Origin of the sequence: Mycolicibacterium helvum, assembly GCF_010731895.1 — a bacterium.
Classification (GTDB): domain Bacteria; phylum Actinomycetota; class Actinomycetes; order Mycobacteriales; family Mycobacteriaceae; genus Mycobacterium; species Mycobacterium helvum.
Map to the genome: position 1 here is coordinate 3898425 of NZ_AP022596.1, position 230686 is coordinate 4129110.

General features: G+C 64.6%; 202 protein-coding genes, 1 tRNA gene, 1 pseudogene and 2 riboswitches (2 of these 206 only partly in view). Of the genes and pseudogenes, 110 read left to right on the forward strand and 94 right to left on the reverse strand.

Translation table 11 applies throughout. The features are described from left to right. Positions 1-717 carry the 5' portion of a 4-aminobutyrate--2-oxoglutarate transaminase gene (gabT, locus tag G6N38_RS18345; RefSeq protein ID WP_163749510.1) on the reverse strand. It extends 636 nt beyond the left edge of the window, so only the first 717 of its 1353 coding nucleotides appear in the window; its start codon is at positions 715-717; its stop codon lies off the left edge, out of view. Positions 718-879: 162 nt separating this feature from the next. Here gabT and G6N38_RS18350 point away from each other — a divergent pair, with 162 nt between their 5' ends. The 3 genes from G6N38_RS18350 (at position 880) to secA (ending at position 5379) form a co-directional block, all read left to right on the forward strand. Then, on the forward strand, positions 880-1509 hold the full coding sequence (locus G6N38_RS18350; protein ID WP_163752095.1) for a ComF family protein: 630 nt from the start codon (positions 880-882) through the stop codon (positions 1507-1509). A gap of 296 nt (positions 1510-1805) precedes the next feature. Further along, a complete protein-coding gene (gene hpf / locus G6N38_RS18355) occupies positions 1806-2483 on the forward strand; it encodes a ribosome hibernation-promoting factor, HPF/YfiA family (RefSeq protein WP_407662767.1) in 678 nt (225 codons plus the stop codon). A 103-nt stretch (positions 2484-2586) separates the two neighbouring features. Next, positions 2587-5379 (forward strand): preprotein translocase subunit SecA, encoded by a 2793-nt coding sequence (gene secA, locus G6N38_RS18360; RefSeq protein WP_163749511.1) that lies wholly within the window; start codon positions 2587-2589, stop codon positions 5377-5379. On the opposite strand, the gene G6N38_RS18365 is transcribed toward secA, so the two are convergent. Further along, positions 5376-5837, reverse strand: coding sequence for an Rv3235 family protein (locus G6N38_RS18365; protein WP_163749512.1), 462 nt, complete (start codon positions 5835-5837; stop codon positions 5376-5378). The two genes, secA and G6N38_RS18365, sit on opposite strands and share 4 nt — an antisense overlap. Before the next feature lie 177 nt (positions 5838-6014). Between G6N38_RS18365 and G6N38_RS18370 the strand changes: the two genes are divergently transcribed. The 5 genes from G6N38_RS18370 to G6N38_RS18390 all read left to right on the forward strand — a co-directional run bounded on the left by G6N38_RS18370 (position 6015) and on the right by G6N38_RS18390 (position 11329). Further along, the gene (locus tag G6N38_RS18370) at positions 6015-7424 is read left to right on the forward strand and encodes a WS/DGAT/MGAT family O-acyltransferase (protein WP_163749513.1); all 1410 of its coding nucleotides are present in this window, start codon (positions 6015-6017) and stop codon (positions 7422-7424) included. Between the two features lie 15 nt (positions 7425-7439). Next, complete coding sequence (ppk2, locus tag G6N38_RS18375) at positions 7440-8282, forward strand: polyphosphate kinase 2 (protein ID WP_407662768.1); 843 nt, start codon at positions 7440-7442, stop codon at positions 8280-8282. Then, on the forward strand, positions 8279-8785 hold the full coding sequence (locus G6N38_RS18380; RefSeq protein ID WP_163752098.1) for a DUF6912 family protein: 507 nt from the start codon (positions 8279-8281) through the stop codon (positions 8783-8785). Before ppk2 ends, G6N38_RS18380 begins: the two co-directional genes overlap by 4 nt. Positions 8786-8847: 62 nt before the next feature. Next, positions 8848-9996 carry a ferredoxin reductase gene (locus tag G6N38_RS18385; protein WP_163749514.1) on the forward strand — a complete coding sequence of 383 codons (1149 nt, stop codon included), beginning with the start codon at positions 8848-8850 and terminating at the stop codon, positions 9994-9996. A gap of 70 nt (positions 9997-10066) precedes the next feature. Then, positions 10067-11329 carry a fatty acid desaturase family protein gene (locus G6N38_RS18390; protein WP_163749515.1) on the forward strand — a complete coding sequence of 421 codons (1263 nt, stop codon included), beginning with the start codon at positions 10067-10069 and terminating at the stop codon, positions 11327-11329. 85 nt (positions 11330-11414) lie between these two features. Here G6N38_RS18390 and G6N38_RS18395 read toward each other — a convergent pair whose 3' ends face one another. From G6N38_RS18395 to aroA, 3 genes are read right to left on the reverse strand one after another with little or no spacing between them, the layout of a single operon-like run. Next, a complete protein-coding gene (locus G6N38_RS18395; protein ID WP_163749516.1) occupies positions 11415-12263 on the reverse strand; it encodes an aldo/keto reductase in 849 nt (282 codons plus the stop codon). 40 nt (positions 12264-12303) lie between these two features. Beyond that, positions 12304-13293 (reverse strand): ribosome small subunit-dependent GTPase A, encoded by a 990-nt coding sequence (gene rsgA, locus G6N38_RS18400; RefSeq protein WP_163749517.1) that lies wholly within the window; start codon positions 13291-13293, stop codon positions 12304-12306. Then, positions 13290-14582, reverse strand: coding sequence for a 3-phosphoshikimate 1-carboxyvinyltransferase (gene aroA / locus G6N38_RS18405; protein ID WP_407662999.1), 1293 nt, complete (start codon positions 14580-14582; stop codon positions 13290-13292). Before aroA ends, rsgA begins: the two co-directional genes overlap by 4 nt. A gap of 38 nt (positions 14583-14620) precedes the next feature. Between aroA and G6N38_RS18410 the strand changes: the two genes are divergently transcribed. Both G6N38_RS18410 and G6N38_RS18415 read left to right on the forward strand, forming a co-directional pair. After that, on the forward strand, positions 14621-15385 hold the full coding sequence (locus G6N38_RS18410; protein ID WP_163749519.1) for an SOS response-associated peptidase: 765 nt from the start codon (positions 14621-14623) through the stop codon (positions 15383-15385). Positions 15386-15440: 55 nt separating this feature from the next. Further along, on the forward strand, positions 15441-16979 hold the full coding sequence (locus tag G6N38_RS18415) for an aldehyde dehydrogenase family protein (RefSeq protein ID WP_163749520.1): 1539 nt from the start codon (positions 15441-15443) through the stop codon (positions 16977-16979). A 30-nt stretch (positions 16980-17009) separates the two neighbouring features. Here G6N38_RS18415 and G6N38_RS18420 read toward each other — a convergent pair whose 3' ends face one another. Together G6N38_RS18420 and G6N38_RS18425 are read right to left on the reverse strand one after the other, a co-directional pair. Further along, on the reverse strand, positions 17010-17864 hold the full coding sequence (locus G6N38_RS18420) for an SDR family oxidoreductase (protein WP_179968412.1): 855 nt from the start codon (positions 17862-17864) through the stop codon (positions 17010-17012). Between the two features lie 10 nt (positions 17865-17874). Beyond that, positions 17875-18363: a YbaK/EbsC family protein gene (locus tag G6N38_RS18425; RefSeq protein ID WP_163749521.1), complete on the reverse strand. Its 489-nt coding sequence runs from the start codon at positions 18361-18363 to the stop codon at positions 17875-17877. 243 nt (positions 18364-18606) lie between these two features. Here G6N38_RS18425 and G6N38_RS18430 point away from each other — a divergent pair, with 243 nt between their 5' ends. Both G6N38_RS18430 and rsrA read left to right on the forward strand, forming a co-directional pair. Then, a complete protein-coding gene (locus tag G6N38_RS18430; protein WP_179968577.1) occupies positions 18607-19242 on the forward strand; it encodes a sigma-70 family RNA polymerase sigma factor in 636 nt (211 codons plus the stop codon). Beyond that, on the forward strand, positions 19239-19550 hold the full coding sequence (rsrA, locus tag G6N38_RS18435) for a mycothiol system anti-sigma-R factor (protein ID WP_163749522.1): 312 nt from the start codon (positions 19239-19241) through the stop codon (positions 19548-19550). Before G6N38_RS18430 ends, rsrA begins: the two co-directional genes overlap by 4 nt. 44 nt (positions 19551-19594) lie before the next feature. Here the strand turns inward: rsrA and G6N38_RS31255 are convergent, their stop codons facing one another. Beyond that, a complete protein-coding gene (locus G6N38_RS31255) occupies positions 19595-19669 on the reverse strand; it encodes a 50S ribosomal protein bL37 (RefSeq protein WP_085976028.1) in 75 nt (24 codons plus the stop codon). A 128-nt stretch (positions 19670-19797) separates the two neighbouring features. Between G6N38_RS31255 and G6N38_RS18440 the strand changes: the two genes are divergently transcribed. Both G6N38_RS18440 and G6N38_RS18445 read left to right on the forward strand, forming a co-directional pair. Then, positions 19798-20013 (forward strand): biotin/lipoyl-binding carrier protein, encoded by a 216-nt coding sequence (locus tag G6N38_RS18440; protein WP_047333209.1) that lies wholly within the window; start codon positions 19798-19800, stop codon positions 20011-20013. 4 nt (positions 20014-20017) lie between these two features. Further along, complete coding sequence (locus tag G6N38_RS18445) at positions 20018-21514, forward strand: two-component system sensor histidine kinase PdtaS (protein WP_163749523.1); 1497 nt, start codon at positions 20018-20020, stop codon at positions 21512-21514. An 88-nt stretch (positions 21515-21602) separates the two neighbouring features. Here the strand turns inward: G6N38_RS18445 and G6N38_RS18450 are convergent, their stop codons facing one another. Both G6N38_RS18450 and G6N38_RS18455 read right to left on the reverse strand, forming a co-directional pair. Next, on the reverse strand, positions 21603-21857 hold the full coding sequence (locus tag G6N38_RS18450) for a WhiB family transcriptional regulator (RefSeq protein ID WP_163749524.1): 255 nt from the start codon (positions 21855-21857) through the stop codon (positions 21603-21605). A 234-nt stretch (positions 21858-22091) separates the two neighbouring features. Then, positions 22092-23120 carry a diacylglycerol/lipid kinase family protein gene (locus G6N38_RS18455; RefSeq protein ID WP_163749525.1) on the reverse strand — a complete coding sequence of 343 codons (1029 nt, stop codon included), beginning with the start codon at positions 23118-23120 and terminating at the stop codon, positions 22092-22094. 91 nt (positions 23121-23211) lie between these two features. Between G6N38_RS18455 and G6N38_RS18460 the strand changes: the two genes are divergently transcribed. Together G6N38_RS18460 and G6N38_RS18465 are read left to right on the forward strand one after the other, a co-directional pair. Then, positions 23212-23685, forward strand: coding sequence for a GtrA family protein (locus G6N38_RS18460; RefSeq protein ID WP_163749526.1), 474 nt, complete (start codon positions 23212-23214; stop codon positions 23683-23685). Between the two features lie 25 nt (positions 23686-23710). Continuing rightward, complete coding sequence (locus G6N38_RS18465; RefSeq protein WP_163749527.1) at positions 23711-24100, forward strand: hypothetical protein; 390 nt, start codon at positions 23711-23713, stop codon at positions 24098-24100. Here G6N38_RS18465 and G6N38_RS18470 read toward each other — a convergent pair. Genes G6N38_RS18470 through G6N38_RS18480 form a run of 3 tightly spaced genes read right to left on the reverse strand, consistent with a single transcriptional unit; the run spans position 24097 to position 26278 of the window. Further along, the gene (locus tag G6N38_RS18470) at positions 24097-24576 is read right to left on the reverse strand and encodes a GNAT family N-acetyltransferase (RefSeq protein ID WP_163749528.1); all 480 of its coding nucleotides are present in this window, start codon (positions 24574-24576) and stop codon (positions 24097-24099) included. The genes G6N38_RS18465 and G6N38_RS18470 overlap by 4 nt on opposite strands. Beyond that, on the reverse strand, positions 24573-25670 hold the full coding sequence (locus G6N38_RS18475) for an isochorismate synthase (protein ID WP_163749529.1): 1098 nt from the start codon (positions 25668-25670) through the stop codon (positions 24573-24575). Before G6N38_RS18475 ends, G6N38_RS18470 begins: the two co-directional genes overlap by 4 nt. Next, positions 25667-26278, reverse strand: a complete 612-nt coding sequence (locus G6N38_RS18480; RefSeq protein WP_163749530.1) for an acid phosphatase — start codon at positions 26276-26278, stop codon at positions 25667-25669. The genes G6N38_RS18475 and G6N38_RS18480 overlap by 4 nt, the downstream gene beginning before the upstream one ends. A gap of 70 nt (positions 26279-26348) precedes the next feature. Between G6N38_RS18480 and G6N38_RS18485 the strand changes: the two genes are divergently transcribed. Continuing rightward, positions 26349-27149, forward strand: coding sequence for a ParA family protein (locus G6N38_RS18485; RefSeq protein ID WP_163749531.1), 801 nt, complete (start codon positions 26349-26351; stop codon positions 27147-27149). Here the strand turns inward: G6N38_RS18485 and G6N38_RS18490 are convergent. After that, positions 27146-28375, reverse strand: a complete 1230-nt coding sequence (locus G6N38_RS18490; RefSeq protein WP_163749532.1) for an Rv3212 family protein — start codon at positions 28373-28375, stop codon at positions 27146-27148. The two genes, G6N38_RS18485 and G6N38_RS18490, sit on opposite strands and share 4 nt — an antisense overlap. Before the next feature lie 20 nt (positions 28376-28395). Beyond that, entirely contained in the window at positions 28396-29922 is a 1527-nt protein-coding gene (locus tag G6N38_RS18495; RefSeq protein ID WP_163749533.1) for a DEAD/DEAH box helicase, read from the reverse strand. A gap of 252 nt (positions 29923-30174) precedes the next feature. Between G6N38_RS18495 and G6N38_RS18500 the strand changes: the two genes are divergently transcribed. Next, a complete protein-coding gene (locus G6N38_RS18500) occupies positions 30175-30858 on the forward strand; it encodes a ferritin-like fold-containing protein (RefSeq protein WP_163749534.1) in 684 nt (227 codons plus the stop codon). Here G6N38_RS18500 and G6N38_RS18505 read toward each other — a convergent pair. Further along, on the reverse strand, positions 30855-31427 hold the full coding sequence (locus tag G6N38_RS18505; protein WP_163749535.1) for an MmpS family transport accessory protein: 573 nt from the start codon (positions 31425-31427) through the stop codon (positions 30855-30857). The two genes, G6N38_RS18500 and G6N38_RS18505, sit on opposite strands and share 4 nt — an antisense overlap. A 186-nt stretch (positions 31428-31613) precedes the next feature. Here G6N38_RS18505 and G6N38_RS18510 point away from each other — a divergent pair, with 186 nt between their 5' ends. After that, complete coding sequence (locus G6N38_RS18510; RefSeq protein ID WP_163749536.1) at positions 31614-31862, forward strand: DUF3107 domain-containing protein; 249 nt, start codon at positions 31614-31616, stop codon at positions 31860-31862. Positions 31863-31865: 3 nt separating this feature from the next. On the opposite strand, the gene G6N38_RS18515 is transcribed toward G6N38_RS18510, so the two are convergent. Further along, positions 31866-32540 carry an HTH-type transcriptional activator FasR gene (locus G6N38_RS18515; RefSeq protein WP_163749537.1) on the reverse strand — a complete coding sequence of 225 codons (675 nt, stop codon included), beginning with the start codon at positions 32538-32540 and terminating at the stop codon, positions 31866-31868. Positions 32541-32701: 161 nt separating this feature from the next. Between G6N38_RS18515 and G6N38_RS18520 the strand changes: the two genes are divergently transcribed. The 3 genes from G6N38_RS18520 to G6N38_RS18530 all read left to right on the forward strand — a co-directional run bounded on the left by G6N38_RS18520 (position 32702) and on the right by G6N38_RS18530 (position 35929). Continuing rightward, the gene (locus tag G6N38_RS18520) at positions 32702-33745 is read left to right on the forward strand and encodes a DUF3152 domain-containing protein (protein ID WP_163749538.1); all 1044 of its coding nucleotides are present in this window, start codon (positions 32702-32704) and stop codon (positions 33743-33745) included. Between the two features lie 117 nt (positions 33746-33862). Beyond that, on the forward strand, positions 33863-35029 hold the full coding sequence (gene moeZ, locus G6N38_RS18525; protein ID WP_179968578.1) for an adenylyltransferase/sulfurtransferase MoeZ: 1167 nt from the start codon (positions 33863-33865) through the stop codon (positions 35027-35029). A gap of 45 nt (positions 35030-35074) precedes the next feature. Beyond that, positions 35075-35929 (forward strand): TIGR02569 family protein, encoded by an 855-nt coding sequence (locus G6N38_RS18530; protein ID WP_163749540.1) that lies wholly within the window; start codon positions 35075-35077, stop codon positions 35927-35929. On the opposite strand, the gene G6N38_RS18535 is transcribed toward G6N38_RS18530, so the two are convergent. Continuing rightward, the gene (locus tag G6N38_RS18535) at positions 35926-36222 is read right to left on the reverse strand and encodes an MGMT family protein (RefSeq protein WP_163749541.1); all 297 of its coding nucleotides are present in this window, start codon (positions 36220-36222) and stop codon (positions 35926-35928) included. The genes G6N38_RS18530 and G6N38_RS18535 overlap by 4 nt on opposite strands. 2 nt (positions 36223-36224) lie before the next feature. Then, complete coding sequence (locus G6N38_RS18540) at positions 36225-37019, reverse strand: alpha/beta hydrolase (protein ID WP_163752101.1); 795 nt, start codon at positions 37017-37019, stop codon at positions 36225-36227. Positions 37020-37103: 84 nt separating this feature from the next. Here G6N38_RS18540 and G6N38_RS18545 point away from each other — a divergent pair, with 84 nt between their 5' ends. After that, positions 37104-40235, forward strand: a complete 3132-nt coding sequence (locus G6N38_RS18545; protein WP_163749542.1) for an ATP-dependent DNA helicase — start codon at positions 37104-37106, stop codon at positions 40233-40235. Then, on the forward strand, positions 40169-43456 hold the full coding sequence (locus tag G6N38_RS18550) for an ATP-dependent helicase (RefSeq protein WP_407663000.1): 3288 nt from the start codon (positions 40169-40171) through the stop codon (positions 43454-43456). The genes G6N38_RS18545 and G6N38_RS18550 overlap by 67 nt, the downstream gene beginning before the upstream one ends. On the opposite strand, the gene G6N38_RS18555 is transcribed toward G6N38_RS18550, so the two are convergent. After that, positions 43431-43841 carry a DoxX family protein gene (locus G6N38_RS18555; RefSeq protein WP_163749544.1) on the reverse strand — a complete coding sequence of 137 codons (411 nt, stop codon included), beginning with the start codon at positions 43839-43841 and terminating at the stop codon, positions 43431-43433. The two genes, G6N38_RS18550 and G6N38_RS18555, sit on opposite strands and share 26 nt — an antisense overlap. Before the next feature lie 77 nt (positions 43842-43918). Between G6N38_RS18555 and G6N38_RS18560 the strand changes: the two genes are divergently transcribed. Further along, on the forward strand, positions 43919-44992 hold the full coding sequence (locus tag G6N38_RS18560; RefSeq protein WP_163749545.1) for a potassium channel family protein: 1074 nt from the start codon (positions 43919-43921) through the stop codon (positions 44990-44992). Between the two features lie 5 nt (positions 44993-44997). Then, complete coding sequence (nudC, locus tag G6N38_RS18565) at positions 44998-45915, forward strand: NAD(+) diphosphatase (RefSeq protein WP_163749546.1); 918 nt, start codon at positions 44998-45000, stop codon at positions 45913-45915. Between the two features lie 37 nt (positions 45916-45952). Here the strand turns inward: nudC and G6N38_RS18570 are convergent, their stop codons facing one another. Then, positions 45953-46204, reverse strand: coding sequence for a mycoredoxin (locus G6N38_RS18570; protein WP_163749547.1), 252 nt, complete (start codon positions 46202-46204; stop codon positions 45953-45955). A gap of 83 nt (positions 46205-46287) precedes the next feature. On the opposite strand from G6N38_RS18570, the gene G6N38_RS18575 reads away from it, so the two are divergent. Further along, positions 46288-48396, forward strand: coding sequence for an ATP-dependent DNA helicase UvrD2 (locus G6N38_RS18575; protein ID WP_163752102.1), 2109 nt, complete (start codon positions 46288-46290; stop codon positions 48394-48396). 1 nt (position 48397) lies between these two features. On the opposite strand, the gene G6N38_RS18580 is transcribed toward G6N38_RS18575, so the two are convergent. From G6N38_RS18580 to tpx, 4 genes are all read right to left on the reverse strand, one after another. After that, on the reverse strand, positions 48398-48826 hold the full coding sequence (locus G6N38_RS18580; RefSeq protein ID WP_163749548.1) for a hypothetical protein: 429 nt from the start codon (positions 48824-48826) through the stop codon (positions 48398-48400). 112 nt (positions 48827-48938) lie between these two features. Next, positions 48939-49379: a hypothetical protein gene (locus G6N38_RS18585; protein ID WP_163749549.1), complete on the reverse strand. Its 441-nt coding sequence runs from the start codon at positions 49377-49379 to the stop codon at positions 48939-48941. An 80-nt stretch (positions 49380-49459) separates the two neighbouring features. Further along, positions 49460-50869, reverse strand: coding sequence for a DUF1254 domain-containing protein (locus G6N38_RS18590; protein WP_163752103.1), 1410 nt, complete (start codon positions 50867-50869; stop codon positions 49460-49462). A gap of 91 nt (positions 50870-50960) precedes the next feature. Continuing rightward, a complete protein-coding gene (gene tpx / locus G6N38_RS18595; RefSeq protein WP_163749550.1) occupies positions 50961-51455 on the reverse strand; it encodes a thiol peroxidase in 495 nt (164 codons plus the stop codon). A gap of 166 nt (positions 51456-51621) precedes the next feature. Here tpx and G6N38_RS18600 point away from each other — a divergent pair, with 166 nt between their 5' ends. Together G6N38_RS18600 and G6N38_RS18605 are read left to right on the forward strand one after the other, a co-directional pair. Beyond that, entirely contained in the window at positions 51622-51816 is a 195-nt protein-coding gene (locus tag G6N38_RS18600) for a hypothetical protein (protein ID WP_163749551.1), read from the forward strand. A 143-nt stretch (positions 51817-51959) separates the two neighbouring features. Then, positions 51960-52229 (forward strand): WhiB family transcriptional regulator, encoded by a 270-nt coding sequence (locus tag G6N38_RS18605; protein WP_163749552.1) that lies wholly within the window; start codon positions 51960-51962, stop codon positions 52227-52229. Between the two features lie 53 nt (positions 52230-52282). Here G6N38_RS18605 and G6N38_RS18610 read toward each other — a convergent pair whose 3' ends face one another. Genes G6N38_RS18610 through G6N38_RS18620 form a run of 3 tightly spaced genes read right to left on the reverse strand, consistent with a single transcriptional unit; the run spans position 52283 to position 55904 of the window. Further along, complete coding sequence (locus tag G6N38_RS18610) at positions 52283-53629, reverse strand: macrolide-binding ATPase MABP-1 (protein WP_163752104.1); 1347 nt, start codon at positions 53627-53629, stop codon at positions 52283-52285. A gap of 23 nt (positions 53630-53652) precedes the next feature. Next, entirely contained in the window at positions 53653-54462 is an 810-nt protein-coding gene (locus G6N38_RS18615; RefSeq protein ID WP_163752105.1) for a TOMM precursor leader peptide-binding protein, read from the reverse strand. A gap of 59 nt (positions 54463-54521) precedes the next feature. Beyond that, positions 54522-55904 (reverse strand): zinc-dependent metalloprotease, encoded by a 1383-nt coding sequence (locus G6N38_RS18620; RefSeq protein WP_163749553.1) that lies wholly within the window; start codon positions 55902-55904, stop codon positions 54522-54524. Between the two features lie 132 nt (positions 55905-56036). Here G6N38_RS18620 and G6N38_RS18625 point away from each other — a divergent pair, with 132 nt between their 5' ends. From G6N38_RS18625 to G6N38_RS18635, 3 genes are all read left to right on the forward strand, one after another. Further along, a complete protein-coding gene (locus G6N38_RS18625) occupies positions 56037-57059 on the forward strand; it encodes a YlbL family protein (RefSeq protein WP_163749554.1) in 1023 nt (340 codons plus the stop codon). A gap of 103 nt (positions 57060-57162) precedes the next feature. Then, entirely contained in the window at positions 57163-60162 is a 3000-nt protein-coding gene (locus tag G6N38_RS18630) for a UPF0182 family protein (RefSeq protein ID WP_163749555.1), read from the forward strand. 21 nt (positions 60163-60183) lie between these two features. Further along, entirely contained in the window at positions 60184-61095 is a 912-nt protein-coding gene (locus tag G6N38_RS18635) for a ribonuclease Z (protein WP_163749556.1), read from the forward strand. Here the strand turns inward: G6N38_RS18635 and G6N38_RS18640 are convergent. Next, positions 61092-61742 carry a hypothetical protein gene (locus G6N38_RS18640; RefSeq protein WP_163749557.1) on the reverse strand — a complete coding sequence of 217 codons (651 nt, stop codon included), beginning with the start codon at positions 61740-61742 and terminating at the stop codon, positions 61092-61094. The genes G6N38_RS18635 and G6N38_RS18640 overlap by 4 nt on opposite strands. Before the next feature lie 137 nt (positions 61743-61879). Between G6N38_RS18640 and G6N38_RS18645 the strand changes: the two genes are divergently transcribed. Together G6N38_RS18645 and G6N38_RS18650 are read left to right on the forward strand one after the other, a co-directional pair. Then, positions 61880-61956: transfer RNA gene (locus tag G6N38_RS18645), tRNA-Met, on the forward strand. A 754-nt stretch (positions 61957-62710) separates the two neighbouring features. Beyond that, entirely contained in the window at positions 62711-63229 is a 519-nt protein-coding gene (locus G6N38_RS18650; RefSeq protein ID WP_163749558.1) for a hypothetical protein, read from the forward strand. Positions 63230-63264: 35 nt separating this feature from the next. On the opposite strand, the gene G6N38_RS18655 is transcribed toward G6N38_RS18650, so the two are convergent. From G6N38_RS18655 to G6N38_RS18675, 5 genes are all read right to left on the reverse strand, one after another. Next, complete coding sequence (locus tag G6N38_RS18655) at positions 63265-64677, reverse strand: ATP-dependent nuclease (RefSeq protein ID WP_322790536.1); 1413 nt, start codon at positions 64675-64677, stop codon at positions 63265-63267. 337 nt (positions 64678-65014) lie between these two features. Beyond that, positions 65015-65344 carry a type II toxin-antitoxin system RelB family anti-toxin gene (locus G6N38_RS18660; protein ID WP_163749560.1) on the reverse strand — a complete coding sequence of 110 codons (330 nt, stop codon included), beginning with the start codon at positions 65342-65344 and terminating at the stop codon, positions 65015-65017. Beyond that, the gene (locus G6N38_RS18665) at positions 65344-65697 is read right to left on the reverse strand and encodes a type II toxin-antitoxin system RelE/ParE family toxin (protein ID WP_163749561.1); all 354 of its coding nucleotides are present in this window, start codon (positions 65695-65697) and stop codon (positions 65344-65346) included. The genes G6N38_RS18660 and G6N38_RS18665 overlap by 1 nt, the downstream gene beginning before the upstream one ends. An 11-nt stretch (positions 65698-65708) precedes the next feature. Continuing rightward, the gene (locus G6N38_RS18670; RefSeq protein ID WP_246227289.1) at positions 65709-67067 is read right to left on the reverse strand and encodes a tyrosine-type recombinase/integrase; all 1359 of its coding nucleotides are present in this window, start codon (positions 67065-67067) and stop codon (positions 65709-65711) included. Continuing rightward, on the reverse strand, positions 67067-67234 hold the full coding sequence (locus tag G6N38_RS18675) for a helix-turn-helix domain-containing protein (protein WP_246228045.1): 168 nt from the start codon (positions 67232-67234) through the stop codon (positions 67067-67069). The genes G6N38_RS18670 and G6N38_RS18675 overlap by 1 nt, the downstream gene beginning before the upstream one ends. Positions 67235-67517: 283 nt before the next feature. Between G6N38_RS18675 and G6N38_RS18680 the strand changes: the two genes are divergently transcribed. The 3 genes from G6N38_RS18680 to G6N38_RS18690 all read left to right on the forward strand — a co-directional run bounded on the left by G6N38_RS18680 (position 67518) and on the right by G6N38_RS18690 (position 75429). Beyond that, a complete protein-coding gene (locus G6N38_RS18680; RefSeq protein WP_163749562.1) occupies positions 67518-67808 on the forward strand; it encodes a hypothetical protein in 291 nt (96 codons plus the stop codon). Positions 67809-68234: 426 nt separating this feature from the next. Beyond that, entirely contained in the window at positions 68235-71024 is a 2790-nt protein-coding gene (mobF, locus tag G6N38_RS18685; protein ID WP_163749563.1) for a MobF family relaxase, read from the forward strand. A 946-nt stretch (positions 71025-71970) separates the two neighbouring features. Beyond that, positions 71971-75429 (forward strand): NACHT domain-containing protein, encoded by a 3459-nt coding sequence (locus G6N38_RS18690; RefSeq protein ID WP_163749564.1) that lies wholly within the window; start codon positions 71971-71973, stop codon positions 75427-75429. Positions 75430-75878: 449 nt separating this feature from the next. On the opposite strand, the gene G6N38_RS18695 is transcribed toward G6N38_RS18690, so the two are convergent. The 4 genes from G6N38_RS18695 to G6N38_RS18710 all read right to left on the reverse strand — a co-directional run bounded on the left by G6N38_RS18695 (position 75879) and on the right by G6N38_RS18710 (position 78744). Continuing rightward, positions 75879-76649 carry a hypothetical protein gene (locus tag G6N38_RS18695; protein ID WP_163749565.1) on the reverse strand — a complete coding sequence of 257 codons (771 nt, stop codon included), beginning with the start codon at positions 76647-76649 and terminating at the stop codon, positions 75879-75881. After that, positions 76642-77289, reverse strand: a complete 648-nt coding sequence (locus tag G6N38_RS18700; RefSeq protein ID WP_163749566.1) for a hypothetical protein — start codon at positions 77287-77289, stop codon at positions 76642-76644. The genes G6N38_RS18695 and G6N38_RS18700 overlap by 8 nt, the downstream gene beginning before the upstream one ends. Positions 77290-77336: 47 nt before the next feature. Then, on the reverse strand, positions 77337-78137 hold the full coding sequence (locus G6N38_RS18705) for a TIGR04255 family protein (protein ID WP_163749567.1): 801 nt from the start codon (positions 78135-78137) through the stop codon (positions 77337-77339). A 340-nt stretch (positions 78138-78477) separates the two neighbouring features. After that, complete coding sequence (locus G6N38_RS18710) at positions 78478-78744, reverse strand: hypothetical protein (protein WP_163749568.1); 267 nt, start codon at positions 78742-78744, stop codon at positions 78478-78480. An 820-nt stretch (positions 78745-79564) separates the two neighbouring features. Here G6N38_RS18710 and G6N38_RS18715 point away from each other — a divergent pair. From G6N38_RS18715 to G6N38_RS18740, 6 genes are all read left to right on the forward strand, one after another. Further along, on the forward strand, positions 79565-80764 hold the full coding sequence (locus G6N38_RS18715) for an IS481 family transposase (RefSeq protein ID WP_163749569.1): 1200 nt from the start codon (positions 79565-79567) through the stop codon (positions 80762-80764). A gap of 16 nt (positions 80765-80780) precedes the next feature. Beyond that, the gene (locus tag G6N38_RS18720) at positions 80781-81053 is read left to right on the forward strand and encodes a hypothetical protein (protein WP_163749570.1); all 273 of its coding nucleotides are present in this window, start codon (positions 80781-80783) and stop codon (positions 81051-81053) included. A gap of 208 nt (positions 81054-81261) precedes the next feature. After that, positions 81262-82527, forward strand: a complete 1266-nt coding sequence (locus tag G6N38_RS18725) for a hypothetical protein (RefSeq protein ID WP_163749571.1) — start codon at positions 81262-81264, stop codon at positions 82525-82527. Further along, entirely contained in the window at positions 82527-83705 is a 1179-nt protein-coding gene (locus G6N38_RS18730) for an SNIPE associated domain-containing protein (protein WP_163749572.1), read from the forward strand. Before G6N38_RS18725 ends, G6N38_RS18730 begins: the two co-directional genes overlap by 1 nt. A gap of 887 nt (positions 83706-84592) precedes the next feature. Next, on the forward strand, positions 84593-85954 hold the full coding sequence (locus tag G6N38_RS18735) for an aspartate aminotransferase family protein (protein ID WP_163749573.1): 1362 nt from the start codon (positions 84593-84595) through the stop codon (positions 85952-85954). Positions 85955-85996: 42 nt separating this feature from the next. Beyond that, positions 85997-87271 carry a Glu/Leu/Phe/Val family dehydrogenase gene (locus G6N38_RS18740; RefSeq protein WP_163749574.1) on the forward strand — a complete coding sequence of 425 codons (1275 nt, stop codon included), beginning with the start codon at positions 85997-85999 and terminating at the stop codon, positions 87269-87271. 98 nt (positions 87272-87369) lie between these two features. Here G6N38_RS18740 and G6N38_RS18745 read toward each other — a convergent pair whose 3' ends face one another. Next, on the reverse strand, positions 87370-88095 hold the full coding sequence (locus G6N38_RS18745; RefSeq protein ID WP_163749575.1) for a FadR/GntR family transcriptional regulator: 726 nt from the start codon (positions 88093-88095) through the stop codon (positions 87370-87372). Between the two features lie 103 nt (positions 88096-88198). Here G6N38_RS18745 and G6N38_RS18750 point away from each other — a divergent pair, with 103 nt between their 5' ends. From G6N38_RS18750 to G6N38_RS18785, 8 genes are all read left to right on the forward strand, one after another. Then, positions 88199-89005, forward strand: coding sequence for a gamma-glutamyl-gamma-aminobutyrate hydrolase family protein (locus G6N38_RS18750; protein WP_163749576.1), 807 nt, complete (start codon positions 88199-88201; stop codon positions 89003-89005). Between the two features lie 13 nt (positions 89006-89018). Next, positions 89019-90374 carry a glutamine synthetase family protein gene (locus G6N38_RS18755; RefSeq protein WP_246227291.1) on the forward strand — a complete coding sequence of 452 codons (1356 nt, stop codon included), beginning with the start codon at positions 89019-89021 and terminating at the stop codon, positions 90372-90374. A 59-nt stretch (positions 90375-90433) separates the two neighbouring features. Further along, positions 90434-91738, forward strand: a complete 1305-nt coding sequence (locus tag G6N38_RS18760; protein WP_246228046.1) for an aldehyde dehydrogenase family protein — start codon at positions 90434-90436, stop codon at positions 91736-91738. A gap of 89 nt (positions 91739-91827) precedes the next feature. Then, a complete protein-coding gene (locus G6N38_RS18765) occupies positions 91828-92913 on the forward strand; it encodes a zinc-binding dehydrogenase (RefSeq protein WP_163749578.1) in 1086 nt (361 codons plus the stop codon). A gap of 24 nt (positions 92914-92937) precedes the next feature. Next, the gene (locus tag G6N38_RS18770) at positions 92938-94548 is read left to right on the forward strand and encodes a PucR family transcriptional regulator (RefSeq protein ID WP_163749579.1); all 1611 of its coding nucleotides are present in this window, start codon (positions 92938-92940) and stop codon (positions 94546-94548) included. Between the two features lie 36 nt (positions 94549-94584). Then, positions 94585-96057, forward strand: a complete 1473-nt coding sequence (locus G6N38_RS18775; RefSeq protein WP_163749580.1) for an aldehyde dehydrogenase family protein — start codon at positions 94585-94587, stop codon at positions 96055-96057. Beyond that, a complete protein-coding gene (locus tag G6N38_RS18780) occupies positions 96054-97337 on the forward strand; it encodes a CaiB/BaiF CoA transferase family protein (RefSeq protein ID WP_246227293.1) in 1284 nt (427 codons plus the stop codon). The genes G6N38_RS18775 and G6N38_RS18780 overlap by 4 nt, the downstream gene beginning before the upstream one ends. Before the next feature lie 329 nt (positions 97338-97666). After that, a complete protein-coding gene (locus G6N38_RS18785; protein WP_163749581.1) occupies positions 97667-99091 on the forward strand; it encodes an APC family permease in 1425 nt (474 codons plus the stop codon). A gap of 162 nt (positions 99092-99253) precedes the next feature. Here the strand turns inward: G6N38_RS18785 and G6N38_RS18790 are convergent, their stop codons facing one another. The 4 genes from G6N38_RS18790 to G6N38_RS18805 all read right to left on the reverse strand — a co-directional run bounded on the left by G6N38_RS18790 (position 99254) and on the right by G6N38_RS18805 (position 104253). Beyond that, positions 99254-100645 (reverse strand): 2-oxo acid dehydrogenase subunit E2, encoded by a 1392-nt coding sequence (locus G6N38_RS18790; protein ID WP_163749582.1) that lies wholly within the window; start codon positions 100643-100645, stop codon positions 99254-99256. A gap of 89 nt (positions 100646-100734) precedes the next feature. Next, the gene (locus tag G6N38_RS18795) at positions 100735-101034 is read right to left on the reverse strand and encodes a WhiB family transcriptional regulator (RefSeq protein WP_246227295.1); all 300 of its coding nucleotides are present in this window, start codon (positions 101032-101034) and stop codon (positions 100735-100737) included. Between the two features lie 110 nt (positions 101035-101144). Continuing rightward, a complete protein-coding gene (locus G6N38_RS18800; protein WP_220101370.1) occupies positions 101145-103136 on the reverse strand; it encodes an alpha-ketoacid dehydrogenase subunit alpha/beta in 1992 nt (663 codons plus the stop codon). A 46-nt stretch (positions 103137-103182) separates the two neighbouring features. Next, complete coding sequence (locus tag G6N38_RS18805) at positions 103183-104253, reverse strand: zinc-binding dehydrogenase (RefSeq protein WP_163749583.1); 1071 nt, start codon at positions 104251-104253, stop codon at positions 103183-103185. Positions 104254-104504: 251 nt separating this feature from the next. On the opposite strand from G6N38_RS18805, the gene G6N38_RS18810 reads away from it, so the two are divergent. The 3 genes from G6N38_RS18810 to G6N38_RS18820 all read left to right on the forward strand — a co-directional run bounded on the left by G6N38_RS18810 (position 104505) and on the right by G6N38_RS18820 (position 108276). Beyond that, positions 104505-105977, forward strand: coding sequence for an APC family permease (locus tag G6N38_RS18810; protein ID WP_163749584.1), 1473 nt, complete (start codon positions 104505-104507; stop codon positions 105975-105977). Next, positions 105967-107388 carry a glutamine synthetase family protein gene (locus G6N38_RS18815; RefSeq protein ID WP_163749585.1) on the forward strand — a complete coding sequence of 474 codons (1422 nt, stop codon included), beginning with the start codon at positions 105967-105969 and terminating at the stop codon, positions 107386-107388. The genes G6N38_RS18810 and G6N38_RS18815 overlap by 11 nt, the downstream gene beginning before the upstream one ends. A 90-nt stretch (positions 107389-107478) precedes the next feature. After that, the gene (locus G6N38_RS18820; protein WP_163749586.1) at positions 107479-108276 is read left to right on the forward strand and encodes a gamma-glutamyl-gamma-aminobutyrate hydrolase family protein; all 798 of its coding nucleotides are present in this window, start codon (positions 107479-107481) and stop codon (positions 108274-108276) included. 26 nt (positions 108277-108302) lie between these two features. On the opposite strand, the gene G6N38_RS18825 is transcribed toward G6N38_RS18820, so the two are convergent. Genes G6N38_RS18825 through G6N38_RS18840 form a run of 4 tightly spaced genes read right to left on the reverse strand, consistent with a single transcriptional unit; the run spans position 108303 to position 111478 of the window. Next, the gene (locus tag G6N38_RS18825) at positions 108303-109166 is read right to left on the reverse strand and encodes an SMP-30/gluconolactonase/LRE family protein (RefSeq protein WP_163749587.1); all 864 of its coding nucleotides are present in this window, start codon (positions 109164-109166) and stop codon (positions 108303-108305) included. Positions 109167-109184: 18 nt separating this feature from the next. Then, entirely contained in the window at positions 109185-110300 is a 1116-nt protein-coding gene (locus G6N38_RS18830) for an enolase C-terminal domain-like protein (protein ID WP_163749588.1), read from the reverse strand. Positions 110301-110303: 3 nt separating this feature from the next. Next, complete coding sequence (locus G6N38_RS18835; protein ID WP_163749589.1) at positions 110304-110690, reverse strand: Rid family hydrolase; 387 nt, start codon at positions 110688-110690, stop codon at positions 110304-110306. Further along, positions 110687-111478, reverse strand: a complete 792-nt coding sequence (locus G6N38_RS18840) for an SDR family NAD(P)-dependent oxidoreductase (RefSeq protein WP_163749590.1) — start codon at positions 111476-111478, stop codon at positions 110687-110689. The genes G6N38_RS18835 and G6N38_RS18840 overlap by 4 nt, the downstream gene beginning before the upstream one ends. Positions 111479-111803: 325 nt before the next feature. On the opposite strand from G6N38_RS18840, the gene G6N38_RS18845 reads away from it, so the two are divergent. Both G6N38_RS18845 and G6N38_RS18850 read left to right on the forward strand, forming a co-directional pair. Further along, the gene (locus G6N38_RS18845; protein ID WP_163749591.1) at positions 111804-112508 is read left to right on the forward strand and encodes an IclR family transcriptional regulator; all 705 of its coding nucleotides are present in this window, start codon (positions 111804-111806) and stop codon (positions 112506-112508) included. After that, positions 112501-113304, forward strand: coding sequence for an SDR family NAD(P)-dependent oxidoreductase (locus tag G6N38_RS18850; RefSeq protein WP_163749592.1), 804 nt, complete (start codon positions 112501-112503; stop codon positions 113302-113304). The genes G6N38_RS18845 and G6N38_RS18850 overlap by 8 nt, the downstream gene beginning before the upstream one ends. A gap of 158 nt (positions 113305-113462) precedes the next feature. On the opposite strand, the gene G6N38_RS18855 is transcribed toward G6N38_RS18850, so the two are convergent. The 3 genes from G6N38_RS18855 to G6N38_RS18865 all read right to left on the reverse strand — a co-directional run bounded on the left by G6N38_RS18855 (position 113463) and on the right by G6N38_RS18865 (position 116015). Further along, positions 113463-114218, reverse strand: coding sequence for an LpxL/LpxP family acyltransferase (locus tag G6N38_RS18855; protein WP_163749593.1), 756 nt, complete (start codon positions 114216-114218; stop codon positions 113463-113465). Positions 114219-114279: 61 nt separating this feature from the next. Next, positions 114280-115569 carry a radical SAM/SPASM domain-containing protein gene (locus G6N38_RS18860; protein ID WP_246228047.1) on the reverse strand — a complete coding sequence of 430 codons (1290 nt, stop codon included), beginning with the start codon at positions 115567-115569 and terminating at the stop codon, positions 114280-114282. Between the two features lie 86 nt (positions 115570-115655). Next, a complete protein-coding gene (locus G6N38_RS18865; protein ID WP_163749595.1) occupies positions 115656-116015 on the reverse strand; it encodes a hypothetical protein in 360 nt (119 codons plus the stop codon). Positions 116016-116880: 865 nt separating this feature from the next. On the opposite strand from G6N38_RS18865, the gene G6N38_RS18870 reads away from it, so the two are divergent. From G6N38_RS18870 to G6N38_RS18880, 3 genes are all read left to right on the forward strand, one after another. After that, a complete protein-coding gene (locus G6N38_RS18870; RefSeq protein WP_163749596.1) occupies positions 116881-117267 on the forward strand; it encodes a hypothetical protein in 387 nt (128 codons plus the stop codon). Between the two features lie 2 nt (positions 117268-117269). After that, a complete protein-coding gene (locus G6N38_RS18875) occupies positions 117270-118112 on the forward strand; it encodes a DCN1-like protein (protein ID WP_163749597.1) in 843 nt (280 codons plus the stop codon). A 99-nt stretch (positions 118113-118211) separates the two neighbouring features. Further along, positions 118212-118880 (forward strand): DsbA family protein, encoded by a 669-nt coding sequence (locus G6N38_RS18880; RefSeq protein ID WP_163749598.1) that lies wholly within the window; start codon positions 118212-118214, stop codon positions 118878-118880. 87 nt (positions 118881-118967) lie between these two features. Here G6N38_RS18880 and G6N38_RS18885 read toward each other — a convergent pair whose 3' ends face one another. From G6N38_RS18885 to G6N38_RS18945, 13 genes are all read right to left on the reverse strand, one after another. Next, positions 118968-119801 carry a mycofactocin-coupled SDR family oxidoreductase gene (locus G6N38_RS18885; protein WP_163749599.1) on the reverse strand — a complete coding sequence of 278 codons (834 nt, stop codon included), beginning with the start codon at positions 119799-119801 and terminating at the stop codon, positions 118968-118970. A 47-nt stretch (positions 119802-119848) separates the two neighbouring features. Continuing rightward, a complete protein-coding gene (locus tag G6N38_RS18890) occupies positions 119849-121024 on the reverse strand; it encodes an ABC transporter substrate-binding protein (RefSeq protein WP_163749600.1) in 1176 nt (391 codons plus the stop codon). A 358-nt stretch (positions 121025-121382) separates the two neighbouring features. Beyond that, complete coding sequence (locus G6N38_RS18895; protein ID WP_163749601.1) at positions 121383-122366, reverse strand: Gfo/Idh/MocA family protein; 984 nt, start codon at positions 122364-122366, stop codon at positions 121383-121385. A gap of 40 nt (positions 122367-122406) precedes the next feature. Next, entirely contained in the window at positions 122407-123237 is an 831-nt protein-coding gene (locus G6N38_RS18900; protein ID WP_163749602.1) for a mycofactocin-coupled SDR family oxidoreductase, read from the reverse strand. Between the two features lie 53 nt (positions 123238-123290). Next, a complete protein-coding gene (locus G6N38_RS18905; protein WP_163749603.1) occupies positions 123291-123905 on the reverse strand; it encodes a type II toxin-antitoxin system RelB family anti-toxin in 615 nt (204 codons plus the stop codon). Positions 123906-124081: 176 nt separating this feature from the next. Next, positions 124082-125254 carry an ABC transporter substrate-binding protein gene (locus G6N38_RS18910; RefSeq protein ID WP_163749604.1) on the reverse strand — a complete coding sequence of 391 codons (1173 nt, stop codon included), beginning with the start codon at positions 125252-125254 and terminating at the stop codon, positions 124082-124084. Positions 125255-125312: 58 nt separating this feature from the next. Beyond that, positions 125313-126209, reverse strand: a complete 897-nt coding sequence (locus tag G6N38_RS18915) for an ABC transporter permease (protein ID WP_163749605.1) — start codon at positions 126207-126209, stop codon at positions 125313-125315. Next, positions 126202-127116, reverse strand: coding sequence for an ABC transporter permease (locus G6N38_RS18920; RefSeq protein WP_163749606.1), 915 nt, complete (start codon positions 127114-127116; stop codon positions 126202-126204). The genes G6N38_RS18915 and G6N38_RS18920 overlap by 8 nt, the downstream gene beginning before the upstream one ends. Beyond that, positions 127113-128165: an ABC transporter ATP-binding protein gene (locus G6N38_RS18925; RefSeq protein WP_246227298.1), complete on the reverse strand. Its 1053-nt coding sequence runs from the start codon at positions 128163-128165 to the stop codon at positions 127113-127115. The genes G6N38_RS18920 and G6N38_RS18925 overlap by 4 nt, the downstream gene beginning before the upstream one ends. A gap of 130 nt (positions 128166-128295) precedes the next feature. Further along, positions 128296-129153 (reverse strand): creatininase family protein, encoded by an 858-nt coding sequence (locus G6N38_RS18930; RefSeq protein ID WP_163749608.1) that lies wholly within the window; start codon positions 129151-129153, stop codon positions 128296-128298. Between the two features lie 109 nt (positions 129154-129262). Further along, positions 129263-130426, reverse strand: a complete 1164-nt coding sequence (gene iolM / locus G6N38_RS18935) for a scyllo-inosose 3-dehydrogenase (RefSeq protein ID WP_163749609.1) — start codon at positions 130424-130426, stop codon at positions 129263-129265. Between the two features lie 42 nt (positions 130427-130468). Beyond that, a complete protein-coding gene (locus G6N38_RS18940; RefSeq protein ID WP_163749610.1) occupies positions 130469-131326 on the reverse strand; it encodes a class I fructose-bisphosphate aldolase in 858 nt (285 codons plus the stop codon). A 34-nt stretch (positions 131327-131360) separates the two neighbouring features. Continuing rightward, on the reverse strand, positions 131361-132680 hold the full coding sequence (locus G6N38_RS18945; RefSeq protein WP_163749611.1) for a Tm-1-like ATP-binding domain-containing protein: 1320 nt from the start codon (positions 132678-132680) through the stop codon (positions 131361-131363). 328 nt (positions 132681-133008) lie between these two features. Next, positions 133009-133099, forward strand: a riboswitch (glycine riboswitch). Positions 133100-133223: 124 nt separating this feature from the next. On the opposite strand from G6N38_RS18945, the gene gcvP reads away from it, so the two are divergent. The 6 genes from gcvP to rarD are packed head-to-tail and all read left to right on the forward strand — an operon-like array spanning position 133224 to position 141199. Beyond that, the gene (gene gcvP, locus G6N38_RS18950) at positions 133224-136115 is read left to right on the forward strand and encodes an aminomethyl-transferring glycine dehydrogenase (protein ID WP_163749612.1); all 2892 of its coding nucleotides are present in this window, start codon (positions 133224-133226) and stop codon (positions 136113-136115) included. Next, positions 136112-137209, forward strand: a complete 1098-nt coding sequence (gene gcvT, locus G6N38_RS18955) for a glycine cleavage system aminomethyltransferase GcvT (RefSeq protein ID WP_163749613.1) — start codon at positions 136112-136114, stop codon at positions 137207-137209. The genes gcvP and gcvT overlap by 4 nt, the downstream gene beginning before the upstream one ends. A 29-nt stretch (positions 137210-137238) precedes the next feature. Further along, entirely contained in the window at positions 137239-137643 is a 405-nt protein-coding gene (gene gcvH / locus G6N38_RS18960; protein ID WP_163749614.1) for a glycine cleavage system protein GcvH, read from the forward strand. Then, a complete protein-coding gene (gene glyA / locus G6N38_RS18965; RefSeq protein ID WP_163749615.1) occupies positions 137640-138908 on the forward strand; it encodes a serine hydroxymethyltransferase in 1269 nt (422 codons plus the stop codon). Before gcvH ends, glyA begins: the two co-directional genes overlap by 4 nt. A 6-nt stretch (positions 138909-138914) precedes the next feature. Further along, complete coding sequence (locus tag G6N38_RS18970) at positions 138915-140300, forward strand: L-serine ammonia-lyase (RefSeq protein WP_163749616.1); 1386 nt, start codon at positions 138915-138917, stop codon at positions 140298-140300. Continuing rightward, complete coding sequence (gene rarD / locus G6N38_RS18975) at positions 140294-141199, forward strand: EamA family transporter RarD (protein ID WP_163749617.1); 906 nt, start codon at positions 140294-140296, stop codon at positions 141197-141199. Before G6N38_RS18970 ends, rarD begins: the two co-directional genes overlap by 7 nt. Here rarD and G6N38_RS18980 read toward each other — a convergent pair. Next, positions 141190-141567 carry a DUF3263 domain-containing protein gene (locus G6N38_RS18980; RefSeq protein ID WP_163749618.1) on the reverse strand — a complete coding sequence of 126 codons (378 nt, stop codon included), beginning with the start codon at positions 141565-141567 and terminating at the stop codon, positions 141190-141192. The genes rarD and G6N38_RS18980 overlap by 10 nt on opposite strands. A 369-nt stretch (positions 141568-141936) precedes the next feature. On the opposite strand from G6N38_RS18980, the gene G6N38_RS18985 reads away from it, so the two are divergent. The 3 genes from G6N38_RS18985 to G6N38_RS18995 all read left to right on the forward strand — a co-directional run bounded on the left by G6N38_RS18985 (position 141937) and on the right by G6N38_RS18995 (position 144811). Next, a complete protein-coding gene (locus G6N38_RS18985) occupies positions 141937-142857 on the forward strand; it encodes an LLM class flavin-dependent oxidoreductase (protein WP_163749619.1) in 921 nt (306 codons plus the stop codon). 29 nt (positions 142858-142886) lie between these two features. Next, a complete protein-coding gene (locus G6N38_RS18990; protein WP_163749620.1) occupies positions 142887-143903 on the forward strand; it encodes an aldo/keto reductase in 1017 nt (338 codons plus the stop codon). Positions 143904-144064: 161 nt separating this feature from the next. Further along, positions 144065-144811, forward strand: coding sequence for a SigB/SigF/SigG family RNA polymerase sigma factor (locus G6N38_RS18995; RefSeq protein WP_163752111.1), 747 nt, complete (start codon positions 144065-144067; stop codon positions 144809-144811). A gap of 28 nt (positions 144812-144839) precedes the next feature. Here G6N38_RS18995 and G6N38_RS19000 read toward each other — a convergent pair whose 3' ends face one another. Then, positions 144840-145472, reverse strand: a complete 633-nt coding sequence (locus G6N38_RS19000; RefSeq protein ID WP_163749621.1) for a TetR/AcrR family transcriptional regulator — start codon at positions 145470-145472, stop codon at positions 144840-144842. A gap of 101 nt (positions 145473-145573) precedes the next feature. On the opposite strand from G6N38_RS19000, the gene G6N38_RS19005 reads away from it, so the two are divergent. Together G6N38_RS19005 and G6N38_RS19010 are read left to right on the forward strand one after the other, a co-directional pair. Further along, positions 145574-146497 (forward strand): AurF N-oxygenase family protein, encoded by a 924-nt coding sequence (locus G6N38_RS19005; protein WP_163749622.1) that lies wholly within the window; start codon positions 145574-145576, stop codon positions 146495-146497. After that, the gene (locus tag G6N38_RS19010; RefSeq protein WP_163749623.1) at positions 146494-146787 is read left to right on the forward strand and encodes a DUF4873 domain-containing protein; all 294 of its coding nucleotides are present in this window, start codon (positions 146494-146496) and stop codon (positions 146785-146787) included. Before G6N38_RS19005 ends, G6N38_RS19010 begins: the two co-directional genes overlap by 4 nt. A gap of 20 nt (positions 146788-146807) precedes the next feature. On the opposite strand, the gene htpG is transcribed toward G6N38_RS19010, so the two are convergent. Both htpG and G6N38_RS19020 read right to left on the reverse strand, forming a co-directional pair. Beyond that, a complete protein-coding gene (htpG, locus tag G6N38_RS19015; RefSeq protein ID WP_163749624.1) occupies positions 146808-148748 on the reverse strand; it encodes a molecular chaperone HtpG in 1941 nt (646 codons plus the stop codon). A gap of 87 nt (positions 148749-148835) precedes the next feature. Further along, positions 148836-150203: a TIGR00366 family protein gene (locus G6N38_RS19020; RefSeq protein WP_179968579.1), complete on the reverse strand. Its 1368-nt coding sequence runs from the start codon at positions 150201-150203 to the stop codon at positions 148836-148838. A gap of 194 nt (positions 150204-150397) precedes the next feature. Between G6N38_RS19020 and G6N38_RS19025 the strand changes: the two genes are divergently transcribed. The 3 genes from G6N38_RS19025 to G6N38_RS19035 are packed head-to-tail and all read left to right on the forward strand — an operon-like array spanning position 150398 to position 153051. Beyond that, positions 150398-150727 carry a WXG100 family type VII secretion target gene (locus tag G6N38_RS19025; RefSeq protein WP_163749626.1) on the forward strand — a complete coding sequence of 110 codons (330 nt, stop codon included), beginning with the start codon at positions 150398-150400 and terminating at the stop codon, positions 150725-150727. Positions 150728-150733: 6 nt separating this feature from the next. Then, complete coding sequence (locus G6N38_RS19030; protein ID WP_163749627.1) at positions 150734-152422, forward strand: alpha/beta hydrolase; 1689 nt, start codon at positions 150734-150736, stop codon at positions 152420-152422. A gap of 5 nt (positions 152423-152427) precedes the next feature. Next, complete coding sequence (locus tag G6N38_RS19035; protein ID WP_246227304.1) at positions 152428-153051, forward strand: hypothetical protein; 624 nt, start codon at positions 152428-152430, stop codon at positions 153049-153051. Here the strand turns inward: G6N38_RS19035 and G6N38_RS19040 are convergent. Continuing rightward, complete coding sequence (locus G6N38_RS19040; protein ID WP_163749628.1) at positions 153041-154117, reverse strand: phosphotransferase; 1077 nt, start codon at positions 154115-154117, stop codon at positions 153041-153043. The two genes, G6N38_RS19035 and G6N38_RS19040, sit on opposite strands and share 11 nt — an antisense overlap. Before the next feature lie 121 nt (positions 154118-154238). On the opposite strand from G6N38_RS19040, the gene G6N38_RS19045 reads away from it, so the two are divergent. The 3 genes from G6N38_RS19045 to G6N38_RS19055 all read left to right on the forward strand — a co-directional run bounded on the left by G6N38_RS19045 (position 154239) and on the right by G6N38_RS19055 (position 157067). Then, positions 154239-154823: a TetR/AcrR family transcriptional regulator gene (locus tag G6N38_RS19045; protein ID WP_163749629.1), complete on the forward strand. Its 585-nt coding sequence runs from the start codon at positions 154239-154241 to the stop codon at positions 154821-154823. 3 nt (positions 154824-154826) lie between these two features. Next, positions 154827-155696: a LysR family transcriptional regulator gene (locus G6N38_RS19050; RefSeq protein ID WP_163749630.1), complete on the forward strand. Its 870-nt coding sequence runs from the start codon at positions 154827-154829 to the stop codon at positions 155694-155696. 105 nt (positions 155697-155801) lie between these two features. Further along, on the forward strand, positions 155802-157067 hold the full coding sequence (locus G6N38_RS19055; RefSeq protein ID WP_163749631.1) for an MFS transporter: 1266 nt from the start codon (positions 155802-155804) through the stop codon (positions 157065-157067). A gap of 60 nt (positions 157068-157127) precedes the next feature. Here G6N38_RS19055 and G6N38_RS19060 read toward each other — a convergent pair whose 3' ends face one another. Next, positions 157128-158549: a short-chain fatty acyl-CoA regulator family protein gene (locus tag G6N38_RS19060; RefSeq protein ID WP_163752113.1), complete on the reverse strand. Its 1422-nt coding sequence runs from the start codon at positions 158547-158549 to the stop codon at positions 157128-157130. 133 nt (positions 158550-158682) lie between these two features. Between G6N38_RS19060 and prpD the strand changes: the two genes are divergently transcribed. The 5 genes from prpD to G6N38_RS19085 all read left to right on the forward strand — a co-directional run bounded on the left by prpD (position 158683) and on the right by G6N38_RS19085 (position 166467). Then, positions 158683-160191 (forward strand): 2-methylcitrate dehydratase PrpD, encoded by a 1509-nt coding sequence (gene prpD / locus G6N38_RS19065; RefSeq protein ID WP_179968580.1) that lies wholly within the window; start codon positions 158683-158685, stop codon positions 160189-160191. Further along, positions 160188-161108, forward strand: coding sequence for a methylisocitrate lyase (gene prpB / locus G6N38_RS19070; protein ID WP_163749632.1), 921 nt, complete (start codon positions 160188-160190; stop codon positions 161106-161108). Before prpD ends, prpB begins: the two co-directional genes overlap by 4 nt. Then, entirely contained in the window at positions 161105-162217 is a 1113-nt protein-coding gene (locus G6N38_RS19075; RefSeq protein WP_163749633.1) for a bifunctional 2-methylcitrate synthase/citrate synthase, read from the forward strand. The genes prpB and G6N38_RS19075 overlap by 4 nt, the downstream gene beginning before the upstream one ends. A 25-nt stretch (positions 162218-162242) precedes the next feature. Further along, the gene (locus G6N38_RS19080; protein WP_163749634.1) at positions 162243-165641 is read left to right on the forward strand and encodes a pyruvate carboxylase; all 3399 of its coding nucleotides are present in this window, start codon (positions 162243-162245) and stop codon (positions 165639-165641) included. Positions 165642-165789: 148 nt separating this feature from the next. Next, a complete protein-coding gene (locus G6N38_RS19085) occupies positions 165790-166467 on the forward strand; it encodes an energy-coupling factor ABC transporter permease (protein WP_163749635.1) in 678 nt (225 codons plus the stop codon). 902 nt (positions 166468-167369) lie between these two features. Here the strand turns inward: G6N38_RS19085 and G6N38_RS19090 are convergent. The 3 genes from G6N38_RS19090 to G6N38_RS19100 form a co-directional block, all read right to left on the reverse strand. Then, positions 167370-167939: a (2Fe-2S)-binding protein gene (locus tag G6N38_RS19090; RefSeq protein ID WP_163749636.1), complete on the reverse strand. Its 570-nt coding sequence runs from the start codon at positions 167937-167939 to the stop codon at positions 167370-167372. 505 nt (positions 167940-168444) lie between these two features. After that, a complete protein-coding gene (locus G6N38_RS19095; protein ID WP_163749637.1) occupies positions 168445-169980 on the reverse strand; it encodes a copper resistance CopC/CopD family protein in 1536 nt (511 codons plus the stop codon). 2 nt (positions 169981-169982) lie between these two features. Then, positions 169983-170684: a YcnI family copper-binding membrane protein gene (locus G6N38_RS19100; protein ID WP_163749638.1), complete on the reverse strand. Its 702-nt coding sequence runs from the start codon at positions 170682-170684 to the stop codon at positions 169983-169985. A 348-nt stretch (positions 170685-171032) separates the two neighbouring features. Between G6N38_RS19100 and eccA the strand changes: the two genes are divergently transcribed. The 11 genes from eccA to G6N38_RS19155 are packed head-to-tail and all read left to right on the forward strand — an operon-like array spanning position 171033 to position 186715. Continuing rightward, entirely contained in the window at positions 171033-172847 is a 1815-nt protein-coding gene (eccA, locus tag G6N38_RS19105) for a type VII secretion AAA-ATPase EccA (RefSeq protein ID WP_163749639.1), read from the forward strand. Then, positions 172844-174349 (forward strand): type VII secretion protein EccB, encoded by a 1506-nt coding sequence (eccB, locus tag G6N38_RS19110; RefSeq protein WP_163749640.1) that lies wholly within the window; start codon positions 172844-172846, stop codon positions 174347-174349. Before eccA ends, eccB begins: the two co-directional genes overlap by 4 nt. Beyond that, positions 174346-178293, forward strand: coding sequence for a type VII secretion protein EccCa (eccCa, locus tag G6N38_RS19115; protein WP_163749641.1), 3948 nt, complete (start codon positions 174346-174348; stop codon positions 178291-178293). The genes eccB and eccCa overlap by 4 nt, the downstream gene beginning before the upstream one ends. Further along, positions 178290-178598 carry a PE family protein gene (locus G6N38_RS19120; protein ID WP_163749642.1) on the forward strand — a complete coding sequence of 103 codons (309 nt, stop codon included), beginning with the start codon at positions 178290-178292 and terminating at the stop codon, positions 178596-178598. Before eccCa ends, G6N38_RS19120 begins: the two co-directional genes overlap by 4 nt. A 56-nt stretch (positions 178599-178654) precedes the next feature. Further along, positions 178655-178948 (forward strand): WXG100 family type VII secretion target, encoded by a 294-nt coding sequence (locus G6N38_RS19125; RefSeq protein ID WP_163749643.1) that lies wholly within the window; start codon positions 178655-178657, stop codon positions 178946-178948. Beyond that, positions 178948-179235 carry a WXG100 family type VII secretion target gene (locus G6N38_RS19130; protein ID WP_163749644.1) on the forward strand — a complete coding sequence of 96 codons (288 nt, stop codon included), beginning with the start codon at positions 178948-178950 and terminating at the stop codon, positions 179233-179235. Before G6N38_RS19125 ends, G6N38_RS19130 begins: the two co-directional genes overlap by 1 nt. A gap of 6 nt (positions 179236-179241) precedes the next feature. Continuing rightward, a complete protein-coding gene (locus G6N38_RS19135) occupies positions 179242-180126 on the forward strand; it encodes an ESX secretion-associated protein EspG (protein WP_163749645.1) in 885 nt (294 codons plus the stop codon). Continuing rightward, positions 180107-181525, forward strand: coding sequence for a type VII secretion integral membrane protein EccD (gene eccD / locus G6N38_RS19140; protein WP_163749646.1), 1419 nt, complete (start codon positions 180107-180109; stop codon positions 181523-181525). The genes G6N38_RS19135 and eccD overlap by 20 nt, the downstream gene beginning before the upstream one ends. Next, positions 181522-182904, forward strand: coding sequence for a type VII secretion-associated serine protease mycosin (mycP, locus tag G6N38_RS19145; protein WP_163752115.1), 1383 nt, complete (start codon positions 181522-181524; stop codon positions 182902-182904). Before eccD ends, mycP begins: the two co-directional genes overlap by 4 nt. 2 nt (positions 182905-182906) lie before the next feature. Then, complete coding sequence (eccE, locus tag G6N38_RS19150) at positions 182907-183845, forward strand: type VII secretion protein EccE (protein ID WP_163749647.1); 939 nt, start codon at positions 182907-182909, stop codon at positions 183843-183845. Further along, a complete protein-coding gene (locus tag G6N38_RS19155; protein WP_163749648.1) occupies positions 183842-186715 on the forward strand; it encodes an MMPL/RND family transporter in 2874 nt (957 codons plus the stop codon). The genes eccE and G6N38_RS19155 overlap by 4 nt, the downstream gene beginning before the upstream one ends. Positions 186716-186726: 11 nt before the next feature. Here G6N38_RS19155 and G6N38_RS19160 read toward each other — a convergent pair whose 3' ends face one another. Beyond that, the gene (locus G6N38_RS19160; RefSeq protein ID WP_163749649.1) at positions 186727-187536 is read right to left on the reverse strand and encodes a class I SAM-dependent methyltransferase; all 810 of its coding nucleotides are present in this window, start codon (positions 187534-187536) and stop codon (positions 186727-186729) included. Between the two features lie 182 nt (positions 187537-187718). On the opposite strand from G6N38_RS19160, the gene G6N38_RS19165 reads away from it, so the two are divergent. The 8 genes from G6N38_RS19165 to G6N38_RS19200 all read left to right on the forward strand — a co-directional run bounded on the left by G6N38_RS19165 (position 187719) and on the right by G6N38_RS19200 (position 197977). Further along, positions 187719-189134, forward strand: coding sequence for a PPE family protein (locus tag G6N38_RS19165; protein WP_246228048.1), 1416 nt, complete (start codon positions 187719-187721; stop codon positions 189132-189134). A 73-nt stretch (positions 189135-189207) separates the two neighbouring features. After that, positions 189208-190077, forward strand: coding sequence for a (3R)-3-[(carboxymethyl)amino]fatty acid oxygenase/decarboxylase (gene scoE, locus G6N38_RS19170; protein ID WP_163749651.1), 870 nt, complete (start codon positions 189208-189210; stop codon positions 190075-190077). After that, a complete protein-coding gene (locus G6N38_RS19175) occupies positions 190074-190619 on the forward strand; it encodes an FcoT family thioesterase (protein WP_163749652.1) in 546 nt (181 codons plus the stop codon). Before scoE (G6N38_RS19170) ends, G6N38_RS19175 begins: the two co-directional genes overlap by 4 nt. Positions 190620-190646: 27 nt before the next feature. After that, positions 190647-192227, forward strand: coding sequence for a fatty acid--CoA ligase FadD10 (fadD10, locus tag G6N38_RS19180; protein WP_163749653.1), 1581 nt, complete (start codon positions 190647-190649; stop codon positions 192225-192227). A gap of 4 nt (positions 192228-192231) precedes the next feature. Next, entirely contained in the window at positions 192232-192465 is a 234-nt protein-coding gene (locus G6N38_RS19185; protein WP_163752116.1) for an acyl carrier protein, read from the forward strand. Beyond that, positions 192452-196669 carry an AMP-binding protein gene (locus G6N38_RS19190; protein ID WP_163749654.1) on the forward strand — a complete coding sequence of 1406 codons (4218 nt, stop codon included), beginning with the start codon at positions 192452-192454 and terminating at the stop codon, positions 196667-196669. The genes G6N38_RS19185 and G6N38_RS19190 overlap by 14 nt, the downstream gene beginning before the upstream one ends. Beyond that, on the forward strand, positions 196669-197028 hold the full coding sequence (locus G6N38_RS19195) for a heavy-metal-associated domain-containing protein (RefSeq protein WP_246227306.1): 360 nt from the start codon (positions 196669-196671) through the stop codon (positions 197026-197028). Before G6N38_RS19190 ends, G6N38_RS19195 begins: the two co-directional genes overlap by 1 nt. Position 197029: 1 nt before the next feature. Beyond that, the gene (locus G6N38_RS19200; RefSeq protein WP_163749656.1) at positions 197030-197977 is read left to right on the forward strand and encodes a GlxA family transcriptional regulator; all 948 of its coding nucleotides are present in this window, start codon (positions 197030-197032) and stop codon (positions 197975-197977) included. A 23-nt stretch (positions 197978-198000) separates the two neighbouring features. On the opposite strand, the gene G6N38_RS19205 is transcribed toward G6N38_RS19200, so the two are convergent. The 3 genes from G6N38_RS19205 to scoE (G6N38_RS19215) are packed head-to-tail and all read right to left on the reverse strand — an operon-like array spanning position 198001 to position 200944. After that, complete coding sequence (locus tag G6N38_RS19205; RefSeq protein ID WP_163749657.1) at positions 198001-199518, reverse strand: AMP-binding protein; 1518 nt, start codon at positions 199516-199518, stop codon at positions 198001-198003. Beyond that, positions 199518-200060: an FcoT family thioesterase gene (locus G6N38_RS19210; RefSeq protein WP_163749658.1), complete on the reverse strand. Its 543-nt coding sequence runs from the start codon at positions 200058-200060 to the stop codon at positions 199518-199520. The genes G6N38_RS19205 and G6N38_RS19210 overlap by 1 nt, the downstream gene beginning before the upstream one ends. Next, positions 200057-200944, reverse strand: coding sequence for a (3R)-3-[(carboxymethyl)amino]fatty acid oxygenase/decarboxylase (gene scoE, locus G6N38_RS19215; protein WP_163749659.1), 888 nt, complete (start codon positions 200942-200944; stop codon positions 200057-200059). The genes G6N38_RS19210 and scoE (G6N38_RS19215) overlap by 4 nt, the downstream gene beginning before the upstream one ends. Positions 200945-201219: 275 nt before the next feature. Between scoE (G6N38_RS19215) and G6N38_RS19220 the strand changes: the two genes are divergently transcribed. Together G6N38_RS19220 and G6N38_RS19230 are read left to right on the forward strand one after the other, a co-directional pair. Continuing rightward, the gene (locus G6N38_RS19220; protein WP_163749660.1) at positions 201220-202563 is read left to right on the forward strand and encodes a hypothetical protein; all 1344 of its coding nucleotides are present in this window, start codon (positions 201220-201222) and stop codon (positions 202561-202563) included. Between the two features lie 218 nt (positions 202564-202781). After that, positions 202782-203243 carry a BlaI/MecI/CopY family transcriptional regulator gene (locus tag G6N38_RS19230; protein ID WP_163749661.1) on the forward strand — a complete coding sequence of 154 codons (462 nt, stop codon included), beginning with the start codon at positions 202782-202784 and terminating at the stop codon, positions 203241-203243. A 39-nt stretch (positions 203244-203282) separates the two neighbouring features. On the opposite strand, the gene G6N38_RS19235 is transcribed toward G6N38_RS19230, so the two are convergent. From G6N38_RS19235 to G6N38_RS19270, 8 genes and pseudogenes are all read right to left on the reverse strand, one after another. Then, on the reverse strand, positions 203283-204035 hold the full coding sequence (locus G6N38_RS19235) for a DUF2275 domain-containing protein (RefSeq protein WP_322790537.1): 753 nt from the start codon (positions 204033-204035) through the stop codon (positions 203283-203285). Positions 204036-204071: 36 nt separating this feature from the next. Continuing rightward, positions 204072-204662 (reverse strand): DJ-1/PfpI family protein, encoded by a 591-nt coding sequence (locus tag G6N38_RS19240; RefSeq protein ID WP_163749662.1) that lies wholly within the window; start codon positions 204660-204662, stop codon positions 204072-204074. Between the two features lie 516 nt (positions 204663-205178). Next, on the reverse strand, positions 205179-205967 hold the full coding sequence (folP, locus tag G6N38_RS19245) for a dihydropteroate synthase (RefSeq protein WP_246227308.1): 789 nt from the start codon (positions 205965-205967) through the stop codon (positions 205179-205181). Continuing rightward, positions 205964-206854: a mycobacterial-type methylenetetrahydrofolate reductase gene (locus tag G6N38_RS19250; RefSeq protein WP_163749663.1), complete on the reverse strand. Its 891-nt coding sequence runs from the start codon at positions 206852-206854 to the stop codon at positions 205964-205966. The genes folP and G6N38_RS19250 overlap by 4 nt, the downstream gene beginning before the upstream one ends. Before the next feature lie 71 nt (positions 206855-206925). Beyond that, positions 206926-209202 carry a 5-methyltetrahydropteroyltriglutamate--homocysteine S-methyltransferase gene (gene metE / locus G6N38_RS19255; RefSeq protein ID WP_163749664.1) on the reverse strand — a complete coding sequence of 759 codons (2277 nt, stop codon included), beginning with the start codon at positions 209200-209202 and terminating at the stop codon, positions 206926-206928. A gap of 118 nt (positions 209203-209320) precedes the next feature. Beyond that, a riboswitch (cobalamin riboswitch) is annotated at positions 209321-209526 on the reverse strand. A 72-nt stretch (positions 209527-209598) separates the two neighbouring features. Continuing rightward, the gene (locus G6N38_RS19260; protein WP_163749665.1) at positions 209599-210219 is read right to left on the reverse strand and encodes a superoxide dismutase; all 621 of its coding nucleotides are present in this window, start codon (positions 210217-210219) and stop codon (positions 209599-209601) included. 251 nt (positions 210220-210470) lie between these two features. Beyond that, positions 210471-210875: pseudogene (locus tag G6N38_RS19265) on the reverse strand (MBL fold metallo-hydrolase); the annotation flags it as partial. A gap of 81 nt (positions 210876-210956) precedes the next feature. After that, positions 210957-211565, reverse strand: a complete 609-nt coding sequence (locus G6N38_RS19270) for a TetR/AcrR family transcriptional regulator (RefSeq protein WP_163749666.1) — start codon at positions 211563-211565, stop codon at positions 210957-210959. A 114-nt stretch (positions 211566-211679) separates the two neighbouring features. Between G6N38_RS19270 and G6N38_RS19275 the strand changes: the two genes are divergently transcribed. Continuing rightward, positions 211680-212036, forward strand: coding sequence for a hypothetical protein (locus G6N38_RS19275; protein WP_246227311.1), 357 nt, complete (start codon positions 211680-211682; stop codon positions 212034-212036). Between the two features lie 3 nt (positions 212037-212039). Here the strand turns inward: G6N38_RS19275 and G6N38_RS19280 are convergent, their stop codons facing one another. From G6N38_RS19280 to G6N38_RS19325, 10 genes are read right to left on the reverse strand one after another with little or no spacing between them, the layout of a single operon-like run. After that, on the reverse strand, positions 212040-212816 hold the full coding sequence (locus G6N38_RS19280) for a hypothetical protein (protein WP_163749668.1): 777 nt from the start codon (positions 212814-212816) through the stop codon (positions 212040-212042). After that, the gene (locus G6N38_RS19285; protein WP_246227313.1) at positions 212813-213583 is read right to left on the reverse strand and encodes a hypothetical protein; all 771 of its coding nucleotides are present in this window, start codon (positions 213581-213583) and stop codon (positions 212813-212815) included. The genes G6N38_RS19280 and G6N38_RS19285 overlap by 4 nt, the downstream gene beginning before the upstream one ends. Positions 213584-213618: 35 nt before the next feature. Further along, on the reverse strand, positions 213619-214584 hold the full coding sequence (locus G6N38_RS19290; protein ID WP_163749669.1) for an MlaD family protein: 966 nt from the start codon (positions 214582-214584) through the stop codon (positions 213619-213621). After that, complete coding sequence (locus G6N38_RS19295; protein WP_163749670.1) at positions 214581-215627, reverse strand: MlaD family protein; 1047 nt, start codon at positions 215625-215627, stop codon at positions 214581-214583. Before G6N38_RS19295 ends, G6N38_RS19290 begins: the two co-directional genes overlap by 4 nt. Beyond that, on the reverse strand, positions 215624-216781 hold the full coding sequence (locus G6N38_RS19300; RefSeq protein WP_246227315.1) for an MlaD family protein: 1158 nt from the start codon (positions 216779-216781) through the stop codon (positions 215624-215626). The genes G6N38_RS19295 and G6N38_RS19300 overlap by 4 nt, the downstream gene beginning before the upstream one ends. A 10-nt stretch (positions 216782-216791) precedes the next feature. Beyond that, positions 216792-217841 (reverse strand): MlaD family protein, encoded by a 1050-nt coding sequence (locus G6N38_RS19305; RefSeq protein ID WP_246227317.1) that lies wholly within the window; start codon positions 217839-217841, stop codon positions 216792-216794. Next, positions 217832-218842: an MlaD family protein gene (locus tag G6N38_RS19310; protein WP_163749672.1), complete on the reverse strand. Its 1011-nt coding sequence runs from the start codon at positions 218840-218842 to the stop codon at positions 217832-217834. Before G6N38_RS19310 ends, G6N38_RS19305 begins: the two co-directional genes overlap by 10 nt. Beyond that, positions 218839-219906 (reverse strand): MlaD family protein, encoded by a 1068-nt coding sequence (locus tag G6N38_RS19315; protein ID WP_163749673.1) that lies wholly within the window; start codon positions 219904-219906, stop codon positions 218839-218841. The genes G6N38_RS19310 and G6N38_RS19315 overlap by 4 nt, the downstream gene beginning before the upstream one ends. Positions 219907-219909: 3 nt before the next feature. Beyond that, the gene (locus G6N38_RS19320; RefSeq protein ID WP_246227319.1) at positions 219910-220749 is read right to left on the reverse strand and encodes an MlaE family ABC transporter permease; all 840 of its coding nucleotides are present in this window, start codon (positions 220747-220749) and stop codon (positions 219910-219912) included. Between the two features lie 29 nt (positions 220750-220778). After that, on the reverse strand, positions 220779-221795 hold the full coding sequence (locus G6N38_RS19325) for an MlaE family ABC transporter permease (protein WP_407662769.1): 1017 nt from the start codon (positions 221793-221795) through the stop codon (positions 220779-220781). Between the two features lie 665 nt (positions 221796-222460). Between G6N38_RS19325 and G6N38_RS19330 the strand changes: the two genes are divergently transcribed. The 7 genes in view from G6N38_RS19330 to G6N38_RS19360 are tightly spaced (each overlapping or abutting the next) and all read left to right on the forward strand, a layout consistent with a single transcriptional unit that may run on beyond the window. Continuing rightward, positions 222461-224140, forward strand: coding sequence for a thiamine pyrophosphate-binding protein (locus G6N38_RS19330; RefSeq protein ID WP_163749674.1), 1680 nt, complete (start codon positions 222461-222463; stop codon positions 224138-224140). Next, positions 224140-224826, forward strand: coding sequence for a DUF8713 domain-containing protein (locus tag G6N38_RS19335; RefSeq protein ID WP_163749675.1), 687 nt, complete (start codon positions 224140-224142; stop codon positions 224824-224826). The genes G6N38_RS19330 and G6N38_RS19335 overlap by 1 nt, the downstream gene beginning before the upstream one ends. Next, positions 224823-225851: a 3-oxoacyl-ACP synthase III family protein gene (locus G6N38_RS19340; RefSeq protein ID WP_163749676.1), complete on the forward strand. Its 1029-nt coding sequence runs from the start codon at positions 224823-224825 to the stop codon at positions 225849-225851. The genes G6N38_RS19335 and G6N38_RS19340 overlap by 4 nt, the downstream gene beginning before the upstream one ends. Further along, positions 225848-226120: an acyl carrier protein gene (locus tag G6N38_RS19345; protein ID WP_163749677.1), complete on the forward strand. Its 273-nt coding sequence runs from the start codon at positions 225848-225850 to the stop codon at positions 226118-226120. The genes G6N38_RS19340 and G6N38_RS19345 overlap by 4 nt, the downstream gene beginning before the upstream one ends. After that, on the forward strand, positions 226117-227727 hold the full coding sequence (locus tag G6N38_RS19350) for an AMP-binding protein (RefSeq protein ID WP_163749678.1): 1611 nt from the start codon (positions 226117-226119) through the stop codon (positions 227725-227727). The genes G6N38_RS19345 and G6N38_RS19350 overlap by 4 nt, the downstream gene beginning before the upstream one ends. Next, positions 227721-229931 carry an MMPL family transporter gene (locus G6N38_RS19355; protein WP_163749679.1) on the forward strand — a complete coding sequence of 737 codons (2211 nt, stop codon included), beginning with the start codon at positions 227721-227723 and terminating at the stop codon, positions 229929-229931. The genes G6N38_RS19350 and G6N38_RS19355 overlap by 7 nt, the downstream gene beginning before the upstream one ends. Continuing rightward, positions 229924-230686 carry the 5' portion of a methyltransferase gene (locus G6N38_RS19360; protein WP_163749680.1) on the forward strand. Its footprint extends 344 nt past the window's final position, so the window shows 763 of its 1107 coding nt (coding positions 1-763); it begins with the start codon at positions 229924-229926; its stop codon lies off the right edge, out of view. The genes G6N38_RS19355 and G6N38_RS19360 overlap by 8 nt, the downstream gene beginning before the upstream one ends.

The following is a 230686-nucleotide window of genomic DNA, read 5'->3' on the forward strand; positions in this document are numbered from 1 at the left end:
GCCTTCGCCCTGGATGGGTTCGACCACCACACAGGCCACCGCGTCGGCACCGAGTTGGCTGTCGACCAACTGTGTCAACGCGCCGAATGCTTCTGCGGCGCAGTTGTCGGGTCCAGACGGCCAGCGGTAGGGGTAGGCCATCGGTGTCCGGTACACCTCTGGGGCGAACGGGCCGAATTGGTGCTTATAGGGCTGGTTCTTGGCGGTCATCGTCATCGCCAGCAGGGAGCGGCCGTGGAATGCGTGGTCGAACACTACGACGGCCGGGCGCCCAGTCGCGACGCGGGCGTACTTCACGGCATTCTCGACGGCTTCGGCACCGGTGTTGAACAGTGCGGTGCGCTTGTCGTGGGTGCCGGGGGTGAGGGCGTTGAGGCGTTCGGCGACTGCGATGTAGCCCTCGTAGGGCGTGGCCAGGAAGCATGTGTGGGTGAACTGTGCGAGTTGCTCGGTGGCCCGCCTCACCACCGCAGGTGCGGAGTTGCCGACGGTGGTGACGGCGATGCCGCTGCCCAGGTCGATGAAGGAGTTGTCGTCGACGTCGACCAGGACACCACCGCCGGCTGCCGCGGCATACACACCGGCGCCGCTGACCAGCCCGTGTGGCAGCGCAGCGGCGCGGCGGGCTGCCAGCTCGCGGGAGCGTGGCCCCGGAATCTCGGTGACGAGGCGTCGCACTTGCGCCAGTTCGGTTCCGGCGATCAGCGGGAATGTCATGCCATCAAGGCTAGGGACTGACCGGCGCACCTACCTGTGGCCGTAGTGTCCAATTTAAGAGCGGATACTGTCCACTCCGTATATCGGAACGGTCGTGAGGATTCCGCCGGGCGCTATCCGACCCGGCGTGTCACCCCCAGCGTTCAAACTGTCTGCATGCTTATTGGCGACCTCGTCCTCCCGCTGGAATGCGGAGGTTGCGGCGCACCGTCGACCACCTGGTGCGACACCTGCGCCGCAAGCCTGAAGGTGCACACCGACGAACCCCACCTCGTCACCCCGCGCATCGACCCCGGCGTGCCCGTCTTCGCCCTCGGCCACTACGCCGGTTCGCGGCGCCAAGCCATCGTCGCGCTCAAGGAACACGGCCGTCGCGATCTGGTCGCGCCATTGGCCCGCGCCCTGGCACTTGGTATCCACCAGCTCGTCAGCTGGGGCATCCTCGACACCCCGTTCACGATCGTCCCGGCCCCGACGCGCGCATTGGCCGCCCGCCGCCGCGGCGGTGATCCCGTCACCCGCATCGCCGCACAGGCCACCCAAAGGCACCCGGACATCGCTGTCACCCGCGCCCTCAAAACCCGCGCCCTGGTGCGCGACTCCGTCGGCCTCACGAGTGCCGATCGCGAGCGCAACCTGGCTGGCCGCGTCAAGATCGCAAAGCCAGTCACCGGCGACGTCCTGCTTGTCGACGACATCGTCACCACCGGTGCCACCGCGCGCGAAGCGGTCCGGATGCTGCGAAAAGTGGGGGCGAATGTAACGGCCGTGCTGACCCTTGCGCACGCCTGACCAGGCCAGGTAGAGCGCCGTTGTAACGGGGGGCGAAAGACTTGGAAACAGGTGCCGCAAAAAGGTGGCACGGGGCCGTGAACAACGACTACCTTCGGAGCCAACACGCCGTGAACACATCACGGGGCGGCCCAACACCCACAGGCCCGCCACTTCGCCGAAAACGGTAGGAGGTGAGGTTTTTCGACCCCTAGCGCCGGCGGGTGGAACTCGTGCCAATCCGGTCGGCGCAGCTACCGAAGACAGGCCGGCACGCCTGAGCGCGTGCAACCCGTAAGAGAAACGAGTTGTCAAGCATGTCAATCGAATCCGTGAACACCGGTCAATTGCTGACTGACGAAGACGACCTTGCCGAGTCTGAAGCCAACGCCGAAGTCCAGGTGTGTGGCCGCAACGTCGAGATCCCCGATCACTACCGTGTCTATGTCGCGCAGAAACTCGCTCGCCTCGAACGATTCGACCGCTCGATCTACCGCTTCGACGTCGAGCTCGAGCATGAACGCAACCGCCGCCAACGCAAGAACTGTCAGCACGTCGAGATCACCGCGCGGGGGCGCGGTCCGGTCGTCCGTGGCGAAGCCTGCGCAGACACCTTCTACGGCGCCTTCGAGGCCGCCGTGCACAAACTCGAGAATCGGCTGCGACGCACCAAGGACCGGCGAAAGGTCCACTACGGGGACAAGACACCGGTCTCGCTGCACGAGGCGACCGCGGTCACGGCCCTCATCGACGCGGCCGCCGCCTTCAAACCCGAGCAGTCCGCCGTCCACGAGGTACTGGTCGACGACCACGAACCGGGCCGCATCGTGCGCACCAAGGAGCACCCCGCCAAGCCGATGACCGTGGACGACGCCCTCTACGAGATGGAGCTGGTCGGTCACGACTTCTTCCTGTTCCAGGACAAGGAGACCGATCGGCCGTCCGTCGTCTATCGCCGGCACGCCTACGACTATGGGCTGATCCGGCTGGGCTAATCGCCGCTGCCCGGGCTCGATAAGCGCGTCACCTAGGATGGAGAACGCTTAAGCCTCCAATCCACAGGGGAAGCCTCCTCTGTCTATTTTCCCAGGGGAAAATGTGCTGTCGAAGTTGCTGCGCCTTGGTGAAGGTCGCATGGTCAAGCGCCTCAAGGGGGTGGCTGACTATGTCAACACCTTGTCCGACGACGTAGAGAAGCTCTCCGACGGTGAGCTGCGGGCCAAGACCGACGAGTTCAAGAAGCGCGTCGCGGACGGCGAAAGCCTCGATGACCTATTACCCGAGGCTTTCGCCGTCGCACGTGAGGCGGCTTGGCGGGTGCTGAGCCAGCGCCACTTCGACGTCCAGGTGATGGGCGGCGCGGCCCTGCACTTCGGCAACGTCGCGGAGATGAAGACCGGTGAGGGCAAGACCCTGACCTGTGTGCTTCCGGCCTACCTCAACGCGCTGTCCGGCGATGGCGTCCACGTCGTCACGGTCAACGACTACCTGGCCAAGCGCGACAGCGAGTGGATGGGCCGCGTGCACCGTCACCTGGGGCTCGAGGTCGGCGTCATCCTGTCCGGTCTGACCCCCGACGAGCGCCGGGCGGCGTACGCCGCCGACATCACCTACGGCACCAACAACGAGTTCGGCTTCGACTACCTACGCGACAACATGGCGCATTCAGTCGAGGAGATGGTGCAGCGCGGCCACAACTTCGCCATCGTCGACGAGGTCGACTCGATCCTCATCGACGAGGCCCGCACCCCGTTGATCATCTCCGGCCCGGCCGACGGCGCCTCGCACTGGTATTCCGAGTTCGCCCGGCTGGCCCCGTTGATGAAGAAGGACACCCATTACGAGGTGGACATCAAGAAGCGCACCATTGGTGTGCACGAGCTGGGTGTGGAGTTCGTCGAAGACCAGCTGGGCATCGACAACCTCTATGAGGCCGCCAACTCGCCGCTGGTCAGCTATCTCAACAACTCGCTGAAGGCCAAGGAGCTGTTCGAGCGCGACAAGGAGTACATCGTCCGCAATGGCGAGGTACTGATCGTCGACGAGTTCACCGGCCGCGTGCTGATCGGGCGCCGCTACAACGAGGGCATGCACCAGGCCATCGAGGCCAAAGAGAACGTCGAGATCAAGGCCGAGAACCAGACCCTGGCCACGATCACCCTGCAGAACTATTTCCGGCTCTACGACAAGCTCGCCGGCATGACCGGCACCGCCGAGACCGAGGCTGCCGAGCTGCACGAGATCTACAAGCTCGGTGTGGTCCCGATCCCGACGAACCGGCCGATGGTCCGCAAGGATCAGACCGACCTGATCTACAAGACTGAGGAAGCCAAGTACATCGCCGTCGTCGACGATGTCACCGAGCGCTACGAGAAGGGTCAGCCGGTCCTGATCGGCACCACCAGCGTGGAGCGTTCGGAGTACCTGTCGCGGCAATTCACCAAGCGTCGCGTCCCGCACAACGTGCTCAACGCGAAGTTCCACGAGCAGGAGGCCGCCATCATCGCCGGGGCCGGCCGGCGCGGGGCGATCACGGTGGCCACCAACATGGCCGGCCGCGGTACTGACGTCGTGCTGGGCGGCAACGTCGACTTCCTGGTGGATCTTCGCCTGCGTGAGCGGGGTCTGGATCCGGTCGAAACCCCCGACGAGTACGAGGCCGCTTGGCAGGAGGAGCTGCCGAAGATCAAGGCTCAAGCCGCCGAAGAGGCCGAGCACGTCATCGAGGTCGGCGGCCTGTACGTGCTGGGCACCGAGCGCCACGAGTCACGCCGTATCGACAATCAGCTGCGCGGGCGTTCCGGTCGTCAGGGCGACCCCGGCGAGTCGCGGTTCTACCTGTCGCTGGGTGACGAGCTCATGCGGCGATTCAACGGCGCCACCCTGGAAAGCCTGCTGACCCGGCTCAACCTGCCCGACGACGTGCCGATCGAGGCCAAGATGGTCACCCGCGCCATCAAGAGCGCGCAGACCCAGGTCGAGCAGCAGAACTTTGAGATCCGCAAGAACGTGCTCAAGTACGACGAGGTGATGAACCAGCAGCGCAAGGTCATCTACGAGGAGCGCCGCCGGATCCTGGAGGGCGAGAACCTCGAGCAGCAAGCTCACGACATGCTGGTCGACGTCATCACCGCTTACGTCGACGGCGCGACCGCCGAGGGCTACGCCGAGGACTGGGATCTCGAGCAGCTGTGGACCGCCCTGCGGCAGCTGTACCCGGTGGGCATCGACCATCACGATCTGCTCGACTCCGACGCGGTCGGCGAGCCCGGTGAACTGACCCGCGAGGAACTCCTCGATGCGTTGGTCGCGGACGCTGAAAAGGCTTATGCCACACGGGAAGCGGAGATCACCGCGCTGGCCGGCGAGAGCGCCATGCGCCAGCTGGAGCGCAACGTGCTGCTCAACGTGATCGACCGCAAGTGGCGCGAGCACCTCTACGAGATGGACTACCTCAAGGAAGGCATCGGCCTGCGGGCCATGGCGCAGCGCGATCCGCTGGTCGAGTACCAGCGTGAGGGCTACGACATGTTCGTCGGCATGCTCGAAGGCCTCAAGGAGGAGTCGGTCGGCTTCCTGTTCAACGTCCAGGTGGAGGCGACGCCGCAACCGGCGGTCGGCGCCGTCGACACCCCGCAGGGCTTGGCTGATCTGGCTGGTCAGCAGCAAGAGCCGGCACCGGCACCGGCACCTGCGTTGCATGCCAAGGGAATTGACGACGGGGACTCGCGCCAGCTGACCTACTCCGGTCCCGCCGAAGACGGGTCGGCCGAAGTGCAGCGCAATGGTGGCGGCAAGCATGCGGCGCCCGCTGCGGGCACGACGCGCAAGGAACGTCGCGAGGCGGCCCGTAAGCAAGCAAAAGAGGGCAAGACACTCAGGCGCGGCTAGCCGATGTGCAGCGCCACCACCTGCCAGCGCAATCCCGTTGGGGTAGCGACTTGCTCGACGCGGCAGGCGATGGCGTGGGTGCGGTCGTCTCGGCTGTAGATGGCTGCCACCTCGGCTGCCGATCCGTCCGTTCCGACCGGCTGAACCCGCAGCCGGCGCAACCGTGCGGCGCCGTTGCCCGTGTTGCGAGCCACCGCGGGTAACAGCGAGTCGACCAGCCCGGCGGCCAGCAGCGGCCGCAGCTGCGCCAGTGACCGCCGCCGGTCGAGCACCTCGAGTACCCGGCGCAGCGCAGCATCGGCGAACCCGGCTGCGGCGCGAACCGGAGCGGCCTCGGTTGGCGGCGGTGCCGGCCGCCGCGGTGCCGCGCCACCGCGTGGGCGCAGGAGGCGCACCCGCTCGGGTGCGGGGCCTAAGACGGGTGGCTCGTAGTCGACGACGGGAACGACGCAGGACATGGGGACTCTCCGGGCTCGGTCGGTGGGGACCGGCCGCCGGAGAGGGGCGAACCGATGGCGCCATGATGGCACACTCGTCGCACCCGTGTGTGCACCCGCGATGCGGGGATCGGGGGTTGGCAGTTACCGTGTCGAGACGAAGTCGGGGATTACTTCGGTGAGGAGAATGTCGCGACGATGGTGACTCGGTTGTCAGCATCGGATGCGGCGTTTTATCACCTGGAGAACACCTCGACCCCGATGTACGTCGGCTCGCTGTCGATCCTGCGCAAGCCCCGGTCCGGTCTCAGCTACGAAACTCTGCTGGAGACCGTCGAACAACGGCTGCCCCAAATCCCGCGCTATCGCCAGAAGATCCGCGAGGTGACCCTGGGCCTGGCACGTCCGGTGTGGGTGGACGATCCCGACTTCGACATCACCTACCACGTGCGGCGCTCGGCGCTGCCGTCGCCGGGAAGTGATGCGCAGCTGCACGAACTCATCGCCCGACTGGGTTCCCGCCCGCTGGACCGGTCCCGTCCGCTGTGGGAGATGTACCTCATCGAGGGCCTGGCCAAGAATCGGCTGGCGATCTACACCAAATCCCATCAGGCCCTCGTCAACGGAATGACCGCGCTGGAAGTCGGCCACGTGATCGCCGACCGCACCCAAAAGCCGCCGACGTTCGGTGAGGACATCTGGATCCCGGGCCGCGAGCCGACCAACAATCAACTTCTGCTCGGCGCGGTCGGGGAGTGGCTGGCGCGCCCGAGGGTGCAGATGCAGGCGGTCCGCTCGGCCATCGGCGAGGTCGCCACCAATAGCGGCGAGCTGGTCGATCTGGCCAGGCGGCTGACCGACGTCGCGCGTACCGTCGCCCGCGGCACCGCACCGGACAGCCCGCTGAACACCAAGGTGTCCCGTAATCGCCGGTTCACCGTCGCGGCCGGCTCGTTGGCGGATTACCGGCTGGTGCGGTCACGCTACGAGTGCGACGTCAACGACGTGGTGCTGGCCGTGATCGCCGGCGCCCTGCGCAACTGGCTGCTGTCCCGAGGTGAGCCGGTCACCAACAGTTCGACGGTGCGGGCGATGGCGCCGACGTCGGTGTATCCCGAGGCCGTCGAGGACACCTCCGGTCCCGGCCAGGCCATCAACGAGGTGGCACCGTTCTTGGTCGACCTCCCGGTGGGAGAGGGCAACGCGGTGGTACGGCTGTCTCAGATCGCCCACACCACCGAATCGCATTCGGCGGCGGCCAGTCTGGTGGATGCCCGCACCATCGTCACGCTGTCCGGGTTCGCGCCGCCGACGTTGCACGCGATGGGCACCCGGGTGGCCACCCAGTTCTCGGCGCGCCAGTTCAACCTGCTGATCACCAATGTTCCCGGCCCGCAGTCGCAGATGTATGTGGCCGGGGCCAAGCTGTTGGAGACCTTCGCGGTGCCCCCGCTGCTGCACAATCAGGTACTGGCCATCGGTGTGACGTCGTATTGCGGCATGCTGTATTTCGGCATCAACGCCGACCGCGACGCCATGAGCGATGTCGATGTCTTGCCGACGCTGCTGGCCGAATCGCTCGAGGAACTGCTCGAAGCCGCTCAGTAGACGTAGGATTCGGCGGTGGGCAAGGACGATTCCAGTGACGATGATCCAGTCAAGAAGCGCAACCGCAAAATTCCCAAGGACGTGTATGAAGCCGAATTATTCCGGCTGCAAACCGAATTGGTGAAGATGCAGGAGTGGGTCAAAGCCACCGGTGCGCGGATCGTCGTCGTGTTCGAAGGGCGGGACGCGGCTGGCAAGGGCGGCACCATCAAACGTGTCACCGAATATCTGAGCCCGCGCGTGGCCCGCATCGCCGCGTTGCCCGCGCCCACCGAACGTGAGCGCGGCCAGTGGTACTTCCAGCGCTATATCGAGCACCTGCCGGCTCGCGGTGAGATCGTCCTGTTCGACCGGTCCTGGTACAACCGCGCCGGTGTCGAGCGGGTGATGGGGTTCTGCACGCCCAAGGAGCACACCCTGTTTCTGCGGCAGTGCCCGATCTTCGAGCAGATGCTGATCGACGACGGGATCATCGTGCGCAAGTACTGGTTCTCGGTCTCCGACGACGAGCAGTTGCGCCGGTTCAAATCTCGTCGCAACGATCCGCTGCGGCGCTGGAAGCTGAGCCCGATGGACCTGGAGTCGGTGTACCGCTGGGAGGACTACTCCCGGGCCAAAGACGAGATGATGGTGCACACCGACCTCCCGACCAGCCCCTGGATTGTCGTGGAGTCCGACGACAAGAAGCATGCCCGGCTCAACATGATGGCCCACCTGCTGGCCAGCATCAATTACGAAGAAGTTCCGCACCCGCCGGTCGAACTGCCCAAGCGACCGCTGATAGGCAACTATCAGCGCCCATCGCGGGAGGTGTCGACCTATGTCGATGACCACGTCTCCACGTTGCTCGGAGACTGATGCGGGTCTATATCCCGGCCACCTTGGCCATGCTGCAGCAGCTGGTTGCCGACGGATCGCTCCAGCCGCTGAGCGGGACGGCGTTCGCCGTCACGCCGACCCTGCGGGAGTCCTACGCCGAGGGCGACGACGAGGAGCTGGCCGAGGTCGCGATTGGCGAGGCGGCGCTGGCGTCGCTGCGGCTGCTGGCTGCTGAGGCGGACCACGCCGATGGCGGGTTGCCGCTGCGCCGGGCGGTCGTCATCGCGGACGCGGATGCCACGGTGCGACCGGATCTGGACGACGCGGTGGTGCGGGTGAGCGGCCGGGTGAACCTGGATCAGGTGGTCGCTGCCTACGTGGACAACGCCGACGCCGAACCCGCCGTGAAGGCCGCGATCGCCGTTGTCGACGACGCCGATCTGGGCGACGACGACGCCGAGTTCATCGTGGGCGACGCCCAGGACCACGCCCTGGCCTGGTACGCCACCCAGGAGCTGCCGTTTCTGCTCGATTTGCTCTGAACGCCTAGATACGGGACCGTAAGTTACGGTACCGTAGGTTAACGGCCAGTAGGAGATGCGCGATGGTTAAAAACCAGGTCAAGATCAGTGCGAACGTGGTCGACACGGTTCGCCCCACGGTGGCCGGCGAGGGTCGCAACCCCGCGATCGACGCGGTCCGAGCCCTGATTGGACGGATCACCACACCGCTGCTGCCCGACGATTACCTCCAGCTGGCCAACCCGTTGTGGTCGGCACGCGAGATGCGCGGCCGGGTGCTCGAGGTCCGCCGGGAAACCGAGGACTCGGCGACGCTGGTGATCAAACCCGGCTGGGGGTTCACCTTCGACTATCAGCCCGGCCAGTACATCGGCATCGGCCTGCTGGTCGACGGCCGCTGGCGGTGGCGGTCGTACTCGCTGACGTCGAGCCCGCACTCAGACGGGTCGGGTCGCTCCAGGACCATCACGATCACCGTCAAGGCCATGCCCGAGGGCTTTCTGTCCACCCACCTGGTCGGTGGAGTGAAGCCCGGCACGATCGTCCGGTTGGCCGCCCCGCAGGGCAACTTCGTGCTACCCGATCCTGCGCCGGCCTCGGTGCTGTTCTTGACCGCCGGCTCCGGCATCACCCCGGTGATGTCGATGTTGCGGACCCTGACGCGTCGTAACCAGATTGGCGATGTCGTTCACATCCATTCGGCCCCAACCGAATCGGACGTCATGTTCGCCGGCGAGCTGGCTCAGCTGGCTCGAGACCACGACAGCTACCGGCTGACCGTGCGCACCACTCGCACCCAGGGGCGCCTGGATCTGCGTCAGCTCGACGACGTGGTCGCAGACTGGCGTACGCGCCAGACTTGGGCCTGCGGCCCGGAAGGGATGCTCACCGAGGCTGAGAAGGTGTGGCAGGCGGCCGGGATCGGCGAGCAGCTGCACCTGGAGCGGTTCGCGGCGTCTCGGGCGGCCGCGCACGGGCAGGGCGGCACCGTGACATTCGGCCGCAGTGGCAAGACCGTGACGGTGGACGCTGCGACGTCGTTGATGGAGGCCGGCGAGACGGCCGGGCTGCAGATGCCCTTCGGCTGCCGGATGGGTATCTGCCAGTCCTGTGTGGTGCCCCTGGTCGATGGCCACGTCCGCGACCTGCGCACGGGCGCCGAACACGAACCGGGTACTCGGATCCAAACCTGTATTTCGGCTGCATCGGGCGACTGTGTGATCGATGTCTGAGGTTTACTGGCTAGTAACCTACGGGTACGTAGGTTACGGTACCGTAGGCATAAGAAGGGAGGCGTGACTGATGGCTATTACCGATATTGATGCGTTTTCGCATCTGACCGAGGCTGATATCGACAGCTTGGCGGTTGAGCTCGACTCGATCCGCCAGGACATCGAGGATTCCCTGGGCGCGCGGGATGCGCGCTATATCCGGCGCACCATCGCCGCTCAGCGCGGACTGGAGATTGCCGGCCGCCTGATGCTGACTGCCGGCACCAAGCGATCCGCCTGGTGGGTAGGCACCGTGACCCTGGGCGTGGCCAAGATCATCGAGAACATGGAGATCGGCCACAACGTCATGCATGGCCAGTGGGATTGGATGAACGATCCCGAGATTCACTCCTCGTCGTGGGAGTGGGACATGAGCGGCGTGTCCAAGCACTGGCGGTTCACCCACAATTTCATGCACCACAAGTACACCAACATCTTGGGTATGGATGACGACGTGGGCTACGGCGTCATCCGGGTCACCCGCGATCAGCGGTGGAAGCCGTTCAACCTGTACGGCAACCTGCTCTTCAACACCCTGCTTGCCGCTGGCTTCGAGTGGGGCGTCGGCCTTCAGCATCTGGAGCTCGGCAAGATCTGGAAGGGCCGCGACGACCGTAAGGCCACCTTGATTCGGGTGCGCGAATTCGGCGTCAAGGCGGGACGGCAACTCCTCAAGGACTATGTCGCCTACCCGGCGCTGACGTCGTTGTCCCCGGGCGCCACATACCGCTCGACGGCCACCGCCAACGCTGTGGCCAACGTGATCCGCAACGTGTGGGCCAACGCGGTGATCTTCTGCGGTCACTTCCCGGATGGCGCAGAGAAATTCACCAAGACCGACATGGTGGGCGAGAGCAAGGGTCAGTGGTATCTGCGCCAGATGCTGGGCAGCGCCAACATCGACGGCAGCCGGGCCATGGACTTCATGACCGGCAACCTGTCGTACCAGATCGAGCACCATCTCTATCCCGACCTGCCGAGTAATCGGCTGGCCGAGATCTCGGTGCGGGTGCGCCAGGTCTGCGACAAATACGACCTGCCCTACACCAGCGGGCCGTTCCTGGTGCAGTACGCCAAGACCTGGCGCACGATCGCGAAGTTGTCGCTGCCGGACAAGTACCTGCGCGACACCGCCGACGATGCACCCGAAACCCGCAGTGAGCGGATGTTCGCCGAACTCGATCCGGGCTATGCCGGTGTCGATCCGAGCACCGGTCGCAAGCGTGGCCTGAAGTCGGCGATCGCCGCGGCGCGCCAGTGGCGCCGGGACAAGCGCACGGCCAAAGCCGCCTAGGGTTTTCAACGAAATCGACGCTGGCGTGGGAAAGTCCGAGTGACTCCCACGCCAGCGTCGATTTCGGCGTTCTAGGACTGATCGTCTACTTCGGGATCCAGTCGAACACGTCCGGGTTGGGGCCCCTGCGTCCAGCCTCGCCCTTGTCGAGGGCGGTGATGGCGTCGATGTCGGTGTCGCTCAGCTCAAAATCGAAGATCTCGGTATTTTCCTTGATGCGCTGCGGGGTAACGGATTTCGGGAAAACGATGTCGCCACGCTCGATGTGCCAGCGCAGCACCACCTGAGCCGGGCTCTTGCCGAGGCGCTCGGCGATCGCGCCGATCACCGGGTCGCCGAGCACCGCGCCCTGGGCGATCGGTGACCACGCCTCGGTGAGAATGCTGTGGTCGATGCCGTAGCCGCGCAGCTCGTCGTTGGCGAAGTACGGATGCACCTCGATCTGGTTGACGGCGGGCACGATCTCGGTGTCGCGTGCGAGCTGCTCGAGGTGGTGGATTCCGAAGTTGGAGACGCCGATGCTGCGGGCGCGGCCGTCTTTCTTGAACTCCTCCAACGTCTTCCACGTCGAGACAAAGTCGCCGTCGTAAAGCGTCGGCAGCGGCCAGTGGATCAGGAATAGGTCGACGTAGTCGAAGCCCAGCGCCTCGATCGTTCCGTCGAACGCGCGCCGCGCATCGTCGGGCCTGTGGAAGCCATTGTTGAGCTTGCTGGTGATGTAGACCTCGCCGCGGTCGATGCCGGAATCCCGGATACCGTCGCCGACACCCTTTTCGTTCTGGTACATCTCGGCGGTGTCGATATGGCGGTAGCCGATCTCCAGCGCGGTGCGCACGGCCGCCGCGGTCTCATCAGGAGCGATCTGGAAGACGCCAAACCCGAGCTGGGGGATGGAAGTGCCGTCGTTGAGTGTCAGATTTGGAATGGTGCTCATATCTGCGGCGTGCCCTCTCGATTGGTGGTGCAAACAATTATCAATACGCTGCGCCCTCTGACAACGCGGCCAGCAACCGCCGAGCGGCGCCGACGCGCCGCGCGGGTGCACCGGTCAGCGCGTCGAGTGCGCATTCCGGGTCGGCCGGTGGTCCCATGTGGCCGCAGCCGCGGGGGCAGTCTTTGATGACGTCGGCCAGATCCGAAAACGACCGCAGCACGTCGTCGGGCTCGATGTGGGCCAGGCCGAACGACCGGATGCCCGGGGTATCGATGACCCAGCCGCCGCCGGGCAGCGGCAGTGCCACCGACTGCGTCGATGTGTGCTTGCCTTTGCCGACGCCCGATACCTCACCCGTGGCGCGGTCCGCATGCGGCACAAGGCGATTCACCAAGGTGGATTTGCCAACTCCGGAGTGGCCGAGCAGCACGGTGACCTGCCCGGTCAGTAGCCGCTGCACCTCATCGATCAGGTCGCCACGGCCGGCGGTGAGCACGGTGAGCTCCAGATCGGCGAACTGTTCGGCGAACGGCCCGGCCGGCGCGAGGTCGGTCTTCGTCAGGCACAGAATCGGCCTGATCCCGCCGGCGTAGGCCGCGATCAACGCCCGGTCGACCAGTCCGGTGCGCGGCGGCGGGTCGGCCAGGGCGATCACCATGAGCAACTGGTCGGCGTTGGCGACGACCACCCGTTCCGTGGGATCGGTGTCATCAGCGGTGCGGCGCAACACCGTTCGCCGTTCACTGCGGCGCACGATCCGGGCCAGTGTGTCGGGCCGCCCGGAGAGGTCACCGACGACGTCGACGTGATCGCCGACGACGATCGGCGTGCGGCCCAGTTCGCGGGCGCGCATCGCGGTGACGTGCCGGTCCGGATCGCCCTCGAGAACGCAGCCCCACCGGCCGCGGTCGACGGTGACCACCATGGCTGACACCGCGTCGGCGTGCTCAGGACGGGTCTTGGTACGGGGCCGCGAGCCACGGCCCGACCTGATCTTGACGTCGGACTCGTCGTACTCGCGAGGGCTCAAGCGCGGCCCACCATCTCGGTCCACAGCTGCGGAAAGGCCGGCAGCGTCTTGGCGGTGGTCGCGATGTCCTCGACCGTCACACCCGGTACTCGCAGGCCGACGATCGCCCCGGCCATCGCCATCCGGTGATCGGCGTAGGAATGCCAGGTGCCGGCGTGCAGCGGTACGGCGGTGATCACCAGGCCGTCATCGGTTTCGGCGCAGTTGCCGCCGAGCGCGCTGAGTTCGGTGCGCAGCGCCGCCAGCCGGTCGGTCTCGTGGCCGCGCAGATGCGCGATGCCGGACAGTCGTGACACCGAGCCCGGGGCGGCCAGCGCGGCCAGTGCGGCCACCGCCGGGGCCAGCTCGCCCACGTCGTGCAGGTCTACGTCAAAGCCATCATAGGATTGTGGCCCGCGCAGTTCCAGGTGTGAATCTTCCTGGTGCACAGTCGATCCGAGTAACCGCAGGATGCCAACAATGGCGTCGGCGGGCTGCACACTGATCGCCGGCCAGCCGGTGATCCGCACCTGCCCACCGGTCACCACCGCCGCTGCCAGGAACGGCACCGAATTGGACAGATCCGGCTCGACATCCCAATGCCGGGCTGCGATCGGTCCCGGCGTCACCCGCCACTGATTGGCGCCTGCGTCGTCGACGTCGACGCCGGCCTCACGCAGCATCGCCACCGTCATAGCGATATGTGGTGCCGAGGGCACCGATGTGCCGGTATGCACGACGGTCAGGCCCTTACTGAAGGCGGCACCAGAGAGCAGCAGGCCCGAGACGAACTGTGAGGAGCCCGAGGCGTCGATGTGCGCGGTGCCGCCCTCGACCGCGCCGCCACCGCGAACCAGAAACGGCAGCCCGGTGCCGTCGATGTCGACACCGAGCCCACGCAGTCCGTCGAGCAGGGGAGCGATCGGCCGGATTCGGGCCTGTTCGTCACCGTCGAACTCGACGACCGCGGTGCTCAGGGCCGCCAGCGGCGGGACGAACCGCAGCACCGTGCCGGCCAGTCCACAGTCGATGCGTGCCTGCGGGTCCGGCGCGAGCGTCCCGCCGACCACCAGTTCGGCGTCGGCGCCGGCGACCTCGATACCGAGCGCTTGTAGAGCGCCGATCATCAGGTTGGTGTCACGGCTGCGCAACGCGCCGCTGATCGTGGACTCGCCCTGCCCCTGGGCGGCGGCCAGCGCCGCGAGCACCAGGGTTCGGTTGGTCTGGGATTTCGAGCCGGGCACTATCACCGTGGCGTCGACGGCGGTCGCTGTTGATGGTGCCGTCCACAACTCGGTGCTCACGGCTATACATCCTGCCTTGTCGGTCCGTGCGTCACGATGGAGGTATGTGCGGACGATTCGCGGTGACCACCGACCCGGCGCTGCTGGCCGAGAAGATCCACGCCATCGACGAGGCAACCGAAGCAGCCAAGGAGGCCAGGGGAGCCAACTACAACGTCGCCCCGACGGCCACCATCGCCACGGTGGTCAGCCGCCACACCGAACCCGAAGACACCCCAACCCGGCGCGTGCGATTGATGCGCTGGGGTCTGGTGCCGCCCTGGGTGAAGGCGACCGCTGACGGCACCCCGGAGACCAAGGGCCCCCTGCTGATCAACGCGCGTGCCGAGAAAATCACCAGCTCACCGGCTTTTCGGGCGTCGGCGAAGAGCAAGCGTTGCCTGGTGCCGATGGACGGCTACTACGAGTGGAAACCCAACCCGGACACCCCGGCCGGCAAGAAGGCCCGCAAGACGCCGTTCTACCTGCACCGGACCGATGACGAGCCGCTGTTCATGGCCGGGCTGTGGTCGGTGTGGAAAAAGGATGATGCGGCCACGCCGCTGCTGACGTGCACCATCATCACCACCGACGCCGTCGGGGAGCTGGCCGAGATCCACGACCGGATGCCCCTGATCGTCGATGAGCGCGATTGGGACCGCTGGCTGGACCCCGACCAGCCCGCCGACACCGACCTGCTTACCGCGCCGCCGGATATCGCCGGGATCGACTTACGGGAAGTCTCGACCCTGGTCAACAGCGTTCGCAACAACGGGCCGGAGCTCATCGAGCCGGCCGGTCCGCACAACCAACCGGTTGGACTGTTCTAGCGACTCGGCTGCGGTTACGCTCACAGGCGAGATCCGTCCAGCGAGAGGAACCGCCATGACCGCGGTCGAGCCGAAGGCCGATCAGGCCACCATCACCGTGCGTAACCCCGCCGATGGCCGCGTCGCCGGAACCGTGCCGATCGACGGCCCGGAGACGGTGGCCGCCAAGGCCGCAGAACTGCGGCTGTTCCAAACCGAGTGGGAAGCGATCGGGCCGCGCGGGCGCAAGACCTGGATGTTCAAGTGGCAGGACTGGATCCTCGACCACGCCGACCACCTCACCGAGGTGTTGATGTCGGAGACCGGAAAGTCGCACAACGATGCCAGCCTTGAACCGGTGGCCCTAGCCGACTCCATCAAGTATTGGGCAGGCAATGCCGAGGTGTTCCTGGCCGATGTGCACCCCAAGCCGCACACCCTGGTCTACCGGACGAAAAAACTGACCACGGTGTACCGGCCGTATCAGCTGGTCGGGATCATCGAGCCGTGGAACTTTCCGCTCGCGATGCTGGCCCTCGACGTGGTGCCCGCCCTGGCGGCCGGCGCGGCGGTACTGCTGAAACCGTCTGAAGTGACCCCGCTTTCGGCGGTCGAGTTCGCCCGCGGCTGGTCAGAGGTCGGTGCTCCGCCGATCCTGGGCCTAGCCACCGGTCACGGCGCCACCGGCGCAGCGGTGATCGAGAACTCCGACTACGTCCACTTCACCGGGTCGACGGCGACCGGTCGCAAGGTCGCCGTGGCGTGCGCCCAGCAGCTCAAACCGTTCAGTCTCGAACTCGGCGGCAAGGACCCGGCGATCGTGCTGGCCGACGCCGACATCGACCGCGCGGCCAACGGCATCGCCTGGGGTGGCATGTTCAACTCCGGTCAGGTCTGCATCTCGGTGGAGCGGGTCTACGTCGAGGCACCGGTCTATGACGAGTTCGTCGGTAAGCTCACCGCGAACGTGCGCAATATCGCTCAGGGGCAAGAGGATTCGGGCTACAAGTACGACACCGGCGCGATGGCCACCGCCGCGCAACGGGACATCGTCGACCGCCACGTTCAGGACGCCGTCGCCGCCGGGGCGCGGGTACTCACCGGCGGCAAGCCCACCGGGGTCGGCACATTCTTCCAGCCGACCGTGCTGGCCGATGTCACCCCGACCATGGCCTGCATCGCCGAGGAAACCTTCGGCCCGACGCTGCCGGTGGTCAAGGTCGCCGACGAGGAAGAAGCCATCCGGCTGGCCAACGACTCCGAATACGGGTTGTCGGCCACGGTCTGGACCGGCGACACCGAGCGCGGTGAGCGGATCGCCCGGCGGTTGGAGTGCGGCGCGGTCAACATCAACGACGCGCTGACCAACGTGTTCTGCCCGCCGCTGCCGATGGGCGGCTGGAAGGACTCCGGTATCGGCTACCGTGCCGGCGGCGCGAGCGGGCTGATCAAGTTCTGCCGCCAGCAGGCGATCACCGCGCCGCGGATCCCGACCCAGAAGTCGGAGCTGGTGTGGTACTCGTCGTCGAGGCGGCAGGGCCGGCTGGCGCTGGCAGCGATGCGGGCGTTCGCCGGTACGGGTGTGCGCCGCTTCGGGCTTCGCCCGGGCAAATAGAAGCCAGCCACCGCCGCCCGGGTCTACGCCTCAGGGGTTGCGGTAGCCGGGCGGGTTGGGGGTGTCGACCCACAGGTCCACCCCCAGCTCGGAGCCCGGAATGCAGTCGTAGACAGACAGATCCGTGACGCCGGAATCGAGCAGCACGTCCTCACACAACAGCGTCTGACCGGTGTATTCGCCGGCAGGCCTGCTCAGCACCGCGTAGGCGGCGTCGGCGTAGACCTCGGGTTTGCGGGAACGCGCCATCGCCTCGTCGCCGCCCAGCAGGTTCTGCACCGCGGCGGTGGCGACCATGGTGCGCGGCCACAGTGTGTTCGAGGCAATGCCCGCATCGCGAAGCTCTTCAGCAATGCCCAACGCACACAGGGTCATTCCGAACTTCGCCATCATGTACGGGGTCGGCTTGAGCCACTGCGATTCCAGCCGGATCGGCGGTGAGAGCGTGAGGATGTGCGGGTTCTCCCGGCCCTTCATGTGGGGGATGCACGCCTGCGAGACGGCGTAGGTGCCGCGCACCTGGATGCCGTTCATCAGATCAAAGCGCTTCAGCGGCACCTCCTCGATTGAGCCGAGGTTGATCGCCGAGGCGTTGTTGACGCAGATGTCGATGCCGCCGAACTGCTCGACGGCTTTGGCGACGGCGGCGGCTACCGAGTCGCCGTCGCGGACGTCGCCGACGATCGGCAGGGCCTGGCCGCCGACTTCCTCGATCTCCTTGGCCGCGGTGTAGATGGTGCCCGGCAGCTTGGGGTGGGGCTCAGTGGTCTTGGCCACCAGTGCGACATTGGCTCCGTCGGCCGCGACGCGCTTGGCGATGGCCAGGCCGATGCCGCGGCTGGCGCCGGAGATGAACATGGTCTTGCCGGAGAAAATACCTGCCATCCGTGCCACCCTAGACCGCGCGGATATCGGCAGTCACCGCCCGTGCCAACCGCACGAGATCCTGCGGAGCGACCGCCACATCCCAGCCGCGCTTACCGGCGCTGCACAGCACGCGCTCGAAGCTCAGCGCCGAACTGTCGACCACCGTCGGTAGCCGCTTGCGCTGGCCTAGCGGCGAGATACCGCCCAGCACGTATCCGGTGGCGCGTTCGGCGGCCGCCTGATCGGCCATCGCCACCTTCGACAGCCCTAGTGCCGCGGCAGCGGCCTTCAGCGACAGCTTCCACGGCACCGGCAGCACCGCCACGGCCAACACCGGCCCCGCCGCGATGACCAGCGTCTTGAAGATCTGCTCAGGTAGCAGCGAATCGCCCGCCAGGGCGGCGACCGCCTCGTCGCCAAACGACTGCGCTCGCGGGTCGTGGTGGTAGCGCAACACCTCATGGGGCGCGCCGGCTGCCACCAGGGCGGCGATCGCCGGGGTTGCTGCACGACTCACCGGCACAGTTAACCGTGGGAAATAGCCTGGTGAGAAATCCTGTTGTGGTCAGTGATCACAGTTCTCAAGGGCAGCGATCGAAAAAGTTGTTGGTTACAGCCTTAGGATCGGAAGGAGAGAAGTCCGGTGTCAGCTGCAGTCGCCATGATGGCTCAAGAGCAGGCACCCGCATTTCTCGTCCGTCCGATACCGCTGCCGGAGCTCGTCTGGGGCGCCGCGGCAGAAGGGACTGTGTCACCCACGATGACCGATATCGACACCGAGGCGCCCGCGCGCGAAGAGTCCGACGCGGAGTTGACCGCGCGCTTCGAGCGTGACGCGATACCGCTGCTGGACCAGCTCTACGGTGGTGCGCTGCGCATGACGCGCAATCCCGCCGATGCCGAAGACCTGCTGCAGGAAACCATGGTCAAGGCGTACGCCGGTTTCCGGTCCTTCCGCGAGGGCACCAACCTCAAGGCGTGGCTGTACCGGATTCTGACGAACACCTACATCAACAGCTACCGCAAGAAGCAGCGCCAGCCGGCCGAGTACCCGACCGAGGAGATCACCGACTGGCAGTTGGCGGCTAACGCCCAACACACCTCCACCGGACTGCGTTCGGCTGAGGTCGAAGCACTCGAGCTGCTGCCCGACACCGAGATCAAAGAAGCTCTGCAGGCCCTGCCTGAGGAGTTCCGGATGGCGGTGTACTACGCCGATGTCGAGGGCTTCCCCTACAAGGAGATCGCCGAAATCATGGATACCCCGATCGGGACGGTGATGTCCCGGCTGCACCGAGGCAGGCGCCAACTGCGTGCCCTGCTCGCCGACGTGGCCAAGGAGCGCGGCTTTAACCGCGGTCAAGTGGAGGACACGCCGGAGGAGGTCGTTTCATGAGCGACGAGAACGTATCGGGCGATATGGAATGGCGCCCGCCGATCGGGCCGGTGGACCCGGATCATCCCGAGTGCGCTGCGGTGATTGCCGAGGTGTGGACGCTGCTCGACGGTGAATGCACCGCCGAGACGAAAGACCGCCTGCGCCATCACCTCGAAGAATGCCCGACGTGCCTTCAGCACTACGGGGTGGAGGAGCGCATCAAGAAGCTGGTCGCGTCCAGATGCAGCGGGGACAAGGCACCCAAGCACCTGTTGGAGCGGGTGCGCCTACAGATCAGCCAAACGACGATTATCCGGCGCGGATAGCGTGCCAGAACAAAAGAGCCCGGCAGATGCCGGGCTCTTTGTTATCAGGCGTTGGGACGCCTGCCGTGATTGGCTTTGCTGTGCTTGCGGTCACGCTTCTTACGACCACGCTTGGCCATGATGTACCTCCATGTGATTTGACGCTGCATACAGTGTCTCACGGCGCAGTCGAACCTCTGACCACCCGGTGTTGTGGTTCGATAGAGCCGCATCAAGAGTTTGAGCAGTACCAAGAGTGAGGGTGAAGATGGCCGAGGATGTTCGCGCCGAGATCGTGGCCAGTGTGCTCGAGGTCGTGGTCAGCAAGGGAGACCAGATCGGCGCGGGCGACACCCTGGTGCTCCTGGAGTCGATGAAGATGGAGATCCCCGTGCTGGCCGAAGTCGGCGGCACTGTCACCGAGGTCAGCGTGTCGGTGGGCGATGTCATCCAGGCGGGCGACCTCATTGCCGTGATCGACTAGCTCCGTGTCCACCCTCGGTGACCTGCTCGCCGAGCACACGATGCTGCCGGGCAGCGCCGTGGACCACCTGCATGCGGTGGTCGGCGAATGGCAGTTGCTGGCGGACCTCTCGTTCGCCGATTACCTGATGTGGGTGCGCCGCGATGACGGCGTGCTGGTCTGTGTGGCCCAGTGCCGGCCCAACACTGCACCGACCGTCCTGCTCAAGGATGCCGTCGGCACCGTCGTCGCCGACGGCGACTTGCCCCTGGTGACCGCGGCGTTCACTTCGGGTGCGATCGGCCGTGGTGACAGCGATCCAAAGCTGCGCGAACCCGACATCGACGTCGAAGCCGTTCCGGTCAGATACAGCAACCACGTGGTGGCCGTCCTGACCCACCAGACCGCGCTGGCCGAGCGGCGCACGTCCTCGCCACTGGAGCGGGCCTACCTGGACTGCGCGGGCAACCTGCTGCACATGCTGTCCGAAGGCACGTTCCCCAACGTCGGCGATCTGGCGCTGTCCCGGTCGAGCCCGCGGGTCGGTGACGGTTTCGTCCGTCTCGACGTCGACGGCGTCGTCGCCTACGCCAGCCCGAACGCCTTGTCGGCCTACCACCGCATGGGGCTGGCCGCTGAACTCGAGGGCCACAACCTGGTGGCGATCACCCGGCCGCTGATCTCCGATCCGTTCGAGGCCCTGGAACTGGCCGAGCATGTGCGTGACTCGCTGGCGGGCGGGTCGAGCATGCGGCTGGAGGTCGACGCCGGCGGTGCCGCGGTACTGATGCGCACGCTGCCCCTGGTGGTCCACGGCGCTGCTGCCGGGGCGGCGGTACTCATCCGGGACGTCACCGAGGTCAAGCGCCGCGACAGGGCGCTGCTGTCCAAGGACGCGACCATCCGCGAGATCCACCACCGGGTCAAGAACAACCTGCAGACCGTCGCTGCGCTGCTGCGACTTCAGTCCCGGCGCACCAGCAACGAAGAGGCCCGCGAGGCGTTGATGGAATCGGTACGCCGGGTGGCTTCCATCGCCCAGGTGCACGAGGCGTTGTCGATGTCGGTGGACGAGGAGGTCAACCTCGACGAGGTGATCGACCGGATCCTGCCGATCATGAACGACGTGGCCCGCGTCGATACGCCCATCCGCATCAACCGGGACGGCGCGCTGGGCGTGCTGGACGCCGATCGGGCCACCGCCCTGGTGATGGTGGTGACGGAGTTGGTGCAGAACGCCATCGAGCATGCCTTCGAGCCGTCGGCCAAACAGGGCTGCGTGACCATCCGGGCCGAGCGTTCTGCGCGGTGGCTGGACGTTGTCGTACACGACGACGGGCGTGGGCTGCCCGACGGTTTCAGCCTGGAGAAGTCCGACCGGCTGGGTCTGCAGATCGTGCGGACCCTGGTCACCGCGGAGCTCGACGGTTCGCTCGGAATGCACGACGTTCCCGGCGGCGGGACCGACGTCGTGTTACGTGTGCCACTCGGGCGACGGACAAGCGCGCGAGTTCCGCAATAGCAAATGTGACGGACGCAACATTGGGAAATAAAAATCGCGGCCCCAGGCATTTGCCGGGGCCGCGATTTTAAGAACTGTCGAAAGGGACTTAGACGCTGCTGCGCGCCCGCGTGCGGGCATTACGACGCTTGAGCGCGCGGCGCTCGTCCTCGCTCATGCCGCCCCAGACACCGGCGTCCTGGCCGGACTCCAAAGCCCAGCTCAGGCACTCCGTGGTCACCGGACACCGGTTGCACACGAGCTTCGCATCAGCGATCTGAGCGAGTGCCGGACCGCTGTTTCCCACCGGGAAGAACAGTTCCGGATCCTCGTCCCGACAGATCGCCTTGTGGCGCCAATCCATTTGTCGCTACTCCTTACTAAGTGCGCGACTAATCGCGCTGGCTTTTTCTTCGGCTGTTAACGCGTGCACACAAATGTTTCTGTGCTGTTGCATCCGATCGTTTCACAGCCTCGACGGATGTCAATAGGACTCAGTTAACACGTGGGCAATCTCACTGCGGGGGTCGGTCAACTAACCCTCCACCCGTTTGTACTACACTCAACCCACCTGCGCCCTCAGGCGAACCGCGTGAAGTTATTGCCGCTGGTCAGAGGGTGTGGCGACAGGTGGAGCAACTACGCTCAACGCCTCCGGAACCGACCGGAACGACATTTCTTCGCGCAGCCCGAGAAAATCTCCGTCGATCTGGCTAGCGACCGGTTCGGCGCTTCGGATCCGCACCCAGGCCACGTCGTCGTCCCGGATCAGGTGCTTGGCCTTGATGTTGTGCTTCTGCGACACCATGCGTCGCACCAGCATCAGGTTTCTCCAAACGTTCATGCTGGTCACGGCGAAAACGCCTAGGCCAGTCCCGAACGTGGTGTCCGGGTTGGTCCACACCGGCGTGGTGTTGGCGTAGGTCCACGGGCTTGAGTTGGAGATGAAGGCGAAGTAGACGCCGGTTATCGGTGGCTGGCCGGGAAGCTCGAGAGTCAGCAGGGGATCTTTGCGGGCGCTGGCCAGCATTTGCCGCACCGCCACCCGGATGTAGCGGCCCGCAGTTACTTTGCGGCCCTTGGCGCGCTGGGCTTCCACCGCCGCCACGACATCGCCGTCCACGCCCATCCCCGCGGTGAACACCGCCCAGCGCTCGCCGCAGTCCATCAGCCCGATCCGTCGCCACGACGCGCCGTTGCGACGCGCGCTGAGCAGGTCGACCAGCTGATTGGTGGCCACGGTCGGGTCCGGACTGATGCCCAGCGCCCGCGCGAAGACATTCGCCGACCCGCCGGGCACCACCGCCACGGCGGGCATGGTGTCCGGCTGCGGCCGGTCGCTGCGCTCCTGCCCGCCGGTGTCATTCCCCGGGTCGCTGCGCTCCTGCCCGCCGGGACGCCCCATCAGCCCGTTGACCACCTCGTTCACCGTGCCGTCGCCGCCGTGAACGATGATCACGTCGGTGCCGTCGCGCTTGGCCGCCTCGGCGATCTCGATCGCGTGGCCGCGGTGGTCTGTGTGCACAACGGTTAGCTCCACGCGACTCTCCAGTGCATGCGCGAGCAGATCGCGGCCGGCTGGGGTCGTGGAAGTGGCGTTCGGGTTGACGATCAGGACGGCGCGCACGAGCGATGAGCCTAACCGTGCGGTGGATCTGAAAACGAAGTGTTTGCCTGCTCATCACCAAGGGGACAGCTGCCGGTGGAATGCTCGCGACGTGATCGTGGGGTCGGAGCCAGGTTCGGCCAGCGCCGTCGGCTGGTTTCACCGGGTCTGTGAGACCGTCGTCGCACGTTTGCCGTTCGGCCTGAATTCCGTTGTGGCGCCGACCTTTTTAGGGTTTGCGGTAATCAACTCCGGTACCTTCGCGCTCGACCTGGTGGTGCTCACGCTGTTGCACGGGGTGTTGCACGCGCCGTTCGGGCTCGCGGTGACGGTGGCCTACGCGTGCGCCTTCGCCGCGAGCTACGTCCTCAATCGTGTGGTGAACTTCCAGTCGCACGGTGCGCTCGGGCCGCAGCTGGCCGTCTACATCGTCGTGGTCGTGATCAACTATCTGGCATTCATCCTCGGAGTCTCCAGTGCGCTGCGCGCCCTCGGCGTCGAGTACCACCTGGCCCGGATAGCGGCAGGGGCCTGCGAGGGGATCTACATGTACTGCGCCATGCGGTGGGTGGTGTTCCGGCGCTGATGCGGCGTCGGGCTACCTTACGGGGGTGAGCGAACTTCCTGTCCCGCCTGTGGTCCGTTACGCCGGTTTCGCTTCGGCCGCCGAAGGTGTCGTGGCAATCGTTGTGGCCGTAGTGCTGGTAGTGCGCGCAGTTTCCGGCGCCGACCAGCACATCGTCAACGGATACGGCACCGCCGGCTGGTTCGCGGTGATGGGCGCCGCCGTCTTGGCCGCCGGCTGGGCGCTGATCACCGGACGGCGGTGGGGCAGGGGCATCGCGGTGTTCGCCAACCTGCTGCTGTTGCCGGTCGCCTGGTACATCGTTGCCGGCCACCAACCCGTCTACGCGGTCGCGCTCGGCGGGGTGGCTATCGCGGTGCTCGCGCTGTTGTTCAGCCCGCCGGCACTGCGCTGGGCGTCGCGGGTCGACGACTAGATCTCTGCCGCCAGGACGTCGAGTTTCGGCCCGCTCACCCGGTAGGTGATCCACTCCGACATCGGTTTGCCGCCAACGCTGTCGTAGAGCGCGATCGCGTTGACGTTCCAGTCCAGCACCGCCCACGTCAGGCGGCTGTAGCCGTTGTCGACGCATTCTTTGGCCAGCGTTGCCAGCAGCGCCCGAGCCAGCCCACGCCGGCGGAACTTGTCGCGAACGAACAAGTCTTCCAAGTAGATTCCGGCCACACCGTCCCAGGTGGAGAAGTTGAGGAACCACAACGCCACCGCGGCGGCTTCGCCATCGACCTCGGCAAGGTGGCAGAATCCGATCGGTTTCTCGGCGAAAAGTGCTGTGGCGATCTGGGTTTCGGTCACTGTGCACTGATCGGACGCGTGCTCGAATTCGGCGAGCTCGCGGATCATTGCGACGATATCGGCTTCGTCCCCGGGACGGGCCGGACGGATCACGGTCATTGCTGCGCTCCCAGTGCCGACAGGATGGTCCTGAATTTGGTTGTGGTTTCCGCGACTTCGTCGTCGGGATCGGACTCGGCGACGATACCGCCGCCGGCTTGCGCGAGTGCCCCGCGCCGGTCAGCGGACAGTTGTGCGCCGCGGATCGCCACCACCCAGCGGCCGTCGCCGCGGGCATCGCACCAACCCACCGCGCCGGCATAGAAGCCGCGGTCGCCTTCCAGCTGCGCGATCAAGTCGACCGCGTCCCGGGTCGGTACGCCACCCACCGCCGGCGTGGGGTGCAGCGCCAGCGCCAAATCGATTGCGGTGATCGAGGTGTCACGCAGCCGGCCACGGATCGGGGTGGACAAGTGCCACAGCGCGGCGGTGTGGCTCAGCTGCGGTTGGGCGGCCACGTCGAGCTCGGCGCACAGTGGCTCGAGTGCGGTGCGCATGGTGTCAACGACCAACTGGTGCTCGTGCCGGTTCTTGCCCGACTCGGCAAGCGCGGCGCCATTGGCGGCGTCGGTCTCCGGGTCCGCCGACCGTGGCGCCGACCCGGCGAACGGCTGGCACGTCACCACCGCACCGGAACGGGCGACCAGCAACTCGGGGCTGGCGCCGACCAACGCGGCGCCGGTGTAGCTTCCGCCGGCCGGGGACAGATCGGCCAGGTACGCGCATGCCTCGGCGTCGTCGGCCACCAGCCGGCGCAGGATCGCCCGCTCGTCCAGCGGCCCGTCGGCCACAAGGCTCAGCGCGCGCGCCAAAACCACCTTCTGCAAAGCGCTTTGGGGATTGGTGAGGTGATCCAAGGCGGTCCGGATCCGGGATCGGTGCTCATCGGGCGAGGGCAGGGTCGCGGCGATCCGCACCCCGGGCAGCACCGCGCTCGGCCACGCAGGCAAGGCGTCGGTGAACTTCACCGCCGTCGGCGACAGCAACGCGGCCTTGCCCCTGACGTCGAACGGTAGCGCCCCGACCACCACGGCGGCTGAGCCGTCGGCCAACGCAGCCGACGCCGCGGCAACGTCGTCGTAACTCGTCTCGATCCCCTCGGCGACCACCGTCCCGGCGGGCCCGCTCAGCACGAATGACGGCTGCGCCATCACGTCCCGGTGACCGGCTCGCGGTGGGTGGTCAGGCCCAGCGCCGAGAGCTGCCGCAAGCCGTACTCGAAACCGCCCACCGCGACCGAGGCCGGGCCGAACCCGTAGCGCGCGCCCTCACGCAGCGGCTGCTCGACCCAGCGGGTGGCCACCGACCGGGAGAAATGGCCGTGGCCCACGAACACCACATCGCGGTCGACCATGTTGTCCAGGGCGTAGGACACCGCCTGGTCGGCGCGCATGCTGACCTGGTCGACGCTCTCGCCGCCGGGACAGCCGTAGGTCCACAGCAGCCAGCCGGGGGTGTCGGTGCGGATCTGTCGGGTGGTCAGGCCTTCGTAGTCGCCGTAGTTCCACTCCACCAGCAGCGGGGACACCTCGTCGACGGTCAGCCCGGCCAGCTCGGCGGTGGCCAGCGCGCGCTTGCGCGGACTACTGATCACCAGCGGGTTGTCCAGGCCGAGATGGGCGAGCGTCAGGGCGGCAAGTTTGGCCTGCTCGCGCCCGTACTCGGTGAGGTCGAGGTCGGTGATACTGGTGTGCTGGCCGCTCTTGGACCATTCGGTTTCGCCGTGCCGAAGCAGGACCAACCGATGTGTACCGACGCTCACGCTCACTGATTCTGCCCGATGACCAGGCGCGCCGTCGCAGCCGGGACGCAACTGCTCAGAACCTGCAAGGATGGTCCCTGTGACCCGAGTATTGGCGGTCGCCAACCAAAAAGGTGGAGTGGCCAAAACAACCACGGTCGCGTCTCTGGGTGCGGCTTTCGTAGATGCAGGCAAGCGTGTCTTGCTCATCGACCTCGACCCGCAGGGCTGTCTGACCTTCTCGCTGGGTACCGACCCGGACAAGCTGCCGGTATCGGTGCATGAGGTGCTGCTCGGCGACGTCGAGCCCAGTGCCGCCCTGGTGGATACGGCCGAAGGCATGACGCTGCTGCCGGCCAATATCGACCTGGCCGGTGCGGAGGCGATGCTGCTGATGCGGGCGGGCCGGGAGTATGCGCTGAAACGTGCGCTGGACAAGCTCGATCAGTTCGACGTCGTGCTCATCGACTGTCCACCGTCGCTGGGCGTGCTCACCCTCAACGGGCTGACCGCGGCCGACGAGGTGATCGTGCCGCTGCAGTGCGAGACGCTGGCGCATCGCGGTGTGGGTCAGTTCCTGCGCACAGTCGATGACGTGCAGCAGATCACCAACCCGAAGCTGAAGCTGCTGGGCGCGCTGCCCACGCTGTACGACTCGCGCACCACGCACAGCCGCGACGTGCTGCTCGACGTCGCCGACCGCTACGACCTGCCGGTGCTGGCTCCGCCGATCCCGCGAACCGTGCGCTTCGCCGAGGCCAGCGCATCCGGTTCGTCGGTGCTGGCGGGACGAAAGAGCAAGGGCGGCATGGCTTATCGCGATCTGGCCAGCTCGTTGCTGAAGTATTGGAAGTCGGGCAAGGCGCTGCCGACGTTCACCCCGGACGTCTAGGGATTCGTCCCGAACGCGGCTAGCGCCGCTCCGCGCTGCTCGATGACCTTCGAGTCGGTGACGGTGGGAACCACCGGTCCGGTGCCGTCCGGGTGGGTGACGGCGATGATGCGTTCGCTGGTGCCGTTGGTCGGGTCGTACACCCCGATGCCGTTGGTCAGCGGGATGAGCAGGCGCCCGGCCATCATCGCGCCGGGGCCCAGCGGGCCGACGGCGCCGGATGCCTCGATGGTGTAGCGATAGGACAGTCGGCTGTTGAAAACTTCCACGCTATCGCCGGTCCACCAGGTGAACATGTCACCGGCGCGGGTGACGGACAGGGCCGGATTCGCCAGTACCGGAGGCTTTTTCAGCAGTGTGCTGGCGATCTTGCTGCCGGTGTCGTCGTAGACGGCGATCTCAGGTTGGGGCGTGGGCAGGTACACCGCGGTGGTGGTGCCCGACACGGCCAGCACCCGCGCCTCGGAATCGGCGGCGACGCCGGGCAGCGGCACGTTCTTGGTGTCGGGTTCGTCTTCCTCTTTCGCCGGCTTGAGCAGCGTCAGGCGCAGATCCTTCTGGTCCCGGCAGGCTTCCAGCACCGACACCGCCTCGTCGCTGGCGGCCGCCGACATCAGCGCGCAGCCGGCGCCGAGACCCTGGTTGACCGGTTTGACCCGGGCGTCGATTTCGCCATAGGACAGCATCCGCACCAGATCCGAGCGCCACAGTTCCAGCCGGGTGGGGCCAGCCGACAGAACGGCGCTGCCGTTGGAGCTGAGCACCACTTGCTTGTCGGCGTATGCGGTGCGGGTCGGCCCGCGTTGTCCCGTACCGCCGTTGATGCCGCTGACCTGCCCGCAGCCGCGGACATCGGGGTAGACCGCCACGGCGAGGTCGTAGACGTAGGACACCCCGCACAGGTTGGTGTCGCGGGCGAAGGTCCATCGGGTCTGGCCGGTCTGCGGATCGCGGCCCTCGACGGTGGTCCCATCGCCGGTCACCACGGTGCCGCCGACGACGATCGGGCTCAGCGTGCGCGGGCTGGCCGCAGTCCACAGCTGGTGCAGTGTGTCGGGAACTACCCGCGCCGGTACCGGATTGGGCGCGGGCGAGGTGGCGGGCCGGCTGATCGTGGCGCGCGCCGAACTGTTCCACCAGAACAGCGCGGCGACGACGGCCACGATAAGCGTGATCGTCGCCGCGGCGACGAGATCGCCCTTGGTGCGGCGCTCAGGTCTGACCATCTAGGCGACGATAGCGGTCGTCAACTTGCTGTTGCGGGGGCCTCGGCGGCGTTGCGCGGCCGACGCCGGCGCCGGCGCTTACGAGCCGGGCTGTCGTCGCTGCCGTCGGTCGCCGTGGCCTTGTCGCCGGAGACGGGGGCTGGGGCGTCCGTCGCCGTCTCGACATGCCCGGTGGCTCCCTCGCCGGCGCGGGTGCGACGACGAGATCGGTTGCGGGTGGGCCGCTCTCGGTTGGAGTCCGTCGAGCTGATCCGGGTTCCGTCTTTTGCTTTTGCCGCCTGAGCCGATTTCCGCGGGCCGCCGATGTTGCCGCCGGCGTCGGCCGGGATGCCGAGCTCCTCATAGAAGTGCGGCGAGTTGGAGTAGGTCTCCGCGGGATCGGCGCAGTCGAGCTTGAGCGCCTTATCGATCATCGCCCAGCGCTCGAGCTCGTCCCAGTCGACCAGGGTGATCGCGATGCCGGTCTTACCGGCCCGGCCGGTGCGCCCGATGCGGTGCACGTAGGCCTGCTCGTCTTCGGGAATCTGGTAGTTGATGACGTGGGTGATGTCGTCGATGTCGATACCGCGGGCGGCGACGTCGGTGGCCACCAGGACGTCGACGTCACCCGTGCGGAATGCCTTGAGCGCCTTCTCGCGGGCGATCTGGCCCAGGTCGCCGTGCACGGCGCCGACCTTGAAACCGCGCTCGGCAAGCTCGTCGGCCACTTTCTGTGCGGTGCGCTTGGTACGGGTGAAGATCATCGTCGCGCCGCGGCCTTCGGCCTGCAGGATGCGGCTGACCATCTCGACCTTGTCCAGCGCGTGCGCGCGGTAGACGAACTGCTCGGTGGTGTCGTGGGTGGCCGCCCCTTGCACGCCCTCCGCCCGGATGTGGGTGGGCTGGTTCATGAACGTGCGGGCCAGCGTGATGATCGGGTCGGGCATGGTCGCCGAGAACAGCATGGCCTGCCGCTTCTCGGGGATCTGCTTGAGGATGCGCTCGATGTCGGGCAGGAAGCCCAGGTCGAGCATCTCGTCGGCCTCGTCGAGCACGAGCATGCTCAAACCGCCGAGCTGCAGGTGACCCTGCTGGGCGAGATCGAGGAGCCGGCCCGGCGTGCCGATTACGACGTCGACGCCCTTCTGCAGGGCCGCGATCTGCGCCTCGTAGGGTCGCCCGCCGTAGATAGAGGTGACGGACAGTTTGCGGTCGCCATGGCCGGCAACATCCGCCCTCAAATACCGAGCGGCGCTCGCGATGTCTTCGTACACCTGCAGGCACAGCTCACGGGTCGGTACGACGACGAGCCCGCGCGGGATACCGGTGAGTTCGCGTTCGCTGTCGGTGGTGATGCGCTGCAGCATCGGCACACCGAAGGCCAGGGTCTTGCCCATACCGGTGCGGGCCTGGCCGATCAGGTCATCGCCTGCCAGGGCCATCGGCAGCGTCAGTTCCTGGATGGCGAAGGCGTATTCCTTGCCATCTTCGGCAAGGGCGCGGACGATCTCGTCACGCACTCCGAGCTGGGCAAATGAGATCTGGGGGAGTGTTGTCAATGGTGTCATGCTGGTGGCGTTGTGCCTTCCGATGTCGTTCCTCGATGTAGCTTCCAGCGCGCACGAGTTCAGATAAGTCGGAATGGAGCCGGCTTCAAGAGTTTCGATGCCGATTCGCCGGGCCCTGCACTGAGGGAGGCGGGCCCACTGCATGCACGCACATTTCCTTGACCGCGCCTCACGGCGCTTGTCAGACCCCATCATAGCTGGTCGCGGTTGCTGGGACTGATCGCCGCCCCACCCGCGACTACAGTGACGGCCATGACAGCCCCGCAACCGGCCGCCGAGTCAGCGGCGAGCATCTCCGCCGACCATCCCGGTGTGAACGAGTTGTTCGCGCTGCTGGCCTACGGCGAGGTCGCGGCGTTCTATCGGCTGACCGACGAGGCGCGGATGGCACCGGACCTGCGGGGCCGGATCAACATGGCCAGCATGGCCGCCGCCGAGATGGCCCACTACGACATGCTGCGCGATGCGTTGCAGGCGCGGGGCGTCGACGTCGTCCCGGCGATGTCGCGGTACGCCTCGGCGCTGGAGAACTATCACCGGCTGACCACGCCGAGCACCTGGCTGGAGGCCCTGGTCAAGACGTATGTCGGTGATGCGCTGGCGGCCGATTTCTACCTCGAGATCGCCGACGTGCTGCCCGATGAGGTGGCCGCGGTGGTGCGCGGGGTGCTGTCAGAGACCGGGCATTCGCAGTTCGTGGTCGCCGAGGTTCGCGACGCGGTGACCACCAGCGGACGGCAGCGCAGCCGGCTGGCGTTGTGGTCACGCCGGCTGCTCGGTGAGGCGATCACCCAGGCTCAATACGTGCTCGCCGACCACGACGAACTCGTCGACCTGGTGTTGGCGGGGCCGGGCGGGCTGGGGCAGGTGGCCGATTTCTTCGACCGGCTACAGCGCACGCACGACGACCGGATGCACCAGCTCGGCCTGGCTTAGCGGTTGCAGGTCGCGGCGATCGTGTTGTCGGTCTGGGCGGCCACGGTGGCCCCGCGGGCATCGGTGATCCAGCAGTTCAGCTGACTTCCGTTGCTGCTGGCCGTGACGTAGTTGACCGGCACGGTCGGAATGACGGTCATCCGCCAGGGCAGTGAGACGTTTTCAGAGGTGCGCAATGCCCCCGTCTCGTCGGCGTAGGTGATGGTCACCGGATCGTCGGGTCGCTGGTTACCCGCGACGGTGTAGACGATCTGGCGGGGATCGACCAGCGGCTGCGCCATCGGTGCGGCCGCCGGGGCGCTCGGCGGGGGCACCATCACCGGCGTCTCCACCGGCAGACCCGGGACGGTGACAGTGACCGGCGCGGGCGCCGGAGTGGAGGTCCGGGGTCCGGGGATGGCCACCACGGTCCGGGTCGGGGTGGCGCCACCGAATTCCGGTGTGGTGGTGGCGGCGTCGCCGGTCCGTACGACCAACGTCGTCGCCGATGCGGCCACCAGCACGCCCGCAGTGGTCAGTGCCACCCGGGGCCACTGGACCAGCCGCTGTCGACGCTTCTTGTCGCTCACGAGGCAAGGTTACGGACGCGCACGCCTCATTCCGGCGCGCCGCGCCTGTCCGTTGCCATGCTGTTATCCCAGCTTGACGCCCTATTCGCGCACCGCGAACGGCTGCCCTCAACCGCGCACTCGGGCGTCCACTAGCCTTCTGGGGTAGTCGCGCACCGCGACGCAGATGAGAGGGAAGGGGCCAGTGTGGAGGTCAAGATCGGCGTCACGGACAGCCCGCGTGAACTCGTGTTCCAAAGCACCCAGACGCCTGCAGAGGTCGAGGAGCTGGTGACTTCCGCGTTCTCGAAGGGTGGTCCGGACGTGCTGAGCCTGACCGACGACAAGGGACGCCGATTCCTGGTGCAGACCGCCAAGATCACCTACGTGGAGATCGGTGTCGCGGACGTGCGCAGGGTCGGCTTCGGGATCGCCGCAGGACCAGCGGGCGCCTGAGCCTCAGCCGCGAGTCAGCGGGACGTGTGACAGTCCGCCCCAGGCGAACTGCACCGTCCCGTCGACCGCGGCCTCTTTGGTGACCGGCCGGTCGGCGTTCAGCCAGTACCGCGCGCTGTCGACGCTGATGGCCACCAGCCCGACGGCGATCATGCGGGCACGGTGCGGATCGAGCCCGGAATCCCGGCTGATCAGGTCGAACACCGCGTCGGTGCACGATTCGGTGGCCACTTTCACCTGAACAGCGACCTGCGGTTCGGTGATGTAGTCGTTCTCGAAGATCAGCCGGTAGCCCTGACCGTCGTGCTCGATGAAATCGAAGAAAGCCTGTACCGCGGCGCGCAGTCGCTGCCGGTTGTCGGTGGTTGTCCGCAGCGCCTGTCGCACGCCGGACACCAGATTCTCGACGTGGCGATTCAAGACGGCCAGATACAGCTCGAGCTTGCTCGAGAAGTGTTGGTACAGAACGGGTTTGCTCACACCGGCGCGATCGGCGATCTCGTCCATGCCGGCGGCGTGATAACCGCGATCGACGAAGATTTCGCTGGCTGCCGCCAGCAACTGGCCCCGTCGCTCATCACGCGGCAGGCGACTGCCCCGCCGGGGGGTGGTAGCGGGACGGTCGCCACTGGCCGGTCGAGCGGGCTTCCGCTCGGCCGTGTTGGCGAGTTCGCTCATCGAATCCTCAATCTGTGTCTGGCTGGGCGGCAGTGCCCCGCGCTCGCAGCCTCGTTGAACTGACATTACTACCCGGGCCTGGTTACTCGCCCGTACGCGCACGGGCGATGGTACGGGCGCGCCGGGAGTCCCGTGTTCGGCTGTTGTGCCATCCTGGGTCGGTGACCTACGACCCGGGGCACCGCGGCGGCGGTCGTGTGCCCGTCCTGCGCAACGAGTGGCGTGAGCCGCTGCGCGCGCTGCGGGACCCGTTGGCGGGGGAGCAGGGCCGGGTCAGATCCAACCGGGATCAGCGTCGTCAATGGCGTAAACAGAGCTGGTTGGGCCGATTTATTTCGACCTACGGCTGGCGCGCGTATGCGCTGCCGGTGCTTATCGTGCTGACCGGAATGGTGCTGTATCAGACCATCACCGGAACCGCGGCGCCGGCCACCGAGCCCACCGCCCACGGAGGGGTCGAAGGGCCGCCGACGATCGGGTCGAGTGGCACCGCAATCATCGGCGCGCCGCCCCGTGGGCTGACCGAGTTCGACGCCAACTTGCCGACTGGGATTTTGCCCGAGGGCGGGGTGTTCACCGAAGCGGGCGACAAGACGTGGCACATCGTGCCGGGCACCACGCCGAAGGTCGGTGAGGGCACCGCGAAGACCTTCACCTACACCGTGGAGATCGAGGATGGCGTCGATACTGGGTCGTTCGGCGGTGACGAAGGATTCGCGCGGATGGTCAGCGAGACGCTGAGTAATCCCAAGAGCTGGATCCACAATCCGCAGTTCGCCTTCGAGCGGGTCGATGCCAGCAGCGAGGGCGTCAAGCCGGATTTCCGGGTGTCGCTGACGTCGCCGATGACGGTGCGTGAGGGCTGCGGCTACGAGATTCCGCTGGAATCCTCCTGCTACAACCCGGCCTACGGGCCCGACGCTCAGCCGAGGGTGTTCATCAACGAGTCCCGCTGGGTGCGCGGTGCGGTGCCCTTCCAGGGGGATATCGGCTCCTACCGGCAATACCTGGTCAATCACGAGGTGGGCCACGCCATCGGCTACCAGCATCACGAACCGTGCGATGAGAACGGTGGCCTGGCGCCGGTGATGATGCAGCAGACGTTCTCCACCGCCGACAACGACGCCTCCAAATTCGACCCGGAGTACGTCAAGGCCGACGGCAAGACGTGCCGGTTCAACCCGTGGCCGTATCCGATCGCCTAAGCGCGGGAAGCTTTCGCGGTTGTTTGCCGTTGACCTGACCACCTGCTGAGATGGATGGTGAACGTCCGTCGGGCCAGTGTCAGAACGAGCCAATCCGAGGAGTAGCCGGTGTCGTCGTTGCCGCCGCTGGTCGAGCCAGCCGCCGAGCTCACCCGTGAAGAGGTCGCACGCTACAGCCGCCATCTGATCATTCCGGACCTGGGTGTGGACGGGCAGAAGCGCTTGAAGAATGCCAAGGTGCTGGTGATCGGCGCAGGCGGACTGGGTTCGCCCACGCTGCTGTACCTGGCCGCCGCCGGTGTCGGCACGATCGGCATCGTCGAGTTCGACGTGGTCGACGAGTCCAACCTGCAGCGCCAGATCATCCACGGCCAATCCGATATCGGCCGGTCCAAGGCCGAGAGCGCTCGTGACTCCGTCCTCGAGGTCAACCCGCTGATCGCGGTGAACCTGCATGAGATGCGGCTGGAGCCCGACAATGCGGTGCAGCTGTTCGAGCAGTACGACCTCATCCTGGACGGCACCGACAACTTCGCCACCCGCTACCTGGTCAACGACGCCGCGGTGTTGGCGCACAAGCCGTATGTGTGGGGTTCGATCTACCGCTTCGAAGGGCAAGCCTCGGTGTTCTGGGAGGACGCTCCTGACGGCTTGGGCCTGAATTATCGCGATCTATACCCGGAGCCGCCCCCGCCCGGCATGGTCCCGTCCTGCGCCGAAGGCGGCGTGCTGGGCATCCTGTGCGCGTCGATCGCGTCGATCATGGGCACCGAGGCAATCAAGCTGATCACTGGAATCGGGGACACCCTGCTGGGCCGGTTGATGGTCTACGACGCGCTGGACATGACCTATCGCACGATCCGGATCCGCAAAGATCCCGAGACGCCGAAGATCACTGAGCTGATCGACTACGAGTCGTTCTGCGGCGTGGTGTCCGAAGCGGCGGCCGACGCCGCGCAGGATTCGACCGTCACCCCGCGGGAGCTGCGTGAGCTGCTTGATTCCGGCAAGAAGCTGGCACTGATCGACGTGCGGGAGCCGGTGGAGTGGGAAATCAACCACATCACCGGTGCCGAGCTCATCCCGAAATCGGTGATCGAGTCCGGGGAAGGCCTGAGCAAGTTGCCACAGGACCGCGTCCCGGTGCTCTACTGCAAGACCGGGGTGCGCTCGGCCGAAGCGCTGGCCGTGGTGAAGAAGGCCGGTTTCGCCGATGCCGTGCACCTTCAGGGCGGCATCGTCGCCTGGGCAAAGCAAATCGATCCCGACATGGTGATGTACTGACGGCTACTTTGCGTCCCGACAACTTAGGCTGTCGGGGTGGACGGGGTGACTGATGAGCGCCCGCCTGATCATGTCCTGGCGACGTTCGGTCTGAAAGGCCAGGATCCTGAACCGCTCGGTGCGGGCTGGGAGGGCGGTTTCAAGTGCGGCGAGGTAGTGCTGTCGGTGATCGCCGACCATGCCAGGGCCGCTTGGTCGGCGAAGGCCCGCGAGACGTTGTTCATCGACGGAGTCCGGTTGGCCCGGCCGGTGCGCTCGACTGACGGCCGCTATGTGGTGTCGGGTTGGCGGGCAGACACATTCGTCGCCGGTACTCCCGAGCCCCGCCACGACGAGGTCGTCTCGGCCGGGGTGCGCCTGCATGAGGCCACGGCCAAGCTGGAACGGCCGCGGTTCCTGACCCAGGCGCCGGTCGCGCCGTGGAGCGATGTCGATGTGTTCATCGCCGCCGATCGCGCTGCCTGGGAGGAGCGTCCGCTGCACTCGCTGCCGGCTGGCGCGATGGTGGCACCGGGCACGGCCGATGGCGAGCGGTCGGTGGACCTGATCAATCAACTGGCCGGGTTACGCAAGCCGACGAAGAGTCCGAATCAACTGGTCCATGGCGACCTGTATGGCAGCGTCCTGTTCGCCGGGACGGCTGCGCCTGGCATCACCGACATCACCCCGTACTGGCGGCCGGCGTCGTGGGCTGCCGGGGTGGTGGTCGTGGACGCACTGGCCTGGGGCGAGGCCGACGACGGCTTGATCGAGCGGTGGGACGCGCTACCGGAGTGGCCGCAGATGTTGTTGCGCGCTTTGATGTTCCGGCTCGCCGTCCATGCTTTGCATCCGCGTTCCACGGCGGCCGCGTTCCCCGGTTTGGCCCGCACGGCCGCGCTGATCAGGCTGGTTCTCTAGAACTCGTGGCGGGCGCGCGCCAGGTTCACCCGGCCGTCGTCGGCCAGCACGCCTTCGGCCCGCAGCAGCTCCAGCTGACGCGTCACCAGGTGGGCGGCCGGCCGGCCGGACGCGGTGATCACCCGATGCCACGGCAAGTCCGAGGAATCGGTGCGCATGATCCAGCCGACGATGCGAGGGCTGGAAAGCCGTGCGGCCGAGGCAATGTCCCCGTAGGTGGCGACGCGGCCTGCGGGTATTGACGACACCAGACGGCGGACCAGCTCGACCTGCTCGTCGGTGACCGCGGCCATGTCTAGCGCGACCCCAGCAGGTCCCGGATCACCTTGGCGGTCTCCTCCGGCTTGGCGTTGGCAACCATGTGCTGGCAGGCGAGGTCGACCAGGGTGAAGTCCGTGCCGAGCCGGTTCGACAGGCCGTTGAGCAGTTCTTCACTGACGTACGGCGGATCCGTCCACAGCGCCCGGACCAGTGTTGTCGGAGTTCCGCTGCGCGGCAGGACGATATGGCGGGTCAACTCGCTCCAATACGACATCATCGCCGGCACGCAGATCCGCCAGCCGTAGCGGCCACCTGGCAGCGCGATCAGATGCTCGTCGAGATCCTCGTCGAGTTCGGCCGGATCGACGTCGGCCCACGAGCCGGTGAACTTCTCGGTGCGGGCCTCGTCTCGGTCGGCGTAATCCGGCGATGCCAGCATGGATTCCGCGATCTCGTGCATCCACTGTCCGTCCAGGCCGATCGCGGGATCCAGCAGCACCAGCCCGGATACCAGATCGGGATACGCCGCGGCCAGATTCAGCCCGATCGCGCCGCCAAAGGAGTGTCCGACCACCAGCACCGGTCCGTCGGCGTCGTTCTCCACCAGGGTGGCCAGCGCAGCGATATTGGCTTCGATCGTCCATGGCGCCGCGTAGGAGGAGCGGCCATGCCCGATCAGATCGGGTGCGGCCACCGCGATTTCGGGTAAGTGCTGTTCTGCCAGCCTGCGCCAACGGTAGCCATGGCCGGTCAGGCCGTGAATGGCCAGCACTTGCGTGGGTTCGGCAGGGCCAAAGCGGTGGACGTGAAGAGCGTGGGTCACGAGCATCATGCTGCCAGTTCTCCGGCGGGCGGAGCGCAGCGACCTGGGGATGGACACAGCTTGTCGGTGGCTCGTGGTGGCATAGCCGGCATGAGCACGCCTGCATTTGTCACCGAGGTGACCGAGGCGGCCGATGTGCTGCGCCCGGGGTTGCGTGGCACGGTCCGTGTCGTCGGCGGGCCAGGTACGGGCAAGACCAGCCTGCTGGTGTCGGCCGCTGCCGCGCATATCGCCGCCGGGACCGACCCGGAATCGGTTCTGCTGCTGACGGGTTCGGGCCGGCTGGCCGCCGCCACCCGCAGCAAGCTCACCGCTGAGTTGCTCGCCGCGCGCTCGCCCGAGCCGTGCCGCGCGGTGGTGCGGGAGCCGCTGGTCCGCTCGGTGCACAGCTACGCGTTCGCGGTGCTGCGGCAGGCCGCAGCCCGGGCGGGCGATCCGCCGCCACGCCTGGTCACCGGTGCTGAGCAGGACGGCATCATCCGCGAACTGCTCGCCGGCGATCTCGAGGACGGGGATGCGTCGTTATCGCGCTGGCCACAGGTGTTGCGGCCGGCGCTGACCACCGCTGGGTTCGCCACCGAACTGCGTGATCTGCTGGCCCGCTGCGCCGAACGAGGAGTGGACCCGCTGCAGCTGCAACGCATCGGCCGGCTGTCCGGGCGGTCCGAGTGGGCAGCCGCCGGTCGGTTCGCCCAGCAATACGAACAGGTGATGTTGCTGCGCGCGGCCGTCGGCACCGCCGCGCCGCAGGCCACCGTGCCTGCGCTGGGCGCCGCCGAGCTGGTCGGCGCTGCGCTGGAGGCATTGGCCTCCGACGCCGAGCTGCTGGCTGCCGAACGGTCCCGGATCCGCCTGCTGCTCGTCGACGACGCTCAACACCTCGATCCGCAGGCCGCGCGACTGGTCCGGGTGCTGGCTGCTGGTGCCGAACTGACTCTGCTGGCCGGTGACCCCAATCAGGCAGTCTTCGGCTTCCGCGGCGCCGACCCGGCAGTGCTGACCGCCGCCGACACCCCGGTGGTCGAGTTGAGCCGCTCGTACCGGTGTGCGCCCCAGGTGGCCAACGCGATCAGCGGGATCGCCGCCGGGTTGCCCGGCAACAGTGCGTGGCGCCGGCTGGCGGGCAACGCCGACGACACCGGATCGGTGCGCGTTCGGGTGGCCGCCTCGGCGCACGCCGAGGCGGCGCTGATCGCCGACACGCTGCGCCGCGCACACCTGGTCGATGGGGTGCCGTGGTCGCAGCTGGCGGTCATCGTCCGCTCGCCCTCGGCCGCCGCGGCGCTGCCCAGGGCGCTCGCCGGTGCCGGTGTCCCGGTCGCCGCGGCGCAGCTGGCCGGACCGGTCGCCGACCAGCCCGCCGCCCAGGCGCTGCTGCTGGTGCTGGCCGCGACCGCCGACGGCCTCGACCGTGAGCAGGCGGTGTCCTTGCTGACCGGGCCGATCGGCCGGGTCGACCCGGTGACCCTGCGCCAACTGCGTCGGGCGCTGCGCCGCAACTCCTCCGGTGATTTCGGCGACCAGCTCGTCGCGGCGCTCACCACCGGTCCGGTCGACCTGCCTGCGACGCTGGCCCGCCCGGTCAACCGGGTGCGCGCGGTGCTGACGGCGGCCGGCCGGGGGCACCGCCGGCACCGCGACCCCCGCTACACCCTGTGGCAGGCCTGGGAGCGCAGTGGATTACAGCGGCGCTGGCTGTCGTCAGCCGAGCGCGGCGGCACCGAGGGGGCACTGGCCGACCGCAACTTGGAAGCTGTCACCGCGCTGTTCGGTATCGCTGACGACTACGTCTCTCGCACCACCGGTGCGTCACTGTCCGGTCTGCTCGATCATGTTGGCGGCCTGCAGCTTCCACCAGTCAACGCTGACGGCCGGTTAGCTGTCGAGACGGTGGCCGTGCTCAGCCCGCACGCGGCGCTGGACCGGGATTGGGACCTGGTGATCATCGCCGGTCTGCAGGACGGTTTGTGGCCCAACACCACACCGCGAGGTGGGGTGTTGGGCACCCAGCGATTACTTGACGTGCTCGACGGCCTGGGTGACGACGTGTCGGCGCGGGCTCCGCTGCTGGCCGAGGAGCGCAGGCTACTCATCGCCGCGATGGGCCGCGCGCGGCGCGGGCTGTTGGTCACCGCCGTCGACAGCGACGCCGGCGACGACGCGGCGCTGCCGTCGCCATTCGTCGCCGAGCTCGCCGAGTATGCCTGCGCGGACGCCGTCGCGCCCGCTGCGCCGGCCACCGCGCCGCCGGTGCTGGCACCGGCGGCGGTCGTCGGCCGCTTGCGTTCGGTGGTGTGCGCCCCGGCCGGCACGGTCACTGACGGTGAACGTGTCACGGCCGCACAGCAATTGGCGCGACTGGCGGCGAACGGTGTCCCCGGTGCCGACCCGGCGCAGTGGTACGGCATGACGACCGTCAGCACGTGCGCGCCGCTGTGGAGCGGTGACGAGCACACCGTCACGCTCAGCCCGTCGACTCTGCAGACGCTGACCGACTGCCCATTGCGTTGGCTGGCCGAACGGCACGGCGGCGCCGACCGCCGTGAGCTGCGCTCCACCCTCGGCTCGGTGGTCCACGCGCTGATCGCCGATTCGGCGAGCAGCGCGGAGCGGCTGTTTGCGCAGTTGGAAATGCTCTGGAGCACACTGCCATTCGACTCGCCCTGGTATGCCGACAATGAGCTGGCCCGGCACCGGGCCATGCTCGAGACATTCGTGGCGTGGCGATCGGCCACTCGCCACGAGCTGACCGAGATCGGCACCGAGATCGATGTCGACGGCGTGATCGTCGCCCCGGACGAGGACGGTCCGGGCGTGCGGGTCCGTGGGCGGGTCGACCGGTTGGAGCGCGATGCCGAGGGCCGGCTGGTGATTGTCGACGTCAAGACCGGCAAGAGCCCGGTGACCAAGGACGACGCGCAGCGACATGCGCAGCTCGGGCTCTACCAGCTGGCGGTCGCCGAAGGGGCGCTCGCCGACGGCGATCGCCCCGGCGGCGGGCGACTGGTGTACGTCGCCAAGCCGAGTGCGTCAGGCGCCACGGAGCGTGAGCAATCCGCCCTGACACCGGACAGCGCAGCCGACTTGCGACAGGGTGTGCGGCAGGCCGCGGGTGCGACCGCGGGGCCGCAGTTCCTTGCCCGCGTCAACGACGGCTGCACCCATTGCCCGATGCGCGCGGCCTGCCCCGCACACACCGCGCCGCGAACGGAGCCGTCATGACCTACAGCCCCACCGAACTGGCGCACGCCCTCGGTGTTCCGACGCCGACCGACGAGCAGGCCGCCGTCATCGCCGCCCCGCCCGGGCCGCTGGTCGTCATCGCCGGGGCCGGTGCGGGCAAGACCGAGACCATGGCCGCGCGCGTGGTGTGGTTGGTGGCCAATGGATACGCCGATCCAGGGCAGGTCCTCGGACTGACCTTCACCCGTAAAGCGGCCGGGCAGCTGCTGCGCCGGGTGCGGTCCCGGCTGGCCCGCCTGGCCGGCCACCTGGGCAGCAGCGCGCAGCAGGGCGCGCCGACGGTCAGCACCTATCACGCGTTCGCCGGTACGCTGCTGCGTGAGTTCGGGCCGCTGCTCCCGGTGGAGCCCGATGCCCGGCTGCTGAGCGAAACCGAGTTGTGGCAGCTGGCTTTCGAAGTGGTCAGCAGTTATCCCGGTCCGCTCGACACCACCAAGGATCCCGCCGGCGTCACCGCGATGGTGCTGCGACTGTCCGGCGATCTGGCCGAGCACCTGGTCGACACCAGCCAGCTGCTGGACACCCACCTCGAACTCGAACGTCTGGTGCACCACCTGCCGGCCGGGCGCTACCAGCGTGACCGAGGGCCCAGCCAGTGGCTGCTGAGCATGCTGGCCACCCAGACCGAACGCACCGCGCTGGTGCCGCTGATCGACGCACTGCATGCCCGGATGCGTGCCGACAAGGTGATGGACTTCGGTTCGCAGATGTCGGCGGCGGCGCGGCTGGCGTCGTCCTGCCCGCAGGTGGGGGAGCAGCTGCGCGGCCGGTTCCGGGTCGTCCTGCTCGACGAGTACCAGGACACCGGGCACGCCCAGCGGATCGCGCTGTCGTCGCTGTTCGGTGCCGGCGCCGACGAGGGGCTGGCGCTCACCGCGGTCGGCGACCCGATCCAGTCCATCTACGGCTGGCGCGGGGCGTCGGCGACCAACCTGCCGCGCTTCACCACCGACTTTCCGCGCCCGGACGGCTCGCCGGCGCCGACCCTCGAGTTGCGCACCAGCTGGCGCAACCCGCCCAGCACCCTGCACATCGCCAACGCCGTCTCGGCTGAAGCCCGGCGCCGCTCGGTGGCGGTGCGCGCCTTACGGGCGCGCCCCGGCGCCGAGGCGGGCACGGTGTGCGCCGCACTGCTCACCGATGTCGCCACCGAACGGGAGTGGATCGCCGACCACATCGCCGAGCGCTACGCGGCGGCACCTGACCAGCCGCCGACTGCGGCGGTGCTGGTGCGCCGCAACGCCGATGCCGGTCCGATCGCCGAGGCGTTGACCGCGCGCGGTATTGCGGTGGAAGTGGTTGGTCTGGCCGGGCTGCTGTCCATCCCCGAGGTCGCCGATGTGGTGGCGATGGTGCGCCTGGTCGCCGATCCGGCCGCCGGCGCGGCGGCGATGCGGGTGCTGACCGGACCGCGCTGGCAGCTGGGGGCGGCCGACCTTGCCGCGCTGTGGCGACGGGCGGTCGTACTCGACGGAGCGCGGCCGTCGACCGCCACCGCCGAGGAGATCATCGCGGCGGCGGCACCCGACGCCGACACCGCGAGCCTGGCTGACGCGCTTGCCGATCCGGGGTCGGCCGCGGCATATTCGGTCGACGGCTATCAGCGCATCACCGACTTGGCAAGCGAATTAGCAAGACTGAGAACGCTTTTAGGGCATCCGGTGACCGAACTCGTCGGCGAAGTACGACGTACCCTCGGTGTCGACGTGGAGGTGCGCGCGGCCCGCCCGGTCGCCGCCGGATGGGCCGGTGCCGAGCACCTGGACCGGTTTGCCGACGTTGTCGCCACTTACGCGGGGCGGCCACATGCGTGCGCGGTGGGCCTGTTGGCCTACCTTGACGCAGCCGAGGTGGTGGAGAACGGGCTGGCCCCCGCCGAAGTCAGTGTGGCCACCGACCGGGTCCAGGTGCTGACCGTTCACGCCGCCAAAGGGCTGGAGTGGCAAGTGGTGGCCGTCCCGCACCTGTCCGCACGGGTCTTTCCGTCCACCGCCTCCAAGCGCACCTGGCTCACCGATCCGTCCGAGCTGCCGCCGCTGTTGCGCGGTGACCGGGCGGCCGCCGGCCTGCATGGGGTACCGGTTCTGGAAACCGGAGGAGTCAACGACCGAAAAGCGTTGTCCGACACCATCATGGCGCACCGCGATCAGCTCGAACAGCGCCGCCTCGACGAGGAGCGCAGGCTGCTCTATGTGGCGATCACCCGGGCCGAGGACACCCTGCTGCTCTCGGGTCATCACTGGGGTGCCAGCGAAAGCAAGCCGCGCGGGCCCTCGGACTTCCTGCGCGAGATCAAAGACATCATCGATGACGCGGCCGCGGCGGGCCAACCGTGCGGCGAGGTGGAACAGTGGGCCCCGCCGCCGGCCGAGGGTGATCGAAACCCGTTGCGAGACAGCGTCCGCGAGGCGATCTGGCCTGCCGACCCGCTCGGCCGGGCGCGCGCCGACGTCGAAGAAGGAGCCGCACTGGTACGAGCGGCCATGGCCGGCGCGGTCGCCGACACCGGCGAGGACCCTGAGGGCTGGGCCGCCGACGTCGATGCGCTGCTGGCCGAGCGGTCCCGCATCGCCGCGCCGCCGCCGGCCGAACTGCCCGGCCAACTGTCGGTCAGCGCCCTCGTCGAGCTGGACCGCGATCCGACGGCGCTGCGCCGGCTGTCCAGAAGACTGCCGTCGCGCCCGGACCCGCACGCGATCCTGGGCACCGCCTTCCACGAGTGGGTGCAGCGGTTCTACGGTGCCGAGCGGCTGTTCGACCTCGACGACTTGCCCGGCGCCGTCGACGGCGTGGCCGGCGACACCGAGGAACTCGCCGCCCTGCAAGACGCTTTCACGTCGTCGGCATGGGCGGCGCGCACCCCGGTGGATGTCGAGGTGCCGTTCGAGATGGCGATCGGCGAGACCGTCGTACGCGGCCGCATCGACGCGGTATTCGCCGACGCCGACGGCGGCATGACCGTCGTCGACTGGAAGACCGGCGAGCCTCCGAAAGACGATGACGCGCAACGGCACGCCGCCGTCCAGCTCGCGGTGTACCGGATGGCGTGGGCCGCATTGCGGGGTTGCCCGCAGGAGACGGTGCGCGCGGCGTTCCACTATGTGCGCGCGGGCGTCACCGTGCGGCCGGAAAACCTGCCCGGCCCAGACGAATTGGTGGCGCTGCTGGCTCGCTCTAGTAGCGCGGAGCGTTACGCCTGATCTTGATGGCCTGGGTGATCATCGGCAGCTGCAACGGCAGCCGGGCGAGAGAGACCAGCTTCATCGGCAACGGCTTGCTCCACCACAGGCGGCACATGTTCACATTGGCCGGGAACACCGCCAGGTAGAGCAGGATTGCTGCCAGCGCGCCTGCGCGGCGGGTCCGCGGCACCAGCAGCATGGTCCCGATGCCGACCTCGGCGACTCCGGAGGCGTAGGTGTAGAACCGGGCATTGCCGGGCAGTTCGGCGGGCACGATGTCATCGAACGGTTTGGGGGCGGCGAAGTGCCCGACGCCGATGCCGATGAGCATCGCGGCAGTCCGGTAGGCGGGCAGCTGGCTTGGGCTGCGTTGGGGTTCGAGTTCGGTGGTCGTCGTCGGCATAGGTACATAATGCTGGAGTGGTGGCGCTGAGGCCGAAAAATTCGGGGCGAGAGGGTCGGGCACGATGACGGAGTCGCGTGGCCAAGGGTAGGTTGCGGCGCAGGCTCGAGGCGATCGACGAGAACCTGGCAGCCAAGCCGGACAGTGCGCTCGTTGATTACCTCCACATCCCGGACAAGTTCGTCAGCCCGGGTCGTCGCATCGCCCGTCGGCTGCTCTACGCCCTGACGGCGCTGTTCGCCGCGGTGATCATCGTCTACCTCGACCGTGACGGCTATCGCGACGTCCGCGGCGATTCGATGACCTTCCTGGACTGCCTGTACTACGCCACGGTGTCGCTGTCGACCACCGGCTACGGCGACATCACCCCCTTCACCGAGCAGGCGCGCCTGGTGAACGTTCTGGTCATCACCCCGCTTCGGGTGGCGTTCCTGATCGTGTTGGTCGGTACCACCGTCGAAACCCTGACCACGGCGTCGCGGCAGGCTCTCAAGATTCAGCGTTGGAGGAACAGCGTGCGCAACCACACCGTCGTCATCGGTTACGGGACGAAGGGCAGGACGGCGGTGGCCGCGATGATCGGTGACGGTGCCGCCCCCGCCGATATCGTCGTCGTCGACACCGACCAACCTTCACTGGACCGCGCCAACGCGGCCGGACTGGTCACCGTGCGCGGTGACGCCAACAAGTCCGACGTGCTGCGACTGGCCGGCGCCCAGCATGCCAATTCGATCATCGTGGCGACCAACAGCGACCCGACTGCGGTGCTGGTGACCCTGACCGCCCGGGAGTTGGCCCCGAAGGCCAAGATCATCGCGTCGGTGCGGGAAGCCGAGAACCAGCACCTGCTGCGCCAGTCCGGCGCCGACTCGGTGGTGGTGTCATCGGAGACCGCGGGCCGTCTGCTCGGCATCGCCACCAGCGCCCCGAGCGTGGTGGAGATGATCGAAGACCTGTTGACGCCGGACGCCGGTTTCGCGATCGCCGAGCGAGAGGTCGAGCACAAAGAGGTCGGCGGCTCACCGCGGCATCTGCCCGACATCGTGCTGGGCGTGATGCGCGACGGGAAACTGCTGCGTGTCGATGACCCCACTGTCGACGCATTGGAAACCACCGACCGGCTGCTCTACGTCCGCAGCACCGGAGACTGAGCGCGGTGACTTTTCGACTGCGCAACATTCCGCTGCTCTCCCGCGTGGGTGCCGACCGTGCTGACCATCTGCGCACCGATATCGACGCCGCGATCGCCGGCTGGGCCGATGCCGCCGTGCTGCGGGTCGATCACCGCAACCAGGTGATGATCGCCGACGGCCGGGTGCTGCTGGGTTCGGCGGCCAAGCTGGGGGACAAGCCTCCGGCCGACGCGGTGTTCCTGGGCCGCCTGCAAGACGACCGTCACGTCTGGGCGGTCCGCGGCGCGCTGGAGGCTCCCGACGACGGCGCAGCCGAGGTGTCGGATCTGCGCCGCGGCGGGCAGGTGTTCGACGATGTCAGCGCACAGTTGGTGGCCTCGGCCCTGGCGCTGCTGAATTGGCATGACCACGCCCGGTACAGCGCGGTCGACGGCTCCCCGACGAAGGCGATCAAGGCCGGCTGGTCGCGGGTCAATCCGCTCACCGGCCACGAGGAGTTCCCCCGGATCGATCCGGCCATCATCGTGTTGATTCACGACGGCCACGACCGGGCGGTGCTGGCTCGCCAGACCGCGTGGCCGCAGCGGCTGTTCTCGTTGCTCGCCGGGTTCGTCGAGGCCGGCGAGTCGTTCGAGACGTGCGTGGTGCGTGAGGTCGCCGAGGAGGTGGGCCTGGCGGTCACCGACGTCGAATACCTGGGCAGTCAGCCGTGGCCGTTCCCGCGATCACTGATGGTGGGGTTCCATGCCATCGGTGACCCCGAGCAGGAGTTCGTCTTTCACGACGGTGAGATCGCCGAGGCGGCGTGGTTCACCCGGGCCGAAGTTCGTGAGGCGCTCGACCATGGCGACTGGAACAGCGAATCCTCGTCGAGGCTGCTGCTGCCGGGATCGATCTCGATCGCCCGCGAGATCATCGAGTCCTGGGCCGCCCAGGATTGATCCCCGGGTGGCTTCGCTCCTGCCCGCCGGATATTGACTACGACGCGAGCTTGGCCTGGACGTCTTTGAGGCTGGGGTTGGTCAGCGCGCTGCCGTCGGCGAACTTCACCGTCGGGACGGTCTGGTTGCCGTTGTTCACTGACATCACGAACTTGGCCGCCGCCGGGTCGTGCTCGATGTCGACTTCGGTGAAGGAGATGCCCGCCGATTTCAGCGCGGTCTTCAGTCGCTTGCAGTAACCACACCAGACGGTGCTGTACATCGTGAGCTGGGGATCACTGGCACTCATAAGTCCAACAACCTATCCGAGGCCGAACACATGCCCGCAACCGGCGCGGCGCGCAGCGCGAAATGTCGTCACCCCCTGCCAAGATGGAGCCCATGCCGGTGACCGTCGATGATGTGACCGGCCTCGACGACGAACAGCGCGAAGCCGTGCTGGCCGCTCGCGGGCCGGTATGTGTGCTCGCCGGTGCCGGCACCGGTAAGACGCGCACCATCACCCACCGCATCGCGCAGTTGGTGGCCAACGGTCACGTCGCCGCCGGTCAGGTACTGGCCGTCACGTTCACCTCCCGCGCCGCGGGCGAGATGCGCGCCCGGCTGCGGGCCATGGATGCCGCCGGTGATTCCGGTGCCCTGGTCGGCTCGGTCCAGGCACTGACGTTCCATGCCGCGGCCCGCCGTCAGCTGCAGTACTTCTGGCCCCGGGTGGTCGGCGACACCGGCTGGCAGCTGCTGGACACCAAGTTCGCCGTCGTCGCGCAGGCCGCCAGCCGCAGCCGGTTGCAGGTCAGCACCGACGACGTCCGCGACCTCGCCGGCGAAATCGAATGGGCCAAGGCCTCATTGATCAGCCCCGAGGGGTACGCCGCAGCGGTGGCCAAAGTCCAGCGTGACATTCCGTTGGACGCCGAGAAAGTCTCGACGGTGTACGCCGCTTACGAGAAGCTCAAGGCCAACCGCGACGGGATAGCGCTGCTCGATTTCGACGACCTGCTGCTGCACACTGCCGGGGCGATCGAGAACGATGCGGCGGTGGCCGCCGAATTCCGGGACCGGTACCGCTGTTTCGTCGTCGACGAGTATCAGGACGTCACCCCGTTGCAGCAGCGGGTGCTCGACGCGTGGCTGGGCAACCGCGACGATTTGACCGTCGTCGGTGACGCCAACCAGACCATCTATTCGTTCACCGGCGCCTCGCCGCGCTTCCTGCTCGACTTCTCCCGCAAGTTCCCCGAGGCGACGGTGGTTCGGCTGGAGCGCGACTACCGCTCCACACCGCAAGTGGTGTCGCTGGCCAACCGGGTGATCGCGGCCGCGCGCGGCCGGGTCGCCGGGAGCAAGCTGCACCTGATCGGTCAGCGTGAGCCCGGACCGTCGCCGACCTTTCACGAACACCCCGACGAGGTCGCCGAGGCGGCGTCGGTCGCGCGCTCGATCAAGCGTCTCGTCGAATCCGGAACGCCCGCAGCCGAAATCGCGGTGCTCTACCGGATCAACGCCCAGTCAGAGGCGTACGAAGAGGCGCTGACCGAGGCCGGTATCCCGTTCCAGGTACGCGGCGGGGAGGGCTTCTTCAGTCGCCAGGAGATCCGCCAGTCGCTGGTCGCGTTACAACGCGCCGCGGAACGCGGTGCCGAAGGTGAGTTGTCGGAGATCGTCCGGGCGGTCCTCGAACCGCTCGGCCTGACCGCCGAACCGCCGGCTGGCACCAAGGCCAGGGAGCGCTGGGAGGCGTTGACCGCGCTCGCCGAGCTGGTCGATGACGAGGTCGCCGCCCGCCCGCAGCTCGAATTCCCGGCGCTGATGGCCGAATTGCGGATGCGCGCCGACGCCCGCCACCCACCGGTAGTACAGGGCGTGACGCTGGCGTCACTGCATGCGGCCAAGGGCTTGGAGTGGGACGCGGTGTACCTGGTCGGCGTGGCTGACGGCACACTGCCGATCTCGCATGCGCTGGCCCACGGTCCCGACAGCGAGGCGGTGGAGGAAGAGCGGCGCCTGCTCTATGTCGGGATAACCCGGGCCCGAATACATTTGGAACTCAGCTGGGCGCTCGCCCGCACGCCGGGCGGTCGGCAGGGGCGACGTCCGTCCCGGTTCCTCAATGGCATCGCGCCCCAGACGCAAGCCGAGCCGTCGCCGAACAAGCCGCGCAGGCAGAAGGGCGCCACCCCGCGTTGCCGGGTGTGCAATGCGGTGCTCAGCACCGCGCCGTCAATTATGTTGCGCCGCTGTGAAACCTGCTCGGTCGACATCGATGACGAACTGCTGTCCCAGCTCAAGGACTGGCGGCTGCGTACCGCAAAGGAGCTGAAAGTCCCTGCCTACGTGGTCTTCACCGATAACACGCTGATTGCGATCGCCGAGTCGTTACCCGCCGACGAAGCGGCGTTGGTGGCGATCCCCGGCATCGGCGCGCGCAAGCTCGAGCAGTTCGGCCCCGACGTGCTCGAGCTGGTGCGCGGCCGCCAGTAGGTCAGTGCCCGGGGCCGTAGTTCACGGTCCTGGTGGTCGAGTTGGTCCCGTTGTCCGCGATTCCGGGGCTGCCACCGCCGGTGTAGCTGTTGACGTCGCCGACGCCGAGGCTGGCCGTACCGCCCGGGCTGTTCGTCGTGCCGGCGCCGGTGTAGCTGGACGCGTCGCCAACCCCGATCGAGGCGCCCGCACAGTTCTGGGTGATGAAGCCGCCGGTATGGGGTAGTGGTCCGCCGCACAGATTATTGGACGTCGAGCTGCCGGTGTAGCTCGACGAATGGCCGACACCGAGGGTTGGCCCGAAGCCGGCACCCGGCACCGCTCCCGATTCGCCCTCGGCCGAGGCCGTCGCGATAGGGAATCCGCCTAGTGAGAGCGCCGCCGACACGGCCGTTACCTCGCCAAGCCAGATAATTCGCCGTTTGTTCATCTTTGAGCACCCTCTCGTTGGTTGACCAGATGCGAACTTATGGTAAAAGAGCGAGGCTACGCCAGTGTAATGCCGAGTCGAGGGTGAACGAGCCGGTGGCGTGAGATCCCGATCAATCAGACGGCGCGTGGCCGGGACCGTAGTTGCCCGTTCGGGTCGTCGCGTTGGTGCCGTTGCGCGGGGCACCGGACGTGCCCTGCCCCGTGTAGCTGTTGACGTCTCCGACGCCGTGGGTCGCCGTACCACCCGGGTGGTTGACGGTGGCGCCACCGGTGTAGCTGGACGGCCCGCCCACTCCGAGGGTCGCTACTGTGCAGTTCTGGTGGCACAGGTGGGTAGACGTCGAGCCGCCGGTGTAGCTTGATGCGTCGCCGACACCGAGCGTCGGTCCGAAGCCCGCACCGGTCACGGCTCCCGATTCGCCACTGGTCGCCGCGGCGATGGGGGAGCCGCTCAATGCGAGCGCCGAGGACACCGCGACGGCACCGGCGAACAGCCAACTGTTACGACGAATTGGGTTGTGGGTGAAGTCAGTTCGTGCGATCAGATCCATTCTTCAAGAATGGGTGCGGAATCCGCGCGGGTCACGCGACTCATAGTGAAAACAAATGTATTACGGCCCCTGCCGGCGGCTCAGGCCTTCACCACCTTTGGTGCCTGCCATGCGCCGCTCAGCGCGTCCGGCTTGGGCCAGTACAGCCGAAGGATGGCAGTGAAGGGTCCGGGCGGGGCAGGTAGCCAGTTGGCTTCCTTCTCCGGGCCGGGCGACTGGTTCTGTAGGTACAGTGTCACGCCGCCGTCGGGGTTTTTGACGAGGCCCGGCAGCATGGGCGAGTTGATCAGGTACCGGTTGATCGGATTGTCCACCAGCAGGCTTTCCGGCAACTTGTACATCGTCAGCGACCAGAACGCGTTGACCGGCGGCAGTTGCCCGGGCGGGAAGGTCAGCGTGTAGTTGTTCGCTCCGGCCAGCGGTTGGCCGTCGGCGTCGGTGTTGTAGATCGGGTACATGGCCTCCTGCTTGGAATTGCCATAGATCCCCAGCACCGCCCCGGCCATTCGGTACAGGTAGTTGTTCTTCAGTTCGTCCTTGGTGCCGAACAGGTCGCCCGAGGTCACCTGTCCGGTGTCGAGCTTGTCCTTCTTGAAGGTGTTCAGTTCGGCCCAGGCATCGGCGATCCCGCCTTCGATCGCCGAGCGCATCTCGGGGGTGAGTGTGTCGGCGTTGAACGTTCCATCCGGCGCGACACCGATGGTGGCGAATCGGTCGCGCACCTCCTTGTCCGACGGCAGTACCGGGGCGTGGCGCAGCACGAAGTTCATCAGCTCGAAGAACTTCGGCGAGGTCTTCTGTTCGTCGGGGCTCAACGGCACCGGGAAGTCGATCGCGGGCGCGGCGGGGGGAGCGGGCTGGTTGAGGAATGCCGACAAGGGCTGCACGGCGTAGCCGGCCTGGATCTTCTTGACGTTCTCCAGGTCGTCGGGACTGAACAGTTGGGTGCGGTAGATCGCCAGCGCGAAGTCGGTGTCGGCGCGGAGCACCTCGTTGACACCCTCTGGTTTCTCACCGTTCCAGCCGGGCCCGGCCAGCAGATACCTGCCGCCGCTGTTACCCGTCGTCCGGCTGCCGAGGTAGGCGAAGTTGTAGGTATAGCCGTCGACGAACTGCACCGAGAAGTACCGGTCCTGCTCGACCGGCGGCAGGGTCAGCACCAGTGGCTCGGTGCGTAGATCCGCACCGAGCATCGAGTACGGGGTGTCGGAGTTCGGCGTCTGGATCGTGGTGTCCGCCGGGGTGAACACCCGGGCGATGCTGCGCACCTGGTTCCAGTCGCCCTTGTACTCCGGGCTGTGCGAGTCGACGAAGTACGAGTACTGGACCCGGTAGTTGTCCACCATCGGGAAGCCGTAGATGTAGGCGTCTTTCGCGATGGCTCGCGCCTGTTCGGGAGTCACGGCGCCCTGCGCCTCGGTGGTCGACGGTGGTGGCGGCGAACTGGTCGTCTCCCGGGGTTTGTTCGCGCCCGAACACCCGGCGGTCATGGCGATCAGCAGGACGGCAGCGACAGCGGTGCGCGACTTCACCGCACAAGGATGCGGTATCGGCATCCTTGTGCGGTGTATTTCGCGGCTGTCAGCTCACCGCGGCGAGCGCGGCGTCATAGTTGGGCTCGGTGCCGATCTCGGGCACCAGCTCGGTGTAGACGACCTTGCCGTCAGCACCCACCACGACGACGGCCCGGCCCAGCAGGCCTGCCATCGGTCCGTCGGCGATCGTGATGCCGAAATCCTCACCGAAGCTGCTGCGGAAGGCCGAGGCCGTGACGACGTTCTCGATGCCCTCGGCGCCGCAGAATCGCTTCTGGGCGAACGGCAGATCCTTCGACACATTCACCACCGGCACACCCGTGGCCGCGGCGCGCTCGTTAAAGGTCCGCACACTGACTGCGCACACGGGGGTGTCGACTGACGGGAAGATGTTGAGCACCAAGCCTTTTCCGTCGAATTGGCTGCTGTCGACGGAGCCGAGGTCGGTGCCGGTCAGGTCGAAGGCGGGGGCCTGGGCGCCGACGGCGGGCAGGTCTCCAACGGTGTTGATCGGGTTTCCACGCAGGGTTATCTGTGCCATGGGAACAAGTTTGTCAGGGTCGGTGTCAGGGCCGCTGGGCGGGCTTGAGAAATCGCATAAGCGCAGGTCAGAAAATCGCTTGTGGCGAAATGGTGGTAGGGTTTAGCCTCGAATCTTCAATCCTGTGCTGATCGATGGCTGCAGGCGGCGTGACGAAAGGAGGGGCATGACGATGATCACCACCACTGCTGATTTTGGCGTAGCTGGCATGGCGCATCGCACGTGGTCCTTCTCGGCCGTCGTGTCGATCCCCGCGCATAACGCTCATGCCGCTGGTGCGGCCGCCGCTATTGCGGCGCAGCGTAAGCGCCGCGCCAACGCCGCCCCGGCGATCGCGTCCGTGGACAGGAGCTTCATCTAGGAAAGCTCCCAGACACAGCCACTGGCCACGGACCCGAAGTCATAAGGATCCGTGGCCTTTGTGTTTCCACCAGATTCCTGGTCCCGGATCCCTCTGAGAAGAGATACGTACAGTCATTCGACCAGGAAGCAGGTGAGCGAGACATGTCGACATCGACAGTCCGCCAGGAGAAACTGCCGGTGTTGCCGTGCCACGTCGGGAATCCCGACTTGTGGTTCGCCGAAAGTCCGATGGACCTAGAGCACGCCAAGGTGCTCTGCGGGGAATGTCCGATCCGGCGGCAATGCCTTGCCGCCGCTCTGGAACGCGGTGAGCCCTGGGGTGTCTGGGGCGGCGAGATCATCGAACGGGGCACCGTCGTGCAGCGCAAGCGTCCGCGCGGGCGTCCCCGCAAGGAGGTCATCGCGGCCTGAGGCTTGTCGGGTCCGGCGGCGACTGAGATGTCGCCGGCCTTGCGGCTCCTGCGCTATTGCGCGGGTTCGGGCTCGGCAAACCCCGGCACCAAACGCGCGGCCAGTTCGCGCGTCGGCACGTGGGCGTCCAGCTGGCACGAGATCGCCACGGTGGACGCGATAACCCGCAGCGGAATCGCCAGCTTGGCCGGCAGATCCATCGCTCGGGCGGTCTTGATCTGCTGCGACGAGACATTCATGTTCGCCGCGGCCATCTTCTGTAGCCACCGACGGGTGTAGTGGAACACCTCGACCTCGATCGGCTCCACGTACTGGCGCAGCATGTCGTCGATTTCGCTCGCCGAGACCTGCTCACCCTTCTGGATGAAACCGACTCGTTCCATCGTGGGCAGCAGCTCGTCGTAGTTCTTGTCGCGGGCCAGGCAGATGATCTGACCGATTTCGATGGGCAACCCATCCGGCAGCGGACCGACCGCGCCGAAGTCGATGACGCCCATCCGGCCGTCCGGCAACATCATGAAGTTCCCGGGATGCGCGTCGCCGTGCATCATGCCGAGGCGGGACGGGGCATCGAAGGTGAGCTCGATAAGCCTTGTGCCGCAAAGGTCTCGCTCCTGCGGGGTGCCTTCGCGGATGATGTGCGACATCGGCACGCCGTCGATCCACTCGGTGATCATCACCTTGGGCGAGCTGGCCACCACGTGCGGCACGACGAAATGCGGATGGCCTTCGTAGGCCTTGGCGAAGGCGCGCTGGTTGTCGGACTCCAGCCGGTAGTCCAGCTCCATCTCGGTGCGTTCGATGAGCTCGTCGACCACGCCCTGCACATCCGCGCCGGGGGAGAGCTGCTTGAACACACTGACCATGCGCTGCATGGTCTTCAGGTCGGCGCGCAGCGCCTCGTCGGCGCCGGGGTACTGGATCTTGACCGCGACCTCACGGCCGTCCGACCACACCCCCTTGTGCACCTGCCCGATGCTGGCCGACGCCACCGGGGTGTCGTCGAACGAGGTGAATCGCTCGCGCCATTTGGTGCCGAGCTGGCCGTCAAGCACCCGGTGCACTTTGGCTGCGGGCAGCGGCGGGGCGTCCTTCTGCAGTTTGGTCAGGGCCTCGCGGTAGGGCTCGCCGAACTCTTCCGGGATGGCGGCCTCCATCACCGACAGTGCTTGGCCCACCTTCATGGCACCGCCCTTGAGTTCACCGAGCACGGTGAACAACTGGTTGGCGGCCTTCTCCACCAGCTCGGCGCTGACCTCGTCTTTGGATTTGCCGGTCAGTCGTTTGCCGAAGCCCAAAGCCGCCCGGCCGGCAAACCCCACCGGGATGGAGGCCAGCTTGACGTTGCGGGCCGCTCGGCCGCGCTTGATGTCTGCCACGTCCCCATCATCCCTGACGATGCCCTCCTGGCAACCAAGGATGGTCAGCAATGGCAGTTCGGATGTCGTGACCAGCGACGAGCCGAAATCGTATTGCTGGTGACGTCGATCTGCAGGGTGGTGTTCAGCGTTGCTGGCGGTGTCCCGGCGGCTTCCTGCCCGCGAACTGCGGTGATGATGCGCTGCAGCTGGCCCAGCGCGACCGCGACGGTAGCCAGCACAGTTGGCCGGTCGGCGTTGCCGATCACGTCACGTAACTGCGCGGCCACCGCCGGCCAGGCCTCGTCGCGGTCGGTGCGGTGCAAGTCGGCGCATGCCAGGCAGCTGGTGACGCCGGGGATCACCAGCGGGCCGACCAGTCCGGCGCCGTCGCGCACCCGGACCGGCAGGTGCGGCACGCCGGCGGTGTGCAAATCCCGGACCAGCCGCGGGTCGGCGACCAGATAGTCGCTCAGCACCACCATGTCCGCGCTCGCCGCCGACACCGACGCACCTGCGTGGCTGGTCTGCGCGATCCGTGCCCCCGAGCATCGCAGTGCCTCGACCAGCAGATCCGAAAGCGGACCGCGGCCGTGCACCCGGATCGACAGGGCCCGCGCGACCGGCTGCCGCGTCCGGCCGTGGACGACGCCGTTGGTGATCAGGGCCTGCAGGATTTGTTCGACGACGGGCCCGGCCAGCCCGTGGGTGGCGGCCAGCCGGAGCAGTTCGGCCATGCCGAGCGGAATCTGCATGCTGCGCAGCAACGCGGCCAGCGCCGCAGGGGTGGTGCCGTCAGGTGGGCGGACCAGGACCGCGCGGCGCGGATCCCAGCCCACCTGCACCGCGCCGTCGGGTCGCAGCAGCACCGGCATGGCCGGGTCGAGCGCGTAGAGCACCAGCCGACTGTGGCACCTGCGGGGTGCCGCGCGGCTCAGCTATCCACAGGCCCGTCGGCGTCGGGCTTGTCTTGGTCCGTTTCGGACTTCTCGGATTCAGATTTCTGGAACTCGGCGATCGCCGAGTCGATGTCCAGCCCGCTGGTGTCGCCGCCGATGATCCGGTCGATGAACCCGGCCGGCTCGTCGAGATCTGCGGTGTTGGGCAGTAAGTCGGGGTGCTGCCAGACGGCGTCGCGGGCGTCGATGCCGACGGCATCGGTGAGCCGCTCCCACAACACGGCGGCTTCCCGCATCTTGCGGGGCCGCAGTTCCAGGCCGACCAGCGTCGCGAACGTCTGTTCGGCCGGTCCGGCGGTGGCCCGCCGTCGCCGCAGCATCTCCGACAGCGCGGCGGTACCGGGGATCCGGTCGCCGAGCGCGGCGGTGACCACGGTCTGCACCCAGCCTTCGACCAGCGCCAGCAGAGTTTCCAGCCGCTCGAGAGCGGCGGTCTGCTCCGGGGTGGCCTTGGGCTCGAACATGCCCTGACTGAGCAGTTGCTCCATGGCGGCTGGGTCGGCCAGCGCGGCGGGGTTGAACCCCTGGGCCAGCTCCTCGATGCCGCTCATGTCGATCTTCATGCCCTTGGCGTAGGCCTCGACGGCGTTGAGCAGCTGGGTGGACAGCCACGGGACGTGGCTGAACAACCGGTGATGGGCCGCCTCGCGTGCAGCCAGGAAGGTCAGGATCTCGCTGCGCGGCTGCTCAAGACCTTCGGAGAGTGTTTCGATGGCCTCGGGCAACAACGCCGCGACGCCCTTGGGGCCCAGCGGCAGCCCGATGTCGGTCGACGTCAGCACCTCACGGGAGAGCTTTCCCAGTGCTTGGCCCAGCTGCGAGCCGAATGCCATGCCGCCCATCTGGGTCATCATCGCCAGCAGCGGGCCGGCCATCGCCTTGGCTTCCTCGGGCAGAGACGCCGCCCACACCGACCCGATCTGCTCGGCCATCGGGTCGCACAGCCGCTTCCAGGTGTCCAGGGTGCCGTCCACCCATTCGTTGGGTGTCCAGGCGAGCGACTTGGTGGCCCCGGCGGGCAGCGCGGTCGCACCGTCGAGCCAGGTGTCGGCCAGGTGCACGGCATCGGCGATGGCGGAGCTGGTGGCGGCCGGGATTGGCGCGACGAAGCCGATCGAACTCGACGCCAGCTGGCGGGCCAGGTCGTAGTTGACCGGCCCGGACGAGCTACCGCCCATCACACCGCCTGCGCCGCTGAACATCTGGCCGAGCTTGGTGAAGATTTGCCCCAGGTCGGCCATGTTGAAGTCGCCGCCGCCGAATCCGAAGGGGTCGCCGGGACCGGAGTTGGGGTCCTTTTTCGGCTGGTCGCGGTTGGGGTCGTCTCCTGCGGAGAAGCCGAAGGGCAGGTCAGCCATGTCTCAACCGTACTCACCCTGCGTCGCGGGCGGGTAACTGGCAATCACGCTGTCAGTGAACCGGGCCTGCCGACGCTCCGTATTATTCCCCGGGTCGCTTCGCTCCTGCCCGCCGGATCTAGTCTTGGCGGCGTGAACAGGCGGATTCTGACGCTGATGACGGCGCTGGTGCCGATCGTCGTCTTCGGCGTGCTGCTGGCGGTCGTGACGGTGCCCTTTGTCTCGTTGGGCCCCGGGCCGACCTTCGACACGCTCGGCGAGGTCGACGGCAAGCAGGTGGTGGCCATCAACGGCACCGACACCCATCCCACCTCAGGGCACCTGAACATGACCACGGTCGCCCAGCGTGACGGTCTGACCCTGGGGCAGGCGCTGACGCTGTGGGTGTCGGGCCGCGAACAGCTGGTGCCCCGTGCTCTGGTGTTCCCGCCGGACAAGTCGCGCGAGGACGTCGAGAAGGATCAGGACGCCGACTTCAAGCGCTCAGAGGACAGCGCCGAGTACGCGGCTTTGGGTTATTTGAAGTACCCCCAGGCGGTGCGGGTGGAGCGGGTCACGGATCCCGGGCCCTCGGCGGGCAAGCTGCAAGTCGGTGACGCCATCGACGCTGTCGACGGTAAGCCGGTGGCGAACATCGCCGAGTTCACCGCACTGCTGAAGGCCACCAAACCGGGCCAGGAGATCGTCATCGACTACCGCCGCAAGAACGCCCCGCCCGGCACCGCGCGGATCACGTTGGGCACCAACACCGACCGCGATTACGGCTACCTGGGGGTCGCCGTGCTCGACGCGCCGTGGGCGCCGTTCACCATCGACTTCAACCTCGCCAACATCGGCGGGCCGTCGGCCGGGTTGATGTTCAGCCTGGCTGTCGTCGACAAGCTGACCACTGGTGACCTCAACGGATCGAAGTTCGTCGCAGGCACCGGCACGATCAACGAGGACGGCAAGGTGGGCCCGATCGGGGGCATCACCCACAAGATGCTGGCCGCCCAGGAAGCCGGGGCATCGGTCTTCCTGGTGCCCGCCGAGAACTGCGACGAGGCGAAGTCGATGCGCGACGACAACATGGAGCTGATCAAGGTGGACACCTTGGCCGGGGCCGTCGACTCGCTGCACACGTTGACCTCCGGCGGGCGTCCGCCGAGCTGTTAGCCCGTCGCATCAGGACAGCCCCGCTGCCCTGATGCGTAGAGTTGTGGCCGTACTGCTGCCTCGGCGCGGCGCGGCCGCCCGACGAGACCCAGGAGCCTGACAGGTGAGTATGCGGCCCGGTGCGCGGATGCCGAAGTTGACTCGGCGCAGCCGGATTCTGATCGGTGTTGCGCTCGCTGTTGTGGTGCTGTTGTTGGTGGGGCCACGGCTGATCGACGCCTACGTGGACTGGCTATGGTTCGGCGAGCTGGGATACCGCTCGGTGTTCACCACCGTGTTGCTCACCCGCGTCGTCGTATTCCTGGTGGCCGCGGTGCTGGTCGGGGCGATCGTGTTCGCCGGGTTGGCGCTGGCCTACCGCACCCGGCCGGTGTTCGTGCCGACCGCCGGACCCAACGATCCGGTGGCGCGTTACCGCACCGCGGTGATGGCGCGGCTCAAGCTGTTCGGCATCGGGGTGCCCGCCGTGATCGGGTTGCTGGCTGGTGCGGTCGCGCAGAGCTACTGGGCTCGGGTGCAGCTGTTCCTGCATGGCGGCGAGTTCGGTGTCGCCGATCCGCAGTTCGGCAAGGACCTCGGCTTCTACGCCTTCGATCTGCCGTTTTACCGGCTGGTGCTGTCGTATCTGTTTGTTGCCGTCTTCCTGGCGTTCCTGGCGAGCGTGATCAGCCACTACATCTTCGGCGGTATCCGGCTGGCCGGGCGCAGCGGCGTGTTGAGCCGCCCGGCCCGGATTCAGCTGGTCGCCCTGATCGGCACGCTGGTGGTGCTCAAGGCGGTCGCCTACTGGTTCGACCGCTACGAACTGCTCAGTCATACCCGCGGCGGCAAGCCCTTCACTGGTGCCGGCTACACCGATATCAACGCGGTGTTGCCCGCCAAGCTGATCCTGATGGCCATCGCGATCATCTGCGCGGCCGCGGTGTTCTCTGCGCTCGTGCTGCGCGACTTGCGTATTCCGGCGATCGGCCTGGTGCTGTTGCTGCTGAGCTCGCTGATCGTCGGGGCGGGCTGGCCGCTGGTCGTCGAGCAGATCAGCGTCAAACCGAATGCGGCGCAGAAGGAAAGCGAATACATCAGCCGCAGCATCGCCGCGACCCGGCAGGCCTACGGGCTGACGAACGACCACGTGACCTACCGCGACTACTCGGGTACCGCGCCGACCACCGCGCAGCAGGTCGCCTCTGACCGGGCGACCACGTCGAACATCCGGGTGCTCGACCCGACGATCATCAGCCCGGCGTTCACCCAGTTTCAGCAGGGCAAGAACTTCTACTACTTCCCCGACCAGCTGTCGATCGACCGTTACCAGGGTTCCGACGGCGAACTGCGTGACTACGTCGTCGCTGCGCGTGAACTGAACCCGGACCGCCTGATCGACAACCAGCGGGACTGGATCAACCGGCACACTGTCTATACCCACGGCAACGGGTTCATCGCCTCGCCGGCCAACACGGTGCGCGGAATTGCCAACGATCCGAACCAGAATGGTGGTTACCCGGAGTTCCTGGCCAGCGTCGTCGGGGCGAACGGCAGTGTCGTCTCGCCGGGCCCGGCTCCGCTGGATCAGCCGCGTGTCTACTTCGGCCCGGTCATCTCCAATACGCCGGCTGACTACGCGATCGTCGGCAAGAACGGCAACGACCGCGAGTACGACTACGAGACCAACACCGAGACCAAGAACTACACCTACACCGGCAGCGGTGGCGTTCCGATCGGTAACTGGCTGGCGCGCAGTGTGTTCGCTGCCAAGTTCGCCGAGCGGAACTTCTTGTTCTCCAACGTGATCGGCTCCAACAGCAAGATTCTGTTCAACCGCGATCCCGCACAGCGGGTGGAGGCGGTGGCGCCCTGGCTGACCACCGACAGCACGGTGTACCCCGCGATCGTCAACAAGAAGATGGTGTGGGTGATCGACGGCTACACCACGCTGGACAACTACCCCTACTCGGAGTTGACGTCGTTGTCGTCGGCCACCGCGGATTCCAACGAGGTGGCGGTCAACCGGTTGGCGCCGGACAAGCAGGTGTCCTACATCCGCAACTCGGTGAAGGCCACTGTCGACGCCTATGACGGCACCGTGACGCTGTACGCCCAGGACGAGAGCGACCCGGTGCTGAAGGCGTGGATGTCGGTGTTCCCGGGCACGGTGAAGCCGAAGAGTGACATCACGCCGGATCTTGCTGCGCACCTGCGGTACCCGGAAGACCTGTTCAAGGTGCAGCGCATGCTGCTGGCCAAGTACCACGTGGACGACCCGGTGACGTTCTTCTCCACCTCGGACTTCTGGGATGTGCCGCTGGATCCGAACCCGACCGCCAGCAGCTACCAGCCGCCGTACTACATTGTGGCCAAAGATATTGCCCGCAATGACAATTCGGCGTCGTTCCAGCTGACCAGCGCGATGAACCGGTTCCGCCGCGACTTCCTGGCGGCCTACATCAGTGCGAGTTCGGATCCCGATACCTACGGCCGGATCACGGTGTTGACGATCCCGGGTCAGGTCAACGGTCCGAAGTTGGCGTTCAACGCGATCAGTACCGACACCGCGGTCAGCCAGGACCTCGGCGTGATCGGTCGGGACAACCAGAACCGAATACGCTGGGGCAATCTGCTGACCCTGCCGGTCGGGCAGGGCGGCCTGATCTACGTGTCGCCGGTGTATGCCTCGCCGGGCAGTAGTGACGCCGCGTCGTCCTATCCGCGATTGATCCGGGTAGCGATGATGTACAACGACAAGGTCGGTTACGGCCCGACGGTAAGCACCGCGCTGGACGGCATTTTCGGTGCCGGCGCGGGTGCGACGGCCACTGGCCCCGCACCGGCGACTCCGCCAGGCGGCCAGCCACCGGGTGGTCGTCCGCAGGCGGCGGGCCCCGCACCGGCGCCGGGCAGCGCACCGGAGGTCCCCACGCCGATCGCGACACCCGCCACGCCGGGTGTGCCAAGCAGCTTGTCGGGACCCAAGGCGGCCGCGCTGCAGGATGTCGAGACCGCGCTCGGAGCTGTGCAGGAAGCTCAAAAGAATGGCAACTTCGCCGATTACGGTGATGCGCTGCAGCGCCTCGATGATGCGATGAAGAAGTACGAGGCCACTAAATAGCGAGTGCGGCGGCGTCTAGCCATGCGTGAATTGGTCGTGCTCGGTACCGCCAGTCAGGTGCCGACGCGCTACCGCAACCACAACGGCTATTTGTTGCGCTGGGACGACGACGGGCTGCTGTTCGACCCCGGCGAGGGTACCCAGCGCCAGATGGTGCTGGCGGGTGTGGCTGCCAGCTCGGTGAACCGGTTGTGCCTCACGCATTTTCACGGCGACCACTGCCTCGGGGTGCCTGGCATCATCCAGCGGGCGTCACTGGACCGGGTGGGCCATCCGATCACCGCCCACTACCCGGCGTCGGGCCGGGAGTACTTCGCCCGGTTACGGCACGCCTCAATCTTCTACGACACCGTCGACGTGGTCGAGGAGCCGATCGAGGCTGACGGAACGGTGGCGGTGGGACCGTTCGGTGCGCTGGAGGTGCGGGTACTGGAGCATTCGACCGATGTGTTCGGCTACCGGCTGGTCGAGCCCGACGGTCGGCGGTTCATTCCGGAATTGTTGTCCCGCTTCGGGATCAGCGGCCCCGACGTCGGCGAGTTGGACCGAGCCGGAGCCATCAGGGTGGGGGACCGGACAGTCGACGTGGATCAGGTCAGCGAGGCGCGGCGCGGCCAGCGGTTCGCGTTCGTGATGGACACCCGGCTGTGCGACGGGGTGTACGAGCTGGCCGACGGCGCCGACCTGTTGGTGATCGAGGCGACGTTCCTGGCGCAGGACGAAGACCTGGCACAGCAGTACGGGCACCTGACGGCTCGACAGGCGGCTCGGGTCGCGGCCGAGTGTGGGGTGCGCAGGCTGGTGTTGACGCACTTCTCACAGCGCTACCAGCAGGCGAGTGCCCGCTACGCCGACGAGGCCGCCGCGGTGTTCTCCGGTGACATCGTGGTGGCCGAGGACCTGATGCGTGTGCCGGTGCCGGTGCGCCGCTAGGGAGTTCCCTGAGGGCTGGGCAACCCCACGCGCAGGGCGATGGCCTGCTTCTGCCCGACGTTGGTGACGAAGTCGGCGTCTGCCGGTTTTCCGGGCAGGCCGTCGAACTCGATACGGGCCAAGGTGGATCCCTCGGTGAACAGCAACACGGTCACCGACTTCGCGCCGTCGGGCGAGTTGCCCGAGACCACGGTGCCGCCGGTGCCCACGATGGAGGGTCGCGGCGGGCCGGGGTTCACCGATTTGGCCAGGCTGGCCTGCGCCTCGGCGAGCGCGGACGGCCCGGCGGCCGGGCTGTCGAGTGCCACGATCAGGATGCTGACGGCCTTGGTCTGCTCCTGGTTGACGATCAGCACCTCGGCGCCAGGGCGGGTGTCGGGGTTCGCGGTCGGCGGCTGGGCGACGTAGGCGTCGCCCGTTGCGGAGATGTCGCCGGCTTGCAGCAGCAACCGGGTGTAGTCGATCGGGGCCGCCGCGGGCTTGGTGCTAGTTGTCGTGGTGGTGGTGGACACGCCGGGCAGCGCAGGGACCGACGCGGCGGGTTTGCTTGTAGTGACGCCGGATTCGTTGTCACAACTGCTGACCCCGAAGGTGACGGCGGCGATCATCGCGATCGCGGCCCAGCGGGTGGCGTGTTGTTGTTTCATCTCCAACGAGCCTGTCGACTTCGGCCGCGAGAAGCAAGTGAATACCCCTCGGTTGTGACGAACGCGATGCCCGATTGGGCCTCTGAGCAGCCGATTTGGTTCGGACGCTTGGCGTTCGGTAACGTTGCGTTCACCAACGCGGGGTGGAGCAGCTCGGTAGCTCGCTGGGCTCATAACCCAGAGGTCGCAGGTTCGAATCCTGTCCCCGCTACCAGGTAAAACGGCCCTCGGAGACCCCTCCGAGGGCCGTTTTCATGCCAGTTGGGAACATATTTGGGAACATAAGGCTGTCTAACTACCTGTCTGGAGCTGCTCAAAGGGCGGGCAACAGGCGTTGAACCTGGCACTTACTGCCGAGATCGGCTTGTTTGCTCAGTCGGTCAGTCGTGCGACGACGTTGCCGCCTGGGCTTTGGGTATATGACACCGGCCCGGAGCCCGTCCTGGTTCGTCGGCGGGGCTTCGAGGCCCCCGCACGGCTCACCTCGATGCCCGAGGGCCGGTTCGATAGGCGGCTCCTGAGGGAGGAGCAGGGAAGGCCCAACGAGGGCCCTCCCTGAACAACCTGGGTGCGAACGTTGCCATTCGCAGTGACACCTCGTACCGGCATGTTTGGCCGGTCCCAGGAGTTGCGCACCCACAATGGCCCAGGGGCGCAACGAATGTCAAGATCAAGAGGTGACCTCAATTGTGGTTTGGTGCGGTGTGGACCAACGTAGTCCCGCTTCTTTATACATCGCAACCGATAGCCGAATTACTTGGCCGGGAAGCAGGAGGCGGTGGGATCGCGGTCGAAAGACTTTCGCTTGCAAGAATGCTCCCTACATCTTCGGATACTGGGGTGATGTACTTTTCCCAGCCCTGACCCTTCCCGCGGTTGGGGATCGTATAGATGGCGGAATGTATTCCGGACTACCGCAGTGTGAAACACACGACGCGATCGGGGGATTTATTCGAAGGCAGTGGTTAATGTACCCGGAAGATCTGCGGGTTGACGTGGGTATCGTGATCGCAAGTCGATCTGGGGAAAGAACGAGTGATTTTGCATTATCTGTGCTGAGTTATTCTGCCATTAAGCGTGATTGGAAGATGAGACACGTCTCGATGCCGGAAAGGTCGAGCGCACTTGCTATCGCAGGGACTGGCGCCAACACGGTTCGGGCGTCTCTCGAGCTTTGGGACGCTAACGAGACCAGCGGGACGAGCCGGGCCGTTTTCAGCGCATTCTGTGAGGCGCTTGAAGGTGGAGAGGATCCGTCGTCGGGCGGTCCTCCTCAGCTGGTGGGTTTGCACCGCATCGGATCGGGTAAGACGTTCGGCGTCGTTTTTGGTGGCCAGCGGTTTCTTTCTGGCGCCGATGTTCACACCCAGGAGTCCAAGGAAGCTGGTGCGTTCGAGTGGTTTAACAACCTTTTCGAGCTAACAGACCCCCTTAACAAGAAGCGCCGCGCCGGCGCGCAGGTTCATAAACCAAGACCAGGAGCTTAGGCTCTTCGCGCTCGGCGGCGTCGCGCTTTCTGTAGTCACGTTTCCTTTGTTGCCAATAGGTAGCTATTAATGTCGTCGTACATGGCCTCAACGTCGGAGCGTTTCGTTTCATCCAAACCTCCCGTTGTCGACCACAACCCTTTCTTGGCGACCGTAGCGCTTCGTGCTGGCTTGTTGCGGATGTCGTCTGCGGGCAAAAGTACGAAGTGGTACGAGGGAAACCGCTCCGCACTTTTTTCTTTCGCGGCACTCATATCGGCGTCGAATATTCCGACAACTCGGCTAAAATGTAGCCCTTCAAGCAAGGCGCATATGGTCCCGATGTTGGTGGCCCCTCCTGCGCCCCAACCGTAGAATTCACCTTCTAGGATTTTGCCGATTTTCGCGGATATTTTATCGAAATAGACGACGTCCTCTTGACCCTCAGTGATGATGATATTGTCGTCAAGAAAGAAAACCTCACTAGCATCTAGGCCTAGAGTATGCGGGGTATTATCGCTTCCGAGCTTGAGCATTCCGTCAAGTGCGTCGCGCGGGACTTGTGCAAGCTGGACGCGGCCCTCTTTATCCTTATAAGCCCGCGCGACCTCTGCTCCTCTTTCTATGTCGCGCCAATTCAAGAAATAGGGGGAATGGGTTGCGTACACAATCTGCCGATCTGCCGACAGCTCTGACAGAAGTGAGCGAAGTCGTCTCTGATAATGCGGGTGAAGCGACAATTCCGGTTCATCGATGACGACGACGCTTTGGGGCTCGGAATCGTAGGTTGCCGAGACTATGACGAATAAGCTTATTATGCCGTCGCCAACACCTTCACTGCTGTGATAAAACTGGGGGCCACCGACGTCGAATTTCAGAAAATATTGACCACTGTGCATCTGATCGATCGTCCACGCTGGAACGTCGCCCATCACGCGGCCTAGCATTTCGTTGAACTTACTTCGGCTACCTTCAGAGTTGATCTTAAATAGTTGTCCTTCGAAAGATTCCAGTGCTTGTGGCCGCGAACGGGGCGTTCGGCGGTGGCTGTAGTACCAGTCTCGATCAGTCGGGGGTGACTGGCTGAAGTAGGCCTCAAAGCCACGTCGGGACGGGACGACGACGATGTCCGGGTTGACTACATCGCGCTTCGACCACGTTGTTTCCGATCCGCCGTGGATAGCTTCTAGGCGGTTTTCCTTTTCTTCGTCACCCACAAATACACAGCGAATTACTAGGTGGTCTGGGTTACGGGCATTGCGCTTCCCTATGGAAAAGCTGGGCAAGTTATCTTGACTTTTACTCATCGCATCGAATGCTTCAACAATCGTTGACTTCCCGCTATTGTTAGACCCGACTAAAACTGTCAAGCCGCTACCATGGCGCCCATCGGGTACTGCGAGTCTAAGCGATAGGGGTTCTGAAACGCCACGGAGCCCGTCAATTGTTAACTCCTTTATGTGGGGCAAGATATTCCCTTACTCCTCGATACCTGAAGGTGGTTGTGGCCAGGCCGCGTACAGCAGGCGACACGCACTGGAGGGTACGAGAACCTCCTCGGCTGTGGGTTCAATATCACGATCTGTCGTCACCGAAGCGCCCTCGTTCCCGTACGGGAACATCAACATGCGGGTTAATGGCGGTTTGGGCGCGACAGAGCGTGGATCCAGAAGTCGCGAACTCGTTTGGCGAACCCAACATAAATCGGCTTACCGCGAACGCGCGGCTTGTCCTTGATTATTAGGGTTTACGGTGTCGTGGACCTTTCAGAGGCCTGGCGGCCTTAATCCGACCCCGAAGCCGCTCTCAAGCAGTCAGTTCGACAGTGTCATCACCGAACTCGGCGACGACGCGCAACTGCCCGCCAAGCGCGGCGACATAAGCCTGAAGCGTGCCCAACTCGGTGTGCGACAAGTCCCCGCTCTCAAGCTTCGAAACGCGAGCCTGTGAGACACCCATCAAGGCCGCGACGTCGGCTTGGCGGGAGTGCCCCAGCGCCTTGCGGATCTCGGCCAGACGGTGCGCCTGGACGGCCTCACGCATCTCCTCGCGCGCCGCACTGGCCCGCTCGGCATCCAGTGCACCCTGCGCGATCGCATCCGCGCGAATGTCCCGCCAGTTGCGCGCCATGGTCATCACCCTCCGTGCTCGGTCGCCAGCCAGCTCTCGAAGCGTGCGTCCGCGATCGGAATGTTCTTGTCGTACCAGTGCTTCCAGTCGTCTGCCTTATCGCCACCCAGCAGCAGGACCGCCTGCCGCGCCGGGTCGAAGATGAACAGGACGCGGATGCTGGTGCCAGCCGGGCGCAGCTCCTTCATGCTGTGAAACTTCGAGCCGTTCACCTTGTCGACGATCGGCCGGCCCAGTGTCGGCCCCTCCAGCTCCAACAGGTCGATGGCACCGGTGACCGCCGCCATCACGTCCCTTTCGAGCGTGAAGAACCACTCTTCGACTTCGTCGAGCAGGATCACGTCCCAACGCTTCGACATCAGTATAACCTCTACGTTATATTGTGCGGAGGTAGATTGGCCGGCGCCTCGTCGCCGTCGGTCCAGCTGTCACCGAGCAGGAACGCGGCTGCCTGCTCGGCCGCTTCGCTATCGTCGTTGTCGAGGACGTGGGCGTAGGTCTCCAGGAAGAAGCCGATGTTCGCGTGCCCGATGCGCTCGCTGACGATCTTCGGGCTCACCCCGGCCCGCAACGCGCCGGTGGCGTACGTGTGGCGAAGATCGTGAAACGTGATGCGGGACAACCCAGCCCTGGCCGTCAAGCGTTCGAAGCGCTGGCGGATCGAATCCGGGTGTGGAGGACGTCCGTCGGGGTAGGTGAACACGAAGTCACCCGGGTGGTAAGCGTCGCCGAAGAACTCCCGCTCAGTGTCCTGTTGGGCGCGCCAGCGCCGCAGGGCGCCCACCGTCGTCTTGTCGATGGAGATGGTCTGGTCGGCGTTGCGGGTCTTTCCGCCCGCCTTGTCCACGACTTGGCCGCCGACGACAACCCGGTTGTCGTGCACGGTCACCTTTCCCGCGTCTAGATCGACCGCCGACCATTTGAGCCCGCAGATCTGGCCACGTCGGATCCCGGTGGTCAACTCCAGGAGGAACAATGTGGCAAAGCGGTCCTCGCGCACCGAGGCCAGGAAGGTCCGGATCTCCTCGGGTTTCCACACGTGCCGGCGGGTTCGCGGGTTGCGGGGCGGCTTGACGTTGCTCGCCGGGTTCTCGGGGATGTACTTCCAGGCGACGGCATCGGCGAGTGCCCGGTGCAGGAACGAATGAATGTTGCGGACGGTCTTGGGGGCCAGGCCTTGCGTGAGGGTCCGGGGAGTCAGGCCCGCCTTGTAGCGCCGGACGGCGTCACGCGCGGCGTGGATGGAGGTACCGCACGCCGTCGACAGCTCGCGAGGTGTCGGTGGCGGCTTGCCGCTGGCGGCCAGCTTCGCCCAATGGGTGTACATCACCGCGTCGTTGTTCGGTTTCACCCGGCCCTTGGCCAGCAGCATCGCGTAAAACCGCAGCAGCACCGGCCCATTGAGCGCCTGAAGCCGCTCGCCGCCGACGTGGGGGATGACGTACCACCGGGCATAGTCGCTCCAGCTGCGCCACGTGGAGGCGTCAAGCGCCGGTTGCACCGCCGTCAGCCAGTCGGTGACGAACTCGCCGACTGTCTGTTGCGACGGCCGCACGATCCGATTGCGGTCGGCATCGCGCATCGCCTCGCGGCAGGCCTCCCACGCGTCGCGCTCGGTGTCGTGGCCACCCTTGGTCACCCACGGGAACTGGCCGGTCGAGGGATCTCGCTGCGGCAGCCGAAACTTGTAGTACCACTTCGCGCCCCGCCGATACACCGAGCCCTTCATCACGCTCCCAACTCGCGCAGGCCTGCGGTTACCACGTAAATGCGTCCGCCGAGCCGACGGACCGGCAGCTCGCCAGAGTGGACGAGCCGGTAGGCCGCAGCACGACTGATTCCCAGAAGCTTCGCCGCGTGCGGTACCGCGAGGAGCAGGGGAAGATCGCTGAACACGTTATCTTCCAATGTAATTCACCACCTCTCACTGTGTCGATCGATTGACCAAGAACCCTGGCATCTGTGGATGGCGCGCGAGTTGGTGAAGAGCTGCGGTCGAGCGGTAGCCAGGGCGCTGGCACCGAGTCGGCGAGCGCCACCACCGTGGCGTGAAGTGGACCCCGCAGTCACCGGCATAACTGACAGCTAAATGCGCTCGGCACCGCTATGCGATGGTCAAATGAAAACGATTCGCGGCTCACGAATTGGCGCAATTTGGCCTGAGACGCGATGGAACTCTATGCAACAGGTCTTCGATCGACTCAGATCAACTCGCGCCGCTTTTTCGGTCGGCTTTGAGGCATCCACTGCGAAACCGATAGCGGAGCGGCGCGATCACCAATTGCGACGAATGTGGACGAAGGCTGAGCGGCCCTATGCCGACGCGTTCTGGATGCGCATCGACGCCCTGTCGGAGCGCTACGGCGGCGACGGGCTGTCGGTGGTGATGGCGATGTCGCCGAACGCCGCGCGGCCGCTCGTCGGTTCCGTTGCGCGTGTGGGTCGGGGCGTACTTGGCACCGCACACTGATGCTTTCGCCCGGTCGTCTCCGGCGTAGTGGGCACCCGCAAGTGTCACGTTGGCCTTCGCTCAGCGGAGGGCTTAGTTCGACGCGATGCCTCGTACGGCTTCGAGCAATTCCGTGCGATCGATTCGACGCGCGTAGCGCCATCCGGGCGCGGTGACGTTCGACGCCGCGGCACCACCTCGCGTACCTCCGCGACTACCGTCGCCCACCTCTTCACCACATACCTGTAGTCTCAACCATCTCAACATATTCCATCTGTTGCCGCTGCTTCTCCAAACGCATTGTCTGACAGAGCAACTCACAAAAAATATCAGATTTCCCTATGGCACATTTGCACAAGGGTGTGCGAGATTGGCGGTAGCGAACGTTGCGTTCGCCGCCCGGCGGTATTGAGCCCTGGGCGATCTCGGGTTCGAGAGGTGATCGACATGCTGACGATTGCCAAGCTGTCGGCCTGGTCGATCAACTACTACAACGAGACCGCCCGCGCGGCTATCGACGCGCAGAAGGCCGGCGGCGGGCTGGGGGAGTACTACTCCGAACACGACACCCGGACACCGGTTTGGTTATGCGCAGGGGACGGCCGCCGCGCGGCCGAACTGGTCGGATTATCGGACCTCGACCGGGCGGGTGGAGAGGCCGAAACCGACACCGTGGAGCGGTGGTTAGTGGGCGGAGAATCACCCAACGGCACGACGGGTCGTGGCTTCCGAAACGGTAGTGTGCATGGCTTCGATCTGACGTTCTGCGCGCCGAAGTCGGTGTCGCTGATCCGCGCAATCCGGGCCGACGACGTCACCGAGAAGGCGATCGCGGACGCCCACACGACCGCAATTTTCGAGGCGATGGAATACCTTGCGAGCCATGCCGGATACACCCGGGTCCACAATCCGACAACGGCGAAGAAGGACCTCGTTCGGCTGCCCGGTTTGGTGGGGATCGCATACCAACATGAGACCTCGCGGTCGGGTGATCCGCACCTGCACACCCACGTCATCGTGCCCAACCGCCAAGCCCGCGGCGACGGTCGATTGGTGTCGATCGATGGCACGTCGCTCTATCACGAAGCCAAGGCCGCCGGCATCATCTATCAGGCCACGCTGCGCCGCGAACTGCATCGATCGTTGGGTTACGAATGGCTGCCTGTCGACCCGTCAACGGGCATGGCGGAGGTCGCCGGCATCGACCCGAACAGCATCACGGCGTGGTCCCAGCGGTCTTCTCAACTGCGAGAGTGGGCCGCGGTAAATCTTGCGGTAAACGCGAGCGGCGGGCCGACGGCATCCCAGCTCGCAACGGCTCAAAAGGCCACCCGTCCAAGCAAGCCCGAAGAACTCGCGTGGACAGAGTTGCGGGCCGGATGGCGCACCGACGAGCGCGGCGTGCGCATCGATTCTGCGGCGCACCGCCGGGCCCGCCGCGACCGTCTAGCCACGAGCGGGCCGCGGTTCGACCGGCACCGGATCGTCGATGCCGCCGCCATGATCGAGAAGGCCGCGTTCAGCCGCGCTGATCTCGTCGAGGTCGTCGGCGCTCAGTTGCCATTCGACACCGCACGCTCACCGCGCGAACTGGTCGAGGAAGCGGTCGGCGAGATCGCGGTACGGCTGACCACCCCACGCGAGGCGCATCAGCGCGAAGGTCACGAGCGGTTCACGCTCGATCTGATCTTGGCCGAAGAAGCCGCAGTGCTCGATCTCGTCGATGCCCACGACCCGCGGTCAATCCTGTGGGGTCTGCCTGACGACATCGACGGGCTATCGCCGGATCAGCAACGCGCAGTTGTAAATATCGGCGTCTCACCGTGGTTGGTGCAGCCACTGAGCGCGCCTGCCGGGGCTGGCAAGACGACGTCAATGCGGGCTCTGGTAGCGATGGCTCGTCGCCGCCGAAGCGGGCGAGTGATCGTGTTGGCGCCGACAGGCAACGCCGTCGATGTCGCGGTCCGCGAAGGCGCCGGAGACGTGGGCTACACCATCGCCAAAGCGCTGCGCGACATCGACAATCACAGCCTGACCCTCAGACATACCGACCTCGTCATTGTCGACGAAGCAGGCATGGTCGGCACCGACGATCTGCGACGCCTGCTCACTGCGACCACGGTCGCGGGGGCCAAGATAGTTTTAGTCGGCGATCAACACCAGCTCGCCCCGGTGAAGGCCCGCGGCGGCATGTTCGCGCAGCTCTGCTCCGACCTGCCGTGGACGCAGAAGCTGTCGGAAGTGTGGCGGATGCGCGACCGAGAAGAGCGCAGTGCATCCCTTGCGCTGCGCGATGGGGGACCGGCCCCGGTGCGCCGCGCGATTGAGTGGTATCGCAAGAAGGGCCGTCTGCATGCCGGAGACGAAATCGCCATGGCCAGCGCTGCTTTGGCAGCGTATCGACGGGACATCGCAGCGGGCAAAGATAGCCTGCTCGTGTGTGACACCAGGGAGATGGCCGACGCCCTGAACCAACGCATCCACAACGACACCATCGGCCCGAACGCGCCAAAGGTGACCGCTGCACGTGGTCATCAGATTTCCGTTGGCGACCTGATCATTAGCCGCCGCAACGAAACCGCGATCAGCGTCTTGCATGCAACGGACAGCACCCAACATGCCGACCCGGTGCGCAATGGAAATCGGTGGCGCGTCTACGCCATCGACCCTGCCAAACAGCGCATCGCGGCGCGCCGCGTCAGTGACGGTGCCCGCACCGTCTTCACCGGCGACTACCTACGCGACCACATCGCCCCCGGCTACGCCGTCACTGTCCACTCCGCACAAGGTGCCACCGCCGAGACCACCCACGCCGTGGTGAACAAAAACACCACCCGTGCAGTGTTCTACGTTGCCATGAGTCGAGGACGCCAGGCCAACGCTGCATATCTCACCGAGCAGCTCGGCGGCGACCAGAAGGCAGGTCACTACTCGCAACCCGAGCCCAACAATGCGTCTCGTGACTCGAGTCGACATGCGGCCCAACTCGTTCGCGGAGTCGTTTCCAACGACAGAGATCAAGCCCGCACTGCCCATGACATCGCAGCGCAGGCGCTTGGCAACTCGGCGGGTTGCGGCCGCGTTTCTGCACTACAGTCTCGCCGACTTCGGCAGATCACTGACCGCAGGATCGCGCTACAGGACTGGCGGCGCGGGCATTCGGGAGTCGCAGACAAGCTAAATCGCGGGAAGTGCCAGAGCCGGCAAGCGGGACTCGACGACGTAGTCGAACTCTAGACCCGGCATTCGAACGAGGACACAGCAGCATGAGCTCCTCAGCCGATGACAAAAGGCGTCCGTCTGCTGCCGCTCCCATCCGCCGGTACAACATTTGCGAGATGTTCCTTGAGAGCGGAACGGTGATCCGCCGGAGCTGTGAGAACTTTCTCTACTGGTATTAAAGGAGGACCGGCGTTCTGCGGTCTTTGAGTGCTGGTGCGTCGGTAGGGTCCGCGTCCGGACGGGTGCTGTCTGACTCGTATCTTGACCGCCCACGAGCGTTGTTGTGCGCCTGCAATTTCCAGATTCATCGACTGCATCCGGTTCGGCGCGGAACCGCCGGACGGAGTGACCTAATAGGACCGCGACCAAGCATCCCGTACCAGTATCGTCCCCGCCCGGCGGCTCTGCCCATCCCAGAAGGTCCAGTTACAGGAAGGGCTGCAATGGAATCCACCATCGCCGTATCAAGCCAACCACAGGTAACTGTGGGTGTCGACACGCATAAGCAGGTTCTTTGATTTTCCTTCGGCGGTGCGCCGCGCCATGTAGTCGCGGGTGGGTTGGTGGCGGCGTAGACCATCCGGCACGGACTCAACCGCGGCGGTAACCGCGACGCGAACCGGGCGCTGCACGTCGTCCTGGTCATGCGGCTAACGAAGTGGTGCGATGTCTCAAGCGCTACATCGCCCGCGAAGTCTTCCACCGCCCTGAAACCGCCGCCAACGAGCGCGAAGACCATTGCCGCAATCTAGGGGAGCATCTGGTATCAAAAGCACGCTTCAGAAGCCATGGCGAACTTCAGCGTTCCGATGTGGCTACACATCAATTGAGGCACTCAGTCGTGCGCAATCCTGATTAGAATTGCGGACCGCACCTTTTGTCATTTCCGTGGCGGATCCGAGAGCCGCATGGTTAACGTATGACCGGCACAGGCGGCTGCGACGTGTGAGGCGAGACGAAGATGTCAATCACCCTGGCGGTATTGGGGACCGTTCTCACTGGCGAGGCCGCTCGCAAGGCCGCTACCAGCGCGGCAGCTAAAGCCTCCGGCGTCCTCGTCGGTCAAGTTGGGCAGCATTTTAAAGATGCACAAGCCAGGCAGGAGCTCGCCGAGGCCTTTGCCGCTGGGCTTGCCCTCGCCGCATACAGGGCGCGGACCCGCCGCGACCTCAACGGTGAGAACCGTGAAGACGTCTTTTGGAAGCGGCTGCCCAAGAGGGCTCTCGCGATTATCAAGCGCAAGAAACCCGCCACCGACAGCCCACAGACCCAGTGGTGGGACGGGCACGGCAAAGCAATCTTCGCCCCATTTGAAGACCAGCACCTCGCCGCTGCCGTATCCAAATGCGCCATCGGCACCCCCGACCCTGCTGACATCCGCCGCCAGCTCACCAAGGCGATCACCACCCGCCGCAGGCATCTCTTGAAGCGAACTCCCGGCTACGCCAACCTGACCGACTTCGGCAAAAAACACGACATCGATGCCGACCATTTCTGCGAGATCCTGCCTGCCTGCGTCATAGACGCCATCATTACTGCGGGGGCCCAACCAGGAAGCCGCATTACTCCGCAAGCGCTGCTTTTCGCGATCAGGCAAACACCCCAACTCGCCGCACTGCGCGTGCCAACACTGGACCCACTGCAGGTGCGCGAACAAGTCGCCAATTGGTGCAGACGCGAATCCGAGCGACAACAACACAACATCGAGCGGCTGGCTTACCTTAAAGGCCGAGACGACCCCGCGAACATCAATGTTGAGGCCAACGTCCGCGTCGGGCTACGCCGAAAAACCCAACCCACCGACAACCCCTATCTTCCTGCAGCCGCACGTCCTACGGCCAACGAAGACCTCTCGACATACGACAACGTCGTCAATAACCATCAGCAGGTGATCGTCCTCGGCGATCCCGGCGTCGGAAAATCCTGGGCGCTACAGATGCACGCCATACGCCTAGCGAAGAACGCAGCGGACCAACTCGGCAATGATGACGTCAATCCCGATGATGTTGATTTGCCCATTGCGCTGCGATGCGACGCCCTCGCCGCTCACCCCGGCGCTCTCGCCGAGGCGGCCGTCGCAGAACTCGCCGACCTAGACAGCGCAATGACCCTCGGTCTTCGCCAATGGCTCGAAACACGCTGCCGCGAGGGCAAAGTCACGTTCCTACTCGATGCGTTCGATGAAACCCCGGCCGAGCAGCGCTACACCGTGTCCGACATGCTCGACAGACAACCCAATAAGGACGCCAAGTTCATCGTCACGTGCCGAATCGCAAGCTACAACATGGGAATTCTCAACTCCCGGCAGGTATGCGAAGTGGAACTGCGCCCCTTCGATCATCCCGAGGAATATGTTGCTGCCCTGGATCTGCCCGGCGACCGGAAACAGGAACTGACAAAGCTCCTCCGCACCCCGGCGCTAGGAGGCATGGCCCGAATCCCGCTGCTATTGGCGCTGCTGTGCCACCTTGCACTTGATCCCAGCGAAGATCTCCCACGGACACGCGCAGTCATCTACCAACGCATCCTCTATCGGTTCCTCAGCGGCGAGCAATCACCAGGAGGGACCTTCAAGGCAGCTGCGCTTCCCGCTGACCCCACACAACGTGTCAACACTCTTCGCGGCATTCTGCAGCCACTCGCCTACCGCATCGCCACCAGCGAGGATGGCTGGCTTGACCGTATCCCCACCACCACCTTGGACGGTCACCTCGAGGCGATCAAACTAACATCCGGTATGAAACCCGCGGATGCGATCGCGGCTCTAACAAGCGCTGGTGTCCTCGTGCGTGATGGCGACGTCAGGGCGGGCCTCACCCCTTCTTACCTATTTGTTCACCGCACCTTCGCCGAATACCTCGTCGCGGAGCATCTGATGACGCATAACGACCTGGTCGAAGAGTGCCTCACATCGCATCTGCACCTTGAACCCGACTGGTATCAGACCTGGCTCCAATTGACATCCCTGGCCCCCAAAACCATTCTGCCCAAACTTGTCAACCGGTCACAGGATCCGCTGCATGTCGCGCTGTCAATCGCGGCCGCGGCGATCCCCGAGCTCGACCCCGAAAGCCGCGCACAGCCCGAAGTGTCTGCCAGCGTGAATAGCCTTATCAGCAAGTGCCTGCCGCTGCTCAACCCGCCAGCGGATCCAGCAGTGCGCACGGTGGCGATCGACGCTCTCGGACTCATCGGCGGCGCGAAAGCCATCGATGCACTACGAGGACTGCTGACAGGATCTGACGGCGAGACCGCCGCCTTCGCACTCGCAGGGTCCCCTGATCCAGCCGGCCCGGCCACGCTACGCACGTTCCTGACTGATCCCGCGCTCGGCCGCGGTGAAAGCGAGCAGTACGCTACCTGGGAAGATTTTCTGCCGTTCGGCCAGCGATACCAGGTTCGGCACATGGTCGCTACAATTCTCAGCTTGCTCGGTGACGCCGAATCAATCCAATTCCTGTGCAACATCGCCGCAGACCCCCACTCCGACCCCGAAACACGTAACATCGTCACCCCGATACTCGTCAGAGGTCACGGCAAGGACCCAGCGGTGATCAAAGCCCTGGGCGCGGTAATGAACACAGATGACGCGGATCTCGATATCCGCCTCACGGCTGCCAGCGAGCTCGGACATTGCGGGCCATGCGCGATCGAACCGCTTCGCGCCCTGGTGAGCCAGGACAGCGATGTTCCCCCAGAACTCCGCGAAAGCGCCATCAGGGCCGTCGCCGCCATCGGGGGACCAGAGGCGCACGAAATCCTGCACCAGCTACACAGCGACACCGACGCCGAGATCGGCGCTGCAACCGCGGCGGCCGAAAGCTACAGCGAGCCAGCACCGGCCATCCAGAAAGATCCAACCGACAGCTCTGACGCACTCCCCGACCCGCCTCCTGACGAACCGTCCGATCCAGGCGAATCGCCCAGCAGCTCAACAAAATGGCTAGAGGACGAGATGGCCGTCGAGAAGTTGGAGCTCCAGGATCCCGACATCCTCACTCGGGGAGTAGCCGCGATCAAACTTGCCAACTGCGGGGACACGGCTGGGACCGCCGTCCTATGCGAGGTACTCGACCACGCAGACTCCGTATTCGGAATAGAAGTTGCGCGCGCACTCGGTCGACTCGGCCGGCTCGCCGGGCAGCAAGCAACCGAGGCTCTCATCCGCGCACTCGACAATCCCAAGGCCCACGTCACATTCCTGCACGAGGTGGTGAAAGCCCTGGCCGACGTCGACAACAGCGCCCTCATCAACTGGGTGATAACCCGCAACACAGAAGGACTAAACCCCAATCAAATCGGCCCAATCTATCGTCATTTCCGTACCAAGTCGTGCCCGCCGGAATTGCGGCCTCAGCTCCTATTAGCATTGGCCGAGGTTACGGTGCGCGGAGCGTGCGGCACCGAATTGACCTCCTGAGCTTTGGCTGCGCGGCCTACGCCGGCCAGCGTCACACACATGGGTGGCGAGAGAGCCACATCCGGTCGCGGGCGCCGATCGCAACCAACCGTGCACTTCGACAACGAGTCTCGGGGAGAAATGTCGTTGTGCCGCGGCGATCGGTCGACGTCGATTCGTCCGCAGCCCCATTTCTGAGTCGGCAGGCTCAGAACATCACGACTATGGAGTCCGCGACTGGTGATCATGGAGATGCTACTAACGAGGTGATGCCCTGTCTCAAAGAGCTACTTCGTCCGCGAAGTCTTCCACGCTCTCAAACCATCGCCAACGACCCTAGAATCATTGCCGCAACATAGGAGCATCTGACATCAAGGTCGCGGTGATGCAATTTCACGAGAGTCGTATGTCGTCAAAGGGGGATCGCTCTCAGGAGGACGTGCGACCGCACGTGGGCGCACTGGGCGTTATCAATCCTGGTGCCGTTCCTGGCTTGGCAGTCCCTCAGCGATGTCTCGCTGAATCCGACGAACTGCGTGACTTGAGTCCGCGGCGTGTAGTCCCTCCCGCAACGTCCCCATCGGTGGCTGCGGTTCTCCCGCACGCGCGACCCAGGGGCCGTCCAGGTAATTCTGAAAGGTGTGCTCGATCGCATCTACTTGGTCACTGGTGAGAATTACTCCCCGGCTGGCTTCTTCTAACCAGTCTGTTTGCTGCTGCAACTCGCGCTCCACCGCCCGAGTAGCTAGCTCCAATTCACTAGTTGACGGGGCAAACCGTGTCAGGTGAAAGATCGTTCGATGCAGGAAATGTAGACGCCCAACTAACGACAGCTGGGCGATTCTCTTGCTACGAGGTATCGCACTTGACGCGATCGTGTTGACGGTCATCAAGTCGCCGTAATGCGTGGAGTGCCCGTCGCCCTTCAAGTCAGGCAGCGGCATCGCCTTATAGCGCTTATCCCAAAAAGCTAAGTCCAAGAGCTTGCTAGCACTCTGTTCACGCACCGACACTACAGTGACGAATTCGCGAATTCCTTTGGCATCGCGCATTGTGCATGGATGCATAAATAACATCACCGCGCCAGAGTGATTCGCGACGCCGAGTGCTTCGACATCGTCAAACACATCGCCTTGGTTGTACGGTAACCAATTCGGAACTTCTTCGACGCCAGAACGATAGTCGTACAAGGAGTCGACTGGCGGCAACGGTTCGAGCGATTCAGCCATCGCTTCAGGCACGCCTCACAATTCCGCTTGAACCGTCGTCGAACTCGAGCACCTCGTAGTTAGAGTGACGAGTCTGGCGCCAATCCTTTACCAATTCGTCAAACATCGCCTCTGCACTTATGTTGCCGCATGCGTAGTCGAGAATGATTGGCGCAGACTCGGTCGTGTAAATTTCCTTTGGAGTCAGTGTGAATTCACTAATCGGCGGCAACAACAGCCAGTTTGCGGGCGACTCAATAGCCCCTACGGTCGCGAGTGAATGAACGAACGCAGCGAGTTTAGACAGCCTTTGGTGATTCGTAGGTGTTGCATTTCCGGTCGTTCGCCACTTCCGCAGAGCGGGCACGCTCACACCTAGCATCTGCGCTATGTCAACCCAAGCGAATCCGTAGTCCGTGGCCAGAACGTCGAGTAGGTCTTTGCTCGACTTCTTTTCCATTTCACGTGCAGTCGTGGTGATGAGATCCGCGTAATAACCACGATGTTCTTGCTCAAGCTTCGCACCGAGCCGATCATGGTCTTGGCGCTGTTGCCGCCAGTGCCAGTCACTGTTCCAAGCATCGTCTTTCCAAACATGGCCTTTCCAGTCATCGTCTAGGGCTGTGTCATTGGTACGTTGCTCGTAAGACGCAAGACGTGACCCAGACCTCATTGCAAACGATGACGTGACGCTTCGGCTCGACCCCGAAGTACCCATTTCTACTTCTCCCCCCGAAACATCCGACGCGCCGCATCGGTAATCGATTTCTGAAACACAAGTCCGACCGGTTCGTGTAAACTTCTCACCGTTTCCAAAATATCGTCGGCGCCAAAGACATGATATTCGGGAAATGTCGTCGCACTGTCAACGTCGAGCACAAACATCCGTGTTTTCGGCAGGTCGCTCCTGCTAAATGGCTGGTCTTGGCCCACTACCGTCGCACCGTGAAATGTTCCCCACCAGTAAACTAATTCACGGTCGCCTTCAGAATTGTGATAAGACGCTCGTATACCGTTGTGTTCGCCGCCTGGAAGTATCGTCGAAGCAGCCACTAGCTCCGGCGCAATCCAGTAACTCCACCCAGCCAGATCACCCGGCGGTTCTGGAACCCGAATTTCGTCAAGATAACGTAACCCGATTCGGCGTACCGAAGAGTTGGCTACGCATGTCTGGTATGCCTCGACAACCGCACGGAGGAACGGTTCGAAGGTTTCCTCATAACCCCTGTAGGTCTCTCCGGAAACCGCAAACGACAGAGATGTTGGCGACAATGTTGCGATCGCTTGCCCGTCCTGTCGAATTGCGCGTAGCTTAGGTGAATCGTCATCGGAACTCTGGCGGTCGTTGCCTTTCGGAAAGACGCCTGAGAGCTCTAGGATGGGAAGAACTTCTCTAACAGCCGTACCGAAGCCATCGAGTGTGCTCTGTTTCTTGATTTGTGGCTCATAGTTGAGCTGGACCTCCACCGTCACCATCGCGAGCGGCGCGTGCGAGTACACCTCCCGGCGAGGGTAGGTCATTCTCCTCCTAAGAAACCAGATCCGAAACCAAGACTATAACCTGCCAGAGGCAAGGCTAACCGGTGCTTCGCGGATGCACGCACGCAAATTGAACGCGTGTCGGCGGCGTAGGTACGACACCGACTCTTCACTGCCTGCGCGACATCTGCGCTCATGGAGGCAATATCTCTCGCAGGAGAAGTCGTAGCTCTAAATTCTGCCCGTCAGCCCCTGCCGAGGGGCCCGAGTTTGGGAGATTCCCACCCGCTCCTGTGAACGTGAGCGACAAGCCCCAGCTTGGGGGTCACGACCGGACCCGGGGGCGAGAGGCGTTGTGCCGCCACGCGCCCCCGGAGTTCAGTTAACTCCCAACCCGAGTTTGGATGGCAATGCCGTTGCTGATCGCAGTGGCGTACTTTTGCACTTCCCGATCCGACATCGAGCCACCAAACCGAGCGAACTCGCGTTTCAGAACAGGCACGATCTCAGCGATCGGTCGTCCCTTATAGCGATCCCTCATGGAATCCAGCACGACCTGCAGCCTCGCGGCGACGTCCTGCAGAGCCGGCTCGACCGCGCGGGCAAGCTGTTTTTCGAAGTCAGGGCTTATCTCGAAACCAGAACCCATGTCAAACTCGCTGCCTAATCGTGGTTGCTGGGTTGCTGCGCGCCGTCGCCGCCTTTACGAACCTTCCACTCGTCGCGGAGCGATAAACGACCTTCGCGTTCTTCGTTCCTCGGCCGACGGACTCCGTGATGGTCGTTCGGCGGTTCCGGCGTGCCGTGGACACCTTCACAAAACGGCCGGTCCGCGCGCTCCTACTCACTGCTCGTGCCATGTCGGCGCTTCCTTGTCTGGGCTTGCGCCCATTCGTAGAGCACTACGCACGGGATCGGTTAGAGTGGCACTCCTAGTCACCCAACTAGACGCCAGCCCTGAGCGATCTCACCCTGATCGCCAGGGCTTCGGTGCTCTGGGGACCAGTCTACGTCAAAAGTTTCTGTTTTGGTTTCTGTTTTGGTTTCTGTCAGGTGAAGGTTGTGGGCAGTGTCAGCAGGCAATCCGTCGAACACCGTGGCCGAATCTGGCTGCGCTGGCCCGTAGACAGTCCGCCGCGCGACTGCATTTCTTCAGCGCCGCTGACCCGCGCCAACGCAGCGCACCGACGACAGTTTTGACCACAACGCCGACGACAGTCGCTGCCTGAACTACGTCTCCTGCGCGCCGAGAACTCACCTAACGTGCCTGGTCACGTCGTCTGCCTGGTCCCGGCAGTTTTGGGGAAGACTCGACGGTCGAGCAGCAGTGAACCAATGCCGAATTGGGGCAAAGGTAGGCCCCCTTTGGGTCATCGTTATCCAACGAGTATAATGTTTAGCCCGGACACATGGCTGACAGATCGTTCCGGGGACATCCCTGACACTCTCTGAAAGTGAGAGTGCTGAGCGTGAACGAACGCTGGTTGGAGATCCTCCTGACGCCGATGCGCGACCAGATCACGGTGGCCGAGACGTGCCGCCGCTACGGCATTTCACGGCAGAGCTTCTACGTCTATCAGCGGCGGCTCTACGCCGACGGCGTTAGCGCACTCGAGCCGCTGTCGCGACGGCCGCTGACCTCACCGGCCCAGACAGCGGCCGAAATCGAGACCGAGATCGTGCGGCTGCGCAGAGCCAACCCACGCTGGGGCGCGCGCACCATCCACACGCAAATGACACGCTCAGGCACCCCGCGTGCTCCAGCCATTTCGACGATTCATCGAGTGCTGCAACGGAATTCACTAGTCACCCCGCGCGAACGACGACGGGCGGTACCCACCTGGAGACGGTTCGAGCGTTACGCACCGAATGACCTATGGCAGATCGACGGCACCCAAGTCCAGCTCTCCGACGGCTCCAAAGCCTGGATAGTCGACATCCTTGACGACCACGCCCGCTTCGCCATCGGCGCGACCGCCACCCGCCGATTCACCACCCTCGCCGCCTGGCGTGCCATGGAAGCCGCCATCACCGAACACGGCGCACCACGGCAGCTCATCAGCGACAACGGTGTCCAGTTCATCTCCCGCGACGGCCACGAGCCGGTGCACTTTCAGCAGCGACTGTCCGCCATGGGAATCAAGCAGCTGCACTCCCGGCCGGCGCACCCGCAGACCTGCGGCAAGCTTGAGCGCTACCACCGCACCTTCAAGGATTTCTACGCTGACCATGGCCCCGCCGACACTATCGATGAGCTCCAAGCGGTATGCGACCAGTTCCGTTGGCACTACAACCACGAGCGGCCGCACCAGGGCCTCGACCAGCAGCTACCTGCCGAGGTCTACCGGGCACAACCCAAGGTCGCCGCCGGCGACCCGCGGCCCCGCCGGCGCGAGACCGGGCCCCGCGTCCTGCTCGTCGCGGCAACAGGAAGCGTCCACTACCGCAGGCGAAAGATCGGCATCGGGAAGCCTTGGACAGGCCACCGCGTCACCGTGATGGAAACCAAGCCCGATCACATCGTCGTGCTCGACCGCGACACCGGAGCGGTGTTGCGCGAACTGGACCTAGGACCCGTCGGCACCTACCACGGCACCGGGGCAAAGCGCGGCAGACCACGCAAGAACGCCGAACCCGAAAGCCCGCAGGTACTGTCAGCGATGTCCTGACAACAACGTGTCAGGGATGCCCCCGGTCCATACAACCCGCGCGGGAATCGTCGAGGCCTACGAAGATACTGCGGTTCTCCGTCAAGGCATGAGAATTCGCGAGGCCACGCCGAAGGGCCACCTCTCGCCGCCGGTATTTTTCGGTCTCCTGGGTGAGTCCCATGAATGGAAGAAGTCCGCCGATCCGAAAGGAAGAACGAGGAAGCTGGTCGAGAGTCTTGATCTGGATGTCAAGCTGCCGCGTGAAGGACTCGACATGTTGTGTATCGCAGACCTGGGAATCCATTGATCGCAAGTGGAGTCTCATGGAACTGGCATTGACCCTGGCGATTGAGCGACAGCCACCGGCGGCTTAATTGGGAGAGCAGGCACATGTTGTCAGAGCGGACCAGCAATGCTTCCTCTGGCTTGCTTCAGCGGGGTGCCACTTCAGGCGGAGGATGTACTTGCGTCGTTTCGAGGGGCGAATGAAGTCTGGGTAGGTACGATCCCGCATCGTGGGGAGACGACGGGGATTTTTCGCGGAATTGCAGCACCAACAGCGGTTAGCCGAGCAGCACCAGCGGCGACAGCACGCGGCGGCGGTCCAGGCTTATAACCGCGCGGTTCGTGACCATGATCGCGCCATGCGGGAGTATGAGCGCGCCCAGGCTGCCGCTGAACGGGCCAGCGCGCAGGAACGAGCTTGGGCGATGCGGGCGGCCAAGGAGGCCCATGTTGATGCGCAGAAGGCGTCAGCCGAGTGGCAGACGGCGCAGGCGCAGGATGCGTTCAGCCAGATTGACTCGATCCTGGCTGCGACACTCGAGATCGACGATTACGTCGATATCGAGACGCTGAAGCAGCGGGTCGAGCATCCGCCCTTCGGTCACGACGACCTGAAAAAGCCGGTACCCAGGCCGCAGTTGGAGTCTGCTCCAAAGGAACCCAAGTTTGTTCCGCCGCCACCCCTGACTGGCACGGCAAAGGTGTTCGGCAAGAAAAAACACGCCGAAGCTACAGCTCAAGCGCAGCACACATGGGCCCAGCAGCATAAGCAGTGGTCCGACTACGTGCAGCAGGTTCTACCTGCAAAAAATGCGCGCCTGCTCGAGGAACATGCAGCTGCCGAGCGGCGCCGCGCCGATCAACTCGCCGCGGCCCTGGCTGGTTATCAGGCTGCGTGCGCGCTCCGGGAGCAACAGGTCGCCGAGTCAAACGAGAAGGTGGAGGGTTTTCAGCGAGCATTGGATGCTGGCGACCCGGATGCCATCACCCAATATGTGGGGGTGGTGCTGGGCAATTCGGTCTACCCCGAGGCCTTCCCGGTCGATCATGAGTTCACCTTCGACGCGGAGTTCGGCGAGTTGACCGTGACCGTGATCGTGCCGACGCCCGCCGCACTGCCCGCCGGCAAAGCCTACAAGTACATCGTTGCCTCCGATGAGATTCGCGAGACACTCTGCACCCAGAAAGAACAGCGGGAGCGCTACAACGGCGCGGTGGCTGCTGTCGCGGTACGCACGTTTCACGAAGTATTTGAAGCCGACCGCGATGAACGCATCAAAACCATCTCGTTGACGTTGCAGGCCGAGGGACTCAATCCCGCAACAGGATTGGCCGACGTCTTCCCACTCGTAGCGGCCGCAGCCGATCGGGACGAGTTCTGCCAATTCGACCTCCACAATGTGGATCCGGCGGAAACGCTCTCGCATATGCGAGCTGCGTTGTCTAAGAACGCCTTTGGATTGAAGCCAATCAGTACCTCTCGCGGAGTCCGCTGATGGGATCACCTGAGGTGACGTCCGAAGCGATCATCGTCGCGCTGCGCCGGGAGAATCGGGAGCTGCACGACAAGTTGGACGAGGCGACCGCTCAGATCGAGTCCCTCCAGGCTGGCATCGAAGTTCTCCACGATGTCGGCATCTACAACTACCGACACCCCTTGGAGAGTGCCGTTGCCTACCAGGAAGCGCTCGCCGAGATCTTCTCAGAAGTGAAGGTGTACATCGCAGAAAGTCGTGCCATCGACGTCTCGACGCGCTTTACCTTCGACAACTCCCTAGCCAAGGGACGCAAGATGACCGCAGAGCTGAGCAAGCTCATGCTGCGCGCCTATAACGCTGAAGCCGAGAACTGCGTGCGCTACGTCAAAGCCGGAAACCTCAGGGCCGCGGAGAAACGTCTCAGCGGCGCGGCCACGGCGATCGCGCGTTACTCCGCGATGATGGAAATGCAGATCAACCCGGCCTATCACGACCTGCGGTTGCGAGAACTCGCTTTGACCGCGGACTATCAGATGAAGGTCCAAGAGGAACGCGAAGAAGCTCGGGAAGAGCGCGCTCGATTGCGCGAAGAACAACGCGCCGAACAAGAACTGCGCCGAGAGCGCGAGCGGCTCGACAAGGAACGCGCGCACTATGCGGCCGCGTATCAAGCACTCGCCGACACGGGCCGAGATGACGAGCGCGATGAGCTCGCCGCCAGGATCGCCGAGATCGATGGACGCATCGCCGACAACGATCACCGCACGGCGAACATCCGAGCCGGATACGTCTACGTCATCAGCAACATCGGTTCATTCGGGCCAGGGATCGTCAAGATCGGGATGACCAGACGTCTTGAGCCCATGGACCGCGTCCGTGAACTCGGCGACGCCTCGGTCCCGTTCGGATTCGATGTCCATGCCCTGTTTTTCGCTGACGATGCCGTCGGTGTCGAACACTCACTGCATCAGCATTTCGCCGCCAGAAGGGTGAATCGCGTGAATCTGCGGCGGGAGTATTTCTTCGTCACCCCCGCTGAGGTGAAGATCCAACTAGCGGAGATCGCGGGAAATCTTCTCGAATTCGTCGAGCACCCCGACGCAGAGCAGTACCACTGCAGTGAACAGATCCGAGCATCCGAAGCGGCAACGGAGCCTGAACCAACCGCGCCAGATCCGGAGCCCGCCCGATTCTGACGCGTCGCCGGACGTGGCCCCCGCGGGTGGTCGGAGCGCCATTTTTTGGGAACAGATTTGGGAACATAACCCTGCGAACCCCCCGAAATCACTCGGATGTAATTCTAACGATCGGACACCTGAGAGGTTCTGAACTGCAGTTTCGAGACTATCCGCAAATGCGAAACCCCTTGAGACGACAGCTCATAACCCCTAGGTCGCAGGTTCAATTCCTGCCGGGGGCACTTTTGTGATGTCTCAGGACATCGGAATAGCTGTGAACCTGCATTAGGTTCACAGCTTTTCCGGGTTGGGCCTTTGGGTGCGCCGGTGGGTTGGTAGTTCCTGGTGGGGTCGAGGACGAGCTCGCGGAGGAGTTCCCCGGTGGTGGCGTTGATGGTTCTGATGGTGAGGTCCTGGACGAGGATCAGGGCGCGGCTTCGGTAGTGGATGCGGCCGACGCCGATGTGGTGCAGGCGGCCGTTGACGCGCGGTTGGATTGCTGCGCCGAGGTCTTCGGGAGCGAAGTCGCGGATGTGCCAGCCTGTGGCTGGCGTTGTGGCGTTGTGGCGTTGTGTTGGTCTGCTGTGTTGTGGTTCGCGGGTGTCTGGTCATCGACGGTGGGCACGTGCTCTCCTGGCCGTGGTGGGCAGACGGCTCGCTGCGGTGTGGGTCAGCCTGACTGAGGCGGTCGGCGGGAGCCACTGACGATGTGACTGAAATCGGCGTTGTGAGCGACGTTGTGTCGCCGTGCTGCGACGCCGCCTCCCGGCGGGCTTTGGTGTGCCGACATTTTGCTGATGGTGGGCGGTGTTTCCGACGTTGTGTTGGTGGCCCGGGACCGGGGGGGTGCGGAAGCGTGGTGGTCACGACATCCGCCCGTCACCGATTTTGTGGGGAGCAACGCTATGACTGTGGTAACTGATCGTGCCAGCGCAGAGACCGACGTCCAGCGGACGTATCGACTCGACCGTGAACATGTCTTTCATTCATGGTCGGCGCAAGACAGCCTGGATCCGATGGTGATCGTGTCCGCGCGAGGCAGTCGTGTGTGGGACGGCGACGGCAAGTCGTACCTGGATTTGTCGAGTCAGTTGGTGAACACCAATATTGGGCACCAGCATCCGAAAGTGGTTGCCGCCATTAAAGAGCAGGCCGACACGTTGTGCACGATCGCTCCGTCGTATGCCAACAATGTGCGCAGTGAGGCGGCCCGGTTGATCGCCGCGCGCACGCCGGGAGATCTGAATCGGATCTTCTTCACCAACGGTGGGGCCGACGCCAACGAGCACGCGGTCCGGATGGCCAGGTTGGTCACCGGCCGCTACAAGGTGTTGACCACGTATCGGTCCTACCACGGTGGGACCACCACGGCGATCAATATGACCGGTGATCCTCGGCGTTGGCCCAGCGATCACGCCAACACCGGCACGCTGCACTTCTGGGGTCCGTTCTTGTACCGCACGGTGTTTCACGCCGAGACCGAGACCCAGGAGTGCGAGCGCGCCCTGAAGCATCTGGAGCAGACGATCGCCTTCGAGGGCCCGGATACGATCGCGGCGGTTGTATTGGAGTCTGTGCCGGGTACTGCCGGTGTCATGGTGCCGCCGCCGGGTTACCTGGCCGGTGTGCGCGAGATCTGTGATCGGTACGGCATCGTCATGATCGCCGACGAGGTGATGAGTGGGTTCGGCCGTACCGGAGCGTGGTTCGCCATTGGCGACATGGGAGTGACCCCGGACATGCTCACCTTCGCCAAAGGCGTCAATTCCGGCTACATCCCGATGGGCGGGGTCGCTATCAACGATCGCATCGCGAACTTCTTCGGCAAGCGGGCTTACCCGGGCGGGCTGACTTATTCCGGTCACCCGATGGCCGCGGCGGCTGCAGTCGCGACCATCACTGCGATGGCCGATGAGCAGATGATCGAGCACGCCGCACATCTGGGGACAGAGATCTTGGGTCCGCGCCTACAGGACATGGCCGCCCGGCACCCCAGCATCGGTGAGGTCCGCGGCCGCGGGGTGATGTGGGCGATCGAGCTGGTCCGGGATCGGGATACCAAAGAACCGCTGGCCCCCTATGGCGGCACCAGCCCGGCGATGACCGAACTGGTCGGGTACCTGAAAGGACGCGGGGTGCTGCCGTTCACCAATTTCAATCGCGTCCATGTCGTGCCGCCCTGCAACATCGATGAATCCGACCTCAACGAGGGCCTGGACATCCTCGATGACGCCTTGAATGTGGCCGACCGCCATGTCAACGGCTAACCACACGACCTGTCATCCATTCATTCGAGGAAGAGCCCACCTATGAGCCCGTTGTTGCCGTTGCAGGACGTCGGCGTGGCCAATCCGCTGACCGATGCGCATACTCAGTTGGACCGCGCCGTGGAACTTTTGGGCCTGGACGCCGGGCTAGCGGCCACCTTGCGAGCCCCGCGACGTGAGATCACCGTCAGCATCCCGTTGCGACGCGATGACGGTCGTGTCGAGGTGTTCACCGGTCACCGCGTCCAGCACAACCTCTCGCGCGGCCCCGCCAAAGGTGGGGTGCGGTTCAGCCCCGACGTCACCCTTGACGAGGTTCGCGCGCTGGCGATGTGGATGACGTGGAAATGTGCTCTGCTCGACGTCCCTTATGGCGGAGCCAAAGGTGGTGTTTGCATCGATCCCGGGCAGTACTCGCTAGCAGAACTGGAACGGGTTACCCGCCGCTACACCAGTGAGATCAGTCCGCTGATCGGTCCCGAGCGCGACATCCCCGCACCCGATGTGGGCACGAACGAACAGACCATGGCCTGGATGATGGACACCTATTCGGTGCAGGCCGGTTACACCACCCTGGGCGTCACCACCGGCAAGCCCTTGAGCCTGGGCGGATCACTGGGCCGGGCCACGGCTACCTCCCGCGGCGTGGTCGATGTGGCGCTGGCTGCACTCGCGTATCGAGGAATCACCGCCACGCGCGCTACTGCCGCGGTCGAGGGCTTCGGAAAGGTGGGACGCCACGCGGCGCGCTTCCTGGTCGAGGCAGGGGTGCGGGTGTGCGCGGTCAGTGATGCCTATGGCGCGGTGTTCGCCGCCGGCGGGTTGGACGTGGCCGATCTGGAAGCCTACGTCGACCGGCACGGCAGCGTACGCGGCTACGCCGCCGCCGAGGTTATCCTAGGCTCCAAACTGTTGAGTTTGCCCGTCGATCTGCTGGTTCCGGCCGCGATCGAAGGAACCATCAACGCCGCCAATGCTTTCGACGTCCAGGCCGCGGTCATCGTAGAAGGCGCCAACGGTCCCACCACCGCAGAAGCAGACCGGATCCTCAACGAGCGCGGGGTGTTGGTGGTACCCGACATTTTGGCCAATGCCGGCGGGGTGATCGTGTCCTATTTCGAATGGGTGCAAGCGAATCAGGCGTACTGGTGGAGTGCTGAGGATGTCGATTCCCGGCTGGCGGACCGCATGCAGCAGGCGTGGCGCGGTGTCTGCGAGCGGGCCGAGTCCTTAAATGTCCCGCTGCGCACTGCGGCCACCGTGATGGCCGTTGAACGGGTCGCCTTGGCCCACCAGCAGCGGGGGCTCTACCCTTAGCGAACTCGACGAGTTTGAGGGTCGCCGACACCGCGCCTTGTGTTACCTCTGACGCACCACCGCACGTGGGAGCCAGCGCGGCGCCGCGGTGTCGGCGGCTAGTCCAGAAACGTTCTGATCAGCTCTTCGGTCGCCCCAACATGATCGTGCATGACCTCGTGTGCCTTGGCGGCGTTTCCCGAGCAGATCGCCGCAACAATTTGGGCGTGCTGCTGGTGGGAATGTTCCAGGGCCGGCCCCATGAACGGAACCACTTGCAGCAGAGTCTCATTGAGGATGAGCTGTACGTTGGCGATCGCCTCGCTCAGGGCGTTGCACTCGGCCAGCTCCGCGATGTAGCTGTGGAGTTCGACATCGGCGAGACGAAACTCCGGCCCGTGACATGTCGCCGCGGCCAGGCGTTCTTGCAGCATGCCGACCTGCTCATCGCTGAGTTCACGCCGCGCGGCCAGCGCCGCAGCCCCGGGTTCCAAGACGGTTCGAAAGCGCAGCATGTCCAACAGGCGGCGCTTCATCTGTTCACTGAGGCGATGCTGGGCTGCGGTGTCGCTATCGGATTGCCACAGCACGAAGCTGCCCCCGCTGCGGCCGCGCTGGGTGCGCACGAGCCCGGCCTGCTGCAGCGCTCTGATCACCGCGCGCAGGGTGGTGCGACTGACGTTGAGTTCGTCGCTGAGGTCACGCTCGGGAGGCAGGCGTGACCCCGCGGGCAGCTCACCGGCGCGGATCCTGGCTACAAGTTGCCCGAGCGCTTCCTCGAATGGGTTGCGCAGGGCGCGATCTCCGGCGAGATTGTCGGACTCCACGCTGTCCGGATGTGCCATGCAAGCCCCTCTCAGCGGACTTCGCCCGTCGAAGTCAATCTAATCCCATCCTGAATTGTTCACACCATTGCGACCAAAAACCGCCTGTGATTTACTTTTTGGTGTGACCAAAAAGTGCGCCGCTTCACCCGACGCCGCTACGGCAGCCGGCCCGCTGATCGGTATCCCGATCGCGTTCGAGAGCGCCGACTGGCGGGTGTGGTCGGGCCGGGCTTACCTGCAGACCCCCGGTTACGTCGAGCACGTCCGACGTGCCGGTGGCATCCCGGTCCTCCTGCCCCTCGGCGGATCGGGCGAGGAGGCGGCCCGCGCGGTCCAAACCCTGGATGGGCTGCTGCTACCGGGCGGCCCGGACGTGCACCCTGACCTGTACGGGCAACAGCCTCATCCCGCCGCGGGCCCGTTCGACACTTTCCGCGATGATTGGGAGGGCGCGCTGATCACGCACGCACTGGCCGCCCGTACGCCAGTGCTCGGCATTTGCCGCGGCGCGCAGCTGATCAACGTGGTCCTGGGCGGGTCCCTGATCCAGCACCTGCCCGACGTGGTTGCAAGCGACTGCCACAACCCGGTCGTCGGCGCTTTCGCCACCCACGCCGTGCGCATGGCCGAGGACAGCCACCTGGCCGCAGTCCTCGGAATCACCGCGGACGTGCCGACTTATCACCACCAGGCGGTCGACGCCATCGCAGCACCCTTGCGCGCGGTGGCATGGGCCACCGATGGCACGGTGGAGGCTCTCGAAGGTCTCAACGGTCAGGTCCTGGCCGTTCAGTGGCATCCCGAAGTCGCCGAATCCAATGCCCTAATCGCGGCTTTCGTCGCCGCGTGCGCCCTTCGCAACCCATTACAAGACCACAGTCCGCCGCCCTTGAACCCAGCCCCAACGACGCAGTACCTGCCGGCCTGAGAGGAACCTTCCCGTGCACCCACCACTGACCCTCGACCAACTCCGCGAGGAGGTGGCCACCGACGCGATCGACACCGTCGTGGTGGCCATGCCCGACATGCAAGGCCGCCTGGTCGGCAAGCGCCTGGACGCGAACTACTTCCTCAACGACGCCATCGACTCCGGTGTGGGGGCGTGCGCCTACCTCATCACCCGCGATATCGACATGCAGATCGTCGACGGATTCGACATCGCCGGGTGGGCCGACGGGCTCAGTGACTTCGAACTGGCCCCTGACCTGAACACCCTGCGACGGCTGCCCTGGATGCCGGGCACCGCGCTGGTCATCGCCGATGCCTGCTGGATCGGCGGGGGAGTGGTCGCCCAGTCCCCCCGGGAAATCCTGCGCGGCCAACTAGCCCGGCTGGCCGAGCACGGCTGGCAAGCTTTGGTGGCCACCGAGCTCGAATTCCTGTTGTTTGACCAGAGCTACGCGCAGGCGCACGCGGCCAACTACCACGGCCTACGGCTGAGCACCCATCACTCAATCGACTACGCCATCTCGGCCACCGCCAAAGCCGAGCCTCTCATGCGTCAGATCCGCCGCCAGATGCGCGACGCCGGAATGCAAGTCGAAGCCATCAAAGGTGAAGTCCACAACGGACAGTTCGAACTGGGCTTCAAATACGCCGACGCGCTGAGCACCTGCGACAACCACGTCGTCTACAAAGAAGGCGCCAAAGAGATCGCCGTCGATCACGACGTCTCGATCACCTTCATGGCTAAATACGACGAGGGCGCGGGCAACTCATGTCACGTGCACCTTTCGCTGATCGACGAGGCCGGCAACCCGGTGTTCCCCGGCGCCGGCGGCAAAGGCTTCTCGGCCACCTTCGAGCACTTCCTGGCCGGCCAGCTCGCCGCCGCACGCGAACTGAGCCTGGCGGTGGCGCCGAACATCAACTCCTACAAACGATTCCAGGACGGAACATTCGCCCCGACGGTCATCAGCTGGGGCCGCGACAACCGCACCTGCGCCCTGCGTGTGTTGGGCGAGGGCCGCGCCCTGCGCCTGGAAAACCGCACTCCGGGCGGTGACGTCAACCCCTACCTCGCTGTCGCCGCGGTCATCGCTGCCGGCCTGCACGGCGTGGAAAACCAACTGGAACTTCCCCCCGCCGCGCACGGCAACGCCTACGAATCGGACGCGGTGCGGATGCCGACCACGCTGCGCGAGGCAGCTCAGCTGTGGGAGAACAGCGCGATCGCCGCTAAGGCGTTCGGCGACGAGGTCGTTCACCACTACGCCAACGCAGCCCATCAACAAGTGCGAGCCCATGACGCCGCGGTCACCGACTGGGACCGCGCCCGCGGATTCGAAAGGACATAACGCACGTGCACGCCGAGGTCATCAACCCCGCCACCGAGGACATCATCGCCACCGTCGAGATGCTCGACGAGGCACGCACCGAACACGCCGTGCGCCGCGCCAGTGCGGCCATGAACACTTGGCGCTCCATCAGCGCCGCCGACCGCGCCCGCCTGCTCCAACGCTTCGCCCTGGCCGTCGAAGCCGATATGGAGAACCTGGCTCAGCTCGAAACCCGAAACTGCGGCCACACGTTGAACAATTCACGATTCACATTGCGCAAGATCGTGGACTGCATGCTGTTTTATGCTGGCGCCGCAGAACGTTTGATTGGCAAGCAAATCCCCGTCGACGGCGGCATCAACATCACCTTCCACGAACCGGTCGGCGTTGTCGCGGTGATCGCACCGTGGAATTTTCCACTGATGATCGCCGTCTGGGGAATGATGCCTGCCCTGGCAGCCGGCAATGTCGTCATCCTCAAGCCCTCCGAGCTCACCCCGCTGACGACGCTGCGACTGGTCGAACTGGCCACCGAAGCCGGCCTTCCCGACAACGTCGTGCAGGTGGTCACCGGCACCGGGCCGGCAGTCGGCCAGACCCTGCTCGACCACTCCGACGTCGGCAAAGTGGTGTTCACCGGATCCACCGCCGTCGGCCGCACGGTCATGACCAGTGCGGCGCGCAATCTGAAGCGCGTGACCCTTGAGCTGGGCGGTAAATCGGCCAACATCGTGTTCGCCGACGCCGACCTCAAAGCCGCCGCCGAAGCTGCACCGATGGGTGTCTTCGACAACGCCGGACAAGACTGCTGTGCCCGGTCGCGGCTGCTCGTCCAACGGTCGGTTATCGACGAATTCATCGAACTGCTTGTGCCCGCCGTGCGAAGCGTCGTCGTCGGTGACCCCACCCACGCCGACACACATGTTGGACCCCTGATCAGCGCCACCCACCGAGAGCGGGTGAGCGCTTTCCTGGCCGACAAGCCACAGATCGTCGTCCAGGCCGACATCCCTGAAGGTCCGGGCTACTGGTTCCCGCCCACCGTCATCCGCTCCGATGACGGGCGCGCACCGACCGCCACCCAAGAGATCTTCGGCCCCGTCGTCACCGTGATCCCCTTCGATGACGACGACGACGCCGTACGCATCGCCAACGACACCACCTACGGACTGGCCGGCTCGATCTGGACCCGCGACATCGGGCAGGCGCTACGTACGGCCCGGCGCATCGAAGCCGGAAACCTGTCGATCAACTCCAACTCCGCGGTGCGCTACCAGGCGCCATTCGGCGGCTTCAAACAATCCGGCATAGGCCGCGAACTCGGTCCCGATGCAGCCCTGGAATTTACCGAAACCAAGAGCGTCTACATCAGTACCGCCTGACCCGGCCCATCCAACACAGCCCCACGCCAACGACCGCCCACGAACCGGCCGTTGCACCCAGCGAAACCCTCACCCGGAGAGACCATCCCATGAAAGCAGCCGTTCTCACCGACGACGCTGACACCCTCGTTGTCCAGGACGTCGACGTCGACCGCGTCGGTCCCCACGAATTGCTCATCAGCACGGCCGCAGCCGGGCTGTGTCACAGCGACCTTTACCACCTCCGCGGTGTGTTCGACATCCCGCGGCCCACCATCCTCGGCCACGAATCGGCTGGCATCGTCATCGAAGTCGGCAGCGAAGTACAAGATTTCGCCGCCGGCGACCACGTCATCACCTGCCTGGCCACCTTCTGCGGCAAATGCGACCGCTGCCTCAACGGCCGCAGCTACCTGTGCAGCGGCGTACACAGCCTGCGCCACGAAGGCCAGAACCCGCGCCTGCACCGCGACGGCCACGAGGTCCACCAGTTCCTCAGCGTCTCCAGCTTCGCCGAACAACTGCTGGTCCACGAATCCGCGGCCGTGCGGATCACCAAGGACATGCCCCTGGACCTGGCCGCGCTCCTGGGCTGCGGGGTGACCACCGGACTGGGCGCGGTCCTGAACAAGGCCCGCGTGCGACCCGGCCAGACCGTCGCCGTGATCGGTTGCGGCGGAATCGGATTGAGCGCCATCCAAGGCGCCCGTCTGAGCGGGGCATCTCGCATCATTGCCGTGGACACCAGCGCCGACAAGCTCCCCATCGCCGCCCTCATGGGCGCCACCGACGTCATCGACGCCAGCGACACCAACGCCGTGACCGGCATCCTCGAACTCACCGGCGGCGGGGTAGACCACTGCCTGGAAGCCGTCGGCGGCGCCGTGACCGCAGCCGCGGCTCTGGAAACGCTGACCGTCGGCGGCACCGCCACCATCATCGGGCTGATGCCGGCCGGCAAAACCTTCCCCGTACAGGGACGGCTGCTGCTCGATGACCGGACCTTGCAGGGCTCTTACATGGGTTCGCAGAACTTCCGGGTAGCCATGCCCACCTACGTCGACATGTACCTCGACGGGCGCCTACTGCTCGAGGAGATGGTCAGCTCACGTATTGGCCTGGCCGATATCGACCAGGCCTTCACCGCCATGGAACAGGGCAATACCCTGCGCGACCTGGTCGTGTTCAACCACTGACCAGGGCAACGAAGTGGAGGAACCATGCTCCCAACGGTGCGCCAGGTGTTGTCGACACCGCTGCTGGCAGCCTCAGACCAAGAAATCCTCGCCGGGCAGTCCCACCTGGACCGCCCGGTCCGATGGCTGCATCCCGCCGAGGTCGCCGACATCGCCCATCTGCTACGGGGCGACGAAATCGTCTTGACCACAGGCATTTTCCTGTCTGACAGTGCCAAAGACATAAGCTGGTATGTGCGCTCGTTGGCCGACGCCGGCGTGGCCGGCCTGATCATCGAACTCGGCCGGCGCTGGGCCAACAACCTGCCGCAGGCCCTCATCACCGCATGCGAACATGCTGGCCTCGTTCTGGTCGCCCTGCACCGGGAAGTGCGCTTTGCCGCGGTGGTCGAAGAAGTGGGCGGACGCATACTGGAAGCACGCATCGAAGATCTCACCGCGAGCGAACGCATCCACGAAATCTTTACCCGCCTCGACGTCGACGCCGCCAGGCCCGACGAAATACTTTCCGCGGTAGTGCGATTGGCTGGAGTGCCAGTGGTCCTGGAATCAGCACGGCATCAGATCATCAACTACGACACCGCCGGTCGGCCGACCGCTGAGGTGCTCGCCGACTGGAACCGCCGCTCCCGCGCAGTCACCTTGTCTGGCCGGGTCGGATATGACCGCCATACCGGATGGCTGATGACCGTGGTCGGGTCCCGCGGCGATGATTGGGGACGGTTGGTCCTGATGACCACCACGCTGCCCAGTCGCCGCGACTACGTGCTGGTCGAGCGCGCAGCAGCCACCCTCTCCCTGCACCAGATGCGCGCCCGCGCGCGAGACAGCCTGGAACGGACCACCCACAGCACTCTGCTCACCGAACTACGTGCCGACCGATTCTGCGAGGATCTGCTGTTGCGCTGCGAAGCAGCCAATTTCACGGTCCGCGACCGCTGCTTCGTTGCGGTGGCCCTGCGCCAGAAACTCGACGGTGAACGCGTCAAAAAGCTACCGCTGACAGATATCGCATCAGCGGTCACCACCGCGGCACGCGCCCACCAAACCCCCGCGCTGGTCGGCCTGGACACCGATCATGTCATCGCCCTGCTCAGCGTCCCGGCAATCACCAAGATCGACCCGTTGATGACTGCCCTGGCCAGCGAACTGCGCAAGGTGACGGCGGTGACCATCGCCCGAGGGGAACTGGTGCACCGTCTGCAGGACACCTTCCGCACACTGATCGACGCGCGAACCATCCTGGCCTCCACCGACATCAGCGAGTCCCGCCCCTGGGTGACGCTGGCCGATGTCCATGTCCGCGGGCTGCTTCACCTACTGCGCGACGACGAACGCCTGGAGCTCTACGTCCGCCGCGAACTGGGCGCCCTGCTCGACTACGACCAACAGCGCGGCACCGCGCTGACGACCCTGCTGACGGTCTTCCTCGACACCCGGGGTAGCAAAGCCGATGCCGCTAAGCGGCTCCTGCTCTCGCGCCCGGTGCTCTATGAGCGGCTGGCCAAAATCGAATCGATCCTCGGTGTGGAACTCGATAATCCGCGGATCCGAACCTCGCTGCACGTCGCGGTCATCGCCAAAGCCCTGTTCGACGACGTGTCGGAAAGCCCCGTGCAATCCGACACGGCGTAGGGTTTCCGAGCGCTGCCGCTGCGGTGGACTGGTCTGATGACCAACACCCTTGCCTCTGACGTACTCGCCGTGGGCGATGTCGCGATGCTGATCAACGGAATGCCGTACGAGGCGGCCGCCGGCTGGATCGAAGTGGAAAGCCCCCGCGACGGTACCGTCCTCGGACGCGTCCCTCGCGCCGGAGAAGCCGAGATCGACGCCGCCATACAGGCCGCGCGCTCCGCGCAGCCTGCCTGGAGCGACTTCGCCCCGCGCGCCCGCGGCGCGGTGTTCCGCGCGATCGCCGATGCCCTGGAACCGGAAGTGGAATACTTAGCGCGGCTGTGCTCGGCCGAGAACGGCAACGCGTTGCGCACCCAAACCCGCGGTGAGGCAGCGTTTGTGGTCGACTGCTTCCGCTTCTTCAGCGGCCTGGCCCAAGAAGCCAAAGGCGAGACCATCCCGATCAACCTCGACGTGCTCGATTACTCGCGCCGCGAACCGCTGGGCGTGGTGGGCGCGATCATCCCGTGGAACGCCCCCCTCATGCTCGCCGCCGTCAAGATCGCCCCTGCCTTGCTGATGGGCAACACGATGGTGCTCAAAACTGCCGAAGACGCCCCCTTCGCCGTCCTCAAACTCGCCGAGATCTGCCAACGCCACCTACCCCACGGCGTACTCAACGTTGTCACCGGCTTCGGACCCGAAGCCGGTGAAGCGCTGACCGCACACCCCGGCGTGGACAAGCTGTCGTTCACCGGGTCCACGGCCGTCGGTCGGCGCATTATGACCAAGGCCGCAGATCGCATCGTTCCGGTCTCCCTGGAACTCGGCGGCAAAAACCCGCAGATCGTCTACCCCGACTCTGATGACGACGACGTCGTCAACGGAGTGGTCAGCGCCATGCGCTTCTTCCGCCAAGGCCAGTCCTGCACCGCCGGATCGCGGTTGTTCCTGCACCGCTCCATCGCCGACTCGTTCACCGACAAACTGCTCGCCGCGATCGCGCAGTTCCGCGTCGGCGACCCGCTCGATGAGACCTCTGACATCGGCTCCATCGTCAATCGCAAACAGTACGAACGGGTTTGCGGGTTCATCGCCGAGGGCATCGACCAGCCCGGCGCCACCCTGCTGGCCGGCGGACTGCCCGACGGCGGCCAGCACGGCTTCTATGTGCAGCCAACGGTGTTCGCCGACGTGCAAAACTCCTGGCGCATCGCCCGCGAGGAAATCTTCGGCCCGGTCCTGTGCATCATCCCGTGGGACGACGAAGACGACGTGATCGCCATGGCCAACGACTCCCACTACGGCCTATCCGCGTTCATCTGGTCCAAAGGCATCGCGACCGCACTGCGCACCGCGCACCGCCTGCAAGCAGGCTGGGTCCAGATCAACCAGGGCGGCGGACAAGCTCTCGGCCAGTCCTACGGTGGAGTCAAACAAAGCGGAATCGGCGCCGAATTCTCGCTCGAAGGCATGCTCGACAGCTACACCCGGCGCAAGCACATCTCAGTCAGGATCGCCCAGTGACGACAGCCACCACATCGGCACCCATCGGTCCGCTCGATGGCCTTGTCGTACTCGATCTTTCGCGTGCCGTTGCCGGCCCGATGGCAGCAATGATCCTCGGCGATCTTGGCGCCCGAGTCATCAAGATCGAAACCCCAGAATGCGGCGATGACTCCCGCGGGTTTGGGCCACCGTTCGTCGGAGCCCCCGAAGACCGCCAGTCCACCTACTTCATGTCGGTCAACCGCAATAAGGAATCCGTCGAGCTCGACCTCAAATCCGACGCCGGCGCCCAGGCACTGCGCGAACTGATCGTCCGCGCCGACGTCCTGATCGAGAACTTCCGTCCCGGAGCCCTCGACCGGCTCGGCTTCTCACCGACGGTACTCAACGATCTCAACCCGCGCCTGGTGATCCTGTCGATCTCAGGATTCGGGCACGACGGCCCCGAAGGCGGCCGGCCGGGTTATGACCAAATAGCCCAGGGCGAAACAGGACTGATGGCAGTCACCGGAGACAGTCCTGAACACCCGACCCGCATCGGCGTGGCCGTCACCGATGTCCTGGCCGGTGTCCACGGCGCTGTCGGCGCCCTGGCGGCACTGTTTGACCGGCAACGCGGCGCTGACGGATCCGTCGTGCGGACCTCGCTGCTAGCTGCCGGGGTCAGCGCCCACACCTTCGTCGGATCGAAGTGGACTGTGGCCGGTGAAGTCGCCGTCCCGACTGGCAATCACCACCCGTCGATTGCCCCCTACGGCAGCTTCGCCTGCCGCGATGGTCACGTGCTCATCGCCTGCGGCAGTGAACCGATCTGGCGGCGCCTACAACCACTGGTCGACGGCGCCGACGACGATCGATTCGACAACAATGCTGCCCGGGTCGCCCACCGCAACGAACTCACCGCGCTCATCAAACAGGCCTTCAGCACCAAATCTCGCAAGGAGGTCGTCGCCGCGCTGGCGGCCGCGGGCGTCCCGGCCGGGGTGATCCGCACCATCGACGAGGTCTACACCTGGGAACAGACCCGAAGCCAAGGACTGGTCATCGAAGTTCAAGATCCGCATGCTGGCCGGGTCGAATTACCAGGGCCCGCGGTGCGTATCGAAACCGCCGACGGGCACTCCCTGCTCCGGCGAAACCACAGCGCTCCACCAACACTGGGCCAGCACAACACCGCCATCGCGCATTGGCTGTCCCGTGCAGCGGCCACCAGCACCGACCAGGAACCACAGCCGCCCTGCGGTGACCTCACCGGTCTGGGATCGACACCACTGGTCGTCACGAACCGATCCGTCTGAACGCCGCGACAACGACGTCGGCGTCCCACGGGGCCCTAGCGTGCCACTGGCTGTAATGCGCCCGTGGCGGCATTCCGCTCCGTCCCCAACCACGCCGGCCTAGTTGCTGAATTGTCGCAGGCGTGTTGGTAATTCACTCACCGGTCCCCAGCTCGATGTCCACCTTGATCGTCGGCCACTTCCTGGTCGATGATCCCGACAATCCGGCGGAAGCTCACCTGTGATCCGACAAAATGTCTGTCGTGAGGATCATAGTGATGCGCGACACTTGCCCGTCAAGAAGCCTTTGAACGCCGGAGCGATCCGGCCCCCAGCCAGAGAGAATGTCCATGTCAGAGATCCTTGGAACGCAGATCGACCCAGATAGCGGGTCGCCACGGCTGCGCGGCAACCTCGGCACCGCCGCCATCGTGCTGATGGTGGTCGCCGCAGCCGCACCCCTGACCACATTGAGCGCCAACGTGCCATTGATGCTCACCCTGGGTCAGGGAGTCGGCGCGCCGGTGGGATTCCTCGTCGCCGGGGTGGTGTTCACTCTCTTCGCAGCCGGCTTCGTAGCCATGACTCACTTTGTCACCAAAGCGGGCGCCTTCTACGCCTACATCGAAAAAGGTCTCGGCCGCCGCTTCGGCCTGGCCTCAGCTCTGGTCGCCTACGCCGCCTACAGCTCCACCTTGCTAGCCGTCTACGGCTACCTGGGTGCCACCTTGGCCAACCTCATCTCTGACTACGGCGGCCCACACCTCCCGTGGTGGGCCATGACCGCCATCGTCATCGCCATCACCGGATTCCTGGGCTACCGCCACATCGAAGTCAGCGCGAAAGTCCTCGGAATCTTCCTGGTATCCGAAATCGCCATCGTCGTCATCCTGGACGCCGTCATCTTCGCCCGCGGCGGATCACACGGCCTCACCTTCGACTCCTTCACAACCTCCGGCATCGGCGGCGGGCTGGGGGTGGCGATCTTGTTCGCCCTCTTCGGATTCGTCGGCGTAGAAGCCACCGCCATCTTCCGCGACGAAGCCAAGGACCCTCAAAAAACCATCCGCCGCGCTACCTACTGGGCAGTCGGCATCATCGCCGTCTTCTACGCACTGTCAAGCTGGGCACTCATCGAAGGCAACGGCGGAAACCAAGCCGTCGCCGTCGCCACCACAGACCCGGACAACTTCACCATTAACACCGCCGGGGCATTCCTCGGCGCCATCGGCCGCGACGTCACCCAGGTCCTGCTCACCGTCAGTCTGTTTGCCGCAGCCCTGTCCTTCCACAACATCGCCGCACGCTACAAATTCGTGATCGCCAACCATGGACTGCTCCCCGCCTCCTGGGGTCAAGCCCACCCCCGCCACGACGCACCATCGCGTGCCTCGCTGGTCGTCACCATCATCTCGGTGATCATCATGGGCATTTTCGCTATCCTGCAATTGGATCCACTCCTGGAGATCTTTGGCCCCATGGGCGGAATCGGCATCACCGGACTCGCCTTCCTATGGTTTCTCACCGCGGCCGCCGTAGCCACCTTCTTCGCCCGAAAGGGCGGATACCCCGCCACGGTGGTCGTCGCCGTCGCGGCGGTACTCGTCCTGGCGGCGTGCCTCATCCTCATCGTCAGCAACCTGACCACCATCGTCGGTGGCACCACCACGCTGGCGGTCCTGATGGGACTCGTGCCGGTCGTCTTCTTCCTCGTCGGCTACTTCGCCAGCGCCCGCGTCAGCGACCGCATCGTCGAGAACACTGAAACCCGCTGAAATCCGGCAACAACAACGAGTAGTCCGACCGTGGTGGCGACCTCCCGCCGCCACCACCACAGGGCCACTGAGCCCCCGACGGCCCGCAACTCCCGATCGTGTTCCGTCAACGGTTCCCGCTCCGACGTCAGGTTTTCCACATCGGCGGCGAGGCTGTCGATGTCAGCTGCGTTGTTCGCGCGTGGACAGCTCCTCGGTGAACTGTGCCAGTTCGAGTTTGGCTTTGATCGCGGTGAGGAACCTGGCCGCGTCGGCTCCGTCTATGAGCCGGTGGTCGTAGGTGAGGGACAGGTAGGCCATATCGCGGATATCGACGATCTGATGCCCGTCCTTGTCCAGGGTGACGGTGGCACGAGCTACGACCGCGCCGGTGCCAAGGATGGCGACCTGGGGCTGGTTGATGATGGGAGTGTCGAAGAGGGCGCCCCGGGATCCGGTGTTGGTAACGGTGAACGTACCCGCGGATAGCTCATCGACACTCAGCGTGTTGCTGCGTGCTCGCCCTGCAAGATCCGCAGTGGCAGTGGCGATTTCGTGGATGCGCAAGCCGTCCGCGTTACGGATGACCGGTGCTAGCAGTCCGCGATCGGTATCAACCGCGACATTGAGGTGGACGGCGCCGTGATAGGTGACAGTGCCCGCGCCGGTATCGATCGACGCGTTCAACGCCGGGAAGTCGGCGAGCGTGTCGACCGCTGCGCGCAGGAAGAAATGAGTGAAGGACAGCCGGACCCCGTGCGCGGCGAAGAAAGCGGGCCCGTGCAGCTTGCGCAATTCGTTGACAGACGTGACGTCGACTTCGACGACGGTCGTCAACTGCGCCGAGGTCTGCAGAGAATCAACCATCCGAGTGGCGATCACCGATCGCAGTCGAGTGAGCTTCTCGGTGCGGTCCGGCCGCGGCGCGTGCACGGCGGGCGCAGTGCGATGAGGCGAAAGATCGTGCAGGCGAATGCGACCGTTATGGCCGCTGCCGCGTAGCGCTGAGGTGTCGAGGCCGCGCTGTCTGACGCGAAGGTCTATTAGAGGGCTCAGGTAGAGATTGGGTGCGTGCGCGGCTACTGAGTCATCGGGATGCCCGGACGTGCTGCCGGCCGCGCTCGCGGCGGCGAGGACATCAGACTTGCGGATACGGTTGCCGACGCCGCTGCCCTGGATACTGGTCAGTTCGATGCCGTGCTCTGAGGCCAGCCGACGTACCAACGGTGTTACGTAAGGCTTTTCGGAATCTGTCGGGTTTTGGATGGCGGTAGAGGTGTTGGCCTCACTCGCGCTCTGATCCGACGTGCTCGGAGTGTTGTCGTCGGCGCCAACGGGGGTGTCGTCGATGAACGCGAGGGTAGCGCCGACGGGGAGCGTCTGTCCTTCGTCAGGCACGATGTCGATGAGACGGCCTGAAGCTGGGGCGCTGACCTCGGTATCGACTTTGTCAGTGGACACTTCAAGCAATGGTTCGCCTTCTTCGACGAGGTCACCGGGGAAGCGCAGCCATCGGCTGACGAGGGCTTCACTAACGCTCTCTCCGAGATCGGGCAAGGTCACTGCAACCGGCATGAACTGTTCCTTGTGTTGGGTGGTGGAGAGGTGAATCGGCCGACCGCAGCAGGTGACGGGTGGCACCGGACTGCGGCTTCGGTGAGGGATCAATGCGATGCGCGTCCCGCATAGCTGCGATGCGTGCGCAGGTTGGACACGTGTGGCGGCAGGAGACGGCTCCGCTCGGTTTCGGATAGTCCGCCCCAGGTGCCGAACGCTTCGACATAGGCCAGTGAGTGATGTCGGCACGAGTCGATGACCGGGCACTGCGCGCAGACCTGTTTGGCCAATTGCTCACGACGCGTGCGTGCCACGCCGCGTTCGCCCTCGGGGTGGAAGAACAGCGACGGATCCTCAGCGCGGCAGCGGGCGCGAAGCCGCCATTCCCATCGGTCATGCCCGGTCACATGTTCGCCGATCTTCCGGAACTGTCTTGGCGCGGTAGTGCGCCGCTTTCCGGCACCTGGGCGCACAACCACGCGGCGCTGACCATCTCGTTGGCGTCTCTGTTGCAGGCTCAGACGTGTGCTGGTGTCACCAGTTTGCGTGCAGCGTCGACGATGTCGGCGGCGCGTGGCAATACCGCGGCTTGCAGGACGGGCGCTGAGGGCATGCGTAGATCGTTGAGGCCTATCCGGGAAACCGGCGCGGCCAGGATGTCGAAATGCCGTTCGGTGATGTGGGCGGCAATCTCGGCACCGAAACCTGCGGTGAGATTGGCTTCGTGTGCGACCACGACACGTCCGCCGGCGGCGCGCACGACGTCCGCGATCGCTGCGTCGTCGAGGGGACGCAACCACCTCAGATCGAGCACGGACGCGTGAATGCCGTTGAGCGCTAGATCATCAGCAGCCGAGAGCGCTTCGTGCAGCATGGAGCCCCAGGTGATGATCGCCAGATCGGAGCCGTCACGGTGCTTGCGTGCGCCGGCCGCTGCCTGCACCTCGCCACCGGCTGTCACCGATCCCGTTTCTTGGTAGAGGCTGCGGTGTTCGATGAGGATTGTCGGGTCGGGGTCGGCGATGGCTGCGCGGGTCATGGAATATGCGTCCTGGGCGGTGGCGGGCAAGCCGACCTTGATGCCCGGGATGTGCGCCAGAATGGCCTCGATGCTCTGCGAGTGCTGAGCGCACGATCCGGGCGTGACACCTTGCTGCATGCGCACGACCATCGGGGCGGTGAGCCGTGAGCGGCTGACGTACCGCACATTGGCTGCTTGGTTGATGATCTGATCGAGCGCGACGAAGAGAAAGTCGGCCCACATGATTTCCACGACCGGGCGCATCCCCTCCATGGCCGCGCCAACAGCGGCGCCCAGGATCGCCGCTTCGGCGATCGGAGTGTCGAAGATGCGACGCTCTCCGTAGTCTTTCTGCAGACCGCGAGTCACGCCGAAGATGCCGCCGGCAAATCCGACGTCTTCGCCCCAGATGGCGACCTCGGGGCGGTTGTCCATCTCCGTGCGCAGTGCGAGGTTGATTGCCCGCAAGTAGCTGAGCTCTTTGGCCGGTTCCACTGGGCTTGTCGGCCTTGTGTCGCTGGTTGTGTCGGGTGCCAGCACGTGCGTGTAGACGTCGGCGACGACGGGGTCCGGCGCGGTTCGTACACGCTGGGCGATGGAGTCGATGAGTTTGTAGACCTGCTCGTCGATATCGTCGATCTCATCCTCGGTCAGTGCGCCTTCGTCGAGGGCACGCAGGATCAGTCGGGGGAGTGGGTCAGCGGCTCGGGCGGCGTCAGCGTCCGCCTCGGGGCGGTAGTGCTGGATGTCCTTGTTGTAATGTCCCGACAGTCGGGAGGTCTTGCATTCCAGAAGAATTGGGCCCTCGCCGGATCGGCACTTCGCCGCGGCCGCCCCGACCGCCTCGTACACCGCGAAGGGGTCGTTGCCGTCCACGACGTGGCTTTCGATGCCGAGCCCGTGGCTGCGCTCGGCCAGATCGGGCACCCGGTTGATTCCGGAAATGGCGGTCATCTCGGCCCAGCCGTTGTTCTCGCACAAGAAAATGACCGGCAGATTGCGTGCCGCAGCAAAGATCATGCCTTCGGTCGTCGCGCCCTGATTCATGGCGCCATCGCCGACCGAGGTCACCACGACGCGATTGGTACCCAGGTACTGGGAGGCCAACGCCACTCCATCAGCGATCGGAACGCCGGCTCCGACAATGGAGTTCTCACCGAGGAATCCGTGGTCGGGATCGCTCAGCAAGGGGGAGCCGGCTCGGCCGCCGTTAACTCCGTTGCCGCGCTGCGCAATTTCGGCCATCAATGCTTCTGGGTCGGTGCCGCACGCCAAGGCCCAGCCGTGTCCTCGATAGGTCGACAGCACCCGATCTTGTTCCTGCAGAGCAGCAAGGGCTCCGACGGGAATGGCCTCCTGGCCAAGGCACAGATGGATTGAACCAGCGATGACGCCTTCACGGCCGAGATCGAGGATCTGTTCTTCGAACCGGCGGATGAGGGCCATCTGCCGATAGGCCTGCGCCGCAGAAAAAGGATGAGTACTCACAGTGGACTCCTGGGTGGTCGGTTCGGCCCGTTCTGGGCCGGCGGTTTCAGGCGAAGGTCAAGATGGCTCGACCGCGGACCCGGCCGTTGGCGAGGTCGGCGACGGCCTGGTTGATGTCCTGCAGTGCGTAGCGGTCGGTCACCAGCGCCTGCACGTCGATGTCACCGGCTTCGCACCATTGCGCCAGCATGGGAATCTCGCTGCCGATATCGGCCGGCACACCGAGGCTGGCCGTGGCTGTCTTCTGCCCGATCAGAAGGTCGCGCGCGGAAATGCCGACACCGGGGGCCGGCACGCCGACCACCACCAGCTGTCCACCCCGTGAGCTTCCGAGGATGCCGCGACGAACGGCCGACAACGCGGTATCTAACGTCGATTGCTTTGCGACGCAGTCGAAAACGAAATCGGCACCAGCGGGCTGGTCCGGCCGTGAGGTGAGATCGAGCAGTGCAGGCAGGGGATCGCTGTCGGCGGCGTTGACGGTGTGCGTCGCGCCGAAATCGCGGGCGAGGGCGAGCTTGTCCTGCGAGACATCGACGGCCACGATAAGCCCGGCCCGCGACCGGCGCGCCGCAGCGATCGCAGAAAGCCCGACGCCGCCTGCGCCCCAAACGATCACGCTGGCTCCGGCGGGCACCTGGGCCGTGCGCACCACCGCCGAAGCGCCAGTGAGCACAGCGCATCCCAGAACCGCTGCCGCGTCACTGGCCACGGCGTCGCTGATCCGCACGGCGTATCGCTGATCGACCAGGCTGTGGGTGCCCCAGGTGAACACCATTTCGTCGGTGGTGGCGTATTCACCGTTGCGCAGCGTCGCCCCAGCGCGCCAGGGGCTGCCCTGGCCCGGTCGCGGGACCCATGACACCGAGACCGCATCGCCAGGTTCGACGGCTACGACATCGGGGCCGACTGCCTCGACGATGCCGCATGCCTCATGGCCAAGAAAGTACGTCGTATCGCGGCGGGCACGGATCTCGTGTAACTGGCTGTGACAAACACCGGCGCCCAAGTTGCGGATCAGTACCTGACCCGGTCCTGGGTCAGGCAGATCGACGGTTTCGATGGCCAGGTCATTCGTGCCTGCGCGCAGCACGGCCGCGTGGGCTTCAGTGGGCATGTTCGGTGTCCCATCCCTTGGTGATGGCGGAATGCGGCCGAGATGCCGCCGCTCATCAGGCAGACTAGCATCGCATCAACATAAGATGTAATACATAAAATAGTGATGCCACAACGGTGCTGGAGTGGATAGCTGGGCGTTCCAATGCATCACTATTTTATGTCTTCCATAGCATTGTGAGGCGGTGATAGTGTGCCTGCTCACACCGCCGGATATCGTTTCGGTTGGCACTATCAGGTGAGGAAATAAACATGGTCACCGCCGGTCAAACATCGACGTCGTCACCACCGCGCAAGCTCATGGGCACGATGACCCTGGCCCTCATGGTGGTGGCGATGGCCTCGCCGGTCGGGGTGGTGGTGGGAACAGTTCCCCTCATGCTCGGTGTCGGTAACGGCATCGGCACACCGGGCGCCTTCGTTCTCGTCGGAGTTGTGCTGGTGATCTTCGCGTTCGGGTATGCAGCGATCGCGCAGGCCCTGCCCGCCGCCGGAGGCTTCTTCGGCTTCATCCGCGCCGGACTCGGAACCCGCGCCGGCGTTGCAGCAGGATTCGTCGCCACCACCGCTTACGCCGTCATCACAGTTTTCGTCGCCGCCCTGCTGTCCTATTTTGTGAGCACCTTTTTCCGCACGCGGCTCGGCCTTGGCTTGGACTGGTCCCTATGGGCGGTCGGGTTCGTCGCGATCGCCGCGGTGTTGATGTTCTTCGGCGTGAAGGAAAGTGCACTAGTCACCGCATGTTTTCTGACTGTCGAATTCATCATTCTCGGTGCGTTGGCCATCGCCGTGGTGATCCGGCAGGGCCCGTCTGCATTTCCCTTGGCCAGCTTCTCGCCGGCCCAGATCTTCAGCGGATCTCCTGGATTCGCGCTCGCGCTGGCGTTTTTGTGTTTCGTCGGCTTCGAGGTCACCGCGGTGTTTACCAACCACGTCCGGCGCCCGGAGAAAACCATCGGCCGTGCCACCATGATCGGTGTCATCATCTTGTTCACTGTCTTTGCGACCGGTGCCTGGGTGGTCTTGGCGGGCGTGGGTGCGGACAAAGCGATCACCATCGCCCAGGGGCCTGATTCGGGACAGTTGGTACCCATGGTCGCCAGCGCCAACCTCGGGTCGTGGATGGGCCTGACTTTCGAAATCGTCCTGATGACGAGCCTTTTCGCCACATTGATCGTGGTATTCAACACCACGGCGCAGTACGCCCTGAACATGTCGCGCACGCTGGCGCCCTCGTGGCGTCTGGCCCGGGTTCATCCGAAGCACGGCTCGCCGGCCAATGCTGGCATCACGCTGGCCGTCATCCTGGCCGCGGTCCTGATCGGGTGCCGCATCGCTCAACTAGATCCGTACCTGCAGGTGGCGGCGATCCTCGGAGTGCTGGGCTCGGTGGCGATCTTCGCCCTCGAGATCATGTGCGCGGTGGCCATCTTCGTCTTCTTCAGACGGAGCCATGACCGCCGGTGGTGGACGACCACCCTGTCGCCGCTAACCGCGGCGATCGCCCTCATCGTGTTCCTGGCGATCGTGCTGAGCAACTTCGCCGGACTGACAGGTTCCACGTCGGCGATCGTGGCGTGGTCACCGCTGATCTATGTCGTGGTCGCTGTCATCGGATGGTTTGTCGGGACGACGCATCCCGGCACGGGTGAAGATGGACTTCACCCCGCGTCCGAGGAGACGGCCACTGACAGCCACGTGAAGGAGTCCACCGATGCCCAGTAACAGCACTGACTACGCCCATCGGCAGAACGGCGTAGCGCCTGTTGGCACCCAAGCGCGACGGGAGGCTGCGGAGAAACTTGAGCAGTGGAAGACCCGTCGGGTGCGGGTCGAGTTCATCGACACCGACGGTCGGCTACGCGGCAAATACGTCACTGTGGACAAGGCGTTGTCGCTGGGCGGCATCGGGCTTCCCGAGTTCTTCTACGCGCTGAGCGTCGATGACGGCGCCTACGACGTCCCGATCGCCACCCCCGATCACGGGTTCCCCGACTTCTTCGCGCTGCCGGACTGGTCGACGCTGCGCCAAGCTCCGCTGGAAGACGGTGTGGCAGCGGTCATCTGCGATGTTCAGACTAAAGCCGGTCAGCCGGTGCAGTTCGACGGTCGCTCCGCGCTGCGGCGCACCTGTACCCGATTGGCTGAGGCGGGATTCGACGCCCTGATCGGGGTCGAGTTGGAGTTCTATCTCTATCGCGTCGAAGATGCCCAGACCGCCCGCCCCGAACAGCTGCCTGGCCGTTTACGTCCGGTAGGGCACACCCGCCAGACCCTCAGCGTCCATCGCTGGCCCGATCATGGCGAGTTCATCACCGAACTCGATGCTGTCCTGTGCGCCTACGGCATCGAAGTCGAAGCATTCTCCACTGAACTCGGCTACGGGATGCTGGAAGCCGCGTTGTCGCCGGTGCCGCCACTGCAGGCTGCCGACAACGCCGCGCGTTTCAAACAGGCCTGCAAGGACGTAGCGCGACGCCACGGCATGATCGCCAGCTTCGTGGCCAAGCCCGATATGCAGCAGGAAGGCGTCGGCGCCCACTTGCATCAGAGCTTGTTGCGGGACGGCAGCAACGTCTTCTGCCCCGAGGACGGCACAAGTACAGGAATGTCGGAGTTGTTCCGTCACTACGTGGGCGGCGTTGTGGCCACCGCCGGCGAAGTGTCGGTCTTCCAATGCCCGTACGCGAACTCCTACCGCAGGCTCGACCCGAAGTTCTTCGCGCCGGTCAACATCAGTTGGGGTATCGACAACCGGGCGGCGTGCCTGCGGGTCATCACCGACTCGCGGTCGGCGACCCGGCTGGAGCACCGCCGCGGCGGAGCCGACTTCCACCCCTACCTGTCGATCGCAGCCAGCCTCGATGGGGGTCTGCACGGCATTCTGCATCGCATCGAGCCTCCGCAGGCGTCGACGGGCGCGGCTTACGCCGACACCCAAGCTCGTCTTTTTCCCGCCACACTTCGGGAAGCTGCTGCGGCGCTCGATAATTCGGCATTGGCGCGACTGTGGTACGGCGACGACTTCGTCGATCACTATGCCGCGTCACGCGTGTCGGAGGCGTCCACGTATGAGTCCCTGCGCGACGGATACGTCCCTGAGTGGGAGCTCGCGCGCTACCTCGAAGTGACCTAGTGCCTGCAGCGTCGCGGGCCACCAATCAGTAAGGAATATCGTGCAACCAACCGAATCGTCGTGCACTGTCGTCTCGTCGGGGACGGCGCTGTGAAGCCCCTGATCGGCATCACCGGGCGCCGCCTGGCGGCCGGCAGTGTGCACAGCTATCACCCGCGGTTCCAGGATCTTCACCTGGATGTCTACTGGTCCGACAATGGGCGCCGGGTCCACGAGGCCGGCGGTATTCCGGTCCTGCTGCCGTTCGAATCGGCCGAGTCCGGCGTCATCGACCGACTCGACGGACTTCTCATCACCGGCGGCCAAGACGTTCACCCCGATCTATGGGGCGGCGATCCCAGCATTGTTGATGCGCAGGCGGATCCACGTCGCGATGCCAACGTCCACGACTATGAACGCGACGTCTACGAGATTGCGCTCATTCGTGCCGCCGTGCGGCGCCACCTCCCCGTGCTCGGAATATGTCGCGGAAACCAGGTGCTCAACATCGCGCTGGGCGGCACCCTCGTCGCGGATGTGCCGATCGACACCATCGTCCACGCCGCCGAGGAACCGCCGCCGACTCCCGGGCACGACAATCACATCGTGTCATTCGTCGATTCTTCCCTCGCGCGGTCCATCTACGGTCCGTCGGCGCGGACGAACTCACTGCATCATCAGGCCGTGAAAGACTGTGGGACTGGGCTTATCGCCTCCGGTCGCACCGCAGACGGAAGTATCGAAGCCATTGAAATGCCTGGGCAGCCGGTACTGGGCGTGCAATGGCACCCCGAGTGGCATATGACGCTGGACCCGGTGTTCGTGTGGCTGATCGACGCCGCACGCACGTATCGCGGATCCAACCCGGCCGGTAACACTCTGGAACCCGCCACATCGGAAACGGGATAAAAACCAGGTGCCCGGCGTCGAAGGGATTAGTACTCGGCGCCGGGCACATCGACCCTGACCATCAGAACGGCCGCACCCCGTCCTTCGGGATCGATCTCGTCCAGGGCCGGCCCGGCGGTGATGAACAGACTCCTGCCGTCGGCGCCGCCGAGAACCGCCGAGTAGGCGGTGTAAGGGCCCGTGTCGATGTGATCGACGATCTGTCCGCCCTCGGCCAGACACCACACGCCAGAACCGGCGGCATCGGCCACCCACAAGTGTCCGGCCGCATTCAGGGTGATGCCATCGGTAATCATCAGGACATGTTTCCGCGCCTCAGATACTGTCGCGGCGATTCTCGGTCGTCCGAAGTTAGCCCACAGCCGGCGATTTCGCAGTGAGCCGTCAGCGCTCACGTCCCATGCGCTGATTCGGCCGGCGAACGATTCAGCGAGTAAAAGCTCTCGGCCATCGGGGGAGACGACGACACCGTTGGGGGTCACCACATCGGTGGCGGCGACTGTCACTGTGCCGTCGGGGTCACAACGCACCAGCACGGTGGGTTGCAGCGGTTGCAGCGGGCCATCGTTGCCGATGTACGCCCGCCCTGCGGCGTCCACCCACATGTCATTGGCCAGCCCCGGACAGTACTCGCCCAGCTCGGCCACCACTTCCAGCGAGCCTTCGCGCAGCCGTAGCAGCCGGCGCTCGATCATGGATACGACGAGGAGCTCGCCCGCCGGGGTAAAGCCCAAACCCGAAGGCTGGCCGGGTACCACGCACACTGTCTGGAAGCCAGATTCGTCCCAGCGGTGTACCTGATGCGTGTAGAAGTCCGAAAACCACAGCGCGCCTTCATGCCAGCGCGGTGCCTCTGTGAAAGAGAAACCATCACCGATGATCTCGAACATGAGCCTCGTGTCCTTGTGTCAATCGGCCATGAACGATGCTGACCGGACGACGTTGCGGGTAACCGCTTCAGGCCGGTACACCACGCCCAATCCCGGCGCGGTAGGGGCCAGGAACCGGCCATCAACCACCGCAGGCTCGGCGTAGTGAAGGAATCGATCGACGAAATCGAAGTCGTCGTTTGGCGGAAACATCTCCACCGGGCTCTCGGTCTGCATCACCATGGCGGCGTGGCGATGAGTCTCGGGGTAAACATGAAGAGAAACAGGTACATTGGCGCGTGCCGCGAGGTCGCTGACGCCGCTGAGGCCGCCCACGGTCGTCGAGTCTGCACGCAGGACGTCGACGGCCGATTGGTTCAGCAATTGATGAAGCTCACCCGGCGATGCCTCGTCGCCCGCGGCGATCGGCAGTGGAGCCGATGCGCGCAGTGCTGCCATATCTGCTGCAGCGCAGGAGGGTAGGGGATCTTCAACCCAAGTGACACCGTAGGGCTGCCAGCTGCCGATGGCGTCGGCGATCTCGGAAACGTCGCGCCCGGCGAATCCCAGATCGAGCACGACAGCGAGTTCGTCGGCGGGTACGAGGTCTCGGATCGCGCGGAGCAAACGCGTTGTTGAATCGTCGTGAAAACTCGCGGCAATCTTGATTGATCGAAAGCCCTTGTCCCGCCACTGCACGAGGCGGCGCGCCATCACCTGATCACTTTCGCCGTCCCGGCGGTAACCGGCCACCAGCAGCGCGGGCTGGGATGAACTGGTGCGTCCCAGTAGTTCCCAAGTGGGTACTTGTCGAAGCTGCCCGGCGAGGTCCCAGGCGCAGTTGTCCAGGACGGCCTGCGCCCGTTGCTCGGCAGAGGTCCCCCGAGCGCGCTCCTCTCGGGCGAACAGGCTCGTCAGATTCCTGCCGAGGACGTACTGCGTAACCGATTCTGCTGCTGCCCCAATGGGCTGACCCCGGGTGAGCACATAGCCGGTGCCGACGATTCCGTTCTCCAGCGTGACCTGCATGACGAGATATTCCCTCGTCGCGATTTTGCGGCCAGCCAGCGCCAACGGGGGGTCCATCTCAAAGCGAAGCTCATCGATCCGGGTGCTCGCCACCCGAATATCCAGGAGTGCCTCGTCGATGATCACCAGTCAGCGATCCACCACGTAGGCGGTGGCTTCGATCTCGACCAACAGATCCGGGTGCAGGAACTCGAGACCCCCGACACAGGAACTGGTGGGCAGATGTTCACCAAATACCTCTGCATGCGCCCGGCCGGCCTCGCGCCAGTCCTCGATATTGCGGACGAACACCCGAGTGCGCACGATATCCGCCTTCGTGCCACCGAGTTCCTCGACTGCGGCGAGTACGACCGACAATGCGTACGCGGTTTGAGCGTAGAGGTCGCCGACGCCTTCGATGGTGCCGTCTGGCTTGCCCGCTGTGGTCCCACCGACCTCAATCAACGGCCCGATACGGGTGGCTCGCGAATACGCCCACTGCGCCACCCACGGCGCCTTGGCGACGACTCGTCTCATTGTGCAAGCTCCTTCGCTGAATCCTTGGTGATGTTGAATCCGCCATCGACAGGTACGACCGTGCCTGTCATGAACGAAGATTGATCGGACAACAAGAAAGTGATGACCGCGGCGATCTCGGCGGCATCGGCGACGCGACCGAGAGCGTGACGGTCGGCCACCTCTTCGAGTGGTTTGACTCCTGCGGGACGTCGACCTTCTGCCATCAGAGGAGAGTCGACTGATCCCGGCGCGACGGCGTTGACGCGGATATCCCACCGCGCCCATTCCACCGCCAGAGTGCGTGTCAACGCCTCCACGCTGGCCTTGGCGATGGGATAGGGCAGCCGGCCGGGCCAACCGAAAGTGGACGCCACCGAACTCACGTTGACAATCGCGCCGGGGGTTCCAGCCGAGATCCACGACTGGGCGGCAGCTTGCGCGGTGAAGAGCGATCCAGCGACGTGGACGTCGAACAAGCGATGCAGGTCCGCCAACGTGAGATCAAGGCTCGGCTTGGCCAAGAGCGTGCCGGCGCAGTTGACAACCCCGGCGATCGGCCCAGATTCAGTGACCGTGCGCACCGCAGCTGCCACTGCATCGCGGTCAGATACATTGCACGACAAGATAATAAGACGCTGTTCCCCGTACTGCCGAGTAAGGGCCTCGATGACACCCGGGTCCGGGTTCAGGTCCAGGACAGCGCAGCTGTCCGCACCACCGTCGAGGAGTGTCCTGACAGTCGCAAGGCCGATGCCACTGGCACCGCCTGTCACGAGCACTGTCCCATGGCCTGCACCAATTGACATATCCACTCTCTTTCGCGGTGGGCGCTTCCAAGCGCCTCCTGGACCAGAAGCGAGCTGGTCGCCAAACATGGGTCGCGCGGCGGTGAGCCGAACCAGCGCACGGTCGCCGTGATTCGGTGCTTCCTGAACGCTACCGCGACACTACCCATACGTAGTACTGTGATGCAATACATCAAATAAAGATAATAAAGACGAACGCGGCGTCGCTGCCGACGTTGGGAGCTGTATCAGAATGTTACGGTCAACGTAAGATAATTCGAGAGATGGGGTGACGGTGGCTGAGGGAGAGTACAGAATTCAGTCCTTGGCGCGAGGGCTTGCGATCGTGTCCGAAATCGCGATCAGCGACGGCGAGCTGACAGCGGCCGAGCTGAGCCGCCGGATCGGCGTCTCGACGCAAACCACGTACCACCTCCTGCATACGCTCCGCCAAATCGGTTACGTGGAACAGGATTCGAGTCAACGCTATCGACTCGGCAGGGCGATCCCTGCGCTCATCGACGGATACAAGAGGCAGTTCTCGCCGCCCGAGGCGGTGATCAGGCTGCTGCGCAAGCTCAAAGACGCAACGGGTGAGACCTGTTCTCTGTCGGCGTGGTCAGGAGATGATGTCGAGCTCATCGCGCAGGAGCCAGGTGACCATACGATTCGCGTGGCTGACATCCAGGTCGGTCAGCGAGGTGCGCTGCATGCCCGCGCAGCGGGAAAGATTCTGCTGGCACGGGCGGACCCGGAGAAACGCCAACGGGCCCTGGACAACCTGACCCTGAAGAAGTTCACCGAACACACCATTACTCGGCGCGCCAAGCTGGAACAGGAACTGGCGCGCGCCGCTGACAACGGGTGGGCGATGGACGACGAGGAATTCAGTGTTGGACTCACCTGTGTGGCCGCCTGCCTCGATCACAACGGAACCGACTTCGCCCTGGCGATCCTTGCTCCGACAGATCGCTTGAAGGAAAACTCAGATGACTACCTGGCCGCACTTCTCGACGTGACGAGTGGTCAAGGATCCAGACGAAATGGGTAACGGACCGCGCAGCGCGGTCATCACCGGCGCCGCCTCTGGTATCGGCCTGGCGACCGCCATGCGACTCGCCTCAGACGGTTGGGCGCTGGCGTGTGTCGACATGAACGAGCCTGCCCTGCATCGGCTGACTGAACAGTTGGCGGCCGGCGGTCACCCGGCGGTTGCCATACCGGGCGATGTCTCTGACAGAACAATCCACCAACAAGCATGCGCCGCGGCGAGTGAGCTCGCACCGCTCGGCGCCTGGGTAGGTGTCGCCGGGGTGGCCAGCGACTTCGAACTCACCACCGCGTCCGAAGCGGACATCCGAACGATGATCGACATCAATCAGCTGGGGATGCTCTGGGGTGCAATCGAAGCCCTCCGGGTATGGGAAACGACTGGCAAATCCGGCGCGATAGTCGTCACGTCTTCTGTGCACGCTCGGCATGCAGCGTCGGGCTCTGGTGTTTACGAGATGACCAAGGCGGCGATCGAGGCACTCATCCGCAACATCGCAGTCACGTACGGCGGCAGGGGAATTCGAGCTGTCGCGGTGGCGCCCGGAGCCATCTCTACGCCGGCGCTCCAGGCGTCTTTCGCGACTGCTGCAAATCCTGAGGCTGCGCGGATTCGCCTAGAACGACAGGCCCCGCTGAATCGGCTCGGTGAGACGGACGAAGTCGCAGCCGCGATAGCGTTTCTCGTCTCACCAGATGCCGCCTACATATCAGGCACGACGCTGACGGTGGACGGAGCAATGTCCTCAGTCCTCATACTGCCCGCGACAGACCCGGACGCAGTCCGTGCGCGTTGAGCATGCGGCGTCACGTGTCTCTCAGGCCCTCGCTCTTTCACCCCTTAATCGCGACAGTTGGGCACAAGATTTGGGAACAAAGGCTCTGCGAAACCCCCTATGAGAGTTGGGATCGAGCGCTACCGCCCGGAGGCCAATTGATCTGTGCCCAACAGCCGCTACGTCCTTGCCATCTCCGGTGATTCGAACGCCAACGTTGGGAGCAGAAGCCACTGCTCGGGCGCCGACCGGATGAGATCTTCCAACATCTCGATTGCTATTTCTGCGACCGCGTCGAGATCCGGTGTTGTTGTGGGCGATTCGATCTGAATAGCTTCGGCATACTCGACCCTGACCTCGGTGTCAGTGACTCGCCTACATACCGCTGGCAGGAGCATTGTGCCATGGCGGGCAGCGAGGCGGAGCCATCCCGTCGACATCGCCCGTGCACGGCCGAACAGACACACCTGCTGTGTGGAAACGTCTCTGTAGGCGAAATCGGCATATGTGCAGTAGATTCCACCGCGATCCAGTGTGCTCTCGATCTGCTGCCTGACGCGGCCGCGTCGTGGATCGGCGACGTCGATGCGGGGTTGTGGAACGTCGTCGGCGAATACCTCGTGTCCAAAGACGATAGCTTCTCGTTGTTCGGCCAGAGTGTTCACAACCGAAAGAGCATCTGCCATCGGCAGCGTCATCGGAGCGACTAAGACCGTGGGTCGCCCGAGCGTTTCGTTTCTGTACGTGTCGCCAGTCATTGTGAGGGTGAGTGCGTCGGCCCGGTCGCCGAGTGCCTCTCGCTTGGCGCACCACAGCCGGTGGTGGTACCAATCCTCAAGGTTGGCGTTCACCAGTTGGGCAGCTTCCCGCATCTTTACCCCATCGCGGTAGCCGTCCTCAGCTAACAAACGTCGTGCGACGGTGGCGATATCCATCGATGCCAGCAATTCGCGACCTGTCGGATCCTCAATCAGGGTGCTCAGCGACGTTTCCAGGCTACGAGGCATCAGTGGAAATCGTTGATAGGTAACGGCGCAGCGGCCCACCAGGTACAACCAGCTGGTCGGCAATGCGGTCGAAGGCGTTGAGTGCCAGTGCGCATTCAAGATCTGGGATGGCATTCAAGTGAGGTGCGCGCGCCAGGCAGCCGCCGCCGCACACGCCCCACCACACGCATTCGGCGCAACGTGTCGAGCACAGGTCGCGCCCACGAATCGAATTGGCCGTTGAGGACTTTCGTGCGTCATCAAGAGAGTCGGTACCCATTTTGCCGAGCCCAGCCAGTGGGCCACGGGTGTCGATACAGTCGCACGCCTCGATGGTGCCGTCGGCGGATATCGAGAGTAGGTCTCGACCTGCGCCGCATTCAGGTCGCATGCACATGTTCGTACCGGGACCGTGAAGGAAATTGTCCGTGTACTTCACGATGGGGCGCACTGGGAATCCCTCGAATTCGCCATGCAAGACAGCGTCGAAGAGTTCGTTCCAGGCCGCGACCAACACAGCTGGGTCGGGTGCCAGTTCTTCGGCTGCCTGCCGGCCCCGACCGATTGGTTGAAAGAGCGACCACTCCCACGACGCCATCCCGAGATCACGGAAATGACGGCACACATCTGTCAGCTGGTCCTGGTTGGCGACCGTGATCGTCGACAGGACCCCACACGACTTCACGAAGTCTGGAAATCGAGCTAATGACTGAGCGAAGTCCCGATACGTCCCGCTGCCATTCCGGTAGATCCGCAGACGATCGTGGATTTCGGCAGGGCCATCCACCGATACACCCCAAACAATGTCGTGTTGCCACGAGAAGTCACGGATACGGTCGGACAATCGGGACATGTTGGTTTGGCCGACGAAGCGCAGGCGCTTCTTTTCATCGGCGGCGAGTTCCTCACCCGCCTGGACTATCTCTTCGACACGTGCCCACACCAGCATCGGTTCACCGCCGTGCAGGATGACCTGAAGACTGCTGTCACACAAAGCGAGGCCCTGGCGGATGGCATCCGTAGCGACGTCCACTTCGATAGCAGATCCACCCGCGGTCTCGAAGTCATAGCAATAGGTACACGCATGGTTGCAATGCGCGGTGAGCTTGAGGATGAGTGTGTTCAGGGAATCGAAGTGGCGCTCTGAGCCGACCACTCCGACCTCGTGCTCGATCAGGGTGGTACGCAGATTTCGGATTGGTTCCCGCAACTCGCCGGGCTCGTGCCATCTATCGATTAGCGGCAACAACTTTGCCCAGTCCTGGTTGAGCGCAACCCAGCGGCCTGAGACGCGGTCCATCACGAGGGTGCTTTCGCCGCGCTCCTGGCACCGCAACCGGGAAATGTCCAGTCGGTCCGGTCGGAGTTGCAACTCTACGGATGGAGTCATCCGCCGACGTGGTCGTCGCCCTGAAGCTCGACGACCTGGAAGTGCGACTCCAGATGACCGCGTGCGATGGATTCCGGAAGCACCCCAGGCGTGATGCCGTAATCCTCGGCCACGGGATCGGTGTAATCGTCAATACGCTGGCGTGACCCGCAGCACGCGCGGGTCCACTGCGCCCACACTGTGGTGTCGCCCGCGATCTGTCCGAGCGCCACAGCATTGACACCGACGAAACGATTCTCCCCAGCCAGATCCAACGCACGATCCGCCAATCCAGCGACATGGCGCTCGATCTCTTCCTTCGGCATCTCCGTCACACGCATTGAAGCAGGAGCATTGAGACGAACAACTTTGGCCATTGTGTTACTCCCCGAATGAATGCACGTTCCCCGCGAACTTGTGCTAAGTGCGACCGTACGCCGCACTCTGAAGACAGGCAAGAAGTGATGTTGATTCATATTCGTCGGACTTCGGTAGCGGGCGCGTTACCGAGTGCGGGTCCGAAAACTGCTGGGGCATAGTAGAGTTCGTCGTGATCGCGACGACTCACTGCTCGACGGCATAGGCGACGAGATGCTGATTCGGACCGGCTGTGCGCAATGAACTTTCAGCACGTGGGGTTGATGTATGTAATCGCTACGGAATGTTGAAGGCGACTCGGTCGGCACCGCCCTCGTCGTATTCCTTTGTCTGACGGTACGGTGAGTGGCAGCCCCAAGAATGAGTAGTCTCCTACTCTAATTTTCCGCCGGTCGTCCATGTCGTACTCGATACCGCCCTCGCCGCACTCGATGACGGTGGGTTGAGCAGAATGAGTGTCGGGCCAAGGTGATCGGCGGTACCTGCGTGGCGCTGATCGGTCTGGATTGCGACGAGGCGGCCCGAGTCGCTGCCCGGGTCAGGGCGGGCTCCTTCTCGACGTTGGTATTGCGTCCGTCCTGGTGCTGAACGGTTTAGACGTTGGCGGACACCCCGATCTTGGGGCCGGTGCTGGCGGCGGCCGCGCGTAACGGCGGCTGAAAGTCGTTGCTTATCTTCAATAATGACTCCACGAACGACTCACTCTGCAGCGCACGTGGCCCAATAACGTGTAGAGCCGAGAGTGCCGAGTAGCGCTCCAGTACAGCCGACCGAATACGAGTGGTCAGCTACTCGCGATCGACGCCCGATCGAGGTCGACACTCATCTGTAGATCAACACATCTCGATTGGAAGGAGTAGCACAATGATTGGAACAGTCAGTTATCAGGGGGGACTGTTACAGAGCACGTCCGCCCGCCCGCTCGCGTCGCCGCCTGACCACCCCAGCGACGCTGGCGGCAGGCCGGAAGAGAAACCGCCTGACGTTGAGACGCCCACCGTGCGCCACGCGCTATCACCCAATGAGGTTTGCCAGCGCCAGTGGGCACGCGAAATCGTCGACCGGAACGGCTCGGTCGAGGAGATGGTCTCGGTGGCCATCCAGCGCGTTACTGAGCGCCATACAGAAAATCGCCTCTTGGAGGCGCAAGCGATCATCAACGAGCTCGCGCGCACCGGTGAGCACAGCACAATGCTCCACACGCATGCTGGCGCAGACAAGATCCGCCTGCTGCTCGGGAAGGAGAGCTAGCCATGTCACTCCTCGCTGCTGCCTGGCTCGATAGCGGGCCCAATCTGACTGGCTCGTCTCTATTGACCGGCATAGGGACGAAAGACCGCTACGGCCAGGTAACCAATACAAACCTTGCGGCTAACCACCTTCTCAATTCCGTCGCGTCGGGCCAGATGATCTCGCATGCCTCAGACTTCAATCTGATCCTGTTCTCCAATGGCGACTACACCGGGAACTTTTTCCAGCTGTCTATCGCGCACGATGAGAACGCGACCTACTGGCATACGGGCGCTGCGCAAAGCGCGCTGTTGATTGCGTCGAACAACACCGGAATCGATGAACACCGCGTCAGCCTTCACGATGAGCTGCATGACCAGTGGATCGACTTTCTCGACAAGAAGCTGAAGGGGACGGCGGTATCGCGGGACGTCGACCCGCTGTTGACGTGGCAGATGTTCCCGACGAACGATCAATGGCTCGACCGCAACCAGGTCTACATCCGCATCCACCAGCCCTTGCATGTTCACATGCCGTGGTACTGGCCTGACTACCAGGCTTCGATGGACTACAACGTGGTGCTCTTTATCGACTCTAACCGGCACCTCCGTGCGTGGGTGGCCGACTGGGAGTGCTGGGTCGAAGGCGGCGCCAAGAATGGACAAGTACATAGCCAGCTGGACCCGCAAGTGGCTGCAGGTATGCAGCCGCTTGCGGACCAGCTGAACCAAAGGCTCGCACTTACTGATCTACTCGGGCCTGTCAAGGCGGTCTATTACCTACCCGGCCGGCAGGCAAGTCCTGTCGAGAACAGCGCATTTGGCGGAAACACGGCGGACGATGTGACGATCTGTGTTCAAACGTAAGGTCCCTGTTGCTGGTTTCACTCCTTAATTGCGAGGGACTAGCGTCGCCCTCATGGCTGCGCTGTTCGTCGTCTACGGGTGTGACGGCATGATGGGTCTATGAACGCACGATCAACGAACCGCCCGTTTTGGGCTGTCGGCGCGGTCTTCGGCCTGCTGGTGACACTGCTCATCTGCGGACCGACCGGCGGCGTCGCACAAGCGGCTGTGGCTGCACCGGCGGGCGATGCGCTGTCGGTCGGCGACCCAGACGCGCTGGGGCAGATCGACCTCTACGTGGATCCGATGTGCCCGTACAGCGGCAAGTTCGTGCGGGCGCACGGCGACGAGATCGCCAAACGCGTTGAGGCCGGCACGTTGCGGGTCAACCTGCGATTCGTGGACTTCCTCGACAAGTACTCCGCCAGCGGAACGTACGACAGCCGAGCGATCTACGCGGCGTACGTGGTCGCCGACCAATCGCGATCGAGTGACGTCGCCTGGCGCTTCATAGAGGCGATCTACGCGTCGGACGTCCAGCCCAAGGAGGGTGGGACCACGGACCTGAGTAACGACCAGCTGGCCGACGTGGCCAATCGAGTCGGCGCGCCTCAGCTGGCCCAAGATCTCATCCGGATCGGCCTGCCGATCGGCTTCGATCCGCATGTGGTCGCGGCAAATAATCTTGTTGTTCTGCACCAATTTCCTGAGCCGGGAGTGCCACTGGTGGTGATCAACGACCGGCCGGTCGACGAAGATTCGGACTGGCTGGCTCAGCTGCCCAGCTGAGGCACAGCCCGCCCGAGGAACCCGCAGACCTACATCGCTGACGTGCGCGACATGATCACGGTGCTGCGGGTTCTCCGGCGTCGCTGACTACGACTTCACGATGAAGCCGGCGTCGATGGTCAGTGTGGACGCGGTGATGTAGCGCCCTGTCTCGCCGACGAGGTAGAGGATCGACCTGCTGACGTCGATCGGCTCCATCCACGGCACCGGGAGAATGTGGGTGCGGGCAAACGCATCCTCGACAGACTCGCGCGTCGGGTTCGGATTGTCGGGTTGGAACAGGCCCCAGACATAGGGATTCTGAATCATGTTGGTGTCGACGCAGGTTGGGTTGACCGAGTTGACGCGGATGTTGTACTGGCCTAGTTCCCGTGCCAAACACGTCATGAGCCCCGTGATGGCGTGCTTGGATGCCGCGTAGGAGGACATGTTCTCAGCGCCCTTAAGCGCCTCGGTTGATCCGATGAACACCACTGAGCCGCCGTCGTTCTGCGCGATCAGGGTGGGCACCGCGGCCCTCACCGCGTGCCAGGCGCCGGTGAGGTTGATGTCGATCATTTCTCGCCAGGACTCGGTCGTGATTTCCCAGGTCTTGCCTCCCGCGCAGATTCCTGCGTTGGGGATGACGATGTCAACGCGGCCCAGTTGCTCGATGCCCCGGTCGAACGCGGCCTTCACCTCGTCGTAGTTGCGCACGTCGGCTCGGGACAGGACAGCTTGGCGGCCGGTCTCTTTGATCAGTCGTGCGGTCTCTTCGAGATCCTCGGGGTTGGAGCCGGGGTAAGTGGTGGAATCAATCTCACCGCAGAGGTCCAGGCCGATGATGTCGGCGCCTTCGCGCGCGAGTGTTAGTGCGTGCGAGCGACCTTGGCCACGTGCGAGCCCGGTGATGAACGCTACTTGACCGTCTAGCTGTCCCATGAATGTCATTCCTTTCGTCGTAAGTCTGTTGCGTCGCGTAGTTCGCGCTAGCTGGTGATGCCGAGTTTGAATTCGTTCCACATGTCGATGCGCTTGTTCAGATCTTCGACGGGCTGGAAGAATCGGAGTTTGGAGAAGAAGGCGTCTCCGGCGGCGGTTGCCGGAATGAGCGTCGTATCAAGCAGTTCCGGGGTGAGGCCCGCCGCTACGGCGTCAGAGGACTTGGCCTGTTCCAGATTCAGGGAACCGGAATTTCCGCCGGAGGCGATGAATCGGGCCTGCCAGGGGACGGTTTCGGTGTAATTGATGAACTTGTACACCGAGTCGAGCTTGGCGGCGCCGCCCTTCTTGGTGATGGCGTAGTTGTCGGTCCACGCAGGTACGCCCTGCTTGACTTCGTTATTCACCTCGAGGGTCTTGCCCTCCTTCTTCAGCGCTGCGACCTCGGAGATGATGTTGAGGTAGCCGATGGTGGCCTCGCCATTGGCGAATTGCGTCTCTTGGTCGTTGTAGCCGGTGGTGAGGTGCTTGATCTGCGGCCGCAGAGCGCTCAACCGGTCCTTGACCGCGGTGAATTGCTCCGGCGTGAGGTGGTAGGGGTCGCTGATGCCGAGCGCGAGCGGGATCATCGGAAGCACCGCGGTGGGGTCGTCGAATACGGAGACCTTCCCCGCGAAGGCGGGATCCCACAGGATGTTCCAGTCGTTCGGCCGCCCTTGATCGTCGAGATACTTGGCCATTTCTGGCGTATTGGGGATGCTGCCGGGTATCCAGGCCAGTGGCTGGTCACCCCAGTTGTAGAGCACGCCGTACTGCTGCCCGCCTGAGGAGGCTGCCGATTTCCAGTCAAACCCCGGGTTCGGCTCCGTCGTGACCCTGCTTGTGTCGATGGGTTCGAGCAAGTCGGCCTTGGCGTAGTTGTCGAACCAGCCGGCGGTCGCCAGAATGACGTCGAACTGGCCGGGATTGGACTTGACCTTGGCGAACATCTCGTCGGGGGAGCCGGCGCTCACAGCGTTCACCTTGATGCCGGTTTCTTTGGTGAACGCATCCAACCAGGCTCGGTCGTGGTAGCCGTCCCACGTCAAGAGATTCAGGGTGTTCGGATCGCTCGTACTCGACCCACCGCATGCCGCAACGACGGCGGCTACGAGCGCGGTGATCACAAGAAGGGAGACCGTGCGTAAACGGGTGCCGAGACTCGGCCGTTGGGTAGGACTCATGAGTGCTCCTGAACTCGGGACGATACGCCTGAACGCATCGGTAGACGTTCGGTTTGCCGAACGACTGTTGGCTAATGCGGGAGGAGGCAACTCTCTTCGAGAGTGCGACGCGGCGAGCGCTCGGGTCAACTGTCACCCGCGCGGATTCAGGTAATCGCTTAAATCGCAGTAGATAAAGTCACCCGCAGCTCAATGCGCAGGTGTCATGCTCAGCCGAAGAGAAGTGCGGCGATAAGTAGTGCTATTGGATTGTGTGATGAGCCTAACGCAACCCATTCGGTTTAGCGAGCGAAATGACCGATTTAACGCAGTATTGATCTACTTTGCCGGTACAGCTGGCCGGTAACCCGGCTGTCTGTCAGGTCCGGGCGGCAGCCTCTGCAAGCCGCGTCAGGGTGCGGGCCGTGCGGATGGTCTCGGCTGCGGAAATCTCGGCTTCGCGAAGTCCACGGACGACGTCAGCGAAGCTCTCCGTCTCGAGGAAGTAGGCGTTGTCCGATCCGACGGCGATCGATTCCTCGGCGCCGTCTTCGCGGATCAGCTCGACGCAGTGAGGTGACTTATGGCTGTACCAAGGGCATTTCACGCTCGCAGAGCCAGTCGATCCAACGACGGTGACGCCGTATCCGGAGTGTGAACGCATCGAACAGTCGACCGTCGCCACTGCACCGCCTGCGTACAGCAGCTGGGCATAGAACCGTTCGTCGACACCCTGGGCGGAACGCACGGCGGTCGCGTGCACCGACGCCGGTTCCGCGTCGAGCAGATAGTTGCTCATGCTGACGGGATAGGACCCGACGTCACGTAGGGCGCCCCCCGCCATGTCCGGGTGGAACCTGATGTCGGTCCCCACGTCCTCGGCGCTATAGGTGAACCATGCTCTGACGGTGTGAATCTCGCCGATCTCGCCGTCAGAGACCAGCCGCTTGAGGGCATGGGTCTTTGGATGATGCCGGTACATGAACGCCTCGGCCAAGTGAAGACTCTTCGCGTCGGCCAACGCGAAGAGCTCTTCTGCCTCGGCGGCGTCGACCACAAACGGCTTCTCGCACAACACGTGCTTGCCCGCGAGCAGAGCCTGACGGGTCCAGTGTCCGTGCAGATGGTTGGGCACCGGGATGTACACGCAATCCACGCCGTCGTCGCCGAGCAGCTCTTCATAGCTTCCGTGCGCGCGGTCGATGCCGTGTTCGTCGGCGAACCGCGCGGCGCTGTCGGCATTTCGCGAACCGACGGCGACGAGTTCGTTCTTCGACGAGCTTTGGAGCCCGGGGATCACGTCGGCCGCGATACGGGCCGTCGACATGAGCCCCCAGCGCATCCGTCTTGACGCCTTCGTCATTGGCTGCTCCGATCGGGGCCTGTGGCTGCCTGGGGAGCCGCTACTTGGCGAGCATCCCGGCGTCGATGGCGAACTGGGTACCGGTGACGTATCTGCCGTCGTCCGACACCAGGTAGAGGATCCCGTTGCTGATGTCTTCTGGCTCCACCCACGGGGTGTCGAGCAGGTGGATCACGCCGAAACCTTCGATGGCGTCTTCCAGACTCGGGTCTTCCAGGTCCGGCCGAAACATCTTGCGCACACCGGAGTTGGTCATCATCCTGGTGCGGCAGTTGCTGGGATGCATCGAGTTCACCCGGATGTTGTGCGGGGCCAACTCGTTCGCCAAGGCCTTGGCCAGCCCGGTGACGCCGTGCTTGGCGGCGACGTAATGGCCGATCTCGTTCAGGTTGCGCAGACCGGCAGTGGAGCTGGTCAGGACGATTGCTCCGCCGTTACCGGCGTCAATCATGTGTTTGACACTGGCCCGAACCGTCTTCCACACCCCGGTCAAATCGATGTCCATCATCTCCTGCCACTGCGACTCTTCCATCGTGGACAGGAATCCGTAAGTGCAGACTCCGGCGTTGGCCAGCACGATGTCCAGCCGGCCGAACTGCTCGACGCCCTCGTCGACGACGGCGGTCAGTGCGGCCAGGTCCCGAACGTCTGCCACCCGGGCGATGATCTTGCCGCCGGCCTCTTCGACCAGACGCACCGTTTCGTCGAGGTCGGCGTTCGACGCCATCTCATAGGGCGCAGAGGGAACCGGCGCGCAGATGTCCACGGCGATGATGTTGGCCCCCTCTTCGGCGAGCTTCACCGCGTGGGTCCGGCCCTGGCCGCGTGCAGCGCCAGTGATGAATGCAACCTTACCTTCTACTCTTCCCATTGCTCTGCTCTTTTCCGTTTCGGATTGTTATTTGGCGACGATAAATGCAAGTGTCAGAACGATTTTGGTGTGTCGACCCAGATGTACTCGCTGACGCCGGCTGCGACGTTCTCGATCTTGTGCGGTACGTCGCTGCGGAACCAGATGGAGTCTCCGACATCGAGGAAGTGCACTTCGTCGTTGAGTGTGACCTTGAATCGGCCGCTTAGCACCATTCCCCACTCCTCACCCTCGTGGGTGTAGAGCTCGTCACCGGTGGAGGCGCCCGGTTCGTATCGACCGTAGATCGCCTCGAGCACCTCCGAGGAGTCCGGGGACGCCACTTCGAAGTGCACGCCTTGGGCCTTGATGGAGGAACGTTGGTCATCCCCATCGGCGTTCGGGGTGAAGGCAACAGCCTTGCGTGACGCGGCGCGGATGACGTGGCCGTTGGCCTGAGATGCTGTGGTGAAGAAATACGTGATGCTGGTGCCGAGCGCGGCGGCGAGACGCTTGAGTGTGGAGATCGACGGTTCGGTCTTGCCGCGCTCCACCTCGCTGATCACGGACGAGGAGATCTCGGCACGCTCAGCTAGTGCACGGATCGAGAATCCGTGCTCGGTGCGCAAGCTTCGAAGTCGCGCACCGATCGATTCCAAGTCAGCCGGATCATCTTGGGCTTCCGTCATCGCAACCTCCCTCGCAAAGTCATTCGGCGAATCACCAACTGCAATAGTTGTCGGCCGCGAATGTCCAATTCCATATCAAACTTATCGTCTCGATTCTAACTTGTCCGGTCGGTCTTCTTGACCAAAGCTGGCGGCGAAAGTCGGTAAATAGCTTGAACTTCCGCCGCCAACCAAACTCAGGCCCCGATACCGAGCTTGAATTGGTTCCAGATCTCGACGCGTTTGCTCAGATTCTCGACGGGCTGGAAAAACTTGAGCCCCTTGAAGAAGTTCTCACCGCCCGCTGTAGCGGGAATCAGTGTTGCGTCGAGCGCTTCTTGGTTCAGGCCCGCCGATACAGCCTCCGGCGAAGTGGCCTGAGCCAAACTCAAGGTGCCGGAATTCCCACTGGCGGCGATGAATCGGGCCTGCCACGGCACCGTCATCGTGTAGTTGATGAACTTGTACACCGAGTCGATTTTGGCGGCGCCGCCCTTGGTGATGGCGTAGTTGTCGCTCCACGCCGGCACGCCCTGCTTGACCTCGTTGTTGACCAGCAGGGTCTTGCCTTCCTTTCTCAACGCTGGCACCGAGGCGATGTTGTTGAGGTAACCGATCGTGGCTTCACCGCTGGCGAACTGCGTGGTTTGATCATTGAAGCCACTGGTCAATCGCTTGATCTGCGGCCGAAGCGCACTGAGTTTCTCCTGCACCTGGGTGAACTGTTCAGCAGTGAGGTTGTACGGGTCGCTCATTCCCAGCGCCAAGGGGATCATCGGAAGTACCGCTGTGGGGTCGTCGAACAGTGAGACCTTTCCGGCGAAGGCCGGATCCCACAAAATGTTCCAGTCGTTCGGCTGGCCCTTGTCGTCGAGATACTTGGCCATCTCAGGCGTATTGGGAATGCTGCCCGGTAGCCATGCCAGCGGCTGATCGCCCCAGTTGTAGAGCACGCCGTATTGCTTGCCACCCGATGAAGCCACCGTCTTCCAATCGAATCCCGGGCTGGGGGCCGCGGCCACCTTGTCGGCGTCGATCGGTTCGAGCAGGTCTGCCTTGGCATAGTTGTCGAACCACCCGGAGGTGACCAACGCGATGTCGAACTGGTTCGGGTTGGCCTTGACCTTCGCGAACATCTCGTCGGCAGATCCGACGTTGACGACGTTGACCTTGATGCCGGTCTCCTTGCTGAACGCATCGAGCCAAGCCGGATTGTGGTACGTCTCCCACGAAAGCACGTTGAGCGTATTGGGATCGCTGGAGCCCGATCCACCACACGCGGATACCCCTGCGCACACCAGCGCAGCGATCATGAAGGCGACGACAACGCGCAATGGTCTGCGCAGCTCCCACCGGGGTGTGTTTTTCATGACTTCTCCTGAAATGTTGTGCGAGTGGTGCATTCGGCAATGTGCGGGCGTCGGTCGGTCAGTTGATCCCCAATCCGGCGAGTTGTCTCTCGCGGCGACGAGCTGAGGTGACCAGCAGGATGACGGCACCACCGATCAGGACGAGACTGAAGGCGCCGATCAGTGTGAACACGGCATTGACTTCGGGGGTGAAGCCGAAGCGCAGCAGCCCCCAGACGTAAACGGGCAGCGTCGGCTGAGTGCCGGCCAGGAAGAACGACACGGCGATCTCGTCCATCGACAACGTGAAACCCAGCAGGCAGGCCGCAAGCAGCGACACCCGGACACCGGGCAGCGTGACGTGCCAGAACGTCTTGATGCGGCCCGCACCGAGATCCATCGACGCGTGCTCGATGGACGGGTCCATGGTCTTGAGTCGCTGTTGCAGAATGAACATCACCAGCGGTGTGATGAACGCGGAATGACCGATCACGATTGTTACGAAACCCGTTGGTATCTCGCCCAAATTGAAGACCACCAGAAGTGAGATTCCCAGCACCATGCCTGGCGCGACGAGCGGGACGGCGAGCACGGCGTCGAGAATTCGTTTGCCGCTGAACTCCAAACGTTGAGCGATCAGGGCGAAGGCGAAACCTGCCACGGCGCTGACGAACACCGCCACGAGTGCGACGCGCAGGCTGTAGAGCACGGCCGCGATCATCGCGTTGTCGGATAGGAGTTCGCGGTACCACCGCAGCGTGAACCCGTCCATGGGCCACGTCTGCACGGGGCTGCCGTTGAAGGAGAAGAGCGCCGTTGTGATGAGCGGGGCGTAGAGGAAGGCAAAGACGGCGAAGAGGAACAGCAGGCCGACGACAAGGCCGGGTTGGACCTTGCGCCGGCGCCGTGGCGGCACCCGATGACGCTCGGTGCCGGCTGCAGCCGTGACAGTGGGCAAAGTCGGTGCGCTAGTCATAGCGGGCCTCGGTACGGGTGAACAGGGAGATGACCGCCAGCACCAGCAGGCCGGACAGGGTCACGACGATTCCGATTGCCGAACCGAGCGGCCAGTTGTTGGCGATGCCGAACTGCTGCAACACGATCGAGCCGAGCATCGTGCCGGATAGGCCGCCGACCATGGCCGGGGTGACATAGTCGCCGAAGGTCAGCACGAAGGCGATGGCGAAGCCGACTGCCGCACCGCCCCGGCTCAGCGGCCACAACACCGTCCGGAATGTGGTCCACGGAGAGGCGCCGCAGTCACCGGCAGCTTCGCTGATATGGGGTGGGATTCGTTCAAGTGACACGAAGACACTCAGGAAGACGTAGGGGATCGCGACGTAGGTCAACGTGAGGATGACCGAGATCTGGGAGTACAGGATGTTCTTGGGGACAGCGTCGCCGAAAGCCCCGACGAGGATGCCATTTTCGCCAAGAATGATCTTCCAGGCGAAGATGCGCATCAGATAGCTGATCAACAACGGCACCAGGACCAGCACCGCGACGACGATCTTCACCCGGCCGAAGTAGCGCACGACGATGACCGCGGCGATGTAGGCGATGACGGTGGCGATCAGTGACGAGCTCAGAGCGGTGACCAGGGTGCGCCAGAACAACGTCCGATATACCTCGGACTCGACCAGCGCCTGGTAGTTCTCACCGGTCAGTGACTTGGTGACCGTCCCGAAGTCGTTCTTCCACAGGCTGTTGACGAACAGCATGACATTCGGCAGCACGATCAAGGCGAGCGCCCAAGCGAATGCGGGTGAGGCCTTCAGGTAGGCCCGCAGTTCATGGATCAGGTTACGCCGCTTGGGAGGTGGTGTTGGAGCGGACCGGGAACTCGTGTCAGTGATCAGTTCATCGGTCAGTTGAGCGGTCATGACGCGTGGTCCTGCAGGATGACCGGCGCGGTCAGCGACCACCCGACCGGCACGGTGTCGCCCACGCGCGGGCCGGTGTCGGCGGGTCCAACTCCGGAGACGCGGGACACGATCGTTTGGCCCTGTACGGATAGCGTGATCTCTTTCTCATGACCGAAGAAGATGACATCCTCGACGACGCCGCTGTACAGATTCGGTTGGCCGGCCGCCGATGCGCCGACCTGTACGCATTCGTAGCGAAGGCTGACCGTGGGGGCGGCGTGCGACACGGTGTCCTGAGTGTTCATCGACAGATCGCCGACGCTGATCCGGGTGGAATCGGCGCGACGGGCTTCCAGAAGGTTGGTCTTGCCGATGAAGTTGGCTACGAAGGGTGTGGTGGGGCGGTTGTAGATCTCCGAAGGAGAGCCGACCTGCTCGACCACTCCACGATTCATCACGGCGATCCGGTCGCTCATCGCCAGTGCCTCGCCCTGATCGTGCGTCACATAGATGAAGGTGATGCCGACGTCGCGCTGGAGATTCTTGAGCACCGTCAGCATGTGCTCGCGTAACTTCAGATCCAGGGCGCCAAGCGGCTCGTCGAGCAAAAGGACCCGAGGTTGGGCTACCAGTGCGCGTGCCAGGGCGATGCGTTGGCGCTGGCCGCCGGAGAGTTGATGGGGGAGACGACCCGATGCTGCCGTCATCGAAACTCGTTCCAGGGCTTCGCCGACTCGGGTCTTGATCTCGGACTTGGAGACCTTCTGCATCTTGAGCGGATAGGCGACGTTGTCGGCGATCTTCATGTGTGGGAACAGCGCGTAGTTCTGGAACACGGTGTTCACCGGTCGCCGGTAGGGAGGGACGTCGGTGACGTCCTTGCCTGCGATGCGAACCTCGCCGATCGACGGCTCCTCGAAGCCGGCGATCATCCGCAGCGTTGTGGTCTTGCCGCAGCCACTGGAGCCCAGGAGCGAGAAGAACTCGCCTTCCTGGATCTGCAGGCTGATCTGATCGACGACACAGATGTGGCCGTAGAACTTAGAGGCGTTGCGAAGCTCGACCACAGGCCCACGTTCCGCGCCGTTCACCGTCGATGACGGTGTGGATTTCGCTTTCCAACTGATTGTCATAAATCCACTTCTCCTGGGGGCGGGTGTTTGAGATGGGCCTGTGGCGGAGCTTCGCCGTCGCGGGTCAGGCCTTCTGAACGTACTTGCGGTTGCGGATATCGACCTTGACTTTCTTGAGTTCCTCGACTGCAGCCGCGAGGTGATCGGAGAATCGCTCGAAGATCTGCTCGCCCTTCTCGGCGGTGGCGCGGAAGGGATTGCCGATGACGCCGTGCGGGGCCATCTCCTGGTGCTCCATCGGGAAGTAGAAGTACTCGTAGCCCTGGAACTCCACGTCGGGGCTGGCGTCGACCTTCTTGAACGACGAGGGCAACCAATCGGGTGCCTGTGCGCGAGTGTCTATCCCCCGTTCGAGCTTCACGTTGGCCGGGTTGTAGGCCATCATGATCGAGGTCTCCTGCTCGCTGGCGTGCCAGCCGGCGGTCTCCTCCTTGGAGTTCTCCATGAGGTCCTCGATGATGCCGAGGTAACGCTCACCGTAGGGCTTGAACATGCCCAGGAGTGCGCCCGTTTCGTAGCGCAGCTGCCGGAATACCTCGTCGGTGGCCTTGGTGTTGGAGGTGTGGCCGTTGACGAAGATGATCCTGTTGAAGCCGTGGTGGATCAGCGAGCGTGCAGTGTCGTGGATGACTGCGCGCAGAGTCTCGCCGCGGAAGGTCAGGGTGCCCTGGCCGGTCTCGGGCTCGCGGAGGTGGTGCGGGCTGTAGCCGGTCCAGATCGGTGGGCCGTACAGGACGTTGGCCTTGTTCGCGGCGCGCTTGGAGACCTCCATCGCGTTGTAGATGTCGGTGCCGATCGGCAGGTGGTAGCCGTGCATCTCGACGGCTCCCATGGGCACCAGGATGGTGTCCCCGGTGGAGAGATACTCCTGGATATCCGGGGGAGCCAGATCGGTCAGCAAGCGGGAGTGCAGTTCGGCCACGTTATAACCTTTCATCGGTTGGTCCGATGCAGATCGGACCGTAATCATGGTGCTATTCAATTAATTTGGAGCGGGCGGCCGATCCGGGTTCGCCGGATCGGCGCCCGGGTCAGAGTTGCGGCTTGACGAGGATCTTTCCGTTGCCGCGGGCCTTGGTCTCATCAATGGCCTCGACGAGTCCGGCCAAGGGGAAGCGACGCGTGATCGCGTTTTCCATGTTGATTCGCCCGGCGGCCATCAGGTTGATGACGTTGGGGAAGTTCCACGACCCGGAGTGGCCGACGGTGCCGTAGACCGAGCCGGCCTTGAGCATGTAGCGGATCAGATTCATGGTCGCCGGCTGAGCGTCCATTCCGGCGATCACCACCTTGCCGCCGACGCCGAGGGTGTCCTCGATCGGGCCCATCACGGCCTTGGAGTTTCCGCTGGCCTCGACGACCATGGCCGCACCGTCACCCTTGGTGGCCGTTCGCACGACGTCGCCGGGGTCCTCGCTCGACGGGTCGATGACCCGGGTGGCGCCCATCTTGCCGGCCAGCTCGCGTCGGCCCGGGAGGGGGTCGATTGCGAAGATCTGAGCGGCGCCCGCCGCGGCAGCCAGTGCTACGGAGGCCAATCCGATCGGACCTCCGCCGAACACGACGACCGAGCCGCCGGGCTTGAAACCGCCAGCGCGCGTGAACATCCCCTCGTAGGCGACGCTTGTCGGTTCGGTCAGCGCGCCGACTTCGAGGGCGGTGTCCTCGTCACCGTAGCGTTCGAGGACACCGTCGAGGGACCAGGCGAACCGCGAGTCGACCTTCACGTACTGGGCAAAGCCACCGTCGAGGGTGAATCCGAGATCCTCGATGTAACCGCACTGGTTCCAGTAACCCCCCCGGCATTCCCGGCACTTGCCGCACCATTGGATCTCCTCGACGGCAACGAGTCCGCCCACCTCGAACTGATGAACGTCCTTGCCCTTGGCCACGATCCGACCGGCGAACTCATGGCCGGTGATGACGGGTGTTTTGAGGTGATACGGCAACAGCAGATAGCCCTCGTCGTCGGTCTCGAACATGTGCACGTCCGAACCGCACAGGCCGCAGGCGCCAACCTCCAACACCAGCTCGCTGGGACCTGGTGCCCCTGGGTCGGGCACCTCTCGGACGTCGACGGTGGGGTTGCGGTAAGCGTCGTTGGCGATCGCTGCCCATCTCCGGGCGTGATCGGCCTCGGAGATGCGTGCGCCCGGTCGCGGGCTCCATTCCGCCTCGAGAACAACCGCTTTCATCGTTAGCTCCGTCTTCTAGTTCCGTATGAGCAGGGGGTCAGGTCAGTGTGCGGCGGTTAGCACCTGGTCGGCGCTGAGTTCGGGATTGGACTCGACGGCTTCCTCGGGGCTGCTCGCCCCGGTCAGGACGGCCACCAGGGCGGCGGTGATCGCGGTGGGGTTGGCGTGCTGGAAGATGTTGCGGCCCACTGAGGTTCCGACGGCACCGACGTCACGGGCGGCCTTGACCTTGCGCAGGAGCGCGAGATCGGACTCGCGGGAGCCGCCGGCGACGATGACCGGGGTCCCCGAGACGCAGTCGACGATCGGCGAGAACTCCTCAGGGCTACCCAGCCAGTTGGTCTTCACGATGTCGGCGCCCAGTTCGACGCACAGGCGTGCACTGCGCTTGAGGTAGGACAATCCCCACGTGCTTTGGTAGTCCTTGCCGTCGCCGAAGTAGGCGTTCGGGAACTCGGCCTCGGCGATGAACGGCAGTCCGTACTCGCGGCACTTCTCGCCGATGGAACCGGTCAGCGAGATCACGTCGGCCTCGTTCTCCGGGGCGAACGGGAGCAGCGCGACGACACCGTCGACGCCGAGGGTGGCGCAGTGCTCGACCGAGGCGATGAGCCGTTCCTGGTGGGACTTCTCGCCGCGGGTCGCGGTCGCGGTGATCTTTGCGACGATGGCGACCTCGGGGGATTCGGCAATGACGGGGGAGAGGGACTGAAGCAGGCCCGGGGTGAGGAATGCACAGTTGGCGCCGCCGTTGCGGACCTTTCGGAAGCTCGTGGCGGGATCCTCGATCCCAGACATGACTTCGGGCACGCTCGTGCCATGGGAGAAGGCGAACATCACCGAGGAATTGGTGGCGGGGTCGATGATGCGACGCAGGCGGAGATCTTTACCGATGGACATTGCTACCTCTCATTGGGTGTTTATTGCGGAAGCCTCAGGCAAACGCGGGTGGGTGTGTGTGCTGCGCGCGCAGCATCGAAGTGAAGACCGCCAGTACCTGATCGATGAACGCATCGTCGTTGATATGCAGGTCGAGTTCGGTCAGCGCGACGTGGTCGGCGAGGTTCGCGCGCAGTGTGTTGATGAAGGCGCCGTCCGCTTCCGGATTCCAGAACGCTTTACCCGGGGCGTCGGGAACTGAGAAGCCGCCAGTGGGGATGAATACGTGTGTCGGACCGGTAGCCTTGTTCGCCTTGTAAGCGAATGTTTTGGCTAGCGCGGTCATTTCGTCGGCGGTGAGTCTCACCAGAGTCAGTTCGGGGTTATGCCCGAAGTACGTGCGGTCGGGAAATTCGGCAGTCGCCGCGCTCATCGGACCGCACGTGATGAAGTCGGTGCAGCCGGGGACCAGGATCTGGGGCAGCCCGGCCAGACCTGCGGCCTCCATGCGATCGGGCCCGGGGTCCATCAAGCCGCCGACGAGGCTGGCGCCGAGTTCGGTGGTGGTGTAGTCCAGGACGGCGTCGACCTGTCCGGTCCGGACGGCGTCTTCCAGTGCGCGTCCACCGGTCCCGTTGGCGTGAAATGCGATGAAGGAGATGCCGCGCTCTTCGAGGTACGCCCGAGCACGCATCAGCGGTCCGGTGGTGTTGCCATTCATCGACACCGCGACGGTTAGCGGCCGGGAATTGCCGTTGTCGGCGGCGGCGGAAGTGCTCACGCCCATGGCGGCCTTGGCGGCCCCGACGATGTAACCGGCCGCAGTCCGGTAGATCCGGGAGGTGATGGTGTTGACGCCGATGATGTCGACGACCGAGTGCATCACCGCGACATCACGGATCCCGACGTAGGGCTCGAACGTGCGGCTTCCGGAGGCCAACGGAGACACGATCAGTTTGGGAAAGCCCACCGGCAGTTCCTGCAGGGCCGGTCCTGCGATATGAATCCCGGCGCCGCCCATGCAGATCGCAGCGTCGATCTCACCGTCGGCATGCAGATGGGAGAGCAGGGCGCCGACGCCCGCCCGCAGTGCGGAGACGGCCGCGCCACGGGGCAGGGCGCTGATCTCGTCGATGCTGCTTCCGGCGGCCAGGGCGACAGTGTCCTGGTCGATGAAACGTCGGCCCTTGAGTGCGGCGGTCGACGGGTGTTCGGCGTGCCGAGCGGAGGTGTCGAGCAACAGGGGGGTGGCGTCAAACTCCTCGATGAGGTCCGCCACCGCACATAATTCGTCGGCCTTCGTGTCGAAGGTGCCGATAACCAGCACATTCGGCCGGGGGAGCCGTGCGCTTCCAGCGCGTGTGACGGAGCTCATGTCCGATGACAGTAGACGTGGCTGCCGAACAAATCAAGCCGAAATCGCATCTTTTGTTCGGTAGGCCGAACGGAAGGCGAAGTTTTTACGGGATCAGAGTGATCGCCGATCGGAATGACGAACGGGGTCAGATGGCTCGCGGTGCGCTGGGTCCGGCATGCGGCGACCCCACATCGGAAGTGGGCTAATGACTGCTCCGGCGATCGTATGGGCCGAATGTACCGTCTTGGCGCATGGTGCGGCTAGCGGTGCGTGTGAATTAGCAAGATTTCGCTCGGTTTTCCGAACGGTGTGGTTTCATAGGTTCCACCACAATTGAAGACGCTATCGACTCACAGCGGGAGAACCTCCGAATCGGAGGCGCCGTAGGAGCAAGTCCTCCCCGGGAATCTCTCAGGCCCCAGTACCGCTGCGACGAGGCAACTCTGGAGAAAGCGCCCCCAGCGGGGCGTTTACCGAAGGTGAAGAGCGCGCCCGAACGGCGCTGCAAATCTCTCAGGTCCAAGGACAGAGCGGGGAGGGTCCATCAAGGACAGCTCGCTGATGCGAGCACGAACTTGGAGAGATCCCTTGTCGCTCAACACTTCAACGCAACTGATTTTTGCTGACCGTCATATCGGACCCACCCCGGCTGAACAGCACCGGATGCTGCACGCAATCGGTCTCGGCACTCTGGACGAGTTGATCGAGGCTGCGGTGCCCTCGTCGATCCGCACGGCGGCTGCACTCACATTGCCCGCGGCGCGATCCGAAGAAGGGGTGCTCGCCGAGCTGGCACACATCGCTGCCACGAACCGGACGTGCGTTCAGATGATCGGCTTGGGCTACTACGACACGATCACCCCGCCGGTGCTGCGTCGCAACATGCTCGAGTCTCCGGCCTGGTACACCTCCTACACCCCGTATCAGCCCGAGATCTCTCAGGGGCGGCTGGAAGCACTGCTGACTTTCCAGACCATGGTCGCTGACCTCACCGGTCTGCCCGTCGCGGGAGCGTCCCTGCTCGACGAGGCGACCGCGGTCGTGGAGGCCATCCTCTTGATGCGCCGCGCGAGCAAGGATTCGGGTTCGGCAGCCGTGGTGCTGGACACCGAGTGCTTCCCGCAGACGGCGGCCGTCGTGGCCGGACGCGCCGCCGCACTCGGCATCGAGGTGATCCGGGCCGACGTGGGTGTCGGCTTACCGGATGGCGATTTCTTCGGTGTCGTGATGCAGAACCCGGGTGCCAGCGGAGTAGTCCGGGACTTGACTGCCGTCGTCGCCGATGCGCAGGAACGGGGTGCCTTGGTCGCGGTGGCCACCGACCTGTTGGCCTCGACGCTGTTCGCGCCCCCTGGAGACCAAGGCGCTGACATTGCGGTGGGATCGGCCCAACGCTTCGGCGTGCCACTGTTTTACGGTGGACCCCACGCTGGCTTCATGTCCGTACGCCACGGACTGGAACGGATGCTGCCCGGCCGGCTCGTCGGAGTGTCCCGCGACCGCGACGGTACGCCGGCCTACCGTCTGGCACTGCAGACTCGTGAGCAACACATCCGCCGTGACAAGGCGACCAGCAATATCTGTACGGCTCAGGCGTTGCTCGCCAACGTGGCCGGCATGTATGCCGCCTACCACGGGCCTGACGGTCTCGCGTCGATTGCGCGCCGCGTGCACGGCCACGCCGCGGCGATCGCCACCGGGCTGGCCACGTTGGGTCTCGCCGTCACGAACGCCGACTACTTCGACACGCTGACCGTCCGCGTCGGCCACGGCGCCAAGAAGATCGTGGCTCGCGCCGCCGCCGACGGCATCAACCTGCGTCGCATCGACGCTGCCCACGTTGGCATCTCGTGTGACGAGAGGACGACCGAGGACGTCGTATCCCGGGTGCTTGCCGCCTTCGGTGCTCGACCGGTACCGAGCTCGCCTGCCGACCTACCCGCGCATCTCGCGCGGACGTCACCGTACCTGCAGCACGAGGTCTTCCACCTCTACCGTTCAGAGACAGCGATGATGCGCTTCCTGCGGACGCTGTCGGATAAGGATCTCGCCCTGGATCGCACGATGATTCCGTTGGGATCGTGCACGATGAAGCTCAACGCTGCGGTGGAGATGGAACCGATCAGTTGGCCCGGTTTCGCGGGCATCCACCCGTTCGCGCCGTCGGAGCAGACCCGCGGCTACCGCCGGCTCGTCGAGGAACTACAGCACTGGCTCGCCGAGATCACTGGTTACGACCGAGTGTCACTGCAGCCCAACGCCGGCTCCCAGGGCGAGCTGGCAGGTCTGCTCGCCATCCGCGGATATCACCAGTCTCGCGGGGATGTGGACCGCACCATCTGTCTGATCCCGCAGTCCGCGCACGGTACGAACGCCGCGTCGGCAGTTTTGGCGGGAATGCAGGTCGTCGTCGTGGCGACCGCGCAGACGGGCAACATCGACCTGACCGATCTAGCCGACAAACTCGCGATCCACGACGAACGTATCGCGGCGATCATGATCACCTACCCATCCACGCACGGTGTCTACGAACCCGACGTTCGCCAGGTCTGCGACCTGGTCCACGAGGCGGGCGGCCAGGTCTACATCGATGGCGCCAACCTCAACGCCCTTGTCGGCCTGGCCCGTCCGGGTGACTTCGGTGGTGATGTCTCACATCTGAACCTGCACAAGACTTTCTGCATCCCGCACGGGGGAGGAGGCCCCGGCGTCGGACCGGTCGCGGCGCGCGCGCACCTTGCACCGTTCCTGCCCTCGGATCCACTGGCCGGAGACGGTCCCGTGGGCCCGGTGTCGGCGGCCAATTACGGATCGGCCGGAATCCTCCCGATCACCTGGGCCTATCTGGCCTTGATGGGTCCAGACGGGCTGCGAGCTGCCACCGAGACCGCGGTGCTCTCGGCCAATTACCTGGCACGACGACTCGACCCGTACTTTCCGGTGCTCTATACCGGACCGGGCGGATTCGTAGCCCACGAATGCATCCTGGACCTTCGTGCCCTCACCAAAGCCACCGGCGTCACCGCTGAGGATGTCGCGAAGAGGCTCATCGACTACGGCTTCCACGCCCCGACGCTGTCGTTTCCGGTCAACGGCACCCTGATGGTCGAGCCCACCGAGTCGGAGGGCCTCGGCGAGCTGGACCGCTTCATCGACGCGATGATCGCGATCAGCGCCGAGATCGCCGAGGTGGCCACCGGCCGTTGGGAATTGGAGCGCAGCCCGTTGCGTCAGGCGCCACACACCAGTGAGCAGATCTGTGCCGATGACTGGGACTTGCCCTACAGCAGACGCAGAGCCGCCTACCCGGTGCCGCCACCGGGCGGTGTCAAGTACTGGCCACCCGTACGGCGCATCGACGGTGCCTACGGCGACCGCAATCTGGCGTGCTCCTGCCCACCGCCGGAGGCGTTCGTCAGCACCACGCCCATCGAAGACGGAGTACTCGTATGACCCACGAAACGCCTCTCCTGGCCGAACACCGGTCCTTGGGAGCCACCTTCACCGACTTCGCCGGCTGGCAGATGCCGCTGAAGTACGGCAGCGACCTCAAGGAGCACCACGCCGTGCGCACCGCGGCCGGTGTGTTCGACCTCTCCCACATGGGAGAGATCCACGTGGTCGGACCCGGCGCGGCGGCCGCGCTGGACTACGCCTTGGTAGGTGAACTGTCTGCGGTCCCGGTGGGACGTGCCAAGTACTCGCTGCTGTGCAACGAGAACGGCGGCGTGGTTGACGACCTGGTCGTCTACCGGCTCGCCGACAACGATTTCCTGGTCGTCGCCAACGCATCGAATGCGGCGACTGTCTACGCCGAATTGAGCTCGCGTGCAGCCGCGTTCGATGCCGATGTATTCGACGAATCCGGTGATACGGCATTGATCGCTGTCCAGGGGCCCGAATCAGTGGCCATCCTGACCGCCATGATGGACGGGGACGCCCCCGGCATGTTGTCCGCCTTGAAGTACTACGCGAGCACGCCCGCCGTCGTCGCGGGCATCGATGTCCTGCTGGCCCGTACCGGATACACCGGTGAGGACGGGTTCGAACTGTACGTCGCCAACGCGCGAGCGGTCGGACTGTGGCATGCGCTCGTCGACGTCACGGCGGCACACGGTGGCATCCCTGCCGGACTCGCATCACGCGACACCCTGCGGCTAGAAGCGGGCATGGCGCTCTACGGACACGAACTCACCGAGGCCACCAACCCCTACGAGGCAGGCCTGGGCCGAATGCTGAGACTCGGCAAGAATTTCGTCGGCTCGGAAGCGCTTCAACGGCTCTCGAAGGCGCCGCTGGCACGCTGCCTGGTCGGGTTGACCGGCACTGGGCGGCGTGCCGCGCGTGCCGGATACACCGTCGAGCGCGACGGCGCCGAGGTCGGAGCCATCACCTCTGGCGCATTGTCACCCACCCTTGGCCACCCGATTGCCCTCGGATATGTCGACGCCGCGTACTCCGAACCCGGGACCGTTCTGCAAGTCGGGATACGCGGCACGGCCAACGAATTCACCGTCACTGCTCCGCCGTTCTACAAGCGCCCGTAGGCCTGGACCACCCGAAAGGATCACTCACGATGACCGACAACTTGCCCACCGATCGGTACTACACCGACGACCACGAATGGGTCCTCCTCGACTCAGTCGCCGCCCTGCCCTCTGCCGAGCCGTTGCGCATCGGGATCACCCAGCTGGCCGTCGACAACCTTGGCGATCTGGTCTTCCTCGAACTGCCCGAGATCGACACCGAGGTGAGCGTCAGCGAGCCCTGCGGTGAGGTCGAATCCACCAAGACCGTCTCCGAACTTTTCTCACCGGTGAACGGAAGGGTCGTCGCCGTCAATCAATCCGCCGTCGAGAATCCGGAGCTGGTGTCGACCGATCCCTACGGCGAGGGCTGGTTATTCGCCGTGCTCGCCACGTCCGCCGGTGAACTATTGAGCGCCGCGGAGTACGCCGAGAAGAACGGAGCCACCTCGTGAGTGTCCTGAATGAACCACTCGATGTCTTCGATCCCGACATCGCCTACCTCATCGGGCGCGAACTGACAAGGCAGCAAACTGGATTGGAAATGATCGCCTCGGAGAATTATGCGCCGGTGTCGGTCATGCAGGCCCAGGGATCGGTGCTGACGAACAAGTACGCTGAGGGTTACCCGGGCCGGCGCTACTATGGTGGCTGCCAATACATCGATGGTGTGGAGCAAATCGCCATCGACCGGGTTAAGGGCCTCTTCGGCGCCGAATTCGCCAATGTCCAACCGCATTCGGGTGCCACCGCCAATGCCGCGGTGATGCATGCGTTGCTGAACCCCGGCGACACCATCCTGGGTCTACTGCTGGCACACGGCGGCCACCTGACCCACGGCATGCGCATCAACTTTTCCGGCAAGCTGTACAACGTCGCAACCTACGAGGTGTCCGAGGAGGACTACCTCATCGACATGGATGCTGTCGCCTCCGCCGCCCGCGAGCACCGGCCCAAGCTGATCATCGCCGGCTGGTCTGCTTATCCGCGCCATCTCGACTTCGCCCGGTTCCGGCAGATAGCCGACGAAGTCGGGGCGCTGCTGATGGTCGACATGGCCCACTTCGCGGGACTCGTTGCCGCGGGACTGCACCCCTCTCCGATTCCGCATGCCCACGTCGTCACTTCCACCACACACAAGACGCTCGGTGGACCTCGCGGCGGAATCATCCTGACCAACGACGGCGCGATCGCCAAGAAGATCAACTCGGCGGTGTTCCCCGGCCAACAGGGCGGGCCGCTGGAGCACGTCATCGCGGCCAAGGCGACGGCGTTCAAAATGGCCGCCCAACCCGAATTCGTCCAACGTCAACAACGCTGCCTCGACGGCGCCCGTCTGCTCGCCGAGCGGCTGGGGAGCTCTGATGTCACCGGTCACGGCATCACCGTGCTCACCGGAGGCACCGACGTCCACTTGGCCCTCGTTGACCTGCGAAATGCCGAGATCGACGGCCAACAGGGCGAGGATCGGCTGGCCGCGGTCGATATCACGGTCAACCGCAATGCCGTCCCGTTCGACCCACGACCGCCGATGGTGACCTCCGGGCTGCGAATCGGCACCGCCGCGCTGGCCGCGCGGGGTTTCACGCTGCCCGACTTCGCGTACGTGGCCGACCTCATCGCCCAAGCGCTGATCTCGCGCGTTGGTGACGACCTGGAATCGATCCGGATGCAGGTGCAAGCTCTGGCAAATCGTTATCCGCTCTACCCCGGACTGTGAGAAGTCGTGACTATCAGCGTCTTTGATCTGTTCTCCATCGGAATCGGGCCATCGAGCTCACACACTGTGGGCCCGATGCGCGCTGCTTCGAGATTCGCGGCCAATCTCCGCAGCGCACGGCTCGTGCCCTACGTCGATGAGTTCGCGATCACCATCTACGGATCCTTGGCGGCCACCGGCGACGGGCACGGCACTTTCCCCGCGATCTTGCTCGGACTGGAGGGGCTGGATCCCGAGACGATCGACATCGACGACATGGCGGCGGTATTGGCGCGTCAACGGCGGACGGGTCGGGTGCGGGTGGCGGGACAGCTGTCCGTCAATCTTGGTGTCGACGATCTTATTCGTCGTCCCGCGCAAACCCTCGACTTTCATCCCAACGGGATGACCTTCGTGGCGCTCGCCGAGAAAGCCGAACTGTTGCGCCGCACCTACTATTCGGTTGGCGGCGGCTTCATCGTCGACGACGATGAAAAGACGCCGAGTTGCGGTGACACCGAACGTACCTCGCCGTACGCGTTCTCAACTGCCGAGGAACTTCTAGCCCTCACAGCTGCACATGGCATATCGATCAGTGAAGTGCAGGGGGCCCACGAGCGGGAGCTGGCGCCTGAGGTGGATGTCGCCAAGGAACTGCTGCGCATTCGCGACGCGATGCGCGAATGCGCGGCGCACGGAATGGTCCGCACGGGCACCTTGCCAGGCGGTCTGCAGGTTCGCCGCCGCGCCCACCATTGGCATGACCGACTCGCTCGCGAAGACCCCTGCAGATCACCGGAATTCGCGGAGGACTGGGTCAATCTCGTCGCGCTGGCCGTCAACGAGGAGAACGCCTCGGGCGGCCGCGTGGTGACCGCGCCCACCAACGGTGCCGCCGGCATCATCCCCGCTGTCTTGCACTACGCAGAGCACTACACGAAGGCAGGCAGAATCGATCCCGACGACGTGGCGGTGCGCTTCCTGCTGGCGGCCGGCGCGATCGGTTCGCTGTACAAACAACAGGCCTCGATCTCGGGGGCCGAAGTCGGGTGCCAGGGCGAGGTCGGCTCGGCGGCCTCGATGGCTGCCGGTGCGCTCGCCGAAATCCTCGGCGGCACCACGGCACAGGTCGAGAATGCCGCGGAGATCGCGATGGAGCACTGCCTCGGCCTGACCTGCGATCCGATCGGCGGACTGGTGCAGATTCCGTGCATCGAGCGCAACGCGATCTCGGCGAACAAGGCGATAACCGCCGCCAAGATGGCGTTGCGCGGTGACGGCACTCATCGGGTGAGCCTGGACCAGGTGATTGCGACCATGCGCTCCACCGGCCGGGACATGAGCTCCAAGTACAAGGAGACAGCGCTCGGCGGACTGGCCGCGAACGTCGGCGTCAACCTCGTCGAGTGTTAGCGGCGGCTGGGACGCCGCGGGGGTTCGCCTATGGTCTGGGTGCCTACACGATCTGGGGCCTGTTCCCGGCATTCTTTGGGCTGCTCGGCTTCGCGGCCCCCGTGGAGATCCTGGCTCACCGGGCGATCTGGACGTTGCTGTTGATGGTGGCGGTGCTGGCGTTGGGACGTCAACTCGGATCGCTTCGCGGATCATCTTTTCGGACTTGGCTATTGGTCGCCGCCGCCGCGGCGTTGATCTCCACGAACTGGGGCATCTACATCTATGCCGTGCTATCCGGACACGTCACCGAGGCGGCGCTCGGCTACTTCATCAACCCCCTGGTAAGTGTCGCAATCGGCGTGATCGCCTTCGGCGAGCGACTTGCTTTCGCTCAAGTTGCGGCCATCGTTGTCGCAGTGGGCGCCGTCGCCGTCGTGACGGTGGCCTACGGACGGCTGCCGCTGATCGCCCTGGGCCTGGCGGGATCCTTCGCGCTATACGGTGTCGTGAAGAAGATCGTCCCCTTGCCGCCACGCACCAGCCTGACTGCTGAGGCGATTGTGTTGGCGCCACCCGCCGTGGCCTACCTGACGCTCCTCGGTATCAACGGGCATGGACAGCTGGCCGGCAGTACCACCCACTTCCTGTTGTTGGCCGCGTGCGGTCCGATGACCGCGCTGCCGCTTCTGCTGTTCGGTGCTGCTGCTCACCAGCTCCCGATGGTCACGGTGGGGCTCCTGCAATACCTGACCCCCATTCTGCAAATGGCATGGGCGGTGATTGTCGGCCACGAACGTCTCACTGCGACAACGTGGGCCGGCTTCGCGTTGATCTGGTGTGCGCTGTTCGTCTTCGCGCTGCATTCACTACGACAGTTCGGCCGCCGGCCGCGCGATCATCCTCAATCTCAGGGATGAATCCGGCGTGGATCGTCCGCTGGAGTCGACGCGGCAAGCACGACTAGAGGGTTCGCGCGCTGTGCCAGCACCTCACTGGCTGAAAGGTGGGAAAGCCCGCATTCAGTGCGCAGCAGTCGCTCAGCGGTCGTCGGATGGATATGCTCAAGGTGCTTCTCGATCAACTCACGCAACCGTTGTCTGTACCGGTCAGGCGTCATCCCGAAATTGATCCAGATCTCGTCAACCGGGCCGCCGCCGTAGGGCAACCAACTCACGGCGAAAGCCAGCAATTCATGCTCGACGGGAATGATTCGGGGCGTGGGCCCAACGACCTTGACATAGGCAACGGTTGCCTCCGCCGCGGGAGCGTGTGCGCGGATGGTCATGTAGTTACTCCCGTCGATTTTGTTCGGAGTACCGAGCGCTGTGGAGGCGCGCGTTTAGTCATTCGATCGAGTGGCATAGGACGAACGTGCACTCGGTGCGACGGGCGCGCCACCTTGCCGAGCCGGCACCGAGTGCCTGAAAGCATTGCTACACAGTGCTAGGAGATAATTCGGCACTTTTTGGAGCCTGCATTCGTCTTTCGAGGCGGTTTGCCGACATGAAGGCGTGGGGGCTGGTTGCTAGCGTTACGATAAAACACTGTCGTTCGGCAGGGCGAGCATTTGGTGAAAATTTCTGCCATAATGGCCTGCGAATCCGAAGGCCGACTGTTCTCCGTCGCTGCCTGGGGGGACTTGAAAGGAAGCCAGATGACTGCACCCGAAGCGCAGGTAGACCCAGCAGGTCTCGCCATCGCGTCGCCGCGTGTCGGCTGCGTATTCCGGCCCCAGTACCCGCCGGAAGATCTAGTGGCCGCGGCGCGGGCAGCCGATGCCGCCGGACTCGATGAGATATGGCTCTGGGAGGACTGTTTCGCGTCAGGAGGCATCTCGGCTGCCGCGATCGCGCTCGCCAACAGCAGCCGGCTCTCCGTCGGCGTCGGAGTATTGCCCGCGCCGATGCGCAACGTTGCGCTCACCGCGATGGAGATCGCCACCCTGGAGCGCACCTACCCCGGCCGCGTGCGCATCGGGCTCGGCCACGGTGTGCAGGACTGGATGACTCAGATCGGCGCGAAAGTCGCCTCGCCCATGACTTACCTACGCGAGTACTTCGGCTGCCTGACCGCACTGCTGCGCGGTGAAACGGTCAACTACACCGGCAGATACGTCTCATTGTCCAACGTGTGCCTCGAATGGCCGCCGAGCCCCGACATCGAGGTCCTCGTCGGCGCCACGGGTGCCAAGACCCTGCAGTTGAGCGGGGAGTTGGCCTCGGGGACCGTCATCAGCAGCGGCACCAGTCCCGACGCGTTGCGCCAATCGCTGCGCCACGTCGAGGCCGGACGGCAGTTGCGTCCGGTCCGCGAACCGCATTCGGTGGTCGTCTATATCGTGTGCACCACCGGACCCGACGCCAAGGCCGATGCTCTCGCCGAAGTCAAGCATTGGGAATTCGACCCGACCCTTGACATCACTGCGCACGGCACTGCCGCGGAGATCGCTCACGCTGCTCGCCGCTGGGTCGACGCCGGCGCCGATACCATTGTGCTGCAACCCACGGCCGGCGCCGACATCGAGGCGTTCGCCACGTTCGTCGGCTCGGACGTTCAGCCACTCCTCGCACGATGAGTACACCAGCCTGCTCGTCGGGTCCTGACATGGATACTCGGCGTATTGGGTCAACCGAATTATGCTCGACTGCACTGGGTTTCGGTTCAGCGCCCCTGGGAAATCGGTTCCGCGCTCTCACTGAGAGCGCGTGTAGCGAACTCGTCGACGATGCCTGGGACCGTGGGATGAGACTTTTCGACACGGCTCCGATGTACGGATACGGGCTGGCGGAAAACAGGCTGGGCACCGCTCTGCGCGGGCGTCCACGCGCGGACTATCTGTTGTCCACCAAGGTGGGGCGGCTGCTGCGGCCGGCGCCGTGTTCGTCAGCCGACGACGATATGTGGACCGGCGTTCCGCCGATGCGTGTCCAGTACGACTACACCTACTCCGCAACGATGCGCTCGATCGAAGACAGCCTCCAGCGCATGCTCACTGACCGCATCGACATCGTCTTCATCCACGACTGCGATCGGTACGGCCATGGCGACGAGCAGCCCGCAGTCTTCCGTGAGGCGATGACGGGGGCCGCGACCGCCTTGATGGATCTGCGTGAGCAGGGTGTCATCGGAGCTGTCGGCGTCGGCGTGAACGAAGCCGATGTCTGTGTCGCGGCAGCACAGCGTGGTGGCTTCGACCTGTTCCTCCTTGCCGGACGCTACAGCTTGCTCGAGCAGGAATCCCTCGATGAGCTGATGCCGCTGTGCGTGGAGCAAGGGATCTCATTGTTCTTGGGGGGCATCTACAACAGCGGAATCCTCGCCACCGGCGCCGTCCCCGGCGCTCATTACAACTACGCACCGGCTACCCCCGCAGTCATGTCTCGGGTGAGCGAGATCGAGAAGATCTGTGCCGCGCATGATGTGCCGATCGCCGCCGTAGCCGTGCAGTTCGTATTGGCACACCCCGCCGTAGCCAGCGTGTTGCTCGGTGCGTCAACCGTCGAGCAGCAAGCCCGCAATTGCGAGCTTGCGAATCGTGGTTTGCCCGATGGTGTTTGGGACGACTTGTTGACGGCAGGTTTGATACGTGCTGACGCACCGCTGCCCGCGCGCCAGGACTGACGTTCGTCAATAGGCGTCCGGGCGTTTAGCCTGGCGACCCGCGGGGTACTCGGGGACGGCAGGTTCAGATTCGAGCCGGTGAGCAATTGCGGCGAATCTAAGGGAGCTTGTTGATGCCTGCGTTCAGTGCGGCCAATTCAGACTATTCAGAAGTGACAGACATGTTCCGACGCCTCAGGGAACTTGATGAGGGTTCGCCGGCATTCTGCCGTTTGCGAGCAGCCATCATCGAGCGCAGTCTGCCGCTGGCCGATCACATCGCGCGGCGGTACAGCGGCCGGGGTGAACCATTCGATGATCTTGTGCAGGCCGCACGAGTCGGGTTGGTCAACTCCGTGAACCGCTTCGACGTCGACACCGGTGCGGCGTTTCTGTCCTTCGCCGTTCCGACGATGATGGGCGAGGTCCGGCGCCACTTCCGCGACTACGGGTGGGCGGTCAAAGTGCCCCGCGGTATCAAAGAGCTTCAGCCGCATATGATTAGGGGTCGTGCCGACCTGTCGCAGCGGCTGAACCGAGCGCCGACTGCCACCGAACTCGCAGCTCATCTTGGTGTCGACCGGGAGCTGATCATCCAAGCGACGATCGGTGGTGGCAACTACGCCACCGTATCTACCGATGCACCTGTGGGAGCTGGTGACGGTCCCAGGGTCTTGAGCGATACCTTTGGCGAGGTCGACCCGAATCTGGAAAAGGTGCTCGACGTCGAAACGATCCGGCCCTTGATTGCCGCGCTGCCCGAGCGCCAGCGAATCGTGTTGACCCTCCGCTTTTTCGACAATCTCACCCAGACTCAGATCGCGGAGCGCGTCGGCTGCTCGCAAATGCACGTCTCCCGCTTGCTTGCCAAGGCGCTCGACACCCTACGCACCCATGCCAGGGGTTCCGAACTCGCGGCGACCGCATGAGTGTGGCCGGTAGGGGCAACGCGGGCGGCTAACCCGTCAACCCCAGCAGTGGGGGAACGAGATATCGCCGAGCGAACGATCGGGCGGCATCGTCGTCGCCGAGCGCGACATTCTGCGACGGGGTCAGCACGAACGACACGATGACCCGGACGGTGACCTCAGCGACCTCGAGTAGTTCGATCTGGGTGCGGCTGTCGTTGGGCAGGGCCACGGCCAGTTGATGGGCGAGGAACGACGACGCCGTCTGGATAACGCTGTCGCCCTCGACCGTCAGGAACGGCAGCACGGTCTCGGGCTCGGTGGCGAGCAACCGCTGCAGAAGGGCGTGCTCCCGCATCGTGGTCAGCGTGAACACAAACCCTTCGACCAGCTTGTCCTCCGCTTCGGCGTAGCCGCCGGCCTCCGCGGCGAGCTCGGAGAGGAACCGCTCGAGTTCCCGCACCAGCACGGCCTCGACGATGGCGTCTTTGTTAGCGAAGTTGCGGTACAGCGTGACCCGGGCCAGTCCGGATCGCCGGGTGATGTCCTCCACGGTGGACCGGCGGATCCCGAACAATTCGAACTGCTTCAACGCCGCGTCGAGGATCCGCTGGGGGTTGCCCTCCGCCGTTGGCGACCCGAAACGCTGCACCGCCTTGGCGAGCAGGCCGCTGTGCTTCATCGGTGCAGTGTAAAGCCTGCGATGAGCTATTGATACAAACAGACGACGAATGTATCTTCAGTTCACGGCGCTCAGGACACCCGACTAGCAGGAGGCTCCCCATGGCTGCAGTGGTTTCGAAGGCTCCTTCGACCAAGACGACGACGCCACCCACCAGGGAGGAGTTCTCCGACCGGCTGCTGCGCGGGTCGGCTAAAAAGTCCTACGCGCCCGTCGTCGACGTTGACTGGGAATCGCCGGTTGAACCAGACAAGTTCTTCCTGCCGCCGCGGGTGGTGTCGCTCTACGGCACCCCGATGTGGGCGGACATGACCCGCGAACAGCAGATCGAGCTGTCGCGTCAGGAATTCATCAACCTGCTGTCGGCCGGCGTGTGGTTCGAGAACATCCTGAACCAAGCGCTGCTGCGCGGTCTGATGCACGCCGACGTCACCTCGGCCTCGACCCACTACTCGCTCACCGAACTCGGTGACGAGACCCGCCACATGGTCATGTTCGGCCGCACCATCAAGGCCGTCGACGGAAAACCATTCCAGCCCAAACGCATCCAACGAATGATCATCAATGCGCTGCCGCTGATGTTCCAGAAGTCCGTGCTGTGGATTGCCGCGCTGGTTGGGGAGGAGATCTTTGACGCGCTACAGCGCCGGATTCTCGATGATCCGGAACTGCAGCCGATTGTGCGCCGCATCATGCGGATACACGTCACCGAGGAGGCGCGGCACATCCAGTTCGCTCGCGACGGCGCGCGCCGGGACGTCCCGATGATGCGTCGGCGTAATCGGTTCCTGCTCGCCACCATTCACGGTGCCGGCGGGCCGTTCTACCGCTACCTGTTCACCAACCGCGCGGTGTACCGCCGGGCCGGGCTCGACGGCCGGGAAGCTCGCCGGCAGGCTCGCAGCAATCCCTATTTTCACGAGACGACGCGAGCTGGATTCGCCCCGCTGGCGGCGTTCCTAGAGGAGATCGGGCTGATGAACCGCATCAGCCGGCGCATGTGGAAGCGGAGCAACTTCCTGTGACCACCACGGTGGACGAGAGCGGCGTCTTCGACGGCGACGCCGAACTGGAGGTGTCGGGCGTGCGCTGCTCAGTCCGGGTCCGCCTCGCCGGTCACCTCAGCCCGATCGACGGGCGATACCACTGGCAGGGACTCGCCTACGGAGCCCCCGACGAGCTGGCGGCGGGCACGTCGGCTCAGCTGCTGATCGGAAGCCGCAGCGCCGCAGTGCGACTCGTCGAGAAGATCCCATCCGGCCAGCTGATGATCAGCGGTGTCGGAGCACCGCCGTACGACCTGCTGCCGGCCTGACGTTCCCTCGCCCCGACCCCTTAGACGGTCTGTGCCAACCGCTCCGCCAGCAGCCCCGCGAACTTTGCCGGATCTTCCAGCGTGCCACCCTCGGCTAGAAGTGCTGTGCCGTAGAGCAATTCGGCTGTCTCGGCGAGCGCGGCATCACCGCCGCGGCTCGAAAACCCTTCTCGCAACCCGGCGATCAACGGATGGCCGGGGTTGAGTTCGAGGATGCGCTTCTCCACCGGCACCGTCTGCCCGGATGCCTGCAACATGCGCGCGAGCGCGGGCGTGATGCCGAAACCGTCGGTGATCAGGCAGGCCGGCGACGCGGTCAGCCGGGTGGACAAGCGCACCTCCTTGACGTGATCGGCCAGGGTATCGGCCAGCCACCCGAGCAGATCGGTGTACTCCTGCTCCAACTGCGAGCGTTCGGCCTCGTGCGCGCTCTTGTCCTCCTCGGAGTCGAGGTCCACCTCACCCTTGGCGACAGACTGCAGCCGCTTACCGTCGAACTCGGGCACCATATCCACCCAGACCTCGTCGACCGGGTCGGTGAGCAGCAGAACCTCATAGCCCTTGGCCTTGAACGCTTCTAGGTGCGGTGAGCTCAGCAGCTGCTGACGTGATTCACCAACGGCGTAGAAAATCTGCTCCTGACCGTCTTTCATGCGTCCAACGTATTCGGCCAGCGTCGTGGGCTCCTCGTCGCTGTTTGTCGAGGCGAACGACGACACGGCCAGCAGCGTGTCCTTGTTGTCGGCGTCGGACAGCAGACCCTCCTTGAGGACCCGGCCGAATTGCGCCCAGAACGTGCGGTAGTCGGCAGGCCGCTCGGACTGCATCTCCTTGATCGTCGAGAGCACCCTCTTGGTGAGCCTGCGGCGGATCGCCTTGATCTGACGGTCTTGCTGCAGAATCTCGCGAGAAACGTTGAGCGACATGTCTGCCGCGTCGACGACGCCCTTGACGAAACGCAGGTACGGCGGCAGCAGCTCATCACAGTCGGCCATGATGAACACCCGCCGGACGTACAGCTGCACACCCACTCGGGCATCGGAGTTGAACAGGTCGAACGGGGCGTGCGACGGGATGAACAACAGCGCCTGGTACTCGAACGTGCCCTCGGCCTTCATCGGGATGACCTCCAGCGGGTCGTCCCAGGCGTGCGCGATGTGCTTGTAGAACTCCGCGTACTCCTCGTCGGAGACGTCGTCTCGGGGTCTGGCCCACAACGCCTTCATCGAGTTGACGGTCTCGGTCTCGACGGTGACCACCTCGTCGCCACCGTCCTCGGTTGCCGGGCTGCGTCGCTCGACTTGCATCCGAATGGGCCAGGCGATGAAGTCCGAGTACTGCTTGACCAGCGCCCGGATCTTCCAGTCCGCGGCGTAGTCGTGCAGCTCGTCCTCGGAGTCCTCGGGCTTGAGGTGCAAGGTCACCGACGTGCCCTGCGGGGCGTCGTCGACGGCGGCCACGGTGTAGGTGCCGTCACCGCTGGACTCCCAGCGGGTTGCTGAAGTCTCGCCCGCTTTTCGGGTGAGCAGGGTGACTTTGTCGGCGACCATGAACGACGAGTAGAAGCCGATCCCGAACTGGCCGATCAGTTCCTCGGAGGCGGCGGTGTTCTTGCGGTCTTGAGCCTCCCGCAGCTGCTGGCGAAGTTCGGCGGTACCGGACTTGGCCAGCGTGCCGATCAGGCCGACCACCTCGTCCCGGCTCATCCCGATCCCGTTGTCGCGGATCGTGAGCGTGCGGGCGTCCTTGTCGATGTCGATCTCGATGTGTAGATCGGAGGTGTCGACATCGATGTCTTTGTTCCGGAACGCTTCGAGTCGCAACTTGTCCAGCGCATCGGAGGCGTTCGAGATCAACTCCCGCAGGAATGAGTCCTTGTTGGAGTACACGGAGTGGACCATCAGATCAAGCAGCTGGCGGGCCTCGGCCTGGAACTCCAGCTGTTCTACGTGTTCAGTCATGGTAAATCCGATCGAGATGGACGACGATGGGTGCCGGCAGGATAATAGCGAGCTTCCGCAGGGCTCCGACACACCTGTCCGCGGTCCTCAGATCACGTGCGGTGCGATCAGCATGGTCGACCCGAGCACCACGAACCCGATCAGAAACGCGACGATCGTAAAGCCCATCACCTGACGCACATTGAGCTTCGCGATCGCCAATAGGGGGAGCAGCCAGAACGGCTGGATCATGTTCGCGACGCCCTCGCCGACCGCGACGGCCATGGACATCAACCCGAGATAGCCCGGCGAGTGCTGACCGAGCGCCAGCGCCGAGTCGACCGCGATCGGTCCTTGCACGGCCCAGTGCCCGCCGCCGGAGGGCACGAACAGACTGATGATCAGCGAGCCGACGAAGGTGAAGAACGGCAGCGTGTACTCCGACGCGCCGTGCACCAGCGCCTCGGCCAGCAGCGTCTGCAGTGGCTTGGTGTCCTTGGTGGCGTGGTAACCCAGCAAGCCGATCAGACCGCCGTACAACGGATACTGCAGCAGCAGCGGACCCGACACCTTCGCCGCTCCGGTGAACGCCCGAATGAACCGGATCGGGGTGCGGTGCAGGAGTGCACTGGTGATCGTCAACAACATGATCATCGAGGAGATGTTCAGCGCGAAGTCGCTGATCCAGAAGTAGGCAATGCCTGCTGCGAACATGAGAACGTTGAGGATCCAGAGGTTTTCCAGCCATTCGGCGAACGACTTCTTGCCCTTGGGGTCAGCGGGTGGTTGGTCCGCGTCCTCGAAGATCGCGGGATCGGGCGCGAGGCTCTGTGTTGGCGCCATGCGCCAGATCGCCAGCGCGAGTACCGCGACCACGACGATCACCGACAGCCAGCTGTACGGCGCAAAGATCGTCTCCGACAGGGGCACAGTCATGCCAGTCATCTTGTGGATCACGTTGATTGGGCTGCTGCCGTCGGTGTTCGCCAGCGCGATCGACGAGGAGAGTCCCTGCGTCCAGATGAGGAAGCCCATGAACGACGCCGCGATGAGGTAGCCGAAATGCACGTCGGTCAGGCGCTTGGCGATCTGCCGGGCGATCAATGCGCCGGCGACCAGTCCGAGTCCCCAGTTCAGCAGATGCAGGGCAGCGCTGACGCCGAAACAGAGCAGGGCTGCCTGAACCTGATTGTTTGGCTTGCCGGCGATGTAGACGATGGCGCGCTTGAGAACCGGTGCTTCGGCGAGCGTGTAGCCCGTCACGAGGATCAGCACCATCTGTAAGGCGAATGTGAAGATGTTCTGCGATCCCCACACGCCGCCGTACCACGCCTTGAGCATGCCGCTGGGCGTGGCACCCTTCACCAGGAACGCCACCAACGCGGCGACGATGACGGTGAGGACGACCGCGAACAGGTACGGATCGGGCATCAGGCGTTCGACGTAGCGGACCGACACGTCGGTCAGGGCTTGCATGACGCCGCGGCGCTTGGTTCTGGGTTCTTCGCTCGTGGTCACGATCTGCCCTCCCCGTCAACCGCCACTCGGGCGGGTTCGGCACGGACTCTAGCGCCTGAATCCGCAGATCCGAGGGTGAAACGACCGATGGCGACTGGCGTGCTACTCGCCTTTGCTGGTATCCATGAGTCAGCAGGTCTGAGGGGGATGGAATGTCGCTTCGGGTCAATATCGAGGATCTGGCCGCATCGGGGGTTGCGGTCACCGGTCACGGTGAGGACGTGGCCGTCAAACATGCGGCGGCGGCGAGCCGCATCGATGCGGCCCAGGTCGGGTGGCAGGGGGCGTCGGCGCTGGCCATGACAGCGTTGGCTGAGCAGTGGGTGGCCACCACCACCGCGTTGCTGACCCGGTTGAGTGATCACGCCCAGGGACTGCACACCAGTGCCCAGGGATTCGCTGAGATGGAACAGCGCAACAGCCAGGCGTTGCAACAGCCTGCTCAGGCGGCGAACGCGATCGCCGGCCAGACCGATCTCTGAGCCGTCGTGGCCCTGACTGTTGCTGACATTGAGCGCTGGAATGCCGGCGATGTGCGCGAGGTCTTTCATGCCGCCACCAGTCGCGCCCAGGCGGCGTTCGATGCCGCCGACGGTCTGGCCACGCTGCCGGCGTTCACCAGTTGGGGTGGGGAGTCTGCCGAGGCAGCCAAAGAGGCGATCGGGCAGACCCGCAAGGATCTGGACTCGCACGGCAACGAAGCGTTGGCGGTGGCCAATGCGGCCCGTAGTGCGGCGGACAACATCGAGAAGATCAAGTCGGAGCTGGCGACGCTGAAGGCGGACGCCGAGTCCTTGGGGATGGACATTGACCCGGTGGCCGGCGTGGTGGTGCCCGGCCCGAAGGTCCGTAACCCGATGGAAGCCGAACTCAAACAGGCTCAGCTGCAACCGCGGCTGGATACGATTGTGGCCGAAGCCAATCTGGTTGACATGGCGCTGGCCAACGCCATCAACATGGCCGGCGGCAAGACCCCCATCCCGCCCTCGCTGCACGCCAACGATCCCGAATTGCAACAGGCGCTGAGTCAGCCGCTGCCCGAGGACCCCAAGCAGTTTCGCGACCTGTGGGACAAGCTATCCCAGGAGGACAAGGACTTCCTTTACGGCCGCGATCACAGCATCGGCAACCACCCGGGCATGCCGTTCGTCGACAGGGACAAGTACAACCAGCAGCACCTCGGTGAGCTGGTCCACACCACCCAGAACAACATCGACCAAATGCAACGCCGCTACGACGAGCTTGCCCGCCAGGTGTACATGGGGGACAAGACCAACGAGACCGGCAACGAACTCAACAGGCTGGGGTCGCAGCTGCTGGCGGCACGGCACAGTATGGACGGCTATAAGGCTGTGCAGAATTCACTGCATCCGTCGAGTGATCCGAACAACACAGATCCACTCGCCAAGGTCCCGCGGATGCTTGGCTTCATCGACGACCAGGGACACGCGGCGGTATCGGTCGGCAACCCAGATACGGCCAGCCGCAACGCCATCCTGGTTCCCGGCACCGGTCAGGACATGGCCGCGTTCCAGGGCAGCAACGGCAAGTCCGAGGCGATGTTCCGCTCCACCCTGTTGGCCGATCCGAGCCTGTCTGCCAACGACGTCTCCATCACGACGTGGATGGGTTACGACCGGCCGATGAACCTCGCCGAAGCTGCGTTTCAGGACCGAGCGGTCAACGGTGGCGCCGCCCTCGACTCCTACCTCAACGGCATGCACGCTTCGCACAACGGACCGGCGGCGATCGACACGGTGATCGGGCACAGCTACGGCTCGACACTGGTGGGTGGCGCGGCCAGCGGCGGCAATCACCTTGCCGCCGACAACGTCATCGGCGTCGGTAGTCCTGGCATGCTGGTAAAGCACGCGGGCGACCTCAATCTCGACGCAGGGGCCCACGTGTATTCGATGACGGCCAGCAACGACATCATCAGCCTTGCGACCGATATGACCCTGGGTCCCGATCCCTTCGGACGGGACTTCGGTGCCACCCGCTTGTTCGCCAACCCTGGGCCGAGCTGGGATCCGACGGGCATCATCGGCGACGTCGCCGCGCACAGCGCCTATTGGGACAGCCCCACCAATCCCGCGCTCCAGAACATGGGCGCCATCATCGCTGGTCTGTCGCCGGTCCAGATCGTCACACCCGACGGGGTGGTGCCGGGATCGTGAAGTACGTGAGCACCAGCACTCGTCGAGCCAGAGCGCTACTCGGCGCACTGGCCCTGAGCGTCACGCTTTTCGGCTGCGGCGGCAAGCTCGAGCTGCCCAACCCGTCTGGCGCGACCGACATTGGAGGACCAACGATGACGTCTTCAGCCCCGACACCGCCAGGTTGGAATCCCAAAGATGTTGTACCGCAGAGTCAACAACAGGCCCAGGACACGCTGCTGGGCTATCTGCAGCGGACAGTCAGCGGCTTGCCACCGGGAATCACGTTCGACGCCAACAGGTTCGGCGGTGTCGGCAGCGGCAACGTAGGCTGTGACGACGACGCCACCACTGCTGACGCGTCAACCCGTTTCAATGTCGCCTTTGATATCAAGGTCCCGCCGGGCACCGATAATGCGACCCTCTTCCAGGCCGTGGGTGACGTATGGCGCAGTTGGGGTTGGTACGTCTACGAACGTGACGGGTTTCGTAAGCCGAACCTGTTCGGGTTCAGCCCGGACGGCTACGTCCTGCGGATTGTCACCGCGGCCCGCGACGGGTTCCCGCCGGGACTCGAGGGGTCAACACCGTGCTTCCCGGTCAACCTGGCGCGCAACGACATTGCGTTCCCGACGGTCATCACACCGTAATCGCGTTGATCGCCGCCGCGGTGTCCAGATCGCCGTAGGCGTTGGCATAGCGTTGCGCCAGCGCGACGGCCACCTCAGGACGCTGCCACAGCCCGCCGCCGCTGCTGGCGGTGGCCAGCCATAGCGCGAGCCCGTGCGCGACCGATGCGCGATACCGCAGCCAGATCTCGTCCATGGTGGGCAGCTCGTCGGCAGGCAGGCCGAGTGCGCCGCGGTACTCCTCCAACAGCGCTGACTCGTGCTGACGCCGGTCCTCGACGGTCAGAGCGCCCTGCAGGAAATACCCGACGTCCAGTGACCAGTTGCCGCGGCGGGCGACCTGCCAGTCCAGGAAGCCGACCTCGCCGTCCGGGGTCACGTAGGTATTGCCGATGTGTGCGTCGCCGTGCAGCAGCGTCTGCGGCGAGGTGGTCAACGTTCTGATGTACGGCTTCCACGCCTCTTCGACCAACTGCTCGATCGACATCGACAACACCTCCGGCGGGGTGGTCTCGTCGAGCTGTTCGAGCGCGCTCGGCAGCGGCGCGTACTGGAGCCCGTCAAAGGGCTCGAAGGGTTCCAGCCAGCTCAGGGCCGGTTCCTGGATCACGCGCGAACCCCAAAACCGACCGTGCATGCGCCCCAGCCCGCGCACCCCGGAACGTGCCTCGTCGATTGTCAGGGGCCGCAACGAGTCCCGCGGGTCGGCCCCACGCGCGGTGAGGTCCTCCATCACCAGGCAGAAGTCGTACGCGTCTTCGTCGATGAGCGCGGCGTATACGACGGGATGCTCCAGCGGGAGGTCCACACCCGAGCTGAAGAGGCGTGGTTCGTGGAACATGCCGCTGGTCATCCGGATGAGTTCCTTGTGGTCCGGGTCGGCGGCTTTGACGAACACCGTCGCCGGGCCGTCGCCGGCGGAGTAGGACAGGCGAAGGCGCGCACGACGATTGGTGCCGTCGTCGCGCAGATCGATGGCGACGTCACTGACGGTTGCGCCGGGGTGGTGGGCAGCCAGGGCGGCCGTCATCCAGCCGGGTGAAACCTCGGCAAAGTCCGTGGGCACCGGCAGGTCAGGTGTGCTCATCTCGGGCGCGCTCCTGGTGTCAAGCTCGTCTACTATTACGACACGAAATGTGTCGTAATAGCGGGAACCTACCGCACCCGATCCCAGACCGATAGTGAATCGGCGAAGTTAGGCTCGCGAGATGTCCCAACCGCCAGGCCGGCCTCGAGACGCGGCGTTGCACGTCGCGATCCTCGAGGCCGTGCGCGAGTTGCTGGTCGTGTCGAGCTACGCCGAGCTGTCGATGGACGCGGTCGCGGCGCGCGCGCAGGTGGGAAAGAAGACGCTGTACCGGCGCTGGGCTTCGAAGGCGCCGCTGGTGGTCGAGGCGGTGCTGGACGCCTACGGGCGAGGCGGCTCGTTCGCGGTGCCCGACACCGGCGACCTGCGCGCCGACTTGCGACAGTGGCTGGTCGAGCACGGTGAGTTCGTTGCCGAACCTTCCAACGCCAAACTCATCCGCGCGCTCGTCGCCGCGGCGGCCGCGGGTTCCGGTGACAGTGACGCGCTATACGAACAACTCAGCGTCCCGCAGCGCCGCGGGCTCGTCGACCGGGTGCGTCTCGCGGTGGACCGAGGAGCAGTGCGCGCCGATATCGATCCCGACGTCGTCGCCAATGCGTTGATGGGCACGCTGCTGTTGCAGGTCATGAGCAGTGCTGCGCCGGCTGATACGTCCGCGCGCTACGTGGCGCTAGTGGACGCGCTACTGGACGGCATGGTCTAGAACATGCACCTCGAGGAACTCCAATGGTTCGTGGTGCTGGCCGAGACCGAACACGTGACCGAGGCCGCGGCCGAATTGGGGGTGAGCCAACCCACGCTGTCGCGGGCGCTGACCCGGATCGAACAGCAGGCTGGCGCCCCGCTGTTCGATCGGGTCGGCCGTCGTCTGCACCTCAACGAGTACGGCCGCATCATGCTCGAACACGCCCGCCGCAGTATCGCCGAAGTGCAGGCGGCGCTCGACCGCATCGCTGCCCTGCGTGACCCCGACACCGGCCGTGTTCGGCTGGCATTCCTGCACTCGCTGGCCAACTGGTATGTGCCCGAGCAACTTCGGCGGTTCCGGGAAGCCGCGCCGAAGATCGCGTTCGATCTGTTTCAGGGGCCTGCGCACGAAGTCGCACAACGCGTTCTTGACGGCGGGGCTGATCTCGCCATCACCTCGCCGCGTCCCGACCCGGCGGCGTTTGCCTGGCATCGCCTCTACGTCGAGCGGCTGTGCCTGGCGGTGCCGGTGGGGCACCGGCTGGCAGCACGCAGTCGGGTCAGCCTTTCCGCGGCGGCCGACGAGCCGTTCGTTGCACTCGAGAAGCCGCTCGGGTTGCGGTTGCTGACCGACGACCTGTGGGCCGAGGCGGGTATCGACCCCGAGATCGTGTTTGAAGCGTCCGAGATCCCGACGATGGAGGGCCTGGTGGCGGCGGGGTTCGGGGTCGCCGTCGTGCCGGTGCCACGCGAGGGGGCCGATACGCGAGTGGTCCACGTGCCCTTGTCGAACAGCCGAGCCAAGCGCGAGGTCGGCCTGGCCTGGGGGCGCGACCGTCCACTGGCTCCGCCCTCGGAGCGATTCCTGCAGTTTCTTTCCGGCACCTGACACGAGTCGGGCGCGCGGCCCCATCAGCAATCATGCGCACAACGCATCAATATCCGTTGTTTCATGCATTGGACACATCAATAGCCGATACCTACGGTCGGCTGAGTGACCATTGACCAGTCCCTGGAATCTGCCTGGACCGGGCATACCCGGGGATCAGCGGCCTACGCGCGGCTGCTGGCAGCACTGTTCTGTGCGGGCGTGGCGACGTTTGCGCAGTTGTACTCACCGCAGGCCGTGCTTCCGCTGATCTCGTCGGACCTGGGGATCGGCGCTGCCAATGCGGCACTGGTGGTTTCGGTGTCCACGGCGGGACTGGCGATCGGTGTCATTCCGTGGTCGGCGCTGGCTGACCGCATGGGCCGGGTGAAGGCGATCGCGATCTCGGTGTCAGGCGCCACCGTCGTCGGGATGTTGGTGCCGTTCGCGCCGACGTTCGGACTACTGATGGCCGGCCGGTTCATCGAGGGACTGTTGGTCGGCGGTGTGCCCGGCATCGCGGTGGCCTACTTGACCGAAGAAGTCGATCCGGTGCACGCCGCCAGGGCGGCCGGCACTTTCGTGGCGGGCACCACGATCGGTGGTCTGCTTGGGCGCCTGGTGTCCAGCCCGGTCGCCGAGATCGCCGGGTGGCGAATCGGTGTCTTCACCGTGGCGGTCATCTGCGGATTCGCAGCCATGGCCTTCGTCAAGCTGGCGCCCGAGCCGAGGGGCTTCACCCCGCCGTCAGCGGGCGGCGCCAACCCGGAAGGCAACCTCGGCCATCGGCTGGCCGCCAACCTGCGCACGCCCCGTCAGCTGGTGCTCTTCGCCCAGGGCTTTCTGTTGATGGGCGGCTTCGTGGCGCTCTACAACTTCCTCGGCTTCCGCTTGACTGCCGCGCCGTTTCATCTCCCGCCGTCCTTGGTGAGCCTGGTGTTCCTCGCCTACCTGGCCGGGACATGGGCGTCGTCGCGGGCCGGTGCCGAGGCCGCGCGCTTCGGCCGCAGGCGGGTCTTGCTGGTCTCCGTAGCCGTCATGATGGTCGGAGTCGCGATCACCCTGAGCGACAACGTGTTTGCCGTCCTGATCGGCTTGGTAGTTGCCACGGCGGGATTCTTCGGCGCGCACTCCACGGCCGCCGGGTGGACCGGCCAAGCGGCACCGGTCGGCAAGGCTCAAGCCTCGTCGCTGTACAACCTCTTCTACTACGGCGGTTCCAGTGCCATCGGCTGGCTGGGCGGGATCGCGTTCGACGCGCGCGGTTGGACCGCCGTCGCTGTCACGATTCTGGTGCTGGCCGCCGTCGCCGCAGCACTGGCGGCATTGGTGCTGCGCGAGAGCCACCTTGCTCCGGGCGGCGCCCGACCTGGATGCCAACTTCGTGGCTGAGATGCAGGGCAGGAATGTCGGAATCAGGTTGCCGATGTCCGAGATGCGGCTCGGTCGTGGTCAGCCGGTACTGGCCGACGGGTAGGGCAAGTCGGTGCTGGCATGCGGATCGACGTGCACCGGCCTGCCGATGTAGGGAAATGCTCGCTGCGCGCACGCCGTCCGGTCGCACACCTTGCAGCCAGCGCCGATCGGGACACTGGTCTCGGCATTGGTGAGGTCGACCCCGGCGGAGTAGACCAGTTTGTCGGCATGATTGAGCTCGCACCCGAGTCCGATGGCGAATGTCTTGCGGTGTCCGAGGTAGCGGCTCGGCGGTGAGTCGGTGGTGCGGGCGATCCAGAAGTACGACCGGCCATCGGGCATCTGGGCCACCTGGGTGATGAATTCGCCGGGCCGGTTGAACGCGTGGTGCACCACCCACAGCGGGCAGCTGCCGCCTACCCGCGAGAAGTGGAAGGCCGTGGCGGATTGACGTTTCGAGATGTTCCCCGCGGCATCGGCGCGGACGAAGATGAACGGCACGCCGCGGGCGTCCGGGCGTTGCAGGGTCGAAAGCCGATGGCAGACGGTTTCGAATCCGACCTCGAAGCGGCGGGCCAGCTGGTCGATGTCGTAGCGAAGTTCGTTGGCGGACTGCAGGAACCGGCGGTACGGCAGCAGCAGGGCGCCGGCGAAGTAGTTCGCCAGCCCGATGCGGGCGACTTCGCGTGCTTCGGCTGTGAGTTGATCGTCGGTGGCCAGGATGGCGTCGATCGTGTCGGCTTGGGTTAGCAGCGCGAGCTGGGTGGCCATCTGGAAGGCCCGCTGACCTGGATGCAGCCAACGTGCGATGTGCAGCGTCGCGGTGTCCGGACGATAGCGGCGTTTGACGTTGGGACCCAGGCTCTTTCCGTCGTCAAGGACGGCGGTGATACCGAGATCGTCGGCCAGTACCCGGATCAGCTGCACATCAAGCTCACCGACGCGGAGGTGGTGGGCGTCGAACAGTTCCTCGGCAGCTCGGTCGAGTTCGTCGACGTAGTTCTTGCGGTCGTAGAAGAAGTCACGGACCTCTTCGAAAGGCATCGGTCGTGCCGGGTCGTCGGGGATATCGACGCTGGCCCGGCTACGCAGCGCCTCCAGTTCGGCGGTGGCGTTGACCATCCGGCGGTGCAGGCTGACGATGGCTTGCCCGACACTGGGCATCCGGGCAGCCAGTTCCTCGATCTGTGTCGTGGTGGCATGGCTTTCGGCGAGGCTTTCCCGTAGGTCGGCCACCAGCCGGGCATCGGAATCGGGGGCGAAGAAATGGGCGGGCAGATTGAATCGCTCGGTCAGGGTCAACAAGACCGGCACGGTGATGGGCCGCTGGTCGTTCTCCAGCTGATTGACGTAGCTCGTCGATAGGTCCAGTGCCCTGGCCAGTCCGACCTGGGTGAGGCCGTGCTCCTCCCGCAGGCGGCGCAATCGCGCCCCGGCAAAGGTCTTAGATGCCGCCACGGCCACCGCAGAAGCGTACCGCGGGGAGTGTTCGCAATATTCGCAGATTCCTCAGACAAAGGACGCAAAATTACGCATTTACAGTGGGTTTTGCCCGCATCCAGAGCTGCGTACTGTGCGAATCATGGCGAGCTTGCAGATTCACGACGTCCGTACCCGGCGCAGCGCGGAGGAGTTTCCGCGTTCCGATCACCTGGCGTGGAAGATCGCCGAATTGGCCGCCGATCCGGTGCCCGTCCCGCCGGAGACCGAAGCGATGGTCATCAACCGCATCATCGACAACGCCGCGGTATCGGCGGCCTCGGTCATCCGGCGGCCGGTCACCGTCGCGCGTGAACAGGCGCTGGCCCACCGGTGCGCCCGCAACGGCGCCAAGGTGTTCGGCGTCCCCGGCAGCGTGTCGCCGGAATGGGCTGCCTGGGCCAATGGAGTCGCGGTCCGCGAACTGGATTTTCACGACACGTTTCTGGCCGCCGAGTACTCGCACCCGGGTGACAACATCCCGGCGCTGGTCGCCGTCGCGCAGCATTTCGACGTCCGCGGTACCGACCTGATCCGTGGCATCGCCACCGCCTACGAGGTACAGATCGACCTGGTCAAGGGAATCTGCTTGCACGAGCACAAGATCGATCATGTCGCGCATCTGGGACCGTCGGTATCGGCAGGCCTTGGCACCATGCTGCGGCTTGATCCCGAGACCATTTACAACGCCGTCGGACAGGCACTGCATCTGACCACGGCTACCCGACAGTCCCGTAAGGGGTTGATCTCCAGCTGGAAGGCCTACGCCCCGGCCTACGCCGGCAAGGTGGCGATCGAGGCCGTCGACCGCGCCATGCGGGGCGAGGGCTCGCCCGCGCCGATCTGGGAGGGCGAGGACGGTGTCATCGCCTGGCTGCTGTCGGGTCCTGGACACACCTACCAGGTGCCGCTGCCCGCGCCGGGGCAACCCAAGCGCGCGATCCTCGACAGCTACACCAAGGAGCATTCGGCTGAATACCAGAGTCAGGCGCCGATCGACCTGGCCCGCCGGCTGCGTGAGCGGATCGGCGATCTCGATCAGATCGCCTCCATCGCGCTGCACACCAGCCACCACACCCACGTGGTGATCGGCACCGGCTCCCATGATCCGCAGAAGTTCGACCCCGACGCATCCCGCGAGACTCTCGACCATTCGGTGATGTACATCTTCGCCGTCGCACTGCAAGACGGCAGCTGGCACCACGAACGGTCGTACGCGCCGGAACGGGCGCACCGCCCTGACACCATCGAACTGTGGCGAAAGATCTCCACCGTCGAGGATCCGGAGTGGACGCGTCGCTACCACTCCACTGACCCGGCCGAAAAGGCCTTCGGCGCCCGCGCCGTGGTCACGCTGAAGAACGGCGATGTGATCACCGACGAGCTGGCGGTTGCCGACGCGCATCCGTTGGGCGCCCGGCCCTTTGAGCGGGACCAGTACATCACCAAATTCCTCGAGCTCGCCGACGGTGTCGTCGAGGACGCCGAGCAGAAGCGGTTCCTGTCGACCGTTGGCGACCTGGCCCGGATCCGGCCGGGCGGACTGGACGCGCTCAACGTTCTCGCCGATCCGCGGGTCCTGGACAAGGCGCCTACCATCCCGTCCGGGATTTTCTCGTGACCGCGGGTCTGATCGGGTCGGTGGCCTCGGCCGCCGACAAGCGCGCACGGTTTCGCCGTGGACTGGATTCCGGTCGGCTGCTCCGCTTTCCCGGGGCGTTCTCACCGCTGGTCGCCAAACTGGTCGCCGAGATCGGTTTCGACGGCATCTACGTTTCGGGTGCGGTGTTGTCGGCCGACCTCGGGCTGCCGGATATCGGCCTGACCACGCTCACCGAGATCTCGAGCCGAGGTGCCCAGATCGCGGGAGTCAACGATCTGCCGACGTTGATCGATGCTGACACCGGATTCGGTGAGCCGATGAGTGCAGCGCGCACGGTCACGGTGTTGGAGGACGCTGGCTTGGCCGGCTGCCACCTGGAAGACCAGGTGAATCCGAAACGGTGTGGCCACCTGGACGGCAAGGCCGTCGTGCCGACCGAGGAGATGGTCAAACGGCTTCGGGCGGCGGTTGCGGCCCGACGCGATCCGAACTTCATCATCTGCGCCAGGACCGATGCTGCCGGTATCGAAGGTGTGCCGGCCGCCATCGACCGGGCCAAGGCATACGCGGATGCCGGCGCCGACCTGATCTTCACCGAAGCGCTCCACACGCCCCTGGATTTCGAGCAGTTCCGTGCGGGTGTCGACACACCGCTGCTGGCGAATATGACGGAATTCGGCAAGTCCGAACTGCTGACGGCCGCCCAGCTGTCCGATATCGGCTACAACGTCGTGATCTACCCGGTAACCACCCTGCGGCTGGCGATGTACGCCGTCGAGGTTGGATTGCGCGAGATCGATTCCGCAGGAACGCAATCCGGGCTAATCAATGAGATGCAACACCGCAGCCGCCTATACGAACTGCTGCGCTATGCCGATTACAACCAGTTCGACTCCGATATCTACAACTTCGCGCTACAAGGAGTGAACCGATGACTGCTCCCACGATCCACAAGGGGCTGGCCGGTGTCGTGGTCGACACGACCGCTATCTCCAAGGTGGTTCCCGAGACCAACTCGCTAACCTATCGGGGTTATCCCGTGCAGGATCTGGCCGCGCACTGCAGCTTTGAGCAGGTCGCCTACCTGTTGTGGCACGGCGAATTGCCCACCGACCACGAGCTGTCTTTGTTCACCCAGCGGGAACGTGCATCGCGGCGGATCGACCGGTCGGTCCACTCCCTGCTGGCCAAGCTGCCCGACAACTGCCATCCGATGGATGTGGTGCGCACCGCCATCAGTTACCTCGGGGCCGAGGATCCCGACGAGGATGACAGCACCCAGCCCGCCAACTATGCCAAGTCGTTGCGGATGTTCGCGGTGCTCCCGACGATCGTGGCCGCCGATATCCGGCGTCGCCGCGGACTGGAGCCGATCGCACCGCACAGCCAGCTGAGCTACGCCGAGAATTTCCTGACGATGAGTCTCGGCGAGATTCCGGACCCGTTGATCGTCAGGGCATTCGAGCAGTCGATGATCCTGTACGCCGAGCACAGCTTCAACGCGTCGACGTTCGCCGCGCGGGTGGTGACCTCGACGCAATCCGATATCTACAGCGCCGTGACGGCGGCGATCGGCGCCTTGAAGGGATCCCTACACGGTGGCGCCAACGAGGCCGTCATGCACGACATGATCGAGATCGGTTCCGCCGATCGAGCGGCGGAATGGTTGCACGGCAAGCTGTCCCGTAAGGACAAAGTGATGGGTTTCGGGCACCGGGTCTACAAGAACGGCGACTCGCGGGTGCCCACCATGAAGGCCGCGCTGACCCGTGTCGTGGAAGCGCGCGGCGGCCAGCGCTGGATGGACATCTACAACGTGCTGGAATCGTCGATGTTCGCCGCCACCAAGATCAAGCCCAATCTCGATTTCCCGACCGGTCCGGCGTACTACCTGATGGGCTTCGACATCCCCAGCTTCACACCGCTGTTCGTGATGAGCCGGATCACCGGATGGACCGCGCACATCATGGAGCAGGCGGCGTCGAACGCATTGATCCGGCCGCTGTCCGAGTACTCGGGCCAGCCGCAGCGCGCGCTCGCGTAACGCCAGATCCGCTCGAAAGGGACGTGTGTTTTCCAAGGTTCTGGTTGCCAATCGCGGTGAGATCGCGATCCGGGCGTTCCGTGCCGCCTACGAGTTGGGTGTCGGCACCGTCGCGGTCTACCCGTATGAGGACCGTAATTCGCTGCATCGGTCGAAGGCCGACGAGTCGTATCAGATCGGCGAGGAAGGCCATCCGGTCCGCGCGTATCTGAATGTCGAGCAGATCGTGTCGACCGCGCTGGCCTGCGGAGCCGATGCGATCTACCCGGGGTACGGGTTCTTGTCGGAGAACCCGGAGCTGGCGGCTGCCTGCGCAGCAGCGGGCATCACGTTCGTCGGTCCGTCGGCAGACGTGCTGGAGCTGACCGGCAACAAGGCGCGGGCCATCGCGGCCGCGCGGGCTGCAGGGCTGCCGGTGTTGGCGTCTTCGGAGCCGTCGGCTGACATCGAGGAGTTGGCGAGAGCCGCGGATTCGATCGGTTTCCCGTTGTTCGTCAAGGCGGTGGCCGGTGGTGGCGGCCGTGGAATGCGCCGCGTGACCCAGGCCGCTGACCTGGAGGAGGCTATCGAAGCTGCCTCCCGCGAGGCGGAATCGGCGTTCGGCGATCCGACGGTGTTCCTGGAACAGGCGGTGATCAATCCGCGGCACATCGAGGTGCAGATTCTGGCCGACAGTACCGGTGAGGTCGTTCACTTGTTCGAGCGCGACTGCAGTGTGCAGCGCCGACATCAGAAGGTGATCGAGCTGGCGCCGGCGCCGAACCTGAATCCCGATTTGCGGCAACGGATTTGCGCAGACGCGGTGGCGTTCGCGCGGCAGATCGGGTACAGCTGTGCGGGCACGGTTGAGTTCCTGCTCGACGAGCGGGGTCAGCACGTCTTCATCGAGATGAATCCTCGGATCCAGGTGGAACACACGGTGACCGAAGAGATCACCGATGTGGATCTGGTGTCCGCGCAACTGCGGATCGCCAGCGGTGAGACCTTGGCCAACCTCGGATTGGACCAAGACGCAGTGCAGATTCGCGGCGCCGCGATGCAGTGCCGGATCACCACGGAAGACCCGGCCAGCGGGTTCCGGCCGGACACCGGGCGGATCACTGGATATCGGTCACCGGGCGGCGCGGGCATCCGCCTCGACGGCGGCACCAACATCGGTGCTGAAGTCACCGCCCACTTCGACTCCATGCTGGTCAAACTCAGCTGTCGCGGTTCAGATTTTCCGGCCGCGGTACGCCGCGCGCGGCGGGCGCTGGCCGAATTCCGGATCCGTGGTGTCGCCACCAACATCTCGTTTCTGCAGGCAGTTTTGGACGATCCCGACTTTCGGGCCGGGCAGGTCAGCACCTCGTTCATCGATGAGCGCCCGCATCTTCTGACGGCGCGGTCCAGTGCTGACCGCGGTACCAAGATCTTGAACTACCTGGCCGATGTCACGGTCAATCAGCCGCACGGTCCACGTCCCTCGGCGCTCTACCCACGCGACAAGCTGCCCGATATCGACCTGACGATAGCCCCGCCGCCAGGGTCGAAACAGCGGTTGGCTGAGCTCGGCCCGAACGGCTTCGCGCGCTGGCTGCGCGAATCCTCTGCTGTCGGCGTCACCGATACCACATTTCGGGATGCGCACCAGTCATTGTTGGCCACCCGTGTGCGGACCAGTGGATTGCTGCGCGTGGCGTCCCATATCGCCCGCATGACGCCGGAGCTACTCTCGGTCGAGTGTTGGGGCGGAGCAACCTATGACGTGGCGTTGCGCTTCCTCAAGCAGGATCCCTGGGATCGGTTGGCAGCGCTCCGCGAGGCACTGCCGAATATCTGCCTGCAAATGCTGCTCCGTGGACGCAACACCGTCGGGTACACGCCCTACCCCGAACAGGTGACGCATGCATTCGTCGAGGAAGCGGCGCACACCGGCGTGGACATCTTCCGGATATTTGATTCGCTCAACAACATTGATGCCATGCGCCCGGCGATCGATGCGGTGCTGAATACGGGTACGACGATCGCCGAGGTGGCGATGTCCTATACCGGTGATCTAGCCGATCCGGGCGAAAGCCTCTACACGCTGGACTATTACCTGCGATTGGCCGAGGCGATCGCGCAGGCCGGCGCGCATGTATTGGCTATCAAGGATATGGCCGGACTGTTGCGTGCCCCGGCCGCTGCCACTCTGGTCGCTGCGCTGAAGTCACGATTCGATCTGCCGGTGCACGTGCACACCCATGACACCCCCGGCGGGCAATTGGCGACGTACGCCGCGGCCTGGGCGGCCGGAGCCGATGCCGTCGATGGGGCGGCGGCACCATTGGCCGGCACCACCAGCCAGCCGTCACTCTCGTCGATTGTGGCTGCAGCGGCACACACCGAATTCGACACCGGGCTGTCGCTGTCCGCGGTGTGCGATCTGGAGCCGTATTGGGAGGCCCTGCGAAAGGTGTACGCGCCATTCGATGTTGCGGCGTCTGGGCCGACATTTCCCACCGGACGGGTGTACACCCACGAGATCCCGGGCGGTCAGCTGAGTAACTTGCGCCAACAGGCCGTCGCCTTGGGGTTGGGGGATCGGTTCGAAGAGATCGAGGACGCCTATGCCGGCGCTGATCGCGTGTTGGGCCGGTTGGTGAAGGTCACTCCGTCGAGCAAGGTGGTGGGGGACCTGGCGTTGTCGCTGGTTGGTGCCGGAGCCAGCGCGCAGGAGTTCGCGGCCGAGCCGGCCCGCTATGACATCCCGGATAGTGTGATCGGGTTTCTGCGCGGGGAGCTGGGCGATCCGCCGGGAGGATGGCCAGAACCGTTGCGGTCCAAGGCTCTCCAGGGTCGTGGGCCGGCCAAACCGGAGCAGGAGTTGACCGCCGAGCAGGCGGCGGCGCTGGCCGCGCCGGGGCCTAAACGCCAGGCGATGCTCAATCATCTGCTGTTCGCCGGACCGACGGCCGAGTTTGAGGCGCACCGCGAGGAGTTCGGTGATACGTCGCGGCTGTCAGCCAATCAGTTCTTCTACGGATTGCGTCACGGCGAGGAACACCGGGTCAACCTGGAGCCCGGAGTGGAGTTGCTGATCGGCTTGGAGGCGATCAGCGATGCCGATGAGCGAGGGATGCGCACGGTGATGTGCATCATCAATGGGCAGTTGCGCCCGGTCATGGTGCGGGATCGCTCCATCGCCTCGAATGTTCCGGTGGCGGAGAAGGCTGATCGGACCAACCCCGACCACATAGCTGCGCCGTTCGCCGGTGTGGTCACCGTGTCGGTCGCCCAGGGGGACACTGTGGAAGCCGGGCAGACGTTGGCGACGATCGAGGCGATGAAGATGGAAGCCGCGATCACCGCCACCAAAGCCGGCACCGTCACCCGGATCGCGGTCGCCACCACCGCCCAAGTCGAAGGCGGGGACCTACTGGTGGTGGTCGTTCGGGACTAGCCGCTGACTGCGTCTAGACACAATCCACCTGCATTAGTCGGGCAGATCGGCCGGAGAGTTCCCGCAATTGAGAATCCAGTTGGCGGTCCCGTTGTGTGTTTAACTTCCTTGAAAATCAGCGCTTCTACACGAAAGGGGTGCGCGCGCCGTGCATATCGAACCGGGCATCGTTGAGGGTCCCAAGATCATCTTGAGCTATGTCACTGCCGGCGGCGCCGGAGCGTACGGGCTGTATCTGGCCGCCAAGCTGGTGAAGGATCGCGGCCTCGGTGCGCTCCTGCTCCGGACGATGATGACCACCGCGCTGGTGTTCGTGTTCTTCCAGGTGTTCCCGCACTACCCGGTCGGTATTTCGGAAGTTCACCTCATCCTCGGCTCCACACTGTTCCTGCTTTTCGGTGCCGCTCCCGCCGCGTTCGGCTTGGCGGGTGGACTGCTGCTGCAGGGGTTGTTCTTCGCACCATACGATCTCCCGCAGTTTGGGATGAACGTCACGACGCTGTTGGTGCCGCTATTCGCTCTGCAGTTCGTCGCGCACAAGGTGATCGCACCGGAAACGCCGTATGTCCAACTGAAATACCGTCAGGCGCTGGCTCTTTCGACGACATACCAGGCAGGGATCGTGTCCTGGGTCGCGTTCTGGGCGTTGCACGGAGAGGGTTTCGCGGGGCAGACAGTCCGCGATATCGCGACCTTCGGTGCCGCCTACATGACCGTCATCATCGTCGAGCCACTTGCCGATCTCGGTGTACTCGCCGCGGCGAAGGGACTACATCAGCTGAAGAACAGCCCGATCCTCGAACGGCGGCTGTTCAGCCCCGCGTAGTCCGCGGCGCTGTGCGGAGATCTGCCACTGCCAATTCTGCACGGTCGGTGTGGATGCCATGTCTGTATCTGTCGCCGCCTCGATCGGATCGGTTCCGCGCGGCAGGCAGGAACTAGGGCGTAGTCCGAAACGACCATGTCGAAGTGAGTGAAGTGGGCACCGAACGCCTTGAGCACGCGCTCGCTGAAATCGAGAGCAGGGTCCTCGACGAGGTTTGGGTCAGCACCCGCCGTTCGATCTGTTGTGGCCTCCTGACAGCGTTGGTGGCGTTGGCGGCAGTGATGTGGTGGCATGACATCGCCGGTGAGGGTTCGGCATACGGATACAACCGAGTTCCGACGGCAGGAATGCTCGGGTTGACGGCCGCCGCCGTCGCGTCGGCTTTGGCACTTCGGTTGCGCCGTTTTCGGGCGTGTTGTCTTGCGGCCTTCGCCTGCGGCTTAGCTGGAGTTGCAGGCGCCGGGACATTTTGGTGGCTTCATACCGGCAGACCCGGTGCGTCGCTGCCCTGGCTGTTGATCGCGGATATCGCCGTGATCTTGCTGGCCATCGGGTGGTTGTCGGTTGTCATGACTCCGATGGAGCGTTCGCAACCTCAGATGCGTGAACACACTGAAACGGCCTGGCCCTTTTAGTTGATTCGGGCATCATGCCGGCGCAGTTGGACTGTCGCCGCGGGTTCACGCCGCGAGGTGGGGTCGCTACCTGTGAGAAGGGCGCGATAACTCTGCAGCTCAACCAATGTTTTGTAGGATGCGATGCGCGTCAGGGGAACACCGGTGCAAGACTCTACTGGGCAATCATCGGGATCTTCGGCGGTTGGCTCGTGAGTCGTATCGCGACGACGAACCGATCGACGATTTCGGAGAAGTAGCGTCGCCGCGCGGGCTGAGCCGATCGGCTCAGCCCGCCGGCTCGCCAGTTTTCTCAGCAGCACGTAGCGCGGCACGCCACATATCGGCACGATCAGCGTCCGGGACCAGCACGCAGTCTCCGCATGTGCCGCCACCAGGTATCCGATAGAACAGACAGCAATTGCGCCGGACGAAGAATCGATCCTGGTGATCATCGAACGGTCGTACGTAGTGGCCCGCACCGGTTAGTGACGGCCGGTCCAGAAGGGCCTGTACGGCCTCTATCGGGCCGATGCGAAACATCGACGAACTTCGCATCAGCATTCCCGCCGCCCCGGCCAAGGCCGAAGCAACATTCCCCCGCAGGACGCGCGTCGACAGCCGGAATTGATCGGCGTATGCCGTCAGAAGGGGTTCGACGCACGGCACTAGCACCGTTGTCTCCAACGCAACGGCCGCTTCGTCGGCATCGTCGACCGCTGTGCCAGCGACGGTTGTGAAGGCGATGGGCACAGGTCCGCCCACGACCGGCCGCCAGCGGGCCTGGTATGGGTCCAGTCGAGGAACCACCCCGGCAAGGCACGCTGTCGCCAGCGCAGGTGCGACAAGCCGTGACATGACGCCCAGCGAACTTATCGATGCACAAGACCGCAGGTCGACCTCCGAACCTGCGCGCGAACGCAGGTAGTTGCGCGCGGTATCGACACGTTCTGACAAGCATCCCGCGTCGGTCCACAGATCGGCTACGGGGCGCCAATCACCTTCTGCTGCAGTCAGTTCGACCTTAAAATATGGCCCGACCTCGCCGGCCGAAATCAGTGCAGTGCGCACGCGCTCGATATCGGCAGGTGCTGGCACACGATCAGCTTGCCAGACGCGGACGGCCGCGGTGCGGGCGATTCCGACTTCTGCGACGGCGGACCGCGGCACAATGATCGGGTATGCATCGCTGCCCAACGAGGAGGAGCCATGTCCCGTAATGTCGGAGATCGCTACGAATGCACAGTGTGCGGCTCGGTTTTGGTGTACGAGAAGCCTTGCCCCTGTGCGTCACCCACTGAACACGCCGAGATGTGCTGCGATCAACCGATGGTCACTTCTGGCTGATTAGTCGGGTCGGTCGTCACCAGACCTGGAACCCTGCCGAGGTGACGATGGCGTCGGTTGGCCCTAATCGGACGGTCAGCCGCAGCGTCCACAAGCCGGGGCGAGGTGCGCTCGCGTAGGTACTAACCCAGTCATTCGTCTCGAGAGTGAAGTCGACTGGCAGGGAAGGGATCTGGGCTTCCCGGCTGGACAGCGTACCGGCCAGAGACAGCGCCGGGGCTGGCCGGCCCGACGAATCGAGCACCGTCGCCCGGATGGTCGTGGGTCCGCGCCGTGTCGAGGAGATGGCGACGTGGACATGCCTTTCGTTGTCCAGGGGGGCGTCCAGAGTTATCGGCGGCCCGAAACTGGTCCGCGCGGGAGGGGATGCGACCAGAACCATCGTCACGACCAGTACGATCACCCCGACCGCCGCTTCGAGCGGGACCATACGGCGCAACCGAGTGGGTGTGAGCCGGCGCCGGGCCAGGTAAGCGATCACCACCATCACGCAAACGATGCAGACCTTGAGACACAGCGTCAGGCCGTAGGTCGTGGACCACAACGCCTCAACCGGGGCGACCTGCCGCCACCCCTGGTAGAAACCCGTGGCGACCAGAACTCCGACGCAGATGAACGCCGTCGACGACCAGCGTCGCAGGTTGTCGGTGTGTTGCGACGGCAACACCACAAGGCACAGGGCAACCAGTCCGCCCAGCCACACCGTCATTGCGCAGACGTGAGCGGTGGTCGCCAACGTGGCGAGGAGCGCATCAGTTCCGGCTCCTGCATGGCCATCTACCGCAATCGTGGCCGACACCGCGGCACCAAGAACGCCGATGGCTGTGAAGCCGGCCCGCCGAGGCTCGCGTATCGATCGCGGAACGATGGCCACCAGCAGCCCGGCGATGAGGGTGCGGGCGAGCACCACAAACTCTTGGCGTCCGGCGATCGTGGTGTCATGCCCGGCGACGATCACCAGCTCGGCGAGGCTCGCGCCGAGCAGCAGAGCCAGGCCTACCGCGCACAAGGTGCGCGTGGCCTGAACTCTCAGGGTCCACGGCCATAGCGCGGCGCACACCAGCACGATGCCGAGGCCGAGCACCAGCCCGACAAATTGGCCGCCGCGTGCCAGCGCGGCAGCGATCTCGCCAGCTTTGTGGTTCGCGCGGTCCAGGCCGGCGGGGCCGGCCCGAGCATCGCGGCCCACCCCGAACGACACCGAACCGGCGACCTCGTGCGTGTCGGCGGAGATGACGTCCCACGTCGCCGTGTAGCTGCCTTCGGGAAGGTTCGCCTCCAGCGGCAGGACGATTGTGGTGCCGTTTGCAGCCAAGGTCGGGCCGGTGTCGACCCGGACGCCGGTGTCGGATATCACCCGAACGCCGTTGGTTACCAGCCGGATTGGCTCGTCAAAGGTCAGTGTCACCCGGGCGGGTGCCACCGACAGACGTGCGCCGTCCGTCGGATCGCTGGCCACCAGTACCGCGTGGGCGGCCGCGGGCGCTGCGGCGATCACGCTCAGCGTCGGTAACGCCAGCGCCGCGACCAGCAGCGCCGTGAGCCGCCGCATGATCAGGACGAGCGACGCCGCACCAGGACGAGATTGGCGACACCGAGCAGAACAGCGACGATCGCGAGCACCAAAGCGGTGATGCCCGGCCAGGCCGGTGTGCTGCTGGTAGCGGGTGCTGCAGCGGCGGGAGCCGCAGCGGGTGCGGCCGATCCCTGGTCGGTGCCGGCCGCCAGCATCAGCATCGGGGCCGGATGTTCGGGTTCGGGCTGACCCATAGCGGCCCTCTCATCCCAGCGCACGATCTTGCCGTCGCTGTAGGTCTGCACGGCCGGTAGCGAGATCATGGCTTGCTTGGGCAGCGGACCCGCCGAGATGTTGAACATGTCGAATTGGTTGGGCGGGACGGCCGCCTGCGGATTGTCCGCCTTCCACTCGACTGTCGATACGTAGTCGGTGACCTCGTTGCCGTCGTCATCCTTCTGGGGCGTCGCGAGCTTCTTCTTGGTCAAGGTCGCTGTCCAGCCGGGCTTGGGCTGGGTGCTGACCGAGAGGATCGGTTGGTCGTCAGGCAAGGTCACCAGCAGGTCGGTCGTGGACGCGGTGTCGGACTCGCTGGGCACCCGGAAGGTAAGCACGCCGTAGCCGCCCTGCGTCGCGTCGGTGCCCGAGACCTCGACGTGTGCGTATGCCGGCGCGGCGAGGCCGATCCCTGCGGCCGTCACGGCCGCACCGATGATGGTAGTTGCCAGTGCTTTTCCCATTCGCGGCGTTCCTTTCGTCGGCACTGTCCGCCACGGACAGTTGCCCTGAGTGTCTTAGTGGGATGCCGGAGCCTGGAAGTTCCCCGATTTACCTGCACGTTTGCTGTGAACCACGACAACGATTGCTCGCGCAGAAGTGCAAACTCGATCGGCACGGAGCGGGTGGACTTACTTGCCGGTGAGGATTGGTCCAGCCGGTCGAAGCGCTGTCGGCAGGCAAAGAATTCGCCTGAAACCAACTGGAACTATTGAGGGTTACGCGCCGACTAGTAGGGCCGTGAGGAACCCACGATTCGCAGCAACCGCCCGACGTAAGCGTCGACTTTGACGACTGTGGGTGCCGGTACCATGACGCAGCGCGCGGCACCGCGGGTCGACGAGGATGTCGTCAGCCGGTTCAGGTCATGCTGTCGGGCCCTGGGCCTCACGGTCGATGACCGCCGCCGGCCTACCGATCTGGCGGCCGCGCGCACCGGGTTCGCCGAACTGACCCGTCTTGCACCAGATCAGTGTGACGCCTGGGTGGGTTTGGCCGCGGCCGGCGACACCGCGTCGGCGGTACTCGAAGCCGTTGCCACGACTTCCCACACCGCCGGTGTGCTGGCGCGCCGAATCGAGCTGACGCCGTCGGCGCTCGGCTTTTGGTACGAATCCGGCCTCTATCTCACATTCCGCGCCACTGGGCCTGACGACTTCCGGTTGGCTAACGGAGCATCGCTCGCCATCGCAGGTCGGTCTTGCGAGGCCGATGCCATTGTGGCCGAGGTCGTCGCGCGTATCCCCGGATCTCGTGAGGCGCGGTGGGTCGCAGCCGCCATCCACTACCGCGCCGCGCGGTGGGCCGATGTCGTCAAATTGCTCACTCCGCTGTATACCGATGCCACACTCGACGACTCGTTCGCACATGCCATACGGATCGCGCTCGGAACTGCCCTGGCCCGTCTGGGAATGTTCGCGCCTGCGCTGACTCATCTCCAGGATCTGGCGGGCCCCCTGGCGATCGCTGCCGCCGACGGCGGCCTCGCGAAGGCGCTGGCACTGCGCGCCCAAGGTGATGAGGACGCCGCCGCCGACGTGCTGCAGGAGCTCTACGCCGCCAATCCGGAGAACCTCGACATCGAGAACGCCCTGTCGGACCCGTCGTACGGCATCATCGTTACCTCTGCTGCGCGAATCGAGGCGCGCACCGACCCATGGGACCCTGGCACCGAGCCCGGCGAAGCCGACTTCATCGACCCCGGTGCTCACGAGCGAAAGGCCGCGCTGCTGGCGGAAGCCGAAGAGCAGCTGAGTGAATTCATCGGACTGGAGCAGGTCAAGGACCAAGTCTCGCGCCTCAAGAGTTCGGTCGCGATGGGGTTGTTGCGTCAGGAGCGAGGCCTGGCCGTGGCGCAGCGATCACACCACCTCGTCTTCGCGGGGCCACCAGGGACCGGCAAGACCACCATTGCCCGGGTGGTCGCCAAGATCTATTGCGGGCTTGGCCTACTGAAGAAAGAAAACGTGAAGGAGGTTCATCGCGCCGACTTGATCGGGCAGCACATCGGCGAGACGGAGGCCAAGACCAACGCGATCATCGACAGTGCGCTCGATGGTGTGCTGTTCCTCGACGAGGCTTACGCGTTGGTGGCGACCGGCGCCAAGAATGATTTCGGTCTGGTGGCCATCGACACGTTGCTGGCGCGGATGGAGAACGACCGCGACCGTCTGGTGGTCATCGTCGCCGGCTATCGCGCTGATCTCGACCGATTCCTGGACACCAACGAGGGCCTGCGGTCCCGGTTCACCCGCAGCATCGACTTTCCCTGCTATTCGCCGGCCGAGCTTGTCGAGATCGCCAGTGCGATGGCCACACAGCGCGACAGCATGTTCGATGATCGTGCGCTGCAGGACCTGGCGATGCTGTTCGGGCAGCTGGGCTCGACGACGACACCGGACGCGAACGGCGTCGAGCGCAGAAGCCTGGACATCGCGGGCAATGGGCGGTTCGTCCGCAACGTGGTGGAACGCTCCGAGGAGGAACGGGAATTCCGCCTCGACCATTCGGAGCACGCAGGTACCGGAGAATTCACCGACGAGCAACTGATGACGATCACCGCGCACGATGTGCAGAATTCGGTGGTCCCGCTGTTGCGCGGCCTCGGGCTGCAGGTGCCGGCATGAGCTTCACGCCGCGCACACCGCGCAATCAGAACCCCGATCAGGTCACCTACCGACGCGGTTTCGTCACCCGGCAGCAGGTGACCGGATGGCGGTTCCTCATGTGGCGGATCGCATCAGGTGTGGCGTTGCACGACACCCGGATGATCGCCGATCCGCTTCGTACACAATCGCGTTCGGTGGTCATGGGTGTGCTGATCGTCATCACCGCGGTGCTCGGCTGCTTCGTCTTCTCGCTGCTGAGACCAAATGGCGCGATCGGCAACAGCACCGTGCTCGCCGATCGGGATAGTTCGGCCCTGTATGTGCGGGTCGGCGATCAGCTGCACCCCGTACTGAACCTGGCCTCCGCGCGCCTGATCACCGGCCAGGCCGTCACCCCGACCGTGGTCGGCAGTGCAGCGCTGGATACGTTGCCGCGCGGTGCGATGGTCGGCATTCCGGGTGCTCCAGAACGCATGGTGCAGAACAACTCCGGTGACGCGGACTGGACGGTGTGCGACGGAACCGATGCGGTGTCGCCGGGTGTCACCGTCATCGGGGGTCAACTCGTCGACGGTGGCGCGCGCGCTTCGGCATTACCGCGAAGTAAGGCGGTCCTGGTTGTCGACGGCGCCTCAGAAGCGCCCGCGACATGGTTGTTGTGGGATGGCCGACGCAGCCGCATCGATCTGGCCGATCGCGCGGTCACCGAAGCCTTGGGCTTCGGAGCTGCGGTGCCCGCCGCCGCGGTGATTGCGCCAGGCCTGTTCAACGCGATCCCGGAGGGCCTTCCACTGCAGGCGCCAACGATTGCCGGTGCCGGGACCCCAGCTCAGTCCATGCCGTCACTGCCGGCGGTCGCGGGAGCGGTCGTTTCTGCCTTCGGTGCCGACGGCACGCTGTTCTACTACGCGGTGCTGCCCGACGGTCTGCAGCCTGTCTCGCCGGTGTTCGCAGCGGTGTTGCGCAACACCAACTCCTTTGGGCTGCAGCAGCCGCCACGGCTCGATGCCGACGAGATCGCGCGGATGCCGGTCTCTCGGATGCTCGACACCAGTGCCTTCCCAGAGCAGCGGGTCAGCCTGGTAGACAGCGCGAGTGCGCCCATCACCTGCGTGCGATGGTCCATGCTCGCCAACGCGAGCACCAGTTCGCTGACTCTGCTGTCGGGTGCGACGCTGCCGGTAGCTGACGGAGCGCACCCGGTCGAGCTGCCCGCGACCGCAGGCAGGTCGACCGCCGCACGGGTGGTCTTGCCGGTCGGCACCGGCTACTTCGTCCAGACGGTCGGCCAGAACCAAGCTTCACCGGCCGCCGGATCGCTGTTCTGGGTGTCCGACACCGGCGTGCGATCCGGGATCGAGGCCGCGGATTCAGACGAACTGACCAAAACCGTCACCGCGCTGGGCCTGAAGTTGCCGGCCACTCCAGCCCCATGGTCTGTGCTCACCCTGTTCGGTACTGGGCCTGCTTTGTCCAAGGCCGACGCATTGACCGTGTTCACAGGAACTGAGAACCGTTGAGTCGGCTGATCTTCGAGGCACGTCGCCGGCTACCATCACCGGCGGTCCGCAGGGGCACCATCACCATCGAGGCTCCGCCGGAACTTCCGCGCGCGGTTCCCGCGTCGATGTTGCGGCGCGCCCTGCCGTACCTCATCGTCTTCCTGATCGTCGGTATGGTCGTCGCTCTGTTCGCGACGGGAATCCGTCTCATCTCGCCCCAGATCTTGTTCTTTCCCTTCGTTCTGTTACTGGCCGCCACCGCGTTGTACCGCGGGAACGACAACAAGATGCGGACTGAAGAAGTCGACGCCGAGCGTGCCGACTACCTGCGTTACCTGTCGGTGGTACGGGACAACGTCCGCGCCCAGGCCGCCGACCAGCGCGCCGCGCTTGAGTGGTCGCATCCCGAACCTGCTGCACTGGTATCGATTCCAGCATCTCGACGACAGTGGGAACGTGATCCCACCGACCATGATTTCCTGGTGCTCCGCACGGGACTGCACGATGTGCCGCTTGACACGACCTTGAAGGTCAAGGATACGGCCGACGAAGTGGACCTGGAGCCCGTTGCGCACAGCGCGTTGCGGAGCCTGCTGGACATCCAACAAATGGTCCGGCGCGCCCCCACCGGCATCGATCTGACGGTGATCTCACGGCTGACCCTGGTCGGGGACGGCCGGACCGGGCGCGCAGCTGTCCGCGCGTGGATCGCGCAGGCCGTCACATGGCACGACCCGGGCCTGCTCGGCATTGCACTTGCCAGTCCTCACCTCGAATCCGAGGAATGGGCATGGCTCAAATGGCTTCCGCATGTCGATATCCCGGGTGCCATCGACGGTGTAGGTCCTGCCCGCTATCTGACCGCCGACACAGACGAGCTGGTGGCGCGAATCGGGCCGGTGCTCGCCGAGCGTCCCGCGTTCGGTGACAAGGACTCCGAGGGCCTGCGACACCTGCTGGTCGTGATCGACGATCCTGGATACGACCTTTCGCAATCGGTGCTGTCGGCTGGGTGGGCTGGTGTGACCGTCGTTCAGCTCAGCCAAACCGAACCCCACCGAGAGCAATATCTGGACCCCGAGCGGCCGGTGCTCACGATCGTTGACGGTGCGATCCGGCGCTGGGGCGGTCCCAGCGGCTGGCAGCCTTACGTCGACCAAGCCGATCAGTTGTCCACCGCCGAGGCAACGCATCTCGCCCGTCAGCTGGCGCGCTGGGATTCGAATCCCACCCACGCGGGTCTACGGTCAGCGGCGCTGAGCGGTGCCACGTTCACATCGCTGTTGGGCATAGAGGACGCTACTCGACTCGACGTGCCCGCAGTGTGGGCGCCCCGCACGCGAGAACAGGAACTGCGGGTGCCGATCGGGGTGACCGCCAACGGCGAACCCCTCTACTTCGATCTCAAGGACGAGGCCGAGGGGGGAATGGGCCCGCACGGTCTGATGATTGGTATGACGGGATCGGGTAAGTCGCAGACTCTGATGTCGATTCTTCTGTCTCTCTTGACAACCCACTCCGCCGAGCGGCTGATCGTGATCTACGCCGACTTCAAGGGGGAGGCCGGCGCCGATATATTCCGGGAGTTCCCTCAGGTCGTGGCCGTCATCTCGAACATGGCCGAGAAGAAGTCCCTCGCCGATCGGTTCGCCGACACCCTGCGTGGCGAGGTCGCGCGGCGCGAGATGCTGCTGCGCGACGCGGGGCGCCGTATCCAGGGCAGCGCGTTCAACTCGGTCACCGAATACGAGGCGGCGATCACTGCCGGTCATGACCTCCCTCCGCTGCCGACCCTGTTCGTCGTCGCGGACGAGTTCACGCTGATGCTCGCCGACCACCCCGAGTACGCGGATTTGTTCGATTATGTTGCACGTAAAGGACGATCGTTCCGCATCCACATCCTCTTCGCGTCGCAGACGCTGGACGTGGGCAAGATCAAAGACATCGACAAGAACACCTCGTACCGAATCGGACTGAAGGTGGCCAGTCCGTCGGCGTCGCGTCAGATCATCGGTGTCGAAGACGCCTACCACATCGAGGCGGGCAAGCAGAACAAAGGCGTCGGATTCCTGGTGCCGGCACCGGGCGCCGACCCGATCAAATTCCGCAGCACGTATGTCGACGGCATCTATGATCCGCCGCGCCGCGCGAAATCATATGTGGTACCTGCTGATCCCCGGCCTCAGATATTCACGGCCACGACGGTCGCGATCGACCAGGACGTAGTGGTTACGCCTGACACAGACGGTGCCCCGACGGCTGTGCCGAAGAAGCTCGTCGCCACCATCGGCGACCAGTTGAGCACCTACGGCCCACGTGCCCCACGATTGTGGTTGCCCCCACTTGACGAGCCGATCCGGCTGGCCGACCTCGTCGCCGAAGCCGGCGTGGCACCCCACAGCGGCCAGTGGCCAATCGGTGAGATCGACCGGCCGTTCGAGATGCGCCGCGATCCACTACTCTTCGATGCCACTTCCGCCGGCGGCAACTTCGCGATCCACGGCGGCGCCAAGTCTGGGAAATCGACTGCCCTGCAGACGTTCATCCTCTCCGCGGCATCATTGCACTCACCGGATGAAGTGTCCTTCTACTGCATCGACTACGGTGGCGGGAAGCTGGACGCGTTGAAAACTCTGGCCCATGTCGGCAGTGTGGCGTCGCCATTGGAGCCCGAGCGGATTCGGCGAACCTTCGGCGAACTCGACCAACTCCTGGCCAGCAGGCAGCGTGCCGGCCATGGCATACCGCATGCACACGTGTTCCTCGTGATCGACAACCTCTACGCCTTCAGCCGCGACAACACCGACCAATTCAACACCCGTAATCCACTGCTGGCCAAGGTGACTGAGCTGGCCAATATCGGTCTTGCATACGGCATTCACGTCGTGGTAACGACTCCGAACTGGCTGGAGGTGCCGCTTGCGATGCGCGACGGGTTGGGTCTGCGCTTGGAACTGCGGTTACCGGACCCCCGGGACAGCAATGTCCGCGTCACGGGTTCGTTGCGACGGCCGGCCGAGTCCGTGCCGTACGACCAGCCGGGCCGTGGCCTGACCCTGGCCGCTGAGCACTTTCTGTTCGCCGAACCAGACCTAGGCCAGATCGCCCAACTCAACTCACGCTATCCCGGACAGGCGGCCCCGCCGGTGCGTCTCCTGCCGGCGGAATTGCCTCCGGCCGCAGTGGCACCGCTATACCTGGGGCCAGAACACATCGTCATCGGTCAGCGTGAGTACGACCTGGGTGCGGCGGCGGTCAACTTTCCCGAGCATCCGCTCCTGATGGTGTTCGGCGACAGCAAGTCCGGCAAGACAACGCTGCTGCGCCATCTGATCCGGACCGTGCGTGACAACTCGACGGCAGACAGTATTGCGTTCACCGTTCTGGATCGGCGACTTCACCTTGTCGACGAGCCGCTGTTTGCAGACAACGAATACACCGCCAACGTCGACCGGATCGCCCCGGCGATGCTCGGACTGTCGACGATCATCGAGCAGCGCCGACCGCCAGCCGGCTTGTCACCCGCCGAGCTGAGGAACTGGACGTACACGGGTCACACTCACTACCTCGTCATCGACGACGTCGACCAGATACCCGATGGACCCGCGTTGTCGGGACCCTATGCGGGATACCGACCGTGGACGCCGATTCTCGGATTGCTCGCGCAGGCCGGCGATCTCGGGCTGCGAGTCATCATCACAGCGCGGGCATCGGGCTCAGCTCACCTGCTGATGACAAACCCTCTGCTGCGGCGCCTGAACGACCTACAGGCCACGACTCTCATGTTGTCGGGAAACCCCCAGGACGGCGCAAAGATTCGCGGCCACCGGTTCACCAGATTGGTGCCGGGACGTGCAGTGCTACTCGATGACACCGACACGTCGACGTTCGTTCAGCTCGTCAACCCGCTGATCGGCACTCGGGTCGGGCGTATCGACTCGGAAGAAGGGACATTGTCATGACGCTCCGGATCGTTCCTGAAGGCTTGATGGCAGCGGGCGCGGCGGTCGAGGCTCTGACCGCGCGATTGGCCGCGACTCAGACCGCGGCGGCACCGCTCATTTCCGCAGTGATACCGCCGGCGGCAGACGCGGTCTCATTGCAAGCCGCGGCCAATTGTGCGATCAAGGGTGCCGCGCATGTAGCCGCGGCCGGCGATGGAGTCCTCGAACTGGGTCGTGCAGGCGCAGGCGTCGAGCAGTCAGCCATCAGCTACGCCGTTGCGGACTCGCAGGCAGCAGTGTCCTACGGCGTGAGGGGGAGTTGACCGAGTTCTCTGGAGTCGAACCAAGTTGCTATTCCTCATGATTGGAGATGAATGACATGAGTCTTCTCGATGCGCACATTCCGCAGCTCATCGCTTCCGAATCGGCTTTCGGCGCCAAGACGGCGCTGATGCGGAGCACCATCGCGCAGGCCGAGCAAGAGGCGATGGCAGCACAGGCCTTCCATGCGGGCGAAGCGTCGGCTGCTTTTCAGGCCGCGCATGCTCGATTTGCCGAAGCGGCCGCCAAGGTGAACACTCTGCTCGATCTCGCGCAAGCCAACCTCGGCGAGGCCGGGGCCACCTACGTGGCGCAGGATGCCGCCGCGGCCAGTAGCTACGGAGGCGTGTGATGTCGCAGATCATGTATAACTACCCGGCGATGCTCGGTCATGCCGGGGATATGGCGGGTTACGCGGGCACGTTACAAGCCGTGGGTGCCGACATCAGTGCCGAGCAGGCCGCACTGCAGGGAGCCTGGCAAGGCGACACCGGTATGACCTATCAGGTCTGGCAGGCGCAGTGGAACACCGCGATGGAGGAGTTGGTGCGCGCCTACCGCGCGATGGCGTCCACTCACGAAACCAACACCCTTGCCATGAAGGCCAGGGATCAGGCTGAAGGCGCCAAGTGGGGCTAAGGGCGCATGCCCACGTCTGATGCGGTCGAGTTGTCCGTCGACGCGGCATGGTTCATCGCACAGGAGATCGGCGCAGGCACTTTTCCCTGGGTGCTGGCGATCACTCCGCCTTACCGTGACGCCGCCGACCTGGCGACATTCGCTGCGCGGCAGCGCGAGGAGCTGACGAGCCTCGGCGTGATGATCGATGGAACGATCAACCGCGATGTGCAGCAATGGATTCAGATCGCGTGCTGGCCGCAACGGTGGCTGGAGCTCCGTTTCGTGCGTGCACCTGCTAGTCCACCAGAACTGCTCCGCGGAATTGTGGTGCGACGAGGAGGCCAGACCGTGGTCGGGCTGCGTAATGAACAGTTGATCACGTTCACCGCTGTGGATGTCGAGTCCGGGCGGGACCTGTCGGCCGTTGTCACGGCACCGTTGTCCGGACGCGCACCGGCAGGATTTGACGAGTTCAGTCTTCCCGTCCAGGTCGGTGCACGAGCAGACAGCAGACTGCGCGACGGCGAGGAGCTCGCCAGCGTGTTGGACCACCTGGGCATCCCAGCTTCAGCCAGGCCGGTGGTGCGGTCGGTGTTCGAGGACCCGCGACGGTACGTCGAGATAGTGGCCGGCCAGCACAGCGGTTGCGGGCCGCAATCGACCGCGGTCGGAGTCGCGGTCATCGACAGCGCCGCCGGACGCATGGTAGTCAGCCCCACGCGCGGGTTCGACGGCCAATGGATATCGGTCTTCGCGCCGGGCACCGACATGGCTATCGCCCTCGCCATTGAACGGCTCACTGCCGGGCTAGATGATGGCCGATGGTTCGAGCCGATCCAGGCGGTCCGCACATTCACTGTTGAGACTAACCGGAAAGAGAACCGACTCGATGACCGACGTCATTGCTGAAACCGACAACACGCCGGTGCTGCCGATCGTGCGGGTTGCGGTCCTGTCCGACACGCGGATTGTCGACCTGGCGCTGCCCGCTCAGCTCCCGCTGCGCGAGATCCTGCCTGCCCTTCGGCGGTTGTTGCCGTCCGGGGGTACCGAGGACCTAGCCGCTGACGCACCGAATCCGGTGAGCTTGGCTCCGATCGGCGGCGCTCCTTTCTCGTTGGATGCGAGCTTGGAGACTGTCGGCGTTGTGGATGGCGATCTGCTTGCGCTTCAAGAAGTTCCAGCCGGACCCTCTGCTCTCGGGATCGTCGAGGACGTCGCCGACGCCGCCGTCATCTTCTCTGCGTCACGGATGCGCCCGTGGGGAATCGGCGACATCCGGGCGGTGGCGCGAGTTGCTGTCGTGGCGCTGATCGTCGCCGGTACCGCCGTGGCGGTCGCTCACCGTATTGCCACCGGTGGGTTGGCGGGTCTGTATGCCACGAGCGCGCTTGCCGCCGTGGTCATCCTCGCAACGCTGTTGGTCCGGGCGCGCGAAGAACGCTGCGCGATGGAACTGTCAATCGCTGCACTCGTTCCCATCGCCGCGGCGCTTGCGCTGGCAGTACCCGGCAGATTAGGTCCTGCGCAGGTGATGCTCGCCGCCGCAGGAGTGGCGGCCTGGTCTCTGATCGGCATGATCAACCTGGACCGCGGTAGCACGTTCTTTACCGCCGGGGCCGTGGTGGCCGCAGCGGTGCTGGTGACAGGAGCAGTCGCGCAAGTGTGGCAGTTGTCGCTGCTGACACTCGGATGCGGATTACTCGCGGTCGCCCTCCTGGTCACCGTTGCGGCGGCTCAGTTGTCCGCGCTCACTGCCAGGTTGCCGCTGCCAGTGATCCCGGCTCCCGGCGACCCGGCCCCGGCGTCGCCGGCGATTCGCGTGCTGGAGGATCTGCCTCGCCGAGTCCGGATCAGTGAGGCACATCAAACCGGATTCATCGCAGGTGCGGTGGTGCTGTCGATAGTGGGATCACTGGCGGTCCTGGCGCAGCCGGAATCGGTCGGGGTATGGGCGTGCTACGCGGTGATCGGAACCTCCGCCGCCTCGCTTCTGCGCGCACGTGTATGGGACAGCGCAGCCTGCAAACGTTGGCTGCTGGCCCAGCCCTTTGTAGTCTCGGTCGGTCTGGTCGTGCTCTACCTCGTGACCGGCTACCAGCTGGCCGCGCTGGTCGTCTTGGCGGTGTCCGCCGCACTCACCGGGGCCTTCGTCGCGGTATCGGCCAGTCCGAGTCTTGCTGAGCCGGAGAGCTATTCGCTGCCCGTCCGTCGCTTCGTCGGACTGATAGCGGCTGCGATAGATGCATCGCTGATTCCTGTGCTGGCCTACCTTGTGGGACTGTTCGCGTGGGTATTGGATCGATGATTCGATCGGGGCTTCGCATGGTGGCCGCCGGATCGGCGGTCCTGCTCGCGATGAGTCCGTCGGCATCCGCGCTCGACCCTCCGGCCGTTGATGGCGCAACCTCGCCGCCACAGGACACCACAGGACCTGGCACTGCGATGTCCCAACGCTCGGAATGCATGATGACCGGCGTCGTTCCCGAAACTGATCCTGCTGCAGCTTCAGTCAACCAGGAGATGCTGAATCTCTCTGGTGCATGGCTATTCTCGCGGGGGGAGGGCCAAACAGTCGCCGTGATCGACACCGGTGTAACTGCGGGGCCTCGATTGCCGAATGTCGAACCCGGCGGTGACTATGTCGCCGACACCGACGGATTGGTGGATTGCGACGGGCATGGCTCCGCGGTCGCCGGCATCATCGCTGGTCAGTCCGGCCCTGACGCATTCTCAGGGGTCGCGCCCGCGTCCCGACTGCTGTCGATCCGACTGACCTCGGCGGCATACGCGCCGCGCCAGCAGGCCGAGGATCCGCCGACGGCCAGGTCCGCTCTCGAGATCGCCTCGTTGGCGAGAGCCATCGTCCACGCGGCTGATCTGGGGGCACGCGTCATCACCGTCTCGGTGGCCACGTGTTTGCGCGCGGACAGCGAGCTCGATCAGCAGACCCTTGGTGCTGCACTGCACTACGCTGCCGTCGACAAGGACGCGGTGATCGTCGCCGCGGCCGGCGATCTGAATTCGACGGTGACCGCCGGCGGCTCTGAGTGCCAAGCGAATCCGGTGAACCCTCCCTCGGATCCCAACGATCCCCGTAATTGGTCCGGAACGACCTCGATCTCGGTTCCGTCGTGGTGGCAACCCTATGTGTTGTCGGTTGGCTCTGTGACCGCTACCGGTGAGCCCTCCGCATTCACCATGGCCGGACCCTGGTTGGGTATTGCGGCGCCGGGGGAGGGCGTCGTCTCGATCGGCAACGGGCCGGCGGCTGGCTTGGCGAATGGCTTCCCGGCCGCCCGAGGCCAGTGGGTCGCGTTCAGCGGTACGGGCTACGCGTCAGCATATGTGGCTGGTGTCGCTGCACTGGTCCGCAGTCGGTTCCCGAACATGCCTGCCGAGGAGGTGATTCGCCGACTCCGGGCAACGGCCCACAATGGCGCCCGGTCTCCATCCAATCTGATCGGGAGCGGCGTGGTTGACCCGGTCGCGGCGTTGACGTGGCAGCTGCCGGTAGCCGAGAGCGGTCAATCCGCCTCTGCTCCAACCCGTATCGAAGCTCCACTCACGCCCGAGGCTCCTGATCACACGCCACGAACGGTGGCCTTCGCCGGCACAGTTGCGCTGGCGCTGGCTGTGGCGGGAGTCGCCGTGGCAGCCCGTCGACGAAAGGACCGTCAGGAGTGAGGATGATCCTGCCAGGAAGTGGTCGAATTGCGTTGGCACTGTTGGCGGCGGTGCCCGCAGTGATGGCCTACCCGTGGCGGACGGCGCCTGACCGCTGGCTGCTGGGAGTAGCCGTGGTGATTGTCGCGGCGCTGTTCGGTTCCTGGCGCAGATTGCATCTGACGACTATCGTTCGACGGCGGCTGCAGCTCAGTCTCGCCCGCGGTCGTGTCGACCGCGGGGCCTACCCACTGGTCGAGTTCATGGAAGCCGACGCCCGCGCAACGGTTGTGCTGCGGGTGATCGACGGGGGCGATCGTGCGCTACCCCTGGATCTGATCTCGAGCTATCTGGACCGCTACGGTATGCGATGCGAATCCGTGCGGGTGACCAGTCGCGACGGCACTACGGGGCGTACGACCTGGGTCGGACTGACCATGTCAGCCGCCGCGAATTTAGCAGCGCTGCACGCGCGGTCGACAGCGATCCCGCTCCGCCAGTCCGCCGACGTCACCGCACGGCGGCTTGCCGACGAACTTCGTGAACGCGGTTGGCTGGTGAGCGGCGTCGACATCGACGTCCCAGACCTGGTGGGGCCGCAGGCCAAAGAACTGTGGCGCGCTGTGGTCGATGAGCCGAAAGGCTATGTGGCGGCCTACAGTATCGCCGGCAACGCGTTGGCGGAGTCGTTGACCAGATTGTGGTCGCAGGGTTTCGACGAAGTGTGGACGGCGATCGAGTTCAGCGCGCGTGGAGTCGCTGCGGCGTGCGCAATCCGAACGGCTGAAGTGCCGAAAGCGGTTGCGCCGCTGGCCGGCCTGACAGTGCGTCACGGTACCCAATGGCAAGCGGTACGCGCCCTCAGTCCGTTCGCGACGATGTCGCTTGACGCCGATCTGTTCGAACCGGATGACGTGCCGGCGGTGCGATGGAATGCGAATGGCGTCGTGGTGAATACATGAGCCACGACGCGGCTGCAGAGCCGAAGCGCTCTGTCCCGGCGATCTGGATCCGGCGACTTGCGGTACCGATCATCATTGCGTGGGTCGCGACGGTCGCGATTCTGAACGTGGCGATCCCGCAGCTCGAAGCTGTCGGCAAGATGCGCTCGGTACAGATGAGCCCGGACTTCGCCCCGTCGGTAGTCGCAATGAAGCACACCGGGCAGGTCTTCGGCGAATACACCTCGGATAGTTCGGCCATGATCGTGCTGGAAGGCCGGCAACCGCTGGCTGCCGACGCGCATCACTATTACGACGCGATCGTCAGCCGACTGTCGGCCGACAAGCGTCATGTCGAGTACGTTCAAGACTTCTGGGGCGACCCACTCACCGCGGCGGGCGCGCAGAGCAATGATGGTAAGGCCGCGTATGTACAGGTCTACCTCGTCGGCAATCAGGGCGAGACGGCCGCCAACGACTCGATCGAGGCGGTCAGAAAGCTCGTCGACGAGATCCCTGCTCCGCCAGGGGTAACCGCGTATGTGACAGGCCCGGCGGCGCTTGCCGCCGATGAGCAGGCAGCCGGTGACCGCAGCGCCGTTGTGATCGTCGGCCTGACTTTGGTCGTGATCACCGCGATGCTGCTGCTCGTCTACCGCTCGATCGGGACGGTGCTGATCGTTCTGGCGATGGTGCTGGTGGAATTGGCGGCGGCTCGTGGCGTGGTGGCGTCCCTCGCATACTTCAATGTTATAGGTCTCACCACTTTCGTCACCAATCTGCTTGTCACGCTGGCCATCGCTGCCTCCACTGACTACGCGATATTCCTGGTCGGGCGATACCAGGAAGCGCGGTCAGCCGGTGAAGATCCGGAATCGGCGTACCACACGATGTATCGCGGCACTGCGCACGTGATCCTGGCCTCCGGTTCAACGATTGCCGGTGCCACGCTCTGCCTGCATTTCACCCGATTGCCCTATTTCCAGACTCTGGGAATACCGCTGGCAAGTGGAATGATGGTGGCGGTTCTGGCGGCATTGACGCTTGGCCCTGCGGTGGTCACCCATGCCAGTCGGCGTGGGCGATTGGAATCCAAGCGCGCCATGCGGATCCGTGGTTGGCGCAAGATTGGTGCGCTTGTTGTCCGTTGGCCGGGGCCGGTGCTGATCGCGACCAGCGTAGTGGCATTGATCGGACTGCTCTCACTTCTGGGCTACCGGACGAACTACAACGAACGCAGATATCTTCCAACGGATTTACCGTCCACCGCCGGGTATGCGGCGGCGGAACGACACTTCTCCAGCGCCCGGCTCAACCCCGAAGTGTTGTTGATCGAGAGCGGTAAGGACCTGCGTAATCCCGCTGACTTCATGGTGATCGACAAGATCGCCCGGAACATCGCCAACCAGTCGGGCATCAGCCGGGTCCAGACGATCACCCGCCCCGACGGCATGCCGCTCAAGTTCAGTACGATTCCCGCCCAGCTAAGCATGCAGGGCAATGTGCAGTCCTTGAACCTGAGCTACCTACAGGACCGCATGAAGGACGTGCTCGGCCAAGCAGATCTGATGCAGCGCAGTATCGATGCCCTCACCCGGATGCAGGCATTGATCACCGAAGTGAATACTTCTACCCATCACATGGTGGGGCGAACCCATCAGATGAACGCTGATGTGCAGGAATTGCGCAACCGGATCGCCGATTTCGAAGATTTCTTTCGCCCGGTGCGCAACTACCTGTATTGGGAGCCGCACTGCTTTGACATCCCGGCATGCTCATCGCTGCGGTCGATGTCCGATGCACTCGACAGCACTGACACGCTGACCGACGACATCGGCGGCCTGCTTCCCGACCTGGACCGCATCGATGCCGTCATGCCGCAACTCGCTGCGCAGCTGTCCTCTCAGATCGAGACGCTCACGCAGATGAAGGCAATGATGTTGACCATGTACGCCACCCAGAATGGGTTGCTGGAACAGATGGCCGCGATGCAGAGTAATCAAGCCGCGATGGGAGAGGCATTCAACGAGTCCCGAAACGACGACAGCTTCTACCTGCCGCCAGAGGTCTTCAACAACGACGAGCTCAAGCGCGGGATGAAGATCTTCATCTCGCCGGACGGCCATGCGGTTCGCTTCATCGTCAGTCACGACGGCGATCCGCTGACGCCCGAGGGCATGGCGCATCTCGACACCATCAGGCAAGCGGCCGCACAGGCGATAAAGAACACCCCGCTCGAGGATTCCACCATCTACCTCGGAGGAACCGCGTCGGTGTTCAAGGACATGCAAGAAGGCAACGACTACGACCTACTCATCGCTGGAATCGCGGCCCTGAGCTTGATTTTCGTCATCATGTTGATCATCACCCGCAGCGTGATCGCAGCGGCGGTGATCGTCGGCACGGTGGTGGTATCGCTGGGAGCGTCGTTCGGCTTGTCCATGCTGGTGTGGCAGTACCTGATCGGGATCGAGCTCCACTTCATGGTGATGGCCATGTCACTCATCATTCTGCTGGCGGTCGGCGCCGACTACAACCTGCTCCTGGTGGCGCGATTCAAAGAAGAGATGCATGCCGGGCTCAACACCGGCATCGTCCGGGCCATGGGCGGAACGGGGTCGGTGGTGACATCGGCCGGCCTGGTCTTCGCCTTCACGATGATGTCGATGGCCGTCTCTGAACTGAAGGTCGTCGCCCAGATCGGCACCACGATCGCCTTGGGTTTGTTATTCGACACTCTCGTGATTCGGGCGTTCATGACACCGGCGATCGCTGGGTTGCTCGGCAAATGGCTCTGGTGGCCGCAGGTGGTCAGGCCCCGGCCCGTCCCGGTTCCCTGGCCGAAAGCTGTTGCGAGTGAACCGAAGTCGGATATCCATGCATCCACATGAAAAGGTTGATATCAGCGGAACTGGATGAGGTTAGTCGGGGCGCGAAAACGTGCGAGGAAATCCGAGCGGTAGACGAACGACGCGGCGCGGCGCAGAACTCTGCCGCGGCCGGGCGGCATGGACAGTTCCCGTATGTCGTCGATGCCTGGGCTGGCTCGCAGATCGCCATAGTCCTTGGCCGTGAACCAGAAGGGCATCGGCGGCGCAGTGTAGTGCTTGCTCAGCTTGATGCCGCGCCGCCGCGAGTAGGTGCTCAACAGCCGCGGGACACTGTCGAAGACCAACTGCCCACCGGGAAACCGGCTGGCACACAGGGTGATCAAATCGAGAACCTCACTGCGTTCGAGGTACTGGAATAGTCCCTCCGCGGTGATCAGCACTCCATTGGTGTGATCGACACGGTCCATCCACGAGAAGTCGAACGCTGACTGGGCGCAGTAGTGCATACGGTCAGACGTCGGCAGCAACCGCTCGCGCAGGTCGACCACGGGCGGCAGATCTATCGAGATCCATGTCAACGTGCCGTTGTCGATGCGCCAGAAGCTGGTCTGCAACCCCTCGGCGAGGGCCACGACCGTCGCTCCCGGATGGGCCGCGAGAAAATCGCGTGAGGCGTTGTCAAATGCCACCGCCCGTAGTGCAGTCGCTTGGTGGGTGCGGCCGAAGTGGTGGTAGTCGTAGTTGAGGCTGTCTCGCAATGCGATCGCCATCGGGTCATCAATGATCCCGTCGGGCCGGCCGGCTTCCGCCGCGCGCTGATAGAGCGTGAGCAACGCTGTCTCGGAGATGCCGTCGAGATGGCGGGCGTCGATGACTGACATGGCTCTACACCGTACTAGCGCTCATCCGTTGGCTAGCAACAGCAATGGGTGGGAACTTTTCTCTCGGTCTATCCGACTACCTACCCGGACCATGCGCGGCAGATAGAGATTCTGTCGCGGTGCTGTGCTGCACGCACAGGGTAGGCGGCCGAGGAGGTGGAGTTGTGACAGCGCCGGTTTGGATGGCTGTTCCACCGGAAGTGCACTCCGCATTACTGATCAGCGGCCCCGGGCCGGGCTCCTTGCTTGCCGCCGCTGAGAAATGGCAGGAGCTGAGCCTTGTCTACGGCGACGCCGCAGCAGAACTGACTCGGCTGCTGGCCGAAGTTCAGGCCAGCAGCTGGCAGGGACCCAGCTCCGCCCAATATGCCGCCGCCCACGTGCCCTACCTGGCCTGGCTCGAACGGGCCTCGATCAACAGCGCCATTGCCGCTGCTTCACACAACGCTATCGCCGCCGCGTACTCGACAGCGTTGGCGACCATGCCCACCCTCGCTGAGCTGGCCGCCAACCACATTGCTCACGGTGTGCTGATCGGCACCAACTTTTTCGGCATCAACACGATCCCCATCGCCGTCAACGAGGCGGACTACGCGCGCATGTGGGTGCAAGCCGCCGAGACCATGACGGTCTATCAACTGGTCACCGAGACGGCGACCGCGGGTATACCGCCCACTGATCCGGCACCGCCCATTCTCGCTCCGGGCGCGGAGGCAGCGAGCGCTCAGCAGACGACAGTCAATTCGATCAGCCAGCTCATCAAGGACATCCTCGACTTCATCGCCGACCCCTACAAGTACTTTCGGGCATTCTTTGAGCAGCTCGGGTTCGGTCCAGCGGCTGTGGCTCTCCTCACCGCTATGGCCGCAGTGGTGTATGAAGTCCTCTGGATTCCGTACTACGCGTCATACGGTCTACTTCTCCTTCCGTTCTTCTTGCCTGCTTTGAGCGCCCTCAGCGCACTGGCTGCGTTGGGCCTGCTATTGAACCGGGAGCCCGCTTTCGACTGGCTTCCGGTTCCTGACGCGGCGAGTGGCGCGCCGAACGCCGAACCGACCATGGTGCCGGGGGTGCCACTGGCACCGGCAACGGCACCGACTGCCAGCCCACAAGCCGCCAACCCCGCTCCCAGCGCGACTGCACCGACCACCGCAGCCAGCCCGGCACCGGCAGCTGCGCCGCTGTATGTGGTTCCGCCTCTGACCCCGCCCGCGGTCGGAGCCGGGCCCAAATCCGATGCGAAAGCATCCGACTCGATGAGTGAGGCGGTTGCGGCCATCGCGGCCGCGCGGGCTGCCGCCGCCGCGCGCCGCCGCCACCGGCAGACGTCGAAGAGCCGCACGGGGGCGCGCGGGTACCGGTACGAGTTCCTCGACCAACCTCTGGACATGGACGGTGGACCTCCCGACGAAGCATCCGGAATCTCGGCCGCGGGCAGCCACGGAGCTGGACAGCTCGGCTTTGCCGGTGCCACAACAACGACGGGTGTCACCGCGACTGGACTCAGGCGTCGGGCGTCAGATGATGAAAAAAGTTCAGTCCCAATGCTTCCCAGTGGCTGGGTATCAGACGTCGATGCCGCTCCGAAGCAGGAATAGAACAGCGCCACGCGCATCTACTGGAACAGGCCACCGGTTCTGACGGAACGGTACTCGAGACATGAGAGGGCAGATGACACTCAACGTGAAGGGCGAAGGCCTCGGTGCGCAAGTCACCGGGATCGACGCGAAGAATTTGGACGGCATCACGACTGAGGAGCTCCGTGAAGTCGTCTACGAGAACAAGCTGGTCGTCCTGAAAGACGTGCATCCTTCGCCAGAGGAGTTCATCCAACTCGGCAAGCTCTTGGGTGACATCGTTCCGTACTACGAGAAGATGTATCACCACGAGGACCACCCAGAGATCTTCGTGTCCTCGACTGAACAAGGGCGCGGCGTACCCAAGACCGGCGCGTTCTGGCACATCGACTACATGTTCATGCCAGAGCCCTTTGCCTTCTCGATGGTTCTCCCGCTTACGGTGCCGGGACCGGACCGGGGCACCTACTTCATCGATCTGAACGCGGTGTGGGAGTCGCTGCCCGCCGCCAAGCGGGATCCGGTTCGAGGGACATTCAGCACCCATGACCCGAGGCGCCACATCAAGATCCGACCGACCGACGTCTACCGACCGATCGGGGAGATCTGGGACGAGATCACCAAGACCACGCCTCCGATCAAGTGGCCCACGGTGATCCGCCATCCATTTACGAATTCCGAAATCCTCTACATCTGCGCTTCGGGCACCACGAAGACCGAGGATAAGGACGGCAATCTGCTCGACCCGGCGATCCTTCATGAGCTGATGGATGCCACGGGTCAGCTCGATCCCGAGTTCACTTCACCATTCATCCACACGCAGCACTATGAAGTGGGCGACATCATGTTGTGGGACAACAGGGTTCTGATGCACCGCGCCAAGCACGGCACCGCGTCGGGCACGCTGACGAGCTATCGACTCACCATGCTCGACGGTCTGGAAACCCCGGGATACGCCGTATGAGCACCGCTGGCGTGATCTCGGTCGAGGATGAGCGCGAAGAGACCAGTCCAATACCCGAGGACCTGTTGGTCAAGGTCTTGAAACCATACTCCGACAAGGGTTGTCGGTATCTCCTTGATGCGCAGTACAAGGCGACCGACGATTCGGTGCTCGCCTTCGGCAATTTCTGTATCCCGGATTCCTCGTATATCACCAGCACTGGGCACTTCAATGCGGCCGACTTATTGATCTGCTTCAACCAGCTCGCGTACAGTGCGTTTGCTCCGGCCATTGTCAACGAGGAAATCCCGGTGCTGGTGGGCTGGTCGATAGAGGATTACTTCGACTATCAGCTCCCGAGCATGCTGATCAAGAACACTGCATCGAGATTCAGACGGCCGATCAACGCCCACAAGTTCTCTGCACGGCTGATGTGTCAGAACTTCGAGATCATCGAGCGAACATGGCGCTATCTGAAAGTCCCGTGCACCATTGAATGCTGGGACGATGATGGCGGCGCCGCAAGCGGTCAGGTTGAGCTGGCTGCCCTCAACATCCCCTGATCCGCTGTCTAGAAAGCAGTTACCTGGATGTCTCAGCTACCCTCGACGGTCCTGGGCCGGATTCTCGAGCAGGCGCACCGCCGGCCGGACGCAGGCGCGCTGCGGCGCTGCGACGGCACTGGCGCGCTCACGTATGGCGACCTCGTCGCCGGGTTGAATGCGCTGGCTGGTCAGCTCTCCACGCATTCGGTATCGAGGGGTTCCCGGGTGCTGGTGGTGTCGGACAGCGGCCCTGAGACGTACCTGGCGGTTTTGGCCTGTGCCCGCATCGGCGCCATAGCGGTCATGGTTGACGCCCGCTTGCCGGCGGCCACGATCGAACGGTTTCGCCAGATCACCGAGCCGGCAGCGATACTCATTCCTCCAGGGAGCTCGTTCGGGTCCGCGCCGTTACCCGAACGGCTGGGCTCTCTTCCAACGATCTCGGTAGAAGGGCGCACCGGACGGGCGACTGCGGAATCGCCGGAGGTCATGGATGGCGCTGACCTCGGTGCCGAGGACCCGCTGGCGATGGTGTTCACCAGCGGGACGACCGGCGAGCCCAAGGCTGTGTTGCTTCCCAACCGCACCTTCTACGCGATTCAGGACATTCTTCGTGAGGAGCAGCTGAACTGGGTCGATTGGGTCGTCGGGGAGACGACATACTCGCCGTTGCCGGCCACCCATATCGGTGGGCTCTGGTGGATCATCACATGTCTCATGCAGGGGTGCTTGTGCGTCACCGGCGGAGAGGGAACGGCGTCGTTCCTCGCTATTCTCACCGAGAACGAGGTCGCTACGACATGTGTTGTTCCAACCCTGCTTTCGCGACTGGTCGCTGAACTGAAAACCGTCGGCACGGCCGTACCGACGCTTCGGCTTCTCGGGTACGGCGGGTCACGCGCAATCGCCGCCGATGTCCGGGCTCTGGAAGCGACCGGAGTCAAGACGGCGCAGGTATATGGGTTGAGTGAGACAGGTTGTACGGCGCTGTGCTTGCCGACGGATGAGGGTTCGATCGCCAGGATCGAGGCGGGCGCGGTCGGGCGGCCCTACCCGGGTGTCGGGGTTCATCTGGACAACGACGGTAGCGGGCCACCCGAGCGCGCAAATGCCAACAGCTCAACGGGATTAGGAACATTGTGGATCAAGTCGCCGGCGAATATGTTGGGCTACTGGAACAACCCGGACCGAACGGGCGAGGTTCTGGTTGACGGCTGGATCAACACCGGCGATATTCTCGAGCGTCGCGAGGACGGATTTTTCTACATCAGAGGGCGGTCGTCGGAGATGATCATCTCCGGCGGTGTCAACGTCGCGCCGGACGACGTCGACCGCATCGCCGAAAGTGTTTCGGGGGTGCGAGAAGCCGCCTGCTACGAGATTCCCGACCCGGAATTCGGGGCCCTTGTCGGTCTGGCTGTCGTGTCGGAGGTCCCTCTCGACGATTCCGCGGCTCGCAGGCTCAAGCAGGTGATCGCCGCGACGTTTCGCCGCGAGGCCGAGTCGATCGCGCGTCCGTCGACCATCGTTATTGTCGCCGACATCCCCCGAACTCCATCCGGCAAGGTCATGCGGGCGTCACTGGCGAGCTCGATCAGCGCGGCTGGATCGGGCGTTCGTGGCTGAGGTGCTGCGGGACAGAATCATTGGCGCCATCTGTGAGGTGTTGTATCTCGACGCCGCGGACTTCATCGACGGTGACGAGACGGACCTCAGAGATCTCGGTCTGGATTCCGTCCGCTTTGTTCTGCTGATGAAACAGCTTGGTGTGAACCGGGAGTCCGAACTCCCCGCTCTACTGGCCAACGACGTGACCGTTGCAGCCTGGGTGCGCGTGCTGGAGAACGTCCATGGCCTCGCTTGAGTGGGGTGACCTCGAAGCGATTCCGCTGTCTCGCTCGCAACAGAACATCTACACCGGTGTCTTGCAAGACGGTGACCCGGCGCTATACCTGGTGGCTCGGACGTATCGTTTCCTGCCGGTGACTACTGAGCGTCTGCTGGAAGCGCTCAAGGCGACAGTGATGAAGAACCCGGTGCAGTTGTGTGTTCTCAAGACAGCAGCCGTCGACAGCGACTACCCGGTCCTTGTTCCGCAGCTTTCGGTCGATGACATCGTGACGGTAATCGAAGACAGTCAGTCTGTCGCCGGCTCTGGTCAGCTCGAACGAGCGTGGTCGACCGGCATCCTGGATACGCCGCTGGTTCGATATGTCGTGCGAACCGACGTCGCGGGACTGGTGTGTGGCCTTGATGCATTCACTCACCACATTCTCCTGGACGGCGGCGCAACCGGGATCGTTGAAGCCGACCTGGGGGAGTATCTCTCTGCCGGCGGTCGCGGCGAGATAATCAGTGCGCGAGACGGTCTGATGCGACTTGCGGGTGCGCATCGGCGCGAGGCGACAAAAGTGGCCGAAGCGCATGAGCGCTTGACAGCCGGAGTCCAGCGAGAGCTGTCTGAGGACGCGAGCCACGGCGGCTACGGTGATGCGGCCACGCCGGGTGCCGCCGCGCGCGGCGTCTTGTACGAATCAATGCGCATCTCAGGCTCGGCATACGATGCGCTCGTCGGGCTGTCGGATCGGGAACACGTCCCCATCAATGTGCTGGTCGCCGCCGCGGCCGTGGGCGTCGTCGCGGGTCTTCGGCAGAACACCTCAAACCTCCTCATCCATGCGACAGACAATCGCTTCGGAGATTCCGATCTCGATGTCGCCACCTGCCTGGTCAATTCGGTCGCACAGCAGGTGCGGTTTTCCCCGTTCGCCTCAATCGAGGATGTGGTGCGCAATCTAGACCGGGGCTATGTGCGGGCGGTACGGCGAAAATGGCTGCGGGAAGAGCACTACCGGCGCATGTATCTCGCTATCAACCGCACCCACCATGTCGAGGCGTTGACGCTCAACTTCCTCCCCGAGCCGTGCGCCCCTGCTCTACGTCCGCACCTGTCCGAGCCGCCGGTAACGACGGCGATCGGGCCGGTGGAGACCATGGTCGTGGCCGGCGTCCTGGACGAAGAGCAGCGGCACCTCGGAATTGCCATCTGGGACCGAGCCGATGTGCGCTCACCAGTGAAAGGCGTGGCGGCACGGATTGGCAGAGTCCTGGAACTGATGCCAAGGATGTGGCGCCAGCCGATCGCGCTGGCGGCGGGCGAATGGTTCGGTGTCGACCACGACGGCGCCTGCCGCGAAGGAGATGCGAGCACGCAGACTCGGTGCCAGCAGCGGGCACCGGCATGGTTTATGGAGAGTACGGGCGGAGTGCTTGCGCATCTGCGGCGACCGGGGATCGACGGCTGGATTGCGTGGCTGGCGAGAAACGACGTAGCTCCCGGCGACATCCTGGTGTTCACCGACGACGACACGGACAAGACCACCGACATGCTCGTCGCCTGCCACCTTGCAGGCTGCGCCTATAGCGTGTGCGACACAGAGGATGAGATTGCGCAGAGGGCGGAGTCGATCGCGGCGCACACCCATGGCTCGTCGATTCACATCGTCGATGTGGCAGGAGCGGACCGCCCAGCCGGGTGCAGCGACGACGACAGTCGACTGGCCGACCGGCGCTTGGAGGAAGTCACACATGACCCCCAGCTCGCTGGCAGGGCTGCGTACATCATGCCGACATCGGGCTCGACCGGGCAGCCGAAACTGGTTCGGGTCAGCCACCTCTCGCTAGCGGTGTTCTGCGACGCCGTACGTAATGCCTATGGATGGGGAACCGACGATACCGTCCTCCAGTGCGCGCCGTTGACATCCGACATCAGCGTCGAGGAAGTGTTCGGCGCCGCGTTGTGTGGGTCTCGCCTGGAGCGCTCGGCCGCCATGAAGGCGGGTGACTTCCGGGCCCTTGCCCGCGACGTTGGTTCTGCGCAATCTACCGTCGTGGACCTGCCAACCGCAGTGTGGCATCTGTTGTGCGATGACCCCGACGCGATGGCGGCGATCGTGCACTCGCGGCTGCGTCAAGTCATTGTTGGCGGCGAAGCAATCCGGGCCAGCGCAATCAATCGGTGGATTGAATCGACTGCATCGCAGCCGATCTCGATGATCTCGACGTACGGGCCCACCGAGACCACGGTGGTGGTTACCCATCTTCCCGTCGTGTCCTGCGATTCCACCATCGAAGGGGACGCCCACTTGCGGCTGGGCTGCCCGATGGTGCCGGGCAGCGTCTACATCGCCTTTGGTGAAGTGGTGATCGTCGGCGAGCTTGTCGCAGACGGCTATCTAGGCGTCGAGAGCCCCAGCTTCGGCACGGTAACCAACGCCGATGGCCGGCCACGTCGCGCGTTCGCCACCGGTGACCGGGTTGTCGTCGACGGCAACGGATTTCCCATTATCGCCGGCCGTCGAGACGCCGTCGTCAAGGTCGGCGGCAGACGTGTCGATACCGCCGAGATCACCAGAGAGCTGAGTGCTGTCGCCGGGGTGACCGACGTTGCGATGGAGGTGCGCAACGGGAGGCTCGGGGTCTGGTTCGAGACCCATCTGACCCGCGACGGACACGACGACACCGCGGTGGCGGCACGAATCAGGACAGTGCTTGCCGGCTTACGGGTGCCGTCGTTCTTCGTTATCCGTGTGCCGGGTATTCCGCGCAAGCCCGGTGGGAAGGTGGACAGCGACGGGTTGTGCGCCGTCCCCGAACCAGGCGATGCCGATATCAGCGAACCGGGGCTCGCCGGCCGCGCGGCCGAACTGGCCCAGATGTGGAGCCGGGAGCTCGGGCGTCCGGTACAGCCGGACTCGTCGTTGCTCGCCGAAGGAGTCGGCTCACTCGACCTCATCAGAATCCTGCCTTCCACGCGTCGATATCTCGGCCGACACGTCTCCATTCTCGACCTCATCAGCGCCGATACCGCCACCCATCTGGTCGACGATGTGCGTGCGGCCTACGGGTGGATGGATGCCGGGACCGCCGCCGAGATCGACCGCGATCTCTGGGATTTGCCGATGCGACCCGCGGTAACGGGAGTCTCGAAGCCCCTGCCATCCGAGGGAACTGGTCAGGCGCCGATTGTCGTACTGGGTGGTTCTGGAATCCTCGGCACGGGTTGTGCGGAGGCTGTGCTGGAGCGGCATCGGTCAGGTCTGGCGTGCCCCGAGGTCATCCTCGTCACCAGATCGCCACTACCCGAACGGGATCCGTGGACATCGCTTCGCAAGATAACGGCGGTGCGTGTCGAGCTCGTGCCGCCAGACTTCAGAGCAGCTGATATCGACCGTCTGCTGCGCGCCACCCGACCCCGCACCGTGGTGAATTGTGTAGGCAACACCAACGTGCTGGTCCCGTACCGCGAGCTTCGATCCGCAAACGTGGACCTGGTGTCGGCGGCCGTACGGGCTTGTGCCAGCCACCGCATCAGATACATGCATCTGTCGACCTTTGTCGTCACTGGCGAAGTAGCCGGGCCGAGGGTCACTGATCCCCGCGTCGCGCCCTATCCGTACGCCGCATCCAAGGCGATGGCCGAACTGATCGTGGCCCGCTCGGCTGCCGAACTCGACTACATGATCCTCAGGTTGCCCAGGGTGCTCGGCCAACCCGAGCAACTGGCCGCGTCGGCCGACATCCTCGTCTCCATGGTGGACGGCTGCGGCGCGATCGGGGCCTATCCGGACATCGCGCTGACGGAGGAGGTCACCACAGCCCGTGGCGCGGCCGACGCCATTATGGGTTTGGTGCCCGAGGTGAGCGGATCGGCCGAGCTGGGACGCGGAATCGTGGTGATACGCGGACAGCAGCTGCCGTACACCGGCTTCCTGAGCGAGTACGGCGGCGATCGACTGCCCGCCGCGGACTGGAAAGAGCTTCTGGACCAGAGCGACTGGGCTAGCAGAAACCCACGCAGGTGGTCGGCTGTCGACGCCTGGTACACGCTTGGTCAGCGATTGGGCACGCGCTCCTTCACCGACTATCTGTCTGAGTATCCGACCATCGACCTGGACACCCAGTCGATTGCCGAAGTCGCGACGACTCCGGAGCCGCTGCGCGAACGACTCACCGCTGAATATGCATATCGAATGGCGGCCCACGCCCCGATCAGTGAGGAATGGTAGTGACGGACTTTTCGAGGGTGGACGACGCTTCGCCGGGCACCCAACGGATCCTGCTCGATGTGACAGGGATGACCTGTGGAATGTGTTCCTCACGCATCGCGAAACGGCTCAACAAAGTCGACGGAGTGCGAGCGTCGGTCGACTTGGCGTCGGGGATTGCCATCATCGATGCGGGTCCTGGAATCAGTAGCGCCGACCTCTGTCTCGTCGTGGAAAAAGCCGGATATAGGGCTACCGAGCATGTTGGGATCGTGACCGAAGGTCTCGACCCCAGCCGACACCGTGTCCGTAGTCCGTTCCGACAGCTGGTCGACATGGTGGTGATGCTGTTCAGCTGGTTCGGAATTCGCCGGCGCTGAGGTGTCGCGATCGGTGGTTATCCTGGGTTTCCCAGGCGTGCAGGCGCTGGACCTGGCCGGGCCGCACGACGTGTTCACCGGGGCGACGATGCTGACCGACGCCGACTACCATGTCCGCCTCACCTCGGTGGGCGGCCGGCCGGTGTCCACCTCGAGCGGTCTGGCGTTCGTGGCCGAGGCCATGCCCACGCCCCGCAACATCGATACGTTGGTGTTGCCCGGCGGCGCCGGCGTCCATGCTGCCCGACGGGATCCAGCCACCATGGCGTGGATTCAGCAAGCCGCGAAGTCCTCTCGGCGTGTGGTCAGCGTATGCACCGGTGCGTTCCTGGCCGCATCGGCGGGGCTCCTCGACGGCCGCCGTGCGACGACGCACTGGGCGTTCGCCGATCAACTGGCTCGCGAATTCCCAGAGGTCACGGTCGACCCTCAGCCCATTTTCGTGCGGAGTTCCCCGACTGTGTGGACGGCAGCGGGTGTGAGCGCGGGCATCGATCTGTCGCTGGCACTGGTCGAAAAGGACTACGGCACAGAGGTTGCCCAGACAGTCGCCCGTTATCTGGTGTTATATCTACGCCGTCCCGGCGGGCAGTCGCAGTTTGCCACGCCGATCTGGATGCCGCGCGCCGGGCGCCAGTCCATCCGAGATGTGCAGGACGCTATCGAAGCAGAGCCCGGCGGCTCGCACAGCATCGCCGAGTTGGCGCGGCGTGCGGCGATGAGCTCGCGGCACTTCACTCGGGTGTTCACCGACGAGATCGGGGAGGCCCCGGGAGCCTACGTCGAACGGGTTAGGACTGAGGCCGCGCGTCGTCAGCTCGAGGAGACCGAAGACACGGTGGTCACCATCGCCCAGCGATGCGGATTCGGAACTTCGGAGACCATGCGTCGCACGTTCATTCGTCGCATCGGTGTGCCGCCCGACCACTATCGAAGAACCTTCGCGTAGCGGGGCGTGGATGTGGATCGTCGTCAGTTGACCTGGCGTTCCAGCTCTTTCCAGAATTGTTCTCGCAGTGTGCGGCGCAAGATCTTGCCGCTCGGGTTCCGAGGGATGGCATCGATGAACTCATACCTGCCCGGCAACTTGAACCGCGCGAGCCGCTGGCGCAGGAATCGCTCGAGCTCGCCGGTCTGCACTTCCTCGCCCGGCTTCGCTACAACGAATGCGTGAATGCACTCGCCCCGCCGGTCGTCGGGAGCGCCCACCACCGCGCTGTCGTGGACACCTGGATGGGCGTTGATTGCCTTCTCGACCTCCGCGGGATAGACATTCTCGCCCGCCACGATAATGAGATCCTTGACACGGTCGCGGATCACCAGAAAGCCGTCGTCGTCCAGGTATCCCGCGTCACCCGTGCGAATCCAGCCGTCGACAATCGTTTCGGCGGTAGCGACCGGATCCCCGAAGTATTCGAGCATCTGGGCCGGACTGCGCAGATACACCTCACCGGATACGCCTGCGGGCAATTCCATACCCTGCGGACCGCGGATTGCCACGCAGACACCCGGGTACGGGCGTCCGGCCGCATGAAGCCGAGCCCGGCCCGGCAGGTGTTCGCTCGGTGGAAGACACACCGCGGTGTTGCCGGTCTCGGTCAACCCGTAGATCTGTGCGAACTCACAACCAAAAGTGACGATCGCCTGCGACAGCAGATCCGGACCGATGGGAGAGCCCCCATAGGTGATCTTGCGTAACGTGGTGAAATCCGATGCAGCCAAGCCGGGTTCGGACAGCATCATCAGAAGCATTGCCGGGACGAAACAGCTGACCGTCACACCGTGGTCCCGAATTGCCGCAATGGCATCCGATGCGGTGAACCGGGGGATGACAACGCTGGGTATCCCACCGTTGAGCGCCTGTGTTGCCCACCACATTCCACCGATATGGAACGCGGGCAGGGCAATCAGACTCACATCAGATCCGGCCCAGTCGATCCAATTGAGTTCCGCGTCGTCCAGAAGCTCCCGGACGGAGTTAAAGGTTCGGTGCGCCAGCACGACACCTTTGGGTCGCCCAGTCGTGCCGCTGGTGTACATCTGGACAACCGGGGTGTCGCGATCGATAGGAAGGTCGGGCAGTTCGCCTGCGGGCGCGGAGTCGCGCCATGCGGCGAAAGCATCTGTGCCCAGTACGTTGTCCGCCCGGAGATCGGTGCGGTCGGTGACGACGATACGAGCTCGCGAATGTTCGACAATGTAGTCGACCTCGTCGGCGGCCAACCGCCAGTTGATCGGTACCAGCACGACGCCGACACGGGCACAGCCATAAAGTAATTCGTAGAACGCCACCGAATCGGTTGCGACGTGCACGACCCGGTCACCAGGACCCACACGGGCCGCCACGAGTGCGCGGGAAACCGCGATCGACCGTTCGAGAAGCTCTGCAAACGAAACCCGGGCCGAGCCCGAGATCAGGGCGACACTGTCCCCGGCGGTCTGCGCATTCCGCTCCAGAGCCGAGACCAAATCAAACCGGCGTGCGGCCATTATGAATTCGCGGGAAGGTCCACCAACACAATCTCGACGTCACCGACCGCACTCCCGACGCTGTCGTCGGAGAACTCGATGGTGGTCTGGAGTGCCAGCAGTGGCCGGGACCGTTCACGGAATTCGATGTCGGTGATGGTCAGGACCCCGCGATACGACCGGGCGTTGATCGGCCGCCGGAATCGGCTGCCCATCTTGCTGATCAGTATCGATGGCAGCTGACGTTGCCAATAGTCATCCATCGTCCACGCGCTCAACTCCGGAATCAGTTGGTCGCGAACCGATGCCGCCAGCGTGTAGTAGAAGAGCTGATTGTAGGAGATGATGAACTCGACAGCGTTGAAATGGCCGGTCTCTTCGATGTAGCAGGAGCTTTCGAAGCCCATGTCGCCGGTAGCGACGATTGCGTCTCCGCGTCGTTCCACCGTCGCCTGCTTCAGGTAGACGGTGTTCTTGCCGACGTAGGGCGTCATCGTGCGGTTGAGCAGGACGGCATCGTCGTGCAGGAAATCAGTCACATTGGCTTGTGTTGCGTGCATCATGCGGCGACCTCGGCGCCAAGGGGGTGTTCGTCGGTGACGGTGACGCGGAACGACTCGGTTGGCTCGTTGCTTGGGTTGTGCAAGGCGCGGTGGATCAACGTCCGGTTGTCCCACAGCACGAGGTCGCCAGGCTCGTAGGTCTGAACGAAGATGTTGGGGTGTTCGTAAGAGTCATCGAGTTGTCCTGACGCGCTGAGGAGTTCGTCGAGCAACTGCGAGGGTAGGGCCTTGCCCTGCGCGTCCTCGATCGCATACGTGAATGCCTCGGAGATGTAGAGAATCCGCTCTCCGGTGACAGGATGAAGGAGCACAGTCGGCCATGTCTGTGGCGGGGTGACGCGTTCGATGTCGGCCAGAACCTCGCCGATCGGACGGTAAACATCCGAGGGCCGGATCTTCACGTATCGGCGTGCGCTGTGCTTGCTGTACGTACCGGCAATCGCGTCCTTGAGTTGTGGCGACAGGCGCTCATAGGCGATGGCCATGTTGATGAATCGGGTACCGCGGGTTCCGGTCGGCAACCGCTGCGGGTAGAAGAGTGTGAACGCGAAAGGCTCGGGCATGAACTGGTAATCGGCATGCCAGAATCCACCGGTCTTGGGGACCCCCATCTGCCCTTCGGGCCGGGTGAGGTTCGAGGAGACGAAGATGAGCTCATTCTCCGGGTGGTGATACATCGGCTCGTAGTACGCAACCGGAGTTCCGAAATGTCGCCCCAATTCGACAAACGCGGCCGGTTTCAGCTCCTGGGCCTTGAGGACGACGACCTTGTTCTCGTAAATGCGCTGCCGAAGCAGCTGAATGTCGCTGTAGGTCGCCGCCGCTGGGTCGAAGTCATGCACCTCGACGCCGGCGTGCTGGCCAACTGCGGTGGTGAGTTGCATTGAGGATCCCCTTTTGCGACGGCTTGGCATGCGTTGTTCTTGGATCAGGGCAGCACGATGCGAGCGAGGTGCGGGCACCTGCACCCTCAGGTGGGCTTGTCGGTCGGCGTATAGGTCGCAGAAGAAACGCAGTTAGTTCCCGGCGATTTCCTACGGTTTGTTCCGCGGCTCCGCGGCCGTCACTTCGCGTAGGAAAAGCCAACGGCGCGATATACATTGAGCGTCGCGGCGGGACAGCCACCGTCGGGTTCGGCTCGAGAAAAGATAGGGCCCGCATGAACGCACCCACTGACAACATCCTGACGTATATGGACCAAGGCTCGTTTCTCGGGCTGCGCGCGCTGGGCCGAGGACCGGTGATCCAGTACATCTGGATCTACGAGAACGGCGTCGATCTCGACGGTCTACGCAGGTTCCACCGCAACCTGCAGCACACCCTGGTCGCTCGACTGATCGAACGTTCACCCCTGCCGTTCGGCAGGCCTCGCTGGGTGTCATACAGCGGACCGCCCAACCTCGACATCGCCGTCACGCTCCGGGGACGCGAGGAGGTGTGGGACTGGGTCGACGAACGGTCGTTCGTCGCCATCGATCCCGAACTCGGACCACCCTGGCATCTTGGGGTGCAGCCGCTCGTTGGCGGTGGTGCTGCAGTTGCACTGGCCATCTCGCACACGACCGGTGATGCCGTGGCAGGTGTCCAAGCCATTGCCGATGCCGTGAACGGCGTCCATCGTGACTTCGGCTTTCCGCCGGCCGGGAAACGTAGTCGCGGACAGGCGCTTCGGGAGGATTTGGCAGTTGCGGCCCGCTCTGCGATGAAGATCCCGGCGGCGATCACCGCGGGTGTGCGAGTCGCCCGCGAGCAGCCGGACGACCTATCAACGTCGGCTAGGGCGGCCTCGCCCGCATCTTCGGGGGGCACCGGTCAGCGAATGGTGGTCCCCAGGGTGTACGGCTGCGTCAGGGCAGACGTCTGGGACGATCGCGCCAGGGCTCTCGGTGGCACACGCAATGTTCTTTTTGCCGGCCTTTCCGCTCGGCTCGGGTATCGACTCGGCCGGCCCGACGACGACGGACGTATCGTGCTCGCGGTGCCGGTCAGTGAGCGCACTGACGGTGACACCAGGGCCAATCCTCTCAACTCTATTACCGTCCTTGCTGATCCGAGCCAGGTCACCGAAGATCTGACTGAGCTACGCTCGGCCCTCAAGCAGGCTCTGGTTCAACTTGCCGAGACTGGCAATGCATTGCTGGCGCCGCAGGCGTTGATCCCCTTCACCCCCAAGATCGTGGTCCGCCGGTTGGAAAATCTGGTTCTGAAAGTGGGTAAGCCCGTGGGTTGCACCAACCTTGGTGACCTGCCTGCCGAGGCGAACCGGCCCGACGGCACCGATGCCGACTTCTTCGGCACGCGTGGGGGCGAGGCCGGTGTCACTGCGGCGACGTTGGAGCGTTTGGGCGGGCACCTGCTGGTGTCAGCGGCATCGCTGCGCGGCAAGGTGTGGTTCAGCGTGGCGTCGTGGGAGCCTGGCAGGAGCAATACGAAAGCTGCGCTTGCGGAAGTGGTCGGCGCGGCGCTGGACGACTTCTGTCTGCCGGCGACGCTGGAATGCTAGACGCGACCGCGCCGGTACGCGTCATTCAAACGCTTGTCAGCCCGCGCGGTTGTCCCGGTTTTCGGCCTTGGGTAGATCGTGGCGGGCCCGCGCGACACGGGAGCGGATGGTGCCTACCGGGCGAAATCCGCTAATTCGCCTTCTACCGGGAACCTGAGCGTGCCACCGTGCGACTCAATCGCTGAAGGATCTTGGGACGGGGAGGAGGCGATCGAGATATGGCGAGGTTGAAACGTCTAGGCGAGCTCGAACGCGCGGTGATGGACCACTTGTGGGACATCGGCGGGCCGCAGACCGTGCGTCAGGTTCGCGATGGCCTCTGCACCCAGCGCGAACTGGCCTACACCACGGTGATGACCGTTCTGCACCGACTTGCATACAAGGATCTGGTCATTCAAATCCGCGAGGACCGCGCCTACCAGTACATGCCCACCCACAACCGTGACGAGTTGGTGGCCGGTCTGATGGTCGACGTGCTGGACCAGGTCACCGACCGGGGTGGCCGGCGAGCGGCACTCATGCAATTCGTCGAGCGAGTCGGAGTCGACGAGGCAAATGCGTTGCGCCACGCGCTCGCTGAGGTCGGCGATGACTCAATGGGTCACGATATCCGTCACCGCCATCGTGTACCTGGGGAACGCCGTTATGTCGAGTCGCACGAATTCCTGAGCGGCCGGTGACCGAAGCCTTACCGATCGTAATATGCCAGAGGTCAGGGCTTAGGCTGCAGATCCGTCCGTCGGATAAAGATGTCCTCGGCGGCGGCCTCGGGTTGCGGTGTCAGGCAACACAATATGGTCGGTCACCATGTCGGCGTCCGATTGTGGTTCGGGCTCGGTCGGGCCTGTGCTCCGCCAGAACAGCAAGGCCAATGCGGTGCCGGCCAACACCGGAGCGTGGCTGAGGATGCGCGTAAGCGTTACCGCGCCCGCGGTCGCGTCCTTGATGACGTACGCGGCGAAAATGACGGTGAACACGGCCAACACCCCAGCCAGGCCCGGCGCCATGACCGGCCGCAGCGCGGCGATGACCATCACCAGGCCCAGTGCGGCCGACCATGCCGTCGATTCGTTCACCAGATGCCCGCTCATCATGCCGTGGTCGGCAGGCATTCCAACGTCACCACCAAGCCCTTGCCTAGCAGCCGAAGCGATTTGGACCACGCCGACACACGCCAACCCCCAGCGTTTCCACGTTGTCGGCGCCCAACGCCGATGCGATCTCGGTGCCGGTGATCGGTCTGGTGCTGCCGCTACGGAGGACACCTGCGACCTCATGGCGAGCTGGCGTAACCGTTGCCTCTGCTCGACTACTCGCGAATACCACTCGCGGCAATCAGCGCAGGATTCCACGTGTTCCTGGACGCGGCGGGTCGGGACGTGCTGCCGCTCATCGTCGATCCGGGCTGACAACGCTTCGCGGGCGACGGCACAGTCCAAGTCCACACAGCAATAGTCGCTCATGGCGAGCATGTTGTTCCACAATGCCGGGATTCGGTTGACCGAATACTAGATCGGTGGGGCCGGGTCGTACTGGATGAAGCGGCGGATTTCGCGCGCGCGCTCGACGCCGGCCAGCCGCGCCACCAAGTGCAAGGCCATGTCAATCCCTGCCGACACACCCGAGGCAGTAATGATGTCGCCGTCATCAACGAAGCGGTCTTCTCGCCGGACATCGATAGTCGGATCGAACGTGGTCAACCAGTCCAGCGAGGCCCAATGCGTGGTTGCAGGGCGGTGCGAGAGCAGCCCAGCGACGGCATAAATCAGAGAGCCCGTGCACACACTCGTCATCAGCGGTACGGCGTCCCGCTGGCGACGGACCCACTCCAGCCAAGCGTCGTCCTGCAACAGCGGGCGCACGCCCTGTCCACCCGGATGTAAAAGCACCTCTAGTGAAGGCGCGGCATCCAAGGAATGGTGAGCCTCCACCGTTAAACCCCTGGCACACCGCACCAAACCACCTGAGCGGGACAGACAAGACACAGCGAAGCCATCATCGGGAAAGTGCTGAACCCACGTCGACAACACCTCCCAGGGGCCAATCGCGTCGAGCTCTTCCACCCCGTCGAACAACACGATCCCGATGGTCTTGGTCATGTGCACAATTCCTTTACTCGGGGCCGGCAGCCAATCCTATTGGCAGCCGCTGTCAACCCCGGACGGTGTCGAGCATCGTGACGGTGGCGACCGTGTCGGAGACGTCTTCAATCAGGCTGTCGACGCTGCTTTTTCGGTCTATCAAAGCGGTACCGTGTGAGATTGTGGGGAAGTTGAGCTAGGCCGGGCCCGCCGTTACACAGCCAGTTGGTGATGTCGGTGGTCGCGGCTTCGTCGAGGACGAAACCGAGCCATGTGGGCCGCCCTCCGTGTCGATGCCCATTTCTGGATGGGGAGACGACGAGGACGTTGGACCGTTCACAGGGGCCGAGGCAGTCCGTTATCCGAAAATTGGATATGTCCTTCAGCAGCTCGCGCAGGATCACCTCCTGAGCGTCGTGGTCGAACCCCGAGTGCTTCCTCGTCGTACCGCAGCAGCAACCACGGCACATGGCGACGGTGGGTCTGGACTTATCCAACGCCATGATGTCAATTCCTTCCGAGTCTTGAGGGGTGTCAACGCCAGATTGCGCTCAGCATTGCGATGGTGTCGACCGTCTCGGGGACATCATGGACGCGGATGGCGTCCACCCCTGCCGCCCACGCCGGCGCGATGACGGCGAGAGATGCCGCGAGACGGTCGTCCACGTCACGCCCAGTCACCGCTCCCAGAAACGACTTCCGGCTCACACCGAGTAGTACCGGAAAGGGCCCGCTGCACAGCTCCGGTAGGCGGTGCAGAAGCGCCAGGTTGTCGGCGGGGGATTTCCCGAAGCCAATGCCCGGATCGACCCACACGTGGGAGGCGCCGCTGTCGATCGCGGCCTGGCCGGTGTCGGTGACGAACGCTGCGATGTCGGTGCAGACGTCGTCGTAGCGTGGGTAGACGCCGGCGACCACCGGCACGGTGTGTGCGTGCATGCTGACGTACCCGACCTCGAGGCGGCCGGCCACCTCGTACAGCTTGCCCGACACATCGTTGACAATGCGAGCTCCCGCCCTGACGGCGGCCTCGGCGACCTCGGCGTGCCGGGTGTCCACCGATACGATGCCGAATCGAGCCAGCTCGGCCACCACCGGTACGACGCGGTCGAGTTCTTCGGCCACTGACACCGGATCGGCGTCAGGTCTGGTGGATTCGCCGCCGACATCGACCGCCCAGGCGCCGGCGTCGAACATCTGCTGTCCCGCGCCGACCGCCTGCTCCAGCGTCTCGAATCTGCTTTTGGCCCAGAAGGAGTCGGGGGTTGCGTTCAAGATCCCCATCACCCGCAGCGGTGTGGCGCGGCGCCGTACACCTGTCACGAGTCTGGTGCCCAATACGCCAGCATCTCGGCGAAGGTGTCGAACGCCGGCGCGGAGACACCGTAGGGCGCCTCGAAGTGCAGGCTCAACGGATAGCCGAGCTCGGCGACGCCATCGATGACTCGCTTGTACAGGTCGAGCAAAAGGCGGCGCTTGGCCTCGGGTTCGCTGGTGGCGAGGGTGCGGACGAATTCTTGTTCGGCGGCGACCGCCTCGTTACCCCGATCCTGGATCAGCCAGTCGATCAGACGGACCCGGCTCTCCATCTTGGGGACGAAACCGAAGGACAACAGGATCTCCGGGCGGTGGTCGCTGAACTGTGCGAACTCGCCCAGGAATCCGACGATCGCATCGGAGTAGAGCAGCTGCGTCATCCCGAACGTCGCGCCCTGGTCGCACTTGAAGTCGAAGCGGCCCTGCTCACCGTCGCGGGTGGGGATCAGGATGACACCCCGGTTCTCGAAGAGATCGTCGAATTTCGAGAGCGCGTCGGTGGGTGGGATACCGCCGCCCTCCCCGTCGCTCATCGTGCGGGGCACACCCACGAAGATGACGCCGTCGAACCCGGCGTCACCGAGACCGGTGAGGCGGTCCCGCAGCGCTCGTTCATGATGGAAAGGGGTTACCTGCGTGCATAATCCGTGCACATCGGGGAGCTCTGGGCGAATGATCGACCAGAAGTCTGCCACGTCGAGTTTGGGTTTCATCTCGACCGGGCGGTCGTCGTCTTCCGGGATCATCCCGGGGATCATGACGTGGCCTATCTGCCCGGCGAGGCCGGTCTGGTCCGATAATTGCAGAACCTTGTGTGCCTCGGCGCGGGCGTGGTCGGCGCCAAGTTCGGTGTTGGGTGGGACCAACTCCAGTGCGATGGTGTTCAGGGGCACGAGGCGCCTCCGATCTTGTCATGGGAACGTTGCGCCCCAGGGAAGTCCCTGGGGCGCAACGTATCGGGCGGTCAGGCGCCGGCGCGGACCTGCTTGGCCGCTTCGACCATGTTGTGTAGTGCGGCTTCGACCTCGTCGGTCTTGCGGGTCTTCAGACCGCAGTCCGGGTTAACCCACAGCCGCTCTGGACCCACCGCCGACAATGCCGCTCGCAGTCCGTCGGCGATCTCCCCGGTATCGGGTACCCGCGGCGAGTGGATGTCGTAGACGCCGGGCCCGATGCTGTTGGCGAAACCTGCGGCCGTCAGATCTTCGACGATCTCCATGTGCGACCGTGCGGCTTCCACCGATGTCACGTCGGCATCCAGGTCAGCGATCGCCCCGATGATCTCGCCGAACTCGGAGTAGCACAGATGCGTGTGGATCTGGGTGGAGTCCGCGACACCTGATGTCGACAACCGGAACGATGACACCGCCCAGTCCAGGTAGGCGTCTTTGTCCTCGCGCCGCAACGGAAGTAACTCACGCAATGCCGGCTCGTCGACCTGGATGATCGCGATTCCGGCGGCCTCCAGATCCACCGTCTCGTCCCGGATGGCCAGCGCCACTTGGGCAGCCGTCTCGGATAGTGGTTGATCGTCGCGCACAAAGGACCACGCCAGGATGGTCACCGGTCCGGTCAGCATGCCCTTGACCGGCTTGTCGGTCAGTGACTGCGCGTAGGTGGCCCAGTCCACCGTCATCGGCTTGGGGCGGGCGACATCCCCGTAGAGGATCGGCGGGCGCACGCAGCGAGTGCCGTACGACTGGACCCAGCCGTTGACCGTGGCGAAGAAGCCGTCGAGTTGCTCGGCGAAGTACTGCACCATGTCGTTGCGTTCCGGCTCGCCGTGCACCAGCACGTCGATACCGAGCCGCTCCTGCAGCCGAATGACCGACTCCACTTCGGCTTTCATCCGGTTGGTGTACTCGTTCTGATCGAGCTCACCGGCCACTAGCGCTGCCCGGGCCTTGCGGATCTCGACGGTCTGCGGGTACGAACCGATGGTAGTTGTCGGCAGCGCGGGCAGGTTGAGCCGTGCGTTCTGGCTCTCCCGGCGAGCAGCGGCAGGGCCGCGGGTCCGGCCGCCGGCCAGGATCGATGCCAGCCGTGCCCGGACATCGCCGTTGCGCAGCCGGGGATCCGATTTGCGGGATGCAATCGCGGCGGTGGCCTCGTCGATGGCGGCGGCGACTGCCTCGCGGCCTTCCCGCAGCGCACGGGCCAGCGTCGCGACCTCGATGACTTTCTCGGATCCGAAGGCCAGCCAGCTGCGCAGGGCCGCGTCGATATCGGACTCCGCGGCGAGGGTGTATGGGACATGCAGGGTTGAGCACGATGTGGAAACCGCAACATGGGCCGCCGATTCGCGCAGTTTTTCGAGCGTGCCAAGTGCGGACTCGAGGTCGGTGCGCCAGACGTTGCGCCCGTCAACGATGCCCGCGACAACGGTCTTGTTCGTCAGTGCCGGCACAGCGGCGACGGTGGCGGCTGAGCCGGCCACCAGATCGACGCCGATCGCCTCAACGGGGGTGCCGGCAAGGGAGGTCAAGGCATCGGTGAGTTCGCCGAAGTATGTTGCCACGAAAATGGCCGGACGGTACGACAGATCGCCGAGGACGCTGTAGGTGTGTCGCGCGAGATCGGCTGCGTTGTCAAGGATGTCGGTGGCTAGCACCGGCTCGTCGAACTGGACCCACTCTGCACCGTGGTTTGCCAACGTGCTGAGGAGAACTGCGTACACAGCGACGAGTTCGTCGAGCCGGCTGATCGGCACTGCACCTCCGTCGACTGCCTTCGACAGCGCCAGGAAGGTGAGCGGCCCCACGATGACCGGGCGTGCTGAAATCCCCAGCGCCTGAGCTTCTTCCAACTCGGCAATTACCTTTGTGGGATTGAGCGCAAACTGCGTACCGGGACCGATCTCTGGAACGATGTAGTGGTAGTTGGTGTCGAACCACTTGGTCATCTCCAGGGGGGCAAGCTCTGCCGTACCACGGGCAGCCGCGAAGTAGCGGTCCACCTCATCGCTGACCGCACTGTACCGGGCGGGCAGTGCGCCCACCAGGACCGCGGTGTCCAGCATGTGGTCGTAGTAGGAGAACGTGTTGACCGGAACGGAATCCAGGCCGGCGGCGGCGAGCTCGGCCCAGGTCTGCTTGCGCAGCTCAGCGGCCACTGATTCCAGCTGGGCCTTGTCCGTGCGGCCGGCCCAGTAGCTCTCGATGGCCCGCTTGAGTTCGCGGTTGGGCCCGATCCGCGGCGATCCCAAAGTTGTTGCGGTGAATGGTGAAACGGTACGAGACACGAACAGCGTCCTTCTGATGCGACGGGATGCTCATCGCCATAGGACGTCTGCCAATGCGGTCGTGCCGACCGCTGGTGGACATCCGCCCATTCCACGAGGCGATGCGCCGCTGGGCGCGGCGCACCCAGCACAACTGGCAGGTCTTCGGACTCGCAGGCGCGCACCGAGTCGGTGCACCTAGTGGCCGTCGCTTCCCAGTCGTGAAGACCAGTGCTGGTGACGGCGGTCGTTCCTGCATACCGCTGCGGGACAGTCCCGGATTCTCACCGGGTTCCCTCTCACGTCACACCTGAACTAGCGTGTGCCGTTCGATGTGGTGACCATCAGGTCGCCACAGACCAGTTGCACTGGTCAGCCTACCTCTCCGGCCGATTGCGCAGTATCGCCGTGGGCGATTCAGAAGATGAGGCCGGTGGCTTTGGTGGTGGCGGCAGCGAACCGTCGTTGTACGTCAGCCCAGTTGACCACGTTCCAGAATGCCTTGACGTAATCGGCTTTGACGTTGCGGTACTGAAGGTAGTAAGCGTGCTCCCACATATCGACCTGTAGCAGCGGAATGATGCCCAATGGCACGTTGGCCTGCTGGTCGTAGAGCTGGAAGGTCAGGAGTTTGTCGCCGAGGGTGTCATATCCCAGGACCGCCCACCCGGAACCTTGCAGACCGTTTGCGGCCGCGGCGAACTGCGCGCGGAAGGTGTCGAAAGAGCCGAACTGGTCATCGATGGCGGCGGCCAGGTCGCCTTCGGGCTTGTCGCCACCGGAGGGGGAGAGGTTCTTCCACCAGATCGAGTGGTTGACATGGCCGCCGAGATGAAACGCCAGGTTCTTCTCGTTGAGGAAGATCGCGGCGTGATCGTTGTTGGCGCGGGCTTCTTCCAGCTTCGTGACGGCGTCGTTGACGCCTTTGACATACGCCGCGTGGTGCTTGCTGTGGTGGATCTCGTTGATCTCCCCGGAGATATGGGGTTCCAGTGCCCCGTAGTCGTAGTCCAGCTCAGGCAGGGTGTACTCGGCCATGGGGTGTCCTCTGCTTTCGTGCTTGTGGGCAGTTCATCGACGTGTGGTGTGACGATCAGTCGTACTTCAGCCTATCTGTTCACATGTTCAGATGATACGGTGGGTTTGTGGGTCGGCCGCGGGCACCGCAGTCGATGCAGCACATCACTAACCGCCATCCGGTGGCCAATGGTGCCGCGGCCGTCCACGCCACGCCTGAAGTGCCTCTGGCGCAGCAGTTTTCCTGGTGGTTGAGCCGGAACTTGCTGGGCTCAGTAATCCCAGGTGGCGGGTACGCACCGGAAGGCGTCACCGGCGGTCGCCACGTGACAGACTGACGGGAACGGCAGGTGCGTGGCTACCAGTGCGCCGCCGGTCGCCGCCAGCTCGCGCAGAAGTTCCACCCGGACGCGCGTCGCCTCCGCGGGGTCGTGCTCGAAACCGTTCTGCCACTCGGGATTATCGAATCCGACAGCGAAGACCGCATCGCCGGCGAAGGTCAGCTGATCACCGCCAGACTCCAGCCGTACGATGCTGTGCCCGGGTGTGTGGCCACCGGTGCGACTGATGAGCACTCCCGGTGCCACCTCGTGCTCAGTCTCGAACGGTCGCAGCTGGCCGCGGTAGTCGTTGAGGAATTGGGTTGCCGTTCGTCGCAAGACGTCCGGGATCAGCTGGACCGCCTCGTGAAGGTGCTTTCCGCGTGCCTGAACGCAAGATGGTTCGAAAAGTCATCCCGAAAGTGAGATGGGGCGGAGTTAGAACTCGCTTCGTCCGGTGATGTGCTTGAACGAGTGGTCCAAGCGTCGCGTCATACGTCTCGTATCGTCGAGATCCCGGTCAGGTGCGGTATCGGCGGAATCATTGATGCCCGCTGCGTAGGTGCCCGACACCACGGCCGACCAGACCCTGACGGTTCGCAGAATCAAGGGGTCTTCAGGGTCCATGCCGTAGTGATCGGCGAGCGCGAGCGGCAGCGTCTGCTTGCGTCGCTCCGAGATCGCGGTCGCCACGGTGCGTGAGGCCATCGCCAGCAACCCCATCTGTTGCATCCGCTGCAGGGGGACGGTCCCGGTACCGTCGATGATCCCACTCAACATTGCCTTGTGGGCCCGACCCAGTGCGTCGACGAGATCCTCGTCTTGCTCGCCGTCGGCCAAGCACTTGATGGCAGCGGCCAGCATGTCGTCGACGACCTCAAGGACGACCGACTCCTTGGTCGGGAAGACCTCGCAGAGGGTCTGGATGGGTATTCGGCATGTGTTGGCGACATCGTGGAGTGTCGTATGACCGAATCCGCGCGCCAGGAACAACGGCAGGGCAGCATCGATCACCGCACCGCGGTCAAACTCTGCTGTCGAATCCATGGCTAGAGGATCGTAGGCCTCCCAGGGCAATAGCGCCCTTCCACTAAGCCAAATCGAGTAAAGGTGGCTCCGGAGAACCGTCGCGATGCGAAGGTGGATCCAATGTGTCGACGAATGTTGGGCGCCATACTCGCGGCTGCCGTGGGCCTGGCTTCCGCGCCGGTGGCGGCTGCCGGCGATGACGACTGCAGTCTTCTTCTGCCGGCGGCCGATCGGCTGGAAACCGTGTTCAACGAGGTCGCCCCGACCGGCACACCACCATGGGTGGCAGCCCAGGTACGAGCCCCGTTGAGTCCGCTGCACAACTTGAGCAGCCCGCCCGGGATCGATCTGCGGATCCGGTCGAACATGGTGGCATCGCAAATCGACAACGGCGACCCGTACCGGCCGGCGACCCCGGAACGACTTGCCAGCGATCTAGCCAAGGCCAGAGACCTGCTGAACGCGGTCCGTGACTACTGCGCACCGTAGCGCCTAGTTGCCGCCGACGCCCCAGCTCTTGATCGAAACACGTTCGGCGTCAGGCCAAATGGCCCTGGCGGCAGGAGAATTGCAGAAGTAGTCCTCCGCCTGGCGGATGCTCATATCGACCGCGTGCAGGCCGTCTTCCTGGTGGGCGCGGCAATTGACGGTCAAGACCCGGTTGGTGGCAGGATCCGCATCCAAGACTTCGATCGTCAACACCACAACGAGTGTGTATCCCGCTCCGGTCGGCAGGTAGAAGGTGAGATCCCGGCTGGCAAGGCCACCGCCGTTGGTCACCAGATAGCCGTCGCCACTGGGATATGTGGCCTGCCCGACCATTTGGGTGCGTTCGTAGTGCTGGCTGTCCCCGTGGGCCCGCCACACCGCGAAGCGGGTATTCGGGTTCGCCCCGTTGAGCAGATTCTGCGAAATGGGGATGATCAGCTCATCGCGGCCGTCGCCGTCGACATCCTGTAACCCGACGCCGCCCGGGGCCGACGGTTCGAGCAGTTCGTCGATCGTCTGCACCACCGCTCCCGACGGGTCGGTCACGGTGACCTTCACCGCCCTGGGGTGCGGCAGTTCGGGCACGCTCCAGTACTCGACCGCGAAATCGAGATCACCGGAGTGCAGGGTGCAGTCCACTTGCGGCGATTTCCCTGTCGGGGTGATAACCGGGTTCGATTGCGGACAGGGCGGCAGCGAGGTGTCCGCCCCGGCTACCGGGCACAGCGTGCTCGTTGCCGCTATCGTCACGACGGCGACGAGTAGCGACAGCCGATTCACGGACGGGGCGCCGGCGTGGCCGGGGCGGGCGCGGGAGCTGGAGCAGGCGCGGGAGCCGCGCCGGGTGGCGGAGCGGGTGGAGCCCCAGGAGCTGGGGGAGCCGCAGGGGCGCCAGCTCCTGGGAGCTGTTGCTCCTCGGGCGCCTTGGTGCCGGTCTTGGGGCCGATATCGGTGACCTGCCAGGCATTGCCGATGTTGTTGACGGTCACCCGCAACAGGATGATCGACACCTTCGGGGTCGGGTTCTGCAGATTGCGGGTGGTTTGGTGGGCCGACACCACCACTTCGTAGGAACCGTCTTGTTGCAGGACCGGATCGGTGGCCAGCACCTCACCGGTGGAGCTGACCTGAGCCTGCAGCATGACCGCTTTGAGTAGGTCGGTGGCGTTGACGTACTTGTCTTTAAGCTGTTGCGAAACACCATCTTCGACGGCGTGGAAGAAGGCGTCTGGGTCTTCGAAACTGTACGTCAGTGACTTCATTGCGTAGTCCCTGGCGAGCTGTGCCGCGGCCGCGCGATCCGACTCGCTCTGGCGCAGCTGGGCAAGCTGGTCGCTAACCTGCCGATACTTGATGAACCCGAACACTCCGCCGGCGATCACCACCGCCACCAAAACAATGGCAATCCAGAGCCCGCGGCTCTTCGACCACTGCCGACGCGTGGGGGACGGGTCAGCTGGCGCAGTGTCCTCGGCCGTGGCCCCGGCTGTTGCCGGGGTCGCGGTGTCGTCGACTGTTGTCTCATCACCAACAGTTGGCTCGCTCATGTGGAGATCTTCCTTGGTTGTCGCGTGGTTCGTGGTCACTGGTGCCACTCGGGTACGTTGAGCTGAACCCGCACGCCACCGGTGTCGTTGAACGTCGATTCCCAGAAGTCGAGCCAGTGCCCGGCGTCCACCTTAACGTCGTGCAGCGGTGCCATCGCAGGCTGCAGGATGGTGGCGAAGGTACTCAGCGGGCCGGCCAGCATGTCGAGCCATTCGCCCAACTTGGCCACCAGGATGCCGACTGGGTCCTGAGGGCCGATCACGCCTATGCCGGTATGCGACAGGATCTCGATCTGGTGGATCAGCTGCAAGAAGGCCGGCACTGATTTCGGCAGCATTGTGCCGGTCTCGCTGATGATTTCGCCGGCGTGGAGCTCGCCCAGGTTGGTCGTGAACGTGGAGACGTTGCTGAACAGCGTACCCAGCAGTTCCTTGTCGTCGCGGATCACTTTGGCCGTCAACCCGGCGGTGACGGCCAGCGAGTCGATGGTCTCGTCGTTGCCCTTGAACGCCGCGGACATGTCGTTGATGATGCCGTGGATCTGGTCGAGGTTGAGCGCCGTGAACAGCACGTTGGCCTTGGTGAGCAGATCGCTGGCGGTCACGATCGGGGCGACCCGCTCCGCGGGGATCACCGCCCCGTCGGCGAAGTACGGCGGCGCAATCAATTTCGGCCGGAAATCAATGTACTGTTCGCCGGCGGCCGACAGGTTCTCCACGCTGATCGTGCTGTCGGCGGGGACTTGATACTTGCTGTCGACGTCCATCGAGACCGCCAGCCCGCTGTTGGTGGTCTGGATCCCGGTCACCCGGCCGACCTTGATGCCGCGCATCGTCACTTCCGAGGTGGACATCAAGCCGCCGGAGCTGTTGAGCAGCAGGGTGAGTCGGGTGATCTGCTTCGTGGGGCCCATATCGAGTACACCGAACGACATGTAGGCCGCGCCGGCCAGCGTCATGACCACCAGGATGGCCAGCGTGGTGCGCGCACTGAATTTCATGGCACCAGTCCCATCGTCTGCATGGTCTGTACCGCCGCGTCGGCCTTGTCCGCGGGATCGACGCCCTCCTGTCCGGTCGGCGCATGAAGTTCGGTGATGGTGTATTTCGGGCCACCGTTGCGGAAGAAACCGAGGAGCTTGTAGCGCAGCAAGGCGACGAATTTGTCAGCGATCACCGGAATCGTGGTATCCGCGGTTGCCATCGTGTGGATCATCGGTGTGATGTAGGAGAGGATCTGCATCAGGTCACCGGCGATGGGGTTGATGAGATCGCCGCCGAGCTTGCCGACGTCCCGAGAAGCGCCGACCACGTTGAGGATCGCGATCGTGACCGCCGATAGGCCTTGGAGTTTGGCCGGGCCCTCGGTGACCAGCCGATTGAACACCTGCGTGTTGGCCGCGAAGCCGGAGGTGATGTTCTCCATGCCGTCGAGCATCTTGTTGATGGTGTCCTGATTGGCGGCCAGGTCATTGAGCACGCCGGCAACGGTGTGCTGCATCCGGGTCAGCTCGCCCGGGTCCTGGGGGAAGGCCTTGTTGACGTTGACCACGGTGGTTTGCAGCGTGCCGATCGCGCCGCCGGCCACCAGGTTCGACATCGAGCGCAACAGGTCTTCGACGTTGTCGGCCGGTGCTGTGTTGCGTAGCGGGATGGTGTCGCCGTTGCCCAACACCGGCCCGGACTTGTCATCCGGCGGGAGTAGCGCGATATAGATGTCGCCCAGCGGGGTTGCCTGGCGAAGTTCCGCCCGGGTGGTGACGGGGAGCTTTGTGTCACCGGCGATCTCGACGTAGGTGACCGCGGTGGTGCCCTCGAGCTGGACGCGGTCGAGCACGCCGATCTGCACCCCGCCGGAGTCGACCTTGGCCCGCGCGGGCAGGTTGAGCACGCTGGCGAACTCGATCTTGATGTTGTAGGAGTGCCGGGGGGTGTAGGCGCCCGGCACGGGTAGCCGAGTCGGATCCAGCGAGCATGCCGCCGTCAGACTCAGCGCCACGGTGGCCAGCAGTATGCAGAGCGTGCGCATCGATCGTCGGATCATGGTGACAGCGCCGCCCCCAGAACGAGATTGGTAAGGCCGAGGGTGATCGGGTCCGTCGGCGTGCCCGACGCGCACGCCGCGGCCGCGCCGGGGATATTGCGTTCTTTGAGTCCCGCACAGATGGCGCCGGCCTGCGTCGGAGCGATCGACACCTGCGGTGGGATGTAGGTGACGTTGTGGGTGCCCCACGCCGGTTCGTAGATATCGGCGATCCAGTGGCTGAATTGCGGCCACGAATTGATCATCGCCGTGATGGCCGGGATGTGTCTGTTCAGCAGGTCCCGCAGTCCGCCGAAGCGGGCGTCGAACTTCTCATAGAACCGTGGCCCGAACCGGTTGATCGCTTCGATCAACGTGGGAAGCAGATGTGACACATAGGCCATCGCCGCTCCGAAATTATCCGAGAGGCCTTCCATCAACTGCGTGGTGACTGGCAGAGTTCGGATCACTGAGGCAAAGCTGTCCCAGTTCTTGAGGAAGTCCGAGGTGAGGATTTCGCTGTTCTCGAATAGCTGCCGATAGTCGGCGTCGGCTTTATACGGGTCGGCGAGCATGGTGACCAGATTGCGCATTGTCTTGTTGATGCCGGGTCCGGTGCCCTTCAGCGAATTGCTGGCCGCGGACAAGCTGTCATTGATGGCTTGCACGCCCGGGGCCTTGGAAGGGTCTTGGCCCGGTTCGGATCCCAGGATAGCGTCGGTGAGATTGCCGATGGCAGAGAATGTTTCGCTGACACTGATCGGGGTCTTGGTGGCCTTCAGCTTGATGCACCCGGGGCCGGTGAATTTCGGGCCGCCGGTGTAGGGCTTGGTCAGTTCGATATGTCGGTCGGTGACGATCGATTGCGAATAGGTGACCGCACCGACGTCGGCAGGTAGCACGAGATCGGCGGGCACGGTGAAGTCCACCTCGACGTGGTCGGGCTTGTTGACGATCGCGGTCATCGAGCCGACCTCGATACCCAGCAGCGCCACCTTATTGCCCGGATAAAGCCCTACCGCGTCAGTGAATTCGGCGCACATCGCGCGGGTGGGATTGATCTTGGGTGTCAGGACCTTGATGCCCACGACCACCGCGACCGCGATGATGGCGACGATGACCACCGCGACGGCGATACCCCGCCGCGACCGTAACGGGGAGCCGGTTCCTGACATCTTGGCCATCTCAGCAGGTCTTCATGATGTTGGGCAGACACAGGTCTTGGCCGGGGACCAGCCGGTTGTGCTGGTCGAAGGTGACGCCGTTCCCACTGAGCATAGGCCCGACGATATTGAGCGTCTGGCCCAGACCGTCCAGCGCCATACCCCAACGCTCGGGGTGGGCTGCGAGCGTGTCGCTGATGTCTTCGATTCCCTCGGCGATGGGCATGACGTCTTTGCCGTACCACATCGTGAGGCGGTCGAGGATGCGGGTCAATTCTTTGATCAGACTGAAGAACTCGACGATGTCGACGGCCTTCGAGGTGTACATCTGGCCGAGGACATCGAACTGTTCGAATAGTGCGATCAGCTGCGCACGTCCGGCGGTCATTGCCCGCAGTCCGTCGTTGACGAAGTCCAGGCCGCGATGAAAGTCAGCGGTGGACTTGCTCATCGATTCGGTCAACTGATCCGCAGACTGCAACAGGTTACGCACCGCGTCGGGATAGGTGTTGGCGGCATTGGCGACCTCAGCGAAAGTGTCGTGGATGACCTGGCCGTCCACTTCTTTGACCACTGGGGTCGCCGCTTGAATGATGTCGTTGACTTCGAACGGCAAGGTCACGCGTTGCGGCGGAATCCCGTTGCGGCCCAGCGGCATCGTCCCCTTGGGGTCCAGCGCCACATAGTGGCCCCCCAACGGGGTCAGCAGTTTGATGTCCAGGGTGGAGTCGGAGCCGACCTTCACCGCGTTGTCGACGTCGAACTTCATCTCGACCAGGGCGCCGTCGAGGCGGACGCTGGTGACCTTGCCGACCGCGATTCCGGCCACCCGTACCTGATCGCCGGCGCGCAGGCCGGCGGAGTTGGGCATATGCGCGGTATAGCCGGCTTCGTCCGCCGGATTCAGGTAGGCCATCGCGGTGCCGGCGAGCGAGGCAATGATCACGGCGACGCCGATGATGCCGTTTCGGCGATTGCGAATGGCCGTGGCGCGTTCGTCGCGCGAATTATGCCGTCCGCCGATTCGGGCGCTCAATGCGCTGAGGCGATTGCCGCGTTTGATCACCGGCACACCACCAGATTCTGTTGGGCAAAGGAAACCTCGCCGATACCGGGCAGGGTCACTTCGCCACGCGTGCAGGAAAACGTTGGTGTCGCGGGTTGTTCATCGACCAGCCAGTCCCGCATGCCCTGGATCAACGATGGAGCGAGCGACAGGCCTGCGATGATCGTGGGGGTTTGCGGCCACATCCGGCTGGACAGGTCGTAGAGCGGACCGGTCGTCCCGTCGAACGTGCGCTCGAAATACTGCAGAACGTGGGTGGTGCTGCGCAGGACGGGCAGTCCGCTGTCCAGGGCGGCGCGGAATTCTTCAGCCTTCGAGCCGAATTTCGCCAGCACCTCGTTGAGCTGGGAGATGAGCGCAAACAGTTGTCCTGATTTGCCACCCAGATCTTGGGAGATCGCGCTGAGATTGCGGATCATGGTGGTGATCACGACCTGGCGGTCGACCGCCAGCTTGGAGATTTCGTCGAGGTCGTGAAGGAATGGGCCGATACCGGATTCGTCGCCCTGAATCAGCCGCAGCAGGTTCTCGCCCAACAGATTGAACTGGGCGGGGTCAAGGGTCTGGAACATCGGCTGAAACCCGTTGAACAGCTTCGCGACATCGAACGACGGGATCGTCTGTCCGATCGCAATGATGCCACCGTCCGGCAGGCGGTTGTCGGGCTTGGGTGGCTGGACAAGCTCGACGTAGCGCTGACCGATCAGGGTCTGATAGCGCACCGCGGCAACGGTGTTGGTGTACAGCGGATGGTCGGCTTGGGCGCTGAAATCCACCTTGGCGACCCGCCCGTCGAGCCGGATGGTCTGCACCTTGCCGACTTGGACCCCGGAAATGCGGACGTCGTCACCGACATAGAGACCCGACACATCGGAGAACGTTGCCGTGTATCGGGACAACGCTCCGGTGACCGGACTGCGCAGGGCTGTCAGTACGACGAGCGTGCACACCACGGCGACCGCGGTGAAGATCGTCAGCCAAATCACGGATTTGGTAACGCTTCTCACCGGCCACCCCCTTGTGGCGCCGCGGAAGGGGAAGCGGGGGCTACCGAGTCTGCGGCGGGCAGGGCCGCCGCCAGCCCTGGCATGGTGTCCAGGGTGAGTTCGAGATTCAGCCGGACTTTCCCGTTGATGATCGGAAACGCCGTACTGGTGCGATCCAACAGACCGGATATCCGGTCGTAGGCCGGCGACATACTCCCGACGGCGTAGGAGTACGGCACAAGGACACTCATGATCCCGCCGAACAACGGGACGAGCCACGTCAGGTGCTTGGCGAAAATCCCGTCAGTGGTGAACAGCAGCTTGCTGAGCTGGTCCATGATCTGGTTCATCCGATCCACCCCGTCGGGGTGCGCCAGGAAGTCCATGCCGTTGAGCAGGTCATAGGCCAAGCTGACCAGCGGCACAGCGTCGCTGACCCCGTTGACCACCGAAGCGAGCACCGAAAGTGATTCCGAGAAAGGCACTTTCTGGGAGTCGGTGAGCATCTTGATCAGATCGAAGTAGGACCGGGTGACCGGTTCGGTGAGGTCGGAGTGCTTGCGCACGATCCCGATGATGTGGTCGATATCGGGAGAGTCCATGATCCGGCCGAACTTCTGGCCTTGCCGCAGCAGTCCGGTGATCGATGCGGACTTCACATTGGTGTCGACTGTCAGGGTCTGGTTCGGGCTCAACCGGGGACCCGTTCCGCTGCTGACCAGCTCGACCGCCGCGAGGCCAAAGGTGTTGGAGGACATGAAATTCGCCGTGGTGTCGGCGGCCAAGGCCGCGGCCTGGCGCGGCTCGAGCTCGAGGGTGATCTTCTGCTTGTTGAAACCGGCCGACTGCAGGGTCTTCACCGAACCGATGGTCAGGCCACGGAACTTGACCTCCGCGCCCGGGGTCAGCCCCTCGCCGAGTTTGTCGGCCATCACCGTCAGTTTGAACGTGTCGGCGTAACTCCCGGTGCCGAGTTGATAGAGCACGGTGCCCGCGACAGCCAGCACCACCGCGGCAATGAGGCCCCGAACTCGCAACGCGCGCGAACTGGGTGTCCGCCCTCCTTGGTCGGCAGATACAGGCATGCCCTATCCCGAAATCCGAATCCCGGGACTGTTGCCCCAGAACAACAGCGTCAGCACCATATCGGCGGCGACGACGGTGACGATGCTGGCCCGGATGGCGCGACCTGAGGCTCGCCCGACACCTTCGGGACCGCCGACGGCGTAGTAGCCCTGGTAGCCGTGGATGGCGATGATCAGCGTCACGAAGATGACCGCCTTGAGCACCGAGAAGATCACGTCGGAGGGTTGGATGAACGAGTCGAAATAGTGGTAGTAGGTGCCAGATGACTGCCCGTGCAAGACGTTGACCACCAGCGCGCACGACACGTAGCTCAGCGCCAGCGTCACGACGTAGAGCGGAATGATCGTCAGCATTCCGGCGATCACCCGGGTGGTCACCACGAACGGGATCGACCGAATCCCCAGCGCTTCCAGCGCATCGATTTCCTCGGAGATCCGCATGGCGCCGATCTCGGCGGTCATCCGGCAGCCGGCCTGGGCGGCGAAACCGATGCCGGCGATCATCGGCGCCATTTCCCGGGTATTGGCGTACGCGGAGACGAATCCGGTCAGCGGGCCCATCCCGACCATGTCCAGGGCGCCATACCCTTCGATGCCCACCGAACCGCCGACTGCCGCGCCCATGAACACCAGTACGCCAATGGTGCCGCCGCCGACGATCAGCGACCCATTGCCCCACATCACGTCGACCAACAACACCCCGGTCTGGTTCCGGTAGTGCTTCAGCGTGTGCGGGATCGCGCCGAGCACCTGGGCCAGAAAGCTGACTTGATGGCCGAGGCGCTGGAACAGGGAGTCGCCGCGGTCGGCGATCCACAGCGGGGCGCGTACGACGCCAGGCATATGTCGAGACGGTGCTGAAATGCGAGCCATCAGCCCATCCTGAGCGGCATGGACATCGACACGCCCTGAGTGATGATGAGGTTGAGAACGAACACCGCGACCACGCCGATGACGACCGAGGCGTTGACCGCGTCGGCCACACCCCGCGCACCGCCGCTGGCTTCGAGGCCGCGCTGGCAGGCCACCAGGATCACAACCACCCCGAAGAGCCAGGTTTTGAGCATGGCAACCACCACGTCGCTGACGCTGGCGAACGACGCGAACGACGCGATGTAGCTGCCGGGCGTGCCGGACTGGAAGCCGACGTTGATCGCGTACCCCGCCGCCAGCCCCATGAAGATGATGAATGCGCACAGCACCGGCGCCACGAACACGATCGCTGCCAGTCGCGGGGTGACCAGTCGCTGCACCGGGTCGACGCCCATCACGCGCAGTGCGTCGACCTCTTCGCGGATGGTGCGGGCGCCGAGGTCGGTGGCCACGGCTGAACCGGCCGCGCCACCCAGTAACAATGCCGCCACCATCGGTGCACCCTGCCGGATCACCCCGAGGCCGCCCGCCGCACCCGAGACCGACGAAGCGCCGACCTGTTGAATGAAGTTGCCCACCTGCACCGCCACGATCACCCCGAACGGGATGGACACCAGCAGTGCCGGGATCGCCGTGACACTGATGATGAACCAGGCCTGGTTGATGGTGTCTCGCCATGGGTGGCGCAGCCGGGCCAGGTCCGCGATCAGGAAGCCGAACGCCTGTCCGCCCAGGCTGAAGAAGCGGCCCAGCGTCTGCAATGACGAATCCATTTGAAGCAGCACATGCCTAAGCGGTCTGCTCAGGATCGTGATGACCTCGCGGCCGGTCGATACCTCCGCGACCGGCTCGACCGCGTCCTGCGTGGCGGGCGTCGCCGGCGCGGCCGAAGTATCAGGGGAGACGGTGTCGCCGTCGGTGGTGGAGTTCGGGCCGACATCGACGCAGGCAATTTCGATGTCTTCTGGCTCGGTCGCTGCTTGGGCCGCCGTCGCGTCATGGACACCTGCGGTCAACGGCGGGCACCTCCTTAATTGCTGGCAAAACTACTTCCCCCCAGCAAAGTTCGAGCGTGGTTGTCGTGCGTTCACCAGCGGTACGGGTACGTGCGTTGTACCAGCGGCGGCGTGCGTGTGTTCGCGGAAAGAACCTCAGTGTGAGGTACGCCACAATCGAGCGTCAAGCGCTGTTGGTGCTTGGCTGGGCGGGCCGATGCGAGCGCAGAGTTGCGGCGGGGTCAATAACGTGCGCAGACGGGGGAAATAGCCGTAGATCGTCGTAAGTTCCCTGGATCGGCGATGCTTCGCGTCGGCGGGCGGGCGTCCGCTCGTCCAGCGCCGGCCTCACATCGTCGCGGACTGCACAGGTAATTGACAGTGTGACCGACCGGCGACGAGCCGAGGTTTGGCACCGTGGCCGATCGCGACTGCGAGGGCCGAAGCCTGGTCGTAGGTGGGCGCAGTGATTCGGACATCGTCGTGTTCACATTTCGCGCTTGCCCGGTCGGCATCCGGTTTCGGCAAATACCGCTACGGCGCGGCGCGATTGTCTGTCAGATCGCCAAAGCTCGGCGAAGAACTGGCCGTCTGCACTAGGGTTCGTGCAAGTTAGACAGACTAGGTGGGGGTCATGGCGAGCGCTGTTTCTGGGCAGGTGCCGGGGGCGACTGCGCTCGAACGTCATGCCGGTCAGCTCTGAGCGCAACGGCGCAGCGGATGGGCGCAGGCGAGTAGTCGACTACATCGTCGAACACCTGGCGCGGCGCGGCATCCGGCATATGTTCGGTGTGGACGGCGCCAACATCGAAGACCTCTATGACGCGGCCTACGGCTGCTCCGACGTCACCGCCGTGGTCGCCAAGCATGAGTTCTCCGCAGCGGCCATGGCGGACGCCTACAGCCGTGCCGCGGGCGGCATCGGCGTCGTCGTCGCGACATCCGGCGGTGGCGCCCTCAACACCATCCCGGGGCTGGGGGAGTCGTTCGCCAGCCGCGTCCCGGTCCTGGCGCTCATCGGCCAGCCACCTACGACGACGGACGGCCGCGGGTCATTCCAGGACACCAGCGGTCGCGGCGGCGCCCTGGACGGGGAGGCTTTGTTCTCGGCGGTGTCCGTTTTCTGCCGGCGGGTGCTGACCCCGGCCGACATCGTGACCGCGTTGCCGCAGGCCCTTGATGCCGCGACAGCCCACGGTGGGCCCGCGGTGTTGTTGCTGCCCAAGAACATTCAGCAGGCGCTCATTGAGGTGCGGCCGCACGAGGTCACCGAAGGGACGGCGCGCCGGGTCGGGGACCTCGGCGCGCTGGTCGAGTTGATCCGCAACATCGACGACCCGGTGACGATCATCGCCGGCGACCAGGTCGCTCGCGACGATGCCCGCGCGGAGCTGGAGACGCTGCGAACGGTTCTGCAGGCGCGCGTCGCCACCGTGCCCGACGCGAAGGACGTGGTCACCGCCGAGGCCGAGCTAGGGGTGACCGGGGTGATGGGGCATCCCGCGGTGGGTGCCGTGCTGGCCCAGAGCGGGCTGTGCCTGCTGGTGGGCACCCGGCTGCCGCTGATGGCGCGCGCCGGCCTGGAGCAGGAATTGGAATCGCTGCCGATCGCGTCGGTGGGTTCGGCGCCGCCATATCTACCGGGCACCCACGTGGACAGCGACGATCTGCGCGTGTCGCTGACTCTGCTCGCCGACGGGTTGGCCGGTTCCACGCAGCGCCGGCCGATCGCGGAACGGGTCGCGCGCGGTGAGCTGACACCCCCGGCGCACGTCGGGGAGGGGGTGCGTTACCGGGAAGCGATGCTGACGCTGGACGCGCTGCTGCCGCAGGACAGCGACATCGTTGTCGACGCGGGCAATACCGGCGCAGCCGCCATCCACTGGCTGCCGGCGCGCCGCGACGGCCGATTCCTGGTGGCGCTGGGGATGGGCGGCATGGGATACAGCTTCGGCGCCGGCATCGGGATGGCCTTCGCGCGCGAACGTCGTACGGTGGTCATCGCTGGAGACGGGGCATTCTTCATGCAGGGCATGGAGATTCACACCGCACTGCACCACCGGCTTCCGATCACCTTCGTGCTGTTCGACAACCATGCACACGCGATGTGTGTCACCCGTGAGCAGGTGTTCTTTCGCGATCGCTACAGCTACAACCGGTTCGGCCCCAGCCGGCTCGGCGCCGGCCTGGCCGCCATGTTCCCGGCATTGCCGTCGATCGAGGTCACCGAGATCGCCGAACTGGCGGTAGCGATCAAGGCCGCGCTGGATGTCGAGGGTCCGTCCGTGGTGGCCGTCGAGTGCTCAGCCGACGAAATCCCGCCGTTCACAGCCTTCTTGGACGAATCACTACCGAGGGAACACTGATGACACTGCCCGCACTCGAGGACATCACCGCCCACCACAATCAACGGGTCGGGGGCGGCGCCGATCCGATTCCCGGGCTGATGCGCATCGAGACATCGCCCAGGGAGAAGGCCACCCCGATCCTGATGGAGATGATCCACGCGGTCTATCCGCATGACGACGTCTTCGGCGAGTTCTGCACCGTCAACGATTTCATCGACTGCCCACCCGACGCGCTGTTCGACTACCTCGCCGACACCCGCTCGCTGGAGGAGTGGACGTACAGCCTGCGCGGGTTCACCCCCACCGATGAAGAGGGGCTCTGGCTGGCCCATGACCGCCTCGGCAGCGAGACCGAGATCTACACCCGCACCGTCGCCAACCGCGAGGCCCGCACCGTCGACTATCACTGCGCCTGGGACCAGGGCCGGCATCTGTGGATGATCTATCTGATGCGCGTGGTGGATGCGCAGGTGGTGTTCAACAAGCCGGGATCGGTTGTGCTCTGGACCAACTGCCACCATCCGTTCTACGACGACAATCCGTATCCCGAGACCGCGCCGCCGGAGCGTCCGGTCTGGGTGGGTGACTTCTGGGAGATGTTCGGCGCGGGCCACGAGCTCGAGCTGAAGAATCTGAAGGCCATTGCCGAGTACCGGCACCGCAACGGGCTGCCCATCACCCCGGACTGGATGCGAACATCATGAGCCCCGCCCAGCCCGCGGTCAGCCTGATCGACGTCGCCACCTACCTGCCCGAAAATCGGGTTCCCGCGCAGTGGTACACGCAATTCGGCGACAACGACGATCTGCGTGACAATCCGATGTTCCGACCACCGGACTTCCGTCATCACGCCGCCGACGACGAATCCAATGTCGACATGATCGAGCGCGCCGTCGCCGAATTGGTGGCCCGCCACGGGGCCGACGTGCTGGGCGAGGTCGACGTCCTGCTCACACACTCTCAACTGCCCGATCTGCCCATCCTCGGGGCAGGCGGCGAGGTCGCCAAGCGCTTGGGGATCAGTCCCGAGTGGATCATCGACGTGCATAACGGCGGCTGCGCGGCGTTCGTGTTGATGCTCAAACTGGCTCGCCAGCTACTGGTCAGCGGCGCCGGTCGCACCGCGCTGATCGCCGTCGCGCAGAACGCCGCAGGCAAGATCTTCGAACAAGACCAGGTCCGCAAGCTGGCCCAGGCGTCGGTCCCCGGCGACGGCGCAGCCGTTGGATTGGTCACGCTCTCGGACAACTCGCCGGTGCTCGACATCGAATGCCGCTACTTCGGCGAGAACGCCACCGACATGACCCTGGCGGCCGATCCAGCGCGGCGGTGGTGGGAGGCCGGCCCGGGACAGGGCTACGTGGGGTTCAACGAGGGCAAGATCATCAAGGTGCTCGCCCGCGGTAACCGGCAGGTGCCCCAGGTGGTGCGTGCGGTGTGCGACCGCATCGGAGTGAAGCCGGGCGACCTCGACCTGCTGGTCACCAACCAGCCCAACCGGTTGCTGCTGCGCAACTGGAATGAGGCGCTGGGGATTTCACCCGAACGTCACCGCGATACCTTCCACGAGTGCGGCAACCTGTTCGCGGTCGCCATCCCGGTCAACTTCGAGGCCGCGATCCGCGATGGCCAGATCGGGGCCGGCGACATCGTCATGATGGCCGGGTTCGCGCACGCCGGAGACTTCGCCGGTGCCGCCGCCATCCACTGGGGCGGAACCCGGAAATGACGGCAGCCGGCCGACCGCCGACGACGCTGGCCGCGGTCACCCAGGACATCATCGGACTCATCGGATCCGAAACCGACGGCGCCGCCATCGATCTCACGGCGGACTCAGGCCTGCAAGACGCCGGCCTGGATTCGGCCCGGGTGCTGTCGCTGGTCTTCCGCATCGAAGCCCGCTACGACATCGACTTGGACGCCGAGGACGGTGACGACCTGCGCACCATTGGTGAGCTGGCTCAGTTGGTACTACGCCGCATTCAGGAGCGCCCGTGAACGGCGCCCCGGCGATCCAGCCCAAGTTCGAGACGCTCACCGAAATGCTCGACAGTGCAGCGCACAGCGGCCAGAGCCTGTTCTTCGTCGACCGCAACGAGAACGACATCGACGTGTCCTTTGCCCAGATTCGCCGGCACGCCGGCGAACTCGCCGCCGGCCTGCGCGCCGCCGGTGTGCGCCCCGGCGATCGTGTCGCACTCGTGCTGCCGACCGGGCCGGACTTCGTCGCCAGCTTCTTCGGCGTGCTCTATGCGGGTGCCATCCCCGTGCCGCTGTACCCACCGGTGCGCCTTGGCAAGCTCGACGAGTATCGCCACCGCACCGCGGCGATGCTGCGGGCAGTTCAGGCGGTCCTGATCGTCACCGAGGATCGGATCCGTCCGCTACTGGAGTCCGACGAGACTCGCTGTCTTACCGCAGCCGAATTACACGGCAGCGAAAGCGATGAAATCAGGCTGTCTGCAACTGATCTGGCGTTGGTTCAATTCTCCTCGGGCACCACGCACGATCCCAAGCCTGTCGCCCTCACTCATGGAAACCTGCTGCACAACCTCGCCGCGATCGCCGACTACTTCGTCCGGGCAGGCATGCCCGAGCAGGTGGGTGTCACGTGGTTGCCGCTGTACCACGATATGGGGCTGATCGGAAACCTGTTGATGGCGTTCTATCTTCCCCGCCCTTTGGTGTTGCTGCCGCCGGAACTGTTCCTTGCGGTGCCCGCCGCGTGGCTGCGCGCGATCTCGCGACACCGCGGCACCGTTACCGCGGCACCCAATTTCGCTTTCGGCTTGTGCCTGAAACGGATTCGCGACGAGGACCTGGCCGGTGTCGACCTGAGTTCGTGGCGGTTGTGCCTGAACGGCGCCGAGTTGACCAGCGCCGAGGTTCAGCGGCGATTCAGCGAGCGCTTCGGGCGCTGGGGATTCGATGCCAGCGCCTTCACTCCGGTCTATGGGCTGGCCGAGGCGTCGCTGGCGGTGACCTTCAAGCCGGCCGGCAGCATGTTCGGAGTCTGCGAGCTCGACAACAAGGAGCTGGTGAGCACGGGTCGCCCGTTGGCAGGGGTCGAGGTCGAAATCCGCGGAGACGATTCGCGTCCCTTGCCCGAGGACCAGGCTGGACACATCTTCGTGCGAGGACCGAGCGTGATGGCCGGTTACTTCGGCCGCGCCGACCTCACCGGTCAAGTGTTACATGACAGCTGGCTGGATTGCGGTGACCTCGGATTCATCCATGCCGGTGAGCTTTTCGTCTGCGGGCGCAGCAAGGAGACCGTGATCATCCGCGGGGCGAACCACGCACCCCAGGACTTCGAAGCGGCACTTGACGGGATAGCCGGTGTCCGCACCGGCTGCGCGGTGGCCGTCGGCTACCTGCCGGTCGACGCCGACGATGAGGCACTGGCCATGCTCGTCGAGACCACCGCTGATGCACCCGACGACTTGGCGGTCGACGTGGCAGCACGGGTGCTGGCGCGCACCGGTATTGCCGTCGGGCACGTCGAGCTACTGGCGCCGGGTACGTTGCCTCGGACATCCAGCGGAAAACTCCGCCGGCTGGAGGCGCGTACCCAGTGGCTGGCGGGAACGCTGTCGTCGTGTTAGCGGGTATCGCTCGGCTTGCGACGCACGCTCCTCGCCGGATGATCGCGGTCGCGGCGCTCGTTCTGGTCGGCACCGCGGCATTCGGAATTCCGGTGGCCGGCCGGCTTTCTGCCGGCGGCCTCACCGACCCCGGCGCCCAGTCGTCACAGGCAAGGACCCTGCTGGCCCGCACCTTTACCCAAGGTGACATGCCGCTGCTGATCACCGTCAGCTCGCCTGCCGGCGCGAATTCCAGCGCTGCGCGGACGGTGGGCACCGAGATCGTGCAGACGCTCACCGGGGCGCCGAATGTGGCGATGGTGACCTCGCCGTGGACCGCACCACCGTCCGCGGCCGCATCGCTGATCAGCAAGGACGGCACGATCGGCGTCATCGTGGCAGGCATCACCGGCGGTGACAACGGCGCACCCAAGAACGCCGGCGCACTGATCAGCAAGGTCGTACACGATCGTGACGGTGTGACCGTGCGGGCCGGCGGTGAGGCAGCGCTGATGCTGCAGATCACCCAGCAGAGTGAAAAAGACCTGAAGATTATGGAAGGCGTTGCGATTCCGCTGAGCTTTCTGGTTCTCGTCTGGGTGTTCGGCGGCCTGGTGGCGGCCGCGCTGCCGCTGGCGGTCGGTGCCGTCGCGATCTTCGGTGCGATGGCCGTTCTGCATGTGGTCACCTTCGCCACCGACGTGTCGATCTTCGCGCTCAATCTCGCTGTGGCACTGGGGCTGGCGTTGGCCATCGACTACACGCTGCTCCTGCTGAGTCGGTTCCGCGACGAATGTGCTGCTGGTGCGGAGCGCAACGAGGCGCTGATGCGCACCATGGTCTCTGCGGGCAGGACGGTGTTGTTTTCCGCGATGACGGTGGCGCTGTCGATGTCGGCGATGGTGCTCTTCCCGATCTATGCGCTCAAGTCATTCGGCTATGCGGGCGTCGCTGTGGTCGCGTTTGCCTCTCTCGCCGCTGTTTTCGTGACGCCGGCCGCGATCGTGTTGCTTGGCGACCGCCTGGACTCGCTGGATCTACACCGCTGGCTGCGACGCCCGGTCGCGGCCGTACGCCCGATCGAGGAGAGCCCGTGGTATCGGCTGGCGATGTTCTCGATGCGCAGGGCGGTACCGGTCGCAGTGGCGATCGTCGCGTTGTTGGTCGCGCTCGGTGCGCCCTTTCTGACCGTCAAATGGGGGGTTCCCGATGACCGGGTCCTGCCGACGTCGAGTTCGTCGCACGTGGTCGGCGACCAGTTGCGCACGCAGTTCAGCGCTGACCTGGCCAAGAACCTGACCATCGTCATACCGGATGTCAACGGCGTCAGTCCGGTCCAGCTCGACAGCTACGCTGCCGCGCTGTCGCAGGTCTCCGACGTGTCGTCGGTGTCCTCACCCGGCGTCACCTTCGTCGGCGGTGCCTCCGTGGGACCGCCGACGGCGGCGACCGCGATCACCAACGGCAGCGCGTTCCTCACCGTCACCAGCACTGCGCCGCTGTATTCGCGCGCATCCCAGACGCAGCTCGACGCGCTGCAAGCCGTTCCCACTCCGGCCGGCCGGCAGGTGCTGATCGGTGGGACACCCCAGGTCAACCAGGACACCGCCAGCGCGATCGCATCCCGGCTGGGTCTGGTGCTGGCGATCATCGCCGGTATCACCTTCGTGCTGCTGTTCTTGATGACCGGCAGCGTCGTGGTTCCGCTGAAGGCGTTGATACTCAACGTCTTATCGCTGACCGCCGCATTCGGCGCGTTGGTGTGGATCTTCCAGGACGGCAATCTCGGCGCCCTGGGCACCACCTCAACCGGGACTCTGGCGATCAGCATCCCCGTGCTGTTGTTCTGTATCGCCTTCGGCCTGTCGATGGACTACGAGGTGTTCCTGGTGTCGCGCATCCGTGAATTCTGGCTGGCGAGCGGCAAGTCCGCCGCGGACAACGACAGAAGCGTCGCACTGGGGCTGGCGCGCACCGCGCGAGTGATCACGGCCGCCGCGCTCATCATGGCCATCACCTTCGCGGCGCTGTCCGGCGCGCAGGTGTCGTTTCTGCGGATGCTGGGAGTCGGTCTCACGTTGGCGATCCTGGCGGATGCCACCCTGGTGCGCGTCCTGCTGGTCCCGGCCTTCATGCACTTGATGGGCCGCTTCAACTGGTGGGCGCCCAGATCGCTGGTGTGGCTCCACCAACGAGTAGGAATCCGGGAGGCACCCCATGTCTAAGGCTGCGAAGGTGCCGCCGGCCTGGCTCGCCCGCGCCGTCGAGTGGACGCGCCATCATCTGCTTCTGCTGCATCAGCGGATGCTGCCCGCACCTATGGCGATGATGGAACTGGTGGTGTCGGGGTGGCCCGCGCAGGCGATCACCACAGCCGCGCAACTGGGTATCGCCGATGCGCTCGCCGACGGGCCGCTGGCGATCGACGAGCTGGCCGCGCGGGTGGGCGCCGACGCCGATGCGCTGCGCCGGCTGATGCGGGCGCTGATCGGCCGGGGAATATTCCGTCGCCGACGCGACGGCCGCTACGCACTGAATTCGCTTGCCGCCACCCTGCGTTCCGGCGCGCCCATCTCGCTGAGGGGGGCGGCACTGTTCCAGGGCTCCCAGGAGCAGCGCGAGCGCTGGACTCTGCTGACCGACTCGGTCCGAACGGGTGAGTCCATCGTCCCGGCATTGCGTGGCATGGATGGCTTCGACTACCTCGTCGAAATACCCGATCACGCCGAACTTTTCGATCAAACGATGACCAGCCTTGCCCAGATGACGCTGGCCGTGGTGGTGGCCAGCTATGACTTCGCGTCCCATCACACCATCGTCGACGTCGGCGGGGGACAGGGCGCGATGCTGGCCGCCATCCTGGCTGCGACGCCCACGTCGAGGGGCGTTCTCTACGACGTGCCGCGCGTGGTCGCCGGCGCCCCAGAGTTGTTGCGCACCAACCATGTCGCCGACCGTGTGCAGATCGTGGAAGGGTCCT

Coding starts and splice junctions, on each gene's coding strand:
- hpf (WP_407662767.1), top strand. CDS start 1,806: ATGTCAATCGAATCCGTGAACACCGGTCAATTGCTGACTGACGAAGAC.
- G6N38_RS18365 (WP_163749512.1), bottom strand. CDS start 5,837: ATGTCCTGCGTCGTTCCCGTCGTCGACTACGAGCCACCCGTCTTAGGC.
- G6N38_RS18370 (WP_163749513.1), top strand. CDS start 6,015: ATGGTGACTCGGTTGTCAGCATCGGATGCGGCGTTTTATCACCTGGAG.
- G6N38_RS18385 (WP_163749514.1), top strand. CDS start 8,848: ATGGTTAAAAACCAGGTCAAGATCAGTGCGAACGTGGTCGACACGGTT.
- G6N38_RS18390 (WP_163749515.1), top strand. CDS start 10,067: ATGGCTATTACCGATATTGATGCGTTTTCGCATCTGACCGAGGCTGAT.
- G6N38_RS18395 (WP_163749516.1), bottom strand. CDS start 12,263: ATGAGCACCATTCCAAATCTGACACTCAACGACGGCACTTCCATCCCC.
- G6N38_RS18410 (WP_163749519.1), top strand. CDS start 14,621: ATGTGCGGACGATTCGCGGTGACCACCGACCCGGCGCTGCTGGCCGAG.
- G6N38_RS18415 (WP_163749520.1), top strand. CDS start 15,441: ATGACCGCGGTCGAGCCGAAGGCCGATCAGGCCACCATCACCGTGCGT.
- G6N38_RS18420 (WP_179968412.1), bottom strand. CDS start 17,864: ATGGCAGGTATTTTCTCCGGCAAGACCATGTTCATCTCCGGCGCCAGC.
- G6N38_RS18430 (WP_179968577.1), top strand. CDS start 18,607: ATGACCGATATCGACACCGAGGCGCCCGCGCGCGAAGAGTCCGACGCG.
- rsrA (WP_163749522.1), top strand. CDS start 19,239: ATGAGCGACGAGAACGTATCGGGCGATATGGAATGGCGCCCGCCGATC.
- G6N38_RS18440 (WP_047333209.1), top strand. CDS start 19,798: ATGGCCGAGGATGTTCGCGCCGAGATCGTGGCCAGTGTGCTCGAGGTC.
- G6N38_RS18450 (WP_163749524.1), bottom strand. CDS start 21,857: ATGGATTGGCGCCACAAGGCGATCTGTCGGGACGAGGATCCGGAACTG.
- G6N38_RS18470 (WP_163749528.1), bottom strand. CDS start 24,576: ATGACCGTGATCCGTCCGGCCCGTCCCGGGGACGAAGCCGATATCGTC.
- G6N38_RS18485 (WP_163749531.1), top strand. CDS start 26,349: ATGGTCCCTGTGACCCGAGTATTGGCGGTCGCCAACCAAAAAGGTGGA.
- G6N38_RS18490 (WP_163749532.1), bottom strand. CDS start 28,375: ATGGTCAGACCTGAGCGCCGCACCAAGGGCGATCTCGTCGCCGCGGCG.
- G6N38_RS18495 (WP_163749533.1), bottom strand. CDS start 29,922: ATGACACCATTGACAACACTCCCCCAGATCTCATTTGCCCAGCTCGGA.
- G6N38_RS18500 (WP_163749534.1), top strand. CDS start 30,175: ATGACAGCCCCGCAACCGGCCGCCGAGTCAGCGGCGAGCATCTCCGCC.
- G6N38_RS18515 (WP_163749537.1), bottom strand. CDS start 32,540: ATGAGCGAACTCGCCAACACGGCCGAGCGGAAGCCCGCTCGACCGGCC.
- G6N38_RS18535 (WP_163749541.1), bottom strand. CDS start 36,222: ATGGCCGCGGTCACCGACGAGCAGGTCGAGCTGGTCCGCCGTCTGGTG.
- G6N38_RS18540 (WP_163752101.1), bottom strand. CDS start 37,019: ATGCTCGTGACCCACGCTCTTCACGTCCACCGCTTTGGCCCTGCCGAA.
- G6N38_RS18545 (WP_163749542.1), top strand. CDS start 37,104: ATGAGCACGCCTGCATTTGTCACCGAGGTGACCGAGGCGGCCGATGTG.
- G6N38_RS18555 (WP_163749544.1), bottom strand. CDS start 43,841: ATGCCGACGACGACCACCGAACTCGAACCCCAACGCAGCCCAAGCCAG.
- G6N38_RS18570 (WP_163749547.1), bottom strand. CDS start 46,204: ATGAGTGCCAGTGATCCCCAGCTCACGATGTACAGCACCGTCTGGTGT.
- G6N38_RS18575 (WP_163752102.1), top strand. CDS start 46,288: ATGGAGCCCATGCCGGTGACCGTCGATGATGTGACCGGCCTCGACGAC.
- G6N38_RS18580 (WP_163749548.1), bottom strand. CDS start 48,826: ATGAACAAACGGCGAATTATCTGGCTTGGCGAGGTAACGGCCGTGTCG.
- G6N38_RS18585 (WP_163749549.1), bottom strand. CDS start 49,379: ATGGATCTGATCGCACGAACTGACTTCACCCACAACCCAATTCGTCGT.
- G6N38_RS18590 (WP_163752103.1), bottom strand. CDS start 50,869: ATGACCGCCGGGTGTTCGGGCGCGAACAAACCCCGGGAGACGACCAGT.
- tpx (WP_163749550.1), bottom strand. CDS start 51,455: ATGGCACAGATAACCCTGCGTGGAAACCCGATCAACACCGTTGGAGAC.
- G6N38_RS18600 (WP_163749551.1), top strand. CDS start 51,622: ATGACGATGATCACCACCACTGCTGATTTTGGCGTAGCTGGCATGGCG.
- G6N38_RS18605 (WP_163749552.1), top strand. CDS start 51,960: ATGTCGACATCGACAGTCCGCCAGGAGAAACTGCCGGTGTTGCCGTGC.
- G6N38_RS18615 (WP_163752105.1), bottom strand. CDS start 54,462: ATGCCGGTGCTGCTGCGACCCGACGGCGCGGTGCAGGTGGGCTGGGAT.
- G6N38_RS18620 (WP_163749553.1), bottom strand. CDS start 55,904: ATGGCTGACCTGCCCTTCGGCTTCTCCGCAGGAGACGACCCCAACCGC.
- G6N38_RS18635 (WP_163749556.1), top strand. CDS start 60,184: ATGCGTGAATTGGTCGTGCTCGGTACCGCCAGTCAGGTGCCGACGCGC.
- G6N38_RS18640 (WP_163749557.1), bottom strand. CDS start 61,742: ATGAAACAACAACACGCCACCCGCTGGGCCGCGATCGCGATGATCGCC.
- G6N38_RS18650 (WP_163749558.1), top strand. CDS start 62,711: ATGTACCCGGAAGATCTGCGGGTTGACGTGGGTATCGTGATCGCAAGT.
- G6N38_RS18660 (WP_163749560.1), bottom strand. CDS start 65,344: ATGACCATGGCGCGCAACTGGCGGGACATTCGCGCGGATGCGATCGCG.
- G6N38_RS18665 (WP_163749561.1), bottom strand. CDS start 65,697: ATGTCGAAGCGTTGGGACGTGATCCTGCTCGACGAAGTCGAAGAGTGG.
- G6N38_RS18670 (WP_246227289.1), bottom strand. CDS start 67,067: ATGAAGGGCTCGGTGTATCGGCGGGGCGCGAAGTGGTACTACAAGTTT.
- G6N38_RS18680 (WP_163749562.1), top strand. CDS start 67,518: ATGCAACAGGTCTTCGATCGACTCAGATCAACTCGCGCCGCTTTTTCG.
- mobF (WP_163749563.1), top strand. CDS start 68,235: ATGCTGACGATTGCCAAGCTGTCGGCCTGGTCGATCAACTACTACAAC.
- G6N38_RS18690 (WP_163749564.1), top strand. CDS start 71,971: ATGTCAATCACCCTGGCGGTATTGGGGACCGTTCTCACTGGCGAGGCC.
- G6N38_RS18700 (WP_163749566.1), bottom strand. CDS start 77,289: ATGAGGTCTGGGTCACGTCTTGCGTCTTACGAGCAACGTACCAATGAC.
- G6N38_RS18705 (WP_163749567.1), bottom strand. CDS start 78,137: ATGACCTACCCTCGCCGGGAGGTGTACTCGCACGCGCCGCTCGCGATG.
- G6N38_RS18710 (WP_163749568.1), bottom strand. CDS start 78,744: ATGGGTTCTGGTTTCGAGATAAGCCCTGACTTCGAAAAACAGCTTGCC.
- G6N38_RS18720 (WP_163749570.1), top strand. CDS start 80,781: ATGCCCCCGGTCCATACAACCCGCGCGGGAATCGTCGAGGCCTACGAA.
- G6N38_RS18730 (WP_163749572.1), top strand. CDS start 82,527: ATGGGATCACCTGAGGTGACGTCCGAAGCGATCATCGTCGCGCTGCGC.
- G6N38_RS18735 (WP_163749573.1), top strand. CDS start 84,593: ATGACTGTGGTAACTGATCGTGCCAGCGCAGAGACCGACGTCCAGCGG.
- G6N38_RS18740 (WP_163749574.1), top strand. CDS start 85,997: ATGAGCCCGTTGTTGCCGTTGCAGGACGTCGGCGTGGCCAATCCGCTG.
- G6N38_RS18745 (WP_163749575.1), bottom strand. CDS start 88,095: ATGGCACATCCGGACAGCGTGGAGTCCGACAATCTCGCCGGAGATCGC.
- G6N38_RS18760 (WP_246228046.1), top strand. CDS start 90,434: ATGCTCGACGAGGCACGCACCGAACACGCCGTGCGCCGCGCCAGTGCG.
- G6N38_RS18765 (WP_163749578.1), top strand. CDS start 91,828: ATGAAAGCAGCCGTTCTCACCGACGACGCTGACACCCTCGTTGTCCAG.
- G6N38_RS18770 (WP_163749579.1), top strand. CDS start 92,938: ATGCTCCCAACGGTGCGCCAGGTGTTGTCGACACCGCTGCTGGCAGCC.
- G6N38_RS18775 (WP_163749580.1), top strand. CDS start 94,585: ATGACCAACACCCTTGCCTCTGACGTACTCGCCGTGGGCGATGTCGCG.
- G6N38_RS18785 (WP_163749581.1), top strand. CDS start 97,667: ATGTCAGAGATCCTTGGAACGCAGATCGACCCAGATAGCGGGTCGCCA.
- G6N38_RS18790 (WP_163749582.1), bottom strand. CDS start 100,645: ATGCCGGTTGCAGTGACCTTGCCCGATCTCGGAGAGAGCGTTAGTGAA.
- G6N38_RS18805 (WP_163749583.1), bottom strand. CDS start 104,253: ATGCCCACTGAAGCCCACGCGGCCGTGCTGCGCGCAGGCACGAATGAC.
- G6N38_RS18810 (WP_163749584.1), top strand. CDS start 104,505: ATGGTCACCGCCGGTCAAACATCGACGTCGTCACCACCGCGCAAGCTC.
- G6N38_RS18815 (WP_163749585.1), top strand. CDS start 105,967: ATGCCCAGTAACAGCACTGACTACGCCCATCGGCAGAACGGCGTAGCG.
- G6N38_RS18825 (WP_163749587.1), bottom strand. CDS start 109,166: ATGTTCGAGATCATCGGTGATGGTTTCTCTTTCACAGAGGCACCGCGC.
- G6N38_RS18835 (WP_163749589.1), bottom strand. CDS start 110,690: ATGAGACGAGTCGTCGCCAAGGCGCCGTGGGTGGCGCAGTGGGCGTAT.
- G6N38_RS18840 (WP_163749590.1), bottom strand. CDS start 111,478: ATGTCAATTGGTGCAGGCCATGGGACAGTGCTCGTGACAGGCGGTGCC.
- G6N38_RS18850 (WP_163749592.1), top strand. CDS start 112,501: ATGGGTAACGGACCGCGCAGCGCGGTCATCACCGGCGCCGCCTCTGGT.
- G6N38_RS18855 (WP_163749593.1), bottom strand. CDS start 114,218: ATGGATATCGCCACCGTCGCACGACGTTTGTTAGCTGAGGACGGCTAC.
- G6N38_RS18860 (WP_246228047.1), bottom strand. CDS start 115,569: ATGGACCGCGTCTCAGGCCGCTGGGTTGCGCTCAACCAGGACTGGGCA.
- G6N38_RS18865 (WP_163749595.1), bottom strand. CDS start 116,015: ATGGCCAAAGTTGTTCGTCTCAATGCTCCTGCTTCAATGCGTGTGACG.
- G6N38_RS18870 (WP_163749596.1), top strand. CDS start 116,881: ATGATTGGAACAGTCAGTTATCAGGGGGGACTGTTACAGAGCACGTCC.
- G6N38_RS18875 (WP_163749597.1), top strand. CDS start 117,270: ATGTCACTCCTCGCTGCTGCCTGGCTCGATAGCGGGCCCAATCTGACT.
- G6N38_RS18880 (WP_163749598.1), top strand. CDS start 118,212: ATGAACGCACGATCAACGAACCGCCCGTTTTGGGCTGTCGGCGCGGTC.
- G6N38_RS18885 (WP_163749599.1), bottom strand. CDS start 119,801: ATGGGACAGCTAGACGGTCAAGTAGCGTTCATCACCGGGCTCGCACGT.
- G6N38_RS18890 (WP_163749600.1), bottom strand. CDS start 121,024: ATGAGTCCTACCCAACGGCCGAGTCTCGGCACCCGTTTACGCACGGTC.
- G6N38_RS18895 (WP_163749601.1), bottom strand. CDS start 122,366: ATGACGAAGGCGTCAAGACGGATGCGCTGGGGGCTCATGTCGACGGCC.
- G6N38_RS18900 (WP_163749602.1), bottom strand. CDS start 123,237: ATGGGAAGAGTAGAAGGTAAGGTTGCATTCATCACTGGCGCTGCACGC.
- G6N38_RS18905 (WP_163749603.1), bottom strand. CDS start 123,905: ATGACGGAAGCCCAAGATGATCCGGCTGACTTGGAATCGATCGGTGCG.
- G6N38_RS18910 (WP_163749604.1), bottom strand. CDS start 125,254: ATGAAAAACACACCCCGGTGGGAGCTGCGCAGACCATTGCGCGTTGTC.
- G6N38_RS18915 (WP_163749605.1), bottom strand. CDS start 126,209: ATGACTAGCGCACCGACTTTGCCCACTGTCACGGCTGCAGCCGGCACC.
- G6N38_RS18920 (WP_163749606.1), bottom strand. CDS start 127,116: ATGACCGCTCAACTGACCGATGAACTGATCACTGACACGAGTTCCCGG.
- iolM (WP_163749609.1), bottom strand. CDS start 130,426: ATGAAAGCGGTTGTTCTCGAGGCGGAATGGAGCCCGCGACCGGGCGCA.
- G6N38_RS18940 (WP_163749610.1), bottom strand. CDS start 131,326: ATGTCCATCGGTAAAGATCTCCGCCTGCGTCGCATCATCGACCCCGCC.
- G6N38_RS18945 (WP_163749611.1), bottom strand. CDS start 132,680: ATGAGCTCCGTCACACGCGCTGGAAGCGCACGGCTCCCCCGGCCGAAT.
- gcvP (WP_163749612.1), top strand. CDS start 133,224: ATGCGAGCACGAACTTGGAGAGATCCCTTGTCGCTCAACACTTCAACG.
- gcvT (WP_163749613.1), top strand. CDS start 136,112: ATGACCCACGAAACGCCTCTCCTGGCCGAACACCGGTCCTTGGGAGCC.
- gcvH (WP_163749614.1), top strand. CDS start 137,239: ATGACCGACAACTTGCCCACCGATCGGTACTACACCGACGACCACGAA.
- G6N38_RS18980 (WP_163749618.1), bottom strand. CDS start 141,567: ATGACCATCCGCGCACACGCTCCCGCGGCGGAGGCAACCGTTGCCTAT.
- G6N38_RS18985 (WP_163749619.1), top strand. CDS start 141,937: ATGACTGCACCCGAAGCGCAGGTAGACCCAGCAGGTCTCGCCATCGCG.
- G6N38_RS18990 (WP_163749620.1), top strand. CDS start 142,887: ATGGATACTCGGCGTATTGGGTCAACCGAATTATGCTCGACTGCACTG.
- G6N38_RS18995 (WP_163752111.1), top strand. CDS start 144,065: ATGTTCCGACGCCTCAGGGAACTTGATGAGGGTTCGCCGGCATTCTGC.
- G6N38_RS19000 (WP_163749621.1), bottom strand. CDS start 145,472: ATGAAGCACAGCGGCCTGCTCGCCAAGGCGGTGCAGCGTTTCGGGTCG.
- G6N38_RS19005 (WP_163749622.1), top strand. CDS start 145,574: ATGGCTGCAGTGGTTTCGAAGGCTCCTTCGACCAAGACGACGACGCCA.
- htpG (WP_163749624.1), bottom strand. CDS start 148,748: ATGACTGAACACGTAGAACAGCTGGAGTTCCAGGCCGAGGCCCGCCAG.
- G6N38_RS19020 (WP_179968579.1), bottom strand. CDS start 150,203: ATGCAAGCCCTGACCGACGTGTCGGTCCGCTACGTCGAACGCCTGATG.
- G6N38_RS19025 (WP_163749626.1), top strand. CDS start 150,398: ATGTCGCTTCGGGTCAATATCGAGGATCTGGCCGCATCGGGGGTTGCG.
- G6N38_RS19040 (WP_163749628.1), bottom strand. CDS start 154,117: ATGAGCACACCTGACCTGCCGGTGCCCACGGACTTTGCCGAGGTTTCA.
- G6N38_RS19045 (WP_163749629.1), top strand. CDS start 154,239: ATGTCCCAACCGCCAGGCCGGCCTCGAGACGCGGCGTTGCACGTCGCG.
- G6N38_RS19050 (WP_163749630.1), top strand. CDS start 154,827: ATGCACCTCGAGGAACTCCAATGGTTCGTGGTGCTGGCCGAGACCGAA.
- G6N38_RS19075 (WP_163749633.1), top strand. CDS start 161,105: ATGACTGCTCCCACGATCCACAAGGGGCTGGCCGGTGTCGTGGTCGAC.
- G6N38_RS19090 (WP_163749636.1), bottom strand. CDS start 167,939: ATGTCACGGCTTGTCGCACCTGCGCTGGCGACAGCGTGCCTTGCCGGG.
- G6N38_RS19095 (WP_163749637.1), bottom strand. CDS start 169,980: ATGCGGCGGCTCACGGCGCTGCTGGTCGCGGCGCTGGCGTTACCGACG.
- G6N38_RS19100 (WP_163749638.1), bottom strand. CDS start 170,684: ATGGGAAAAGCACTGGCAACTACCATCATCGGTGCGGCCGTGACGGCC.
- eccA (WP_163749639.1), top strand. CDS start 171,033: ATGACGCAGCGCGCGGCACCGCGGGTCGACGAGGATGTCGTCAGCCGG.
- eccB (WP_163749640.1), top strand. CDS start 172,844: ATGAGCTTCACGCCGCGCACACCGCGCAATCAGAACCCCGATCAGGTC.
- G6N38_RS19120 (WP_163749642.1), top strand. CDS start 178,290: ATGACGCTCCGGATCGTTCCTGAAGGCTTGATGGCAGCGGGCGCGGCG.
- G6N38_RS19125 (WP_163749643.1), top strand. CDS start 178,655: ATGAGTCTTCTCGATGCGCACATTCCGCAGCTCATCGCTTCCGAATCG.
- G6N38_RS19130 (WP_163749644.1), top strand. CDS start 178,948: ATGTCGCAGATCATGTATAACTACCCGGCGATGCTCGGTCATGCCGGG.
- G6N38_RS19135 (WP_163749645.1), top strand. CDS start 179,242: ATGCCCACGTCTGATGCGGTCGAGTTGTCCGTCGACGCGGCATGGTTC.
- eccD (WP_163749646.1), top strand. CDS start 180,107: ATGACCGACGTCATTGCTGAAACCGACAACACGCCGGTGCTGCCGATC.
- mycP (WP_163752115.1), top strand. CDS start 181,522: ATGATTCGATCGGGGCTTCGCATGGTGGCCGCCGGATCGGCGGTCCTG.
- eccE (WP_163749647.1), top strand. CDS start 182,907: ATGATCCTGCCAGGAAGTGGTCGAATTGCGTTGGCACTGTTGGCGGCG.
- G6N38_RS19155 (WP_163749648.1), top strand. CDS start 183,842: ATGAGCCACGACGCGGCTGCAGAGCCGAAGCGCTCTGTCCCGGCGATC.
- G6N38_RS19160 (WP_163749649.1), bottom strand. CDS start 187,536: ATGTCAGTCATCGACGCCCGCCATCTCGACGGCATCTCCGAGACAGCG.
- G6N38_RS19165 (WP_246228048.1), top strand. CDS start 187,719: ATGGCTGTTCCACCGGAAGTGCACTCCGCATTACTGATCAGCGGCCCC.
- scoE (WP_163749651.1), top strand. CDS start 189,208: ATGACACTCAACGTGAAGGGCGAAGGCCTCGGTGCGCAAGTCACCGGG.
- G6N38_RS19175 (WP_163749652.1), top strand. CDS start 190,074: ATGAGCACCGCTGGCGTGATCTCGGTCGAGGATGAGCGCGAAGAGACC.
- fadD10 (WP_163749653.1), top strand. CDS start 190,647: ATGTCTCAGCTACCCTCGACGGTCCTGGGCCGGATTCTCGAGCAGGCG.
- G6N38_RS19190 (WP_163749654.1), top strand. CDS start 192,452: ATGGCCTCGCTTGAGTGGGGTGACCTCGAAGCGATTCCGCTGTCTCGC.
- G6N38_RS19205 (WP_163749657.1), bottom strand. CDS start 199,518: ATGGCCGCACGCCGGTTTGATTTGGTCTCGGCTCTGGAGCGGAATGCG.
- G6N38_RS19210 (WP_163749658.1), bottom strand. CDS start 200,060: ATGATGCACGCAACACAAGCCAATGTGACTGATTTCCTGCACGACGAT.
- scoE (WP_163749659.1), bottom strand. CDS start 200,944: ATGCAACTCACCACCGCAGTTGGCCAGCACGCCGGCGTCGAGGTGCAT.
- G6N38_RS19220 (WP_163749660.1), top strand. CDS start 201,220: ATGAACGCACCCACTGACAACATCCTGACGTATATGGACCAAGGCTCG.
- G6N38_RS19230 (WP_163749661.1), top strand. CDS start 202,782: ATGGCGAGGTTGAAACGTCTAGGCGAGCTCGAACGCGCGGTGATGGAC.
- G6N38_RS19235 (WP_322790537.1), bottom strand. CDS start 204,035: ATGCTCGCCATGAGCGACTATTGCTGTGTGGACTTGGACTGTGCCGTC.
- G6N38_RS19240 (WP_163749662.1), bottom strand. CDS start 204,662: ATGACCAAGACCATCGGGATCGTGTTGTTCGACGGGGTGGAAGAGCTC.
- G6N38_RS19260 (WP_163749665.1), bottom strand. CDS start 210,219: ATGGCCGAGTACACCCTGCCTGAGCTGGACTACGACTACGGGGCACTG.
- G6N38_RS19270 (WP_163749666.1), bottom strand. CDS start 211,565: ATGGATTCGACAGCAGAGTTTGACCGCGGTGCGGTGATCGATGCTGCC.
- G6N38_RS19275 (WP_246227311.1), top strand. CDS start 211,680: ATGTTGGGCGCCATACTCGCGGCTGCCGTGGGCCTGGCTTCCGCGCCG.
- G6N38_RS19285 (WP_246227313.1), bottom strand. CDS start 213,583: ATGAGCGAGCCAACTGTTGGTGATGAGACAACAGTCGACGACACCGCG.
- G6N38_RS19290 (WP_163749669.1), bottom strand. CDS start 214,584: ATGAAATTCAGTGCGCGCACCACGCTGGCCATCCTGGTGGTCATGACG.
- G6N38_RS19295 (WP_163749670.1), bottom strand. CDS start 215,627: ATGATCCGACGATCGATGCGCACGCTCTGCATACTGCTGGCCACCGTG.
- G6N38_RS19300 (WP_246227315.1), bottom strand. CDS start 216,781: ATGTCAGGAACCGGCTCCCCGTTACGGTCGCGGCGGGGTATCGCCGTC.
- G6N38_RS19315 (WP_163749673.1), bottom strand. CDS start 219,906: ATGCCTGTATCTGCCGACCAAGGAGGGCGGACACCCAGTTCGCGCGCG.
- G6N38_RS19320 (WP_246227319.1), bottom strand. CDS start 220,749: ATGCCTGGCGTCGTACGCGCCCCGCTGTGGATCGCCGACCGCGGCGAC.
- G6N38_RS19330 (WP_163749674.1), top strand. CDS start 222,461: ATGCCGGTCAGCTCTGAGCGCAACGGCGCAGCGGATGGGCGCAGGCGA.
- G6N38_RS19335 (WP_163749675.1), top strand. CDS start 224,140: ATGACACTGCCCGCACTCGAGGACATCACCGCCCACCACAATCAACGG.
- G6N38_RS19340 (WP_163749676.1), top strand. CDS start 224,823: ATGAGCCCCGCCCAGCCCGCGGTCAGCCTGATCGACGTCGCCACCTAC.
- G6N38_RS19345 (WP_163749677.1), top strand. CDS start 225,848: ATGACGGCAGCCGGCCGACCGCCGACGACGCTGGCCGCGGTCACCCAG.